Origin of the sequence: Mesorhizobium sp. M0778, from assembly GCF_040320105.1 — a bacterium.
In the GTDB taxonomy this organism is placed as follows: domain Bacteria; phylum Pseudomonadota; class Alphaproteobacteria; order Rhizobiales; family Rhizobiaceae; genus Mesorhizobium.
Genome location: NZ_JAMYPA010000001.1, coordinates 555084 through 729635 on the forward strand (window position 1 = coordinate 555084; position 174552 = coordinate 729635).

The window sequence follows — 174552 nt, forward strand, 5'->3', positions numbered from 1 at the left end:
GCCTTCGCCGTCGAGAACCGCGCCAAGCAGCTCGAAGTGCGCAAGGCGCTGCTCGATACCGGTTATCAGGTGACGCCGGTAATCGACCGCGACTATTTCTGGGCGATCTACTTCCGCACACCGGGCGGCGTGCTGTTCGAAGTCGCTACCAACGAGCCCGGCTTCGACCGCGACGAGGACACCGCCCATCTTGGTGAGGCGCTGAAGCTGCCGTCACAACACCAGCATTTGCGGCCCTATCTCGAGCAGCATCTGCAGAAACTGGAAGACTGAGGGCAACGTCGTGAGTAAGGATTCGTATATTCACAAGGTGCTGCCCGGTTCGCCTGATGGACCGCTGCTCTTCGTCTTCCATGGCACCGGCGGCGACGAGGCCCAGCTTCTGTCGCTTGGACGCGATCTTGTGCCGCAGGCGACGATCGTCGCTCCGCGCGGCGATGTTTCGGAACAAGACGCTGCACGCTTCTTTCGCCGCGCCGGCGAGGGCGTCTACGACATGGGCGACCTCACGCGAGCGACAGAGAAGATGGCCGGCTTCGTCAAGGCACATGTCGAGGCGGCAAAGCCATCTTCGGTGCTCGGCCTCGGTTACTCCAACGGCGCCAACATCCTGGCCTCGGTGCTGTTTGCCGAGCCGTCGCTGTTCGACGCAACGGTGCTGATGCATCCGCTGATCCCGTTCGAGCCGGAGGTCAAGGGCAGCCTTGGCGGCAGTCACATCCTGGTCACCGCCGGCAGGCGGGACCCGATCTGTCCGCCTAATTTGACGGTGCGGCTCGAAGCCTATTTGCGCGCCGATGGCGCCGATGTCACAGTCGAGTGGCATGACGGCGGCCATGAGGTGCGGCCGAGCGAGATCGAGGCGGCGCGGCGGTTGTTCGCCGTGGCGCCGGACGAAAGGACCGCAAGCCATGTCTGACCTATTGCCGGAGATCGAACTGCAGGACCGCGGCTCGAAGGGCCGCTATCTCCTGCGTGGGCCGGGCGGCGCCGAGGCGGAGATGACTTTCACCAAGATCGGCGAGCACCAGATCATCATCGACCATACCGAAGTGCCGGATGCATTTCGCGGCCAGGGCGCGGGGCTTCGCCTGGTCACCCGTGCCGTCGAGGATGCGCGTGCGGCGGGCAAAACGATCATCCCGCTTTGCCCGTTCGCCAATGCCCAGTTCCGTCGCCATCCGGAATGGGCGGACGTGCTGAAGCGGTAAGAGACAGCCATCGATGAATGACAGGAGAAAGGGTGCGCGGCTTTACCGCGGGCCTCTTCGGCCATTGGAGGCGTACAAACACACCGGCAACATGCGGGATTTGCGAAAAGCGCCCGTCTTGCCTAAGTATTGCCAACAAACCGGCTCGCCGTCTGCGGCCCGACCACTTCAACCGAATGGCCCTCCATGACCGAATCCGATCTCGTTCCCGTCTTCGACGGCCACAACGATACGCTGCTCAGGCTCTACCAGTCGAAGGATGCGGACGTCGAAAAGCTGTTCGTCGAGGGGACGCCGGGTGGCCATATCGACCTGCCGCGCGCGAAGAAAGGCGGATTTGCCGGCGGCATGTTCGCGATCTTCCCGCCGCCTGTCGAGAAATCCAAACGCGGCTCGGTGCCGCTGGCGCCGAGTGACAGCGAGCCCTTGCCGCCCGAGGTTCCGCGCGCCGATGCGCTCAACTCCACCATGGCGATGGCCTCGATCCTGTTCAGGCTGGAGCGGGCTTCGGCGCTCACCGTTTGCCGCAGCGCCGGCGACGTGAGGAAGGCGATGGCGCAAGGCTCGATCGCGGCGGTGTTCCATATCGAAGGGGTCGAGGCGATCGATCCTGAGCTCACCCTGCTTGACGTCCTCCACGCAGCCGGCCTGCGTTCGCTCGGTATCGTCTGGAGCCGTCCCAATGCCTTCGGCCACGGCGTGCCGTTCCGTTTTCCGTCGTCGCCCGATACAGGGCCAGGGCTGACCGATGCCGGCAAGGCGCTGGTGAAAGCCTGCAACCAGCTGAAGATCATGATCGATCTTTCGCATCTCAACGAAAAAGGTTTTCGCGACGTCGTCGAAATCAGCGATGCACCGCTGGTCGCGACCCACTCCAACGTGCACGCGATTTGCGGCCATTCGCGCAACCTCACCGAATGGCAGCTCGGCGCAATCCGCGACTCGGGCGGCATGGTCGGGCTGAACTTCGCCACCGGGTTCCTGCGTGAGGACGGCAGGATGAACGCCGACACCAGCCTCGACATCATGGTGCGCCATGTCGATTCGCTGCTGCAGGCGCTGGGCGAAGACGGCGTTGGCCTCGGCTCGGATTTCGACGGCGCCATGATTCCTGCCGTGATCGGCGACGTTGCCGGCCTGCCGAAGCTGCTCGACGCGTTCGCAGCACGCGGCTTCGGGCGCGCGTTGATCGAGAAGATCGCCTATCGCAATTGGCTCAGTATGCTGGAAAAGACCATCGGCTAGGGCACCCAAAAGTACGCTCCGCTCCGGTTCTCGGAACCCACAATTTTCGACTCGGCCTGACCTGAATCTCAACACGCCCCAGGGCGAGTTATTCAAAACCTATGCGTTTAAGCCAGTCCTGGCCAATGCCGCGATCGCGGATGATCGGCAGCGGATCGGTCGAGTCCAGCCTCGCACAAATGCGGTAGACCTCCAGCGTTTCAGCGCTCATCTCGCCGCGTTTGTAGAAGAACATGGCCGCGGCATAGCGGGTGCGGCCCGACCATTTTTCGCCGAGCGGCGTGTTGACCAGCTGCCACTGTTCGGCGGCTTCGGCGTCATCCTCATGACGTTCGGCTTCGTCGGACATGCTCAGAAATCCGCGGGCGGATTGGCGGTGCGGCGGTCGAGCCTGACGAACGGCCGCGCCACGATTTTGGCCCGCTTCATCAGCTTCTGGTACTGCAGCTCGCGCATGGCGTAGATCTCGACCCAGAGGTCGTCGACGATGGTCTCGCCGAACGGCCGCGTCAGCGAGGCGATGGCGATGTTGCGCTTGGCCATTGGCGACCACATGGCGGCGCTGACCAGCCCGACCTCCTGGCTTTTCCTGTGGTAGACGATCGCGTGCTCGGCCGGGATATTGCCCTCGATCTGCAACCCGACCAGGACATGGCGAAGACGCTTCTTCGCCCGTGCGTGGAGTATTGCGCGGCGGCCGTTGAAATGACCCTTTTCCAAGTCGACCATGAAGCCGAGGCCGATCTCGTCCGGCATGCGCAGGCGATCGGCGCGGATGGCATGCTCGGCGGTGACGAAATCTGCATTGGCGACGATCAGCCCGGCTTGGAGCCGGGCGCGGTTCAATGCGGCGTAGCCGATGGCGCGGATGCCGCGCAGCTCGCCCGCCGTCATCAGCCGATCCCAGAGGCTGAGCGCCTTATCCGTTTGCACGAACAACTCGTAGCCGAGATCGCCGGTGAAGCCGGTGCGCGAGATGGTGATGGTGACGCCGTCATGCGGAAACTCGGCGAGGTCGAATATTTTCAGTTTTTCTATACCTGCAAAACCTACATCGCGCAGCACGGCAAAGGAGGTCGGGCCTTGCAAGGCGAGGCCGGCGACGGTTTCGGTCTCTTCTTCAACCGCCACGTCGAAGCCAATGGCGCTGTCCAGAAGCCACGGCAGATGCCGCTCCTGCGAGCACAGCCGGAACCGTGTCGGCGATAGCCGAAACAACGTGCCGTCGTCGAGGACAAAGCCCTGATCGTCGCACCAGGCGGTGTAGTTGACGCGGCCGGGCTTCAGCCTAGTTACGTCGCGCAATGTCAGGCGGTCGAGGAAGGTCTCGGCATCCGGTCCCTCGATGCGGTACTTCGTCATCGGCGAGATGTCGAACAGAGCGGCCTGGCTGCGGATGGCGAAATATTCGAGATCCTCGTCCCATAGGGAATGTGGGGCGCGATAGCCGGCCCAATTGTACCAGTCGTTCGTCTTAGCCAGCGCATCAATGCGCGCTTGGAACGGCGTGTCGAGGCGCAAACTGCGGAAATGGGATTGTGCCGCGATGCGGGCATCGGATGGGCCAATGGGCTGATGGTTCATCACGGCGTTCTTTCGCCGTGGAGCACGGTCTTGGCTCGTTGCACCATGACAGCTACCCCCTCACCGTAATGATGCGCCTTGCGGCATTCAGGCCCGGCACGCCGGAGACCCCGCCGCCCGGATGCGAGCCGGCGCCTGCAAGGAACAGCCCGTCCACCGGCGTGTCGTAGCCGGACCAGCCGGAGATCGGCCGTGACATCAGCATCTGGTCGGCCTGCAGTTCGCCGTGGTGCCAGTGCCCACCCGGCATCCGGTAGCGCGCCTCGATGTCGGCCGGCGTCAGCAGGTCGGCATGGAGCACGCTGCCGCCGATTCCCGGCGCATAAGCCTCGAGTTCAGCCATTAAGACTTTGAGGAATTTCGGCTTGCCGACGCTCCAGCCCTCTTTCAAGGCATAGGGGGCGTATTGCACCACCGCGGACAGCACGCAGGCCCCCTCGGGCGCGAGCGAGGCGTCCGACAGCGAGGGCAGCGTGATCTCCATCACCGGTTCGGGTGAGAATTCGCCATATTTCGACGGGTTGAAGGCGCGCTCGACATGATCGGTCGAGGGCGCGATGACGAGACGGCCACGGTGGCCGGCGGCATCGACGCCGACGAATTGCGGTGGCTGGTCGAGCGCCAGATTGAGCTTCGCAGCATCGCCCTTCATGCGGATATTGCCGACCTTGCGAACGAAGCCGGTGTCGACTTCACGCGGGCCGACAAGGTCGACCATGGTCGTCGCCGGGTTGATGGCGGACACGACCGTTGTCGCGCGGATTTCCTCGCCGCTGTCGAGCAGCACGCCGACGGCGCGGCACTTCTCGACGATAATCTTTGCCACCGGCGTCGCGGTGCGGATGGTCACGCCGGCCTGTTGCGCCGATGCGCGAATGGCGGCTATGACGGCGCCCATGCCGCCCTTCGGCATCATCTGCGCGCCGGCGGAACCGCCGGTCTCGCCGGCCAGGCGGTAATAGAGACCGAGCAGCGAGGTCGGCGAGCGCGGGCCAAGATGGCTGCCGAGCGTAGCGTCGAAGGCAAGCAGGCCCTTCAGCCGGTCGTCGGCAAGCTGCTCGTCGAGCAGGTCGGCAACGTTCATCAACAGCACGCGCAGGAAATCGCGCATGTCCTCCTTGCCAAGCTTCTTCAGCGCCAGTCCGGTTTGGCCGAGCGCTGCCGTGTTGGCGAGCGACATGGCGCCGAGATCGGGCGGCCGGCGTGACAAGAACAGCTTCAGGATGCCGGCGTAGCGCAGCAGCTGTGCCCGCAACTCCTTCCCGGCGGACTGCTCGGCAGGACTGGTGCCGGTCAGCACCTCGCCATAGGCGCCATGCAGGAAAAGCGGCGGACCGCTTTTCGCCAGCACCACCGACGGCGCGAAGTCGCCGCGTGCGACCTGCAGCCCGTGCTTCTCCAGCTCCAATACCTTCACCACATCGGGGTGCAGCCGGTTCAGCAGATGGGCGATCGACGAAACACGAAATCCGGGCGCGAATTCCTCCGTGCGCGCGGCGCCGCCGACCTCGCCGGCGGCTTCCAGCACCAGCACCTTGCGGCCGCTCTTCGCCAGAACGGCGGCGGCGACGAGGCCATTATGGCCGCCGCCGATGACGACAACATCCCATTTGTCAGATGACGTCATGGGCCGGGCTCATATGCTGATTTGGCTTGGCGAGATCACGCAGGATCTCGGCGGCGGCATTGCGGCCCGGCGCGCCCATGACGCCGCCACCGGGATGGGTCGAGGAGCCGCAAATGTAGAGTCCATCGACCGGCGAGCGGTATTGTGCGTAGCCCGGCACGGGGCGGTTGAACAACAACTGGTCGAAGGTCAATTCACCCTGGAAGATATTGCCTTCGGTGAGGCCGACCTCGGCCTCGATCTCGCGCGGCGTGCGCACTTCCATGTGGACGATGCGGTCGCGGAAGCCCGGCGAATAGTCCGATATCTGCGCGATCACGCTTTCGGCAAAGCCGTCGCGGTCGGCGTCGGTCCAGCCGCGGCCGTCCACCTTCGGTGGCGCATATTGCACGAAGCAGCTCATGAAATGCTTGCCGGGTGGAGCCATGGTCGGGTCGAGCGTCGTCGGGATCACCATGTCGAGGAAAGGATCGGCCGACCAGCGCCCGGCCTTCCAGTCGTCATAGGCACGCTCCATGCGCTCGATCGAATCGGTGAAATGCATGTCGCCACAATAGACGGGCGAATCCTTCGGCAGCGCCGGGAATTCCGGCAGTGAATCGAGCGCGATGTTGACCTTGCCTGACGAGCCGCGGATCTTGAAATTCCTGACCCGGCGCAGGAAAATCTCGGGCAATTCCTTTTCCTCGACCAGCTTGAGGAAGGTGCGCTTCACGTCGGCGTTGGAAACCACGAGCTTGCCGTATATTTCCTCGCCGCCGGCCAGCACCACGCCATTGGCCTTGCCGCGCCGGATCAGCACATGGTCGGCCTCGGCGCCGGTACGGATGGTGCCGCCCGAAGCCTGGAAGGATGCGGCGAGCGCCTCGGTGACCGCGCCCATGCCGCCCGCGCGCATAGCCCCAGGCGCCGACCGAGCCGTCGACCTCGCCCATATAATGATGCAGCAGGACATAGGCGGTGCCGGGCGACATCGGCCCGAGCGCGGTGCCGATGATGCCGGACAAAGCGAAATTCGCCTGATCACGTCGGTCTCGAAATATTCGTCGAGAAAGTCGGAGATCGACATGGTCCAGAAGCGCAGCGTCAGCGCCATTTCCTCCGCAGTGAGCCCCGTGAACTTCTTGCCGAGATAGAGCAGTTCGCCAAGGTCGCGCGGCCGCAGGCTGGTCGGGTCGGGCGCCGTGCGCATCAGCAGCGGCTGGATGAAGCGGCACTGCCGCGTCACGTCGCGGGCATAACGATCATAGGCCTCGGCATCGCGTTTGGGGAACCGCGCGAATTCGCGCCGGTGGGCATCGTGGTCGCGGTAGTTGGCGAGATAGTCGCCATCGCGGGTGAACACCGCGCCGCCCTCATAGGAGATCACCTGCAGGCCGAAGCGCGGCAGCTCGAGGTCGCGCATGATCTCCGGGCGGAACAGCGAGCAGACATAGGAGCAGTTGGAATAGAGGAAGCCGGGCGTCAGCTCGCGGCTGGTGGCGGCACCACCGACCCAGTCGTTCTTCTCGACGACCAGCACGTCGAGCCCGGCACGCTGCAGGTAGCAGGCATTGACCAGCCCGTTATGCCCGCCGCCGATGACGATCGCGTCCCAGCTCTTCACTTTGGCCCAGCCTTCATCGTGCCCGACCTTCTTTTCGTGTGATGCGCCCCCAATAAGCCGAATTTCGCACGAAGACGGTCATCCTGTCCAGCCATATTGAATGAATGTTCAACAAATGATGTTGCGTTTTCGTGTTTATGCGCTAGGCTTTGGCTCATTCGAGGATAGCCTTGGGACCAGGGTTTGATGATCGAAACGGCAGAGGCCGAACCGGAGTATGACGACACCGCCATCCGCTTCCTCGAGGCGCTGTGGGGCGACGGCTATTTGTCGCCGGGTGGGCCAGAAGAGGTCGACCGGGTCGTCGAAGGGCTGTCGCTTGCGGGCAAGACAGTCCTCGACATGGGCTGCGGTTCCGGCGGCATCACGCTGCATCTCATCGAGCGTCACCGCGCGGCCCACCTCACAGGCTTCGACGTCGAACGGCCCGTGATCGAGACGGCCAGGAAGCGGGCCGCTGCGCGCGGGCTCGCGCGTCGCGCCGATTTCATCCAGGCGGCGCCAGGACCGCTGCCTTTTGCCGACGGTGCCTTCGACGTCGTATTTTCCAAGGACGCGCTGCTGCACGTGGCGGACAAGGATGCATTGTTCGCCGAGATATTCCGCGTCCTGAAGCCTGGCGGCGTCTTTGCCGCGTCGAACTGGATGATCTCGCATGATGGCGAGCCGTCGCCCGAGATGAAGGCCTATGTCGCCGCTGAAGGCCTGTCCTTCGCCATGGCATCGCCGGCCCGCTATGTGCAGGCGATGCGCCAGGCCGGCTTTGCCGACATCACCGTGCGCGACCGCAATCCCTGGTATCGCGAGATCGCGGGGGAGGAACTGAACCGCTTGAAGGGGCCGCTCTACCCGGTGGTCGCGGCTGCCGTCGGCGCGGCCTATGTCGACAAGAATATACGAACCTGGGAAGCCATGCAGAAGGTGCTTGACACAGGCGAGCACCGTCCCACTCATCTTCGCGGCCGAAAGCCGGTTGGCTAGCCGGCGATGCTGGAGACCATCAATCCCATGAAGACAACAGAGGCGCGCGAAGCCCTCCTCGAGGCGACGCGAAAGAGCGACACCGAAAAGCGTGGCCGCAAGGCGTCGAAAGAGACCAGGCAGCTTCAACTGATCGAAGCGACGATCGATTCACTGGCCAAGCGCGGCTATTCGGATACGACGATGGCCGACGTTGCCGACGGTGCCGGCCTGTCGCGCGGCATCGTCAATTTCCATTTCGAAAGCAAGGAGAAGCTGCTCGTCGCGACTTTGCAATACATGTATGACGAGTATTCGGCGCATTGGCGCAGCGCCTTGCAGAAGGCCGGCGATGATCCCGCCCGCCAGTTGCAGGCATTGGTCGCGGCCGATTTCGACCGCTCGATCTGCAACAAGCGCAAGCTGGCGGCCTGGTGTGCGTTCTGGGGCGAAGCCAAATCGCGGCCGACCTATCAGGCGCTGAGCAGCGCACGCGACGCCGTCTATCAGAACATCTTTATCGACCTTTGCGCGACGCTCAAGCAGAGCGGCGGCTATTCTTATGAGCCGCAGGTGATGGCGCTGGCGCTCAGCGCCATGCTGGAGGGACTGTGGCTGCGGCTGATGATGGGCACCGAAGACACCACGCGCGAGACTGCGCTGCAGGCCGCGAACGCGTTCCTGTCCGCGGCATTTCCCAAGCATTATCCGTGGCCGACAGCCGGCGGTGCCAAGCCGGCGTGAAACAATCAAAAGAGGATGGAACAGCAATGAAGACAATGACGCGACGCCCGACGCTGACATTGACGCTGACATTGGCATTGGCCGGAGCGCTCGCCGCTTCGGCGGCGGCGCTGGCTGCGGACAGGGATCTCGTCGTGTTCGACTGGTCTGGCTACGAGGAGCCCGGCTTCCATCCGAAATATGTCGAAAAGAACGGCGATTCGCCGACTTTCACCTTCTTCGGCGACGAGGACGAGGCGTTCGAAAAGGTCCGCTCCGGTTTCAAGGCCGATCTTGGCCATCCCTGCTCGCAAAGCGTGGTGAAATGGCGCGAGGCCGGCCTGCTGCAGCCGCTCGACACCTCGAAGATATCAGGCTGGAAAGACCTCAATCCCGGCATAATGGCGATGAAGGATCTCGCCACCACCGCCGACGGCAAGGCCTGGTTCATGCCTTGGGACTGGGGCAACACGCAGCTGACCTACAATTCCGACAAGATCGATGCGAAGGACGTGCAGTCGTTGAAGGCCTTCGCCGATCCGAAGTTCAAGGGCCGGGTTTCCGTCGGTGACAATGTCGACGACGCCTACGCGCTGGCCAGTCTCGCCATCGGCCTGAAGGACTGGACCAAGATGACGGACGACCAGTTCAAACAGGCATCAGGCTTCCTGCGCCAGGTGCACAAGAACGTCCGCTCCTACTGGACCGACTCAACCGATATCGTGCAGCTGTTGAGCGGCGGCGAGGTCGATCTCGCATGGGCCTGGAACGACGCGACGGTGCAGTCTGTCGCCGCCGGCGTGCCGATCAAGGCCAAGAAGGACACCGACGAGGGCATTTCGACCTGGGTCTGCGGCTATGTGCTGTTCAAGGATGCGCCCGGCAATGCCGACAAGGCCTATGATTATCTCAACGCCGTCAACGATCCGGAAGTCGCCAAGGTCCTGGTCAAGGACTGGGGCTACGGCCAGGCCAATGCCAATGGCATGGCCGGCGTCGACTAAAGGAGAAAGGCTATGACGATGTGCAGAAGTTCGTCGACAAGACGCTGTTCCAGTCGCCGGTTCCATCCGATCTCAAGCTCAAGATGATCGCCGAGTTCGAGAAGATCAAAGCCGGCTATTGAGCTCTCCTCGCCTGGCCCGTCTGCCCACGGACATAGCGGGCGGACGGGCTCGCCAAAGCTCCCGAATTCTCCTAACGTCGCCGCGGTGTTTCCCGCGATGAGGAGCTTTGCGCCATGAATTCCGTGCTTCGCCGCCTGGCCATCGCCGCGGCCTGCGCAATCGGCGCAGGCACAGTCGCGGCACTTGCGGCAGGCGGCGGCGACCTCGTCGTGTTCGACTGGTCGGGCTATGAGGACCCGCTGCTGCATCCGGCCTACACCGCCGAACAAGGCGCCGAGCCGACCTTCGCCTTCTTCGGCGACGAGGAAGAGGCCTTTCAGAAAATGCGGGCCGGCTTCAAGGCGGACATTGCGCATCCCTGCTCGCAAAGCGTGGTGAAATGGCGCGAGGCCGGCATGCTGCAGCCGCTCGACACCAGCCGTATCGCCGGCTGGAAGGATCTCAATCCCGGCATCATGGCGATGAAGGATCTCGCCACCACCGCTGACGGCAAGGCCTGGTTCATGCCTTTCGACTGGGGCAATACGGCCCTGCTTTACCGCACCGACAATGTGACGCCGGATCAGGCGCAGTCGCTCAGGATCTTTGCCGATCTGAAGTTCAAGGGGCGCGTTACCATTGGCGACAATGTCGACGACGCCTACGCGCTGGCCAGCCTGGTCATCGGCCTCAAGGACTGGAACAAGATGACCGACGCGCAGTTCAAGGGCGCCTCGGCATTTCTGCGTGACGTGCACAAGAACATCCGCTTCTACTGGACCGACGACACCGATATCAATCAGGCCTTCTCCGGCAACGAGGTCGATCTCGCCTGGGGCTGGAACGAGACTTTCGTCACCCTCAAGGGCCAAGGCGTGCCGATCGCCATGAACCGCGATACCAAGGAAGGCCTGTCGACATGGGTGTGCGGCTATGTGCTGATGAAGGACGCACCGGGTGATCTCGACCAGGCCTATGATTTCCTGAACGCTGTCAATGCGCCTGCTGTATCCGACTATCTGGTCAAGACGTTCGGCTATGGCCATGGCAACGCCGCTGCCATGGCGGCGATCGATCCCAAGATCCTGGCCGAGCGCGGCTTCGACGATCTCGACAAGTTCCTCGACAAGACGCTGTTCCAGCAGCCGGTGGCGCCGGAGCTCAAGCAGCGGATGATCGCCGAATTCGAGAAGATCAAGGCCGGCTATTGACGTCCGAGATCGAACGAGCCGAGGTGGTCGTCGTCGGCGCCGGCTTCACCGGCCTGTCGGCGGCGCATGAGCTGAACAACGCTGGCGTCGATTTCGTGCTGCTCGAAGCCCGCGACCGCGTCGGCGGACGCGTCGAAGCCATGCCGAACGGGCTCGGCGAGCGCATCGACAGCGGCGGCCAGTTCCTGTGCGAGGACATGCCCGAACTGATGGCGCTGGTGCGGGCACGCGGCAAGACGCTGGTCGGGACGCATTTCGCCGGCGAATTCATCACCCAGCCGCGGATGAGCGAGGCGCAAGCCGAGCGCACTTATGGCACCGCCATGCGAATACGCGAGCGGATGAACGCGATTGCACCGGACGATCCGGCCATTGCCGGTTTGACCGTCGCGGCATGGCTCGATCGCCAGAATGATCCCGATGAAGCCAAGGCGGTCTTTCATTCGCTGATCGAGGGCCTTTGGTGCCTGGCAATGGAAAGGCTGCCGCTGTGGTACCTGATCGACAACGACCGCCGCATCACCAACGAGGTGTCGGAACTGCAGTATTTCGTGCGCGAAACCATGCATTCGCTGGCAGACGACCTGGCCCGCGACCTCGGTGGTCGCCTGCGGCTGAACACGCCGGTCAAGACCATCGAGCGTCGAGCGGAAGGGGTTCGCGTCGTCTCGGCCGCAGGCTCAATCGAGGCGCGAGCGGTGCTGGTCGCAGTCCCGCCGATGATGGCGTCGAGACTGGATTTCGTACCGCTGCTGCCGGCTGCGCTGGAAGCAGCGCTCGGCGTCTGGCAAAGCGGCGCGGTAATCAAGATGCTGGCGCGTTATCCCACGGCCTTCTGGCGCGACAGGGGCTTGAGCGGCATGGTGATGTGGCGCGATCCGCACGGGCTTTTTGCCTGCGACGCCGGCAATGACGACGGTCATCCAGCACTTGTCGTCTTCATCGGCGGGCCGCTGGCCCGGCGCTGGCGCGAACTGGGCGAGGCGGAACTGCGCGCTAAGGTGACGTCAAAACTGGAGCAAGCGCTCGGCGCCGAGGCGGCCGGCTTCTCCGATCTCAGCTACCGTGACTGGACGGACGATCGCTGGAGCGGTGGCGGCTACAGCGACCTTATCGTCGATGCGACGGCAACCAATGCCGAACGCATCATCCGCGCCGGCGCGCCGCCGGTCCATTTCGCCTCGTCGGAGCTGTCGCCGTCATTCCCAGGCTATGTCGAGGGTGCAATCGTCGCCGGGCGAAAAATGGCGCGGCGGTTGATCGAGGAGATCTGAGCGGTATGAAAACGGTCTCGAAGATCGTACTCACCGGTGCGGTCATGGCAGTTACAGGATTTGCGGCTGGCTATTATTCGGCGCCCCACCCAATCGAGATTGGTGAACTCGACAATACCTTAAAGAAGGTCTGCGAATACTCGGCAAGCTCACTTAAAGCTGACCTTCAGGGCGGCTGGCCGATCAACTCATTTGCTGTTTGGAAGTCCGGCGACCGTGCGCATTATCACGTGCTTAGCCAATTGGGTAATCTCAAGTGCGGGTTCGACCCGGAGCTTACAGTCGTCTATTTGCAGAACCATGGATTGGTCGACATTGATGATCTTAAAATGCTGCTGGAGGATTCAAAGAAGGCAGGCGACAATCGATTAAGTGACTATCTGTCCGCCGAATTGGAGGTGAGATAGCGTCAATCTGCCATCGCCACCAAGGCCTCTGGGTCGTAGGCGAGGCGGATCGTGGTGCCGACCGGAATGTCGTCGGCGCCGAAGTCGTTGGTCTCGGTCACCGACAACGGCTTTTCCAGCCCTGGTATCTCGACGATCAAATGGGTGATCTCGCCAAAATAATGGCGCTCGACCACCTTGCCGGCGACCTCGAATTTTGCCGTCGCATCGTCCCACAGAACGCGCAGGCGCTCGGGCCGGATGCCAAGCGTCGCGGCGGTGCCATTGCGCACAAAAGCTTTCGGCTTGTCGGTCTTGACGCGGCCGAAGCCCAGCGTGTCGAGCACCAGCGAGGCGCCGTTCTCCTCGACGATCTCCGCTTTGACGAAATTCATGCCGCCGAGGAAGTCGGCCACCTGGCGATTGACCGGCCGCTGGTAGATCTCCTTCGGTGATGCGACCTGCGCAATCATGCCGCCGAACATCACTGCGATGCGATCCGACATCGCCAGTGCCTCATATTGGTCGTGGGTTACCAGGACAAAGGTGATGCCGACCGCCTGCTGCAGGCGGCGCAGTTCGACCTGCATCTGCTCGCGCAGCTTCTTGTCCAGCGCCGACAGCGGCTCGTCGAGCAAAAGCACTTTTGGGCGCATCACCAGCGCGCGAGCCAGCGCCACGCGCTGGCGCTGGCCGCCGGAAAGCTCGGTGGCGAGCCGCTTGCCGAGGCCGGTCAGCGACACCTGGGCGAGGGCTTCCTCGACGCGGCGCCTTTCCTCCGTGCCGGCCAGCTTCAGCCGCTTCAAGCCATAGGCGACGTTCTGCTCGACATTGAGGTGCGGGAAGATGGCGTAGCTCTGGAACACCATGTTGGTCGGCCGGCGGTTGGCGGGGATGCCTTCCATCGGTTGGCCATCGACGGAGATCGAGCCGCTGGTCGGGTTGTCGAAACCGGCAATCATACGCAACAGCGTGGTCTTGCCGCAGCCGGACGGGCCAAGCAGCGAAAAGAATTCGCCCTCCCTGATGGTCAGCGAGGCGTCGTCCAGCGCCTTGAACGAACCATAGCTGCGCGTGACGTTGCGGATCTCGATCATAGAGCGCTCGATTTGGGGCCGCTCAGGCATGGAGGCCTCCCTCGTTCTGGGTGCGTCTGGCCGCGCGGCGGCGCAGGATTTCGGCGATGGTCATCAAAAGAAACGAGGCAACCAGCAACAGCGTGCCCAGCGCCAGCACGCCGGGCAGTTTCGCGGCGAAACGCAACTGGCCCCAGATATAGATCGGCAGTGTAGCCTCGGTGCCGGTCAGGAAGAAGGCGATGAGGAACTCATCGAGCGAAATGGTGAGGCAGACGAGCAGGCTTGAAATGATCGCCGGCGCCACCATCGGCAGCGTCACCCGCCGAAACGTGCCGAAGGCGCTCTCGCCGAGATCGGCGGAGGCTTCCTCCAGGCTGCGGTCGAAGCCCTCGAAGCCGGCGGTCAGCACCGTCATCGAATAGGGAACGCAGACCAGGACGTGGCCAAGCACGACGGTGAACAGCGACAGGCTCAAACCGAGTTGCAGGATCACCAGTAGCAAGGAGATGGCAACGATGATTTCGGGCAGTACCAGCGGCGCCATGATCAGGCCGTTGATGGCGCGGCGGCCGGGATAGCGGTAGCGGGTGATCGAGCGCGCGGCGAGGATGCCAAGAACGGTCGACAGGATGGAAGCCGATACCCCGACGACCAGGCTGTTCCAGGTGGCGTCGAGCAGCGCCGGCGTGCGCGGCAGGTCGTGGTACCATTTCAAGGTGAAGCCGGAGAGCGGGAATTTCGGCGTCGCGGCGGTGTTGATGGAGAAGATCGGCAGGAAGATAACCGGCAGATAGAGAAACACGACGTAGAGGAACGCATAGGCCGGCAGCAATCGGCCCGGCAGCAAGCGGCGCATCGCCGTCATCGCGCCGGCCTCATCGCGCCAGCCTCATCGTGCCAGCCGCTGGGCGGCACGGATGATCAGAACCGTGGCGCCTGCGATCAGCGTCACAACCAGCATCGTGGTGACGGAGAGTGCAGCACCCAGCGGCCAATTGGAGGCCTTGCCGAATTGCGCCTGGATGGCATTGGCGATCATGACGCCGTCTTTGCCGCCGACAAGCTTCGGCGTGACGTAATCGCCGACCGTCGGGATCATGACGATCAGCGCTGCCGAAATGATGCCGGGCGCCGAAAGCGGCAGCGTCACGCGCAGGAAGGAACGGACAGGGCCATCGCCGAGGTCCGTGGCCGCCTCGACCAGCGTGCGGTCGATTTTTTCCAGCGAGACGAAGATCGGCAGGATGGCGAAGGCTGCCCAGGCGTGGGTCAGCGTGATGATGACGGCAGTCGAATTGTAAAGTAGCGCGGTCGACGGCTCGTCGATGATGCCAAGGCCCATCAGGCCGGAATTGAGCACGCCATTATAGCCGAGGATGACCTTCCACGACATTACCCGCAGCAAATAGCTGGTCCAGAACGGGATGGTGATCAGGAACAGCCACAGGCTCTTGTGGCGGCCGCCGTGGAACGAGATGAAATAGGCGATCGGATAGGCGAGCACGACCGTGAAGAAGCTCACCGTCAGCGAGATGTAGAGCGAGCGCCACAGCAGGTCGCGATAGATCGGCTCGGTCAGCGCGAGGCGGTAGTTTTCAAGCGTGAAGGTATGGTCGACAGTGAGGTAATTCTGCGTCCAGAAGGAGTGCGCGATGACCGCCAGGATCGGCAGCACCAGAAGTATCAGCGCATAGACGAAGGTCGGGCTGATCAGGGCAAGACCCTGAACGGGTTCTGATTGCAGAAGGGCGTTTCGCCTCGCCCGCGTCATGCCGAAAGCGGGCGACCCTTCCGCGGCCACCATCATTGCAGGCCCTCGGGCAGGGTCTCCGGCGTGATTTCGGTTGCTGGCGCGGACTGTCCTGCCATGCGGCATCCCATTGCTGGAACCGGCTATCTGTTCCCACTTTATGCCCAGGGCGCAATCGTGCTCCGAGCTTGCCGGCTTTCTTTCATCATGCGCGCATCGGCGGATTGAAATCAAGCGCTATTTCTGCAATATTGATTGAACGGCCATTCAAAATGAACGAAGAAAACCGAGCTTTCCTGGAGCGTGAACCAGCTTCGTGTCCGGTGAAATTGCGGCATACAATGCGAGGCGAAGATGGCGGCGGCAAGAGACATCACTTCGACCGAAATGGCTGGAGCCGGCGCTCAGGATGCCGTCGAACTGGCCAAGCGCCATCTTGTCCAGCCCTGGCCGTTCGCCGGCTCGGTCGGCGCGGAGGCACGCGTCCTGATCGGCGCGGGCGAGGGCATCTACATCACCGATGCCACCGGCAAGCGGCTGATCGACGGACCGGCGGGCATGTGGTGCATCAATGTCGGCCACCGTCGCGAAGAGCTCGCCAAGGTAATGTACGACCAGGCGATGGCGCTGTCCTACAACACGCCGTGGTACACGATGAATGCGCCGTCGGCGGAACTGGCCATGCGAATCGCCGGCCACGCGCCGGGCGATCTCAGCCATGTTTTCTTCACCACGGGCGGCTCCTCGGCGGTCGAGACGGCGCTGCGCTTTATGCAATTTTACAACAATGTGCGCGGCCGCCCGGAAAAGAAGCTGATCCTGAGCCGGGGCGGCGCGTATCACGGCTCGACCTATCTGTCGGCCTCGCTTAACGGGCGTCCGCGCGACCGTGACTGGATGGATGGCGCAGACGAGCTGGTCGTCAAATTGTCCTCACCCGATCCGTTCCGCCGTCCGAAGGGCATGAGCGTTGCCGCTTTCACCGATGCTCTGGTCGCCGAATTCCGCGACACAGTCGCCCGCGTCGGCGCCGACAGGATCGGTGCTTTCGTCGGCGAGCCGGTGCAGGCATCAGGCGGGGTCATCGTGCCGCCCGAAGGCTATCTCCAGCGCATCCGGCAGATCTGCCGCGACAACGACATCCTCTATGTTTCCGACGAGGTGGTGACCGCCTTCGGCCGGCTTGGCCATGTCTTTGCCTCCGGCGAGGTGTTCGGCATCGAGCCCGACATGATCACCTTTGCGAAAGGGGTGACCTCAGGCTATTTCCCGCTCGGCGGCGTCATCCTTTCGGAACGGCTGCTGGAGGAGCTGCGCCGCTCGAACCATCCGGACGCCATGTTCGGCCATGGCCTGACCTACACCAGCCATCCGGTCGGCTGCGCGGTGGCGCTGAAGAACCTCGATATTCTGGACGAAAGCGTGCTGGCCCATACGCGCGAGGTCGCGCCCTACTTCCAGGCGCAACTGAAGACGCTGGAGGAATTGCCGCTGGTCGGTGAGGTGCGCGGCATGGGGCTGATGGGCTGCGTCGAATGCGTCGCCGACCGCGACAGCAAGGATCCACTGCAGCTCGACAAGGATGTCGGCAAACGCATCGACGCGCATTGCCACGAGCTCGGCCTGTTGGTCCGGCCGCTGATTAACATGTGCGTGATGTCGCCGCCATTGATCATCACGCGCGAGCAGATCGACGACATGGTGTCGATCCTGCGCGAAGGCCTTTCGCGCACGATGGACGATCTGCGCCGGGAAGGCGTCTGGCGGGGATAAGCGTTTATCGCCGGCAATCTCGCCATTGCTGACAGCGGTCGTTCGCGCTTACGATGTACGGCAGGGCCTCGATCGCCTGCATCTGGCCGCATCTCTGGGAAACAAACATTGACCGACCTATCGGACCTGTTCGGCCTCGCCGGCAAAACCGCTTTCATCTCCGGATCGAGCCGCGGAATCGGCTTTGCCATGGCGAAGGCGCTGGCGAGCGCCGGCGCGACGGTGATCATCAATGGGCGGGACGAAGACCACGTTCAAAAGGCACTCGGATCGTTGGCCGAATCCGGTATCCAGGCGATCGGCTCCACCTTCGACGTGACCGTGGCTGAAGACGTCGAGCGTGAAATCGGCAGGCTGGAAGCAGAGCGCGGCCCGATCGATATTCTCGTCAACAATGCCGGCATGCAGCACCGCGCGCCATTCGCCGATTTCCCGCTCGACATGTTCGACAGATTGATGCGGACAAACCTTTACAGTGCATTCTATGTCACCCGGCCGGTGGTCCGCTCGATGATGGCCCGCAAGACCGGATCCATAATCAACATATGTTCGGTGCAAAGCGAACTGGGGCGTTCCTCGATCGTGCCATACACGGCATCGAAGGGTGCGATGAAAATGCTGACCAAGGGGCTTGCCACCGAGCTTGGCCCACACGGCATCAGAGTCAATGGTATCGGCCCAGGCTACTTCCGGACAGAACTGAACGAGGCGCTGGTGCAAGACGCCGAGTTTTCGCGCTGGCTGGTCGGGCGCACACCGCTGGCAAGGTGGGGCGAAGTCGACGAACTGGGCGGCGCCGCGATCTTCCTGGCTTCCGACGCATCGAGCTTCATGACGGGCCAGATCATCTATGTCGACGGCGGCATGACCGGCTCGGTGTGAGCGCGGGCGTCGCGGTCGCTGTTGGGGCACGATCAGGGCGCCGCGCCGCCATCCTTTGGCTAGCTTCGGCGACCCTCATCTCGACACGTCCAGCGCTGCTGAACATCCTTATACGATGGCCCGGTCCCAACCGCCATAATGCGCGGCGCTGCGCGTGCCGCGCGGCAGGCTGAGCCCGACCAGCAGCGCTCCGATCGCCAGATTGGCGAGGCTCGCCGCCGCACCGCCGGCGAGGATAAAGGGAGAGAGGGCGATCCAGGCTCCAAGCGCGATGTTCAGAAAGCGGACGGCGCGCGCCACTTCGGCCATCGCCGTAACGGCGACCATTATGACCAGGCAGCCGGTGACATGGTCGCTGAAGTAGAGCGGCGGGCTTGTGCCGAAGGCGAGCGGCGTGATCATCAGCAGAGCGCCGGCGAGGGTGCTGGCGACTAGGGTCCATGGGAAGTTCACACCGCCGGTCACGAAGTCCCGCGCCACTTCCGACAGCGGCCGGTCGAGATCCGGCGCCGGCGTCTGGTCCTCCGAAAGTGCCGGGCCTCCGCACCAGAATGTGCGCCAGAACGGCTCTCCCGCCTGTTTCGCACGCCAAAGATACTGGCAGCTCGCCAGCACCTCGTCGACCGAATAGGGGATGAGCACGACGGTGACGGCAGCCTGGACGATGCAGAGCGTGCACAGCGCTCCGATGAGCGGCGGCTGGATGATGATGAAGCTGACGCTGACCACGCCGAGCGGGACGACCAGCAAGCCGAACAAAAGCACCATCCACGGCATCGTGCGCCAGCGGCGGCGGTCGCCGATCGCGCCGGCGAGAATGTCCAGCGCATAGGCAAAGGCGCCCAGACCGGCATCGGCGATCGGAAAGCCCTTGGAGACCCAGGAGGTGACCACCGCGTCGCTGCCATTGCCGGCCGGCGTTTCGCCCGGGCCGAAGAACGGTTCCCAAAGGCCATCGATATGGCCAAGCTGATAGGCAGCGAGATAACGCGAGACGAACAGGCCGACAAAGGCGAGGCCGATTATGGGAATGCGCTGGGTGAAGAGCGAGGGCGAATAGCTCCAGCCGAGCGGCCGGTCGTCATCGGCGGCAAGGGCACGCCGGCTGATACCCGGCGTTGGCGGGACCATCACCGCGAACGCGACGATCAGCATGCCGGCCAGCGTGTCGGTCGCGTAGGCTCCGGCGCTGGTGGTCCAGAACAGGAGCGGCGCGAACATCACCCAAACCCCAATCGAGGCGGTGATCCATTGCAGTCCGTGCCAGCGCCGGCGCATGCCTACAAGCGCCAGCGACAGGATGGCGAGGCCGGATACGATCTCACTGATGCCGAGCCTGCCGTCGCGCGTCTCCGGCGAGGCGATCTCATGTCCGAGCGCCGGCGGAATCGGTGCTGAAGCGGGATCGAACAGGCCGAGCGTGAAGGGCGCCGCCACGAGCCACAGTCCGATGGCAACATTGGTCAGTGGCGCCCAGAGCGTTGCGGCCCGGTGGCGTTCGGTTTCCACCTCGACCTCGTCGTCTGAGCGCTCGAGCGGACGCCGCAGCCTTGCGGCGGCCTGGTCGAGTTCGGGCGCGGAAGCGGCGACCGCCGACGGTTCAAGCTTGTTCTTCTTGTACCAGTCGGTGGGATCCGCCTTCAGCCGCCGGATCATTTCCGGCAAGGTAGCGGTCAGGCTGTGCCGCGGCTTCCAGCCAAGCAGCCGCCTGGCGCGGGAGATGTCGATCTCGTAGTGATCGTCGGCGTTCTCGATCATCCATGGCTTGATGTCGGTCTCCTGGTCGAAAACCTTCTCCTGCATCCAGGCGCCGAGCTTCGTCACCTCCTTGGGCAGGGACAGGGTCCGCCAGGTCTCGCCATGCAGGAGCCGCCCAATCTGCTTCTGCATCTCGTCGTAGGACGGTGTCTGCTCTTCGCCGATCAGCAGTACGGTCTCGTCGGGAAGCTCGCTGCGCCGGTCGACGGTGCGCACTACGGCGTCGACGAGGTCGTCCAGGTGCAGGTAAGGCTGTCCGGTGGTGATGTCGCCGGTGAAAAGATAGGCGGTCGGCATGCGCTCGAAAATGCGGGCGATCTGCTGGGCGATGAAGGCGGCGTGGCAATCCTCGTCATAGACACCCGCCAGTCGCAGGATCGCAACCTTGATGTCGCCGTGCTCCTTCAGGATCAGTGTCTCGGTCTCGGCCTTCGATCTCGGATAGGCCCAGGCCGGATCGATCGGCGATCGCTCGTTGATCTTGGCGCCCTTCGCCGGGCTCGGCGCATGCACCAGCAACGTGCTCGAAAACACGAACTGCTCCGTCTCGAGCCCCCTCAGCGCGTTCAGCAGCCGGCGCGTTCCCTCGACGGTCACCGCGCCGTATTTCGGATTATCCTCGCCGGTCGTGTCGTAATAGGCCGCGAGATGGATCACCGAGGCAATGCGGCCGCCACTCCGTTCGCGCACCTCGGCCAGCGCCTTCGCCGCGCTCGTATCCGAGGTAAGGTCGATCTCGATCGTCTCGACGCCGGGCAAGGACCGCCTGGCAACATCAAGGCCGATGATGTCGTGGCGCTCCGTCAGGCCGCGAGCGATGGCCTGGCCCAGAAACCCGCTGCTGCCTGTGATCAGGACGGTGGGACGGGTTTTGCCGGTCATGGCGAATCTCCTTGGCGGTAGCGAGATGAAAGGGGCCAAATGCTTTCAGTCGCACACTCGGAACCATGTTCGTTGAGAACGGTTCCCGATGAGGTGGCATCACGGAATGGATGCGCGCGGCGATCCGTCAGACCGACTGCCATTCGCTCCGGCGGATTGCATTCGTGCACAAGTGCAGGACGACCGCAATTGGCCTACCGGTCGCGAAGTGCAGCAGTCAGAATGTCGATCAGCAGCTTGCCGCAGCGACGATCTGGATCGCGGTCGGGATCATAGATCGTCACCTCCATCCCAATCACGCGTGAATCATTGCACCATGTGCGAAGAGCTTCGACGGCTTCGTCGGGCAAGACACCGCCGGCTTCCGGCGTATCGACAGCCGACATGATCTCGCTGTCCAGCACGTCGACATCGAAGTGAACGAATACACCCTCGACGTCCTGCCCTGCGACCGCGTCAAGCGCTACGCGTGCAGCATCGGCGACGCCGCGCCGCCGCACTTCAGCCAAATCCATCCGGTGAACATCGGTGTCGAAGACGGCCTTGGACGTGTAAGTCGCGGGGTCCTGCACATCGCGGTAGCCGAATGCGACCACGTCGGCCTCACGGAACAAAGGAGTGTGCTCGCCGAAATCGGTCAGGAGCTTCGGTCCATGGCCGGTCACGAAGGCCAAATCCATGCCCGCGGCTCCCTTTGAGGGCGACGTATCCGGCAATTTGAAATCCGTGTGCCCATCGAAAAAGATAAGGCCGTAGCGGCCACGACGCCGTAGCGCGAGCGCGGGGCCAAGCAACACGCTGCAATCGCCGCCGAGTATGAGCAGGAACCCTCCCGAGTTCAGCTCCTCGCCGACGCCTTCGGCAAGCGTCTCGGAATACTGGCGCAGCGCCTGGGCATTGCGCACGCCCGTCGCAGGGTCCACCTCAGGCCGATAGGGCGGAGCCCGAACCGTGCGCAACGGACCGGCGCCCAAACGGTTGGCAAGACCAAGCGATTGAAGTACCTCCGGCGCCTTCCATGCGCCGGGCTCCGGCTCACCCTCCTGCGGCATCAGCCCAAGATTAGAGGGCGCGCCGAGCAAAGCGATATGTCTCGCCTGAGGGGTGGTTCGTGGCATTGTCGTGCTGGCTACTGAGGACATGATCAGAGTTCTCCGCGTTGTGGGCAATAGGCATCTGCTCAAGAAACAGGCTGCGCTTTCCTCCCGGTCTCCCGTCGACTTTGCCGCCGAGTACCTCCGGGGCCTTGCCGCCGAGTACCTCTGGGTCGGTGTTACGCGTAAGGGAACATTTCGAGCGAAGACGTCGATGTTGTCCCGCAGATGCAGTCACTGATTCGCCTTGGGCAGCGGCACCGTCCCACGCTGCAGGAGCGGAGCTCGATACCGGTCGTTTGGGCCATATCGGGTTTCCTAGAGCCGAACTGCCATCTTTGAACTATGCGTGGTGTGCCCGCGTTCTGGCGGCCTTTTGCGCCGCCGCCTTCCTTCCGCTGGCGCCTTTCGTCTCGGCGGCTTTCTTTGCGGCTGCGGAACGCTCCTCAGCCGTCCGGCGCGAGGCCGCACGCTTTGCCTGCTGCGCCAGCGCCTCGTGCGACGCTGTGCTCTTCGGCTCGTGCTCGAGCACCTTGGAGACGGCTTTCGAGACCCGCGGGCGGCGTTTCGGCGTGCGTTCGCCCTGGCCGGCCTCATAGGCGTATTCGGCGCTTTTGCGCGTGCTCTCCTTCACCTTGCCCTTTTTGGGCGGGGGCAGGTCTACGCCTGCGCGTCTCGCCTCGGAAAGCCCCGATGGCGATAGCCTGCTGGGTCGAGCGCGCGCCGTGCTCGCCGCGGCGGATTTTATCGATCTCCTCGTGCACGAACTCGCCGGCCTGCGTGCTCGGCGATTTGCCCTCGCGCTTGTCCTTTCGGGCCTTCTCGATGGTTTTCTTGTCCGGCATTGTCTTTCTCCCAACTAGGGGTTGCGACAGCCATTTGGGTTGCAGCTGCGCGCTGTTTTACGAGGACCTTAACGCGTTGAGGACGCAAATGATCCCGGGACTGGTGATCCAACCTCCAGCTGTCAGGACGTGGACGCCGATCTGTCCGAAATCAGATGGCGCAAGAACCATCGGCTCGCGAGATCCGCGACTTCGTCCAGCGCTGCCATGGGCGAAGAGCACAAGGCCGCGGGCATCCGGGGTAACGAAAGATTGCCCTCGTGCGTGATAGGCCCCGCGGGAACATGCACGACGTGCTCGCTATCCCGGTCCATATCCACCTCCGCTATGTCGATCTGGTGCCAGGCGCCGGACCCGCACTCGCGTGCCCAGCCAATTCCTCTTCGGAAGCGGCAGGTTTGTCGGAAGCGGAAGGCTTGGGCACGGACCTGGCGAGGAGCGCGCGGACCTCTTCATCGCTCGTCTGTGAGAAATCCACGTACCACCGCCCGACACCGAGCAGCGGCTCTGGTGTCGTCGCGCAAACGACCTCGTCGGCGTCCGCCCGCATCGCGTCGCAAGTGTCGGGGCTACCGACGGGAACGGCCGCGACGATATGGGCGGCGTGGTTTTTTCGCAGCGCCTTGATCCCGGCCCGCATGGTCGATCCGGTCGCAAGCCCGTCATCCACGAGGATAATGGTTCGTCCATTCAACTGCGGTGGGGGTCGCCCGTTCCTATAGAGGTGCTCGCGGCGCAGAAGCTCTTTTTCCTCCTTTGCGGCGACCGCGTCGATGACATGTGGCGGGATCGCGAGACCGCTGACGATTTCGTCGTTCAGGACACGTACGCCTGCGGGCGCGACCGCTCCCATGGCCAGCTCCTCGTGACCGGGGACGCCGAGCTTGCGCACGACGAAGACGTCGAGCGGTGCCTTGAGCGCCTGCGCGACCTCGTAGCCGACCGGCACGCCGCCTCTGGGCAGCGCCAACACGGTCACGTCGTCGCGCCCGGCAAAGCGAACGAGCTCTCCGGCGAGTCGCCGCCCGGCCTCGCGGCGATCTGAAAAGATGATAGCCATGATCTCCAATCCGCGTGCATCTGTTTTTCCGGTGGATGTTTTTCACCAGCCTGCGGCGACATCCCGTGGGATGGCTGCGACGCCGGTTACCGTTTTGGAACTCGCTCGCTGCCTGGACGTTCCAAGAATAGTTTCAATCGCGAGGTGCCGGCACGTGCATTGGCGCGGGATCGAGAGGATAGCGATCGCACAAGCCTCGTCCGGCCAGCTGGCAATCTCGCGATGCGCGGCAACAGCGCGATTGGCGACTTGTTGCCTCAGCAATCAGAGAGAGGAAATATTCCCATGCAAGTTCAGGAGATCATGAGCCGTCGGACCGAACTGGTCGGCCCGAACACGACAATCAGGGATGCCGCCCGGAAAATGCGGGCCGACAATCTCGGTGCCCTTCCGGTCGGCGAGAATGACAGGCTGGTCGGGATGGTGACGGACCGCGACATCGTGATGCGCGGCGTCGCCGAGGAGCGCTCAGCCGGCAACACGACCGTTCGCGAGGTCATGTCCGAGCATGTCTATTGGTGCTTCGACGATGCCGATATCACCGATGCGGCGAAGATCATGGCCAAGCATCAGGTGCGTCGTCTTCCGGTGATCAACCACGACAAGCGCCTCGTCGGCGTCATTGCCCTGGCCGACCTCGGGCGGACCGATGAGGAAGCCGCCAAGATCGCTCTCGAAGGCGTTTCCGAGGCGACGGACGATCCCCGGCGCTAGACGCTCGCCCTGAGCGGTTGCCGCCGTGCTCGCCGCTCTCCTTCCACAGGGGCTGAACGCCGCCTGCTGAGGCAGCCTTCAGTTTGGCAACTATCGCGCTTTCACTTCTATGCGGCGTGTTTTGTCCTTTGCAGCGGGATTCTTCGGAAGCTCGACAGCCAAAACGCCGTTCCTGAAAGTGGCCTGCACCTTGTCGGCATCGATCTCCGTTTCCAGGAGGATGGTCCGCTGAAACCGGCCATAACTGCGTTCGCTGTAAGTGCGGCCGCCGTCGCCTTCCTTGTGCTCCGAACGCTTCTCGCCTGTAATGGAGAGGGTGTTGTCGCGCAGCTCGAGCTCAACATCCTTCTGCTCGAGCCCCGGCAATTCGGCGGTGACCTTATAGGCTTGGTCTGTTTCATATACGTCGACGCTCGGCCAAAGACCGCCCGCCGTAGTCGCTTCGGCCATTGGCGCAAAGAAGTCGTCGAACAGGCGATCAATCTGCCGGTGAAATGACGTGAGCGGGTCTCGCGCGGATGGGTAGAGGCTGCGCGATGGCGTCCTGGGCGCCAAATCGTGATGTGCCATGGTTCTTCTCCTGTTTCTCGTGTCTGCATCACTCGTCGCCATGTGATCGGCGACGGCAAATAAAACTCGTCCGCCCATGAGGATGTTCCGAGCGCCGGCCAAGAAAGGCGGTCGAAAAAACAGCGGCAAAAAGCCGGCCCGAATTCCCTCCTGGCGGAACCTCCGACAATGAATGCGCGTCAGGGCATGCCCATCGGGGAACAACGGGCAGGTACGGCTGTTTGGTCGTATCAGCCGTAGTCGGATTTGAATGGAAGGAGGATTTCGATGAACGCCACTGGACTCGACGTATTCGACAAGACGCTGCAGATCACGAACATCTGGCTCGACGAGATCATGGACGAGATTGGGCCGGATCGGCAGGTCGCCTGGCACGTTCTCGGAGCGGTGCTGCACGCCTTGCGGGACCGTATGCAGCCGGATCTTGCAGCGCACCTCGGCTCGCAGCTGCCGATTCTGGTGCGCGGCGCCTTCTATGACCAATATCAGCCTTCCAAAGCTCCCGAGAAGATGCGGTCGCTCGACGAGTTTCTGGCCAAGATCAAGGCGGAGCTGGAATTTACCCGTCCGGTCGATTCCAAGGATGCATTCAGGGTCGTGTCCAAGGTGCTCGCCCATCACGTCGGAGAAGGACAGATGCACAAGGTCTGCGAATCCCTGCCAGGAGAGATAAGACGCGTCGCCGAAGCTCAGCAAGCGGCGTGAACGGCGCGGCGCGGGTTTCTCGGTCGCAACCTCCTTGGGGAAATAGCAATGCCACTTACCCTTATCAGCCCGGCGTTCCCGGCAGGCGGAACAATTCCCGAAAAATATGCGCGTGACGGCCAGAACGTCTCGCCGCCGCTGAAGTGGTCCGGTGTTCCGGATGGTACCAAGAGCCTTGTTCTTGTCGTGCAGGATCCCGATGCACCAAGCGGGGTTTTCGCGCACTGGGCGGTCTTCAATATCCCGCCGGATGCCGGCGGACTCGCCGAGGCCGAAGACGGCAAGCCCGGCCCGTCGGCACTCAGGCAAGGCACCAACGATTTCGGCAATGCCTATTACGATGGTCCGCAGCCGCCTGCAGGGCACGGCGTCCACCATTACCACTTCCTACTGGCCGCGCTCGATGTGCCGAGCCTCAGCGTACCAGGACAGGCGGGCGTGCATCAGGTCTGGAAGCAAGCCCAGAAACACGCATTGGAGGAGACGGAGTTGGTCGGAACCTACGAACGGCCGGCGTGACGCGGGCCGCGCCGATCGCCGCCTTCACAGTGGCCGCCTTCACAATGTAATCTGGGCAAGCGGTTTTCGGGCAGGGCCGTGGATGACCGAACCGTCGGCGGCGAAGATCGAGCCGTGGCAGGGACAATCCCAGGTGTGGTCCGCATTGTTCCAGGTTACGGTGCAGCCTTTGTGGGTGCAGGTCGCCGAAACCGCCTGGAGTGCGCCTTCGGTGTCTCTCCAGGCCGCAATCTTTTCGTCTCCCCTGACGATCACGCCACCCATGCCGGGCGCAATGTCGTGGGTGCTCGAGACGATCGATTGACTGCGGCCATTCTTGTGGAAGTCCTCGGGATAGGGCCGCGCCGGATCGTAGAGTTTTTGCCATGGGCTCGGGCGGGCGCAGATCAGGTCGGCTATCATCGTGCCCACGGCCGTCCCGTTGGTGATGCCCCAGGCGTTAAAGCCCGTGGCAATGTGGAAGCCGGCGGCCTTGGTGGGATCGGGTTCGCCGGCGTATGGGATCCTGTCGGCCGTATCATAATCCTCATTGCACCAGCGCCACGCGACGTCGCCGACCGGAAGGTTCTTTCTTGTCCATTTTTCCAGTTCGACAAACCGCTTCGCCACGTCGCCATCCCAGCCGGTGTTGAATTTGGGGCCAAGCGTGACCAGCAGTGGACCTTCGGCATCACGGCCTGTGCGAATGGAATGCGTCGGCTCGTCGATGCCGATGAACATGCCGTCGAACAGGGAGGGGATCATCGGTCCGAAAGGCCATCACGGTGTGGCAGCGCGGTTGCGTCCGGTTCGCCATGCCGACGGGGCTCTTCACCGTCATGTTGGTGGAGACGACGACGTGCCCGGCATCAACGGCGCCGCCATCGGTGACGACGCGCCAGCGGCTTGCTTCGTCGATCGAGGTGGCGCGGCTGTTTTCAAAGATCCGACCGCCACGGGCCGTCACCGCTTCCGCCAGACCAACCAGATACATCGCCGGATTGAACTGCGCCTGGTCGGGGAACCGTAATGCCGCGGCCGTTTCGAAAGGCAGCGGTGCGCGTTCGAGAACCTCGGCCTCTAGCCCGACCTGGCGCGCGGCCTCCGCCTCGGCCGCGACCTCCGCGCGCCGGCGATCGTCGCAGGTGTAGGTATAAGCTTCCTTGCTCTCGAGATCGCAGGCGATGGCGTAGTTGTTAACCCAATCGCGGATTTGTCGGGCGCCGGCGGAATTCGCATCGGCGTAGACCTGGGCCAACTCCCGGCCGACAGTGTCGATGAGATGACGATAGATCAGCGTATGCTGCGTGGTGATCTTGGCCGTCGAGCGGCCGGTCACCTGGCCGCCCGTGCGCAGGCCTTCGAGGACGACCACCGATCGGCCCGCCTCGCAAAGCCGAAGCGCCGTCGTCAGCCCGACAATTCCAGCCCCCACGACAACGGCGTCCGCATGGATCGAACCTTCGAGCTGGGGATAGTTCGTGGATCTGGCTGCCGCCACCCAACAGCTTCCCGGTTTTCCCAAGAGAATGGCCATTTCAACCGCGTTCCTTGCGTCTCGGTGCACTTCCATCGACAACCGCGCCGGCAGAGGAACGTTCCCGAGCTTGGTCGCTTTCAATCATTGTCTCGCCGCCCCGGGTCAGAAAAGCACCAGGAAGATGTGAGGTGCAGGCCATCACCCACGTGATCGCCTCGCGGTCGTATTCGTCGCCGGAGCGCCAGTCCTCGAAGAAGGCGTTCAGCCTATCGACACGCCCCGGCCAGATACCGGCGGCCTGCAGGCCGAGCGAAACGCCGTAATTGGTGAAGGCGAACTTGGTGTCGCCCAGCCATGGCGCACGGCTGAAATAGCCGGGCGGGTCGACCCATATCGTTTCCAGGGTTCGCAGGGAACGCCTCGTCTGGGCCTCGGCCCACGGCTCGTCGGGAAAGAAATGGGCGAGCCACAGCATCATGCCGAGGCCGAGGTCCTGCTCGATGTCGAGGGTGCGCCAATCGCGCTGCATCAGATCACGCATTTGCGCGATCTCGGGCGCCAGTGCGTCCTCATCGAGCGTCCGGTAAGAGACGTAGCCGTCATAGGCATCCATGCTGCCGAGACCGTAGCCAGGATATGGGCTGCTTAGATCCTCCTGCATCTTCCAGATCACACCGCGGCCGGGGACCACAAATGCCGGGTGAATGTCACGCGCCAGCGCAATGCCGCGCTTGCGGTATTCCGGCTTCAGATCGCCGAGGCGCGCCAAGGCGAACAGCCACATCGCGAGATAGTGGAAGTACTGGCCGTCGCGATCGGCCGCTTCGCCGATCCTCAGTCCGCGCCGGCGGCCGAGCACACGCTCGACATCGGCGACCAGCCGCTCGGCCGCGTCCAGCCAGCGCTGTTCGCCAGTTTCTGTGTAAAGCGAGACGTAGAGCACGACCCCGAATGCATCGGTCCACAGATATCGCAAGCCGTTGGGCCAGATGCCTTCGGCGCGCATCCAGTCGAGTTTTCGCAGGACGTAGTCGACGTCACGCAGCATCGTGCCAAAGCCCGAACTGGCCGAGCCGGCCGATGTTCGGTGTCGCGCGATTGTGAGCATGCAGAATTTCGAGCATGTCTCTCCTCCGTTGCTGTCGATCTGGCCAGATACCGCGAAACGATCTGATCGGCGGCAGGTTCCTTGGCGCTTTCAACGGCGCGACCGGGAACCCTCCGCCTGGTCATAAGTTTGCGAATTGGCCTTGGACGGTGCGGGGACCACGTGGCCCGAACTCATGCCCGGACTGGCCGAGCGGAGCAGTACAGAAAGCGACAATCGCGCGAACAAGACAAAGTGCACTGTCACCGTATTTGTGTTTTGGAAGTCAGTTGCCGCGTCTATTTTTCCACGGAACCTTCCAGCGAGAGCATCGTAAACAACGGGATGCGGGAGGTTGCAGCCTTTCGATCGAGGAGGCAAAATTGCGACACCGCCAAGTCAAAGTTAACGGAGACGCTATTTTCTTTCGCGAGGACGGCCCGGCCGACGCTCCGGTGCTTCTGCTGCCGCACGGCTATCCCTGCTCGTCCTATCAGTTTCGAAGGCTGATGCCTGGACTGGCAGATCGCTGGCACACGTTCGCGCCGGATTTTCCTGGCTTCGGTTACAGCGCCACGCCCGACATGGCTGCATTCGGCTACGATTTCGATGCCTATGCCGGGTTTCTGGCGGCTTTCGCTGACGCGCTCGGCCTATCCCGCTATGCGCTGTGGCTGCACGACTATGGCTCGCAGATCGGATTGCGCCACGCCATCGCCTATCCGGAGCGCGTTGCCGCGCTTATCATCCAGAACGGCGACATCTACGAAGACGTGCTCGGCCCGAAATACGCAGCCATCAAGATGTATTGGAACGACAAGACGTCCGAGAAGCATCGCCCGCTGGAAGATGCGGTCAGCGAGGAGGGCTTCCGGCACGAGTTCATCGGTGAAGTTGGCGAGGCCGTGGCCGAGCGCGTGCCACCGGATCTTGGAAACTCCATTGGCCTCTGATGGACACGCCAGCCCGTCGGCGGCTTGCGGTCGGCCTGATGGAGAAGCTGGAGGGGAACCTCAACTGGTTCCCGAAATACCAAGCTTATCTGCGCAAACGGCAACCGCCGACACTGATCGTCTGGGGTCCCGAGGACGGCTATATGCCGGCCGCATCGGCCCGCGCCTACAAACGCGACTTACCGCAAGCTGAGTTCCACCTCCTCGATGGCGCCGGCCACTGGCTACTGGAAACCCATTTCGATGAGGCGCTTGCGTTGGTGCGCGACTTCCTTGCACGCGTCCACGGCTGATGACCGATGCATCCCTCGGGTAACCTATTGAAAGCATGGTGAACCGACCGGTCTGTGGCGAACCAGTCTCCGTTTGATTTCCTGCTAACAGGCAAAAAGCAGGATATTTGTGCGAAATGCGCGCTTTGGGCGGGCAGAACATCAATATCTTGTAGCGATGTCAGCTACTTAGTGGGAGATTTCCTGCGCGAGGCGTCAGGGAATATCGACCAGATTTGCGTGAATATTCGCGGCCGCCGGTGAATTAACAGGGAAATCCGTTGTCGTTATGTGGGATGCGATTGCCGTTAGCTGGGATCGAATGTTCGTTATCCGGGAACGCGCTGCCGTCTTGCGGAAAATGAACGCGCAATAACGGTTCGAATCGCGCTTGCGAGGGAATGCAATGCTCTCACCCGGAAAGACATTGTCATAGCGCGGGAGGCGATTGTCGACTCGCAAGAGGCTATCTCAAGGCGATGAGCAGTAACCGACGGCGGGGGTGAATAGGGGTATTTTGCTGACTTGGCCGTTCATGAGACGCAGAGTGTAGTTTACGATATCTCGGTTCTGGATCGAGGCCCGGCTTTGATCTGATGGACCTAGGCCGCTCGCCGTCGATCCGGCCAGTTGTTAGGTCCGCCGCTTCAACGAACTAGCTGAGCTGAGCTTAACGATTCGGTATTGATTTGAGCGTTTCGAACTCGATCAGGTCGAGGGTAGCTGTGGTGACCTCCTCTACTCGCACGCGATGCACACAGTAGACGCCACCGGGATTGTTCGGCTTGCACAAGTTGGGAGCAGCGCATTGGCAGGGCAGCCGAGGCGCCACGATCCGATGCGGAACTCCGAGCGGCCCCCATATGTCCGGCGGTGTCAAGCCGTAAAGGCCGACGACAGGAGTCCCTACTGATGCCGCCAGATGCATGGAACCACTCTCATTTGCTAGAAAGATAACGGCGTCGCCAAGCAATGCCGTCAGTGCGACTAGCACCCCGTGCCGGGTCAACCTCGCCGTCGGGAAGTACCGACCGGTGCGGAACCAAGCGGATTCACGCTTGTCGGCAGCGGACGCCGGCGGTGGCGGTCTGCACTCGAGCAGGCTCCCAATTAGCGAGACAAACGTCCAGAGCGGAGGCCAATCTTGGCACGCGACTTCGCCAGCCTGAACGACCGCTCTCCTCGGCTTAGTCAAGCATACCTACGGAATGATGCGCCTGGCCGGTGACAAATGAATCTCTGCTGGACCGCCGATGATATGGGGAGGCGCTCGCAAATCGCGCCCTACGCGCGGGTTGATCGGTGGAACAACATCAAAGCTTGAATATGAGAAATGCGCTAACTGTGACGGCGGTGGTCACCGTGGCTCGAGTGTCAGCAGATGTGGTAAGGGTGAGTGTCGGCGAGTAGCAGAGGTCCAGCAACAATGACTTTGAGGCGAACCAGAGCTTACGGCATATCCGGCTTGGTTCTAGCGGTTTGCACTGTGTTTGCTTGGCAGAACGCCGCTGCCGCTCAAAATTGCGACGCAGCCGCGACGCCTGGCGTCAATTGGCAAGAGTGTGACAAGAAGCTTCTCATCCTAGATGGACAGGACCTGAGCGGGGCGAACCTGTTCGGTGTTGATTTCACTTCGACCGACCTCAGGAACACCAATCTCCGTGCGGCAAATCTTGAGAAGGCAACTCTTGTGCGTGCTTCCTTGGCCGACTCGACCGCCAAAGGCGCCCGGTTCGACAGAATCGAGGGCTACAGGACCGACTTCAGCCGTATGGACGCGCAGGGCGCTGTGTTTGCGAGCGCGGAAATGCAGCGCTCGAATTTCCAGGACGCCAATCTGACCAATGTTGATTTCACAAAGGCAGAACTGGGGCGTGCGCAGTTCCATGACGCCGATATCAGCGGCAGCCGCTTCTCGTTTGCCAATCTCGCACGGGCGGACTTCCGAGGAGCGAGGTTCACCGCGCCGATAGACTTTGACCGCGCCTTTTTCTTTCTGACCCGTATCGAGGGTGTCGATCTTTCCAATTCGGCGGGTCTGTCCCAGTGGCAGCTCAACATGGCTTGCGGAGACGCCCGGACCGAGTTGCCTTCTGGCTTGACGAGGCCTGAAGATTGGCCCTGTCAATTCCAGCAGGAATAGTTGTCGGCAAGCGAACTGCGGCAATGCTGCACCCGACAGGATTCGAACCTGTAACTTCTGCCTTCGGAGGGCGCAGATCGTCCGCCAAAGTGGCACGTTTCTGCGGTATTGCTATTGGCGAAATCGCGGCCGAAGGGTGTTTGTGCCCCTTCCGTTCACCGCTACCGGTTCAATCGAACCGGTAGCTCCTGTCCGAATAAGTGGCAGCAACTCTTGTATCGTCGAGAATGACTACCATCGTCGTGATTATCATTCAGAAGCCTGGCACCAACGCGTCGATCATACTCGCCTCGCAGCACTTGACATAGGCCGCGGCATCTTGGGGGCTTAAGCTTTCGTCGGTCAAACGCCTGTCGAATGCATCTAGAGTATCCGTCTTGGTCAAGGAAGGGATGGCGACCATTTCCGGTCGTCCCTGATGAGGGCGTTAGCGAGAACGACGAGCTTTCTCATGATGGCGGTTATGGCGAGTTTTGCAGGTTTTCCGCCGTCTCGGAGGTCTTGGTATTTTGTCTTGAGTGACTGATTGAAACGGACCGCGACGAGGGCTGGCATGTAGAGCGCCTGCCTGACCGACGATCTTCCTCCCCGGATGAAGCACTTGCCCTTCCACTGCCCCGACTGGCGATCGACCGGTGCGAGGCCGGCGAGGCTTGCGACCTGTTTGTTGGCAAGGGTTCCCAACTCCGGCATGTCGGCGATGATGGCGAAGGCTGTGACTTCGCCAAGACGCCTGGGATACTAGTGAGGATGTCGAAGCGACGGACAAGATCTGGCTCGCGGGCGACCAGCGTACGATACTCGGCGTCGATCGCATTGATCTGGGTGGTGATTTGCCTGAGCCGCTGCTCGGCCTGGCGCTTCAAAAGCGGGATGGTCAGGTTCTTCTGCCTGTTCTGCGCGGCGGTACGGTCCTTGACCAATGCGCGGCGCATCCGTCACTATGGACTGCTCGCCGGCTCCGCCCGCAAAGCCAGCCTCGCACTCGCGCGCAAACTGCTGGGCGTCGCTCCGCCGCCCGAAAACGACACTCCAGAAGAACCGGCTGACGTCCGCCCGCCTTGCCCTTGCTGCGGCGGGCGCATGGTGGTCATCGAGAGGTTCGAACGGTGGTGCCAGCCTCGTGCGCCGCCAACCTCACGAGCGCCGAACCGGGAGAACACCTCATGACCCGGCATGACCAAGTTGCTCGTACGACCGCGCCACGCCGGCGACGGTCAACGGGATGTTATGTGCACATTGCCGTCGAGCCGGTCGTCACGCACACCAATCCCGTCGGAATCAACGCTCCAGGCTCTGCGACCGGGCCCGGAAGCCGCTTCCACGACATGCCCACCGCATCCTATGCGGAAGTTCGCCCCAGGCGCTGGCACGCTCCGAAACACAAATCCCCATAGGCCGTCGTCTGCGGCCCGCGGGTTCCTGCATGAGAGACTTTCGTACGCCTGACGGCACCCGAAACCCTTCAGCATGTCGGTCATTCAGCCAGCCACTCCTGTCCTCCCGAAGCCGACATTAATAGTGCCCACACCACCGTCGAAATTGCGCCGAGAGGGGACGACACCATTAGGAGAAGTGGCATTGAGGCTCTACCTCAGTGTCGCCAGCAGGTGTTCGGCAGCCCCGACATCCGCCGTATTCAGGCTCTCCACAAAATACGCCGCAACCGACTGCAAGAGCTCGCGAGCGCTGTTGATCTCCCCGCGCCCGGCCATCAGCGTCGCCATGTCGATTGCGGTTCGCAACTCCCATGCCCGTGCGCGCTGACTTCGGCTCAACTCCAGTGCCTGCATGAGGTAGGCGGCAGCTTCATCACGGTTGCGCTCCGACTGGAGAAGGAGGCTTCCCTTCATCCGTAGCAACTCCGGGAGGTACAACTGGTCGCCGTTCTTTTCGACTTGACCAAGCGACTCGTCGATCAACGCAATGGCTTCATCAACCTGACCGATCGCGGACAGTCCCCTAACTAGCGAGAGGTTGAGCGGCGTCGTGAGCAATTCATAAGGCGCCGCGTGGAGCTTCCGAAGAGATGTCTGCAGGCCCTCGACGCCGCTTTTTGCATCGCCGTGACGGATCGCGACTTCGCTTTTGAAGCCCCGACCGACCAGCAGGTAAGGAGTCATGGAATGGGATTCCGCGCGGGCGATGAGCATATCTATGTACGCCTCGGCGCTCTTCAGGTCACCGGTCCACAGGAAGACCGATATCGCCCAGATCAACGCGATCGCCAACGTTAGAGAATGATCCATGGCGGCAGCCTCTTCGACGGCCTGTCGGGCGTGTGCCATGGCTTGGTCCGGATGGCCTTGTAGCCAAAGGTTCCTCGCCAGGATGGCCCTGGCCAGGATTTTGCCTTCGAAGCCCAGATAGATCGTCGTGGTCCGCTGGGAGCGCGGCCCACGGTCGAGCGCCGCCTCCAGCTCTGCGCGGGCCTCCGCGAGGTCGCCTCGCAGGTGGAGCGAGATGCCCAGGATCGAGTGTGCCAGCGCGTTGACGACCGAGTCGTCCAAGGTCGCGGCTGTGGCTGAACAACGCCTTGCAAACTCAAGGGCGGTTGCGAAATTGCCCGTCCGCAGATGGAACATGTTGAGCGAACCCAACAGACGCACCCGGTCCAGCGGATCGCCGCGCTGCTCGGCGATCGCCAGGCTCCTCTCCAGAGCTACGCGCGCCCTGTCGCGTCCTCCCCGCATGAACATGAAGGACACGCCGAGGGCTGCCTGAAGATGCATCTCGTCAAGTCCGCCAAGGGCGGCATCGTCGAAAGCGAATATTGCTCTTTCAGACCAGCGATGACACTCCGGCAACAAGGACATTGCCAGGAAAACCGGCGCGACAGCGCTGGCGAGTCCGACGCCGATGTCGGCGTTTCCGCTGTCGCCGAAGCACCATTCCAGGGCAGCCCGGACATTGTTGATGGCGGCGAAGTGGGGCGCCCGCTCCTCACCGGTCGCCAGGCTTGGCCACTCGATCCCGGTCTGCTCCAGCCATCTCCGATAGTAGGCGGCGTGGCGCACTGCCAGATCGGCAGCCTCGGCGTCATCGATCCGGATGTCGAGAACGTAGGCGCGCGTCGTATCGAGGAGCCTGTAGCGCATCATTGCTCCAACCGGACGCGTCGCCACGATCGATTTGGCGACAAGACTGTCCATGGCGCCAAGGACGGTCGATCGGTCGAGGGTCGCGCTCGTCACGACCTCCAGGGCGGCATCGAGCGTGAAATGACCGACGAATACAGCGAGCCTGCGAAGCACCACGCGCTCAACGTCGGTCAGGAGCCCAAAGCTCCAGTCTAGTGTCGCCTGCAAGGTCTGCTGACGCGGCGGCGCTGTCCGTGAACCGAGCCACAGCAGTGTCAGGCGTTGATCGAGAAGCGCGGCTGTCTGCTGCAGCCCATAGGATTCGACACGTCTGGCCGCCAGTTCGATCGAGAGCGCCACCCCGTCAAGCTTTCGGCAGATGCTTGCGATGATCAAGGCCTCGGCGTCGCCGACGTCCAAACGAGCGCCCCCTGCCACCGCTCGCTCGACGAACAGTTGGGTGGCCGGGAATGTCTGGACGATGGCCGCCGTTAGCCCCGGTTCGTCGGGCGGAAACGCAAGCGCATCCAACCGGCAGATATGTTCGCCCTCGACCCGAAGCGCCTCGCGGCTCGTCGCCAGGATGTAGACCTGTGACGCCGCATCGACGATGCTCGAGGCCAGAGGCGCCACCGCATCCACGAGATGCTCACAGGTATCGAGGATCAAGAGAATCCGCTTGTTGCGCAAGTAAGCGATCAGGTTGGGCGTCGCATCCTCTGTTTGAACCGTTAGTCCAAGCATCGAGGCGACGGCTGTCGTCACCAGACCGGGATCGCCGATCATTCCCAGATCGACGAACAAGACCGCCCCTGAAAATGCTTCGATCAGGTGATGCCCGACTGCGATCGCGACGGTGGTTTTGCCGACGCCACCGGCGCCAACGATGGTGACGAACCGCGAAGCATTCAGCTGCACCGACAGCTTAAGAACATCCTCGTCCCGTCCGACCATCCGGCTCAAGCGGTTTGGAAGATTCGCGTGCGGAAACTCAGCGGCAATGAATAGGGCTTCGTCGCGTGGGCTGTTTAATCGCAAAACCGGCGCAACGAAGCAATAGCCCCGCCCCGGAAGCGTCGCGATGTACCGCGCGCCATCCTTTCCATCGCCCAGCGCCCTGCGCAGTCCGGTCATGTGGAACCGCAGGCTGCCTTCCTCGACGACGACATCCGGCCAAACCCGCGACATTAGATCTTTCTTGCTGACGACTTCATTCGGTGCAGAGGTCAGGACTATGAGAATGTCGATGGCGCGCGAACCCAACTCTACGGGAGCGCCTTCTCTTGTCAGGAGCCTTTCACCCGCAGCAAAATGGAAAGGGCCAAACGACAATCTGTCTTTGGCTTGTATTCCCGTTTTCGTCATGGCGTCTTCTTTTGGAGCCGCCTGCACCCAGCGCCGCAGTTTAAGTCAAGGAGCGCTCCTGCACCATAGGGAGTCTCACAGTCTAGGCGCCTCCTATCTGCTCAAAAAAGCGGCAGGCTGGCAGCGGCTAACACAAGCTCACGACGCATAACGGGCTAATCCCGCCTCCTGGGCGTAGTTCAAGCTACGTAGATAGATCGCAAACCCATCAACCCAGGAGAGACCCATGGACACGACCAGAACCTCCGAAGCAATCGACCAGGATCGCCGGCGACTTTTGGGCACTGCGGCGGCCGGCATCGCCGCCGCCGGCGCGGCAAGCCTGCTCCCGTCGCAATTGGCCGCCGCATCCACGAGCGATGCCATCCGCCCTTTCTCCGTCAGTTTCCCGCAGGAGGAGATCAATGAGCTGCGCCGGCGCATCGCCGCCACGCGCTGGCCCGAGCGCGAACTCGTCTCCGACGAGGCGTCCCGGCGGATCTGGTCGACCCCAGCAACTGTAGGGCCAACGCAGGGCGTGCAACTCGCCACAATGCAGAAGCTCATGCAGTACTGGCGAACGGAATACGATTGGAGCAAGTGCGAGGCGCAGTTGAAGGCGCTGCCGAATTTCGTCACTGAGATCGATGGGCTCGACATCCACTTCATCCATGTGAAGTCTAAGCATCAGGGCGCCCTGCCTGTCATCATCACGCACGGCTGGCCCGGTTCGGTCATCGAACTTTTGAAGATCATCGACCCGTTCACCAATCCCACTGCGCACGGAGGCACGGAGGCGGAGGCGTTCGACGTGGTGATCCCGTCGATGCCGGGCTACGGCTTTTCCGGCAAGCCCACCGAAACCGGTTGGGATCCCGGGCGCATCGCGCGGGCGTGGATCGTGCTGATGAAACGCCTTGGCTACGACCGCTACGTCGCGCAGGGCGGCGATTGGGGAGCACTCATCACGGAACAGATGGCCCTGATCGCACCTCCCGAGCTGGTCGCCATCCACACGAATATGCCGGGGACCATTCCGCCGGAGATCGTGAAGGCGCTGGCCTCCGGCGGTCCGCCCCCCGCTGATCTTGGCCCCGACGAGAAGCGTGCCTACGAGCAGGTAGCGTTCTTCTACCAAAACGGCCTGGGCTACGCCAACGAGATGGCTCTTCGTCCGCAAACGCTCTACGGGATCGTCGATTCACCGGCCGGCCTGGCGGCGTGGATCCTCGATCACGATGCGGACAGTTATGCGCTGATCGCCCGCTCCTTCGATGGAGAGCCGGAGGGCCTTACCCGCGACGACATCCTCGACAACATCACGTTCTACTGGCTGACGAACACGGCGATCTCGTCGGCACGTCTCTATTGGGAACATACGCAAACGGCGAAGGCCGGCTTCTTCGACGCCAAGGGCATCACCATTCCCGTCGGTGCGACTGCGAACCCCAGTGAAATCTACACCGCACCGAAGAGTTGGACCGAACGCGCGTTCCCGAAGCTTCTGCACTATGGCCGCACGGACAAGGGCTGCCATTTCGCCGCCTGGGAGCAGCCGAAGAGTTTCACCGATGAGGTGCGCGCAACATTCAAGACGTTGCAGACATGACGTGTTGGCGGGGGATGGCGCGCCGGACGCTCGTCATCTTCCGCCCAGCGATAGCTGCGTAGCGAACCTCCGAAGGGAGCGACTGCAATGAACCCCCTCATCAAGACGCTCACCGCACTCGCGGTTTGCACCGTGCTCGCCACGGGCGCGTTTGCCCAGAGCACGGTCGTTCCCATCGACAACGAGCCCGCATCCAAGCTGATCGTGGAGCCGCCGCTTCCGGGTCCGTTGGCCAACGGCGTCGTGTTCATCCCGTACCGGGTGGAGAACTTGCGCATCCTGCCTGTGGGCGGGGCGGCCGCGCGCAACGTGTCTCCGCGGGTCGGGCATCTGCACGTCACCGTCGACGACCTGCCTTGGGCGTGGGCGGACTACGGTCAGAGCAACACCATCATCTTGGTTGGCATGCCAAGCGGCCAGCACAAGGTGCTGATCGAGGTGGTGGATCCCGAAGGCAAAGTCTTCACCAAACAAACGGTGACGTTCCACACTCCGGACAAGAAGGTGCAGCCATGAGGCTCGACCAACTGGCGGCCGTGCTGGCATTCGGGCTTTGCATCCTTTCCGCGCCCGCCTCCGCCAACCCGGTCGAGGATCGCTCGATCCGGCCCTTCAAAGTCTATGTGCCGCAAGCGCCGCTCGATGATCTTCGCAGTCGCATTGCGCAGACAAGGTGGCCCGACCGGGAGACGGTCGATGACCAGTCGCAGGGCATACAGCTCGCGAAGATCAGGCCGCTCGTCGAGTATTGGGGCACGGCCTACGACTGGCGGACAGCGGAAGCGAAGCTGAATTCCCTGCCCCAGTTCATGACCACGATCGACGGAGTGGACATCCACTTCATTCACGTTCGCTCGAAACATCCCAATGCCTTGCCGCTGATCATGACGCATGGCTGGCCCGGCTCGGTGCTGGAACTGCTCAAGACCGTCGGCCCTCTCACCGATCCCACGGCGCATGGCGGTAGCCCGGAAGACGCGTTCGACCTCGTACTGCCGTCGTTGCCGGGTTTCGGCTTCTCCGGCAAACCCACAGATACCGGCTGGGGTACAGACCGCATTGCACGAGCCTGGGCAGAGCTGATGAAGCGCCTTGGCTACACAGATTACGTCGCCCAGGGCGGCGACTGGGGCTCTCCCGTTTCGAATGCAATGGGACGTCTGGCCCCGGCAGGCCTGCTCGGCATTCATGTCAACCTGCCGGCTGTCGTACCGCCAGAGATTGCCGCGGTGCTCGCCGCCGGCGGACCGGCGCCGGCGGGGCTCATGGACAAGGAGCGCGCGGCGTTCGATGCGCTCAGCATGGCCGCCAAGATGGGGAACAGATCCTACGCCACGATGATGGGCACCCGGCCCCAGACGATCGGTTACGCCATCAATGACTCCCCCGCAGGGCTCGCCGCTTGGATGCTCGGGCATCCGGGCTTTTCGGGCTGGACCTACGACAAAAGCGACCCCGAAAAGTCGCCTGACGAGGTGCTGGACGATATCACGCTGTACTGGCTGACGGACACCGCCACCTCGTCCGGGCGAATTTACTGGGAGTACGGCGGCGGGCGCAGTCCCGTTTTTGCCGGCCCTGAAAAGACCAGCGAAGTCTCGCTGCCGGTGGCCATCACGGTCTTTCCGGGGGAAGGCTATCAGGCCCCCGAGACGTGGGCCCGGCGCGCCTACCCCAACCTGATCTACTTCCATGAGGTCGACAAAGGCGGCCACTTCGCCGCGTGGGAGCGGCCGGAGCTCTTTTCTGCCGAGTTGCGCGCCGCGTTCAGGCCGCTGCGGCAAACCAAATAACCACCTCACTCGAAAGGAACGACAAATGTCTCAAACCATGAAAACGCCCCGTGACGAAAAGCACGAAACTGCGACCGGGACCCTCAAAAAGCAGGCGCTCGACATGAAGCTCGAGGTCGTGGTCATCCCCGTCTCGGACGTCGATCGCGCCAAGAGCTTTTATATCGGCCTGGGCTGGCGGCTCGACGGCGATTTCGTCGTCGGCGATACGTTCCGGGGTGTGCAGTTCACACCTCCGGGCTCGCCTGCCTCGATCCACTTCGGCACGGGGGTCACGACGGCGGAGCCCGGCTCGGCAAGCGGGCTTTATCTTGTCGTGTCGGACATCGAGGCGGCGCGCGCCGAGCTCATTGGCCACGGCGCCGAGGTCAGCGAGGCGTTTCACCGCACAGGTCCCGGCAAGCCGGCGGTCAAGGGGCGCGATCCCGAGCGGCGCAGCTACTCCTCGTTCGCGACGTTCAAGGACCCGGACGGCAACGAATGGCTGCTGCAGGAAATCACCACCCGCTTTCCCGGCCGGATCGACACCACGACCTACGCTTCCGGAGCGGATCTTGTTGCCGCGCTGCGACGCGCGTCGGAGGCCCACGGCGAGCACGAGAAGCGCAACGGCGGCCAGCGCGATGAGAACTGGCCGGACTGGTACGCGGAATACATGGTGGCTGAGCAGGCCGGCAAAGAGCTTCCGCTCTGAAGGATTCAGCGCGCCGCGCGCCGCTGAACCGTCTGCGCGGCGATATCGATCGAAACTGAAAAGGCGTCGTCGATGAAAGCAATTAAGCTGCTCGTCGCGTGGCGCTCGCAATGGCAATCGGGGCTCCGATTGCCAGTTTTCTGGGAGACACGAATGTGGCTCAGCCGATACCCTCCGCACCGATGAGGGTTCCGTTCCTTCACGGACTTTCCTCCGACCAGTTCGAGAGTCAATCCGAGCTTGCTTCGCTTGGCGTGGCGCACGAGTGGATAAATTCGCCGCCGCTGACGGCGTCGGCTTTGCATGGCAAGGTCGTCCTCATCGATTTCTGGACCTACACCTGCATCAACTGGCTGCGCACGCTTCCCTACGTTCAGGCCTGGGACGAGAAATACCGGAAGCATGGTTTGGTGGTGATCGGAATCCACGCGCCGGAGTTCTCGTTCGAAAAAGACCTGAACAACGTGCACCGGGCGGTGAAAGACCTGGGGATCGATTACCCGATCGCCGTCGACAACGACCATCTCATATGGCGGGCTTTCAGCAACCAGTACTGGCCGGCACTCTATTTCGTCGATTCGCGGGGACGCGTCCGGTATCACCACTTTGGCGAGGGCTCATACCAACAGTCGGAAATGGTCATCCAGGAATTGCTGACTGAGGCTGGCGCCGGCGGATTCGACCGTGAGCCTGTGTCGGTGGATGCCCGCGGCATCGAGGCCGCGGCCGATTGGGAGACCCTCAAGTCTCCGGAAAATTATCTCGGCTACGAACGCACCCAGAATTCTGCCTCCGGCGGTGAAGCGGTCTTGGACGCGCCGCACATCTACGACGTGCCGGCGCGACTACGCCTGAATGAGTGGGGGCTGTCTGGCAGTTGGACGGTAAGGAAAGAAACCGCCGTACTGAACAAGTCCGATGCCCGCATCGCGTACCGTTTTCACGCGCGCGACCTTCATCTGGTCATGGGTCCGGCAGCGCCGGGAACGTCTGTGAGATTTCGCGTGCTGATCGACGGGCAGCCGCCAGGCACGGCTCACGGCATCGACGTCAATGAAATGGGCGAAGGCGCAGTGACAGAGCAGCGCCTGTACCAACTGATCCGACAATCGAAACCCATCGTCGATCGCCAGTTCGAGATCGAGTTTCTCGACTCAGGCGTGGAGGTCTTTGCATTCACGTTCGGCTGATCGCCCGCGCAAGGATAGAGGTTCCCAAATGCATTCGCTCAATATCCCCGATGAAATCGACCAAGATCGCCGTCGGTTCTTTGGCGCCGCCGCGATGGCTGTCGCCGCCACTCAGTTCGGCCTGATCGGCCCGGCACAAGCGCAACAGACGACTGGAGAGCCTGCGGCGTCCTTTGGGCCCTTGAAGCGGATCGAGGCCGGCGTGCTGAGCGTCGGCTATGCGGAACTTGGACGGACCGACGGCCCGCCCGTCATCCTGCTACATGGCTGGCCGTATGACATCCACACCTATGCCGATGTCGCTCCTCTGCTGGCAGCGAAAGGCCACCGCGTGATTGTTCCCTACCTGCGCGGATACGGCACGACCCGATTCCTGTTGGACGACACGATGCGCAACGGTCAGCAGTCAGCGATTGCCGCGGACATTGTCGCCCTGATGGACGCACTGGGCATCGAAAAGGCGACGATTGGCGGCTGCGACTGGGGCGCGCGCACCGCGAACATCATTGCCGCACTATGGCCTGAACGCTGCAAGGCGATGGTCTCGGTGAGCGGCTACCTCATCGGCAACCAGCAAGCCGGCAAGCTGCCGCTGCCACCCAAGGCCGAGCTGCAATGGTGGTATCAATATTACTTCGCCACCGATCGCGGCCGCGCCGGCTACGAGAAATACACACGAGATTTCACCAGGCTGATCTGGCAACTCGCGTCGCCGCGGTGGAATTTCGACGATGCCACATTCGAGCGCAGCGCCGCAGCCTTCGACAATCCCGATCACGTGGCCATTGTGGTCCACAATTATCGCTGGCGGCTCGGACTCGCCGCCGGCGAGCAGCAATACGACGCGTTCGAGGAGCGACTCGCGCAGGCACCGGTCATCGGCGTGCCGACGATCACCCTCGAAGGCGACGCCAATGGCGCGCCGCATCCGGACGCCAGCGTATACGCCACGATGTTCCCGGGCAGATACGCGCATCGGGTCGTCACCGGCGGCATCGGGCACAACCTGCCCCAGGAAGCGCCGCAGGCCTTTGCCGATGCCGTTGTCGAAGTCGACGCCTGATCGAGTTCGCGGCAACCGCCGAAGCGGCGGTTACCGCTACCAGCAAAGAATGCCCATGAGCCACATCACAAGGGTTGTCTATACGGCCAGGACCGCAACCACGGGCAGTCGCGAAAATGGCGCCTCGCGCAGTTCCGACGGTCTTCTGGACATCTGGCTATCGACGCCTGGATCGGCGCGCATCGGCACCAATCCGGAGCAGTTGCTCGCGGCCGGCTGGTCGGCCAGCTTCGCAAGCGCAATCGCATCTGCGGCCCACGAACGAAAAATCGCGCTGCCTGCAGGGATGAGCATCGAGGCCGAGGTGAATCTGAACTACGGAGAAAACGGCCACTTTCTTAGCGTCCAACTGGATATTGCCGTGCCGAGTCTGGAGCGCGATGTGGTACAAATTCTGGTGGATGAAGCGCACGAGATTTGTCCTTACTCCAAAGCGACACGGGGCAACATCGATGTCGTAATGAGGATCGTCTGATTTGACCTAAATCGCTCTTCGGCGTTGAAGCTTTTGGCACCTCGCTCCCAGTCTGTTCAGGGTCAGATGATGATCATGCCCACATCGACGTGAATGTCCGCTTTCGATATCCACGGGCTCGAAGCTGCCGATCCGTTGTCGGCCCATTCCTGACATAATCGCCACTGCTCAGAAAATCACTTGCTCAGCCGGCTTCCACCGTAGGGATACTCACTTGAGCGTTTGACCCTGAGTTCTTCGTTCGCTAGCGGGAGCCTCGCGCGGCGTCACAACCATATGTGTCATCGCCTCCAACCTTCGGCGACAGCGCCCGCCAGTGCCGGGGTGATTCGCGGCTCACGTCTCCCTTTTGCGCCGAGCTTGTTCTATGGCTGCCCGAGAGGCTGCGCCTCCCCCGCCTCGCATTCCGGCAGCCGCACAGGTTTGGCGAGTTTTGCCAGCGACCCGGTCTTGGCGCACGCCGGGAAGCCGGCTAGCGGCATTGTCTCGATGAAACGACCGCGCTCCGTCTTGCTCAAGCTGAATTCATTGACCATGCCCTCGACGGTCAGGTCCGGATACCGTTTGAGGGTTTCCCGGACCGAAGCATTCGCCTCATCGATTCGACCCAGAGCCGCAAAGGAGCTGCTACGCACCACCCAACCCCCTTTGCCGTAGTTATCGGGCGTCTTGCGCTCCAGCATCTTCAAGGCGTCCTCATAGCGACCAGCCATAAAATAGGCAGTGGAGTAGAAAGCAGTTGCCCACATCGGGTAATTCGGGTCGAGCCGTATAACTTGGTCGACCAACTGAGCGCCGCGTTCGGGTTCGTCGAAGCCTGCCGCAAAGCCGGAATAGAATGTCAGGATTTCGGCCGAACCCGGAGCGAGGCGGAGGGCCGTGTCCAGCTCGACCTTGGCGCGGGCGTTGTCGCCCTTGTCTTTGAGGCTCATGCCAAAAACGGCGTGCGCCTCGGCGTCGCTCGGATCGAGCCGCACCGCGCGTTCGGCTACATCGGCAGCCGCCTTGATCTCGCTCTCGGGATTGATACCGAAGCCAGCCAATATGTTATGAGCATGATAAAGTTCCACCCAGGCGCGGGCGAACCCCGGGTCCAGCTCGACAGCGAGGTTGAGCAGCCTGATGGCCTCCTCCTCATCCGCTACGGTAATCTTTTCAATCCTTTCGGTTCCGAGCAGGTAGTAATCATAGACAGTCAAGTTGTCCGGCCGTTTACGCTTCGCTGCAGCCCGCCCCGCGCCTTGAATCAGCCCCACGCCGTTGCCGAGGCGGTTGGTGACCTGCTCGGCGATCTCGGTTTGAACGGCGAATACGTCTTCAGCAGGCCGGTCCCATCGCTCCGACCACAGATGGTTGCCGGTTTTTGCATCGATCAGCTGCGCGGTGATCCGCAGCCGACCGCCCAGGCGCTGGATCGAGCCTTCCAGCACATAGCCGACGTCGAGCGCACTCGCGACCTGGCGGACATCCAGCGACTTGCCTTTGTACGCTTGCGTCGAATTGCGTGCCACGACGTCGAGTTCGGGAAACTGCGCGAGATCGGTGATGATGTCTTCGGTGAGGCCATCGGCCAAACGCCCGGTGGCCTCGTCGCCGCCATAATTATTGAAGGGCAGCACCGCGATCGACGGCTTGGCCCCCAGTGGCGCAGGCTGAAAGACCCACCATGTCCCTCCACCCGCCAGAGCCAGCACCACGATGGCCGCCGCAGCCGTCCTGGCCCAGCGCGGCATCATTCCGAGAAGCGGGCGGCGCGCCGGCTTGCCATCGAGCCTCAGCCGGTACATCCGCACGGGGCGATTGATATTCTTGACTTGCTGCTCGCCAGCGAAATCGAGGGGCCAATCAAGCTTGCCCTGCAGATGGTCAAAGGCCGTGCCCGATACGATCACGCCGCCCGGGTCAGCGAGTTGCTGCAACCGAGCGGCGATATTGACGCCGTCGCCATACACATCGCCATCCACGAGCGCCACATCGCCAAGATTTATCCCGATGCGGAACACAATCCGCTCATGCTCCGGCAGTCCACCATTGCGAACGGCCACAGCTTTTTGAATTTCGGCTGCGCAGATTACCGCATCGACCACGCTGTCGAAGACGACAAGTGCGCCATCTCCTAATAGTTTGACAATTCGACCCTGGTGCAGAGCGATCGCCGTATCGGTTACGTCGGCCCGGATAGCTCTCAGGCGTCCGATGGTGCCAGCTTCGTCAATTTCGATCGCCGTTGAATAGCCGACCATATCCGCTGCAAGGATCGCCAGCAGTTTCCGGTTCAATGGAGGGACGATCATCATCCGGCCCCGGACCCAACATGGCTAAAATTGTACACCTATCGCGGCGCCCTGACGAGCCCGCCCGGCCAAAGCCAGGAGGTCGTCCATTAGCCCCAGTGGTCCGAAAGGTCGCTTCTGGCGCACAGCGGTCAGACGGGGCTGGACGCAAGGGCCGGCTATCTTGTCCAGTCATCTTGAAAGCTGACAGTCCGGTTCCGGCCCCTTCCAGGCATTCACAATGCCGGTCGATCGCCGATCTGACCGCCAGAGGCTGTTGACGTCGAAAACACATAAGCCGCTAGGTGTTCCCCTTTTGTGCTTCCAAAGTCGCATAAACTGGAACTGGCCTCTCGCGAGGGCCATCGACCGATCGCATCAGGTCGTATCTAAAGGCCGTAAGAAAAACCGGCAGTTTGCCAATCCTTGCTGCGACTGCGTGCCTCAAGCTCTGATCGGCGCATTGCCCGTCCGTTGTGCGGCAGCAGGAGTAGCTGAAGCTGGGGGGCAGCGCCGCGGACTCAACGAGCGCTACTGTTATGACGGCAGGAACGAAGAAGCAGTCCTCATGGACCGATGCATGCTATGCATTGCTTCGATCACGCCCAGCACGTGCGGACATAGGCGAACTCCGGCGAAGAGTTTGACAGCGGAGATCAGCGCAAGATGTCCGACAGGCTCTCGGGCTTCTTCTCGCCAAGCGACAGATCAAGGCCCGACAGAAGGTCGATGAGATGACTTTGCATCAGGTCGGACGCGTTTTTTGCGTCGTGCTTTTCGATGGAATCAACGAGGGCGTGATGGGCGTGGCTTTCGCAGGTGGTGTCGCGGCGACGCCAGTAGAGCGCGATGATCAGCGACGACCGCGACAACAGGTCCTTGACGAAGCCGGTCAGGATCGAATGGCCGGCGATTTCAGCGATGCCGACATGGAATTTTGCCGACAGCATTATGGCGTCGCTGTCGCGGCCGGCATGCAGGGCCTCGTGCTCTTTTTCGAGATGAAGCCGCAGTTGCGCGATCTCGGCCGGCTTTGCCACTTCGGCGGCAAGCGCCGCGACCTTGGGCTCGATCAGCGCTCGCGCTTCGAACACCTCGCGCGCTTCCTGCTTGGTCGGCTGGGCGACGAACGCGCCGCGGTTCGGCTCGAGCCGAGCCAAGCGGTCATGCGACAGCGCCTGCAGCGCCGCGCGTATCACCGCGCGGCTTACCGAATAGATCGAGGCGAGCTCGTCCTCGGGCAGCTTTGTGCCCGGTGCGAGGCGGTGGCTGACGATGGCGTCGCGCAGGCCGGCATAGACCGGAAACCAGCGCATCGTCGGCTTGTCGCCATCCCGTGTCTTTGGTCCAAGCAGGTCCATCGTCTCATTGTCCCGGCGGCCGGATCGCATAGCGGCGCGAACACCGCGTTTCCGGCCGGACATCGAACATCCTGTGTGGGAATGTCAACAATTTTGCACGCATCAGGATACACGGCCGGAGGGCGAAAAGGACGCAAAGATTCCGGCGAAGGACTTTTCGAGTGGAACCTGGTAGCCGCCGCGCTTCGAGGTCGACAGGCCAAGGCTGACGAGGCTCTCGCAGAGTTGTACCGCGCAGGCGACGCCGTCGAGCACAGGAAGGCCATGTTCGCGGCTGAACGCGGCGGCGAGGTCGGCCATGCCGGCGCATCCCAGCACAATCGCTTCGGCCCGGTCGTCGCGGATGGCGCGCTCGATCTCCTCCGAAATTCGATGGCGGGCGTTGGAGCCGGGCACTTCGAGCTCCAGAACGGGAACGTCGCTTGCCCGCACCCTAGCGCAGCGGCTGGCGAGGCCGTAGCGCACCAGATTGTGCTCGATCGCCGGCACCGAACGCGACAGCGTCGTCACCACGCTGAACTTGCCGGCAATTAGGCTCGCCATGTGAAACGCCGCTTCGCCGATGCCGACCACCGGCATCTCGCCGACGCAGCGTACTGCGTCGAGGCCGGTGTCGTCGAAGCAGGCGATGACGCAGGCGCTCGCCGCCGGATATCTCTGGATCTCGCCGATCATTCCCGGGATGGCGAAGACCTCGTCGAAATAGCCTTCGACGCTCGGCGGCCCGTCCTTCGGATTGACGGCGATGATCCTGGTGCCGGCCGAAGCCGCGCCGCGCGCCGCCTCGCTGATCTTTTCGGTCATGGACGCAGTGGTGTTGGGATTGACGACGAGTATGTCCATTTGCGCTTTCATATTTCGCCGCCGAGATAGAGTTTCTTGACCCGGTCGTCGCCAAGCAGCTCAGCCGAATGTCCGGCCAGCGCGATCTTTCCGGTCGTCAGTGCGTAGGCGCGCTGCGAGATGCGCAGCGCCATGCGCGAATTCTGCTCGACCAAGAGAACGCTGACCTTTTCGTCGCGATTGATCGCCACGATGGAGCGGGCGATGTCCTGGACGAGCTTCGGCGCGACGCCGAGCGAGGGTTCATCGAGCAGCAGAAGCTTCGGTTTGGCCATTAGCGCCCGCCCGATCACCAGCATCTGCTGTTCGCCGCCGCTCATCGTGCCCGCCGTCTGGGAATAGCGTTCCTTCAGGCGCGGAAAGCGCGCGAGCACCATGTCCAGCGTCCTGGCGATTTCGGCCTTGTCGGTGCGGGTGAAGGCGCCCATCATCAGATTGTCGCGCACCGTCATGTAGGAAAAGACGCGCCGACCCTCCGGCACCATGGCGATGCCCATCCTGACCAGCTCGTCCGGGCGCGTTCCGTCGATGCGGTGGCCCCGGAAATGAATCTCGCCGCTGCGGACTTTCTTCAGGCCGGTGATGGCGCGCAGGATCGAGGATTTGCCCGCGCCGTTCGCGCCGATCAGCGCGACGGTCTCGCCCTCGTTGACGTTGAGCGACACGCCCTTCAGTGCATAGACATGGTCGTAGTAGAGTTCGATGTCGGAGACTTTCAGCAGTTCGCTCATGGCTAAAATCCGATCGTCTCATCTTCGACGCCGAGATAGGCCTCGATGACCTTTTCGTTCTCCTGGATTTCCTTCGGCGTTCCCTCGGCGATTTTCACACCGAAGTTCAGGACGACGATGCGGTCGGAAATGTTCATGACGGCGGGCATATCGTGCTCGACCAGCAGGACAGTCACGCCGCGCTTCCGCACGCCGCGCACCATCTCCACCGCGCGCACGGTTTCGTCATGGTTCATACCGGCGAAGGGCTCGTCGAGCAGAAGCACGGTCGGGTTGGTAGCGAGCCCGATGGCAATCCCGAGCGCGCGCAGATGGCCGTGCGGCAGCGTGCTGGCGATCTCATGCCGTTGCGCGCCGAGATCGAGGAAGTCGATGATCTCGTCGGCCGAGCGGCCGAATTCATCCTCGTCGCGCCGTGCGGTGTTCGTGCCGAGATAGAAGCCGGCAAGGCTGGCATTGGAACGCAGGTGATGCGCGATGATGACATTGTCGCGCACCGTCATGCCCTTGAAGATCGTCGTCTCCTGGAACGTGCGCACCACGCCCTTCCGGGCGACGATATGCGGCGCCAGGCCTGAAATCCGCTCTTCCCGGAATAGCACTTCGCCCGAGGTCGGATTGAGGAAAGAGGAAATCAACTTGAACAGCGTCGACTTGCCGGCGCCGTTGGGGCCGATGACGGAGAGGATTTCGCGTTCGCGGACCGCGAAGGAAACATTGTTGACCGCGACCAGCCCGCCGAAGCGTTTGTTCACGGCCTTGATCTGGAGAAGCTCAGTCATGGTCCTAGCCCTGCTTCTTGCCGAACAGCCTGAGGCTGAGCAGGCCGTTGGGAAGGAACAGCATCAGCGCGATCAGCACCGAAGAGAAGATCAGCAACTGGAACTCGCCGGTCTCGAACAGGAAATCCCAGCCGAAATAGAGCACGAAGGTGCCGATCATCGGCCCGAAGACGTGGCCGAGCCCGCCGAGGAAGCAGTTCAGCATGAAGTTCACCGAGTCGGTGACGGTGAAGCTCGACGGATAGATCGACTGCGAGATGGCGACGAACATCGCACCGCCGAGACCGCCGAGGAATGAGGAGAAGGCGTAGGCGATAACGCGCAGATAGGCGATGTTGACGCCGATCGAGGAGGCCAGTTCCTCGTTCTGCTGCAACGACTGGCAGAGTTTGCCAATGCGCGAATGGACTAGGCGGTAGAGCGCCGCAAAGCACAGCACCATCAGCACAACCGACACCAGATAGAAGGCGGGACGCGGATTGGCGAGCGTCGCGAAATCTGGAAGGATGGTCAGCCCGAAGATCGAGATGCCGCCGGGGAGCGGAATGCTGACCATGCCCTTGGCTCCGTTGGTGATCGGCAGCGCCAGCGCGAGCAGCCGCGCCACTTCGGTCAAAACCAGCGTGACCATGGCGAAATAGACGCCGCGAAGCCTGAGGATGGGCAGTCCGATCAGCACGCTTGCAGCGGCGCAGAATAGCCCAGCCAGCGGCAGTGTCAGCCAGAACGACACACCATACTGGACGACAAGAATGGCCGAAACATAGCCGCCCATAAGCGCGAAGGCGCCCTGGCCGATATTGATGCGGCCGATGTAGAAAGTCACCCACACCCCGGCGCTGGCGATGCTGAGCAGCGCGACCGAGGTCAGCGTGTAGTAGAGGTCGAGCCGACCGGTCGCCTCAATCAGCCAGGGCACGCCAACGAGTACGACCAGCAGGAAGACAGCGACGACGAGGATGTTGCGTGTACGCTTCATGTCCATCATCCCCACGGCTTGCCCATGAGCCCGTTCGGGCGGATGCTCAGGAACACCATCAGCGCGGCGAAGATGACGAGATAAGTGACGTCGCCATATTGGCGTAGCACCGTCAGGCCGACCGATTCCATCATGCCGAGGATGAAGCCGCCGGCGATCGCTCCGCTGACCACGCCGGCCCCGCCGATCATCACCATCAAGAACGCCTTGATCGAGATCGGCCCGCCGATGCCCGAATTGACGCCGGTGATGGCGACCAGCAGCCCCCCGACTATGCCGGCAAGCATGGCGCCGAGCGCAAAGCCGATCATCGAATAGCGGTCGACCTCGACGCCCATCAGCTGCGCCGCGACCCGGTCCTGCGCCAGCGCCCGCATGGCGCGTCCCGGCTTGCTGTACTGCATGAAAAGCACGAAGGAGGCGATGAACAGTATGGCGAGTGCGCCGACCAGCAGCCGGTCGTAAGGCATTATGAGGCTGTCGGAGACGAAGACGCCTTTGACGATCTTCGGCACGCCGCGCTGCTTTTCGCCGAACAAGAGGAGGATCACGGCGTCGAGGAAGAATGCGACCGCCGCCGCGAGAAGCATCGTACTTTCCTCCCGCACGCTTCGCTTAATCACCGTCCTGAAAAGGAATTTCTCGACAAGCGCTCCAATGACCAGCAGCGTGACCCCGGACGCGACGAGCGCGACGACGAAAGGCATGCCGAGCTGGCCATAGACGGTGTAGGTGACGAAGCCGCCGAGAACGTACATCTGCCCATGGGCAAAGTTAAGCACGTTCATTAGCGCGAAGATCAGGGTCAGACCGAGCGCGATCAAGGCGTATTGCGCGCCAAGATAAAGCCCGTTGGCGATGACTTGTTCCATCAGGATGGTTCCGGCCGTTCAGAGGCTGAAGACGAATGCTCGAGTCTCTGCGGCAATCCGCTTCAGTGCAGTTGCGTCAATCGACTTGAGCGACGAAGAGCGTCTCGAACTTGCCGTCGCGGTATTCCGTGACCACCATCGGGACCGAAAGCTGGCGCTTCTGGCCAAACGACGTCATTCCGACATAGGTCAGCTTGGCATCGTCCTTCAGATAGGGATTGGGCGCCGAGAAAGTGTCGATCGTCTTCTTGAACTCCTCGACATTGTCGATCGCGGCCGGGTTCGCCTTCAGCGTCTCGATGATGTATTCGAGCGCGTAGACCTTGGTGTTGGACTCGTCATTGTATTCGCCGAACATTTTCGTGTAGCGTTCGACGAACTCCTTCATCGTGTCGGACGCGATTTCGGGCGTCGATGCGCCGCCGACCGAGATGAAGCCGTTGGCCAACTCGCCCGCGCCCTCTTCCAACACCTTGGCATCCTGCGCCGTTTCGGTGGAGATCAGGCCTTCGTAGCCGAGCTCGCGCGCGGCGCGGATCAGCAGCGGCGCATTGCCCGGCGCGACGCCCGAAAGCACCAGCAGGTCCGGTTTTTGCAAAACGATCGGCGTCAGTACCGGCGTGAAATCGCGGGTATCGTTTTGGTAGACATCCGTGGCAGCCACAACCTCGAGCCCGAGCGCCTTTGCCGCGGCAACACCGCCATCCCGCTGGCTCAGCGGATCGGATTCGTTGGCGGCGACAAAGGCAACTTTTTTCACGCCCCTGTTTTCCATGAGATATTTGTAGATCGCCGGAGCCGACTGGTAGTTGGCGATCATGCCGAGCACGGCGTTGGATGCCGGCGGGGTGTAGAGTTCCTTCGGGAATGCGTAGGGAAAATAGATGATGCCCTTGGATTCTGCCACGGGACGCACCGCCGCCGCGCCGTCGTCGACATTCGGACCGACGACATAGTGGATGCCCTCCTGGGCCATCTTCTCCATGCCGGCGATCGCCCGCTTCGGGTCCTTCTGGTCGTCGAAGGTGACGATTTTGACGTCATAGGTCTCGTCACCAATCTTCACACCGCCGGTTTCGTTGATCCAGGCGGCGCGCGTCTGCATCGAGCGGACGTTGGATGTGCCCCACGCAGCGGCCGCGCCACTCGTCACGCCGACAAAGCCGATCTTGAGTTCCTTGTTGGCGGCGTGCACCGCTATTGTGCCGCCGGCCATGATTGCCAGCGCGGAGACGGCGCCGCGCGCCGCGGATGTGATTATTGAACGTCTGTTGATCATTGTTCTTTCCCCTTTGGAGGCCGCGCATTGTTGCGACAGAACTCGACCGATACGCGGATTTTTGTGAGTGAAGGCTCAAATCAATCACCTGTCAACAAAACTTTATCAGATTGTTGACAATCTTGTGAGCGGCCGTAGACGAAGAACGTAGGACCGATCGCGGTTCGGTGCTTTGCTCGAGAGGTTCGTGGTGTCGGAATTCCTGAAGCTCGCATGGTGGTCAGAGCGACGGGTGTCTTTCTCACACTACCGGACCAAGGGTCAGGACGAGGTCGGCGTCGTGATCGAGGATCGACGCGGTCGGGTCGTCGGTATCGAGGTGAAGGCCTCCGCAAACGGTTCCGCAGGACTTTCGGGGATTGCACCAGTTGCAGGAAGGAGTCCGCGATCGTTTTGTGCGCGGGCTGGTGCTGCACGACCATCACCGTGTGACGCCGTTCGGCGAAATAATTGCAAGCTGCACCGCTGTCGGTTCTGTGTTCGATGTAAAGTTGCATAAAATGCGGTCTGGAACTTGGGTCGCGAGGTGGTCTAAATAATCCCAGATCGATACGAGCCGAGCCTTCATTGGTCGCGGTGATTTCTGGCAACTTCGCCACCCCCCGTAAGCCATCTTGCATCGAACCAGCGGTCCGCCGCCGTCATAGGGCAGCCGCGTGACATCCCAGTGGCTGACGAAGCGCGCGTAGGCGTCCCAGACCGGTGGACCGCCGCCGATGAAGACGACACGGCCGGCAAAGCGCTTGAGCGTGTCCTCGGGATCCATACTGGAGCGAACGACGACAAGTTCCCGATCCGCGCGAGCAAAATCCGGAACGCTCGCGATCGTCTTGGGACCGGCGAGCAAGACGTGTCCTCTCGTGACGTCGAAAAACCGTGCAACGTCGGCTACGAACTCCGGCGAGCCGAAGCGATATTGGCAAACTGAAACGTCAGAGCGGGCATCGCGCAGATGCCCGCCACCATGGGTACGGATGCACGCAAGGGACCGAAGAAGCGCCGGCGACCCCCCACCGCTCGAAGAACAGGAGAGGGGCCAATAGTGCGAAACCCGCTTTCCAAGCCGTTTGCCGATCCAGAAGGACAGCCAGTCCCCCAGTGCCGCGCCAATGGCGGCGGCAAGCCATCACGAAATTCCGGTTCTTCTCAGCAGCGCCACGCGGGCTAACGCTGATTATCGTATGGCCGGCCTGCAGCGCGAATCGCGCTGCTGGCTCGCCCAGGTTCGGCCATCGTCAATCGCCAGATCACGCACGATCAGCACGGGATGGAGCCGGTGAACGACAGCGCAGGGTTCGGCGTCGTTTTGGCCTTCGGCCTATTGGTGCTCAATTGGCTGGCGATCCGCTATATCGATGTTGTCGCCTGGCTGGCGAGCTTCTGATGCGCACGCCGTTCCACCCCGGTGCGAGGAACGGGAGAGCACCAAGGACGGCGACGAAATAGCAGGGCGGTACAACCCGCCCCAACCGAAGCCGCGTTCTCGACGACATGGTTACTGTGACAAGACGAACAGGGTATAAGGCTATGAGGCAGCAGACTGGTTGAGGAGCGCCCCACCGTCATGAAGCCGATGAACGAAGAGCATCTCGCGGTTCTACGCAGGCACATGGTCGAGATGATTGCAATTCACACCGATCTTGCAAGCGAAGAACTTGGCAAGGCGGCGCTCGATGAGCGGGTATTGGCGGCGATGAGGCGGATACCGCGGCATCTCTTCGTGCCAGCATCAGTTGCGCCTTATCTACCAAGACATGCCGCTGCCGATCGGCTTTGATAAAACCGTCTCGCAGCCCTTCATCGTTGCTCTCATGACCGATCTCCTTGCGCCGCAACCGCACGAGGTAGTGCTCGAGATCGGCACCGGCCTAGGCTACCAAACCGCAATCCTCGCGGACCTTGCCGGGCAAGTTTGGAGCGTCGAAATCATCGAGGAATTCGCAAGCCATGCCGAGGCTCTCCTGCAGGGTCTCGGCTTCTCCAATGTCGGCATTCGTGTCGGAGACGGGTCTCGCGGCTGGCCTGAGCACGCCCCATTCGACAAGGTCCTGGTCACGGTGGCGGCTGAGCGGACACCGCCGGCTTTACTGAAGCAACTCAAGCCGGGAGGACGCTTGGTTCTGCCTTTGGGATCTGAAAATGCACAGTTTCTGACGGTCATCGACAAGGATGCGGCAGGGCAACTGAAGACTCGCAAACTCATCCCGGTTCGGTTCAGCCGTCTCGAAACGGTCTAATGAGGGGTGCGGCTGCGCGGAGCCGTGCTGGAAGATCAGGATAACGCGCGCCGCATCGATCACACAGGCGCTGGATGGCATCGCCGATCTTTTGACATCCATGCCGCAACGCCACTCGTCGAGCACGCCTGCCGCCGCCGGTCGCAGCCGCTGGCGATCATGCCGGCGCGGTCGTATTGCGCGCTTCTCAAAGACCCCTTATCCAGCCTACTGTGTGCCTGCCAGACGGCAAATGGGTCGCTCATCTGGGAAATGACGGCTAAAGGCCCAAGGAATTCGCCCAGTGGCCAACACGTAGCGGGCAGGAGGTAACGATGGATCTCAAAGACAGGCGCCTCTGGTACGGCGTGGTAGCCGTGATCGTGGTATTGGTCGCGATTGCGTATGCGGCTGGTTGGTTTGGCGGCACACCGATACCAGCGCCGCAGCAATGAGAGCGATCGTCATTCTCGCTTGGCGGCAGCTGACTGCTCAGTCTCTAAAGGGCGAAGGAAGGGATCCCTGATTGGCTGTTTCGCTGGTTCGGCTACCATCCTGACGACGCACAGCCTGGACCGTTTTTGAGATGGCTTCGCTCAACCTGTTGGACGGACCGGTCCCTGGATCGCGCGCAATCCGCAACACTCCGCCATCGGGCCGGGTAACTTCGATAATGGTTTCGACACGGACAAACTGCGGTCCTACGGAGTAGCCAGGCGCCAGGTCATGCCGGAAGTCGTACACTGGAGCCACAAGGGCCCCAACGACCGGGCGGAGAACTCACATCAGCCCGGCCTTCGGCGGTTTCGAAGCTCATCTGCCACTCCCTTGATCCCGCTGCCCCGGCCAGCAATGGAGCCGGGGCAATCCAGCACAGACTCAGCCCGTCGATCACCTCGATCGGCACGGACTCCAGACCAACATCGTCGAACAGCCGCGCATTTGACCGCGTTCGCCAAATTAATGGCCGGATCTTTGCGAAGCCTCCACATCTGCGTGAACGAAGCCCTCCAGGCATCATCGTGATTGGACTTCACGATCCGTTGGAGTCACGCTGGCTTCAGGTATAAGTAGGAAATGGGTGGGCCAACTATCGTCCGAATAGGAGGCTAAAATGAAGCACCAGACGCTTGAGCAACTGCAGATCGTCGCCGAGATCGATCAGGGCTACCCGCGCCAGGCCATGTCGCGCAGCGAACGTCTTGAACGCTGGGCGGAGCTCCTTGAACGGAACCCTGACCGGCGACTCTCGACGCTACACCAGACCGAGTATCAGCCGGTTAGATCACGCGGGGCCATGCGCGGCGACGGCTCGCCGATCTCAGTCGCTTTCGAGGATCCTGTCCTCCGCGCCGCCGGGTTGGAAAACGACAACTACGGCGAAGCGAAGCGGTTCTTCGAACTGACCGACAGGCAATTGCATGAGATCATCTGCTATTGTCATTTCGGCGCGACGGTGAGCGCCGTAACGGCCGCCCGTCACATCCGTGCGGCGATTGCCGGGAGACAGCCAGGCATGTTCGCTCGGATGCGTGAGGCGTTCGTCGGATAAAGCCGGAGCCGTTTCGCAGCATCATTTTTGAAGCGGCTCGCATGGAAAGCCGCCGCCGTAGCGCAGGCAAGCGCTCCCCACGCGGGGAGGCTGCGTTTGCATGAGGGGGTGCGGCTTTCCGCAGGAGCACGCCGACGCCCCCTCCTGCATCTTTTCCATCCGAACCGGAAAGATCCCAATGCTGCCAGCACATCCGTGGTCAGCGCCGGGGTTCAAAGGCTCGAACAGAGCGACATGCGCGCCGGATAAGCGCTATACATTCGCTGTCGAAAATTCGATGCTTCATGGTGGGTCGAAGGTCGCGGACCTATGTCGATCGGGACCGGGAAAGCCAAATCGTGATCGCGAGCAGCTTGGCCTTGTGATCGAGGCCGTCCCGAGCCAGCGCCTCCCCGAACCCGAAATCGATCGAAAGCTGCGCGAGGTCGGGCGCGGTGCCGGCGAAGCGGTCAAAATAGCCCTGGGCGTCGCCCGCTACGAGCCGCTCCAGCATCTCGCGTCCGGCCCATCCGCGTCCCGCTCCGTCACCCGTCGCGGGCTTGATGGGCTGAAATGCCAGCTCGCGTTCGGCGAATACCGACCGGACGATGCCGACGGCATTGACGGTTGCAGGGAAGCCCAGGACCGCGACCGAGACGAAGAGCAGTTCGACGATCGCTTCGGGGGTGCCGCCGGCATTGAGAAAGCCGGCGATATGAACTTCAATTGCGGCTGGGCGCTTCCGTCGGCCAGCAGCATCGAGACGGTGCAGAGCTGCCTTAGCGGGAGATCCAGCCCCGGGCGGGACAACACATCGCCATAGGGATATTCGACGGTGAAGCGCGACAAATCGGCGGAGGTCTCCGCCAGAGCATTGATCGGTCCATCGAAATTCTCCCCGCCGATCCGGCGGAGCATCTCCAGGCCGCGTGAAAATCGATCCTCATGAGTTTCCGAGGCCATGGCTTGCCCGCTCCGACTGATGGCGAAAGAACTTGCTGCGATGAAGGCAGCCTCAATAAAGCGTCGGCGAGAACTTACTCGTCCCGTTGCTGCGGTGGTGGGACCTGACACTCATGTTCTCTAACTCTGCCCGCCCCGCTTTATTTCAGGTCAGACCTTGCATCGGCGATTGCGATAAATCAAATTCATTATTAGCATCGCCGTGATGAAGAAGATTCATATCGCTAACGTCGAACTCAATCTGCTGGTCGTCTTCGACGCCCTCGTTGCCGAAGGGCACGCCACGCGCGCGGCCGAGCGGATTGGGCTGACCCAGCCGGCGGTCAGCCATTCGCTCAATCGCCTTCGGGCTCTGTTCGGAGACCCGCTGTTTGTCCGATCCCCGCGCGGCATGACGCCGACGCCACTGGCGCAGGACATTGCGCCGAGTGTTCGGTCGATCCTCGAACAGGTTGAAGGCGTCCTGCTCGGCGGGCGCTCGTTCGATCCGACCGAAAGCACTCGGCAATTCGTGGTCGGTCTCTCCGATTATGCCGCTTTCGTGCTGCTACCGCGTCTGACTGCACGGCTCGGCCGCGAAGCACCAGGCGTTTCTCTGGTGGTCCGCAACACGAGCCGCAGCGTCGGTTTGCCGATGCTGGACGACGGCGCAGTCGAACTCATCGCCGGCAACTTCCCCCAGCCGCCGACCCATATGCGAGAAGAACTGCTATACGAAGAGGACTTCATCTGCGCTGGCCGCGGCGATCACACCGATCTGGCCGATAGTCTCGACCTCGACCGCTATCTCTCGCTGCGCCATCTTCAGGTTTCGATGAAGGGCAATCCGAGCGGCTATGTCGATGCTGTGCTCACCGAGAAAGGATTGAAGAGGAATGTCGTCGTGACGGTCGGCCACTTCTTGATGGCACCGATGCTGGTCGATGCCTCCGAGCTCGTGGCAACGGAACCCCGTCGTCTCTTCGCACCGTTGGCAGGGCGGCTACCGCTCCGACTTTTTCCGCCGCCATTGGATATTCCTTCATTTCGAGTGGTGCAGACTTGGCATGCGCGCCACGACGCCGACCCAGGGCATCAATGGCTGCGACGGGTGCTCAGTGAAGTCGGTCAAGGGGTTTGAGGGCGAAAGCCCCAATCCCCGCTGCCGCCCCAACTGCCAGGACACCGATCCGCCCTGCACGATGCCACTGACCTCGCGGCCGAGCTGGCGGTCGATGACTGGCCGCCACGGGACAAGCGTGAACTCGTGGGACTTCTCGACGATGGCGAACTTGCCACTGGATAGCTGCGCGGCCCCGGTGAAGGTGCCGGTCACGGTTTCGCCCTCGGCGGCAGCTCGGAACGGCAGTGCCTTTTTCGCCGCCAGTTCCCCACCGGCACGGTCAACCTCGCGTTCCTGAAGCGTGGCGATCAGGTTGCGCCGGTAAGCGCCCCTTCAAATTTGTAGGTTCGCTGAAAGATCTGTCGATCGATCCAAGCCGCGATTGCCGACGAGGAGCTGAGGACCCTGTGAGAGTATGGCGCTGCAGATCAGGTCCTCGGCAACAAATTTCGTTCTTGCAGTACCGCATTTTTCGAGGGCAGCCACAGCCGGCCTACTGAAAGCCACCCTTTGACCTTGCAGCCTCGGCACTGACGTTGGCTGCTTATGGGACGCGCGTCCCATCCATCAATGTCGGAAATGGGGGGCGGTAGCAGTCATCCAGCTCTTAATCGTCGAATGCGAACTTTTCCGTGATCCACACCTATGAGCTGCCAGTCCGCTCTCGGCTCCATGGCTGTCGTGCAAGGGACCGTATGTAGCGCTGGCACGACAACATTGATTACGGCTCAGGCCTCGTAAGACGTGCCATTTTACCAGGTGGCTAGGTCAGCCTCGTGCGATACGGACTGAGATACAAACTGTGATACAAATCGCTGTGGGCTCCTAGACTAGAAAAAACATCGTAAAATCAATGCCTGCCGAGGCGCGGCATCGCGTCTCGACAGACCCCACCTCAAATCGCCACCTGAAGCGACATCGGTGGCCGCCCGTCCCAACAATCTACTCAATTCCAGAATCATGGAAATCCACAACTCGGTTGGATTGAGCAGCTGAAGCCGAAGTTCATGCGAAATTCGCCGTACTAATTGCCGTACTAATTTACCAAAAAGTACGGCGGCTTGTTGGCTAAGCGCTTGAAAAACTTGGTGATCCCGACAGGAATCGAACCTGTGACCTACAGATTAGGAATCTGCCGCTCTATCCTACTGAGCTACGGGACCATCGCGCCCGACACATAACCGCTTCGGATCGTTTCGCCAAGAGGCAGCTAGGCTGCTCGCTTGGGTTCGACAGCGAACGGGCTCAGGCCCAGCCAAGTCTGCATTTTGCGGGCGATATCCTGATCGCCCGTCAGAATGACTTTCGGCCCGGCCTTCTCGACGGTGATCAGCCCCATCCAGATTTCGGTCATGGTGTGCAGGTCGGTCGAGACGTAGAGATCGACATCGAACCCCGGATCGTACCAGCAGAGGTCGACCTCGCCGTGCTTCTCGACGATCAGCCACCACGACCGTTTGGAGGCGGGGAGCTCCTGGTACAGAAATTGTATCACCGTGCGCCCGTCGGGCAGCGGCGACGCGTTTAGATTGCGCCGCATGTCCCACATCAGCAGCGACGGATCGAGGTTCTTCAGCGACAGCCGCGACTCGACCCATTTCTGCCCCCAAAAGCCCATCGCCTCGACGACGGGCCGCAGATCCCTGCCTGCCTCGGTCATCCGGTATTCGAAGATGCCTTTCTCGCCGCGCACCTCCTTGCGCTCGACGATCCCGGCCAGCTCGAGCTCCTTGAGCCGTTGCGACAGAAGGGTCGGCGACATTTTGGGGACGCCGCGGCGCAGATCGTTGAAACGGGTCGAGCCCGCCACCAATTCGCGAAGCAGAACCATGGTCCAGCGGGTGCACAGCACCTCCGCGGCCATCGATAACGGGCAGAACTGCTTGTATCCGGCCTGGGTCATGATATTGCCTTCCCCTCAAACTCAGCCGGGAGCATAGGCCTTTCCCAGCGGTGCGGCGAGTACAGAAACTGTACCGGCCCAAGTGTGGTGGATTTGAAGTTCCTGCTTTCTGGGTGGCATCAGCGTTAGGAACTTCAAATCCAAAACCACACTGGAAATCCAAGCACTTGCTGGTGTGGCTTTTGAATCCGAAATTCGCTCGCTGCGTTGCTCCAAAGTGAATGCGAATTTCGAATTCGCCGCACCAGTACAGATCGCGGACTGGCTGGCGCCGGCCTTGCCATGCGACCCCTCTGCCGCTGCACGGGATACCCCTGTGCACGACCAGGAGACATGACCCATGACCGCTTACGTTATCGCAGACATCAAGGTGAGGGACCCGAAGTGGATGCCGGCCTATGCCGCGTCGGTCCACGACCTCGTTCACAAGCACGGCGGCAGATATCTGTCGCGCAGCGGCAATGTGAAGACGCTCGAAGGCAAGCCGCTCGACACGACGCTGATTGCCTTGATGGCGTTCCCGACCGAGGCCGCGGCGCGCGCCTTCACCGACGATCCCGCCTACGCACCCTTTGTTTCGGCCCGTCAGGGCGGCAGCGACAGCCGTTTCCAGCTGATCGACAACTCCGATCTGGCCGGAACCATCCCGTATCTGCCGAAGGGATGATCTTCCCCTGCATTTGTCGCATCGGGACAGGGATCTCCCAGCAACAACAGCCACAGCGCCCACCTGCCGGACCTCCTTACTTCCGGCGGCCGCCCGGGCTGTGCTTTTCAAGAAGAATGGAATGACTATGACAATCAACTTTCGCAACAAATTCCTCGCTGCCGCGGCGCTGCTGTCGGCCTGCACTGCATTGGCGCAGGCGCATCAGGCAGCGCCCGCGTCCGGTCCCAATCCGCTGGCCGACAAGGTACGCGCCGCCAACAGCCGCTTCGAGAATGTGGCGGCGGCGACCGCCGAGGGCTATGCGCCGATCCCCTGCGCCAGCGGCATCACCGGCGGCGCCATGGGCATCCACTACGTCAATCCCGGCTACCTCAAGGACGACGCTGTCGATGTCGCCAAGCCCGAAGCGGTGATGTACGAGCCGATGGCCGACGGCACGCTAAAACTGATCGCGGTCGAATACATCACCTCGAAAGGCCCGGCCTCGCTCGATGGGCATCTGTTCAACTTCAACAGCGCGCCCAACCGCTATGGCCTCGGCCCGTTTTACGAGCTGCATGTCTGGGCCTGGAAGGGCAACCCGACCGGCGCGTTCGCCGACATGAACCCGAACGTGTCGTGCGAACCGACGACTGCTGCCAGCCAGTAAGCAGCCGGGCCAGGCGGCGCCAACGCCGCCTGGTTTTTAATCTCACAGAGGGCCAAGCTCCGGGAGATCGCGATGCAACCTGGCATCGTTGGCGTGCCTGTGTGCCCATCGAGCTGTCTTTGCAAAAAGAGTCGCTTGACTGGCGATGTAAAATGCTCATTCTGGAATGATCATTTTACATTGGGTTGCTCCATGACCAGACCGCGACTATTTGACGAAGCCACTGTGCTGGGGGACGCGATGAACGCGTTTCGACGGGCCGGTTTCGCGGGAATTTCGATCAAGGATCTGAGCGATGCCACCGGCCTGACGTCTGGCTCGATCTACAATGCCTTTGGCGACAAGGAAGGTCTCTATCGGGCGGCCTTCGGCCACTATATCGATGCCGTCATCCGACACCGTATCGAGACCTACATCGGCGAAGCAAGCGATCTGGATGGTTTGGAACAGTTGTTCCTGTCGTTGTTGCTGCCCGCCCCGGAATCCGGCGACCTCGGCTGTTTGTTAACGAACGCTGCTGTCGAGTTCGGTGCGCAACCGTCGGTCGCCTCGGAAGGTCTCGCGGAAGGCTTCGCCGTGCTGGAAGCCGCCATCCGGCAGGTCGTGGAGCGCCAGATCGGTGGAGGGCAGGTCGATCTCCACGTCGTCAGGCTTCTGCTTCTCTACCAAGGCATTCTCGTGCTGATCCGCGCCGGCCGAGACGTCTCGGCCTGCCCGGCCGTCATTCGATCAGAATTCGAGCAGCTAAGGAAACTTCTGCCATGATCACCCTTTCCCGCAGGGCGGTGCTTCTCGGCACCGCCGGCAGTCTTCTTGCGCCTTGCCTGCCGGTCTTTGGCGCGTCGCCGGCCATGCCGCCGGTCCGATACGTTCGCTCCAACGGCATCGATATGGCTGTTTATGAAGCCGGCAAGGGACCGGCGGTTGTTTTGCTGCACGGCTTTCCCGAACTCGCCTTTTCCTGGCGTCACCAGATCGCGCCGCTCGCGGCCGCCGGCTACCACGTCATTGTTCCCGACCAGCGCGGATATGGTCTGACCGACCGGCCGTCCAAGGTCGAGGATTATGACATGGTCCACCTGACCGGCGATCTCGTCGGTCTCCTCGATGCTCTCGGCGTCGAAAAGGCCGTGTTCGCGGGCCATGACTGGGGCGGCCTGGTCGCATGGCAGATGCCGCTTTTGCATCAGAGCCGGGTCACTGGCGTCATCGGTGTCAACACGCCATTCATTCCCCATGAAATGCTGTGGCTGCATCCGAGCCTCACCAAGGGGCTGACCGCCCCGGACAAGCCGTTCGTTGCCAACCCGGCAAAAGACCCGATCGCGCAGATGCGCGAAGTCTACAATCCCGACATGTATGTGCTGATGTTCGAAGATGGTGATCTCGCGGACCGTTTGATGGCGCACGACGTGGCGCGGGTGTTCAGGAGCAATATGCGCAAGGGTATTATCACCGCCGCGCAATACGCCAAGCTGCCGCCGCAGGCCCGACACATGACATTCCTACAGGCGCTCTCGCAGCCGGAGCCGAAGACGCTGCCCGGCGAGCTGATCCTGACGCCAGACGAGCTTGCTTTCTATGCCGAGAGCTTCGGGCGCACCGGTTTCACGCCGGGCATCAACTGGTACCGCAACTTGTCCCGCAATTGGAGAGCCGGCTTGAATGTCGACCAGACGATAAAAGTGCCTTCGCTCATGATCGGCGCTGAGGACGACGTCGTGTTATCTCCAGCGATGATGGATGGAATGGACGCCCACATCGCCGATCTCGAAAAACATGTGGTCGCCGGCTGTGGACATTGGTCACAGCAGGAGAAGCCGGGCGAAGTCACCACGCTAATGGTCGATTGGTTGAAGCGGCGGGTTCCTGCGTAGCCGACATGGCGAGCGGTGCAAAGACGGTTAAGATAGCGGAACTTTCGGGATGCCGGCGCGCTTTAGTGTCCCGAAGGAGACACCGCATGAGCGCCACAAAAGAGTTCTTTGAAACCTGGCTGCAGGAGAATGTCGGCAATCTGCCGGCCGAGAGCGAGGTGAGCGTCGCCGTCCTGGCGCAGCAATTCGAGCAGGATGCCGATGCTGCCGGCTACGGCCACGAGGTTCGCGAAGACGAGCTCGGCAACATCCAGGAGGCGATCGAGGCAGCCCTGAAGAAGGCAAGGACAGGCGAAGAGCCGCAGGCTGCCGACGACAATGAGCTGGCGCCGGTTATGGAGGCGCTGGAGGTCGAGGATCCGAAGAGCGGACCGTAGCGGTTGCGGCTCTTCCCTTCCACGCTACATGACCGGGCATAATGGATGCCAAACACCTCACGCTCGGCGTCGTGATCGGCGTGGCCATCGGCGTCGTGTTGGACAACATTGTTGCGGGCAGTGGTATAGGTATTGCTCTGGGCATTGCCTTCGGCCTTGCCCGGAAGTCGTCCGGCCGGAAGTGACCAGCAGAACATGTCCTGCCCGATTTTGCCGCCCAGAGGTGCGGCGGTCGCCCCACCGCCGATGCCGAACGGCTACGCCGCCAGCGCCGTCTCCGCCAGCTTCACCCAATAGCTCATGCCGTGCGGGATGACCTCGTCGTTGAAGTCGTAGGCCGGGTTGTGCAGGCCGGCGGTATCGCCATTGCCGATGAAGATGAAGGCGCCCGGCCGCGCTTCCAGCATGTAGGAGAAATCCTCGCCGCCCATCACCGGCTGGATGGCGCGGTGCACATGGCTGTCGCCGGCGACGTCGGCCGCGATGTCGCTGGCAAAGACCGTCTCTTCCGGATGGTTGAAGGTGACGGGGTAGTTGGCATTGTAATCAACCTCGATTGTCGCGCCGAAGGCAGCGCCCACGCCTTGGCAAAGCGCGCGGATGCGCTCTTCAGCCTTCTTGGCGACCTCCTTCTTCAGCGTGCGTACGGTGCCGGCGATCTCGGCGCTCTCGGGAATGATGTTATAGGCGTCGCCGGCATGGAATTTCGTCACCGAGACGACCACCGCCTCGACCGGATCGGTGCTGCGCGAGGCGATCGTCTGCAATGCGCCGACAAGCTGGCTGGTGATGACGATCGGATCGATGGTGCCGTGCGGCATCGCCGCGTGGCCGCCCCGGCCCTTGACGGTGATGGTGAACTCGGCGGTCGCCGCCATGATCGGGCCCGGCCTGATGGCGAACTGGCCGACCGGCAGGCCCGGCATGTTGTGCATGCCGAACACCTTGGAGATGCCGAAGCGCTCCATCATGCCGTCCTTGACCATCTCGTTGCCGCCGCCGCCGCCCTCTTCGGCCGGCTGGAAGATAACCGCGACGGAGCCGGCGAAATTGCGTGTTTCGGCGAGGTATTTGGCGGCACCCAAAAGCATCGCGGTGTGGCCGTCATGACCGCAAGCGTGCATCTTGCCCGGGACGGTCGAGGCATAGGATTTGCCGCTGATCTCGTTGAGCGGCAGGGCGTCCATGTCGGCGCGCAGGCCGATCGTCGAGCCTTCGCCGTGGCGGCCGCGGATGATGCCGACGACGCCGGTCTTGCCCAAACCCGTCACGATGTCGTCGCAGCCGAAAGCCTTCAGCTTCTCGGTGACGAAGGCGGCGGTCTTGAAGACGTCGAAATTCAGCTCCGGCGTCTGATGCAAATGGCGGCGCCAGCCGGCCACCTCATCCTGCATTTCGGCGGCTCGGTTCAGGATCGGCATGATGGTTCCATTTCGCTGTTGGAGCAGGCGGTCTTGACCTGCTGCTGTGCAATTGTGCCTGCTGCCCTGCAACCATGCACGCTGCTTTGCATTGTGCTGCTGCTTCCACATTGTGATCGGCAGCACTTTGCCATGTTGACGTCACATAGAGTAAATAGCACCGCGACTGTGGTCCGGGAACAGAGAGCCGGACCATTATCCTGGCGATCGTGTAACGAAATCTTACGGAGCCAGGGGCGACTGCGGCAAGAGGCTATTTCGGTTTTCATGATGCGCTATAGGCATTTCCTCAAACTGTTGGTGGCGGGCGCGGTGGTGCTTGCGGCGCTGGCCGGGCCTGCCTTGGCCAATCCGACCATCCTGTTCGACCTGAACAGCGGCAAGATCCTGCAGCATCAGGAGGCGTTCAGGCGCTGGTACCCGGCATCGCTGACCAAGCTGATGACCGCCTATGTGGCGTTTCGTGCGATTGCCGCGGGCGAGGTCCAGCTCGATTCGCCGATCAAGGTGACGAAACATTCCGCCGGCGAGCCGCCGAGCAAGATGGGCTTCAAGCCGGGTTCGGTGATGCGGCTGGACAATGCGCTGAAGATGATGCTGGTCAAATCGGCCAACGATATCGCCATGGCGGTCGGCGAGAATATCGGCGGTTCGCAAGCGGCCTTTGCCGAACGCATGAATGCGGAGGCGCGGAGGCTCGGCATGAGCGGGTCCCATTTCGTCAATCCGAACGGGCTCTATTCGCCGGACCAGTATACGACAGCGCGCGATCTCGCTTTGCTGGTGATGGCGATCCGCAAGGAATTTCCGCAATATGCCCCCTGGTTCTCGATCGAAGGCCTTGCCGTCGGCAAGAAGGCGATCTCCAACTACAACCTCCTGATCGGCCGCTATCCGGGTGCCGACGGCATGAAGACCGGTTTCGTCTGCTCGTCCGGTTTCAATATGATCGGCTCGGCGACCCGCAACGGCCGCACCCTGGTCGCCGTGGTGCTCGGCGAGCAATCGGCCGTCACCCGCGCCGAGGCGGCGGCAAAACTGCTCGACCAGGGCTTTGCAACCCCGGCGCCGAGTTGGCTGACGGTGGCGGCGCTGCCTGCCTATGGCGACACCATGTCGGCCAACGACATGAACGACGAGATCTGCAAGAAGAAGCCGGTCGAGGAGCAGTCGGAAGCCGCACCCGCCGTCGGCGACAAGGGCAAGGATGTGCCGAAATCGCCCTATCAGGAAAAGCTCGACCATGTACCGACGCTGATCGCCGTCGGCCTCGGCGGCGCCACGGGGCCGAAGCCGAAGGCGATGCTCGACGCCTCCGGGCAGGAATATGCCGACGTGCCGCTGCCGACATGGCGGCCGGATCGGGCGCCGCCGGCCGGCGCCGAGCCGGCCGTGGCCGGGTCCACCACCGCCGCGCAGGTCCAACGGCCGGCCAAGGCGCTGAACTAGCCGTATGGCCGGCTTCCCGATCCCCGTTTCGGTGCTCACCGGCTTTCTCGGCGCCGGCAAGACGACGCTGCTCAACCGGCTGCTCCGGGATCCCGCGCTCGCCGACACCGCCGTCATCATCAACGAGTTCGGCGAAGTGGCGATCGACCATCTTCTGGTCGAGCAGGCGTCCGATGGCATCATCCAGCTTTCCGACGGCTGCCTCTGTTGCACGGTGCGCGGCGAGCTGGTCGACACGTTGGCCGACCTCGTCGACCGGCTGCAGACCGGCCGCATCGACCGGCTTGCCCGCGTTGTCGTCGAGACCACCGGGCTCGCCGATCCCGCCCCTGTGCTGCAGTCGATCATGGCGCACCCGGCCCTGGTCCAGGCCTTCCGGCTCGACGGCGTCATCACCCTGGTCGACGCCGTCAACGGCAATGCGACGCTCGATGCCCATGTCGAGGCGGTGAAGCAGGTGGCCGTCGCCGATCGCATCGTGCTCAGCAAGGCCGACCTGGCCACGGATGCAGGCGACGCGGAGGCGTTGCGGGCGCGGCTCAGGCAGCTCAACCCGGGTGCCGTGGTGCTCGACGCGAGCCAGGCAAGCGCCGCGACCCTGTTCGATTGCGGCCTCTACAATCCGGCCACCAAATCCGTCGATGTGCAGCGTTGGCTCGGCGAAGAAGCCGGCCACGACCATGATGTTGGCAGCCATGACCACAGCGGTCATGGTCATGCCGACCACGGTCACCATGACCATGGCCACAGGCACGATTCCCGCATCCGCGCGTATTCGCTGGTTCATGACGGGCCGGTGCCGTTTTCGGCAATCGAGATGTTCCTCGATCTGCTGCGCTCGGCGCATGGCGAGCGCCTGTTGCGGATGAAGGGCGTCATCGAGCTTGCAGAAGACCCGTCGCGGCCGCTGGTTATCCATGGCGTGCAGAAGATCCTGCATCCGCCGGTGCAACTGCCGGCTTGGCCGGACAGCCAGCGCGGCACCAGGCTGGTGCTGATCACGCTCGACATGCCGGAAGACTATATCCGCCGGCTGTTCGCCGCCTTCACCAACCGGCCGTCGATCGACACGCCGGACCGCGCGGCACTGGAAAGCAACCCGCTGGCTATTGCCGGGCGGTAGAGGCTTTCATCAGTTTTAAGTCGAACGCCGCGCTGCCCCTCATCTGCCTGCCGGCATCTTCTCAAGAAGGACGCTCTCGTCGACGATTTCGCCAATCTCCAGCGCCGCAGAAAGAGCGCCAAAGTTGCGGCCAGCCCCTTCTCCCCGTCACTATACGGGGAGAAGATGCCGGCAGGCAGATGAGGGGCAGCGCACCGTCAGCAGAACGAGCTAAGTCCAGGCTCGGCCGCCGCCGCGCTCGACCAGGAAGCGGTGGCCGCCCGATATTGCCGCCGTTTCGATCAGCCGATGGCCGCTCTCGGCGCAGAAGGCGGGGATGTCGATGACGGCGAGGGGGTCGGTGGTTTCGAGCCAGAGGCGGCTACCCGGCGGCATTGCGGCCAAGCGCTTTTTGGCCTTGAGCGCGGGCAACGGGCAGTTCAGACCTTTGAGGTCGTAGACGGCGGCGGGGCTGGTTGAGGGCCTGTCTCCTTGGCCCCCATCTTCTTGTTCAAGCATGAAGCTCAGCCGCCAAACATGCCGAGCAGCTTTTTCTTCAACCTTGTCGCCGTGCTTTCGGCGTCCGCAGCCTGCGTTTCGACTGCCGGGGCGGCCTCCGATGGCGCTACAGTGGCGGTGGCGACAGGCATCTCGGCGGCGGTCTTGGCAGCTTCCTTTTCAGCCAGTGCCTGCGCCTTGGCCGCTTCCTTCTCGGCCAGCGCCTGCGCCTTGGCTGCCTCTTTGGCGGCCTTGGCCGCTTCAATGGCGGCTAGCCTTTGTTCCTCGGCCTTCTGCTTGGCGGCCTTTTCGGCGTCGAGTGCCGCCATCTTGCGGCCGGCCGGCGAATCGACGCGGCCCATGCGCGCCGTCTCGGTCACCGTGCCGTCTGGGTTGAGCGACGGCGGCTCGATCGGCACGCGTTCGCCGCGGGCACGCCGTTTCGACCAGTCGGAAACGATGCTGGCTTCCTTGATCCCGGCGATGGTCGGCTTGGGTGCCGGCACGCTGGCCTTGACGGCGCCGTTGAAGGCCGCCTCATAGGTGCTTTGATAGGCGTTGATGGCGCTCTTCAGTGAATCGGGCTGGGTGGTCGCAGGGCAAGCGCCGGTCGGATTAAAGGTCGAGCCGTCGGCCGCAACCTGGTTGAAGACGTAGCGCTTCTCGCAGACGTCGACTTTCGGCGGCACCTTGGTGACTTCGAAATTGTCGTAGCCGACCTTCAGCATCTTCCAGAATTCGTAGTTCGGGTCGTTGCGGTAGCGCGCCATGTTGGCTGCAGTCATGCGGAACGGAAAAGCCTGGATCTGGAACTCGGTCTGGCCGCCCTGGAAGGCGTCACGACCGAAAGCGTAGATCTGCTCGATCTGCGCGTCGGTCATCGAATAGCAGCCCGACGACGAGCAGGCGCCATGGACCATCAGGTTGGAACCAGTGCGGCCATTGGCGCGGTCATAGGCGTTCGGGTAGCCGATGTTGAAGGACAGGTGATAATTCGACCGCGGGTTCATCTGCGCCGGGCGGACCGTGTAAAAGCCTTCCGGCGCTTGGCGGTCGCCTTCGGTGAACTTCGGCCCGAGCTTGCCCGACCATTTGCAGATGTCGTAGCTGGCGACCAGGTCGTAGCGGCCGTTGGTCTTGGCCTTCCAGATTTCGAGCTTGCCTTCTTCCTTGAAGATGCGGGCCATCACCGAAGAGGTGCGGACCATGCCCTTGGCCCTCATCTCGGCCAGGATCTTGTCCGGCAGCGGCTTGTTGGCCTGCGGTGCAAAATCCTTCATCGAAGCATCATTGCAGCCGGCGACGCCGATCGCAGCGATCAGAACTCCGGTGCGGGCAAGCTTGGCAAACATGGATATGGCTATCGTCTTCATCTCTGCGCCGCGGATGCCGCGGCTGCTAAACTGACCACTGACGGACCTTAAGCCCGTTAACCTTGAAAATTCCTTACCGCAAGCGACCTTGCGCCAAGCAGCCCTCTTGCCCCAAACGAAATTGGCGCGTCCCCTACGGCAAGCTCACTGTGACGAACGCAGCGGCATTTTTGTGGCGAAATTGCTCCACGCCGTCACATTTCAGGCCGCGCACCTGCGTTGGCTACAGATTGCGGCCCATCGCCAGGTATTTCTCGCGGCGATGCTCGCGGAAGTCGGTGTTGGCGCCGGAAAATTCCTTCATCGTCCTGGCGATGAGGTCGCCGGTGGCGGCAATCACCGTTTCGGGGGCGCGATGGGCACCGCCGAGCGGTTCGGCGACGATGGCGTCGATGATCTTCAGCTCCAGCAGATCCTGCGCCGTGATCTTCATGTTGGTCGCAGCATCCCTGGACCGGGTGGTGTCGCGCCACAGGATCGAGGCGGCGCCCTCCGGCGAGATCACCGAATAGATGGCGTGTTCGAGCATGTAGACGCGGTTGGCGGTGGCGATCGCTATGGCGCCGCCGGAGCCGCCTTCGCCGATCACCACCGAGATCGACGGCACCTTCAGGCCAAGGCAGGCTGAGGTCGAGCGGGCGATGGCTTCCGCCTGGCCGCGCTCTTCGGCGTTGACGCCGGGATAGGCGCCGGCAGTGTCGACCAGCGTCAGCAGCGGGATTTGGAAGCGGTCGGCGAGTTCCATCAGCCGTACCGCCTTGCGGTAGCCCTCCGGCCGCACCGAGCCGAAATTATGCTTCAGCCGGCTTGCCGTGTCGGAACCTTTTTCCTGGCCGATGATCGCCACCGGCTCGCCACGGAAGCGGGCGAAGCCGCCGACGATCGCCTGGTCCTCGCCGAAATTGCGGTCGCCGGCGAGCGGCGTGAAATCGGTAAGCAGGCCCTTGATGTAGTCGATGCAATGCGGCCTGTCCGGATGGCGCGCCACCTGCACCTTCTGCCATGGCGTTAGCGCCTTATAGGCGTCGCGCAGCGCATCGCGTGAGCGCTTCTCGAGACGGGCGATCTCATCGCCGACGTCGACCGCCTCACCGTTCTCGGCAAGCTTCTTCAGCTCGAGGATCTTGCCTTCGAGATCCTGCACAGGCTTTTCGAAATCGAGGTAATTGTACATTCTTGGGCGAACCGGCAGGTCGGAAGGCAATGACTGACGCAAGCCCGAAAATGCAGGCTGGGCGCGGTGGAACGTCGTTCTCACATAGCGACATGACGCCTAGTCGGCAAGCGGATGATGATCGTTGACCAGACGCACCAGCCGCTCCTCCAGTACATGGGTGTAGATCTGCGTCGTTGAAATATCGGCATGGCCGAGCAGCTGCTGCACGGCCCTGAGATCGGCGCCGTTCTGCAGCAGATGGCTGGCGAAAGCATGGCGCAGCACATGCGGCGATATCTTCGCCGCGGCAATGCCGGCTCGCGCGGCAAGCCCTTTCAGCTCGCGGGCAAAGACCTGTCTCGAGAGATAGCCGTTTTCGGAGGCGGCCGGAAACAGGAACGGGCTGTCGGCAAGAGCCGGCACCGCCGCCCGTGCGGCAAGCCAGGTCCGCATCGCCGTGCGCGCCTTGGCCGACAGCGGCACCATGCGTTCCTTGTTGCCCTTGCCGCGCACCATGAAGAAGCGGTCGTCGCGCTGCGCCACCGTCACCGGCAGGCTGACCAACTCCGAAACCCGCAGGCCGGTGGCGTAGAGGACCTCGACCAGTGCGTGCAGGCGCAGCGCCGCCAGGCTGTCGTCGTCGTTGAGCGAGGGGTCGATCGCCTCCTGCGTGGCGCGGTCGAGCAGCCGGCCGGTATCGGCCTCGCTCATCGTCTTCGGCAGCGGCCGGCCTTTCTTCGGGCTGTCCAGCGTGCCGGTCGGATCGTCGCCGCGCAGGCCTTCGGCGTAGAGGAACTTGAAGAACTGACGGATTGCCGACAATTTGCGCGCCTGCGAGGTGGCGGCAAAGCCGCGCGCGGCGATGTCGTCGAGATAGGCACGGATGTCGGTGCTGGTGGCAGCGGCGAGCCCGCCGCCGATCCCGGCGGAAGCGTCCTCGAGGTCGCGGCGATAGGAGGAAAGCGTGTTTTCGGCAGCGCCGCGCTCGGCGCTCATCATCTCGAGAAAGGCTTCGATGCGGGCGGCGCTGTTCATTTTTTGGTATTGAGCTTTTCCGGAGGGATACGCACGCTCATTTCCGCCTTTCTCGGCTCGACGAACATGACCAGGGCGAACATCGCGCCGTAGACAATGCCGGCCAGAATCACGAGCGTCACGACAAAGCGAAACAGTGTCGGCATTAATTTTCGCCCGTCGTCTTGTTCTGCATTTCCAACCCTGTGCCCTTATGAGACGCCAATCCCACCAATTCAAGGGTGAAGCCGATAACAGGTCCCGGGCGCGCCGCGCTTGACGCAAACAGGCTTTTGATGTCGATACGCCGGCAAAGAGGCCCTATAAACATGAACGCGTTACCAGCAAACCCTCCGGGCAAGAGCCATGCCGCGCTGCTCGGCCGGCTGGGCGACCGTTCCATCGTCTTTGTCGGGCTGATGGGCGCCGGCAAGACGGCGATCGGCCGCAAGGTGGCGGCGATGCTGGCGCTACCCTTTATCGACAGCGACCAGGAGATCGAAAGTGTTTCGCGCATGAGCGTCCCGGACCTGTTCGAGCGCTATGGCGAGGCGGAGTTCCGGGCACTGGAGCAGCGCGTCATCCTGCGCGTGCTGGAGCACGGGCCCCAGGTGCTGTCGACCGGCGGCGGCGCCTTCATGAATGCGCAGACGCGCGAGGCGATCGCCAGCCATGGCGTTTCGGTCTGGCTGAAGGCCGAGATCGACCTGTTGATGGAGCGCGTTTCCAAGAAGCAGAACCGGCCGCTGCTGAAAAGCGCCGATCCCCGGGGGGTGCTGGAGCGGCTGATGGCGGAACGCTACCCGGTTTACGCCGCGGCCGATGTCATCGTGCCGACCCGCGACGACCGCAAGGAGATCATTGCCGCCGAAGTGGTGGACGCGCTGCGCGGCCATCTCGGCGTTGCCGACATCGACGAGGTGCGGTCGTGAGCGCTGATGCAACGGTCTCTGTCGAAGTCGGGCTTGGCGAGCGTACCTACGACATTTTGATCGGCCCCGGCCTGCTGTCACGCGCCGGCGCCGAAATTGCGCGCCGTCTGCCGGGCACAAGGGCGGCGGTCGTCACCGACGAAAACGTCGCTAGCGCGCATCTCGCAACGCTTGCGGCCGGCCTGGCAAGCGGTGGCATCCAACATGCAGTCATCACGCTGCCGCCCGGCGAAAAGACCAAGAGCTTTGCGCACCTGGAAGAGGTGGTCGACGGCGTGCTGGCCGCCAAGCTGGAGCGTGGCGATGTCGTCGTCGCGCTCGGCGGCGGCGTCATCGGCGACCTCGCCGGCTTTGCCGCCGGCATCGCGCGGCGCGGCATGAACTTCGTGCAAATCCCGACCTCGCTGCTGGCGCAGGTCGATTCCTCCGTCGGCGGCAAGACCGGCATCAACAGCAAGCGCGGCAAGAACCTGGTCGGGATGTTTCACCAGCCGAGGCTGGTACTGGCCGACACCGAAGTGCTCGACACGCTGCCGATCCGCGAGTTTCGCGCCGGCTATGCCGAACTGGCCAAATACGGGCTGATCGACCGGCCGGAGTTCTTCGCCTGGCTGGAGGAAAACTGGTCTCGCGTGTTTGCCGGCGGGCCGGAGCGGGCAAAAGCGATTGCCGAGGCCTGTCGCGCCAAGGCCGACGTCGTTGCACGCGACGAATTCGAGACCGGCGACCGTGCGCTGCTCAATCTCGGCCACACCTTCGGTCACGCGCTCGAGGCGGCGACCGGCTATGACGGCACGCGGCTGGTGCATGGCGAGGGCGTTGCCATCGGCATGGCGCTGGCGCACCGTTTTTCTTCAAGGCTCAATTTGGCGAGCCCCGACGATGCGGCGCGCGTCGAGGCGCACCTTCGCGTCGTCGGCCTGCCGTGGTGCATGGCCGACATTCCAGGCGAATTGCCTGACGCCGAAAAGCTGTTCTCCTTCATCACCCAGGACAAAAAGGTGTCGCGCGGCGCGCTGACCTTCATCCTGACGCGCGGCATCGGTCAGGCCTTCATCGCCAGGGATGTGCCGGCCTCGGAAGTGCTGGCGTTCCTCGGGGAGAACCATCCGGGATGAGCCAGGCCGGCTGGATCGCGGCTGCTGCGCTTGCCGGCCTCGGCCTGCTGGGCTTCGTCTTGCGTCGGCACCTGTTCGCCGCCTTCGGCTACGAGTTGCAGCGTATCGAGCCGCAGCGCTCGACGCATGAGGAATTGCGTGGCGCCGTCGACGATTTCCGCCGCGACGGCCAGGTGGTGCGCGAGGATCGTGCCCGCATTGGCGGCCTGTTCGACCTTGAGGAGCTCGAAGTGTCGGACGTGATGGTCCACCGCACCAATATGCGCTCGGTCAACGCCGACGACCCGCCGGAAGCGGTGGTGCGCGAGATCCTGCAGAGCCCGCATACCCGCATGCCGCTGTGGAAGGGCTCGCTCGACAACATCGTCGGCGTGCTGCACGCGAAGGACCTGCTGCGCGCGCTGAACGAGGTCGGCAATGATTTCTCCAGGATCGACGTGATGAAGATCGCGTCGCGGCCGTGGTTCGTGCCCGACACCACGACGCTGCAGGAGCAGCTCAACGCCTTCCTGCGCCGCAAGGCGCATTTCGCCATCGTCGTCGACGAATATGGCGAGGTCGAGGGACTGGTGACGCTGGAGGACATCATCGAGGAGATCGTCGGCGAGATCGCCGACGAGCACGACATCGACATCCAGGGCGTCAAGCAGGAAGCCGACGGCTCCGTCGTCGTCGACGGCACGGTGTCGATCCGCGACCTCAACCGGGCGCTCGACTGGAACCTGCCGGACGAGGAAGCCACCACCATTGCCGGCCTTGTCATCCACGAGGCGCAGTCGATTCCGGACGAAAAGCAGGCCTTTACGTTTCACGGCAAGCGCTTCGTCGTCATGAAACGCGACAAGAATCGGATCGCGCGGCTGAGGATCAAGCCGGCGATGCTTGGCGAATGACAGTGCACGCCTTATGGCAGCCGTGGGCAGTCAGGAGTCTATGACAATCGATCGGCGAACCCTGCTTCTGGTGTCGATGGCGGCGCTGCTGCCGGGTCAGGCTGCAGCGGCATTGCAGCTGCGTCCGCCATCACCCGAAACCTTCGACTATGGGCCGGCCAAGCTCGACATTTATTCCCGCGATGGCGCAAGCGGCCTGCCGGTCGTCTTTTTCGTCCATGGCGGCGCCTGGCGGGTCGGCAACCGCAACAACGTCAACTCCAAGCCGCAATTCCTGCTCGACAATGGCTTCTGCTTCGTCTCGATCGACTACCGGATGCTGCCTGAAGCCGACGTCGCCACCCAGGCCGCCGATGTCGAACTGGCGTATCGCTACGTCCGCGCCAACATCGCCAGCCATGGCGGCGATCCGGACCGGATCGTCGCGATGGGCCATTCGGCCGGCTGCCATCTCGTCGCGCTGACCGGCCTGCGCGGCGGCCTGCCCGGCGTCGCGGCGCTGGTCCTCGACGATACCAGGGCCTACGATCTGGAGGCGTTGGCCAGGAGCGGCGGCATGGCAGGGGTCTATGCCCGCGCCTTTCCCGATCCGGCGCAGTGGCGGGCGCTGTCGCCGGTCACCTATGTCGACGGCCGCAAGCATCCGCCGACGCTCATCGCCTATTCGCGGGCGAAAACCCGCGCGGCGGACGCGCAGGCCTTTGCCGGGCGTCTGGGCGCCACCGGAACCAGGGTCACGCTGTTCGATGGCAGCGCCTATTCGCACATGTCGATCAATCGCGACTTCGGCACCGAAGGCGATGCGTTGACCGCCGCGGTGATGGCTTTCCTGAGGGCGAGCCTCGGCTGAGTTACCAGTTTTGGATGGCGGCAGGCAGGTGAGGGGCGCGCAGACGCGGGAACGAGGGCCGGCTAAAGCCGAAGCGATTTTTGTGACTATGGTCATTGGCCGTGGTCACATCTGACCCTATATGGTGAACGGCAATTTTGTTCATTGAGGTGGCGCATGACCGCGCAGGTGTCGAAATCGAAGTTCAAGGCAAAGGCTCTCGAGTATTTTCGTCAGGTTGAAACGACTGGCGAGCCAATCATTGTGACCGATCACGGCCAGCCCACATTAGAGATACGACGCTATGAATCGGTTGCGCGCGACCCTTTGGAGGTGCTGCGTGGGTCTGTCCTGCGTTACGACCGCCCGACGGATCCGGTGGCCGAAGATGATTGGGAAGCCAGCAATTGATCGTGTTGGACACGCATGTTCTCGTCCGCTGGGTCGGCGGTGAGACCGATCTGCTTTCAGAACCAGCACTTCGCGCAATCGAGCGGGAGAGGTTAGGCGGCGAGATTTTGATCTCCTCGATATCAGCATGGGAAATCGCCATGCTGGTTTCCAGGGGGCGTCTCCTGCTATCGATGGATGTGGGTGAATGGCTGGCGACGGTCAGCAAGCTTGAAAAATTGAGCTTCATTTCCGTCGACAATGAGATCGCCGTGACTAGTACCGAACTTCCGGGAGAGTTTCACAAGGATCCGGCTGATCGGATCATTGTTGCGACCAGTCGAAAATTTGCGGCACCTTTGGTGACCGCGGATCACAAGCTGCGAGACTATCGATATGTAAAGACAATCTGGTAGGGCAACTACCAGCGGGTCTTTTCGCCGGGCGCCGCCGGCTCGATCGCCAGGGCATGGACGCCGGATTTCAATTCCTCGGCCAGCAATGCGTTGACGGCGCGGTGGCGTTCGACGCGGCTCATGCCGGCAAAGGCGGGCGCGACGATGCGGACGCGGAAATGCGTCTCGCCGGTGCCGTCGAAGGTGGCGTGATGGCCGGAATCCAGATGATGATGGCCGGCATGGAGATGGCTTTCGTTGATGACGGCCAGCCGTTCCGGCGAAAACGCCTTTTTCAGCTTGTCTTCCATCGTTGCCTGTATGGACATCGCCGCTTCCCTTCACCACATCTATGTCATCGCACAAAATTCGCCGTTCGCCGGTTTTATGCCGCGATTCAGCGGTTAGGGCGATCATCGCGAAAATGTCAATTCTTGTTTCGCATCAGCGAACAGCCCATAAATGGGTGAGATGAAGCCGTACCCAAAATATTTCGAAAAGATTCGCATCCGCCCGGAGAAGGACGCGGAGCTGAAGTCGCGCTCACCGATCTGCCAGTGGGATGGCTGCAAGGAGGCCGGCACCCACCGCGCCCCGGTCGGACGCATGAAGGAAGGCGAGTACTTCCAGTTCTGCTTCGATCATGTGCGCGAGTACAATAAGGGCTTCAATTATTTCTCGGGCGTTCCCGACACCGAGATTGCCCGCTTCCAGAAGGAGGCCATGACCGGCCACCGGCCGACCTGGAAAATGGGCGTCAACGGTGCTTCGACACGCTCCTCGCCCGACTTCGCCCAGGCGCGCTCCGGTCGCGCCGGCTACTACAACCGCATGCGCGATCCGTTCGATCTGTTCAAAGGCCCGAAGGACCCGCGCGAAGCACGCGAGCGCAAGGCCAAGCCGCTTGAGGCCAAGGCACTGGAAACGCTTGGCCTTGATACAAAGGCGACTGGCAAGGATATCAAGGCGCGCTATAAGGAACTTGTGAAACGCCACCATCCGGATGCGAATGGCGGCGACAGAGGTTCGGAAGACCGGTTCCGCGATGTGCTCCAGGCCTATCGCGTGCTCAAGCAGGCAGGTTTGTGCTGAGCGACCTTACGGTTCGTGTCGCTTTCCAACTTTCATAAGGTTGGAAAAGGCTCTAAGACCGCCCCCGAACAAAATCGATTGCCAGCGAAACGCGGCGTTTCGCTTGTGGAGACGTTGATAGAGATGAACAAGGTCGATCGCGATATCGCCAACCTGCCCGACACCACGGTGTCGGTGAAGGAGACATTCGGCTTCGACTCCAAGATGGTGGTGCCGGCCTATTCGGTGACGAGCGAGCATGTGCCCGACATCGACCCGGACTATCTGTTCGACAAGAACACGACCATGGCGATCCTCGCCGGCTTTGCCTACAACCGCCGGGTCATGGTGTCGGGCTATCACGGCACCGGCAAATCGACGCATATCGAGCAGGTCGCCGCCCGCCTCAACTGGCCCTGCGTGCGCGTTAATCTCGACAGCCATGTCAGCCGTATCGACCTCGTCGGCAAGGACGCCATCGTCGTCAAGGACGGGCTGCAGATCACCGAATTCCGCGACGGCATCCTGCCTTGGGCCTATCAGCACAATGTTGCGCTGTGCTTCGACGAATACGATGCCGGGCGTCCGGACGTGATGTTCGTCATCCAGCGCGTGCTGGAATCGTCGGGCCGGCTGACGCTGCTCGACCAGAGCCGGGTCATCCGCCCGCATCCGGCCTTCCGGCTGTTTTCGACCGCCAACACGGTTGGGCTGGGCGACACCACCGGACTCTATCACGGCACCCAGCAGATCAACCAGGCGCAGATGGACCGCTGGTCGATCGTCACCACGCTGAACTATTTGCCGCACGACAATGAGGTGAACATCGTGCTGGCCAAGGCCAAGCACTATCGCGACGGCAAGGGCAAGGAGATCGTCAACAAGATGGTGCGCGTCGCCGACATGACGCGCTCGGCCTTCATCAACGGCGATTTGTCGACGGTGATGAGCCCGCGCACGGTCATCACCTGGGCCGAGAATGCCGAGATCTTCGGCAATATCGGCATGGCGTTCCGGCTGACCTTCCTCAACAAATGCGACGAGCTGGAACGCTCGCTGGTCGCCGAGTTCTACCAGCGCGCCTTCGGCGAAGATCTGCCGGAATCGGCTGCCAATGTGGTGCTGGGCTAAGCAGAGTCTCGATGGCGGGTCCGGGCGACAACACGCGAAACAAATCCAAGACCGGCGCTGAGAACGACAGCTTCAAGCGCGCGGTTACCGTCTGCATGCGCGCCATCGCCGGCGACAAGGACCTCGAAGTCGGCTTCGCCAAGGACCGGCCGGCGCTGGCCGGCAGCCGCGCGCGGCTGCCCGAACTGCCGAAGAAGGCATCGAAAGCCGATATCGCCATCACCCGGGGGCTCGGCGATTCCATGGCGCTGAAGCGCGCCTGCCATGATGCGCGCATCCACACCAGGCTGGCGCCGGAAGGCAAGCAGGCCCGCGCCATCTATGACGCGGTCGAGCAGGCCCGGGTGGAGGCGATCGGTTCTCGCGCCATGCAGGGCGTCGCTGACAATATAGGCTCGATGCTCGAGGACAAATACGCCAGGGCCAACCTCGTCGACGTCAAGGACAAGGCCGACGCGCCGATCGAGGAAGCGCTGGCGCTGATGGTGCGCGAAAAGCTGACCGGCCGCACTGTGCCGAAGAGCGGCGAACGGCTGGTCGATCTCTGGCGCCCCTGGGTCGAGGAAAAGGCCAGCGCCGACCTCGACGGGCTGTCGGCAAAGCTCGACGACCAGCAGGCCTTTGCCCGCGTCGTGCGCGAAATGCTCGCCTCCATGGAAATGGCCGAGGAACTCGGCGACGACCAGGAGACGGAAGACTCGGAGGACAACGACGAAAACCAGCCGCAAGGCGAGGAGCAGAGCGAGGAGGGCGGCGAAGACGATTCCGGCTCCGAGCAGTCGCAGTCCGAAGATACCGAGGCATCGTCCGACGACGAGCAATCGGCCGAGACCGAGGCCTCCGACGCCACTGCCGACGACCTTTCCGACGATGACGACGCCGACGCGGAGACGCCCGGCGAGGCGCGCCGCAACGACAATCCCTTCACCAATCTGCCGAAAGAGATCGACTACAAGGTCTTCACCACGGCCTTCGATGAGACCGTAGGTGCGGAAGAACTCTGCGAGGAGGAGGAGCTCGACCGGCTGCGCGCCTTTCTCGACAAGCAGCTCGCCAACCTTTCCGGCGTCGTCGGGCGGCTGGCCAACCGGCTGCAGCGCCGCCTGATGGCGCAGCAGAACCGCTCCTGGGATTTCGACCTCGAAGAAGGTTATCTCGATCCGGCACGGCTGGTGCGCGTCGTCATCGACCCGATGCAGCCGCTGTCCTTCAAGCAGGAGCGTGATACCAAATTCCGCGACACGGTGGTGTCGCTGGTGCTCGACAATTCGGGTTCGATGCGCGGCCGGCCGATCACGGTCGCGGCGACCTGCGCCGACATCCTGGCGCGCACGCTGGAACGCTGCGGCGTCTCAGTCGAAATCCTCGGCTTCACCACCCGCGCCTGGAAGGGCGGGCAGGCGCGCGAGAAATGGCTGAAGGAAGGCAAGCCGCCGAACCCCGGCCGGCTCAACGATCTGCGCCACATCATCTATAAATCCGCCGACCATCCGTGGCGGCGGGCGCGCCGCAATCTCGGCCTGATGATGCGCGAGGGCCTGCTCAAGGAAAACATCGACGGCGAGGCGCTGCTTTGGGCGCACAACCGGCTGATCGCGCGGCCGGAGCAGCGCAAGATCCTGATGATGATCTCGGACGGCGCGCCGGTCGACGATTCAACGCTGTCGGTCAATCCGGGCAATTATCTCGAGCGGCATCTGCGCGCCATCATCGAGCTCATCGAGACGCGCTCGCCGGTCGAGCTTTTGGCCATCGGCATCGGCCACGACGTCACCCGCTACTATCGCCGCGCCGTCACCATCGTCGATGCCGAAGAACTGGCCGGCGCCATGACCGAGCAACTGGCCTCGCTGTTCGCCGAGGAAACCGTGCGCGACACGCGGCGCGGCGGCATGCGGCGCGCCGGATGATTTTTTCCCGCGGCGGCCTTTGGCAGACGCTTTTGGCCGCCATTGCGTTGTCAGGCATCAGTTTGGCGCCGGCTGTCGCTGCCGGGCCGGCCCCGGTCGAGCCGGCCGAAATCTCGGCACGGCCGATCAGCGAATTCCATATCGGCCGGCCGGACAAACAGTTCGGGCCGCTCGAATTCGTCGGCGGGCTCGAAATGACCTCGCCGACGCGCGATTTCGGCGCGCTGTCGGCGCTTCGGTTCCTCAAGCCGGGCAGCGAATTCATCGGCGTCGCGGACACCGGCTTCTGGTTCTTCGGCACCCTCGTCCACGATGCCGACAAGCGGCCTTCCGGCATTCAGAATTTTCGCATGCAGCAGATGGTCGATGCGGCCGGCCAGGCCATCGACCTGAAATGGGCGGTCGATGCCGAAGGCCTCGCGGTCAAGGACGGCATCGCCACGGTCGGTTTCGAGCGCGATCACCGTATCGCAGAGTTCAAGATCGACCCGGACGACATGAAGGTGCCGTTCAAGCAATTGGACTTCCTGATCCCGGCCTGGGAACTTCGCCGCAATCGCGGCTTTGAGACCGTCACCCGCGCCCATCCTTACGGACAGCACCAGGGCGGGCTGGTCGTGGTGTCGGAAAAGAGCCTCGACAAGGCCGGCAACATCTTTGCCGCGATCATCGAAGGGCCGCACAAGGGCGTCTTCACCGTCAAGCGCAATGGCGATTTCGACATTACCGACGGCGCCTTCCTGCCGGATGGCGACCTGTTGCTTCTGGAGCGCAGTTTTTCGATGGCCGGCGGCGTCAAGATGCGGCTGCGGCGCATCTATGGCGAAAGCGTCGAGAAGGGCGCCGTCGCCGACGGGCCGGTGCTGCTTGAAGCCGACATGGATTACCAGATCGACAACATGGAAGCGCTCGACGTCTGGACCCGCGACGACGGCGCGCTGATCGTGTCGCTGATGTCCGACGACAACCACTCGATCCTGCAGCGCAACCTCTATCTGGAATTCATCCTGCACGAGGATTGACGCGCGATCGGCCATTGATCGGCTGTTGGCGATGCTGGCATTTCCGCGCCGTTTCGCAGCGCATGCAATTTCCCATGGCGATTTCCCCTCGCAATGACCCGCGTCGCGCGTTTCCAACCGGCTCTCACCATCTGCAAAAATACTTTAGTTATGGCTTGACAATTTGTGTCCTCGGCGAAATACTCAAGTCCATGCTTAACTATTCCGAGGTCGACAGCATCCTGCGGGCTCTTGCCGAGCCGACGCGGCGGGCAATCCTGGAAAGGCTGGGCCGCGGGCCGGCCACCGTCAGCCAGCTGGCGGAGCCGTTCGGCATGACCTTCGCCGCGGTGCTCCAGCATCTCCAGGCGCTGGAAGCGTGCGGGCTGATCCGCAGCGAAAAAATCGGACGCGTGCGCACCTGCCGGATCGAGCCCGGCGGGCTCGCCCCGCTCGCCGACTGGATCGCCGCGCGCCGCACGCCGGCCGAACGCCACCTCGACCGTCTCGGCCAGATTCTGGCGGAGACTGACCAACCGAACGCAACACTCCACGACCAGGAAAAGGACGAAGAGAAATGAACCAGATTGCGCCCGTGAACGACCACTCCGTCATCCATTCGACCTTCACGATCGAGCGGACCTATCCTCAATCGCCCGAGCGCGTCTTCTTCGCCTTTGCCGACAAGGCGACGGTGCGGCGCTGGCGCGTCGACGGCGACGGCTTCACCATCGCCGAATTCACCTTCGATTTCCGTGTCGGCGGCGGCGAGGTTTCGCGGTTCAGCTATCAGGGCGGCCCGGAAATCAGGCTCGATGCGCAGTTCCAGGACATCGTCCCTGAGCGGCGCATCGTATTTTCCTACCGGATGGCGGTCGGGTCGCAGCCGCTGTCGGCGTCGCTCACCACGGTCGAGCTTGCACCTTCCGGCGACGGCACCCGCCTGACCTATACCGAACAGGGTGCCTTCTTCGATGGTGTCGATTCAGCGCAAGGGCGCGAGGAGGGCACGCGCGGGCTGTTGCAGGCACTTGCCGCCGAGCTTCAGAAGGCGAAGTAGAGGTTCGTCGGCGTACCGGGCGGCGTCCAACAAGGCCCGCCCGGATTGCGAGGGGCCTATTGCCCTTTGCTCGCGAGCCAGATGACGTGACGGGCGCCGCGCTTGCCGTGAGCCCGCACCTTGACCTCCTCGACCGTGAAGCTCGCCTGCTTGAGCCGCCGGGTGAAGCCTGCGTCAGGGCCCTGCGACCAGACCGCTAGCACACCGCCGGGCTTGAGAGCTGCGCTCGCGCTGTTCAGGCCGGCGCCGCTGTAGAGCGCGTCGTTGCCCTTGTAGACGATGCCCTCGGGGCCGTTGTCGACGTCGAGCAGGATCGCGTCCCAGGCCGAAGCTTGCGATCGGATGAGCTGACCGACATCGGCCTCGCGAATGCCGACGCGCCGGTCGTCAAGGCAACCGTCGAAAACCTCGGCCATCGGGCCGCGCGCCCACGTCACGATTGCCGGCACCAGTTCGGCAACAGTGACCTGCGCATCGTCGCCGAGCTCGGCCAGCGCCGCGCGCAAGGTAAAGCCCATGCCGAGGCCGCCGATCAGGATGCTTGGGTTCAGGCGGCCGGCAATCCTTTGGCAGGACAGTTTGGCCAGCGCCTCTTCGGAACCGCTGAGCCGACTGTTCATCAGCTCGTTGGCGCCAAGCATGATCGAGAATTCGCCGCCGCGCCGTTTCAGGCGAAGCTCCTGTCCGCCGTCAGTCGTTTTTGCCGAGTCCAGTTGAAGCCAGGGAATCATGCTCGATAGTCTTTGAGCATGATCTTGTCCGAAAACCGGTTCCCACTTTTCGCTAACGCGGACCTTCGGTTCGGGATCATGCTCTATGTCGCCAGTGCCGGCTGACTCCAGCGGGTGGCAAGCAGCCGGTAGGGGATCAGCGCCACCACCGCTATGACCAGCTTGACGCTGAGATCGCCGAGCGCCCAGGATACCCAGCGCATCGTCTCGACCGGCAGCACGCCCATCAGCGGTGCGGTCTCCAGCGCAAAGCCATCGTTCGGGCCGGCGAAGGCGAAGGCCGCCGCGAAGGCGACGGTAAAAAACACCACCGTATCGAAAACGGAGCCGACCAGCGTGCCGACAATCGGCGCGCGCCACCAGCTCTGCCGGCGCAGCCGGTTGAACACGGTGACGTCGAGCAATTGCGCGGTGAGGAAGGCGGCACCCGACGCCGCGGCAATGCGCACCAGCCGGTCGGCGGCGGTCTCGAATTCGATCAGGCCGTGGCGAAACAGCAAGGGCGGGATGACGATCGAGCAGACCACCGCGGTCATGAAGCCGACAAAGACGATCCTGCGCGCCACCGCCGGCCCATAGCGGCGATTGGCGAGATCGGTGACCAGGAAGGAGAACGGATAGGTGAAGGCGCCCCAGGTCAGGATGTCGGCCAGCGACAACCCGCCGATTGCGCCCTGCATCGGAAACTGCACGAGGATGTTCGAGGCCACGACGACGAGCGCCATGGCGGCCACGAAGGGCAGGTATCGCGAGAGGAAAATCATTTTTTTATCCTGGGTAATGGAACCAGCGGAACGCGATCCGGAGTTCGGATCACGCCCTGGAAGGCGGCTGCCGCCGAAAAATTCAGGCGGCCGGCTGTTCGGCGAGCTTCTTGGCGATCTGCTTCTTCAACAGGCGGGCGCGCTGCGACAATTGCTTGGCATCGGCCTTGGCCAGGAAGGCATCGAGGCCGCCGCGATGCTCGACCGAACGCAGCGCGTTGGCCGAAATGCGCAGGCGCACATTCTGGTTCAGCGCTTCAGAGATCAGCGTCACATTGACGAGATTGGGCAGGAAGCGACGCTTGGTCTTGTTGTTGGCGTGGCTCACATTGTTGCCGGACATGACTGCCTTGGCAGTGAGTTCGCAGGTGCGGGACATGATACTAACCTTCGGTTCTCGGTCCTGGCCAAACATTCGACCCGCGCCGGGTGGCGCGCGGTTTCGGTCAGGCGGCCTTATGGAAAAAGTTGGCGTTCCATAGTTGCATTTCGCCGATGCGTCAAGCTTGGGGTTGGTTCGGGAGAGGGAATTGCACCTTCAAGAGATGAGCACCAGTGGCGAAGCTGCCGATCTCCCCGCTTGCGGGGGAGATGGCCGGCAGGCCAGAGGGGGTGCTGTCCCTCCGACTTAGCTCCGTTGCAGCCAAAACTCTCGGCACTGGGAGGATAAGCTGGATCTTGGCGATCCTTCCCACCCCCTCTGCCCTGCCGGGCATCTCCTCCGCAAGGGGGGAGATCGACAAATTCATCGAGCGCCACATTTTGTTCTTGCTTTGTGCCGGCAGCTATGCTACTAATTTGGGTATGGTGCTGATTCGCGCCGACGACCCGCCCGCCGAGGCGGGTTTTTCATTTCTGGCTTCCGTCACCTCCCACCGACCAGCCCCAGCGTTCCCTGCCGACGCCGCCTTCACATTAAGGCCGGAATTCAGCCTATAAGCGGTCGCACAGGGACATGCCAGATCGCCCGTCTCCGGTCGACAATCAAGGACCCGCCCATGCCTCGTTCTTTCCTTCATGCCCTGGTCGTGCTGGTGGCCGTCGCGCTGTCGACGACGGTTTCGGCCGCTGAGCCGCAATCCTTCACGGGAGAGTATTCGGTGTCGTTCCTCGGCCTTTCCGTGGCCAAGGCGAAATTCTCCAGCCATTACGAGGGCGACACCTATTCGATCGAGGGCAGCGTTTCTGCCGCCGGGCTCGCCACATTGTTCGACGACACGCGGGGCACGATCTCGTCTAAGGGCAAGATTTCGGGCAAGCAGTTGCAGCCGCAGGCGTTCCACGCCGACTACACGTCCGGCAAGAAGGCATCGATGATCGACATCCAGTTTGCCAACGGCGTCGTCACCTCAACCAAGGTCGTGCCTGAACCGAAGAAGCGCAATCCCGAGAATTGGATACCGCTGGCCGGCAGCCATCTCGTATCGGTCCTCGATCCGATGGCCGCCACCGTCATCCATGCCGACAGCCTCGACCAGGTCTGCGGGCGCACGGTGAAGCTCTATGACGGCGAAATGCGTGCCGATCTGAAACTGACCTACGAGTCCAAAGGGTCGATCTCGGTGGCCGGCTACAAGGGCGATACGGTCACCTGCAGGCTGGGCTTCGAGCCGGTGGCCGGTTACCGCAAGAACCGCAAGGCGCTGAACTACCTGAAGAAACGCAGCCGCATCATGGTGACGTTTGCACCGGTCGGCCAAAGCGGCGTATATGCGCCGATCCGCGCCACGGTCAGCACGCAAATCGGCCCGTTGACGGTCAGCGCGGAGCGGTTCGAAGCAGACGAATAGGCGTGATGGTGCGCCGCCAATGGGCCACGGGGCGACGGGTATGGCGCGCGCAACACTGATCGGCTTCTCCGCGGTCGCCATGTGGGCGCTGCTGGCGCTGTTTACGGATGCTTCGGGTTCGGTGCCGCCGTTCCTGCTTTCGGCAATCACCTTTACGATCGGCACCTGCGTCGGCCTGGTTGCCCGGCTGTTCATGCCGGCAGCCGATGGCGCCGCGAAGATACCGCGCCAAGTCAAAATACCACGCAAAGTCTGGGTGATCGGCATTGCCGGCCTGTTCGGCTACCACTTCTTCTATTTCACCGCGCTGCGCAATGCGCCGGCCGTCGAGGCCAGCCTGATCGCCTATCTGTGGCCGCTGCTGATCGTGCTGGGGTCGGCGCTGATGCCGGGCGAGCGGCTGGCCTGGAACCATGTCGCCGGCGCGCTGCTCGGCCTTGCCGGCACGGTCCTGATCGTCACCAAGGGCGGCGGGCTTGCCTTCGATGCGCGTTATGCCTTCGGCTATGCAATGGCCGGCGTCTGCGCGGTGCTGTGGTCGTCCTATTCGCTGTTGTCGCGGCGCTTCCCGTCGGTGCCGACCAGCATCGTCACCTGGTTCTGCGCCGCCACCGCGGCACTTTCGCTGGTCTGCCATCTGTTGCTGGAAGAAACGGTGCTGCCCAACGGCGCCGGCCAGTGGCTGGCCGTGCTCGGCCTCGGTCTGATGCCGGTGGGAGCGGCGTTCTATGCCTGGGACATCGGCGTCAAGCGCGGCAACATCCAGGTGCTGGGGGCGGCGAGCTATGCCGCACCGCTGCTGTCGACGCTGGTGCTGATATCAGCCGGCTTCGCCGAGCCGTCATGGCGCATCCTCGCCGCCTGCGTGCTGATCACCGGCGGCGCGGCACTGGCGGCGAAATCGCTGTTCCTGCGCAAGAGGGCCGCGAGCGAGGCAAACGCATGATGCCGTTTTCCGGCGGCATCGATGCCAATGCCAATGCGACGCTGCTGTTTTCGCTGGCGGCGGCGGTGATTTACGCGTTCAGCCTCGGCATGCCGCCGCGCCTTTCGCGGTCGGCGGCAAGGACATTGGCGGTGGCGATGCTGGCGGTGCTGGTCGCGCAGCAGGGCGGCCCATGGCTGCTTGTCGCCGCGCTGGGCGTCGGTGCCGTCGGCGACGCCTTCCTGTCGCGCGACGGCGAGAAGGCATTTCTTGGCGGCACGGCCAGTTTTCTTGCCGCGCATGTGCTTTACGTCGTGCTGTTCCTGCGCGCCGGCAGCGGCCTCGGGCTGCTTTCGGCCGAGCCGTGGCGGGCAGCGATCGTGCTGGCGATGATCGTATCGGTGCTGGCCATGGTTTTCGCGCTCCAGCGCCGCATCGGCCCGGCCTTGCGTTTGCCGATCGGTGTGCATGCCGCGGCACTGCTTGGCATGGGCATTGCGGCGCTCACCCTGAACAGCGTCTGGGTCGTAGGCGGCGGCGTCCTGCTCCTGCTGTCCGACGGGCTGCACGCCGCGGAAAAGTTCCTGCTGCCTGCCATCTCGGCGCACCGCATTTGGGTGCGCCATGGGGTCTGGGCGCTGTATTATGCCGGCCAGCTGGCGATCACGCTGGGTTTGCTGCTGGGCTAGGATCAACGCGAAGAGACGTCCAAGGCTGATCCTCTAAGCTGTTTGCAAAAATCGCACCTACAGGATTGGTCGGGACCGACGAGTCCGAAGTGCAAGACCTAATGGCGCTCAATGGGGCGGGTCAGCGCTAATCAACCGCCCGGATTCGGCTAACTACTGCTCACTACCTCAACGTGGAACGCAGTGTCAGGTAAATCATGCATAAGAATCCGCCGAGGGCCACGACAAAAATCATGAAGAGCAAGCGTTTCTGAAGCGTCGGAAGTTGCTTCCATTCCTGAAACGTCATCCGAGACCAGAAGATCAAATAGGCTGCACCGAACACGGACATCAGAAAGAGCGCTACAAAGATGCTCTTCGGATAAATAGGGCGCAACAGAAGGCCTTCTATACCAATCGCGACGTAGGCGGCAATGAGCGCCTTGTTCCGCGCAGGAAGCCGATGATCATTCATGTCAATCATGCTCCAGGCTGCCAGCCCGGCTCTGCCAATTCGAAGGCGGCGAAATCGAAGCCCGGCGCCACGGTGCAGCCGACCAGCGTCCATTCGCCGAGGCTGCGTGCCGACTGCCACCAGCCTGCCGGCACGACGATCTGCGGCCGCTCGCCTGCGGCAAGCGCCGTGCCAAGGATCTCCTCGATGACGGGACCGCCTTCTCGATGTATCGACAGCGCCAGCGGCGCACCGTCATAGAAGTGCCAAACCTCGGCCGCGTCCTTGACCCGGTGCCAGGCCGACAATTGGTCCTTCTCCAGAAGGAAATAGATCGCCGTCGAATGGCCGCGCGTGCCTGCCGCGCCGTCGCGAAAGGTTTCGGCATACCAGCCGCCTTCCGGATGCGGCTTCAGGCCGAGCAGGGCGATGATTTCGGCGGAACTGGTCATGCCCTAGCTCCTGGTGCCGCTCAGAAATTGTCCTTGCGCTTGCGGATCTCGGCGAACACTTCGGCGTCGGAGGCCTTTTCCAGGCCGAGATGCCTGCGGATCGCCGGATCGTGCCAGCGCAGGAACGGATTGGTCGACAGTTCCTCGCCGATCGTCGTCGGCAGCGTCGGCTTGCCGTCGGCGCGCAGCGCCTCGATCTTGGCGGCACGCTCTTTCAGCGCCGAATTGGTCGGGTCGACGGTCAGCGCGAAACGGGCGTTGGCCAGCGTATACTCATGTCCGCAATAGACGACCGTCTCGGCCGGCAGCGCTGCGAGCTTTTTCAGGGATTCGTACATCACCGGCGGCTTGCATTCGAGCAGCCGCCCACAGCCGAGCGCAAACAGCGTATCGGCGGCGAATGCCACTTTTGACGCCGGCAGGTGATAGGTGACATGGCCTGCGGTGTGGCCGGGTGTGGCGATGACCTCGATCCGCTCATCGCCGAGGTGGACGACCGAGCCTTGCTCGACGGTTTCGTCGATGCCGGGAATCTTTGCCTTTTCGGCTTCCGGCCCGACGATGCGCAGCTTGAAACGCTCCTTCAGCGCCAGATTGGCCTCGACGTGGTCGAGATGGTGGTGGGTGGTCAGGATCATCGTCGGTGTCCAGCCGGTGCGCTTGATGGCGGCCAGGATCGGCGCCTCTTCTGGTGCGTCGATGAGCGCCGTCTGGCCGCTTTTGGGGTCATGCACCAGCACGCCGAAATTGTCGCTGCGGCACATGAATTGTTCGATCTCGACCGGCATCATATCTCTCCGTTTACAGGCGCAGACATAGGGCGCCTGCCAGCCGATGTCATCTGCCTTTGTTGAACTTGGACTGCTTCGAAGCTACCGTTCCGCCCATGCATTCAGATATTGTCGACCTCCGTTCCTTCTATTCGACCACGCTCGGGCGCCTGGCCGAACGCTCGATCACCATGGCGCTGTCCTCGCTATGGGCTGCTGTGCCCAACGAGCGGCTGGTCGGCCTCGGCTATACCTTGCCATGGCTGGAGCGCTTCGGCAGCGATGCCGAGCGTGTCTTTGCCTTCATGCCGGCGACGCAGGGCGCGGTGGTCTGGCCGGCGACGGGGCCGACGGCGACCGCCCTGGTCTTCGACGAGGAGCTGCCGCTGGTCGATTCCTGCATCGACCGCATGCTGCTCGTCCATTCGCTCGAACATGTCGAGAACCCGCGCGAGACGCTGAACGAGATCTGGCGGGTGCTGTCGCCGGCCGGACGTGTCGTCATCGTCGTGCCCAACCGGCGAGGCGTCTGGGCGCGCTTCGAGCATACGCCTTTCGGCAATGGCCGGCCGTTCTCGCGCGGCCAGCTGACCGAATTGCTGCGCGAAGCGAATTTCACGCCGGCGGCATGGTCCGATGCGCTGTTCTTTCCGCCGTCGCCGCGACGTTTCATGATGCAGTTCCACAATGTGCTGGAGCGTGCCGGCCGGCGCTTCTGGCCGATCTTTTCGGGCGTCATCGTTGTCGAGGCGCAGAAGCGGCTCTATCAGGGCGTCCCGGTGGCGCAGCGCGCCTCCCGCCGCGTCTTCGTGCCGGTTCTCTCGCCGCATGGCGCGCCGACGCTTGGCCGGCTGTCGGGGGCCGAACGTCCGGCGTCGCCAGGATGACGCGTTCGTGATCCGACGCAGGCTTTTTCTCACCTATCTGTCGCGGACGGGTTCGCTGCCCGATTGAAGGCATATGCGGTCGATCCTATCACCGGGGTTTAGCACCGCTTCCGAATGCAAGGATCCACTCATGGCTGATCATCCGGATGTCGAGCCCAGCGCCCAGAAGCTTGCCACGTCGATCGAAGCCAGCAGCCTGCGTGAGCAGCTGGCAACAATCAAATTGGCGCTGACCACCTCGCCAGTGCGAAAACAATTGCTTTGGGCAGCGATCGGCATCGTCGCCGTCATCGTGGCGAGCTCGATCGGGCAGGTTCTGCTCAATCGCTGGAACCAGCCTTTCTACGACGCGCTGGCGCGGCGCGACATGCCGGCTTTCCTGCATCAGCTTCTGGTCTTCGCCGGCATCGCCGGCGGGCTTGTGGTGCTCAATGTCAGCCAGACCTGGCTCGACCAGATGCTTCGCCTGAAGCTGCGCGAGGCGCTGACGCTCGACCTGATCGGCGAATGGATGCGGCCGGCGCGTGCCTTCCGGCTGACCCATGCCGGCGCCATCGGCGTCAATCCCGACCAGCGCCTGCAGCAGGATGCCGGGCATCTCTCCGACCTTTCGACCGGTCTCGGCATCGGCCTGCTGCAGTCCTGCATCCTGCTTGCCTCGTTCGTTGGCGTCTTGTGGTCGCTGTCTTCCGGCTTCGTTTTCCACATAGGCGGCCATTCGCTGGCCATACCCGGTTACATGGTCTGGGCGGCGATCCTCTATGCGGGCACAGCTTCGTGGTTGAGCTGGCTGGTCGGGCGGCCGCTGATCCGCTTCAACAACGATCGCTATACGCGTGAGGCGGAACTGCGCTCCTCGGTGGTTCGCGTCAACGAGAATGTCGATGCCATCGCGCTTGCGCATGGCGAGGCCGATGCCAGGCGCCGGCTCGAATTCGACCTTGGCATGGTGCTGGGTGCCATGCGGCGCATCTACAGCGCCCAGATCAATCTTTCCTGGGTAACCGACACCTATGGCTGGATCACTGTCGTCGCGCCGATCCTCGTCGCTTCCCCGGTCTATTTTGCCGGCGATATCAGCTTTGGCGGCTTGATGATGGCGGTCGGCGCCTTCAACCAGGTCCATTCCTCGCTGCGCTGGTTCATCAACAATATCGGCGGCATCGCCGATTGGCGCGCCACGCTGATGCGGGTCGCCGACTTCCGCATCGCGCTCGGCGACACCGACGCGCTGCACGATACGGAAAGGCGCATTTCGTTCGGCGAAAATCCCGACGGCAGCCTGACATTCGAGAAGCTCGAGATTGCCTCGCCGGACGGATGCACCAAGCTTGCCGAGCCGCATGTCGAAATCCGCGCCGGCGACCGCGTCATGATCACCGGAGATCCGGGCGCCGGCAAGACGCTTTTCTTCCGCGCCATTGCCGGTCTGTGGCCATGGGGCAGCGGCCGGATCGGCATGCCGGCCGGAGAAGCGCCGATCTTCGTTCCGCGTACTCCCTATTTCCCGCTCGGCAGGCTGCGCGAGGTGCTCAACCATTCAGACGGCGCGGCGGAGGCGAGCGATGCCGAGATTTCGGAGGTGCTGGCCGATGTCGGGCTGCAACGCCTGTCGTCCTCGCTCGATCACTCGGCGCGCTGGGAGCGTGAGCTCAGCGACGACGAGCAGCGTCTGCTGGCCTTTGCCAGGCTCGCCTTGCGACGGCCGAAATGGGTGATCATCGACGAGGCGCTGGACGCGTTCGACGGCGCGACGCTGAGGCAAGTGCTGTCGATGCTGGACAAGCGCCTTCCAGACGCCGCGATCCTCAATATCGGCCGCGGCCAGCACAATACCCGCTTCTTCCCGCGAGCGTTGACCATCGTCAAGGATGCCGGCCAACCGCCCCTCAAGCCGGCCCGTGTCAGGGCAGGCGCCATCGAACCGCCCCCGATTATCGCCTCGGCTCGCCGAAAGAAATAGAAGCCAAGCTTTATTTCGCCGCGATCGCGGCGAAAAACTATCGCGATCGTTTCAGATGGGAACGTTCCGATCGGCCATGCTTGACGCTCTCGCCCTGCTCGCCTGCCTTGCCTGTGCCCCGGCAGCACCTGTGGCCGCGCCCGCCAATGCCATTGCCGTCGACGTCGAGCTGGTGCTGGCCGTCGACATCTCGCAGTCGATGGATGAAAGGGAGTTTGCCCTGCAGCGCGCCGGCTATGTCGCGGCGCTGCGACATCCCGACTTCATCAATGCCGTGCGTACCGGCCCTTCCGGCCGCATCGCCATCGCCTATTTCGAATGGGCCGGCACCATCCGCGACGATGCGGTCATTGCCTGGCACGTCATCGACAGCAAGGAGAGCGCCAACGCTTTCGCCGACAAGATCGCGGCCCGCCCGTTCAGGAGCTTTCGCGGCACCTCTATTTCCGGTGCCGTGGCCTTCGGCGCCGAGCTTTTCGATGGCACGGCCTTCGTGGCCAAACGCCGCGTCATCGACGTCTCTGGCGATGGCCCAAACAACACCGGCTTGCCGGTCACAACGGCACGCGATGCGGCGCTGGCGAAGGGCATCGTCATCAACGGGTTGCCGATCCTGATCAGCCCGTCACCGACCTTCAGCCATCTCGACCGGTATTATGCCGAATGCGTCACCGGCGGACCGAGCTCGTTCGTCCTGCCAATCTATGCGGTTTCCGAATTCGCCACCGCCACTCGCCGCAAACTGATCCTCGAGGTCAGCGGCGTCGAGTATCCCAAGGAGGATCCGAGGACGATCCGCATCGACGCACCGATCGACTGCCTGCAAGGCGAGCGCGACCGGCGGTTTTTCTCCGACCCGTATTTCCCGGAACTCGACCGGTAAGGCTTGCCCACGGGTAAGCTAGGCCGGTGGCAGGCCGAAGGCCGGGAACAGAGATGGCCCGAGCGGCCCTATGAAGATCGTCAAGGAAGCGATCCCGCCCTCGGCTGGCTCGAACACATGCAGGGAATGGGCCCGCCACGCCGGGTCATCGTGGCTGCGGGAATAGACCCCGACCGCCGGCTGGCCATTGGCCGCGGTGGCCAGCGTGCGGAAGCCGCCGAACCTCGGCCAGACGGTCTCGAAGAAACCGCGGATCGCTTCGCGGCCTTGATACCATTCGCGCCAAGGCGGCATGGTATAGATGGCGTCCTCACGCAGGAGCTCGATCAAACCTTCGAGATTGGCGGCCTGCCAGGCCTGCATGTAACGTTCGAGCAGCAGGCCTTCTTCGGGGTTGGGCCGTCATCGGCTGGCCGGCCGTCCGCCAGGATAGCGCGCCGTCAGCGTTGCGCGGGCGCGCTGCAACGCGCTGTTGATCGAAGCCGTCGATCCGCCCAGCAAACGCGCCGTCTCGACGGCCGACCATCCCAGGACGTCGGCAAGCAGCAGCGCGGCGCGCTGCCTGGGCGGCAGATCCTGGATAGCGGCGACGAAGGCGAGCTGGACGGCCTCGCGGCTCTCGTAACGGGCTTCCGGACCTGGCTCGCTGCCGGCAATGTCTGGAAGCTCGGCGTCGGGGTAGGGCTCCAGCCACGCGACGTCAGCTACGGGCCCGCCTATGGCCGCCCCGTGCGACGGCGGCCGTCCGGGTTCCCGGAGAATGCGACGCGCCCTCGACCTCGCCTTGATGGCGTTAAGGCAAGCATTGGTCGCGATCATATAGAGCCAACCGCGAACCGAACCCCGCCCGTCGAACTCCGACCTTGCGCGCCAGGCGCGAAGCAACGTGTCCTGGACGAGGTCGTCGGCCTCGTGCAGCGAACCCATCATGCGATAGCAATGCAGCTTGAGTTCGCGGCGATGCGCGGCCGTGACCTTCTCGAAGGCCAGCCGATCGAGGATCGGCTGGCGTGCTGGCTCCAGAGGTGGCTCAGCGTCTGTCATGCTACTTTCGGGTTCCGGGTCAGGTTTGCATTACGCGCGCCTCAGGCGGCCGGGGCAAGCCCGCTCCCGCTCACCATGAAGGAACTGCCTTGCGGCTGGCCGGTGGCGAGTGCGACCACCGCCCGTCCGACATCGGCCGGCGTCTGCATGTCGGTCATGGCGGCGATGAAGTCCGCCGGCTGGATGCCCATATAGGCCGCGATGCTGTCGACGCCGGCCTTGCCCACGCCGGTCTCCGGCATGATCCGCATCGGCGCGAGCGCCATGAAGCGCAGGCCGAGGCCAAGCCGGTCCGACTCCTTCTGGCTATGACCGGCCAGGAACATCTGCATGCGTTTTGCGCCGGCATAGCCGCCGGCATTGGGTGGTCCGCCGGTCAAGGCCGCGCCGCTGGAGATCAGAACGATCCGGGTTCCCGGCTTGAGCGGACGGCGCAGAGCGGCCCGGCAAAACAGGAACGACGCCTTGACGTCGGTGTCCCAATTTGCCGAGAAGGCCTTCCAGTTCTGTTCATGCACCGGCGCGGAAGGGGCCAGCGCGCCTGCGCAGATCACCAGCACGTCCGGCTCCAGCGCGGCGAAGACCTTATCGGGGGCGGAGTCCACCGTCGCATCGGCCGCGAGCGTCTTCACGCCCGAGACTTCCCAGGCAAATTGCGCCAGCGCCTGTTTTCCACGGGCGACGGCCAGCACCGCCGCTTTCTCCTTGAGGGCGGCCTCCGCGATGGAGCGGCCGACACCACGGCTGCCCCCGACGACGACGACATTCTGATTTTGCAACGATCCCATGGATCACCTCTCTGTTCCCGGCCGCCGGACCATCCAGGCGCGCTCATCGATAAGGACAGCGCAGGTGGGCGGAAATCATCGGTGCCAGGCAGAAATATCTTTCAGGTGACGGCAGCGGCGCGCCAGTTTTGTATTCGGTGTCATTACCTCGGGGGTAATCGACCAGCGCGCAACGTCCCGGCAAACTGCTCCCATCAAGCCGGTTGTCCGGCTTTCGACCACAAGGAGTTACACCATGACCGCCTACGCCGTCGCCCATATGCGCCAGGTCACGCCAGGGCCGCCGATCGTCGAGTACCTGCAGAAGATCGATGCCACGCTGGAGCCGTTTGGCGGGCGCTTCATTGTGCATGGCAGCGAGGTGGACGTGGTTGAAAACACCTGGCCGGGGCACCTCGTCATGATCGAATTTCCAGACATGCAGCAGGCGCGCGGATGGTACCGCTCGGCCGCCTATCAGGAGATCTTGCCGCTGCGCACCGAGAATTCTCAGTCCGATGTGGTCCTTGTCGACGGCGTTGCGCATCCGCACAAGGCCACCGACGTGCTTGAATAAGGGGAATGATCGGCTCGCGGGCGGCCTGCTACCGTTTCAGCAGAAATACCGCCTGCTGGCCGAAAAAGTTCCAGAACCACCACGGCATCGAGAAGCCGATCCGCTGGCCGTTGGCGTCGAGCGCGGTTGCCTTTTCCACCGTCGCGCCCAGCTCGTCGCATAGATTGACGAAATCGCGAATGGTGCAGAAATGGATGTTGGGGGTGTCGTACCAGTAATAGGGCAGGTCCTTGGTCACCGGCATGCGGCCGTTGAAGAGCAGCGAAAAGCGTACCCGCCAGTGGCCGAAATTGGGGAATGAGACGATGGCGCGGTTGCCGATCCGGAGCAGTTCGTCGAGCACCAGCTTCGGATTGCGGGTCGCCTGCAAGGTCTGCGACAAGACGACAAAGTCGAAGCCCTTGTCGGGATAGAATTGGAGGTCCTTGTCGGCATCGCCTTGAATGACCGACAGGCCGCGCGCCACGCATTCGTTGACGCCGCGCTGCGACAGTTCCAGCCCGCGGCCGTCGACCTTCTTGGTCGCCTGCAGCAATTCGAGCAGCAGGCCGTCGCCGGAACCGACGTCCAGCACCCGCGACTGCGGCGGGATGAGATCGGCGACGACTTCGAGGTCGACGCGCTGGGCGCGGTTGACGCTCATTGGCTCGGCTCCTGCCTGGCGCATGGTCCTGATCCGAAAAGTCTGCAACTTTTCGGGGCCATGCGCTGATGCCTGGCGCATGATCCTGATCCGAAAAGTCTGCTACTTTTCAGGGTCATGCGCTGATGCCTGGCACATGGTCCTGATCCGAAAAGCGTGCAACTTTTCGAGGTCATGCGCCGAGCCCTCTAGCCCGGGCCGCCGAGGCGATGAAGCCTTTGATGGCGGCGAACAGTTCCGGCTCGTCGAGCAGGAAGGCGTCGTGGCCGCGGTCGGTCTCGATTTCGACGAACGATACCGAGGCGCCGGCCGCGTTCAGCGCGTGAACGACCGAGCGGCTCTCCTCGGTCGGGAACAGCCAGTCGCTGGTGAAGGAGACCAGGCAAAAACGGGTCTTGGTGCCGGCGAAGGCATCGGCCAGCCGGCCGCCATGGTCGGCGGCGAGATCGAAATAGTCCATCGCCCGGGTCATGTAGAGATAGGAGTTGGCATCGAAGCGATCGACGAAGGTCATGCCCTGATGGCGCAGATAGCTCTCGATCTGGAAGTCGGCATCGAAACCGAAGGTCAGCGCTTCGCGGTCCTGCAGGTTGCGGCCGAACTTGCGGTGCAGCGCTGCTTCCGACAGATAGGTGATGTGGGCGGCCATGCGCGCCACCGCCAGCCCCTTTTCCGGTCGCTTGCCGTGCTCGAAATATTTGCCGCCATGCCAGTCGGGGTCGGCCATCACCGCTTGCCTGCCGACCTCGTGGAAAGCGATGTTCTGCGAGGAATGGCGGGCGCCGGTGGCGATCGGCAGGGCCGAGAAGACGCGCTCGGGATAGCTGGAGGCCCATTGCAGCACCTGCATGCCGCCCATCGAGCCGCCCAGCACGCTGAACAGCTGTTCGATGCCGAAATGCTCGACCAGCATCAGCTGCGCCCGCACCATGTCGCGGATGGTGATGATCGGCAGGTCGAGCCCGTAAGGCTTGGCGGTTGCGGGATTTGTCGAGGCGGGGCCGGTGGAACCGAGGCAGCCGCCGATGACGTTGGACGAGATGACGAAGAACCGGTCGGTATCGATGATCTTGCCGGGGCCGATCAGCACTTCCCACCAGCCCGGCTTGCCGGTCACCGGATTGGTGTTGGCGACATGCTGGTCACCGGTCAGCGCATGGCAGACGAGGATGGCGTTGGAGCGCGCGTCGTTGAGCGTGCCATAGGTCTGGTAGGCGATCTGGAACGGCGACAGCAGCGTGCCGGCGTCGAGCTTGAGCGGCTTGTCGGCGCCGAAACGCAACACCGGGCTCGACGGCTGGTCGGCCTCGTTGTTGGTTTTTCGCGCGCGCAAAGCGACCATCACATCTCCTTGCCCGGCCTTCAGTTGTCCGCCGGTCCGGGCAACAACCAGTCAGGGCAACAAAAAACCGGCCATGCCTTCGCAAAGCCGGTTACAAGATGCAAACGGCCCTTTAGCAAGTTGTTTAACGTGGCTGCAAGCCGACCGGCCAAATCACCACGGAACTGTCGCTGCTCTTCTAGGACTGACGCATGGCTTCGTCAACGGCAAGTTATTGATCCCGAATTGCCGCCCCTCGACATTCCGGGCCACGGCTTGTATTTCCGCTGCGGCTTCCGGATGGAGGCTTCCTCGACGGATTTCATGGAATGAGCCAGACACCGGATCAGACACGTCCAACGCCCCGCGCCGGCATCATGGACATCGAAGCCTATGTGCCCGGCAAGAGCGCGGCGCCTGAAGGTGTCGTCAAAGTCCACAAACTGTCGGCGAACGAGAACCCGCTCGGTCCTTCGCCAAAGGCGATAGAGGCCGCGCGCGCGGTCGCCGACAAGCTCGCGGTCTATCCCGACGGCAGCGCCAGGCGCCTGCGGGAGGCGATCGCCGAGGTGCATGGGCTCAATCCGGCGAACATCGTCTGCTCCAACGGTTCCGACGAGATCCTGGGCCTGCTTGCGCAGACCTACCTCGCGCCCGGCGATGAAGCCATCATCACCGAACACGGCTTCATGGTCTACAAGATCTACATACAGTCGGCCGGTGCGGTCCCGGTAACGGTCAAGGAGACCGATGAACGCGCCGACATCGATGCGATCCTCGCCGCGGTGACGCCGCGTACCAGGATCATCTTCCTTGCCAATCCGAACAACCCGACCGGCACTTACGTGCCGTTCCAGGAGGTGCGCCGCCTGCATGCCGGCCTGCCGCGAAACGTGCTTCTGGTGCTGGATGCCGCCTACGCCGAATATGTCCGGCGCAACGACTATGAAGCCGGCGTCGAGTTGGTGGGCAGCGCGGAAAACGTGGTCATGACCCGCACCTTCTCGAAATTGGGCCTCGGTGGCGCGCGGATCGGCTGGATCTATGCGCCAATGCACGTCATCGACGCGATCAACCGCGTGCGCGGGCCTTTCAACGTCAATGCGACGGCGATCGAGGCCGGCATCGCGGCGATCCGCGACCGCGCTCATATCGAGCGCAGCGTCGCGCATAACGAGACCTGGCTGGCCTGGCTGAGCGAGCAATTGACCGGGCTCGGGCTGCGGGTGACCCCGAGCGTCGGCAATTTCATCCTGATCCACTTTCCCGAAGACAAAAAGCATTCGGCGGCGGCCGCCGACGACTACCTCAGTGCGCGCGGCTACATATTGCGGCGCGTTTCCGGCTACGGTTTTCCCAACGCGCTGCGCATGAGCATCGGCACCGAAGAGGCCAATCGCGGCGTTGTCGCAGCACTCGCGACATTCCTGAAAAGCTAGGGCACCATGACCTCACCGATGTTCGAAAAGATCGCGCTGGTCGGCATCGGCCTGATCGGTTCGTCGCTGGCCCGCGTCATCCGCCGCGAGGGACTTGCCGGCCAAGTCGCGATTTCGACGCGCAGCGAAGCGACGCTGGCACGGGCGAGTCAACTCGGCCTTGGCGACATCTACACGACAGATGCGAAAGAAGCGGTTCGCGATGCCGATCTGGTCATCGTTTCGGTGCCGGTCGGCTCTTCAGGCACGGTCGCCGCGGAGATCGCACCGGCGCTGAAGAAGGGCACCATCCTCACCGATGTCGGCTCGACCAAGGCATCGGTGATCGCGCAGATGCAGCCGCATGTGCCTGATGGCGTGCACTTCATCCCCGGCCATCCTTTGGCCGGCACCGAAAAATCGGGACCGGATGCCGGTTTTGCCGAACTGTTCGAGAACCGCTGGTGCATCTTCACGCCGCTGCCCGGCACCGATGCCGCGGCACTGGAAAAGCTCTCGGAATTCTGGCGCCGCTGCGGCTCCAACATCGACACGATGGACCCGCAGCATCACGACATGACGCTGGCCATCGTTTCGCACTTGCCGCACATCATCGCCTACAACATCGTCGGTACCGCCGACGATCTGGAGTCGGTGACCAAGTCCGAGGTCATCAAATACTCGGCTTCCGGCTTTCGCGACTTCACCCGTCTCGCGGCGTCCGACCCGACCATGTGGCGCGACGTCTGCCTGCACAACAAGGACGCCATCCTCGAAATGCTGGCGCGGTTCTCGGAAGATCTATCCTCGCTGCAGCGGGCGATCCGCTGGGGCGACGGCGAAAAGCTGTTCGACCTGTTCACCCGCACCCGCGCTGTCCGCCGCTCGATTATCGAGGCCGGCCAGGACATCGACGTACCGGATTTCGGCCGCCAGGCAGTCGAACACCCGCCGAAGGGATAAGCCGCGGCAAGCCGATCGCAGGCCGTACCGCCCCAGAACGGTTCATCGTTTCACGGAAACGCCGAACCGGTCTATCTTTTTGTTTGACGCAATCCGGACGGAAAACCGTTCACAATTTCCTGGAATTGCTCTAGTCGAGCGGCTTGATCTTGCCGAGCGGGATGAAGCCGAGCGAGGCCTTGCCCTTGACGATCTTCAGCGGCATCGACGGTGCGTTGCCGAGCAGCGCCAGTCCGGCGAAGCCGGTCTGGATTTCTTTCTTCTGCTCGGGGATGGCGGTGGCGAGGATTGCCGCCACGGCCTTCGGATCATTGAGCTTGATCATCAGGTCGGCATTTATGAGACCATCATTGTCGACCGACAGCGGTCCGGAAACGGTGATGCGCGCAGTTCCGGACGACAGATCGAGCTCGCGGATTTCGACCGCCTGGCCGCGCAGGCTCTTCGGATTTGCCTTGATCAGCGTCACACCGTTCTTCAATGTCACGTCGCCGCTGCCGTCGAGTGGCGGCAAGACGCGCCCGCCGATGGCCTCTGCGTCGATTTCGAGATCGGTGAAATTGCCGGCATAGTCGATGTCCTGGCCGTTTGGGCGCAATTGTCCGGTGGCGGTTCCGGCGCTGAACAGCGAGACAGGATCGGTGTCGTCCGCCGGATCGGTCTGGCCGGACAGGCCTTCTGCCTGCAGCGAGAGGCGCCCCGGCAGCGGCCAGGACAGCTTCATGTCGGCCCGCAGATCATCCCAGTCGATCCACAGCGGCGTCATGCCGGGAACAGAGGTCCTGAGCGGCCCCCTGAACTCGGCGGCAGGCGACAGAAGCCGCGTGATCTGCGTGGCGGCGTTGATTTTGCCTGTCGATGCAGCGACGTTGCGGCTGTCGTCCTCGTAAGCCAGACTGTCGCAGGAAAGGGTGAAGGTGAAGGGATAGCCGCTGACCGCAAGATTGGCGCAGTCGGCCTTGATGCCGTTGTCGTCGAGATCGGCGACCGCCCTTTCGGTTGCGCTCTCGACCAGATCCGCCAGGTAGAACCAGCCGGCGCTGTAGATGCCGAACAGCACGAGGATGAAAGCGGCAAGCCACAACAGGCGGCGACGTTGGCTGGGCGGCGGGCGCTCGTCACTTGACGTCATGCTGCGGCTTTCGTTAACGCGGGTGACACGGGCGGGCTGTCGCTTTCGGCAACAACAGGTAGACGGACTGAAACACCACCGGTGGGGTGGTTCGTCACAATCAGGCTTGGCGATATGGGCGATTTTTGGGTTTTTGGCTACGGCTCACTGATCTGGCGGCCGGGATTCGCACATGTCGAGACGCGGCGTGCCCGCCTGCATGGCTATCGCCGTTCGCTCTGCGTCTATTCTTTCGTGCATCGCGGCTCGCGCGAACGGCCGGGCCTGGTGCTCGGCCTCGACCGCGGCGGCTCCTGCATCGGGCTGGCGTTCCGGGTTCCAGGCGAGCTGCGCAACGAGGTCATCACCTATCTGCGCGAACGCGAGCTGGTCACCAACGTCTATCTCGAGCGTGTGCTCAGCGTTCGCCTCGACAAGCGTGAAACGGATGGGGGCGAGACGGTCGAAGCCATCGCCTATGTCGTGGACCGCAGCCATGAGCAATACGCCGGTGCGCTCGACGCCGCCGAGGCAGCAGCCGTCGTTCGCGGCGCCGTCGGCCAGTCGGGGAGGAATGAGGATTACGTGCTCAGCACGCTGGAGCACCTCGAAGCACTGGGTATAAGCGATCGCTGGCTGGAAGAGGTGACAAGACGGGTCGCGACGTAGCTTCTTTGGTCGTTGACCATGATGCTTTCGGCGTCGTGGTCCGGGCTACATCCTGAAAATCTGTTTGCCAAGATCGGCGCGATCCAGGCTGTTTGCCACGGCGAGCTTGAACTCGGTCAACGGGCGGAGACCGCCGACAGGAACGTGGAAGCCGGGCTGGCCGAAGATGTCGATGATCTCGCGTAGCACAGGTCGGTCGGCTTCGACCGGCGGCGAAAAGAAGTAGCGATAGATATTCGCCCTGATCTCCACGCCGCTCAGCAACACATCGAAATTGTGAAGTTCGAAGCGCTCTGCACTCATGCCGCCATTGATCACCATCTGCCCGCCGAGCGCCAGGGTGCGGATCAATTCGCCGCTGACAGGTCCGCCGACATTGTCGATAATCCCGTTCAATCCGGCGCCACCGGTGATATCCATCACGGCTTCCCGGATACTTGCCTTCAAGTCCGAAAGGTCAAGAATGGCGGCGACGCCAAGCGTCTTCAGATCGAAGCTTTGGTGCGAGCGCCGCACCAGCGCGATGACGTTGATGCCGCGTCGTTGGGCGAACTGCATCACCATTGTCGAAATCGACGAATAGCCGGCCGTGACAGCCAGCCACTGGCCAGGCCGCACACGGGAATCCACCATCAGATCCCACGCGGTAATGGGGTTCACCATCTGCCCGGCGCGTTCGACCGGATAGCCGGCAGGCAACGGGATCAGCCATTCGGCGGGAATGGCCGCGTACTCGGCCCAACTGCCATAATAGCTGAACGCGACGAGCGTGCCCGGTTCCAGCAAAACGTTCGCGCCAACGGCTTCGACGATGCCGGCGCCATGGTTTCCCGCGATCTGCTGGGGAAAATGCGGCTTCTTCGGTTCGGGATAGAGGTTCTGGATAAACAGGAAGTCGCCCGGATTGATCGAGGCCGAGACCATCCTGACCAGCACCTCGCCATCGCCGATCCGCGGCATCGGCAGGTCGTCAACGTAGAGCACGTCGCGCGGCGAGCCGATGGCGTCAAATACAATTGCTTTCATGCCGGTCTCCATAACAAACGATCCGGGGCAAACAGTCTGGGCTTGGCCAGACCGTGCCGAAATTTGCGTCGGCGCCGCGGAACTTATGGCCGGCCGGCAAAGGCCAGAATTGGCAGATTTGACAATCTATGTGCTAAACTTGCCAATTTCCTCAGAGGGGCTGGTTTGGAAGCCGGACACGGCGCGGCGGGTCGCGGTTTTGTGAAGCGCCAGCGGGTTGGAAAAGAGGCTATGCGTTTGACGTTGCCATGGCGCGACATAGGTTAGCCCGGTCGGCGGCTCCCACCCGCCTCAGCATGAATCACCATGGAGATCAGCCTTGCAGAAACGTCGTCTCGGTCGCACCGACCTATCCATCGCGCCATTGGTTCTGGGCGGCAATGTGTTCGGCTGGACCGCCGATGAGAAAACCTCGTTCGACTTGCTCGACCGCTTTGTCGACGCCGGTCTCAACGCCATCGACACGGCCGATTCCTATTCGCGCTGGATTGCCGGCCACCAGGGCGGCGAATCCGAAACCATCATCGGCAAATGGATGAAGAGCCGCGGCAACCGCGACAGGGTTGTCGTCATCACCAAGGTCGGTTCGGACATGGGGCAGGGCAAAAGGGATCTGTCCGCCGCCTATATCGAAAAGGCCATTGATGCCTCGCTGAAGCGGCTGCAGGTCGATACCGTCGATCTCTATCTGTCGCACTGGCCCGACCCTGCGACCCCGTATGAGGAAACGCTCGGTGCTTACCAGAAACTGCTCGACAAGGGCAAAATCCGCTATGCCGGCGCTTCCAACCTCGACGCCGCCCAATTGCGCGCCGCACTCGACGTAGCAAGCCTGCGCGGCCTGCCGCGCTACGAGGTGCTGCAGCCGGAATACAACCTCTACGACCGCTCGTTCTTCGATGGTCCGCTGCGTGATCTGTGCGTGGCCGAGGACATCGGCGTCATCACCTATTTCAGCCTCGCCAAAGGGTTTTTGAGCGGCAAGTACCGCAGCGAAGCCGATCTCGGCAAAAGCCCGCGCGGCGGCGGTGTGAAAGGGTATCTCAACGCGCGTGGCATGCGCATTCTCTCAGCGCTCGACGCCGTGTCGGCCAGACATTCGGCCAAGCCGGCGGAAGCGGCGCTGGCCTGGGTCATGGCGCGCCCCGGCGTCACCGCTCCGATCGCCAGCGCGACGACGCTCGGCCAGCTCGACAGCCTGGTGCGTGCGGCGTCGTTGCAGCTCAGTCCGGACGATATCGCCGAGCTCGACAAGGCCAGCGCATAGCCGCGCACGATCGTTCAAGACCCGCACCGCTGCCTTGCCTACCGTCCTACATCGTCACAGGATGCAGGGACGCCGCATGGCCGGACAGGTTCTTCTCGATCAGCAGCTATGGCAGCAATTGCTGGCGCTTGTGCTGGCATCGGCCATCGTCATGGGCAGCCCGGGGCCGGCGACGATAAGCGTCACCGCGGTCGGCGCCGCGTTCGGCCTGCGGGATTCGCTCCGCTATGCCTCGGGGATCGTTGTTGGCACGATCCTCGTGCTCGTGGTGGTGGCGACGGGCATCATGGCCGTTCTCGCCGCGTTGCCGAAGCTCGCGGCGCTGCTGGCGGTCGCCTCGGCAGCCTACATCCTTTACCTGGCGTTCAAGATAGCGGCGGCGCCGCCACTGACGGCACGCGTCCGTGGAGCGGCGCTTCCCACTTTCCTTGGCGGGTTTCTTCTGGCTGTTGCCAACCCGAAAGCCTATGTGGCGATTGCCGCCGTGTTCGCCAGCGCGTCTTCCGGCGCCGGCGGTCTCGGTATTTCAGCCAAGCTGGGGGTTCTCACCTTGATGATCGTTGCCATTCATCTCTTGTGGCTTCTCGCCGGCGCAGCCTTTGCACGTTTGCTGCGCAAACCGCTGGCTTCGCGGATCATCAATCTGGTGTTTGCCGTGACGCTGGTTGCAACAGCCGCCCTGGCTGCCCTGCCGTGAGCCCTTGTGGCATCTGAGGCCGTTGCCTCAGCCTTTCAATTCAGGTTTCGCGTCCAGCTCACCAAGCCTTTTCACCGCAGTCGGCGGCATCGGCGGCGGGTTCGGCGTTTGCGACGCCTCGACGAGGAGCTGGTCGCAGGCGGCCTCCGTCTCGCCGATCAGCCGTTGCATGAATTCGTCCTTGCCGAGGCCGGGCGGGATCGGCGACAGGAAGCGCGCCTTGATCGTGCCGGGATAGCGCAGGAATTTGCGGCGCGGCCAATAGAGGCCGGCGACGTGAGCGACCGGCACCACCGGAATGCCAAGTTGCGCGTAGAGTTCGACGATGCCGTATTTGTAGACCGGCTCGTCGCCCGGCGCCCGGCGCGTGCCCTCGGGATAGATGATGAGCTGGCGGGGATTGCGCGCCAATTCCTGTTTGGTCGCGGCGATCACCATCTTCAATGCCTTCGAGCGGCTGCCGCGGTCGACCGGAATCATCCGCATCTTCAAGATGTACCAGCCGAAGAACGGGATCCAGGTCAGCTCCCGCTTCAATATGTAAACGGGATCGTCGAGGAACGGCAGGAAAGCGATCGTGTCCCAGAAGGACTGGTGCTTCGGCGCCAGGATGAAGGAGCCTTCAGGCAGGTTCTCCTGGCCGGTGATCTCGCTTCTGGTGCCGGCGATCTTGTCGTAGAGCCACATGCTGGTGCGCGACCAGAATTTCGGCACGAACCAGGCGCGGTGGCGCGGCGACAGGAAATAATACGGGGTCCAGAGGATCATCTGGACGATCAGATTGAGGTAAAAGGCGAGATTGAACGCCAGCGAGCGGAAATAGAGCATACAGCAAGTGCCCGGTGAGGAGGTGTGCGTTGGTTACACCAAGCGCCGGCAAAAAGGAAACGGTGCGAGGCGGGCGATCGGCCCGGTTTTGCGGTAGGCCGTCCTTCGTCACGCCTGCCACGCCGCCTGCAGCAGGCGCTGCTTCAGGCGTGGGGCGGCGAAGTCGAGGAACGCGCGCAGCTTCACCGGCAGCAGCCCTTGGCCGGCGTGGACGAGGCTCACCGGCCATGGCTCGGGCTCGAACTCCTGCAGCACGGGGCGCAGCGTACCCGACCGAACCGCGGCGGCGATCTGGTAGGAAAGCAGCCTCGTCACGCCGACGCCAGCAATCGCCGCATCGATTGCCGCCTCAGCGGTGTTGACCCGTAACCTGGAGCGGACCGGTACGGTGAATTCGGCCTTGCCGGTGGCGAAACTCCAGGCGGAGGCGTTGAGCCCTTCGAAGGTGATCGCACTGTGTGCTGCAAGCTCTTGCGGCGTTTTCGGCGTGCCGTGCTCGGCGAGATAGGCCGGGCTCGCGCAAACGACGCGGCGGATCGAACCCAGGCGGACGGCGACCAGGCTCGAATCGGCAAGGGCGCCGATGCGGATGGCGAGATCGATGTGCTCTTCGACCAACTGGGTTATCCGGTCGGCGAGTGTCAGCCGCACACTTACGTCGGGGTAGGCGGCGAGAAAGGCGGTGACGACCGGCAGCACATGCAGGCGGCCGAAGACGATCGGCGCGGTGACGATCAGTTCGCCGGTCGGGGCGCTGTACTCGCCGGCGGCTATTCGCTCGGCCTCGCCGACCTCGTCGAGAATGCGACGACAGGCGGCGAGATAGGCGTGGCCGGCATCGGTCAGCGACAGCTGCCGCGCCGAGCGGTTCAACAGCCGTGTCTTCAGGTGCCTTTCCAGGTCCGAAACCTTGCGGCTGACCGTCGTCAGCGGAATGCCGAAGCGACGCCCGGCAGCCGAAAGGCTGCCTGTCTCCGCCGCGGCAACGAAAAGCGACATGGAGTGGAGGCGATCCATAACTTTCCCGAAAAAATTGACCCTTCCGAAGAATGGAAGGACGCATCGCAGATATGGCATCTGCTTCTCGAAGATGGAAGTATCTACTTTTCGGTGAGTAATGCAGCGTACTCGGCAGTTGAGGAGGGTCTTCATGAACGCTCACACCAGCGATGTTGCCTTCACACCGACGGTGAAGGCGATCCAAGCCCGCAAGGGCTCGCGCCAGGCCTATGCCCGTGTTGAGGAGCGTGGTGGCTGGCAGGCGGCAATCACGCCCGATCTCGCCGCCTTCATCGAGGCGCAGACCAGCGTCTTCCTGTCGACCGCCAATGCTGACGGGCAGCCTTACATCCAGCATCGCGGTGGGCCTGCCGGTTTCCTCAAGGTGCTCGACGAACGGACGATCGGCTTTGCCGATTTTTCCGGCAACAGGCAGTTCATCACCCAAGGCAATCTCAGCGACAACCCACAGGCTTTCCTGTTCCTCATCGATTATGCCCACCGGCAGCGCATCAAGATCTGGGGCACAGCGCAGGTCGTCGAGGGCGATGCCGAACTGATGGCAAAGCTGGTGCCGCAAGACTACAAAGCGCGACCCGAACAGGTCATCCTGTTTACCGTTTCTGCCTGGGATTCCAATTGCTCACAGCACATCCCGCAGCGTTTCGAAGCGGCCGATGTGGCGGCGGCTCTGGCCGAACGCGACAGGCGTATAGAACGGCTCGAGCAGGAGATCGCGCGCTTGCGCTCGGGTGCAACAGCCAGGGAATAAAAACTGCCGGTGCCGTTCAGTTTCCGCCCGCGGCGTCGGCCAGCGTGACGCTGTTGGGCGGTTGCTTCACCGGCATGATGCCACGCGCCAGCGCCAGCAGGTATTTGCTGTATTCGGTGAACAGCACGCGCAGCGCTTCCGGCTTGGTCAGCCAGCCGCCATTCCCAAGGTTGGTGTTGACCACCGGATAGGGTTCAAGCCTGGCGCCGTGCAGCAGCCGTCCCATTTCCAGCAGGCTGCGCGGCATGTGATAATTGTTGGTGACGAGGATGACGGTGCCGTAGGCGTGGTCCTCGACCCATTTGGCGCTTTCCTCGGCATTGCCGATCGTGTCGAGCGCGGCGCGGTCGATGTCGACGCAGCAGGAAAACAGCCTCTTGTCGCCGCCGGTCGCGGCCTGAAGCTGGCGGCGGCTGGCGGAGGGATGGACGCCGCTGATCAGCAGCCGCTCGCCCTTGCCTGACGCAAGCAGCCCCATTGCGGCGTCGAGGCGCGACTGACCGCCGGTCAGCACGATGATAGCGTCGGCCCTTGCCGGATTGGCGGGCGTCGTCAGACGGCTGACGGTATTGGCGAACCAGCCGAAGCCGGCGACAAACAACGCCACAAGACCGAGCAGAAGGAGAGCCGAGAGGCGTAAGGAGCGGGCTGCCAGCAGCCGCCCGTGTTTGGCGAACTGATCCGGCTTGGCAAATTCATCAGGCCCGGCGAATTCATGCGGACGCGCAACCAGCACTGGCATGCACCCAGCGGTATCGGTCGAGTCCCGAACGTCCATCATGAAATGGTTAACCCCGAAATACGGCCTTTGGTAGGAAAAAAATGCAATTTTCGTGACGATGCGTTTTCATCCGTGATCGATCTTTCCTTTAGCCGGCGTCCGGCTGGCGAATGTCGATGTCGCTGAGATAGGTAACCACGGTGAAATGGGAGGTTGCCGCGGTCAGCGCGCCGATCACCAGCACCATGACAGCGACCCCGAGATAACCCGCCGAGCCGATGGCGAAATTGCCGAACAGGGCGGTCGCCTGGTCGGCCTGCGGCGTTGCCATGTTGCGTGACGACCACCAGGAGAAGACGATGAAGACGAGGATTGCCGCGGCGCCGCCCGCCGCGGCGCCCTTCATGCCGGTGACCAGAAAATGCCGGCGAAATTCGCGCGCGATGAAGCGCGCCTCGGCGCCGACGAAATGCAGCACCTCGATGATGTGGCCGTTGCCGGCCATGGCGCCGCGCGTCGCGAACACCACGGTCAGCACCGTCGCCGACAGCATCAGCGCCAGCACTGCGAGACCGATCGTTACCGTGGTGCGGGCCATGGTGACCAGCCGGTCGACCCAGGTGCGATGATCGTCGAGCGATGCACTCGGCAGCTTCGGCGTGATCGCCGCGCGCAGTGCGGCGAAATCGGGCGGACTGTTCTCGTCGATGGTGATGATGATCAGGCGCGGCACCGGCAGCTCATCGATGTTCAGGCCCGAGCCCAACCAAGGCTCGAGCAGCCGGGCCGTTGCTTCGCGGTCGACGATCCTGGCGCTTTTCACGCCAGGGAATTCGCCGGCGATCTGCGAGGCCAGCGCAAGCGCGGCCTCCATGTCGAGGCCGTCGACCGGCTTGATCTGGATGGTCGCCTCGCGCGAGATCTGGTTCTCCCAGACCGAGGCGGTGTCACGCACCAGCGTGACTGCGCCAAACGTCAGGCAGGACAGAAACGTCATGATGGCGATGACCAGCACCAGCGCCCGGCCGGCGATGTTCTGCGCCGGCACGATCGGCGCCATCTTGCGCTGGACGCGGGGCTTGGCCGCTGCGGCGTCGTGACCCTCGAAATGTTCGACGGAGAGCTCAGTCATAGATGTCCAGCCTTCCGCCGGCCAGGATCATGCGCCGTGCGTCGACCTGTTCCATCAGGCCGAGGTCGTGCGTGGCGATCACCACGGCAGTGCCCAGCCGGTTGAGCTCGATGAACAGCCGCAGCAAGCGTCGTGCCAGCGGTGGATCGACATTGCCGGTCGGCTCATCGGCGAGCAGGATCTCGGGCTGCTCGATCAACGCACGGGCGATCGCGGCGCGCTGCTTCTCGCCGCCAGACAGCACCGGCGGCAGCACATGCATGCGTTCGCCGAGGCCGACCCATTTCAGCAGCTCGGTGACGTCGGTGCGGTAGGTCGCCTCCTCGCGGCCGCGCACGCGCAGCGGCAATGCCACGTTCTCGTAGGTGGTCATATGGTCGAGCAGGCGAAAATCCTGGAACACCACCCCGATGCGGCGCCTCAGATGCGGCAATTCGGTGCGCGAGATGCGCGAGCGGTCCTTGCCGAAGATGGTGATCAGGCCGCGCGTCGGCTTCAGCGACATGAACAAAAGCCGCAGCAACGTCGTCTTGCCGGCGCCTGAAGGTCCGCTCAGGAACTGAAAGGAGCGCTCCGGAATGTGCAAGGAGATGTCGCGGAGGATCTCCGGACCCATGCCATAGCGGAGGCCGACATTTTCGAAGCGGATCACTTTCGACGACCTGAAATTCTCGGCGGCAAGATGCCAGCCCTTTCTGTGGAAAGACCATCGGCCGGCATGGTTAACCGACGGTTAATTTGGGGGCTTTTCAAACGAGTCACAGGGGTTCCGGTGGGGAAGCGTTAACCATTTCCGTTTACCCAAAGAAACGAACAGCGAACAGGTGCCGTAGTGTTGGGCCACGATGGCTGAGGATCGAACCGCGCGCCCGGTTTCCGGCGAAATCATGACCGATGCGGCCGCCGAGCCGGAACGCATCATGCGCGACGTGACCGCCGACGTCATCGATGCCGATTATGAGGTGCTGCCCCGCCATTTTACGCGTCCAGACTTTGCGCCGCCGCCTGCGCGCACGATTTCCACCCCTTCGATCGAAGGCATGGACATGTTGCGCAAGCCGGAAACCGCCGTCGAACGGCCGTTATGGGTGCACGGTGGGCCGATCTTCTGGATTGCCGGCGTCGGTGCCGCCTTGGCCGCCTTCTGGATTTCGGGCGGCCATGCGCTGGTTCGTTAGAACGGCGCCAGAAAATCAACAGGTCACCAGATAAACGATTTGCGACGCGCTGGGGACGGTTCGCGGGCGCCCTGCCAAAGATTTGGCCTTGCCAGACGGCTCGACATGCCTAGAAACGGGGTTGAAGACCGTTTTCGGTCAGCTTCGCCTACAAGGCGATCATTTCTGGAAAGGCGGCCAATGCCAGTTGTGCGCGGCAAGGACATCGAAGTCCTGTTTTCGGCGTCCGCCATCGCGCGGCGGAATCTGGAACTTGCCAAGGAGATCGCCGGGCACGACTACCACGACCTTCTGGTAATCTCGGTGCTGAAGGGATCATTCATCTTCGCCGCCGATCTTATCCGTGCCATGCACGATGTCGGCCTGTCGCCGGAGGTCGAGTTCATCTTCATCTCGAGCTATGGCGCCGGGACAACCAGCGGTGAGGTGAGGGTGCTGCGCGACATCGACAACGAGGTCGCCGGCCGCGATGTGCTTCTCATCGACGACATTCTCGAATCCGGCAAGACGCTGAGCTTCACCCGCGACCTCATGCTGTCGCGCGGCGCGAGGAGCTGTGCCATCGCCGTGCTGCTCGACAAGCGCATGCGCCGCCAGACCACGCTCAACGCCGACTATGTCGGCTTCGACTGCCCCGATTATTTCGTCGTCGGTTATGGCATGGACGTCGCCCACGCGTTTCGCGAATTGCCGTTCGTCGGCATGGTCAAGGGCGACGCTTGAGGCCTTTTTGATAATTCTACTCCGGCGGCCACCTGACGCAGTGTTCTGCGCTTCCTGCAGCGCAGCGCGTCCTTTGGACGCGCAAAGGACGCTGTAGCACTTTTGATTTTGCGCATGATGCTTTCCGAAATCGAAACCGAGTTCGGGATCAAGCGCGAAGCTCCCGGACTCGAACGTCCGCTCCGCTCCGGTTCTCGAAAACCACGCCATCTGACTCGCCGGAGCGAATTCTGAAAAGGCCTCATCGACACTCAGCGCCTTCAGGAAACATCAACTTTTCCTCGCCAAATATCCTGCCCATGGCAAAGCTCTTGATCGTCGAGGACGATGAATCCGTCCGCACCCTCGCCGCCCGTGCGCTCGAACGCGCCGGGCATAATGTCACTATTGCCGCCGACGGCGCGCACGGTCTTTCTCTGATCCGGGCGGCGCAAGGGGGCTACGACCTTGTGCTGTCCGACATCCGCATGCCGGAGATGGACGGCATCGAGATGGCCAAGGCGGCAGCGGCGCTGTTCCCGGCGATGAAGATCATGCTGATGACCGGCTTTGCCGATCAGCGCGAGCGCGCCGAGGAATTGGACGGCGTTATTCTCGATGTCGTGCAAAAGCCGTTCACGCTGGCTGAAATTCGCGCCCGCGTCGAACAGGCGCTCGCCTGTTTCGCCTAAAGCCCAAGGCCGACCGCCTTCACGCAGGGTCGCAGGTCGCAGCGATGGCTGGCGCGCCGCTCCGGCGCCGGCTGGCATTGAGCGCAAACAGGCCGGCGCCGATGATGAGGGCTGCGCCGGCCGCCGTCGCCGGTCGCGGCACTTCGGCAAAGAACAGAAAACCCCATAGCGGCGACCAGATGATACCGGTGTATTCGAAGGTGGCGACGCTGTTGGCGGGCGCCAACCGGTAGGCCTGCGACAACAGGATCATGCCGGCCGAGGCAACGAAGCCGCATGCCCCCATCTTCAGCAGATCCGACGTCGTCGGCCAGACCCATGGCCGGACTAGGAATTCGAGGCTCGGATGCACGGCATGGTCGATGTCTGCCAGCCAAAACAGCCCCGCCACCAGGGCAGCACCGGCCAGATAGGCGCCGTTCTGGTAAAACGCCATAACGGTCGAGGATTCGGTGTCGCCGATCTTGCGTGCCATCAGTTGCGAAAAACCGTAGAGCAGAGCCGAGCCTAGCGACAGCAGCGCCGCCCAGTCGAACACGCCGGCACCCGGGCGCGCCATCACCAGCACGCCGAGCATGCCGACCAGGACGGTGGCGAGCGCCTGCCAGGACACGCGTTCGCCGAGATACGGGCCGGCCAGCGCCATGATGAACAGTGGCGCCATGAAATAGAGCGCCACCGCGTCGGCCAGCGGCAGGGCGGCGATTGCCAGATAGTAGGCCGTGTAGGAGGTGAACTGGATGAAGGCGCGCATCGTCAACATGCCGAACCGCTTCGACTGGATCGCCTGCAATCCGACGTCGGCGTGGACGAGGAAAACCAGGATCGGCAGGGCGACGATCGAGCGGATCGCCATCACCTCGGTGACGGGATAGCGGCTCGACACCGCCTTGACCAGCGGGTCCTGCAGTGAAAAGACCAACACGCCGAGACAGAGGCTGAGGATGCCGAGCACAAGCCGATTCTGCATGGGCGCTCCGGTCTCCTGCGCGCCGGCCGGAAGCAGGCCTGCATCCGGGTAAAAAGAACCCGCCACCGTTTCGGGCAGCGGGTACGAGTGAGGACTTTTGATTGGTCCGCGGCCGATTTCGCGGCCGCATATCCAATGGGTGAGGCGACTATCGTCCGCCGTTTGACATGTTGCAAACGAATTGGAATGATGCCAGCAATCAGATTTTCTTATGGCGGGCACATGCGACCCAATCTCGACAGCGACCTCTTGCGCACCTTCGTCGCGGTCGCCGACACCGGCAATTTCACCAAGGCGGCGGAGCGGGCCGGCCGCACCCAGTCGGCGGTCTCGATGCAGATGAAGAAGCTCGAAAGCATGGTCGGCGACAGCCTGTTCGAGCGCGGCTCGCGTGGTGTGGCGCTGACGCGGCGCGGCGGCGAGCTCATCGCCAACGCCAGGCGCATCGTTTCGCTGCTCGACGAGACGGCGGCATCGATGGTCGCGGCGCCGCTTGGCGGGCCGGTGCGCATCGGTATCCCGGAGGAATATGGCCACGCGATCCTGTCGCGCGCGCTCGGTGCCTTTGCCAAGCGCCATCCTCAGGTCGACATCACCGTCCGCTACGCGCATTCCGGTGCGCAGATCGCGGCGCTCGCCGCCGGCGAGCTCGATCTGGCGGTGGTGTTCGAATGGCAGGATCTCTCGGGCGGTGAGGTGCTGATGCATGATCCGACCGTATGGGTGACGTCGGAGCTGCATCACATGCATGAGGACCGGCCGGTGCCGATCGCGCTCTACAACCGCGCCGGCTGGTGCAAGGATTTCGCGATAAAGTCGCTGGAACAGCGCGGTCTCGCCTATCGTGTCGCCTACACCAGCGATACCAATGGCGGCCTGCGGCTCGCCGTCACCTCCGGGCTGGCGATTGCGCCGATCTCGCGCAGCAACATTCCGGCCGGCTGCCGCGAACTTACGGCCGCCGACGGCTTCGGCGACATCGATTCCTCGAACGTAGTGCTGCGGCGCAATCCGAACGCTTCCGGCGAGGCGATCGACGGCATGGAAGAGGCGATCCGCGAGGCGTTCACCAACCGTTAAACACGTCGCTCGGTCCGGCGATAGCTGCCACCACGGAGGACCGCGCACGGCGATCTTCCAAAAATGTAGAGTGCAGCCTTACTTCAGCTCCAGCAACCGCTCCAGATAGCTGCGCTCGATATCGGGGCTGAGCGCGTTGCCGAGCCGCTTGCGGATTGCCTCGAGGATCTGGCGGGCGCGCTGCACGTCGATCTCGTCAGGCACTCTCACCGAACTTCCGTCATCGGGACCCTCGCTGGTGCGGGGCCGCCCGAGCGGGTCACGGTCGGCATTCTGCTGGCGTCCGCCCTGCCCGTTGCCGCCCTGGTCGCCTTGCATCGCTTGCAATTGCTTCATCATATCCTTGGCGCCCCTGCGCAAGGCTTCCAATGCGCGGCCCTGGTGGCCGACGGCTTGGTCGCCCTCGCCCTCGCCGAGCGCCTGTTCGGCATTGCCCATGGATTTGCCGGCTTCGCCAAACCCCTCATTGGGGTCGAGGCCCATGCCTTCGAGGCCCTTCCTCAATTGATCGAGCTCGCTCTGCAGCTTGCCCTGGCCTTCCTGCAATTGCTTCAGCGCATCGGCAAATTCCTGCGGCGTCATCGGCTTCGGCCGGCCGAGCGGATCGCGGTCGTCGCCCGGGCTGGGCTTGCCCTCTTCGCCCATCGGGCCTTGCTCACCGTTCTCGCCGAGTTGCTCGTCGCGGTTCTGCCCGCGCTGTTGCTGGCCGCGCTGCATCTGGTCCATACGGAAGGTGTCGTTCATCATCTCCTGCTGGCGCCGCATGATCTCGCCCAGCTTGTCCATCTGCTGGCGCATCTCGCTGTCCTGCTGGCCGCCTTGCTGCTGGCGGCCTGCCTGCAGATTGTTCATCATGTCCTGCAGCTCCGACAGCAATTGCTGCGCCTGGTCGCGATTGCCGGATTTCGCCAGGTTCTCGATTTGGTCCATCATTCGGTCGATGTCGCTCTGGCGCAGTTCCTGGCCGTTTTGCTGCATCTGTGGCGCATTCGGATTCTGCTGCGCCCGCGCCGCGAATTCCTGCAGGAACTGGTTCATCGCCTCGCGCAGTTCCTTCATCGCCTTCTCTATCTCTTGGTCGCTGGCGCCGTTCTTGATCGCATCCTGCAGCGCCTGCTGCGCCTGGCGCAGCCGCTTCTCGGCCGCCGACAGATTGCCTTCCTCGATGCCGAGCGCGATCTCCCAGAGGTAAGCGACCTCGTCGCGCAACTGGTCGTCGCTGTCGGCCATCTTCAGCCGGGTGCGGGCGCTCATGATGGCGAGGTAGTGCGCCATATTGTCGAACGTGTCTTCCGGCCTGAGCGTGATCGCATCCATCAGGTCGAGCACGCGGTCCTTGGCATAGGCATCGAGCGCCAGTATGCGGCGCTGCTCGACCACGGCCCGCGCCAAGGGGTTGGAGAATGGCCGCTCCGGCATCACCAGCGTCTTGGTTTCGCTGGTCGCCGTGTGTCCGGCGCCGTCGGTGGCGACAAGCGACAGCTTGACGTTGCCACCGGCCCAGACATGGTCGGTCAGATCCTTCGTCGTTTTGGCGGCATTGGCCTTGCCGCCGCGGCGCGGCAACGTCAGCGGCATTTCCGGCGGCCCATAAAGCGGATGCGCGTTGGGCACCTGCGGATCGGCCAATGCGAAAACCGCCTTGGCGGAGGCCGCGCCATAGTCGTCGTCGATCTGGTAGTTGAGCTCGAAGGCGCCGTTGACGGCGCGCTTCGGCTCACCGACAAAGCGGATCTGCGGCGGCTTGTCGGGGATTATGGCGAAGGCCCAGCGGCCGAGCTCGCCGTCGCCGGATTGCAGCGTCAGCATGCCGTCGGCCGTCAACTTGCCGCTGAACTGGCGCACGATGGAAGGCGTTGCCGTATTTGCCTCTGGCTTGGCTTGCGGCCCGGTCGGATCGATGGCGCGGGTGTTGCCGCCGGCGTCGGCGTAGCTCAGCGTTTCCTCGCCCGAACCGCCCGTGACGCGCAGCGACACGTCGCTGCCCTCCGGAACGGTGAAGGTCGGCGCCGCTTGATTGGCATTGTTGGCAAGGACAGGGGCGTTGAGGAATACTGGTGGCCTGCCGGTATAGGCCGGCGGCGTCACCCAGGCATCAATGCGCGGCGGCACGACGTCGCGCGCGGCACGGGCAACAAACCCGTCAGTCAGCTTGCCGCCCGACGGCCCGAAGGAGAAGGCAAAGGCGGTGACCAACAAAAGCGCCGCAACGGCGCGCAACGCCCACGGGTCATGCTCGGGGACGCGCGTGCGCGGCACGTCGCCGCCAAGCTCGCCCAGCCGGTCCGCCATGCGCCGCTGATGCTCGCGCCACAGGGCTCGCGAAAAAATGCTTTCCTTGCCGCTCGGGCGATCGGTCTGGACCTGCACCGGGCTGTGCAGCAACCGGTTGGCCGCTTCGATGCGGCGGTCGACCTCGGCACTGGATGGCGTGCGGAAGAAACGCAACGGATAGAGTGCGGCAAGCGCTGCGACGCCGAATGCCGTGATGAGACCGAATCGCGCTAAATCGGGCAAAAGCGGGAACAGACCGAGCCACGAGATACTGAGAAACAGGCTGGCGACGATGATCAGCGGCAGCAGCAACGGCCAGCCGCGCTCGACGATTATCGAGACCTGCGTCGCCAGCCGGCTCAAGGCAAGGCGCCCGGCCAGGCTGCGATCGCTGGTAAAGACGGGTCGTTGCGTCATCGGCCCTTCCTGGCCGGGCGGGATAGCCCGGACCTCACGAGTCTATCGCATGGGCCCGAAAAGTCGATTTTCGGGAAGCACGATGCGAAGACCCAAAATCTTAGCGCATACGTCGTGCATTCAGGCGGCTGCACGTCGCCCTAAGGATACCAACAAACACGGCGAAGGCGAGGCGGTTCCCCAAAACGTGAACAATAATGCCCCGGATATTGTCAAAATTTCGCTGGATTGGCGTTTGCGCCGCAGACCAGAACGGCAACGCGCTCGCCCACAGCCGGCCTGTAGCGGCCGGACAGGAGCGCCGCGAAGGCCGCCGCACCGCCCGGCTCGGAGATGATTCGCACCCGGTCCCACAGCGCCGCCTGGGCGGCGATAATGTCGTCGTCGCCGACGAGGATCGAGCGCTCGACGAACGCCTCGGCGATAGGAAACATCATTTCGCCGACACGCTTCGGCGCGAGCGAATCGGCGGCGATGCCCTCGGTCGAGGCATCGACAGGCCGGCCAGCCTCGAAAGCGCGGTGTAGCGTCGGCGCACCCTCCGGCTCAACGGCAATGATCCTGATGCGGCCGGAAAACCAGGCGGCGATGCCGCCGATCAAGCCGCCGCCGCCGACAGCGACCAGCAGCGTGTCGAGCTTCGGCAGGTCGGCCTCGATTTCGAGGCCGAGCGTACCTTGCCCGACCAGCGTCTCCTCCTGGTTGAAGGCGTGGATCTGCAGCGCGCCGGATTTTTCGGCGAAGCTCTCGCTGGCGCCCAGCGCCTCGGCATAACGGGCGCCGCCGACGATCAGCTCGGCGCCGTAGCCGCGGATGCGGTCCAGCTTGGCCGGCGGGCTCACTTCGGGAACAAAGATGGTCGCCTTATGGCCGAGCCGCATGGCGGCATAGGCGACCGCGGCGCCGTGGTTGCCGCCCGATGCGGCGACGACGCCAACTGCGGGAACCGGCCGTTCGAGGAGATTGGTGAACGCGCCACGCGCCTTGAACGAGCCGGAATGCTGCAGGCATTCGAGCTTCAGGTCGACAGGCAGAGGCGGGCGGCCGAAATCGGCCATGTCGACGCGCAGCACCGGCGTGTGGCGCACGAAGGGCCGGATGCGAGGTTCCATCGCCGCAATGCGCTCGCGGGTGATCGTGTGGCCATGCAGCATGCTTCACTCCCAGAGTTGACATTCAGAGTTGACATTACTTAGTAACTTGGCAAAGTCCCTAAATGCAAGAGGTCGACGTCTTCAAAGCGATTGCCAGCGAGCGCAGACTGCAGATCCTCGATTGGCTCAAGGACCCGCGCGCGCATTTTCCGCCGCAGGCGGACGGTGATCTGGTCGAGGACGGGGTCTGCGCGCTGCTGATCGCGGAAAAGCTGGGGATCACGCAGGCGACGCTCAGCGAGCATATGCGCGTGCTCACCCAGGCAGGGCTTTTGCGCAGCAAGCGTATCAAGCAGTGGATATTCTATCGCCGGAACGAGGACAGGATCGCCGAGGCCAGGGTGCTCATTCAGCACCGGCTGTAGCGCTGCAAGGTATCTCTCAGGTCAACCAATCAGGCACCGAATCCAGCCCGATCAATTCGTCATAGGTCTGGCGCGGGCGCACGATGTGGAAGCGGTCGCCGTCGACCAGCACTTCCGGCACCAGCGGCCTGGTGTTGTAGGTGCCGGCCTGGACGGCGCCATAGGCGCCGGCGGTGGCGACAGCGATCAGGTCGCCGGCTTTCAGCCTGGGCAGGTCACGGTCGAGCCCGAGATAGTCGCCGGTCTCGCAGACCGGGCCGACGACGTCGACCTTCATGCGCGGTGCCGCGACCGGCTGCTGCACCACCGGCCTGATGTCGTGGAAGGCGTCGTAAAGGGTCGGCCGGATCAGATCGTTCATCGCGGCGTCGACGACGAGGAAGTTCTTGGCGTCGCCCTCTTTCACGAAGATGACCTCCGAGACCAGGATTCCGGCATTGCCGACGATCAGCCGGCCCGGCTCGAACATCACTTTCAGCCCGAGCTTGGCGACATGCTTCCTGACGATCTGGGCATAGGCTTCGGGCAAAGGCGGCGGGTTGTTGTCGACGCGGTAGGGAATGCCGAGGCCACCACCGACATCGATATGCTCAATGGCATGCCCGTCGGCACGCAACGCGCCGACCAGTTCCACCAGCAGCGCGAAGGCGTCGTCGAAGGGCTGCAATTCGGTGATCTGGCTGCCGATATGGGTATCTATGCCGGTGATCCTGATGCCCGGCAACTCAGCCGCGCGGGCATAAACCTTCCGCGCCTGCTGCCAGGGAATGCCGAACTTGTTCTCGGCCTTCCCAGTCGAAATCTTCTTGTGCGTCCTGGCGTCGACATCCGGGTTGATGCGCAGCGAGATCGGCGCGATCTTGCCCAGCGCGGTGGCGCGGGCCGACAGCAGCTCCAGCTCCGGTTCGGATTCGACGTTGAAACAGAGAATGCCGGCCGAGAGCGCAAAATCCATTTCGCGCGCGGTCTTGCCGACGCCTGAAAACAGGATCTTGCTTGCCGGAATGCCGGCGGCCAAAGCGCGGCGCAGTTCGCCTTCCGAGACCACGTCGGCGCCGGCGCCGAGCCTTGCCAGCACCTTCAACACAGCCTGGTTGGAATTCGCCTTCATGGCATAGCAGACGAGGGCGTCGAGCCCGGCAAAAGCTTCGGCAAAGACGCGAAAATGCCTGGTCAGCGTCGCCGTCGAATAGCAATAAAACGGCGTGCCGACACTGGCGGCGATATCTGATATCGCCACGTCCTCGGCATGCAGTACGCCGTCGCGGTAGTCGAAATGGTTCACGAGATCGGTCCGAAAATCAGAGCAGCGGGTCGAGGATAAATTTCTTGTCCTCGACAGGTTTTTCCGGCTCCGGCGGCAAAGGTTGCTTGGCCTTCTCGGCGTCCTTGCGCGCCTGCACGGCTGCCGCGTAGGGCGTATCGAGCGCAGCCTTCCTGCCGCAGGCCGCAACGGTCGCCATCGCCGCTAGCAGCGTCAGCGTCACTAAAATCCTGCTTCCGGTCATCGCGTCATCCGTCCGAAACTGTTGCCCGCAGCGCTTCTAGCCGAGTTTTGCGGCCATTGCACCCCGCGTCTTACGCCTTGGCGAGCCGCTTTTTCCAGTAGCGGATCTGCTTGCGCACCTCGGACGGCGCGGTGCCGCCGAAGCTTGTGCGGCTCTTTACAGAATTCTGCACGGCCAGAACCGAAAACACGTCTGCGCTGATACCGAGGTGAATGGACTGCAAATCCTGCAGCGAAAGCCTGTCGAGCCCGACCTTCTTGTCCTCGGCCAGCGCCACCGCCCGGCCAGTGATATGGTGCGCCTCGCGGAACGGCAGGCCGAGCGTGCGTACCAGCCAGTCGGCGAGGTCGGTCGCAGTCGAATAGCCGGCACCCGCCGCCTTTTTCATCGCGGCAGTGTTCACCGTCATGTCGCGCATCATGCCGGTCATCGCCGCCAGCATCAGGTCGAGCGTCTCTGCCGCGTCGAAGACGGATTCCTTGTCTTCCTGCATGTCCTTGCCATAGGTCAGCGGCATGCCCTTCATTACCGTCAGCAGGCCGACCAGATGGCCGGTGACACGGCCGGTCTTGCCGCGCACCAGTTCGGCGGCGTCGGGGTTCTTCTTCTGCGGCATGATCGACGAACCCGTCGAGAAGCTATCCGACAGCCTGACGAAACCGAATTGCGGCGTCGACCAGATGATGATCTCTTCGGCCAGCCGCGACAGATGTGTCGCGCAGATCGCCGCCAGCCCCAAGAATTCCAGCGCGAAATCGCGGTCCGAAACGCTGTCGAGCGAATTGCGCATCGGTTCGCGAAAACCAAGCGCCGTTGCCGTCTGGTGCCGGTCGATCGGAAAGCTGGTGCCGGCGAGGGCGGCCGCACCGAGCGGGCTTTCGTCCATCCGCTCGATCGCGTCGCGGGCGCGCGACAGGTCGCGCGCAAACATCTCGACATAGGCCATGCAGTGGTGGCCGAAGGTCACCGGCTGCGCCGCTTGCATGTGGGTGAATCCCGGCATCACCGTTCCCGCATGCTCCTCGGCCCGGGCGAGGAACGCCGTGATCAGGCCTTTCAGCGCCTCGGCGACACGAAAGCACTCGTCCTTGACCCAGAGCCTGAGGTCGACCGCCACCTGGTCGTTGCGCGAGCGGGCAGTGTGCAGGCGGCCGGCGGCAGGGCCGATCAAATCGGCGAGGCGGGCCTCGACATTCATGTGGATGTCTTCCAGCCTGGTCGAGAACTCGAATGTGCCGGCCTCGATCTCTGCCAGGATCGTGTTCAGCCCGTGACTGATTTTTTCTTGATCGGCCGCCGAAATAATGCCCGTTTGCGCCAGCATCTCGCTATGGGCGATCGAGCCGCGAATGTCCTGGGCATAGAGTTTGCGGTCGAACGAGATCGACGCGTTGATCGCTTCCATGATTGCGGCCGGACCCGAGGCAAAACGTCCGCCCCACATCTGGTTGCTGGCCTTCTTGTCGCTCATCGCTATAACCCGTGCTCCGGAGCAGTTTTTGAAAAATGGCAGACGGCAATAGATTTTTCCCGGCTTTGCGTCTCATCCTCGCCGCTTTGGTTGCGGGCGTGCTGGCCGGCGCGGTCGCGGTATATGTCAGGGAAAGCGGTTCTGGCAATAACGCGCCCGCGCAAGTGGCCGCCGGCGGCGGCAATGACGACGTCGCCTGCGCCGCCAGGACCGACCATGCCAAGAAGATCGCCGCGGCCGCTACCGGTCAAGTCGCCGCGCTTTTGCCGGCGGATCCGCCGCAATCGCTGAAAAGCCTCGCCTTCAACGGCCCCGACGGCAAGCCGACGACGATCGCCGATCATGCCGGCAAGACGGTGCTGCTCAATCTGTGGGCAACATGGTGCGCACCTTGCCGCGCCGAAATGCCGGCGCTCGATGCACTGCAGAAGGAGATGGGCAGCGACGCGTTTCAGGTTGTTGCAGTCAACGTCGATGCCGGCGACGATACCAAGCCGAAGAAGTTCCTCGAGGACACCGGCGTCAAGGCGCTCGGCTATTATCGCGATGCCACCATGGCGCTGTTCAACGACGTCAAGACGCGCGGCCTGGCGCTCGGTCTGCCGGTCACCATGCTGATCGATGGGCAAGGCTGCCTGATCGCCCATATGAACGGCCCGGCCGAATGGTCGGGGCCGGATGCCAAGCGTCTGGTCGAGGCAGCGCTTCAGCCGGGATAGGCTCAGACCGTGCGCAGGCGCGGCTTGAGCACGGCGATGCTTGCGCCGCGCCGGCTGGCGGTGCGGACTGCCGGAGCCGTGACGCCCGTCAACTCGCCGAATGTCTCGATCGGAGCCGGTTTGCCGAGGTAATAGCCTTGCCCGATCTCGCAAGCCTCGGCGTCAAGGAACTGCAATTCGCCCGGCGTCTCGATGCCCTCCGCCAGGACCGGCAGGCCGAGACCGCGTCCAAGCCCCAGCACGGCGCGGACGATCGCCGCGAACTGGCCGTTCTTGTCGACCGATTTGATGAACGACCCGTCGATCTTGATCTTGTCGAAGGGAAAGGCGCTAAGGTTGGACAGCGAAGAATAGCCGGTGCCAAAATCGTCCATCGCCACATGCACGCCAAGCGCCTTGACCTGCCTCAAGGTTGCCAATGCGCGGGGCATGTCCTTCACCAGGGCCGTTTCGGTGATCTCCAGTTCGAGCCTGCCGGGTGCGAGGCCGGATCTCGACAGTGCGTCGTGCACCTTGCGGCTGAAGTTCGGATTGTGAAGCTGCACGGCGGAGACGTTGACGGCGACCATCAGCGGATTCGTCCAGCGAACAGCATCGTTACAAGCCGTCGTCAGCACCCAGTCGCCGATCTGCGCGATGGCGCCACTGTCCTCGGCCACGGGGATGAAAACGGCCGGGGAAATGTCGCCCCGCTCCGGATGCTGCCAACGGACCAGGGCTTCGAAGCCGATCATCTTGCCGCTGCGGATTTCCTTCTGCGGCTGGTAGACGAGGTGGAACTCCTTGCGGGCGATCGCCTGGCGCAGTTCATGCTCCATCACGCGCTTGTCGCGGGCCGCGGTGCCCATGGCTATCTCGAAAAAACGATAGGTGTCCCTGCCCTCGGTCTTGGCGCGATGGAGTGCCGTGTCGGCATGGCCGATCAGGCCGGCCTGATCTTCGGCATCCAGCGGAAAGAAGGCGATGCCGATGCTGGCCGAAACAGGGCCGGAGCCGACTGAAACCCTGTTTTCCTCCCGGATCGCCGCCAGCAAGTCCTCGGCTATGCGGCCTGCGGCCAGGGGGTCGGGGAGGTTCGGAGCTAAGACGGCAAACTCGTCGCCGCCGAGACGCGCGAGCATCTGTCCGTGGCGCGGAATGCCGGAAATGCAGTGCGCCAGCTTCTGCAGCATGGCGTCACCGGCGCTGTGGCCGTAGAGGTCGTTGACTTGCTTGAATCGGTCGAGGTCAAGCAGCAGGAGCGCCAGATATCCATCCTTGCTGCCACGCTCCATCGAAGCGATTTCTGCTTCGAGCCGGGAAGAAAAGCTCCGCCGATTGGCAAGCCCGGTAAGTGGATCGAAATGCGCGAGACGGAGGATCTCTTCTTCCGCCTTCTTGCGCTCACGGATGTCGCGAACGGCAAGCACCGTATGAGGCCTGCCGCAGTAGGCGATCTTCCTGGCGATCAGCTCGACAGGAATTCTCGTGCCGTCGCTGCCCCTCAATTTCGTTTCTTGTGCCTGTTCGCCGAAGCCGGATACATCGGCTGCGCTCTGTCCATCGAACAGCTCGCCGAGTTGCATCGTGTTCAGGGTGGCTGTCGCCGTGCCCGTCAGTTTCGCCATGCTGTCATTGGCGCTGACTATGCGTGTGCCATCGCAAACGATCAGCCCTTCGACCGCGGCATTGGCGAGATCGTGCATGCGATCGGCCTCGAGCCTCTGCCGGCGAAAGCGCAGGTCGATCCACAGCGCGGCGCCTGACAGCACAAGGATTACCAGGCTGGCGACCGCTGCGGCAAAGGCCTGGGAAATGGGCTCGATGGAATGTTCGGATATTTCAATCGAGGAATCCGGAATGATCGACACCGCGCCCATCGCGATGAAATGCAAGCTGCAAATCGCCAGCGTCAAAAGCGCGGAGCCACCAAGTGTTGCGAGCGCGGACGGGCGGCGCAAGACGACAAGGAGCGCCATTGCCGCGAGCGTCCCGCCGGCCAGAAGCGATATCGCGACAAGGAGCAGGTTCCATACGATCCGGCCCTCGACCTCGAACGCCGCCATGCCGATGTAGTGCATCGTCGCGATGGCACCACCGAGAATGGCGCCGCCGACGAGGAAATGGTCGATGCCGCGGCGCAAGGTGGCAACCCACATCCCAAGCGCGGTCAGGATGACGGCGGCGGCAAGCGAAAAGGCGGATAATCCCGGACTATATGCGTTTGGTATTCCCGGCGTAAACGCAGTCATGGCGATGAAATGCGTCGCCCATATGCCGAACCCGGTCGAAGTTGCGGCGATCATTAGCCAGACAAGCCGGTTTCGGTTGGTCGATCGGCCGACGTGCTTAAGGAGATTTACTGCAGAGAAGCAAGAAATGCCGCAGACGAGGGCGGCAAGTGCGACCAGTCTCAGGTCGTGCTGACTTACAATACAATTATAGACCGTCAGCATCCTGGGTTCACTCGGTCTGCCAAATAACAGGGGAGGTGTGACTGATTAGCTCTTGGAGATTTTAACGAATGGTTAACCCGCGGGCCATGAGGCGGGCCTTTTCGGGGGAAAACCGATGCGCTCCGCCGAGAAGGCGGTGATGTAGTTCCTGGCGACGCTTTCGGTAGCGAGCGCACTTTAGCCGGAAGCGATGTTCATTGACCCGCAACAAAACCGTTGTCCGATTGTCATCAGCGCCACATATTGGCTTTGCGAGAGTGCCCCTTTCGCCAATGACAAACGGGAGATGAAACATGAAGTTCTTCGGCTTCGCGGCCGGTGTTGCCGCCACCTTGACCCTGCTTTCCACCACCTCCGCCTTCGCCGTCACGCAGATCAGCTGGTGGCACGCCATGACCGGCGCCAACGCCGAGGTCGTCGCCAAGATCTCCAAGGATTTCAACGCCAGCCAGAGCGACTATGAGCTCGTTCCGGTGTTCAAGGGCACCTATCCGGAGACGCTGAATGCCGGCATCGCCGCTTTCCGCGCCGGCCAGGCGCCCGATATCCTCCAGGTGTTCGACGTCGGCACCGGCGTGATGATGGCGGCCGAGGGTGCGATCAAGCCGGCGGCCGATGTGCTGACCAGTGCCGGGATGACCTTCGACAAGAGCCAGTATCTGCCCGGCATCGTCGGCTATTATTCGAAGCCGGACGGCACCATGCTGTCGTTCCCTTACAACTCCTCGTCGCCGATCCTCTACTACAACAAGGACATTTTCCAGAAGGCAGGCCTCGACGTGAACAGCCCGCCCAAGACCTGGAACGAGGTGTGGGAAGCTGCCAGGAAGATCAAGACGAGCGGCGCCGCCCCTTGCGGCTATACCTCGACCTGGCTGACCTGGATCCATCTGGAGAATTTCGCGGCGTGGAATGACGTGCCTTGGGCCACTCAGCAGAACGGCCTGGCCGGCGGCGATGTCGAACTCAAGATCAATGCGCCAATTTTCGTCAACCACTTCCAGGCGCTCGCGGACCTGGCCAAGGACGGCACGTTCAAGTATGGCGGTCGCACCTCCGAAGCCAAGCAGATATTCCTCGCTGGCGAATGCGGCATCTTCACCGAATCGTCGGGCGGCCTCGGCGATATCGTCAAGTCCGGCATGAACTATGGCATCGGCCAGCTTCCTTACGATAGCGACGCCAAGGGCGCACCACAGAACACCACGCCGGGCGGTGCCAGCCTGTGGGTGTTCGGCAACAAGTCGGACGAGGAATATAAGGGTGTTGCCGCCTTCTTTGCCTATCTGTCCAAGACCGATGTGCAGAAATATCTGCACCAGAAGTCGGGATACCTGCCTGTGACGCTCGCCGCGTATGAGGCGACCAAGAAATCAGGCTTCTATGACAAAAACCCCGGCCGCGAGACACCCATCCTGCAGATGACGGGCAAGGCGCCGACCGACAACTCGAAGGGCGTGCGCCTGCCGAATCTGCCGCAGGTGCGTGATATCCAGAATGAGGAGTTGGAGAAGATGCTGGCCGGCCAGCAAACCGCTCAGCAGGCGCTCGACAATGCGGTCACACGCGGCAACGCCGCGATCAAGGAAGCGCTGGAGAACTGACGAGATTATCTCGGTTAAAGCGCGTCGCGTTTGAATGGCCACATGCGACGCGCTTTAAGCTCTTGTTCTTATGCATGTCGTTATCCCAAAACCGCTGCGCACTTTTGGGCGACATGCGTTAGTCGGTTGAAATATCGCCCACGCGAGCTCGCGTTGGCGACACCTGGATAGCGAGGGAAATCAGCCTGTCTCCACGCGTCGTATTTCCCAACAAGATCCTGCCGTACCTGCTGGTGGCGCCACAACTCGCCATCACCCTGGTTTTCTTCTACTGGCCGGCCGGTCAGGCGCTTTACCAGTCGATGCTCAGGCAAGACCCGTTCGGGCTGAAGAGCAGGTTCGTCTGGTTTGCCAATTTCCGGAAGGTGCTGGCCGATCCGGCCTACCTCAACTCGATCAAGGTCACGGTGGTGTTCTCGCTTGCGACCGCGATCGTTGCCATGGTTGTGGCCCTGCTGCTCGCGGTCATGGCCGAGAAGGCCGTGCGCGGCAAAGGCCTCTACCGCACACTGTTGATATGGCCTTATGCCGTTGCGCCGGCGATTGCCGGCATGCTGTGGCTTTTCTTGTTCAATCCTTCGATCGGCTCGTTGGCCTATTTGCTGAGAAGCCTCGGCATCGCCTGGGACCCGCTGCTCAACGGCACCCACGCCATGATCCTGCTGGTGTCGGCGGCTGCCTGGAAGCAGATCAGCTACAATTTCCTGTTCTTCGTCGCCGGCCTGCAGGCGGTGCCGAAAACGCTGATCGAGGCGGCGGCCATGGATGGCGCTGGCGAGACCAAGCGCTTCTGGACCATCGTCTTTCCGCTGCTTGCGCCGACAACCTTTTTCCTGCTGGTCGTCAACACCGTCTATGCCCTGTTCGACACGTTCGGCATAGTTCATGCCGTCACCGGCGGCGGCCCGGGCAAGACGACCGAGACGCTGGTCTACAAGGTCTACAATGACGGCTTCGTCAATCTGATCCTGGGTGACTCGGCGGCGCAGTCGGTCATCCTGATGGCCATCGTCATCGCGCTCACAGCCATCCAGTTCCGCTATGTGGAACGCAAAGTCCATTACGGCTGAGGGCAGCGATGATCGGCCAATCTCCGCTCCGCACCGTCATCGCCCATGCCGTGCTTATCCTTGGCATATTGATCGTGGCTTTTCCGATCTACTACACCTTCGTTGCCTCGACGCACACGCTGCAAACGATCCTCAGGCCGCCGCTGCCGCTGTTGCCCGGCGACCAGCTATGGAACAATTACAGCGAGGCGCTGTTCGGCGGCATTGGTCGTATCGGCGGTGTCAGCGTCGGCAGACTGCTCCTCAACACCACGATCATGGCGCTCGGCGTCGCGGTGGGAAAGATCTTCATCTCGATCCTGTCGGCCTACGCGATCGTGTTCTTCCGCTTTCCGCTGCGCATGACCTTCTTCTGGCTGATCTTCATCACCTTGATGCTTCCGGTCGAGGTGCGCATTCTGCCGACCTACAAGGTGATGGTCGATCTCGGCATGATCGACACCTATGCCGGCCTGATCATCCCGCTGATCGCCTCGGCCACCGCAACGCTGCTGTTTCGCCAGTTCTTCATGACCATCCCGGGCGAACTGGTCGAGGCGGCGCGTGTCGACGGTGCCGGTCCATGGCGCTTCTTTTTCGATATTCTGTTACCGCTGTCGCGGACAAACATCGCCGCGCTGTTCGTGATCCTCTTCATCTACGGCTGGACGCAGTATCTTTGGCCGCTGCTCGTCACCAACAGCAACGACATGAACACCATCGTCATCGCGCTGCGAAAGATGGTTTCCTTCGCCGATGCCGACACCCAATGGCACCTGGTCATGGTCACGGCGATGCTGGCCATCGTACCGCCGATCCTGGTCGTGGTGCTGATGCAACGCTGGTTCGTGCGCGGCCTGGTCGAATCCGAAAAGTGAGAAGCCGATGGCGACCGTCGATCTGAAGGATGTCAAGAAGGTCTATCCCAGCGGCGTCGAAGCCGTGAAGGGCGTTTCCATCGCAATTCCCGACAAGGAGCTTTGCGTGCTGGTCGGCCCCTCCGGTTGCGGCAAGTCCACGCTGCTGAGGATGATCGCCGGGTTGGAGACGATTTCGGCCGGTACAGTCGCCATCGACGGCAAGGTGGTCAACGCCATTGGCCCGACCGAGCGCGACATCGCCATGGTGTTCCAGAACTATGCGCTCTACCCGCATATGAAGGTCTACGACAACATGGCCTATGGCCTGCGCAACCGCGGCACGCCGAAGAACGAGATAGACAGCAGGGTACGCTCGACTGCCAAGGTGCTGGAGCTTTCGGGGCTGCTCGACCGGCGCCCGCGCGAGCTTTCCGGCGGTCAGCGCCAGCGTGTCGCCATGGGCCGCGCCATCGTGCGCAACCCGAAGGTCTTCCTGTTCGACGAACCGCTGTCCAACCTCGATGCGAAATTGCGCGGGCAGATGCGCGTCGAGATCAAGAATTTGCAGCGCTCGCTTGGCGTCACCTCGGTCTATGTCACCCACGACCAACTTGAGGCGATGACGCTGGCCGACATCCTTGTCGTCATGAACGCCGGCCTGGTCGAGCAGATCGGCGCGCCGCTCGACGTGTACGAGAAGCCGGCCTCGACCTTCGTTGCTTCGTTCATAGGCGCACCGCCGATGAATCTGCTGGCGCTCACAGGGGCCTCTCCAGGCTCGGTATTGGCGGACGGGATGGTGATTGGCTCGGCGCCTGGACAAAGCAAGGCGGTGACACTCGGCTTTCGTCCGGAGGATGCCGATATCACCTTCGCGGCAGAGGCGCCGGCCGGCGCGCTCGCGTTGCCGGCGACAGTGGAAGCAGTCGAGCCGGTCGGTGCCGAAAGCTTTCTCCACTGCGCGGCAGCCGGCAGCCGTATCGTCGTGCGCGTCTCAGGCCGCGCCAGCGCCAAGCCAGGCGACCAATTGCGCGTCGTGGCCAGGTCTGAAAAGCTGCACTGGTTCGATCAGGCCGGTAAACGGGTCGATTGAGGTCGGCCTTGCGCAAAACCGTTCAGGCAAACACATGCGCCTTGCCCGACACGGTCAGCCGGACGATCTCGCCGATCGCCGGCGCGTCCATGCCCGGCTTGCGCAGGATCAACGGCGTGTTGCCGATGGCGGCAGCATCGGGCGGATCGGGGCTGTTCAAGAGACGCACCGCGATCGTGCACATCGAGCCGGCGAATTCGGATTCCGTCACCTCGCCGAACAGCATGTCCGGCGTGCCGGACATGCCTTCACGCGATGTCCGTTTCAGCAGCACCTGCTCCGGCCGTAGCATGATGCGCGCGACGTCGCGCCGCTCCGTGCTGTCGACGGCAATGCGGCCGAGCGGCGAGGTGGCAACGCCATCGGCGATCCTGGCCGGCAGGACGATGGCGTCACCGAGGAACTCGGCGATCATCCGGTCCTTCGGCTTGAAATAGAGCTCGCGCGGCGTGCCGACCTGCGAGAATTTGCCGTCGCGCATCACCGCGACCTGGCTGGCGAATGACAGCGCCTCGGCCTGATCATGGGTGACCAGGATGGTGGTGATGCCGGCCGTTTCGAGGAGCTCGGCCACGGCCTTGCGCATTGAGGCGCGCAAGCCGGTGTCGAGCGCCGAGAACGGCTCGTCGAGCAGCATCAGCCGCGGCTTCATGGCCATGGCGCGGGCGAGCGCGACGCGCTGCTGCTGGCCGCCGGAGAGTTCGTGCGGGCGGCGCTTCAGGATCCCTTTGTCCAGCCCGACGACATAGGCGAGCTCGGCGATGCGCTCGCTCCGCTTTTCCTCGTGACGGCCCATGCCGAACCCGATATTGGCGGCGATGCTCAGATGCGGGAACAGAGCGCCGTCCTGCGCCACCAGCCCGATGCCGCGGCGATGCGCCGGCACGGCCGTGTCGCCATCGGCCAGCACCTCGCCATCGAGCACGATGCGGCCCTGGTCGGGCGCCTCGAAGCCGGCGATCAGCCGCAGCAAGGTGGTCTTGCCACAACCGGATGGCCCGACGATCGCCGTACGGCTGCCGCTGGCCACGCTGAGGTCGACGCCGGCAAGTGCTGCAACGGGGCCGTAGTGCTTGTGGATGCCGCTCAGCTCGAGAAAGCTCATCGCCCGGCCATCCGCTTCGACTGGACGTAGAGCAGCCAGGTCAAAGGCAGCGACATCGCCACCATGATCAAGGCATAAGGCGCCGCCGACGCATAGTCGATCTCGCCGCTATAGGACCAGAACGCCATGGCCAGCGTGCGGGTGCCGTTGGGCGCCAGCATCTGGGTTGCGGTCAACTCGTTCATGATGCCGAGCGCGACCAATGCCATGCCGGCCGCGGCACCCGGCGCCGACAGGCGGATCGTCGTCGACCACAGTGCCTTGAGGGGCGACCGGCCGAGGTTGGAGGCGGCGCGTTCGAGCTCGACCGGCGCCTGTGCGATTGACGCCCTGAGGCTTATCAGGGCGCGCGGCAGGAACATCAGCGCATAGGCGACCAGGATGGTGAACAAGGTCTGGTAGAGCGGCATGGCGATACGCACGGTGATGGTGACCAGCGCCAGCGCGATGACGACGCCGGGCAACGCGCCGACGATATAGTTGCAGCCTTCCAGGACGCGTTGCAGCCGCCCCGGCGCGCGGATCGAAATCCACGCCATCGGCATTGCCGCGACGGTAGCGAGCAGCGCGCCGGCTATCGCCAGGAACAGTGTCTGGCTGAGCGCCAGGCCGATCTCGTCGAGCCTCCAGACATCGGCGCCGCCAGCCAGTAGCCAGCGGCCGATGGTGACGAACGGCACGCCCAGCGCCAGCAGCGTGGTGACAGCGGGCAGCAGCAGGCAAGGGATGGTGGCGCGCCCCAGGCTTGTGCGCTGCTGGTGGCGCGCGGCGCCCGAGCCGACGCGGGCATAGCGTTCCTCGCCGCGCACCAGCACCTCCAGCCCGAGCAGCACGAAACAGCAGGTCACCAGGACGCCGGCCAGCATGTTGGCGGCCGGGCCGTTGAAGGTCGACTGGAACTGATCGACGATCGCCGTGGTGAAGGTGTCAAAGCGGATGAACACGTAGAGCCCGTATTCGGCCAGGAGGTGCAGGCCGACCAGCAGGGAGCCGCCGCAGATGGCGAGCCTGAGCTGCGGCAGTACGACACGCCGAAACACCCGCCACGGGCCGAGCCCGAGGGCTGCCGCTGCATCTTCGAGAGCCGGATCGAGCCGGCGCAAAGCTGCCGCCACCGGCAGATAGAGGAACGGGAAATAGGCGATGACGGACACAAGCACGCCAGCCCACAGGCCGTGCAGTCTGGGCACCATGGTGATCCAGGCGTAACTGTGGACGAAGGCGGGAATGGCGAGCGGCGCCACCGAGAGCCAGGCCCATAAGCGGGCACCCGGCAGATCGCTGCGCTCCGTCAGCCAAGCCAGCGCCACCGACAGCACGATCGAGATCGGCACCGCCAGCACCACCAGCAGGCTGGTGTTGACCAGAAGCTCGCCGACGCGCGGCCTGAACACCAGCGCCGCCACCGTTTCCCAGCCGGTCTGCACCGCCACCCAGACGATGAAGGCAAGCGGCAGCAGCGCGAAAAGCGAGACAAAGACGGCAGCCAACGCAATCCATGAGACCGACCAACGACGTGCCCGCACGGCCGTGGTGTCGGCCGGCAAGCCTGAAGGTGCGAGATCGATCGCAGACTGCATCAGATCAGACGTTGCGCCGGGTCCGCCCGGAGGCGGAAACGATCGGCGGCCGACAATGTGGCGAGCAGCTTGTGGTCATGGGCAAATGCCATTTTGAAAACAGAGCGCTCCCGCGGAAAGCGAATTCCCACAGGAGCGCAGTCGGTTGCCCTTTTAGGACGAACGCCGGCTAAAGCAAGCCGGCCGCCGTCATCAGGTCGGTCACCTTTTTCGAGTTCAGCGCCGTCGGGTCGACTTTCGGCGCCTGCAGATCGGCCAGCGGCACCAGCTTCGGATTGGACTCGGCGCCCTTGCCGACTGCGTATTCGAACGAATCGCCGGTTTTCAGCACGTCCTGGCCGCCCTTGCCGGTGACCCATTTCAGGAAAGCCTGGGCTTCCTTCGGGTGCTTGCTCGAGGCCAGCACACCGCCGCCGGAAACCGAGACGAAAGCGCCGGGGTCCTCGTGCTTGAAATAGTGCAACTCGACATTCTTGCTGTTCTCGCCGGTCTTGGCCTGATCGCCGTAGTAGTAGTAGTGATAGATCACGCCGCCTTCGACCTCGCCGGCATTGACCGCCTTCATCACCGTGCTGTTGCCCTTGTAGGCGGTAAAATTCTCTTTCATCGCCTTCAGCCAGTCGGCCGTGGCAGTCTCACCCTTGAGCTGCAGCAAGGCGCTGACGATCGCCTGGAAATCGGCACCGGAGGGCGAAGCGGCCCAACGGCCCTTCCAGCTCGGATCGGCGAGATCGAGCAGCGATTTGGGCAGCTGGTCGGCGGTCAGCTTGGTCTTATTGTAGGCAAAGACGGTGCTGCGCGCGGCAACGCCGACCCATTTGCCGCTCGCCGGCTGGTACTCCTGCGGAACCTGGGCCAGCGTCTCGGCGTTGACCGGCGCGAACAGGCCGGCTGTCTCGACCAGCACCATGGCCGGTGAGTTTTCCGTCAGGAACACATCAGCTGGCGAAGAGGACCCCTCAGCAACGATCTGATTGGAGAAATCGCTGTCGCCGCCGTTCCGGACGGTGACCTTGATGCCGGTTTCCTTGGTGAATCCTTCCGCCCAGGCCTTGGTCAGGTTTTCGTGCTGGGCGTTGTAGACGACGATGCCCTCGTCCTCGGCTAACGCCGGGCCGGCGATCAGGCTGATTGCAAGTGCTGTCGCACCGGCAAGGGCGGAAAGAGCATATTTCATGGCATCGTCCTCGATTTCGATGGTCTTTGGCTTGGTATGCTGCACCTATCAATACATGACTAGCGCAGTCAACATTGCTGGCCCGCTCAATCGCTCAAAAGGAGCAAACTTTCGTGATGCCCAGCTAATTTGCCTTGGACATTATTTCGCCGGCCACGTAACAAACCAGCGCCGAGACGCGAATATCGGGGAGTGAACTCTTGTGAGCGGCAAGGACGAAGCCGAGCTTTCCCGGCTGCTGCGGGCCGCAATCGCCGGAGACGAAAGGGCCTATGCCGACTTTCTGCACCGGATCGCCGCCCTCGTTCGTGGCTTTGCCCGGCGCAAGATCGTGCAAGGCGGGGTCGATCCCGAGGATGTCGTGCAGGAAACCTTGCTGGCCATTCATGTGAAACGACATACCTGGCGCCATGATGCGCCGGTGCTGCCTTGGGTTTATGCAATAGCCCGCTTCAAGCTGATCGATGCGTTCCGGCGGCGCGGCCGGCGGATCGAGATCGAGATCGACGAAATCGCCGAGACCTTTGCCGAGCCAGAATCGGAGACGGTCAGCGAGCGCGACGTCAACCGGGCACTCGACTGCCTGCCGCCGGCGCAGCGTTCGGTCGTCTCGGCCGTGTCGGTCGAAGGCCGTTCGATCGGCGAGACGGCGGCGAAATTCGGCATCAGCGAGACGGCTGTGCGGGTGTCACTACACCGCGGGCTTGCCGCCATTGCCAAACGGTTCGGGGCGGGGCGGGAATAGCATGAGGACCGAAGATCTTATCAAGGCGCTCGATGCCGATGTCCGCAGCAAGGCGCTGCCGCTGGGCGCCGCCTGGTTGCTTGCAACCGGCGCGGCCATCGTGATCGCGGCCGCGGTTTTCTGGCTGACGATCGGCCCACGTCCCGACATCGCATTTGCCATGCACACGATGCGGTTCCTGTCCAAATTCGTCTTCACGATTGCTCTAGCCGTCAGCGCCTTTGCCCTCGTCCGCGCGCTGTCGACGCCCGGTGCATCGACAGGGCGGGCGGCGAGCTGGATGATCGCCGCGCCGCTGCTGGTGATTATGGCCGTGATTCTCGAACTCCTCGTCGTGCCTGCGTCCGACTGGGGCACGCGCCTGATCGGCACGAACATGGTCATCTGCCTGACCTTCATTCCGTTGATCGGCATCGGCCCGCTTGCCGTCTTTCTCGCGGTGCTGCGCCATGGCGCGCCAACAAGGCCGGTGCTTGCCGGTGCGACCGCGGGCCTGCTTGCCGGCGGGCTGGCGGCGACCTTCTATGCAGCGCATTGCTTCGATGATTCGCCGCTTTTCGTCGGCACCTGGTATACGATCGCGATCGCCGGCCTTGCCGCGCTCGGGGCGGTCGGCGGACGGCTTTTCGTGCGCTGGTAGCGGTGGCGATCAGCGCGTCGGAACGGGATGCTCGCCGCGATAGTCGTAGAAGCCGCGCCCGGTCTTGCGGCCGAGCCAACCGGCCTCGACATATTTGACCAGCAGCGGGCAGGGGCGGTATTTCGAATCCGACAGGCCGTCATGCAGCACCTGCATGATCGACAAGCAGGTATCCAGCCCGATGAAGTCGGCAAGCTGCAGCGGCCCCATCGGATGGTTGGCGCCGAGCTTCATGGCGGTATCGATGGCGTCGACCGAGCCGACACCTTCATAGAGCGTGTAGATCGCCTCGTTGATCATCGGCAGCAGGATGCGGTTGACGATGAAGGCCGGGAAATCCTCCGAGACGGTGATCGTCTTGTCGAGCTGCTTCACATAGGTTTTTGCTACCTCGAAGGTCTGGTCCTCGGTGGCGATGCCGCGCACCAGCTCGACCAGCTTCATCACCGGAACCGGGTTCATGAAATGTATGCCGATGAAGCGTTCCGGGCGGTCGGTCTGCGAAGCCAGCCGGGTGATCGAGATCGACGAGGTGTTCGTCGCCAGGATGGCCTCGGGGTTGAGCTGCGGGCAGAGCTGAGCATAGATCTTGCGTTTGACTGTCTCGTCTTCGGTCGCCGCTTCGATCACCAGATCGGCGCCCGCAAGGTCGGCCATGGCCGGCGCCGCGGAAATGCGCGCCATCGCCTCGTTGCGCAGCTTTTCCTCAAGTTTGCCGGAGCCGACCTGACGGGCCATGTTGCCGCTGACCGTAGCAATGCCCTTTTCGATGCGGTCGGGCGAAATGTCGTAAACCAGCACCTTGTAGCCCGCCAGCGCCGATACATGGGCGATGCCGCCACCCATCTGGCCCGCGCCGATGATGCCGATCGTCTCGATCTTGCTCATTACTCGATCCCGTCAAGGCCTTTGCGGCCTGCTTTTTGTGCAGTGCAAACTAAAAGGGCGGGGCGACTTCGTCTACCCCACCCCGCAGAATTTAATACGCTTTGGCAGAGGGCGTCAAAGCGCCTTTTGCAGTTCCGGCAGAATGACGAAGAGGTCGCCGACGAGGCCGTAGTCGGCGACCTGGAAGATCGGCGCTTCCTCGTCCTTGTTGATGGCGACGATGACCTTTGAATCCTTCATGCCGGCAAGGTGCTGGATGGCGCCGGAGATGCCGACGGCAATATAGAGATCGGGCGCCACCACCTTGCCGGTCTGGCCGACCTGCCAGTCGTTCGGCGCATAGCCGGCATCGACCGCGGCGCGAGATGCGCCGACAGCCGCACCGAGCTTGTCTGCGACCGGCAGGATGACCTCCTGGAACTTCTCGGAGGAGCCCAGCGCACGGCCGCCCGAAATGATGATCCTGGCCGAGGTCAGCTCCGGACGGTCGGTCTCGGACAGCTTGTTTTCGACAAAAATCGACAGGCCGGGATTGGCTGCCGCCTGAACCGTCTCGACCGGCGCGGAACCGCCCTCGGGTGCTGCCTGAAAGGAAGCAGTGCGCACGGTGATGACCTTCTTGGCGTCGCTCGACTGCACGGTCTGGATGGCGTTGCCGGCATAGATCGGTCGCTTGAAGGTGTCGGGCGACACGACTTCGATGATTTCCGATATCTGGGCGACATCGAGCAGGGCCGCGACGCGCGGCGAGACGTTCTTGCCCGACGAGGTCGCCGGCGCAATGATCGTGTCGTATGGCTCAGCAAGCGAAATGACGAGCGCCGCCAGCGGTTCGGCGAGACGCTCGGTCAGTTCGTCGGCGTCGGCGAGCAGCACCTTGGTGACGCCCTTGAGCTTGGCGGCGGCGTCCGCTGCCGGCTTGGCGCCCTTGCCGGCAACCAGCACATGCACGTCCGAACCGATCTGCAGCGCCGCCGAAAGCGCCTTGGCAGTCTGGTCGGAAAGCGCCGCGTTGTCGTGTTCGGCAATCAGAAGAATTGTCATTTTTGTTGTCCCTTCCTGGCCTTACAGCACGCCGGCTTCGTTTTTCAGCTTGTCCACCAGTTCGGCGACGCTCTTGACCTTGACGCCCGCCTTGCGGCCGCCCGGCTCCTCGGTCTTGATCACTTTCAGCCGCGGCTTGACGTCGGCGCCGTAGTCGGCAGGGCTCTTCTCGTCGAGCGGCTTCTTCTTGGCCTTCATGATGTTCGGCAGCGACGCATAGCGTGGCTGGTTCAGCCGCAAATCGGCCGTGACGATTGCCGGCATCTTCAGTTCCAGCGTCTGCAGGCCGCCATCGACCTCGCGCGTCACCGTGGCCTTGTCACCGTCGAGCACGATCTTGGAGGCGAAGGTGCCCTGCGCCCAGCCGAGAAGTGCGGCCAGCATCTGGCCGGTCTGGTTGGAATCGTCGTCGATCGCCTGCTTGCCGAGAATGACCAAGCCGGGCTGTTCTGCCTCTACGACCCCCTTCAGCACCTTGGCGACGCCCAGCGGCTCAGTCTGCTCGTCGGTCTTGACCAGGATGGCGCGGTCGGCTCCCATGGCGAGCGCCGTGCGCAAGGTCTCCTGTGCCTGCTGCGGCCCGATCGACACGACGATGATCTCTTCGGCCTTGCCAGCTTCCTTCAGCCGGATCGCCTCTTCCACCGCGATCTCGTCGAACGGGTTCATCGCCATTTTGACGTTGGCGAGTTCCACCGCCGAACCGTCCGCCTTCACCCGGACCTTGACGTTCGCATCCACAACCCGCTTCACGGGCACAAGGATCTTCATTTGCCTGTCACCTCTTTCACGATAGTCTCTTCACGCTCGTCGGGCGCGCTATAGCAGCGTGCACCTCTTCAGAGTTGTCGAAAGCCGACATTCCGGACGGAATTCTGGTCTCGCCACGCCAGTAGGGTGGCGCTTCCGTAGTTGCGGCGACCCCGCCCGTCAATATCCCGGGCGCACTCGGATCCTCGGCAAAGCATTCAAATCGGTTCAGTCCGGCCCGGAAACGCTTCCCCGGCCCCAGCGCGGCGCCGGCTGGGCGGGCGGCAGATCGCTTGCCGGCGGCTCCACGGCAATGGGCGCCGGCCCGGCGACTACGGCTGGCTCCTCGTCGGCGCCGGCGAGTAGCGGCACGCCGCGGCTGCGCAAGACAAGCACCAGCACGGCTCCGGCGATGATGCCGCCGATGTGGCAGGCCCAGGAGACCTGGTCCTCGCCACCCTGGGCAAACATGAAGATCTGGAACAGAATCCACAGGATGAGCGGGATGAAGGCCGGGATGCGCAACGGGATGCGGGCGAAGACCAGCACCCATACCTTCACCCGCGGATAAAGGATCAGATAGGCGGCGACGACACCGGCGATGGCGCCCGACGCGCCGATCAGCGGCACTTGCGAATCCCAGGCCACCAAGCCCTGGAAGAAAGCGCCGGCAATGGCGCAAAGCAGGTAGAAGACGAGATAGCGGACATGGCCGAGCGCATCCTCGACATTGTCGCCGAACACCCACAGGAACAGCATGTTGCCGCCGAGGTGGAAGATATCCGCGTGCAGGAAGGAATAGGTCAGATAGCTCAGGCTCTCCGGAATGACGACAAATTGCGGAGCGAGCTCGACGCTGTCATGCACAACCGACGGGATGAAGCCGAGGCCCAATACCGCGGCGTTGGCGAAGTCCTCGCCGCCAAGTGTTGTTACAAAATAGATCAACACATTGAGCGCGATCAGGCTGATCGTCACATATTGCAGCTTGATGTGCCGCAGCCGGTTGGTGTCGTAAAGCGGGATGAACATCGGGCCTCTCCCGCTTCCGGCGGATTCAGCGGTTCTTGCCGGGAACCCATAGCACGTCGGCATTTCCATTGTCATTGACCGCGCGTGCGGCGACGAACAAAAAGTCCGAGACACGGTTGATGTATCTTATCGCCTCGCGGTTGACGTGCTCGTCTGGATCTTGTGACAGCGCCACCATGATGCGCTCGGCGCGGCGGGCCACCGTGCGGGCGAGGTGAAGGGCAGCCGCTGCCGGCGTACCGCCGTTGAGCACGAAGGATTTGAGCGGCTCAAGGTCCTTGTTGAGGAGGTCGATGTCCTGTTCGATGCGCTCGGTCTGCGAGGCGATGATGCGCAGCGGCTCGTAGTCGAGCGGCTTGCCATTATCGGGGACTGCCAGATCGGCGCCGAGATCGAAAAGATCGTTCTGGATGCGGCCGAGCATCGCATCGATCGCCGGATTTACCGCCGCTGTATGGATGCGAGCCATGCCGATGCAGGCATTTGCCTCGTCGACCGTGCCGTAGGCGTCGATGCGAAGGTCGGATTTCAGCCGCCGCTCACCAGAACCGAGGCCGGTGGTGCCATCGTCGCCGGTGCGGGTGTAGATCTTGTTGAGCTTGACCACGGGTTACCTCCCGGCTGCCGGCCGGTGCGTCACTTACGGGTGAAATACACCGCCAGCATTATCAGCACCAAGGCCACGAACTGCAACAGCACGCGCGTCTGCATCAGCTTGTTGGAGGTCATGCTGGAGCCGCCGCGCATCATGTTGATGAGGCCGCGGATCAGCACGATCACCACGGCGACCATGACGAGAACAGCGAGGATGTTGAAGACAGTTGCCATGGTGTGTTCCAGTTGGATTGCGTTCAGGCGCGTTTGGCGAGCAGACGATAGAGTACCGAAGACGGCAGGATGCGTTTAAGGATCGCGCCGATCCTGGCCGGCACAGTTACCACATAATGCGGGCGCGGGCGCCGCGACAGAAGCGCATGGCGCAAGGCGGCATAAACCACCTCTGGCCCGGGCTTCAGCCGCGATGTGCTGCCGCCGGCCCGCAGCCGTTTGAGTTGCACAGCATAGGCGAGGCGATGGACTGAGTTCTCGTGATCGATGTTCGCAAGGAACCAGGGGAGGCTGTTGCTGGCGATCTTCGATTTCACCGCCCCCGGCTCGATCAGCGAAACATGGATGCCGCTGCCGAGGAGTTCTTGATAAAGGGACAGCATCAGCCCCTCGACGGCGTGCTTCGATGCCGAGTAAGCGCCACGGAAAGGCAGCGGCGCGAGGCCGAGGATCGATGAGCAATGAACGAGACGACCATGGCCCTGGCGGCGCATCACCGGTACGACACGGCGAGTGAGATCGTGCCAGCCAAAGACATTGGCCTCGAACTGCTGCCGCAAAGCTTCGACCGCCAGGTCCTCGACGGCACCGGGCTGCCCGTAGGCGCCGTTGTTGAAAAGGGCATCGAGCCGGCCGCCGGTCCGCTCCAGCACCGACGCCACCAGCGCCTCGATCGATCCGGGCTCGGTGTAGTCCAGATAAAAGGCCTCGATGCCGTCGGCCTCGAGCGTAGCGATATCTTCCGGCTTTCGGGCCGTTGCGAACACCCGCCAGCCTTCCTTCTTAAGAGCATGGGCGCAATAGGCGCCTATTCCGGAAGAGGCACCGGTGACAATGATGGTGCGCAACTCTTCTTCGGGAGGAATGGTGGTTTGACCGAGGGTTGTCATTTGCCGCAAACCCTTCCCATATTCGCGGCGTCGGGACAATCGAAGGGAACGCGGTTCTTGTTGCGGAAGATCGTAGCCCTCAAACGCGTGCTCTACGACGCGCTCGGCCATTTCAACACCGACGACGGCTGGGCAATGGCCAGCCATCTGGCGATCACCGCGCTGATGGCGCTTTTTCCTTTCCTGATCTTCGCCACGACGCTGGCGAGTTTTTTCGGCGCGCAGGCTTTCGCCGACACCGCCGTGCACCTTGTGTTCGACACATGGCCCGAGCAGATCGCCAAACCGATCGCGCGCGAAGTGCTCAACGTGCTTACCGTCAGGCGCAGCGACCTGTTGACCTACGGTATCGTGCTTGCCGGATACTTCGCCTCGAACGGCATCGAGGCGCTGCGCACCTCGCTCAACCGCGCCTATCGTGTCTCAGAAACGCGCGGCATCATCTACCGGCGGGTGCAGAGCATCATCTTCGTGCTGATCGCGACGGCCGGGTTTTTGGCGATCAGCGTGCTGCTGGTCTTTGCGCCATTGCTGGCGCGGCTGGCCGAATCTCATCTTGAATGGATAAAACCCTATATGGGCACGATCACCCTCTGGCGTTACGTCATCGCCTCGGTCGTCATCATCGGCGGCCTGTTCGCCGTGCATTTCTGGTTGCCGGCCGGCAAGCGCCGGTTCGTTTCGATCGTGCCTGGCATTATCTTCACGCTGGTCGGCTGGCTCATCGGGTCGACCATCTTCGCCGCCTATCTCGACCATTTCTCGTCCTATGTGACGACCTATGCCGGCCTCGCCTCGATCATGATCGCCGTTGTCTTCCTCTACATCGTCTCGGCGATCTTCATCCTCGGCGGCGAGCTCAACGCCGCGATCAGCCGCTATTTGGAGGCGCGCGCCCGCGTCGGTGGCTGAGCCGTCGCCAGCCCGACGCCGAGCGTCGCGATGGCCATGCCGGCGATCTGGAGTGGGCTCAGCTGCTCGCCGAACAATGCCCAGGCGATGACCGCGGTGACGGCCGGCACGAGGTAAAACAGCGAGGCGACCTTCGACATCTCGCCGTCGCGGATCATTACCATCAACAGGAAGATGGCACCGATCGACAGCACCAGCACGAGCCAGGCCGTGGCGAAGATCAGTTCGCCGTTGACGATCACCGTTCGGGTCTCGAAGGCGAGCGAGGCCAGAGCCATCACCGATGCGCCGCCGACATATTGCCAGAACGTGGCAGCCACCAGATCGCCGCCGGAGGCGAAACGCTTCTGCCAGATCGTGCCGGCGCTCATGCCGAGTACGGAGACCAGCGAGGCGCCCAGTGTTTCGGCGGTCACGCCGCCGCCGAGCGCGCCGAGCTTCGGCCAGAGCACGATTACCACGCCGATCAACCCGAGGCCGAGACCGGCCCAGTGACGCGGCAGGATGGCCTCGCCCAGAAGCCGGCCGGCGAGCACTGCCGTGATCAGCGGCTGCAGGCCGACGATCAGGGCTGAAAGCCCTGCGGGCATGCCCCGGTGGATGGCCCAGAACACGCCGCCGAGATAGACCCCATGCATCAGGATGCCGGCGCCGGCTGCGTGCAGCGCCTCGTCGCGGGTGGCGCGGCTCGAACCAAGCGCGGCCATCAACGCGACAAGCAGGATTGCGGCCAGGACAAAGCGCGCAGCCAGGAAAGTAAAAGGCTCGGCCCACGGCATGGCATAGCGCGCGCCGATGAAGCCGGTCGCCCACAGGACGACGAAAGAGGCGGGGATGAACCGCTTGAGGCTGTGCATTTTCCGGAGGCCGCGGTGAATTCGGGTGAGGGATCGACTGCGGCGATTGCTTAATGCCGTTCGGGCCGGCAAGCAAAACCAAACGGTTGATCCATAGAGTCATTTGAGTTGAAGGAGCGCCGTTGATGGCCGTCGGCTCACCGGTCTAAAGACCGACCAGCCGCCTGACATCGTCGGGCGAGGCGCCCGCCTTACACTGGGCGGCAAGGCCGGTATCGCCAAGACTCTTCGACAGTTTTCGTCCATCCGGGCCGAGGATCAGGCGATGGTGGAAATAGGCCGGCTGCGGCAGGCCAAGCAGTTGCTGAAGCAGCCGCTGCACGCTGGTCGCGGAATAAAGGTCCTGGCCGCGCACGACATGGCTGACGCCCTGCAGCGCGTCGTCCAAGGTGACGGCGAGATGATAGCTGGTCGGGATTTCGCGGCGCGCCACGATCACGTCGCCCCAATCCTGCGGTCGGGCCTCGACATGACGCGTCCCAGAGAGCGTCTCGTCCGTGTATTCGGCCCATGTCAGGTCCCTGCCGACCCGCGCCATTGCCGCATCGACGTCTAGCCGCCAGGCAAATGGTGCACCTTCGACGATGCGCCGCTTACGCTCGCTGGCCGGCAGCGCCTTGTCGGCGGCGGGATAGAGGGGCACGCCGTCCGGGTCGCGCGGCCAGTCGCGACCGCGCTTTTCGCTGTCGGCGATGAAGGCGCGGATCTCACTTCTGCTCATGAAGGCTGGATAGACAAGCTCCTCTTCGATCAGACGCTCGAGCATAGCCTGATATTCGGCAAAATGCTCGGACTGGCGGCGCACCGGTTCCTCCCAGCCAAGCCCCAGCCATTTCAGGTCGCGAAAAATGCCCGCCTCGAATTCCGGCGTGCAGCGTGTCGTGTCGATGTCCTCGATGCGCAGCAGCAGGCGTCCGCCCGCCGCCTTGGCCATTTTCTGGTTGAGCAGTGCCGAATAGGCGTGGCCGAGATGCAATTCGCCATTCGGGCTCGGCGCGAAGCGGAATGTCAGCAGTGTCATTGTCCGGCGGCAATCGGGTTGTGCGGCGCTTTCGCCAATTGCTACTTTGCGCCGGCAGCGTCGCGCGTCCAGAGGGACGCGTGACGAAGCGTGTGCGGCACTTTTGATTTTGGAACAAGCAGACATGCAACGCATCGCCAACCTTGACGACATTGTAGAAGGCCTGGACGCGCTGTGCCTGCTAGATCCGCGCCTGGACAAGGTGCGCGGCATGGCCGGCGAGGTGCCGCTCAGGCTGTCGGAGCCGGGCTTCAGGAGCCTTGCCTCGATCGTCGTTTCGCAACAAGTGTCCCGCGCGAGCGCCGATGCCATCTTCGGCCGGCTGACGAAACTGCTCGATCCGCTGACGCCGCAGGCGATACTAGCCGCCGATGAGGCGGTCTTCCGCGAGGTCGGGCTGTCGCGGCCCAAGCAGCGCGGCCTGATTGCCGTCGCCCAGGCGGTGGCCGACGGGCTCGACCTCGATCACCTCTGCCAACTCGATGCGACGGTAGCGATCGCTGCCATGACCAAGGTGCCGGGCATCGGCCCGTGGACGGCTGAAGTCTACCTTTTGTTTGCCGCCGGACACCCAGATATCTTTCCGGCGCGCGATGTTGCGTTGCAGAGCGCGGTCGGCCATGCACTCGGCATCGAGCCGCGTCCGCCGGAGAAAATGCTGATCCGGCTTGCCGAATCATGGAGCCCGTGGCGCGGTGTCGCATCGCGGCTTTTCTGGGCTTATTATCGCGAATTGAAGGGCAGGGATGCCGCGCCTCCGGCCTGAATCCGCAAAAAAGCATTGAAATCATGCGTTTTTGAGACCCGGCATGATCGACAATCCGCTTCACATCCCTGTCATGTCGGGCTTACAGTATCCGCGTCGACCGGTTCTAGGGTGAAGGAGGTCAACGACGTGACGGTTGCCGTATCTCCGGATGGGCTTCCAGCGCTGGTGCTGAATGCGGATTACCGTCCGCTCAGCTATTACCCCCTGTCGCTCTGGTCCTGGCAGGATGCCATCAAGGCGGTGTTCCTCGAGAGGGTGAACATCGTCGCCGAATACGAACACGCCGTGTCTTCGCCGACCTTTTCGATGAAGCTGCCGAGTGTCGTCAGCCTGAAGGCCTACGTGAAGCCGTCGAGGCATCCGGCGTTTACCCGGTTCAACGTCTTCCTGCGCGACCGTTTCCAGTGCCAATATTGCGGCACGCCGGACGATCTGACGTTCGACCATGTCATTCCGCGCCATCGCGGCGGCGCCACGACCTGGGAGAATGTCGTCGCTGCCTGCTCGCCCTGCAATCTGAGGAAGGGCGGCATGATGCCGGCCCACGCCAAGATGTGGCCGCTGCAGAAGCCCTACCAGCCGACGGTGCATGATTTGCATAATAACGGCCGGCTGTTCCCGCCCAACCATCTGCACGAAAGCTGGATGGATTATCTGTACTGGGATGTCGAACTGGAGCCTTGAGATCATCCGATAATTCGGGAGGCTGGCCGTCTGAAGCGATTTTCTGCGCTTCCGGCCTTCGCCGGCCGAAGCATTCATGAGCGGTCGTGGTGTGGTAGTTAAGGCTACGGCTGGCGTAGGCTGGTGCTCACGTACTTTAGTACGCTCCGCTCCGGTTCTCGATAATCACTTGATACGACTCAGCCTGCCGAATTCTTGAATAATCTCGCGTCGGCGCAAGGGTGAACCGCTCAATCGCGGGCAAAGGCGCTGCGGAAGGCGACGACTGCCAGGACAAAGCTGGCGATGGCGTTCCAGCCGGCCAAGGACAGGCCGAGGATGCGGAGCGCCGCCTTGTCGCAGGAGGGCGGGACGAATTTGTCGAGCGCGTCGAGCACGCCCTTGCCGCCGGTGTCCACCGGTCCGGCGGCTGCGGTGCAATCGGTCGGGCCCGGCCACCACGCCCATTCGACGCCGGAGTGATAAACGCTGAGATAGAGGCCGTAGAGCATCAGCAGGCCGCCAATGGCCAGCAGGCCACGACTTATCCAGGCGGGCGCCTTAAGGGCCGACGCAAGCACCGCCAGCAGCATCAAGGGCACGCCGACATAGTAAGGGGTGCGCTGCTCGAGGCAGAGCTTGCAAGGGATGTAGCCGCCAACATACTGGAAGGCCAGCGCCGAGCCGACTGTGGCGGCCATGGCGACGGCGAGGAACAGGGCGGTGCGCAGCCGCTGGCGTCCGGTATCGGCATTCACGGTCGCTGTCATCGGAATCAGTCCATTCGGTTCGATGCCGTTCAGACGGCGTATTTGACGACGATATAGAGCAAAATCAGGGCAGCGGCGCCGGCGCCCGCAATGTGGCCAAGGCGCTTTTCGATGAAGTGGCGGATCGGCTCGCCATAGCGGCGCAAGAGCCAGGCGAGAAACAGGAAGCGAGCTCCGCGCGCAACGATTGCCAGCACGATGAACAGCAGCAAAGGAACGCCGATGACGCCGGACAGGATTGTCACCACCTTGATCGGCGGCAGATGGGCGAGGCCGGAGGTGACCAGCATCAGGATGATGAAGCCAACACCCGACGAGACGCGCATCGCCTCGAACTCGTCATATTTGCCGTAAAATTCGAGGATCGGCCGCGCCACCGCGTCATAGGCGTAGTGCCCGATGAACCAGCCGGCGATGCCGCCCAGCACCGAGGCGACGGTGGCGACCAGCGCGTAACGATAGGCGCGATCCGGCCGCGAAAGCGCCATCGGCAGATAGAGCACGTCGGCCGGCACCAGGAACACCGAGCTCTCGACGAAGGCGATGAAGGCCAGCCACCATTCGGCCGATTTGCTGGCCGCCAGCGACAAGGTCCAGTCGTAAAGTCCGCGAAGCATCGGCACTCCTAATGCACGCCCAAACCGGTAGTGGTCTTGGGTCACGACATGTACAAACAAGACTTGGAAGCGCGCCGTATCAATCTCGTCGGACAAGGTGCGCTTCAATGACATGCGCCGCCTGTCTAGAAAGATTTTCCGCGCTGCACAATGGCAGCTGCTTCACGAAATCGAAAGGCTGAGGCTTGAGCGAGCCCAGATGTCGGGATTTGGCCAGTTGACGACCAGGCCATGGCATCGAGCACCTGCCCGCCTGAAGTGCGTCAAGGCAATATCTAATAAATCGTGGGTTTTCCCGTCGAACACGATCCGTGTTTAAATACGGCGATTTTTGTCACATCCTGTCTTTCCATCCGCCCTTTGCGCCGCCATGACGTTCTCCGATTTCATTTACCGCCCCTTTGAGACGCTCATCCGTCCGCTGGATATTCCACCCGGGCCGCTGCCAGCGAGCGGGCCGTTTGCGCTGCTCCTGCATTTCGCGAGGATGTTCCGCGGCACTCTTGCGGCCATTACCGTCTTGATGATGGCGATCGAGGGGATCAACCTTGCGACGATCTGGGGGGCCTCGTTCGTCGTCGACGGGGTGAGCGCGAAGGGCGCGGCGGTTTTCCTGCACGAGGACTGGCCGACGCTGGTCGTGCTCGGCGTGCTGGTTTTCCCCGTGCTGCCGTTGCTCATCTTCCTGGGCAATGCGCTGAACTCGCAGACGGTGGCCGTATGCATGCCGGCGGCGATGCAATGGCAGGGCCACAAGGCGGTGGAACGCCAGGACCTTGCCTTCTTCCACGATCTCTTCGCAGGTCAGGTTGCGTCGCGCATTTCGCAAGTCGCATCCGCCGTGCAGCAGCAGATCGTCGTGGCCTTTTACAGAATACCGCTGTTTCTGGTGCAGCTCGTCGGTTCGCTCGTTCTGCTTGGCGCGTTATCCTGGCCGCTGGCGCTTCCGGTGTTCGTCTGGATCGCCGCCAACATCGCCATTGCGGTGGTGGCGGTGCCCCAATATTCCGAACGCTCGCGCCGCTCGGCGCGGGGCGCAGCCTTGTTGTCGGCGCCATGACCGACCTCTACAGCAACATCCAGATGGTCAAGCTGTTTGCGGCGGAAGACAGCGAGGCGGGCGCAATGCGCACCGTCATGGAAAACGCCATCGAGACCCAGCAGCGCGAAAGGCGCATCTATCTGACGACCGACATGGGCGTCGTCCTGCTCAATGTTGCGCTCTTTCTCACCAACGTTGCCATAGGGCTCTGGGGATTTGTCGCCGGCTTTGTCACGATTGGCCAGTTCGCCGCATCGATCGCCATCGTTCAGCGGCTCAATGCCAACTCCCGTGCCTTCCTGCAGATGGGCCAGCAGATTTTCCAGGCGGTGGGCACGATCCGCGACGCAATGCCGGTCGTGACGACGCCGCCGACTATAAAAGACGCGCCGAACGCCAACCCGCTCGACGTCACGGCCGGCGAAGTCGAGTTCAAGAACATCCAGTTCGAATACCGCGAGGGCCAAAGGGTGATCGAAGACCTGTCGCTCACCGTGCGCGCAGGCGAGAAGGTCGGGCTCGTCGGCCTCTCCGGGGCCGGCAAGTCGACCCTTGTCAGCCTGCTCCTAAGGTTCTTCGAGCTGAAGGGCGGCGCGATCCTGATCGATGGACAGGATCTCCGCAGCGTGACCCAGGCCAGCCTTCGGGAGAGCATCGGCGTCGTCACCCAGGACGTCTCGCTGCTGCATCGCTCCGTCGGCGACAACATCCGCTACGGCCGGCCCGATGCCCCGCCGGAGGCGTTGGAGCACGCCGCGCTGCTGGCCGAGGCCGACGGCTTCATCGCCGATCTCAGAGATGCTGAAGGCCGCACCGGCTACGACGCTTTCGTCGGCGATCGCGGCGTGAAGCTTTCCGGCGGCCAGCGCCAACGCGTCGCGATCGCCCGGGTGTTGCTCAAGGATGCGCCAATCCTGGTTCTCGATGAGGCGACGTCCGCACTGGACAGCGAAGCCGAGGCGGCGGTCCAGTCCAAGCTCGCGGTTCTGATGGAGGGCAAGACCGTGATCGCCATCGCCCATCGCCTGTCGACCATTGCCAGGATGGACCGGATCGTCGTCCTCGACAAAGGCCGCATCGTCGAGGAGGGAAAACCATCGGCGCTGTTGGAACGCGACGGGCTCTATGCCCGACTGTGGAAGCGTCAGACCGGCGGCTACATTGCCGACGCCATCGAGGAGATGTGAGCCGCCCTCGGTGATGATGTTTTGCTCATGGCCGGCTCGACACATTCTGCTTTCACTCCAGAAACCGGAATTGGCTGAACTCGTTTCCACCGTAGCGTTCGGAAGCCGATCATGAGCGAAGCCACAGTCCCGAACTCCCGTGCCGCCATTCTCGAGCGGCGATCTGCCGGCGTGCTGACATGGTCCGGCCCCGCCTTGATGTTGTTCGCGCGCTCGGCGTTCGCTGTTGCCGCGCAGGGCCTGGTTGCGGCCATTTATGCAGCGCACGGTTCGGCAACGCCCTGGCGCGACGCAGGGGCTTGGCTGCCGGCATACGGCAGTTTGATCGACGCGGGCTGCCTTGGTCTCCTGTGGTGGCTTGCACGGGCGCGAGGGCATCACGCTGCTCGATTTTATCAGCTTCGATCGCAAACGCTTGGGGCGCGATCTGTTGTTGGGCGTCGCGCTCATCCTCCCGAGCCTCGTTTTCATCTACGGTGGGATCATCGCCAGCAGCCTGTTGGTCTACGGCAACCCTGATGCACTGCAAATATACGGACCTTTGCCGCTCTTGCCTGCGCTTTACGGGGTGCTGATCTTTCCGTTGGTCTGGGGCATTACGGAGCAGACCACCTATAACGGCTATCTTCTGCCGCGTTTCCAAGTCTTGTCGGGAAGCACGGGATTTGCCGTTGCCGTCGTAGCGTTTTCCTGGTCGTTTCAGCACGCCGTGATGCCGCTGACGTTCGACCCACACTTCATGCTCTACCGGCTCTTGGCGCCTATCGCCCATTCGACATTCATCACCCTCGTGTACCTGCGCGTGCGCCGCATCCTGCCGCTGGCGACGGCGCATTGGCTCATGGATGGGGTGTCAGCATTCATCGGCATTCTGTGGCCGCTGTTGAGGTAGAAGGGTTCAAACGGGCTGAGATGCCCACTATGGACCGAAGCCTCCGATCGACGAAATCGAAAGCCTGGGCTTGGGCTAGATAGGGTCTCGGGAATTGGCCAGTTGACGAACAGGCCTCCAACCGTATAGTCCGCGCCCATCCAGGCCGCCCGGCCTGAGCCCCTATGGCGGAATTGGTAGACGCGCTCGACTCAAAATCGAGTTCCGCAAGGAGTGCTGGTTCGATCCCGGCTAGGGGCACCATTTCTTAAATTCCCACGCCACTTCTTATTAAACCCAAGGGCGTCGGTGGGATCGTCCACGACGCCCTCGACGGCATCGAATGGTTGCGTCTTGCCTGTTGCCGCAAGCTGCCCAAGCTTCCGCTGAACGGTGCGCGGACTAGACCCAAGCGCAATTGGGCGTTCCTCACCACCGCAATCGGGCGTGCTGCGGTCCCCGCCATCACGAGGGATGCGCCGCCAACTCCGCGGTCAGCTGGTATAGCCGAACCGGACATTCCGTGGATTGAGGCGCCGGTCTTGCTCGGCTATGCACATGGCATGACAACGACCGACGATATTGTCAGGCCTCTTTCCCTTACCGTGGGTCTTATTGCCCGCTTCTGGCCGCAACTGCTGCTTCTCGGCGCCATCGGCTATGTAGCGCGCGACCTCCTGCTCAACGCGGCAGTCACGGTGGGCCTCGTCAATCCCCTCGGCGGGATGGTTGTGCTTTCGCTGGTGGTGCTGACGAAGCTTCTGGTCATCGTGGCGATGTTCGTCGCCCTGCGTCCGGGACTGCCGGCACTCGCCTCGCTTCGCCAAATGTCGGCAAGCGGTGCGAAACAGGAGAAAACGTCCCAGCCCGCCGACCACTTGCTGGCGGTGACCGCGGCCGCCATCTTGCCCTTCTTCGCCTATTACGCCGCATGGGGATTCCTCGGCGACAGTGTGCGAGAATATTCGCGGCTGGCGCTCGAACGCATTCCGCTGGGAGAAAGCGCCGACATATTCGGCCTGCTGCGCTCCAGCGGCCTCATTGCGTCGATTGTCGGCTGCTGGTTGGTCCGCTGGTTCGCGAAGCGCATGAACAAAGGCGCGCGCAGGCCTTACTGGCGGCTGCTCGTCGTGGCGGCGGATGCAAGCTGGATTTTTATCGGGCTCTATGCGCTCGATATCTGGAAGGACGAGTTCATCACCTGGATCGGGGCTAGTGCGTTGCGCAGCGAACTCAGCATGGGCGCAGGATCGCTTGTCCTGTCGATCGCCGCTCACGCTGCCGAAGGCTTCACGCCGGTCGAGTTCAGGCAGCCCGGCATCCTGGAACAGGCGCAAAGCCTGTTCTTCTATGCGCTTCTGCCAATGGTCTGGCTGGTCATGGCGGCGATCATCAACGGCTACGAGCTGACGGCCGCTTCGGCAGCGGCCGCGCCGCCGCCGTCGCGCGGGTCCACCTGGCGCAAATGGTTGAGCGACTTCATCACGCATTTCCTCGGCGGCTACCGCTCGCGCTATGCGCCGATTTGGGCCTGTCTCAAGCTCACGCTCGGCGCAGGACTCGCGACGCTGCTCACCTTCGTCGTCGCCTACCGGCTGATCGGCTGGCTTTGCGCCTGGCTGTGGTTTGGCGCGACGCGGACGCTCGGCGCGCCAGACCTCGATACATGGCAGGTCGTCTTCAGCTTCGCCAGCGTGTTCATCGGCAGTCCGAGCGATCTTGACGGCGGCATAGTGCTCGACGCCTTGAGGATCGCGCTGCTGGCGGCGGTGCTTGAATTTGCGGTGGCGGCGCAACGGCAGCCGCTGAGGGTCGCTACCTGAAGAGCAGATGGCGCGGCCTGGCGTTCGCCAGCGTGACCGACAGCGCAAGGCCGCTTGCCGTCGCCGGAATGACGAAAGTCTCGGCCATGCGCGCCGTGCCGTGCGTGCCGGCGCCCTGGAAGGCCAGCCCGCCGCAGCGGGGCTTGTCGGCTGCCTCGGGCTGCATCTTGCGCACGACGGGCCGGGTCAGGAAGGCAGGCAGCCAGCGGCGGCCTTCGGCGTCTGTGAGCACAACGGCGCAGGGGCTTTCTGCAAGGAGACCAGGATCCTCGATCCTCGCCTCGAATTCGGCCAGCACGACGGCTTCATCTGCCGAGCCGCCGGGCAGGCGCGACAGCGTTGTCAGCCGCCATTCGGCCCCGGCGTAGCGCTGCGACTCACCCCTGTCGACCGCGATCGGGTCGCGGTCGCTACCGGATCGCCATGCCTCCAGGCTTTCCCAGGAATGCACCAGCACTGCAACCGGCAGAGCGAAGCCCAGCCCAGCAAAGCTCAGCCAGTAGCGGCGTCTCTCGGCACGGGAAATGGCCTCCGCCATCACTCGGTCTCCAGCGTCCAAGGCATCGGGCCATCGCTCCGGCGGATCGTCACGGCGCCAGGGATGTCGCCCACCGCAAGTTCGGTGATTGCCACCCGGACCTCTTCACCCAGCGGTGTGAATGCCGATGGCGCGACCAGCACGGTTCCGCCCGCAAGTTCGTTTTCCGGGACTTCGAAAGCCATGAGCACGGGCTTTGGCAGTCCCGGCTCCAGCCGCTCTGCCGGCAGCATTGCCGGCATGGTGGAAATGCGCTGGCTGAGAGAATAGCGCAACCCGCTCGGGCCGAGCCATTCGGCGGAGGTCAGGGTCAGGCTCTCGCGTTTTGCTTCGGCGGCGGCCTCGACCAGGACCCAGACCCCGGAAGTGGTGTAGGTCCGGGTCTGGCCAAAGCGCTCGATCCTTACGGTACGCGCGAGATGCACGTCGCCGACGGCCAGCGCGAAGGCGCGTGCGTCGGTGCGCTTACCCTGCTCGCCAGCAATCGAGACGGGCGAGGTGATGTTGCTGTAGAGCGGGGTAGTCCGCTGCATTGCGTAGAGGATCGCCGCCGCGAAGATGATTGCGCCGGTTTCCTTGAGACCTGTTCTCATTGCCCCGGCCCGACGACCATTTCGGTCTTTACCGGCAATGCCACGATCGCGACCGGATCGCGATCGAACCAGCCCGAGCCGCCGTAGAGATTGTCACGCCGCTTGTAGATCTGGCTGCCCACCACGAGACGCAGATCCTGCGGCAGCGGCTGCGCCTTCGGCCACTCCCAGGCGGCGATCATGTGTTCCGGTATGCCGGGATGGACGCCGCTTGCGATCCATTTGTCGCGTGCAAGATAGAAGGCCGGCGCCTGCACGTCCGTGATCGGCGGGTCGATGTCAAACATGGACGCGAAGGCGTTGCTGGTCGCCGCCGAGCGGTTGTCGAGGTCGAATTCGACCATCAAAAAGGTCTTCGGCTGGGACGGCTCGGTTCCCCTCGGCGGAACCGAGCCGGTTCGGGCACCGCGAAACGTAATAACCCAGCGCCCGGTGTCGATGGGCTCGCCGGCTGCGACCGTTGGAGTTGGCCGCGAGTTGGATGCTTCATACACCGTCATTGCGAATGACGCGGCGGCCGCCGCGAGGCCACCAAGGCCGGCGACGAGAAACGCAAAAAGACGCTGCCGCAAAGTCGATCGCTGTCCGACGGACATGTTTCCTCCCGCGGACTATCCACCAGACCCGAGCCACAGATGCAACCTGGAGAGGTGAGCTATGCGGTAACATTTATGGCACAATTCGAAACAGCTTCGTCTTGGATCGTGCTGCGGGCCGGACCCGCCGCCGTGCCTAGCGGAGGGCCGCCACGACGTCGGCGAAATCGGCCCGCTTGCCATTGTCGGCGCGGCGCAATTGCACCTCGACGGGCCTGCCGTCGGATTGGTCGCAGTAGAAGATGGGTCCGGGCCGCACCCATTTGTCGCCCCACTCGGTCAGCGCGATGATGACCGTTTTGAATTCCAGCCCCTTTCGGGTCAGGACGTATTCGGCCTGCTCGCCGGCGGCACCCGGACGACGGTCCATCAGGCCGGCCTCGACGAAATCCTCGAGGCGCTTGGCCAGGATGTTGGTGGCAATCCCCAGGCTCTTCTGGAATTGCGAAAAGCGCGTGTAGCCGCCGAACATCGCGTCGCGCAGGATCAACAGGCTCCAGCGCTCGCCGACCAGCTCCAGGGCGCGTGAGGCCGAGCAGTTCTGTTTTTCATAAAGACGACCAAGCATGGCGTGAACATACCCTGTTGACTTGCATCATGCAAGTATGCATTGTGCTTGCATGATGCAAGCGATGGAGCTCGAGAGAGCGTCGCTCACTTCATCGCCCGAGACTTGGGTGCCCATCAACCGTCGGATCCAGACAGGAGATATGTCATGAAAAAGGATGAAGATTACACGACGTTATTTGTCGTTGAGCAAAGCCCGGAAGAGGTTTTTGCGGCGGTTGTCAATCCGCGCGCCTGGTGGTCCGAAGACATCGACGGCGATACCAACAAGCCCGGTGCGATATTCTACTATCACTTCAAGGATATCCACCGCGGTACCTTCAAGGTTACGGAGCTTGTGCCCGGCAAGAAGGTCGTCTGGCACGTCGTCCAGAACTACTTCAACTTCGTCAAGGATGCGACCGAGTGGACCGGCACGGACGTGGTCTTCGAGATCGCGCCGACCGACAAGGGTACCGAGCTGCGCTTCACCCATGTCGGGCTGAAGCCGAGTGAAGAATGCTACGACGTCTGCCATGACTCCTGGCGCTTCTATGTCGCGAGTCTTCGCGACCTGATTTCGACGGGCAAGGGGCAGCCCAACAAGGGCGAAGAGAACGCCAATCCAACGGTCGTGCCGCAAAACGAGAACATCGGCCTCGAGCGCAAGACAGCGAGCGATGGCGCCGAGATGATCGTCATGACGACGGCAGCGGCGAAGCCCGGCATCGAGAGCAAGGTGCGGGATGCCCTGCGGGACGTAGCCGGCGCGGCCCGCAAGCAAAGCGGATGCATCGACTACAGCGTCTTTCGCTCGGAGGCAGAGCCGAACGTTACCATCTGCGTCGAGCGCTGGGCATCGAAGCAGGAGCGCGACGCTTTTCTGGGCTCGGCGGACGCGAAGAATTTCGTTTCGGCCATAACCGGCGCCTTCCTGGAGCGGCCTTCGCCGATCTCCTACACGACATTGGAAGTCGGGTCCTGATTGCAAGGGTTCGCCCGGCGACGGTGCCGGTGCCGGCTGCCCTGGAGCAATGCAATGGGGGACGGCATCCAAGCATGGAACAGAAAATTATAACCTACTTGCATGATGCAAGAACGAATGGCTTGCATTCATGCAAGTAGGAGGAGAGATCGCCGTGCCAAAATCGATGGAAGTCACAGACAAGGCCGTTCTGGTAACCGGGGCCAACCGCGGCCTCGGCAAGGCGCTGGTCGAGGAAATATTGAGGCGGGGTGCCAAGCGCGTCTATGCCGGCGCGCGCAAACCGCTCGCCCACGCGGATCGGCGTGTCACGCCGCTGATCCTGGACGTGACCGATACGGCGCAGATTGAGGCGGCTGTCGAAAGGGTCGGGTCTCTCGATATCCTCATCAACAATGCTGGCATCGGGCTCTACGACGACCTCGGCGATCGTGCTGCGCTCGAGCGACACCTCGCCGTCAACCTGCTCGGCGTGCACGGCGTAACCGACGCATTCCTGCCGCTGCTCACGAGTTCGCGCGGCGCCGTGGTCAACATCCTGTCGGAAGCGGCCCTCGTTCCCTTCCCGATTATTCCGTCCTACTCGCTGTCGAAGGCCGCCGCGTTCTCCATGACGCAATCGCTCCGTGCTCTCGCCGGCGCTCGTGGCGTGAGCGTTCATGCGGTCCTGTCCGGTCCCATAGACACCGACATGAGCAGAGACGCCGACATCCCGAAGAGCTCTGCGGAGAGCGTCGCGAAAGGTATCCTGGACGGCATGGCGCGAGGGGAGGAGGAAATTTTCCCCGATCCAAAATCGGCGTCCATGGCCGAGAGCTGGCGCGGCAGCGCGTTCAAGGCGCTCGAACGCCAGATGGCGGCTTTCGTCCAAGCCATGCCCGCCAAGTCATAGGCGACCGCGCTGCGAGCCCAACGGCCCCGCAGCGAATGCGCTATGGCGAAATTGCCCTAGGCTGCCGATGCGTCGCCGGTTCGATCCGGGCTGAGGGCACCATTTTCTTCCGGGAAACCTCGAGAGGTTACTTGGGCGTTATCCCAGGAGCGTCCTCTGGGATAACGTCTGAGATCCGGCAGCCCTTCCTGGCAAGCTGCGGATCGCAGCCCGAGCCGCTATCACATCGGCCCCGGCACCATCTTGGTCGGCTGCTCCGGCATCGGAAACGCATAATTGTCGCATTTCACGTCCGGGTTCGTCGGGCTGAACATTCCGAGCGGGTTCTCCTTGAACAGCCAGGCGTGAAGGTCGTAGTGGTGGAACTCCTTCGGGATGAGCGGATAATGCCCCTCCATAGGCCCCATGAATGTCTGGCCGAAGAGCTTCGGCGGCTCCTTGGTGTCCGGCGTCAAGGGCACGAGCCATTCCACACCGACCAGGCGCAATTCGCCGCCGACCGGCTCATAGATCAGCACATTGGGGCGCGTCGGATCCGCGGTCGGGCCGACAGTCGTGACGTTGACGAAATGGATGCCCATCGCGCCCTTCGGGTAGTCCATCGCTCCCTCTACCTTTTCGCCGCTGTAGAAGACGCATCCAACCGTCGACAGATAAAGCTCGCGAATGGCAACCTTGTAGTCTTCATACCTGGACAGCGATTTACGCAGGGCATCGATCTCGGCCTTGTCGGGTTCGGCGGCCCGAGGAGCGGCGGCGTTCAGACACGCGCCGACGAGACCTGCCAATGTGAGGATACCGAGACGCCTGAGGTGAGTTGTTTTCGTCATGCATTCCTCCCAGATTTTTCTTCTGGCCGTGCAGGACCGAGGCGGCAGTGATGCTGGACGCGCGGCCGTAATTGATCGCCTCATCCCTGTTGGGACTGCGTCGATGCTAATCCTTTCCGCTGATCGGGAGAATTAACCCTGACGACCTAGGCCGGAGCAGGTCGATGGTGCGGAGACGGTCGGCCGGGCCGGGTCCCCCTTTGGACCCGATGCGCTACCGTCGCCGCAGCAGGCTTCTCATCCGGTTGCGCAGCAGGCGCGCCATGTTGCGGGTCTCGCGGTAGAGGTGAAGCTGCGAGGCCGCCTGGCGGGCGGGGCGGTCGGCGTCCGGCGTCAGCCCGATCACCAGCGTGCCCATCGGCTTGCGTTCGCTCCACAGCCGGCTCATCACGGGGTGGTCGGGCACCGCGCAGGAATCGGTCATCATGATGTTGGGGTCGTCGAGATGCTGCCTGGTCACCTCGATCATCAGCAGCGTGCCCGGCGAATAGGCGGCGAGCGTCTCGTCATAGGCGGTCTTCCAGGTATAGGCGACGCCGGCCTCGACGAAGACGACCAGGCAGGCGATGGTGCGGCCGTCGAGCGTCAGCGAATGGATGCGGCAAAGATCCTGCTCGGCCAGCCGGTGCACCGCCTCGCGGGCGAAGGCGGCGCGGTAGCGGTCGATGGCCATGGCGGTGCGCTCGCGGCCTTTCCAGCCGGCGGCCTCCAATGTCAGGAAATTTTCGATGGCGTGGCGGATCTCGTCGGGCCCGCGCGCCACGACATGCTCCAGCCGGCCGAGGTCGGCGAGGCGGCGCTTCAGGCGGCGAAACTCGCGATAATGGTGGGCGCGCAGCGAAGCCTTCAGATACGCCTCGCCGTCGAGCTCGCTTTCGAGCACCGGGCGGTCGGCCTTGCCGGTGGTGACCAGCGTCAGGCCGCGCGTCTCGGCGACGCTGGCGAGCAGGCTCGCCACCGGACCATCCAGCCTTATGTCGGGCAGCACGAAGACCTTCGGCAGCTTGAGATGCGGCCTGGACAGCATCGAGAAGAAATCCTCGATGACGCCGATCGGATCGTCGCGATCGACCAGCGGCGTGCCGATCGGGCCGAACGGGCTCGACCAGGTGCGCATGACGGGAATCCCGAGCGGCACCATCGGCCGCTCGACCGAGAACGGCACCAGCAGGCGCAGCCGGTTGCGATACTGGTCGCCGTCGCGGATGACCGCCAGCCGCACCTCGCGGTCCTCGAGCCTCGGCATGGCCGGAGCCAGGAAGCGCGGATTGAAGAAGACGTTCGGCTCGATCGTGCGGGTGCAGAGATAGTCGAGCTCCTCGACCAGGTCGAAGCCGGCGGAGGCCGGATAGATGGCAAGCTTGCGCTCGGGCCGGTTGTTGGCGAGGATCTCGACATGGGCGGGATCGGCTTCGCGCGCAAGCCCGGCAAGGCCGGACACCATGGCGCCGGCCGGGCCGCCGCTGGTTTCCTCGAGCAAGGGGACGGCAGCCATCAGGCGGCTCCTTTGGCGGGCACGAAAATGACCATGGCGATGCCGAGCTTGCGCCAGACCGTGAAGGACAGCGCGCCGGCCTCGAAGATCATGGCGAAGACGGTGGCCATCGCTGCGCCCCACAGACCGAAGAGCGGGATCAGCACGACGCTGAGCGCGATGTTGAAGGCCAGCGTCATGGCGTAGACGGCGGCGCAGATGTTCTGGTTGCCGCTCATGGTGAGCAGGCTTTCGCAAGGGCCGACGGCGGCCCGGGCGACGACGCCGAACACCAAAAGGAACAGCAGCGGATAGCCGGCGGCAAATTCCGGGCCGAACAAGGTCAGCATCGGCTCGCCCAGGGCCAGCACCAGCAGCGCCATCGCCAGCGACGGCCAGAACGTCCACGACACGGTTTCGCGGGCGAAGGCGGCGAGCTTGTGCGGCTCGCCATGGGTGAACTGCGCATAGCGCTGGGCAACGCCGGCCTTGACAGCGAAATAGACGAAATGCACCAGCGCCAGCGTCTTGACGGTGGCGAAATAGACGGCGACGTCGTTGGGTTCGAGATAGGCGCCGACCATCAGCACGTCGGCATTGGTGAGCAGGAAGAAGAAGCTCTCGACCAGGAAGATCGGCAGCGAGACGATGAACCATTGGCCGAAATGCAGCTTCATCGGCCCGGCCGGGATCCGTCTGTCCATCCGCGAGGTGACGCCGATGAGCTGGCCGAGCGTGGTGGCGTAGGTGGCGGCGATTGCGGCAAAGATCGCCGTTCTGGCGTCGGGCGCGTAGCCCGCCAGCAGCATCAGCGCCATGAACGCCAGAATCAGCAGCGGCCGCACCAGAAATGTCGGCGACAGCGCAAACAGCGCCCAGGAATTGGCCCGCGCCAGCCCTTGCAGAAGGTCGGACATGGCGATCATCGGCAGGCAGATGATGCCGAGGATGAACGGCATGACGTAATAGTTTTCGATATAGGACGACAGCAGCCAGACGCCGAGCGCGCCGAGACCGGCGATCACCGTCGAGGCAACCAGCACGAACAGCCGGCTGGCCTGCACGATGCCGCGCAATTCGGCCAGCATGCCGCGCTCGCGATATTCGGGAATGAAGCGGATGACCGAGGTGTGGAAGCCAAGGCAGGCGAGGTTGCCGACGATGACCATCGTTACCCAGACGAGGACGAAAATGCCGTATTCGAACGAGCCCATCCAGCGCGCCATCAAGACCTGGCTGACGAAGGCGATGACGGCGCTGACGATGCGGACCGAAAAGGCGATCAGCGACATGCGGCCGGCTTCGCCGCGCTCGCCGGCGCTGAACAGCACGGCATCGATCAGGCCAAGCAGCGGCCTTATGCGCAGCGCAAAGCGCTGCGGCAGGAACCGCCCGGCTGTCGTCGCCGCGGAAAAGCGCACCCCGATCACACTCCGTTTTCCGCTTCTTTTCTGGCTATGCGTGTAGCGAAAACACATTAAGAAACGGTTGGGTGGGTGTTCCTTCGCCCCGTTCACGGGGAGAAGGTGCCGGCAGGCGGATGAGGGGCGGCGCGCTGCTTCATATTCATCATTCGCGCAACCCTTCACCCTGCTCTTTAGTGTCTCAGTTTGAAATACGCGGAAACGCCTATCTCGTTTGCCCCATATGCGAAAACGCCTATATGCTTAGCGGAACGCATGGCAGCAACAATGGTCTACACTGTCATTTGGTATGGAAGGCAGGGCATCGTCGACAAGGTGATCTTCGACGACGAGAAGACCGCGAAAGATCATGCAACCTCCATGTTCCAAACCCGAAAGGGTGACGATGGAATCGTGTCCGTTGAAGTTCGTAAGGACAACGGCGCTGTCGTCTTTAGCCATGCGGAGAACTAAGAATGCCAACCGGACCTAAAGGCCAGGAAGGATGTTCTGGCACCACTTACCAGCTCACAAAGAAGCTCATCAAGATCGTTGCCGAGGTTATCAGCCATGGGCGTTATGTCGCCTTCCAGATGCGGAGGTCGCTATCCCGAGGCAACTCTTCACCGACATCCTGCGGCTGATCGCGGAACTCCGGCCATCGCCCCATCCATCACCGGCGTGACCGGCCCGGTTGTCATGCGTTTCAGCAAAACAAGGGGAGAACTATGCCTTGAAGAAAGCGAAATCGACATCCTCGGCCGGCAGCGGGCAGACATCACGGCTTTGGCGGATCACCAACGCCATTTTTGCCGGGGTCTGATCTTGCAACTGGTGCCAGTTTGCGCAAACCTCAGTCTCAACAGAACGGTAATCCGGTGGATGCCTGATTACCTGAATCTTGGAGGGGCGAAGTGTTAGGCGAGCCCATTACCGTTCTGATGGTCAATGAGTATCCTGACTACATTGATGCACAAGTGTGGGCTGCTGAGCTGAAAACCCGTGTGCCGCAGCTGGAGTTCAGGCTTTGGCCAGACGCCGGGAACAAAAGTGACATAGACATTGTGCTGATCGACAAGGGCGCCAGTCCTGGCTTTTTTGATGCCATGACGGGGCTAAGCGCCGTCGTCTATTTGGGAGCCGGTGTCGAGGGTATTGATCTTCAGAGCTTTCCCAAGAGTGTTCCGCTCATCAGGCTCGCAACGCGTGAGCAGGCTTCGGAAGTGGTGCAGTACATCGTCCTTCGCGTTCTCTGCCAGCAACGGCATGTTGCGGATTACATGAGTCTACAAGCCCGCAAGTTGTGGAATCCGATCGCGCCGCGGAAGATCTCCGAGACAAGAATAGTTGTGCTTGGTGCGGGCCGGATCGGTGGCTGGGCCGCAAAGCTGTTTGCGGACTTTGGCTACGACACAGCAGTCTGGTCTCGTCATCAAAAGACGCTTCCTGGCATACACAGTTACTTTGGCCGTGCCCAGCTTGCGGGCGCACTCACAAGTCGGGACTACGTTATCTGTTCACTTCCCCTGACTGGTGAGACTCGTGGGATACTGAACTTGAGTGCCTTTGGAAAAATGAAGCGAGGTGCCTACCTTGTGAATGTCGGCAGGGGCGCGCATGTCAACGAAGCCGACCTGATCCGCGCTCTCGACGAAGGTCAGCTTTCTGGTGCTTGTCTTGACGTGTTTGAGCGTGAACCGCTGGAGGCTTCATCGCCGTTGTGGACTCATCCCAAGGTGACCGTCACACCTCATGTCGCGAGCTTCTGGGTGGATTCTGGAATCGACCAGGCCGCCGATCTCTGCGGTCAAGTCGCCAGAGGAGAGCCTCTGTCCAACAAGATCGACCTCGAACGGGGTTATTGAATCAAAGTAGTGTCTTTACCCACTTTAGCAGGTTCCGATCTTCATGAAGCGCGGACATCAGCGCGTGCGTCACCCGGCTATTAGATTTCAAACTCAAACACCACCGCCGGTCGAGATACAGAAAATTCGAAATGCGTATTTTGGTGTCGGCGGGACACCGCCCCCCTCTGGCCTGCCGGCCATCTCCCCCTCAGGTGGGGAGATTGGCTAGTCGCAGACGTCCGTGCCGCCCCGCCTTAGGGCACCTTCTCCCCATCACGGGGAGAAGGAAAGCGCAGCCTTACGCAAACGCCCCATGACAGTGCTTGTACTTCTTGCCCGACCCGCACGGGCAGGCCTCGTTGCGGCCGACCTTGCCCCAGGTTGCCGGGTTCTTCGGGTCGCGGTCTTCGGGGGCGACGATGGCGTTGCTTTCCTGGCGGACCAGCACGGCCGTCTCGCCGCCGTCGAAATCGTCTTCGCCGGTGCTGCCGTCGATATGGCTGCCGAACATGTCAGGGGCCTCGGGCGGCGGCGCGTCCGCCGCCTGGCGGACCAGCTCGACGCGCATCAATTGCGCGGTGACGGCCTGGCGCAGATTGCCCAGCATCGCCTGGAACAGCTCGAACGCCTCGCCCTTGTACTCCTGCAGCGGATCGCGCTGGGCATAGCCGCGGAAGCCGACGACCGAGCGCAGATGGTCGAGATTGACGATGTGCTCGCGCCACAGATGGTCGAGCGTCTGCAGCACCACGGAGCGCTCGACATAGGTCATCACGTCGGGGCCGAAGCGCTCGGCGCGCTCCTTGGCGGCGGCTTCGGCAGCCTGGCTGACGCGCTCGCGGATGTCGTCCTCGGCAATGCCTTCTTCTTTGACCCAGTCCTCGACCGGCAGATCGAGATTGAGGAATTCGGCGATCTCGGCCTTGAGCCCGGCGACGTTCCACTGCTCGGCATAGGCGTTTTCGGGAATGTTCTTGGCGACGATCTCCTCGATGACGCCTTCGCGCATCTCGGTGATGGTCTCGGACAAGCCTTCGCCGTCCATCAGCTCGATGCGCTGCTCGAACACCACCTTGCGCTGGTCGTTCGAGACGTCGTCATATTTCAACAGGTTCTTGCGGATGTCGAAGTTGCGCGCCTCGACCTTCTTCTGCGCCTTTTCCAGCGCCTTGTTGATCCACGGATGGATGATTGCCTCGTCTTCCTTGAGGCCGAGTTTCTGCAGCATGCCGTCCATGCGCTCGGAGCCGAAGATGCGCATCAGGTCGTCCTGCAGCGACAGGAAGAATTTCGAGCGGCCGGGATCGCCTTGGCGGCCCGAGCGGCCGCGCAACTGGTTGTCGATGCGGCGCGATTCATGGCGTTCGGTGGCGAGCACATAAAGACCGCCGGCGGCGAGTGCCTTTTCCTTCAGCCGGGCGATGTCGTCGCGGATGTCCTTTTCCCTGGCCTCGCGCTCGGGGCCGGCCGGCATGTCGCCAAGCTCCTCGGCAATGCGCATGTCGGCATTGCCGCCGAGCTGGATGTCGGTGCCGCGGCCGGCCATGTTGGTGGCGATGGTGATGGCGCCCGGTTTGCCCGCCTGGGCGACGATCGCCGCCTCGCGCTCGTGGTGGCGGGCGTTCAGCACCTCGAAATCCTTGAAACCTTCCTTGCGCAGGCGTTCAGCCAGTTGCTCCGACTTCTCGATGGAAGTCGTGCCGACCAGCGTCGGCTGGCCCTTGGCGCGGGCTTCCTTGATCTCCTTGACGATCGCCTTGTATTTCTCCTCTACCGTCCGGTAGACCTCGTCGTCCTCGTCAATGCGGATGACCGGCAGGTTGGTCGGGATCTCGGTGACGTCGAGATTGTAGATGTTGGCGAATTCCTCGGCCTCGGTCAGCGCCGTGCCGGTCATGCCGGCCAGCTTCTTGTAGAGGCGGAAATAGTTCTGAAAGGTGACCGAGGCGAGCGTCTGGTTCTCCGGCTGGATCGCCACATGCTCCTTGGCCTCGAGCGCCTGGTGCAGGCCTTCCGAATAGCGGCGGCCGGGCATCATGCGGCCGGTGAACTCGTCGATGATGACGATCTCGCCGTTGCGGACAATATAGTCCTTGTCCCTCTGGAACAGCCGGTGCGCCTTCAGCGCGTTGTTGACGTGATGGACGATGGCGACATTCTCGACGTCGTAGAGCGACTCGCCCTTGAGCAGGCCGGCATCGCGCAGCATGTTCTCCAGCTTCTCGGTGCCTTCTTCGGTGAAGATCGAGGTCTTCTGCTTCTCGTCGATCTCGTAGTCCTGCGGCTGCAGCTGGATGATGAAGGTGTCGATGGTGTTGTACATTTCCGAACGGTCCTCGAGCGGACCGGAAATGATCAGCGGCGTGCGGGCTTCGTCGACCAGGATGGAATCGACTTCGTCGACGATGGCGTAGCTGTGACCGCGCTGCACCATCTGGGCGCGCTCGTATTTCATGTTGTCGCGCAGATAGTCGAAGCCGAGCTCGTTGTTTGTGGCGTAGGTGACGTCGGCGGCGTAGGCGACGCGGCGCTCCTCGTCGGACAGGCCGTGGACGATGACGCCGACCTTGAGGCCGAGGAATTTGTAGACGCGGCCCATCCATTCGGAGTCGCGCGTGGCCAGGTAATCGTTGACGGTGACGACATGGACGCCATTGCCGGCGAGCGCGTTAAGGTAGACCGGCAGCGTCGCCACCAGCGTCTTGCCTTCGCCGGTGCGCATCTCGGCGATGCCGCCATTGTGCAGCACCATGCCGCCGATCAGCTGCACGTCGAACGGCCGCATGCCGAGCACGCGGCGGGCGGCCTCGCGCACGGTAGCGAAGGCCGGCACCAGAAGGTCGTCGAGGCTGGCGCCGTTGGCGATGTCCTGGCGGAATTTGTCGGTGCGGGCCTGAAGCTCGGCGTCGGAAAGCGCCCGCATCTCGTTTTCCATGGCATTGATCGCCTCGACGCGCGGCCGGGTCGATTTGACCCGACGATCGTTGGAGGAGCCGAAAACCTTACGGGCGAGACCGCCGAGACTGACCATCCAATGGCCCTTTCGATAGCATTCCAAGTCATTGCGACGGGCGCCGGCCGGCCCCCATCAAATCCGCGTGAACGCGGACAAACGCAAAAAGCGCCCGGAAAACGGTTCTGGACGCAAAGTCGTTGGACAGATAAGAGGGGGCTCATTCGATGTCAACGCCGCGCTCGCCCTGTCGACCGCGCCAAATTCCGCCACAATCCTGCTGGTCTGGAAGCCATTCCGCTCTAGCTACCCCGCTTTGGAGATAATCGTAATGTCTGTATTGTTCCGCCGCGCGTCGCTCGCCAGCCTTGGTCTGGCATTCGGGCTGTCGGCCCTCTCGCTGTCGCCGTTGATGGCGCAGGAAGCCGCCCCTGCCCAGCCGGCGGCACCCGCCCCGGCGGCCAAGCCGGTCGATCCGAACGCCGTGGTCGCCACCATCAACGGCCAGACGCTGACCGAGGCAGACCTTGGGCTTGCCGAGGGCGAGCTGTCGCAGCAGTTCGCGCAGCTTCCGCCCGAGCAGCGCCGCGCCGCGGCGCTGTCGGCGGCGATCGAAATCCGCGTGATGGCGGCCCAGGCGGTGACCACCGGCCTCGACAAGGATCCCGACTTCCAGCGCCGCATGGCATTCCTGCAGCAGCGCGCGCTGCATGGCGAAATGGTCGAGAAGGGCGTCGTCAACAAAGTTACCGATGCCGAGGTCCGCGCCCGCTACGACCAGGAAATCGCCAACACGCCGCCCACCAACGAGGTGCACGCCCGTCACATCCTCGTGAAGACGAAGGAAGAGGCGGACGCCATCATCAAGCAGCTCGACGGCGGTGCCGATTTCCAGAAGCTTGCCAACGAGCACACCAGCGATCCGAGCGGCAAGACCAGCGGCGGCGATCTCGGCTGGTTCGGGCCTGGCCAGATGGTGCCGGAATTCGACAAGGCGGCGTTTGCGCTGGCGGTCGGCAAATACACCGAGCAGCCGGTACAGTCGCAGTTCGGCTGGCACGTCATCAAGGTCGAGGACAAGCGCACCAAGCAGCCGCCGGCCTTCGACGAGGTCAAGGACCAGGCCCGCCAGGCGGTCATCCGCGACAAGTATTTCGCGCTGGTCAAGTCGCTGCGCGCCAACGCCAAGGTCGACATCCCCGATGCCAACCTGAAGAAGACGGTCGACGCACTGGAAAGCGCGAAATAGGCCAGATTGAGCTACGACAGGGCGCGCTGCCGCCCTGTCGCTTCTATTTGGTAGGGCGAACGATGATGCGTCGACGCCGCCGCCGGACCGCCGTGGCATCGCCGGCATCGCCAGCGACGATGCCTTTCAAGACATAGCCGACCGCCCTGTGCAGCGTCGCTTCGTCCTCGTCGAGGCGGTTCGTCAGAAGATGCGTCCAGGCGTACGAGGCGATCAGGTCGGCGACGACAGTGGCATCGACATCGGCTGCCACCTCTCCCCTTGCCTTGGCGCGTTCGACCATCTGGCCGGTGTGGACACGACGGCCTCTCGCGTATTCGGCAAGGGCGGCGGCCGCTTTTTCGTCCGACTGCGCCTCGGCAATCAGCGATCTGAACACGCTGCCCGACGATGTGTCGCGCCAGTGCGCAAACAAGCTCTTCAGGAAGCCGACGAGGTCCTGCTCAAGGTTCCCGGTGTCGGGATTGTCGACACGCTTTTGCCGCTGGTAGACGTCGAGCAGCAGAGCGGCCTTGCTTGGCCACCAGCGATAGATCGTCGGTTTTCCGGCGCGCGCCCGCCGCGCCACCGCCTCGATGGAGAAGCCGGAATAGCCGGCTTCGACCAGTACCGCTTCGGCGGCATCGAGAATGGCATCGGCGCTTTCGGGGCTGCGCCGTGCGCCGGCTGATTTGCGCCCGGGATCGGTGGTTTCGCCCATCTCGTCTTCCTTGCCGATGATCTCAGCAGCCATCATACACAGCCCCTTGACGAAACGAAACGATCCGTTTCATATGTAACGGAACGTTCCGTAACGATAAGGAGAACAGCAATGACCTCGACTGTCGCCACGCGTTTTTCGCGCTTGCGCTTCGCCCTGCTGGTGCTGCTCGGCGTCTACCCGCTGATCACTGCCATTTTGTACATGGTTTTTCCGCTGACCAAGGAGTGGCAAATCTGGCAGCGTACACTGGTCATCGCGCCGCTGATGGTCTCGATCATGATCTGGGGACTGATTCCGGGCGTGCAGCGGGCGTTTCGCGGGTTCATTAACCCAGCGGTCCGGTGATGTTCATTCCAGCGCCTGCGACGTTTCCGACGCAACGCGCCACTCGCCGTCGGCCAGCACGAGTTCCAGCATGACCCGTGCCTTGCCGGTCAGCCGCTGCGCCGAGTGGTCCTTCGGCACATAATCGTAGGTCATGGCGAAAACCGCATCGGCGCGGTCCTTGCCGTGCGGCGTCACCTCAAGGCTGCCGGGCTCAAGACCGAACGACCACGACGCCCATTGCGCGAACCAGTCAGTCTTGACCTTGACGATGGCCTCGCTGTCGTAGCGCGTGCCGTAGATGGTGGCCGACGCACCGTAAAGCCGCTTGACGGTCTCGCGCATCGCCTTGGCATCAGGCGCCAGATAGTCGTGGCGCAGAAACTGCTCGATGGCGCCCTTGTCGCCGACGGAGCGTTCGAGCGCTGCGACCTCAGACGCGGGCGCCGGGGTGACGGCCGGTTTCGGTTGCTGGGCACTGTCTCCGCCCGGCACAAATTCGAAACGCTCGAGCAGCGATCCCTGCTCCCAGGGACGCTGCGCCTCGCGCGTTGCGGAAACGACATCGCGGCGCACCGCGATCATCATGTCGTTGATGCTCTGTCCGGGCTCCGCCATATGCCGCAAAAGTGCCGCCGCAAAGGGCGAGTTGCGCCCCGTCCCGTCCATTGCCACAGCGCCGGGCGCCGTCGAGAAGGCAATGAATGAACCGCGTGTCGACTGGAACTGGGCGAGGCCGGCGAGAGCCGTCGCCGAGCGCGTCGTGGCGCTGCGGCTGAGACTTCGCGCAAACGGGTTGTTGCGGCAGGCATCGAGGAAGACCAGGCTGACCTTGGTCTGCTGCTCCATGATGTCGAGGACCTCGTCGATCGGCACGGCCTCGAGCTGGAGCTTGACCGGCATGTCCAGCCTGGCGTCGACCGGCACGATGAAGTTGCGCCCGTCGACCTGCAGGCCGTGGCCGGCATAGTAGAACAGCCCGGCACCGGCGCCCTGCAGCGCATCGGAGAATTCGCCGATCTTGCGTTCGAGCTCGCGCTTGCCGAGATCGTTGCCTTCGATCACTTCGAAACCGATGGCGCGCAGCTTGTCGGCAATGTCGAGCGCATCGTTGACGGGATTGGCCAGCGTGCCGGCTTTGGCGTAGCTGCCGTTGCCGACCACAAGCGCCACGCGCCGCGCCGTCTGCGCATCCGCGCGCAGCAGCAGAAAGCCCAGAAACGCCAGTGCCAAGACCACAAGCCTGCCCATGGGGCAGGATCATAGCGCTATCGGCCGCAGCGATGCCAACAAATTTGCAACAGCCCTGCTTGCGGCATGAGGCAGTGTCAGGCGTCCGGCACCCGTAACGGCTGTGAAAACGGCTTGCGCCGACGCGCGCTATCGGGCAAACCGGCGTTCCTTTCGCGATTTTCCCGCCCGGGGTCTTCCATGTCCGCACAGGTTTCGCCGCTCGCGCCGAAGAAATATGCCAAGATGCCGACCATCGAGGGCGTGCGCATCGCCACCGCCGAGGCCGGCATAAAATACAAGAACCGTACCGATCTGCTGGCCATGGTGTTCGACGCCGGCACCACCGTCGCCGGGGTGTTCACCAGGTCGAAATGCCCCTCGGCGCCGGTCGACTTCTGCCGGCAAAACCTCACGGCGGGCAAGGCGCGCGTTCTGGTCGTCAATTCCGGCAATGCCAATGCCTTTACCGGCCAGAAGGGCCGCGCTTCGACCGCACTCACGGGCGAGGCGGCGGCGAAGGCGGCCGGCTGCACGCCAGGCGAGGTGTTCCTGGCCTCGACCGGCGTCATCGGTGAACCGCTCGATACTGGTAAGTTCAGCCACCTGCTGGCCGGGCTGATCAAGGACGGCAAGCCGGAATTATGGACCGAAGCCGCCAAGGCAATCATGACCACCGACACCTATCCCAAACTGGCGACCGCGACGGTCAAGCTCGGCAATGCCGACGTCACCATCAACGGCATCGCCAAGGGCGCGGGGATGATCGCGCCCGACATGGCGACGATGCTTTCCTTCATCGCCACCGATGCGCCGATCGCAGCACCGGCGCTGCAGGATCTCTTGTCGCGCGGCACGGCCAAGACCTTCAACGCGGTCACCGTCGACAGCGACACCTCGACCAGCGACACGCTGCTGATGTTCGCCACAGCTGCTGCCGCCAGGCGTGGCGCGCCGGCGATTTCCGACCCCAAGGATGCGCGCCTCGGCGCGTTCCGCCGTGCCCTCGGCAAGGTGTTGAAGTCGCTGGCGCTACAGGTGGTGCGCGACGGCGAGGGCGCCCGCAAGCAGGTCGAGGTCACCGTCACCGGGGCCAAATCGGCCCGCTCGGCCAAGCGCATCGCGCTGTCGATCGCCAATTCGCCGCTGGTCAAGACGGCAGTCGCCGGCGAGGACGCCAATTGGGGCCGTGTCGTCATGGCCGTCGGCAAGGCCGGCGAACCGGCCGACCGCGACCTTCTGTCGATCTGGTTCGGCGACAACCGCCTGGCATATCAGGGCGAGCGCGACGCCGCCTATTCCGAAGCGGCGACTTCGGCGTATATGAAGCGCGACGAGATCCGCATCCGCGCCGATATCGGCATCGGCCGCGGCAAGGCGACGGTGTGGACCTGCGATCTCACCAAGGAATATGTCGCCATCAATGGCGATTATCGGAGCTGATGACATTGGCTTCCAGACATCCGGCAAGCGTGTTGGCGATCGTGCGCCGCTACGAGGCGGCTGGCTTTCGCGCCTGGCCGGCGGCCGCCGTCCATTATGACGGCACCTGGGTCGTGCGGCTGACGGCCGGCCATCCGGCCAAGCGGCTGAATTCGGTCAATCCGCTCGATCCGGGCGACATCCAGCACATTGCCGAGCGCATCGGCCGCGCCAGCCGTCGCTTCGACGCCTATGGCAGGCCGCTGACCTTTCGCGTCTCGCCGCTGTCTGGGCCGGATCTCTCAAAGTACCTCGACGGCGAGGGCTGGAGCACATTCGCGGAGTCGCTGGTCATGCGGCTGCCGCTGGCGGACGCCATGCTCGACGACGCCATGGACCAGATTCCGTTGAAGGACATCAGCCGTTTCATCGGCGCAGCGCTCAAGGTGAGCGGTTCGGACGTGTCGCTACGGCCCGGCCTGTCGGAGATCATTGGCGCCATCCAGCCGGAGGCCGGGCTGTTTGCGCTGGAGAACGGCAGCGAGCCGCTGGCAACGTTGATCTGCGTGCATGACGGCGACCTTGCCGGGCTGTTCGAGATCGCCACCGACAGATCGGTGCGCAACCAGGGCCATGGCCGCCACCTCATCCGATCGGCGCTGAAATGGGCGCGACTGCGCGGGGCGCGGGAAGCCTGGCTGCAAGTCGAGGCGGACAACGCGCCGGCGCTGGCGCTTTACCGTTTGCTCGGATTCGACGAAGTCTATCGCTATCACTATCGCCGGCCACAAGGCGCATGAGCGGCTCAGACACGGTCGGCAAGCGCCTGCTCCTGGTTGCGGCCTGCGCGCTAGTCGATGCCGACGGGCGCGTGCTTTTGGCGCAGCGGCCCGAAGGCAAGCAACTCGCCGGCCTATGGGAGTTTCCGGGCGGCAAGGTCGAGCCCGGCGAAACGCCGGAACAATGCCTGATCCGCGAACTGTATGAGGAGATCGGCATCGAGACCGATATCCCTTGCCTGGCACCACTCACCTTTGCCAGCCATTCCTACGATGATTTTCACCTGCTGATGCCGCTGTTCGTCTGCCGTCGCTTCCGCGGCATTGCCCAGCCGAAGGAACGGCAGGTGCTGAAATGGGTGCGGCCGCGCCAGATGCGCGATTTTCCAATGCCGCCGGCCGATGCCCCGCTGATCCAGTTCCTCATCGATCTGCTGTAACGGCCGATCTCCCGTAAACCGGGCAGCTCCGCGAAGCGATATCAGCAGCGTTAATGAAAGATTTATCTGGCCGTGAAAAATTGACGCAAAGCGGTTACGCCGATTCCACCGCTGGGGAGCGATTTGCATGAGCTTCGACAAGGACTGGGACTTGCCTTGGCCCGATCGCCTTCCTGGCGCCGCCAATGCTGGCATGGGAATATTGCGCATCGCCCTTTTGTTCGGCTCGGCCGCGGTGGCTCTGGCCTTGATCGCGACACCCTACCTCGACAGCCGGACCCGATCGCAGTTTGCCCGCGATGGGCTTGATACAATGAGCACCGGCTCGATCGGCCAGCGCGACAGCTATACGCTGCGCAAGAGCGTGCTGCAGCCGCTGCCCAGTTCGGTTTGCGTCATTCGGGCCGATGGCAGAAGCAGCGGTGACTGCTGACGTCCTCAACAGGTATCTGAAGCGCGTCGCGTTCGACCGGCCTCGTGCGACGCGCTTATGTTTCGATGCATGTCGTTATCGCAAAACCGCTGCACACTTTTGCGCGACATGCATTGGAATGCAGCTGTTTCACCGCGCGTTAAGCCTGTCACGTTAACCTTTCTTAACGGGTCGGCGCTAGGTTCCGGCAAGAGGGATGGGCGCCCATGAAAATCTTGCTGCAACGATTTTTAGAAGACGAGAGGGGTGCGACGGCTATCGAATATGGTTTGATCGTGGCCGTGCTGTCGCTTTCCATTGTCACAGGCATCGGCCAGGCTGCCGGTGCGATCGAGTGGCTGTTCAGCGACAACAGCAGCAGGCTTGCCAACGCATTTGCGCAGTGATTCGCTCGGCTGTTGCGCAGGGCTACGCCTAGCTTTTGCGCAGGGATATGCTCAGGGGCCGCCGGGGTTTTCCAGGATCGTCTTCAGCGATATTTTTGCGGAGCCCGGCTTCAGCGGTTTTTGCTGAGAGGCATCGGGCGCCCAGCCTGACATCCAGACCACCGAGAAACTCGCCCTGACGCGGCCATCGGCGTCCGAAAACCGCTCCGCATAGATTTCGGCGGCGCGCGCGAACAGCGCTCGGGTGCCCGGCCGTCTGCTGCGGTCGACAAGCGCGCTGGTCTCGCCCATTGCGCGCAGGTCGGCGACCAGGCCAAAGAGGGAATCGTAGCGCACCGTAATCGTCTCGACGTCGGCAACCGGCAGCGCCAAGCCGGCGCGCTGCAGCAGCACGCCGGCGTCGCGGACATCGGTGAACGGGATCACACGCGGGCTGGCGCCGCCGTAGAGCTCGGTCTCGGCGGCAAGCAGGCTTTCGCGCAGTTCGGAGAGCGTGCCTATGCCGGCGAAGGCGCCGAGGAAAAGCCCGTCCGGCTTTAGCGCCCGGCGGATCTGCACCAGCATGCCGGGAATGTCGTTCATCGCCTGCAGCGACAGCAGCGAGACAGCAAGATCGAGGCTTTCCGGCTCGAATGGCACGGTTTCCAACGGCGCCACCACTCCTGGCCGGCCGTCGAGGAAAGCGGCGTCGGCCTCGACGCGCACGTTTTCCGCTACCTTGCCGCTTTCTGCGAGCACCTCTGCTGCTGCCGGCGTCTGGCAAAACAATGAGGCCGCCTTGCCGAACTTGCGTTCGACGGCGCCGAGCCGGTCGGCAAGATCCTCGGCCGCCCGCCGCATGAGGAAATCCGCCCTGGCGATAGGGCGGGCCAGTGCCCGACGCTTGTGCGCCAGCCAGAGCGAGGTGTCGATTACAAGCTGCAATGGGCAGGTCCTTGTGCTTCGCTCTCTGATATAGTGATGCGGAGGACCAACCACGTGGCCGATCCCATGCCGGAGATCAAGCGTATTGCGATCAAGAGCATTGCCCGCAAGGCATTGGGCTGGCCGGCGCGCCTGTTGTTCCCGCCGGTCTGCGCCGGCTGCCGCCGCCATGTCTCGCAACCCGGCGTGTTGTGCGGCGCCTGCTGGCCGAAACTCAGGCTGCTGGAACGGCCATGGTGCCCGGTGATGGGCACGCCGTTCACCCACAATATGGGTGAGGGGTTCCTGTCGGCGGAGGCGATAGCCGACCCGCCGCCATTCGAGCGCGCGCGGGCGGCGGTTGCCTATTCCGGCGTTGCCCGCCAGATGGTGCAAGGGCTGAAATACCAGGACCGCACCGATCTGGCGCCGTGGATGGCGCGCTGGATGCTTCGCGCCGGTGCCGAGCTCATCGCCGAGGCCGAGGTGGTCGTGCCGGTGCCGCTGCACTGGCGGCGCTTCTTCAGGCGGCAGTTCAACCAGTCGGCGGAACTGGCGCGGGCGGTGGCGCAGCTCGGCGATCGGCCTTTCGCGCCATCAGCCATCAAGCGCGTCAAACTCACGCGCCAGCAGGTCGGGCTGGAGCGGCGGGAACGCGAGGAAAATGTGCGCGCCGCATTCACAGTGCCTGATGAAGCGGAGATCGAAATCGCCGGCCGCCGGGTGCTGTTGATCGACGATGTCTACACCACCGGCGCCACGGTCCGTGCGGTCGCCAGGGCGTTAAAAAAGGGCGGTGCCGGCGCAGTCGACGTACTGACCTTCGCGCGCGTGCTGCCGGGGGACTTTCGGGCCGACGAATCGGCGCCTATATAGCCTATATGACAGCGGAACGAGGCAGGGTTGCTGACCGATGGTCGATGTGACGATCTACACGCGGATGATGTGCGGCTATTGCACTGCGGCCAAGCGGCTGCTCGACAGGAAGGGTGTCGCCTACACCGAGCACGACGCCTCCTTCTCGCCGGAGCTGCGCCAGGAGATGATCTCCCGGGCTCACGGCCGTTCCACCTTTCCGCAGATATTCATCGGCGACACGCATGTCGGCGGCTCCGACGATCTCCACGAATTGGAGGCGGAAGGACGGCTGGACAGATTGCTCGCCAACGGCTCGGCCAGGTAAGGACATGACGATGACTGGTTTCAAGGCGGCGGCGATCCAGATGCGTTCGGGAACCAGCCCGGAGCGCAATGCGGTCGATCTGGAACGGCTGGTGCGCGAGGCGGCAGGCCTGGGCGCGAGCTACATCCAGACCCCGGAAATGACCGGCGCGCTGATCCGCGACAGCCAAGCCCGGGCCGCTTCGTTCACCTCCGAAGACAAAGACATCATCGTCTCGACGTCGCGGAAGCTGGCCAACGAACTCGGCATCTTCCTGCATATCGGCTCGACCGCCATTCTGCGCGCCGACGGCAAGCTCGCCAACCGCGCACTTCTGTTCGGGCCTGACGGCGCCACGATTGCCACCTATGACAAGATCCACATGTTCGACGTCGATCTCGACAATGGCGAGAGCTGGCGCGAATCCGCCGCTTATGAGCCGGGCACGGAGGCTGTCGTCACCGAAATCGATGGCGCGAAGCTGGGCTTTGCCGTCTGCTACGATCTGCGCTTCCCGCAGCTGTTCCGCGCCGAGGCGCTGGCCGGCGCCGATCTGCTTGCGGTGCCCGCCGCCTTCACCCGCCAGACCGGCGAAGCGCATTGGCATGTGCTGCTCAGGGCGCGCGCCATCGAGAACGGCGCCTATGTCGTCGCCGCCGCGCAAGGCGGAGTGCACGAAGACGGTCGCGAAACCTATGGCCATTCGCTGATCGTCGATCCCTGGGGCCGCATCATCGCCGAAGCAGCGCATGACGAGCCGGCGGTGATCGTCGCCGAAATCGACCCGGCGCAGTCGGTCGCAGCGCGCAAGAAGATACCGAACCTCAAGAACGCACGCGATTTTGCCGTCAACGCCGGTCCGGTGGACGCGCTGCCGCTCAGGGGTGCCGCCTCTTGATCCGCTTTTCCCTGACCTGCGAGCACGAGCACGAATTCGAGGCATGGTTCCGCAGCAACGACGATTTCGACACACAGAAGAAGCGCGGTTTCGTCGATTGCCCGGCCTGCGGCTCGCGTAAGGTCGACAAGGCGCTGATGGCGCCCGCGGTCTCGACCGGGCGCAACCAGGAAAAGATCGCGCTCGCCATGGGCGAGGCCCAGAAGCAGGCGCTGGCGCAATTGAAGGCCATGGCCGAGAAGGTGCGCGAGAACGCCGATTATGTCGGCGACAAGTTTGCCGAGGAAGCGCGCAAAATCCATTTCGGCGAGAGCGATCCGCGCGGCATCTATGGCGAGGCGACGCTGGAGGAGGCCAAGAGCCTCGCCGACGACGGCGTCGAGTTCTTGCCTATTCCCAGCTTCCCGGACGACCGCAACTGATCCGTCAACTTGCCCGGGACATAACGAGGCATCTCCGCCAGGCCGCGCCATGACCGTGAAGGTCGGCGCCGTCGCCAGCGACAGCCGACCGCCGGCGTCGAGGGCGGCGGTGCTGCCGCCCCCTGCACAGGCGTCTGCAGTTTCATGCCGAGCAGCAAGGATGGGCTTCTCGGGTAGTCGTTTCGCTGCTTCTTTCGTGCCCACTGCTTGACGGGCTTGCTTCACTTGACGGGCTTGCTTCCGCATAGCCTGCAAACTGGCGTTCAAGCGCCTTGACCGCACTGCTGCGCCAACCCTCCGCCACGGATTCCGACATGGGATCGGGGAAGATTTCCTCCTCGCCGTTCTCCACGCCGTCCAGGATCGCTCGCGCAACAGACTCCGGAGAGGCCTTCGGGATGTCCAGGCCCCGTGTCATGTCCGTGTCCACGGGGCCGGGAAGGACCCTGTGGACGCTGACACCCCGTCCGGCCAAGAGGGTGCGCAACGACTGTGACAGTGAGAACGAGGCCGCCTTCGAGATCGAGTAAGCCGGACTGAACGGCACGGCAGCAATAGAGGCCAGCGACAGAATGTTGACGATGGCTCCCCGCGACCGGGCCAGCAACGGCAGCAGAGCCTGGGTCACGTCATACGCGCCGAAGAGGTTTACGGCGAGCTGTTGTTCGAGCACGCGACGGTCGCTGAGATCGTCGAAGGGCGATACGCCGGCATTGTTGATGAGGATATCGAGAGCATCGATTTTCTCGACGGCCTCCCGGATCTGCGCAGCGTTCGTTACATCCATGGTCAGGGACGTCACACGCCGGTCCGGGTGAGCCATGGCTTGGCGGGTTGCGGCATAGACGCGCTTTACGCCTCTGCTCAGGGCTTCCTCGACCAGTGCCCGACCGATGCCCCGATTGGCTCCAGTCACCAGGATAGTTGTGCCTTCGATCTTCATTGCGTCTCTCCTAGTGCTTATCGTTGTGTTCGAGCTCAGTGCACAATCGCGCCGCAACTCAGGCGCGCCGCAACTCAGGTTGGCTACAGTCGCCATTCTCGATACGACTGGTTGGTGAGATGGACTTAGCGCCGGATGTCGAAGCCATGGGAGTGACAAGTGTGACGGGATTCCGATGGACTCGCTGATCACGGCCGCGGCGCATGCGCTCGCGGCGGGCGATCCGCTCGGCGCCTTGAAACGGGTTGCGCTGCGCGACGATGCGCCGGCCCTTGCGTTGCGCGGTATCGCGATGGCGCAGCTTGGCGACCTGAATAGGGCGAAGGTTCTTCTCAAGAGGGCGGCGCACGCATTCAGCCCGAGGGAGGCCGTGGCCCGCGCGAGGTGTATCGTCGCCGAGGCCGAGATCGCGCTCGTCTCGCGCGACCTCGCCTGGCCGGCCAAGGCACTCGACACCGCGCGGGCGACGCTTGAAAAGCATGGCGACCGCGTCAACGCCGCGCATGCGCGCAACCTCGAAGTTCGGCGCCTGCTGCTGATTGGTCATCTAGACGAAGCCGAGCGCAGGCTGGACGGCTTCGATCCCTCGCCGCTGCCGCCGGCATCGCGGGCCGCCCACGAGCTGGCTGTCGCCGGCATCGCCATCCGCCGCTTGCGGACCGGTCCTGCGCGCGCCGCACTCGCCCTGGCGGCGCGCGCA

At 63.0% G+C, this 174552-nt stretch carries 175 protein-coding genes, 2 tRNA genes, 11 pseudogenes and 1 riboswitch (1 of these 189 cut by a window edge); of the genes and pseudogenes, 99 read left to right on the forward strand and 89 right to left on the reverse strand.

Going from position 1 to position 174552, the window contains the following annotated elements; genetic code table 11:
- The 4 genes from NKI22_RS02855 to NKI22_RS02870 form a co-directional block, all read left to right on the forward strand.
- On the forward strand, positions 1–273 hold the 3' end of the coding sequence (locus NKI22_RS02855) for a VOC family protein (protein WP_023720910.1). Its footprint begins 660 nt before the window's first position; only the last 273 of its 933 coding nucleotides appear in the window; the start codon falls outside the window, past its left edge; it ends in the stop codon at positions 271–273.
- A 10-nt stretch (positions 274–283) separates the two neighbouring features.
- Complete coding sequence (locus NKI22_RS02860) at positions 284–919, forward strand: alpha/beta hydrolase (RefSeq protein WP_023720909.1); 636 nt, start codon at positions 284–286, stop codon at positions 917–919.
- The gene (locus tag NKI22_RS02865) at positions 912–1211 is read left to right on the forward strand and encodes a GNAT family N-acetyltransferase (protein ID WP_023720908.1); all 300 of its coding nucleotides are present in this window, start codon (positions 912–914) and stop codon (positions 1209–1211) included. The genes NKI22_RS02860 and NKI22_RS02865 overlap by 8 nt, the downstream gene beginning before the upstream one ends.
- 186 nt (positions 1212–1397) lie before the next feature.
- Positions 1398–2456, forward strand: a complete 1059-nt coding sequence (locus tag NKI22_RS02870) for a dipeptidase (protein ID WP_352547168.1) — start codon at positions 1398–1400, stop codon at positions 2454–2456.
- A gap of 88 nt (positions 2457–2544) precedes the next feature.
- On the opposite strand, the gene NKI22_RS02875 is transcribed toward NKI22_RS02870, so the two are convergent.
- The 4 genes from NKI22_RS02875 to NKI22_RS02890 are packed head-to-tail and all read right to left on the reverse strand — an operon-like array spanning position 2545 to position 7273.
- Positions 2545–2805, reverse strand: a complete 261-nt coding sequence (locus tag NKI22_RS02875) for a hypothetical protein (RefSeq protein ID WP_023720906.1) — start codon at positions 2803–2805, stop codon at positions 2545–2547.
- Between the two features lie 2 nt (positions 2806–2807).
- Entirely contained in the window at positions 2808–4040 is a 1233-nt protein-coding gene (locus NKI22_RS02880) for an aminomethyl transferase family protein (RefSeq protein WP_023720905.1), read from the reverse strand.
- Positions 4041–4092: 52 nt separating this feature from the next.
- A complete protein-coding gene (locus NKI22_RS02885) occupies positions 4093–5667 on the reverse strand; it encodes a phytoene desaturase family protein (protein ID WP_352958190.1) in 1575 nt (524 codons plus the stop codon).
- Complete coding sequence (locus tag NKI22_RS02890; RefSeq protein ID WP_352958192.1) at positions 5654–7273, reverse strand: phytoene desaturase family protein; 1620 nt, start codon at positions 7271–7273, stop codon at positions 5654–5656. The genes NKI22_RS02885 and NKI22_RS02890 overlap by 14 nt, the downstream gene beginning before the upstream one ends.
- Before the next feature lie 186 nt (positions 7274–7459).
- Between NKI22_RS02890 and NKI22_RS02895 the strand changes: the two genes are divergently transcribed.
- The 6 genes and pseudogenes from NKI22_RS02895 (at position 7460) to NKI22_RS02920 (ending at position 12954) form a co-directional block, all read left to right on the forward strand.
- Positions 7460–8254, forward strand: a complete 795-nt coding sequence (locus NKI22_RS02895; protein WP_023720903.1) for a methyltransferase domain-containing protein — start codon at positions 7460–7462, stop codon at positions 8252–8254.
- 6 nt (positions 8255–8260) lie between these two features.
- Positions 8261–8977, forward strand: a complete 717-nt coding sequence (gene betI / locus NKI22_RS02900) for a transcriptional regulator BetI (protein ID WP_031194530.1) — start codon at positions 8261–8263, stop codon at positions 8975–8977.
- 26 nt (positions 8978–9003) lie between these two features.
- Positions 9004–10082: pseudogene (locus NKI22_RS02905) on the forward strand (ABC transporter substrate-binding protein).
- A 114-nt stretch (positions 10083–10196) separates the two neighbouring features.
- Positions 10197–11273 carry an extracellular solute-binding protein gene (locus tag NKI22_RS02910; RefSeq protein WP_352817745.1) on the forward strand — a complete coding sequence of 359 codons (1077 nt, stop codon included), beginning with the start codon at positions 10197–10199 and terminating at the stop codon, positions 11271–11273.
- Entirely contained in the window at positions 11270–12547 is a 1278-nt protein-coding gene (locus NKI22_RS02915) for a flavin monoamine oxidase family protein (protein ID WP_352480840.1), read from the forward strand. Before NKI22_RS02910 ends, NKI22_RS02915 begins: the two co-directional genes overlap by 4 nt.
- Positions 12548–12552: 5 nt before the next feature.
- Positions 12553–12954 (forward strand): hypothetical protein, encoded by a 402-nt coding sequence (locus tag NKI22_RS02920; RefSeq protein ID WP_352480839.1) that lies wholly within the window; start codon positions 12553–12555, stop codon positions 12952–12954.
- A 2-nt stretch (positions 12955–12956) separates the two neighbouring features.
- Here the strand turns inward: NKI22_RS02920 and NKI22_RS02925 are convergent, their stop codons facing one another.
- The 3 genes from NKI22_RS02925 to NKI22_RS02935 are packed head-to-tail and all read right to left on the reverse strand — an operon-like array spanning position 12957 to position 15819.
- Positions 12957–14030 carry an ABC transporter ATP-binding protein gene (locus tag NKI22_RS02925; protein ID WP_352817780.1) on the reverse strand — a complete coding sequence of 358 codons (1074 nt, stop codon included), beginning with the start codon at positions 14028–14030 and terminating at the stop codon, positions 12957–12959.
- A gap of 22 nt (positions 14031–14052) precedes the next feature.
- Positions 14053–14877 carry an ABC transporter permease gene (locus NKI22_RS02930; RefSeq protein ID WP_352817739.1) on the reverse strand — a complete coding sequence of 275 codons (825 nt, stop codon included), beginning with the start codon at positions 14875–14877 and terminating at the stop codon, positions 14053–14055.
- 24 nt (positions 14878–14901) lie between these two features.
- Positions 14902–15819 (reverse strand): ABC transporter permease, encoded by a 918-nt coding sequence (locus NKI22_RS02935; RefSeq protein ID WP_352817737.1) that lies wholly within the window; start codon positions 15817–15819, stop codon positions 14902–14904.
- Positions 15820–16116: 297 nt separating this feature from the next.
- Between NKI22_RS02935 and NKI22_RS02940 the strand changes: the two genes are divergently transcribed.
- Complete coding sequence (locus tag NKI22_RS02940) at positions 16117–17535, forward strand: aminotransferase (protein WP_352817735.1); 1419 nt, start codon at positions 16117–16119, stop codon at positions 17533–17535.
- 108 nt (positions 17536–17643) lie between these two features.
- Positions 17644–18417: a glucose 1-dehydrogenase gene (locus NKI22_RS02945; protein WP_031194526.1), complete on the forward strand. Its 774-nt coding sequence runs from the start codon at positions 17644–17646 to the stop codon at positions 18415–18417.
- Positions 18418–18525: 108 nt separating this feature from the next.
- Here NKI22_RS02945 and NKI22_RS02950 read toward each other — a convergent pair whose 3' ends face one another.
- The 5 genes from NKI22_RS02950 to NKI22_RS02970 all read right to left on the reverse strand — a co-directional run bounded on the left by NKI22_RS02950 (position 18526) and on the right by NKI22_RS02970 (position 24056).
- A complete protein-coding gene (locus NKI22_RS02950; protein WP_352588387.1) occupies positions 18526–21057 on the reverse strand; it encodes an NAD-dependent epimerase/dehydratase family protein in 2532 nt (843 codons plus the stop codon).
- A 194-nt stretch (positions 21058–21251) separates the two neighbouring features.
- A complete protein-coding gene (locus NKI22_RS02955; RefSeq protein WP_352716999.1) occupies positions 21252–22199 on the reverse strand; it encodes an arginase family protein in 948 nt (315 codons plus the stop codon).
- Between the two features lie 295 nt (positions 22200–22494).
- On the reverse strand, positions 22495–22785 hold the full coding sequence (locus NKI22_RS02960) for a hypothetical protein (RefSeq protein ID WP_352588429.1): 291 nt from the start codon (positions 22783–22785) through the stop codon (positions 22495–22497).
- A complete protein-coding gene (locus NKI22_RS02965; RefSeq protein ID WP_352958194.1) occupies positions 22745–22996 on the reverse strand; it encodes a hypothetical protein in 252 nt (83 codons plus the stop codon). The genes NKI22_RS02960 and NKI22_RS02965 overlap by 41 nt, the downstream gene beginning before the upstream one ends.
- Positions 22997–23321: 325 nt before the next feature.
- A complete protein-coding gene (locus tag NKI22_RS02970; RefSeq protein WP_352817732.1) occupies positions 23322–24056 on the reverse strand; it encodes a phosphoribosyltransferase in 735 nt (244 codons plus the stop codon).
- Between the two features lie 285 nt (positions 24057–24341).
- On the opposite strand from NKI22_RS02970, the gene NKI22_RS02975 reads away from it, so the two are divergent.
- A complete protein-coding gene (locus NKI22_RS02975; RefSeq protein WP_023677862.1) occupies positions 24342–24770 on the forward strand; it encodes a CBS domain-containing protein in 429 nt (142 codons plus the stop codon).
- A gap of 90 nt (positions 24771–24860) precedes the next feature.
- Here the strand turns inward: NKI22_RS02975 and NKI22_RS02980 are convergent, their stop codons facing one another.
- On the reverse strand, positions 24861–25340 hold the full coding sequence (locus NKI22_RS02980; protein WP_352480830.1) for an Hsp20/alpha crystallin family protein: 480 nt from the start codon (positions 25338–25340) through the stop codon (positions 24861–24863).
- 267 nt (positions 25341–25607) lie between these two features.
- Here NKI22_RS02980 and NKI22_RS02985 point away from each other — a divergent pair, with 267 nt between their 5' ends.
- Positions 25608–26045, forward strand: coding sequence for a DUF2267 domain-containing protein (locus NKI22_RS02985; protein WP_352641801.1), 438 nt, complete (start codon positions 25608–25610; stop codon positions 26043–26045).
- Between the two features lie 48 nt (positions 26046–26093).
- Positions 26094–26564: a YbhB/YbcL family Raf kinase inhibitor-like protein gene (locus NKI22_RS02990; protein WP_023720888.1), complete on the forward strand. Its 471-nt coding sequence runs from the start codon at positions 26094–26096 to the stop codon at positions 26562–26564.
- Positions 26565–26603: 39 nt separating this feature from the next.
- On the opposite strand, the pseudogene NKI22_RS02995 reads toward NKI22_RS02990, so the two are convergent.
- Positions 26604–28080, reverse strand: a pseudogene (locus NKI22_RS02995) (FAD-dependent oxidoreductase).
- Position 28081: 1 nt separating this feature from the next.
- Positions 28082–29131: a hypothetical protein gene (locus NKI22_RS03000; RefSeq protein ID WP_352788857.1), complete on the reverse strand. Its 1050-nt coding sequence runs from the start codon at positions 29129–29131 to the stop codon at positions 28082–28084.
- Between the two features lie 347 nt (positions 29132–29478).
- Between NKI22_RS03000 and NKI22_RS03005 the strand changes: the two are divergent.
- Positions 29479–30356: pseudogene (locus NKI22_RS03005) on the forward strand (alpha/beta fold hydrolase).
- Positions 30357–31005: 649 nt separating this feature from the next.
- Here the strand turns inward: NKI22_RS03005 and NKI22_RS03010 are convergent.
- Complete coding sequence (locus NKI22_RS03010; protein WP_245278661.1) at positions 31006–31329, reverse strand: glycosyltransferase family 9 protein; 324 nt, start codon at positions 31327–31329, stop codon at positions 31006–31008.
- 432 nt (positions 31330–31761) lie between these two features.
- Between NKI22_RS03010 and NKI22_RS03015 the strand changes: the two genes are divergently transcribed.
- Entirely contained in the window at positions 31762–32478 is a 717-nt protein-coding gene (locus NKI22_RS03015; protein WP_352547179.1) for a pentapeptide repeat-containing protein, read from the forward strand.
- A gap of 381 nt (positions 32479–32859) precedes the next feature.
- Here the strand turns inward: NKI22_RS03015 and NKI22_RS31420 are convergent.
- Positions 32860–33410: pseudogene (locus tag NKI22_RS31420) on the reverse strand (transposase); the annotation flags it as partial.
- Between NKI22_RS31420 and NKI22_RS31425 the strand changes: the two are divergent.
- A pseudogene (locus NKI22_RS31425) lies at positions 33409–33648 on the forward strand (IS91 family transposase); the annotation flags it as partial. The pseudogenes NKI22_RS31420 and NKI22_RS31425 sit on opposite strands and share 2 nt — an antisense overlap.
- A 419-nt stretch (positions 33649–34067) precedes the next feature.
- On the opposite strand, the gene NKI22_RS03025 reads toward NKI22_RS31425, so the two are convergent.
- Positions 34068–36923: an ATP-binding protein gene (locus NKI22_RS03025; RefSeq protein ID WP_023722322.1), complete on the reverse strand. Its 2856-nt coding sequence runs from the start codon at positions 36921–36923 to the stop codon at positions 34068–34070.
- A 226-nt stretch (positions 36924–37149) separates the two neighbouring features.
- Between NKI22_RS03025 and NKI22_RS03030 the strand changes: the two genes are divergently transcribed.
- From NKI22_RS03030 to NKI22_RS03060, 7 genes are all read left to right on the forward strand, one after another.
- Complete coding sequence (locus NKI22_RS03030) at positions 37150–38511, forward strand: epoxide hydrolase family protein (RefSeq protein ID WP_023722323.1); 1362 nt, start codon at positions 37150–37152, stop codon at positions 38509–38511.
- Positions 38512–38598: 87 nt separating this feature from the next.
- Positions 38599–39027 carry a DUF6130 family protein gene (locus tag NKI22_RS03035; protein ID WP_023722324.1) on the forward strand — a complete coding sequence of 143 codons (429 nt, stop codon included), beginning with the start codon at positions 38599–38601 and terminating at the stop codon, positions 39025–39027.
- Complete coding sequence (locus NKI22_RS03040) at positions 39024–40304, forward strand: epoxide hydrolase family protein (RefSeq protein WP_031195070.1); 1281 nt, start codon at positions 39024–39026, stop codon at positions 40302–40304. The genes NKI22_RS03035 and NKI22_RS03040 overlap by 4 nt, the downstream gene beginning before the upstream one ends.
- A gap of 37 nt (positions 40305–40341) precedes the next feature.
- Positions 40342–40998, forward strand: a complete 657-nt coding sequence (locus NKI22_RS03045; protein WP_031195072.1) for a VOC family protein — start codon at positions 40342–40344, stop codon at positions 40996–40998.
- Positions 40999–41108: 110 nt separating this feature from the next.
- Positions 41109–42188: a redoxin domain-containing protein gene (locus NKI22_RS03050; protein ID WP_352610968.1), complete on the forward strand. Its 1080-nt coding sequence runs from the start codon at positions 41109–41111 to the stop codon at positions 42186–42188.
- Positions 42189–42282: 94 nt separating this feature from the next.
- A complete protein-coding gene (locus tag NKI22_RS03055; protein ID WP_502895824.1) occupies positions 42283–43251 on the forward strand; it encodes an alpha/beta fold hydrolase in 969 nt (322 codons plus the stop codon).
- A 55-nt stretch (positions 43252–43306) separates the two neighbouring features.
- The gene (locus NKI22_RS03060) at positions 43307–43726 is read left to right on the forward strand and encodes an Ohr family peroxiredoxin (protein ID WP_031195077.1); all 420 of its coding nucleotides are present in this window, start codon (positions 43307–43309) and stop codon (positions 43724–43726) included.
- Between the two features lie 365 nt (positions 43727–44091).
- On the opposite strand, the gene NKI22_RS03065 is transcribed toward NKI22_RS03060, so the two are convergent.
- From NKI22_RS03065 to NKI22_RS03100, 8 genes are all read right to left on the reverse strand, one after another.
- Positions 44092–46020: an adenylate/guanylate cyclase domain-containing protein gene (locus tag NKI22_RS03065; protein WP_352484987.1), complete on the reverse strand. Its 1929-nt coding sequence runs from the start codon at positions 46018–46020 to the stop codon at positions 44092–44094.
- A gap of 635 nt (positions 46021–46655) precedes the next feature.
- Entirely contained in the window at positions 46656–47360 is a 705-nt protein-coding gene (locus NKI22_RS03070; protein ID WP_023722328.1) for a GntR family transcriptional regulator, read from the reverse strand.
- A gap of 102 nt (positions 47361–47462) precedes the next feature.
- A complete protein-coding gene (locus tag NKI22_RS03075) occupies positions 47463–48203 on the reverse strand; it encodes an aspartate/glutamate racemase family protein (protein WP_352642978.1) in 741 nt (246 codons plus the stop codon).
- A gap of 8 nt (positions 48204–48211) precedes the next feature.
- On the reverse strand, positions 48212–48934 hold the full coding sequence (locus tag NKI22_RS03080; protein ID WP_023722330.1) for an ABC transporter ATP-binding protein: 723 nt from the start codon (positions 48932–48934) through the stop codon (positions 48212–48214).
- A gap of 2 nt (positions 48935–48936) precedes the next feature.
- On the reverse strand, positions 48937–49716 hold the full coding sequence (locus NKI22_RS03085; RefSeq protein WP_352484979.1) for an ABC transporter ATP-binding protein: 780 nt from the start codon (positions 49714–49716) through the stop codon (positions 48937–48939).
- A gap of 4 nt (positions 49717–49720) precedes the next feature.
- Positions 49721–50695, reverse strand: coding sequence for a branched-chain amino acid ABC transporter permease (locus tag NKI22_RS03090; protein WP_352484978.1), 975 nt, complete (start codon positions 50693–50695; stop codon positions 49721–49723).
- Between the two features lie 5 nt (positions 50696–50700).
- Entirely contained in the window at positions 50701–51567 is an 867-nt protein-coding gene (locus NKI22_RS03095; RefSeq protein WP_023722333.1) for a branched-chain amino acid ABC transporter permease, read from the reverse strand.
- Between the two features lie 76 nt (positions 51568–51643).
- The gene (locus NKI22_RS03100) at positions 51644–52846 is read right to left on the reverse strand and encodes an ABC transporter substrate-binding protein (protein WP_031195079.1); all 1203 of its coding nucleotides are present in this window, start codon (positions 52844–52846) and stop codon (positions 51644–51646) included.
- Between the two features lie 190 nt (positions 52847–53036).
- Here NKI22_RS03100 and NKI22_RS03105 point away from each other — a divergent pair, with 190 nt between their 5' ends.
- On the forward strand, positions 53037–53345 hold the full coding sequence (locus tag NKI22_RS03105) for a DUF4143 domain-containing protein (RefSeq protein ID WP_352818189.1): 309 nt from the start codon (positions 53037–53039) through the stop codon (positions 53343–53345).
- A 65-nt stretch (positions 53346–53410) separates the two neighbouring features.
- On the opposite strand, the pseudogene NKI22_RS03110 reads toward NKI22_RS03105, so the two are convergent.
- Positions 53411–53747 (reverse strand): annotated as a pseudogene (locus NKI22_RS03110) (diacylglycerol kinase); the annotation flags it as partial.
- Positions 53748–54410: 663 nt separating this feature from the next.
- Here NKI22_RS03110 and NKI22_RS03115 point away from each other — a divergent pair.
- The 3 genes and pseudogenes from NKI22_RS03115 to NKI22_RS03125 all read left to right on the forward strand — a co-directional run bounded on the left by NKI22_RS03115 (position 54411) and on the right by NKI22_RS03125 (position 56614).
- A pseudogene (locus NKI22_RS03115) lies at positions 54411–55083 on the forward strand (protein-L-isoaspartate(D-aspartate) O-methyltransferase).
- A 663-nt stretch (positions 55084–55746) separates the two neighbouring features.
- Positions 55747–55872: pseudogene (locus NKI22_RS03120) on the forward strand (IS6 family transposase); the annotation flags it as partial.
- Positions 55873–56176: 304 nt separating this feature from the next.
- On the forward strand, positions 56177–56614 hold the full coding sequence (locus NKI22_RS03125; protein ID WP_352484976.1) for a hypothetical protein: 438 nt from the start codon (positions 56177–56179) through the stop codon (positions 56612–56614).
- A gap of 307 nt (positions 56615–56921) precedes the next feature.
- Here NKI22_RS03125 and NKI22_RS03130 read toward each other — a convergent pair whose 3' ends face one another.
- On the reverse strand, positions 56922–57530 hold the full coding sequence (locus NKI22_RS03130) for a carboxymuconolactone decarboxylase family protein (RefSeq protein WP_352818204.1): 609 nt from the start codon (positions 57528–57530) through the stop codon (positions 56922–56924).
- Between the two features lie 231 nt (positions 57531–57761).
- Between NKI22_RS03130 and NKI22_RS03135 the strand changes: the two genes are divergently transcribed.
- Complete coding sequence (locus NKI22_RS03135) at positions 57762–58676, forward strand: LysR family transcriptional regulator (RefSeq protein WP_352850125.1); 915 nt, start codon at positions 57762–57764, stop codon at positions 58674–58676.
- Between the two features lie 12 nt (positions 58677–58688).
- Here the strand turns inward: NKI22_RS03135 and NKI22_RS03140 are convergent.
- From NKI22_RS03140 to NKI22_RS03150, 3 genes and pseudogenes are all read right to left on the reverse strand, one after another.
- Positions 58689–58982, reverse strand: a pseudogene (locus tag NKI22_RS03140) (DUF3363 domain-containing protein); the annotation flags it as partial.
- A gap of 762 nt (positions 58983–59744) precedes the next feature.
- Positions 59745–59821, reverse strand: a tRNA-Arg gene (locus NKI22_RS03145).
- Between the two features lie 47 nt (positions 59822–59868).
- Positions 59869–60561 (reverse strand): winged helix-turn-helix transcriptional regulator, encoded by a 693-nt coding sequence (locus NKI22_RS03150; protein ID WP_352818193.1) that lies wholly within the window; start codon positions 60559–60561, stop codon positions 59869–59871.
- 340 nt (positions 60562–60901) lie between these two features.
- On the opposite strand from NKI22_RS03150, the gene NKI22_RS03155 reads away from it, so the two are divergent.
- The 6 genes from NKI22_RS03155 (at position 60902) to NKI22_RS03180 (ending at position 64319) form a co-directional block, all read left to right on the forward strand.
- On the forward strand, positions 60902–61228 hold the full coding sequence (locus NKI22_RS03155) for a DUF1330 domain-containing protein (protein ID WP_023677873.1): 327 nt from the start codon (positions 60902–60904) through the stop codon (positions 61226–61228).
- 127 nt (positions 61229–61355) lie between these two features.
- Entirely contained in the window at positions 61356–61880 is a 525-nt protein-coding gene (locus NKI22_RS03160; RefSeq protein ID WP_502896926.1) for a hypothetical protein, read from the forward strand.
- Positions 61881–61952: 72 nt separating this feature from the next.
- Positions 61953–62645, forward strand: a complete 693-nt coding sequence (locus tag NKI22_RS03165; RefSeq protein ID WP_352958198.1) for a TetR/AcrR family transcriptional regulator — start codon at positions 61953–61955, stop codon at positions 62643–62645.
- A gap of 86 nt (positions 62646–62731) precedes the next feature.
- Positions 62732–63757, forward strand: a complete 1026-nt coding sequence (locus NKI22_RS03170; RefSeq protein WP_352483560.1) for an alpha/beta fold hydrolase — start codon at positions 62732–62734, stop codon at positions 63755–63757.
- A gap of 86 nt (positions 63758–63843) precedes the next feature.
- Positions 63844–64134 carry a DUF768 domain-containing protein gene (locus NKI22_RS03175; RefSeq protein ID WP_023722345.1) on the forward strand — a complete coding sequence of 97 codons (291 nt, stop codon included), beginning with the start codon at positions 63844–63846 and terminating at the stop codon, positions 64132–64134.
- A 41-nt stretch (positions 64135–64175) separates the two neighbouring features.
- Positions 64176–64319 (forward strand): glycine zipper domain-containing protein, encoded by a 144-nt coding sequence (locus tag NKI22_RS03180; RefSeq protein ID WP_352495638.1) that lies wholly within the window; start codon positions 64176–64178, stop codon positions 64317–64319.
- A 72-nt stretch (positions 64320–64391) separates the two neighbouring features.
- On the opposite strand, the gene NKI22_RS03185 is transcribed toward NKI22_RS03180, so the two are convergent.
- Positions 64392–65555: a M20 aminoacylase family protein gene (locus NKI22_RS03185; protein WP_352483482.1), complete on the reverse strand. Its 1164-nt coding sequence runs from the start codon at positions 65553–65555 to the stop codon at positions 64392–64394.
- A 270-nt stretch (positions 65556–65825) separates the two neighbouring features.
- On the opposite strand from NKI22_RS03185, the gene NKI22_RS03190 reads away from it, so the two are divergent.
- Positions 65826–67004 carry a D-alanyl-D-alanine carboxypeptidase family protein gene (locus NKI22_RS03190; protein WP_352548874.1) on the forward strand — a complete coding sequence of 393 codons (1179 nt, stop codon included), beginning with the start codon at positions 65826–65828 and terminating at the stop codon, positions 67002–67004.
- A gap of 4 nt (positions 67005–67008) precedes the next feature.
- Positions 67009–68127, forward strand: coding sequence for a CobW family GTP-binding protein (locus NKI22_RS03195; protein ID WP_352818196.1), 1119 nt, complete (start codon positions 67009–67011; stop codon positions 68125–68127).
- A gap of 210 nt (positions 68128–68337) precedes the next feature.
- Here NKI22_RS03195 and NKI22_RS03200 read toward each other — a convergent pair whose 3' ends face one another.
- From NKI22_RS03200 to NKI22_RS03220, 5 genes are all read right to left on the reverse strand, one after another.
- Complete coding sequence (locus NKI22_RS03200) at positions 68338–68625, reverse strand: sulfurtransferase TusA family protein (protein ID WP_352483484.1); 288 nt, start codon at positions 68623–68625, stop codon at positions 68338–68340.
- Positions 68626–68630: 5 nt separating this feature from the next.
- Positions 68631–69956, reverse strand: coding sequence for a L,D-transpeptidase family protein (locus tag NKI22_RS03205; protein ID WP_352483562.1), 1326 nt, complete (start codon positions 69954–69956; stop codon positions 68631–68633).
- 244 nt (positions 69957–70200) lie between these two features.
- Positions 70201–71151, reverse strand: a complete 951-nt coding sequence (locus NKI22_RS03210) for an acetyl-CoA carboxylase carboxyltransferase subunit alpha (RefSeq protein WP_023721141.1) — start codon at positions 71149–71151, stop codon at positions 70201–70203.
- Positions 71152–71250: 99 nt separating this feature from the next.
- Positions 71251–72168, reverse strand: coding sequence for a site-specific tyrosine recombinase XerD (locus NKI22_RS03215; protein ID WP_352495633.1), 918 nt, complete (start codon positions 72166–72168; stop codon positions 71251–71253).
- On the reverse strand, positions 72165–72314 hold the full coding sequence (locus NKI22_RS03220) for a histidine kinase (RefSeq protein ID WP_352850130.1): 150 nt from the start codon (positions 72312–72314) through the stop codon (positions 72165–72167). Before NKI22_RS03220 ends, NKI22_RS03215 begins: the two co-directional genes overlap by 4 nt.
- A 162-nt stretch (positions 72315–72476) precedes the next feature.
- On the opposite strand from NKI22_RS03220, the gene NKI22_RS03225 reads away from it, so the two are divergent.
- From NKI22_RS03225 to NKI22_RS03250, 6 genes are all read left to right on the forward strand, one after another.
- On the forward strand, positions 72477–73079 hold the full coding sequence (locus tag NKI22_RS03225) for a shikimate kinase (protein WP_352495632.1): 603 nt from the start codon (positions 72477–72479) through the stop codon (positions 73077–73079).
- Positions 73076–74197, forward strand: a complete 1122-nt coding sequence (gene aroB / locus NKI22_RS03230; RefSeq protein WP_352850134.1) for a 3-dehydroquinate synthase — start codon at positions 73076–73078, stop codon at positions 74195–74197. Before NKI22_RS03225 ends, aroB begins: the two co-directional genes overlap by 4 nt.
- Complete coding sequence (locus NKI22_RS03235) at positions 74194–75090, forward strand: HlyC/CorC family transporter (protein WP_023721135.1); 897 nt, start codon at positions 74194–74196, stop codon at positions 75088–75090. The genes aroB and NKI22_RS03235 overlap by 4 nt, the downstream gene beginning before the upstream one ends.
- Positions 75091–75130: 40 nt before the next feature.
- Complete coding sequence (locus tag NKI22_RS03240; protein WP_352850136.1) at positions 75131–75940, forward strand: alpha/beta hydrolase; 810 nt, start codon at positions 75131–75133, stop codon at positions 75938–75940.
- Between the two features lie 156 nt (positions 75941–76096).
- Positions 76097–76330: a type II toxin-antitoxin system Phd/YefM family antitoxin gene (locus NKI22_RS03245; RefSeq protein WP_023721134.1), complete on the forward strand. Its 234-nt coding sequence runs from the start codon at positions 76097–76099 to the stop codon at positions 76328–76330.
- Between the two features lie 2 nt (positions 76331–76332).
- The gene (locus tag NKI22_RS03250; protein ID WP_245278670.1) at positions 76333–76725 is read left to right on the forward strand and encodes a type II toxin-antitoxin system VapC family toxin; all 393 of its coding nucleotides are present in this window, start codon (positions 76333–76335) and stop codon (positions 76723–76725) included.
- A 5-nt stretch (positions 76726–76730) separates the two neighbouring features.
- Here the strand turns inward: NKI22_RS03250 and NKI22_RS03255 are convergent, their stop codons facing one another.
- On the reverse strand, positions 76731–77033 hold the full coding sequence (locus NKI22_RS03255) for a BolA family protein (RefSeq protein ID WP_023721132.1): 303 nt from the start codon (positions 77031–77033) through the stop codon (positions 76731–76733).
- A gap of 133 nt (positions 77034–77166) precedes the next feature.
- On the opposite strand from NKI22_RS03255, the gene NKI22_RS03260 reads away from it, so the two are divergent.
- The 6 genes from NKI22_RS03260 (at position 77167) to NKI22_RS03285 (ending at position 82877) form a co-directional block, all read left to right on the forward strand.
- A complete protein-coding gene (locus NKI22_RS03260) occupies positions 77167–77796 on the forward strand; it encodes a J domain-containing protein (protein ID WP_036238769.1) in 630 nt (209 codons plus the stop codon).
- A gap of 123 nt (positions 77797–77919) precedes the next feature.
- A complete protein-coding gene (cobS, locus tag NKI22_RS03265; protein WP_023721131.1) occupies positions 77920–78906 on the forward strand; it encodes a cobaltochelatase subunit CobS in 987 nt (328 codons plus the stop codon).
- 11 nt (positions 78907–78917) lie between these two features.
- Positions 78918–80816 carry a cobaltochelatase subunit CobT gene (gene cobT / locus NKI22_RS03270; protein ID WP_023721130.1) on the forward strand — a complete coding sequence of 633 codons (1899 nt, stop codon included), beginning with the start codon at positions 78918–78920 and terminating at the stop codon, positions 80814–80816.
- Complete coding sequence (locus tag NKI22_RS03275) at positions 80813–81838, forward strand: esterase-like activity of phytase family protein (protein WP_352850138.1); 1026 nt, start codon at positions 80813–80815, stop codon at positions 81836–81838. The genes cobT and NKI22_RS03275 overlap by 4 nt, the downstream gene beginning before the upstream one ends.
- Positions 81839–82029: 191 nt before the next feature.
- Positions 82030–82398, forward strand: coding sequence for an ArsR/SmtB family transcription factor (locus NKI22_RS03280; RefSeq protein ID WP_352850178.1), 369 nt, complete (start codon positions 82030–82032; stop codon positions 82396–82398).
- A complete protein-coding gene (locus NKI22_RS03285) occupies positions 82395–82877 on the forward strand; it encodes an SRPBCC family protein (protein WP_352850139.1) in 483 nt (160 codons plus the stop codon). Before NKI22_RS03280 ends, NKI22_RS03285 begins: the two co-directional genes overlap by 4 nt.
- 56 nt (positions 82878–82933) lie before the next feature.
- Here NKI22_RS03285 and NKI22_RS03290 read toward each other — a convergent pair whose 3' ends face one another.
- The 3 genes from NKI22_RS03290 to rpmB all read right to left on the reverse strand — a co-directional run bounded on the left by NKI22_RS03290 (position 82934) and on the right by rpmB (position 84751).
- Complete coding sequence (locus tag NKI22_RS03290; RefSeq protein WP_352850141.1) at positions 82934–83608, reverse strand: polyamine aminopropyltransferase; 675 nt, start codon at positions 83606–83608, stop codon at positions 82934–82936.
- An 83-nt stretch (positions 83609–83691) separates the two neighbouring features.
- Positions 83692–84372, reverse strand: coding sequence for a queuosine precursor transporter (locus NKI22_RS03295; RefSeq protein ID WP_352850143.1), 681 nt, complete (start codon positions 84370–84372; stop codon positions 83692–83694).
- 82 nt (positions 84373–84454) lie between these two features.
- Positions 84455–84751 carry a 50S ribosomal protein L28 gene (gene rpmB, locus NKI22_RS03300; RefSeq protein WP_023721124.1) on the reverse strand — a complete coding sequence of 99 codons (297 nt, stop codon included), beginning with the start codon at positions 84749–84751 and terminating at the stop codon, positions 84455–84457.
- Positions 84752–85050: 299 nt separating this feature from the next.
- Between rpmB and NKI22_RS03305 the strand changes: the two genes are divergently transcribed.
- From NKI22_RS03305 to NKI22_RS03320, 4 genes are read left to right on the forward strand one after another with little or no spacing between them, the layout of a single operon-like run.
- Complete coding sequence (locus NKI22_RS03305) at positions 85051–85311, forward strand: hypothetical protein (RefSeq protein WP_156948171.1); 261 nt, start codon at positions 85051–85053, stop codon at positions 85309–85311.
- Positions 85312–85370: 59 nt separating this feature from the next.
- Positions 85371–86162, forward strand: coding sequence for a DUF3108 domain-containing protein (locus NKI22_RS03310; RefSeq protein ID WP_023721122.1), 792 nt, complete (start codon positions 85371–85373; stop codon positions 86160–86162).
- A 40-nt stretch (positions 86163–86202) separates the two neighbouring features.
- Positions 86203–87108 carry an aromatic amino acid exporter YddG gene (gene yddG, locus NKI22_RS03315; protein WP_023721121.1) on the forward strand — a complete coding sequence of 302 codons (906 nt, stop codon included), beginning with the start codon at positions 86203–86205 and terminating at the stop codon, positions 87106–87108.
- A complete protein-coding gene (locus NKI22_RS03320) occupies positions 87105–87776 on the forward strand; it encodes a lysoplasmalogenase family protein (protein WP_352817667.1) in 672 nt (223 codons plus the stop codon). Before yddG ends, NKI22_RS03320 begins: the two co-directional genes overlap by 4 nt.
- 163 nt (positions 87777–87939) lie before the next feature.
- Here the strand turns inward: NKI22_RS03320 and NKI22_RS03325 are convergent, their stop codons facing one another.
- Genes NKI22_RS03325 through gloB form a run of 3 tightly spaced genes read right to left on the reverse strand, consistent with a single transcriptional unit; the run spans position 87940 to position 89449 of the window.
- A complete protein-coding gene (locus NKI22_RS03325; protein ID WP_352850146.1) occupies positions 87940–88230 on the reverse strand; it encodes a hypothetical protein in 291 nt (96 codons plus the stop codon).
- A gap of 5 nt (positions 88231–88235) precedes the next feature.
- Complete coding sequence (locus tag NKI22_RS03330; protein ID WP_023721118.1) at positions 88236–88661, reverse strand: cupin domain-containing protein; 426 nt, start codon at positions 88659–88661, stop codon at positions 88236–88238.
- Between the two features lie 20 nt (positions 88662–88681).
- On the reverse strand, positions 88682–89449 hold the full coding sequence (gene gloB, locus NKI22_RS03335) for a hydroxyacylglutathione hydrolase (RefSeq protein ID WP_023721117.1): 768 nt from the start codon (positions 89447–89449) through the stop codon (positions 88682–88684).
- A gap of 98 nt (positions 89450–89547) precedes the next feature.
- Here gloB and NKI22_RS03340 point away from each other — a divergent pair, with 98 nt between their 5' ends.
- From NKI22_RS03340 to NKI22_RS03350, 3 genes are all read left to right on the forward strand, one after another.
- A complete protein-coding gene (locus NKI22_RS03340) occupies positions 89548–90318 on the forward strand; it encodes a class I SAM-dependent methyltransferase (RefSeq protein WP_023721116.1) in 771 nt (256 codons plus the stop codon).
- A 130-nt stretch (positions 90319–90448) separates the two neighbouring features.
- The gene (locus tag NKI22_RS03345) at positions 90449–92281 is read left to right on the forward strand and encodes an ABC transporter ATP-binding protein/permease (RefSeq protein ID WP_023721115.1); all 1833 of its coding nucleotides are present in this window, start codon (positions 90449–90451) and stop codon (positions 92279–92281) included.
- A 76-nt stretch (positions 92282–92357) separates the two neighbouring features.
- Positions 92358–93164 (forward strand): DUF1194 domain-containing protein, encoded by an 807-nt coding sequence (locus NKI22_RS03350; RefSeq protein ID WP_352817671.1) that lies wholly within the window; start codon positions 92358–92360, stop codon positions 93162–93164.
- A gap of 18 nt (positions 93165–93182) precedes the next feature.
- Here the strand turns inward: NKI22_RS03350 and NKI22_RS03355 are convergent, their stop codons facing one another.
- From NKI22_RS03355 to NKI22_RS03365, 3 genes are read right to left on the reverse strand one after another with little or no spacing between them, the layout of a single operon-like run.
- On the reverse strand, positions 93183–93527 hold the full coding sequence (locus NKI22_RS03355) for a nuclear transport factor 2 family protein (RefSeq protein WP_352958201.1): 345 nt from the start codon (positions 93525–93527) through the stop codon (positions 93183–93185).
- Positions 93528–93566: 39 nt separating this feature from the next.
- Entirely contained in the window at positions 93567–94208 is a 642-nt protein-coding gene (locus NKI22_RS03360; RefSeq protein WP_352958203.1) for an RNA polymerase subunit sigma-70, read from the reverse strand.
- Between the two features lie 41 nt (positions 94209–94249).
- On the reverse strand, positions 94250–94996 hold the full coding sequence (locus NKI22_RS03365; RefSeq protein ID WP_352817676.1) for an SDR family NAD(P)-dependent oxidoreductase: 747 nt from the start codon (positions 94994–94996) through the stop codon (positions 94250–94252).
- Positions 94997–95231: 235 nt separating this feature from the next.
- Here NKI22_RS03365 and NKI22_RS03370 point away from each other — a divergent pair, with 235 nt between their 5' ends.
- Positions 95232–95552 carry a DUF1330 domain-containing protein gene (locus NKI22_RS03370; protein ID WP_023721111.1) on the forward strand — a complete coding sequence of 107 codons (321 nt, stop codon included), beginning with the start codon at positions 95232–95234 and terminating at the stop codon, positions 95550–95552.
- Positions 95553–95580: 28 nt separating this feature from the next.
- Here the strand turns inward: NKI22_RS03370 and metW are convergent, their stop codons facing one another.
- Positions 95581–96195, reverse strand: a complete 615-nt coding sequence (metW, locus tag NKI22_RS03375; RefSeq protein WP_023721109.1) for a methionine biosynthesis protein MetW — start codon at positions 96193–96195, stop codon at positions 95581–95583.
- Positions 96196–96367: 172 nt separating this feature from the next.
- Complete coding sequence (gene metX / locus NKI22_RS03380) at positions 96368–97537, reverse strand: homoserine O-acetyltransferase MetX (RefSeq protein ID WP_292661143.1); 1170 nt, start codon at positions 97535–97537, stop codon at positions 96368–96370.
- 92 nt (positions 97538–97629) lie between these two features.
- Positions 97630–97707: riboswitch (SAM riboswitch) on the reverse strand.
- Positions 97708–97845: 138 nt separating this feature from the next.
- Between metX and hisC the strand changes: the two genes are divergently transcribed.
- Both hisC and NKI22_RS03390 read left to right on the forward strand, forming a co-directional pair.
- A complete protein-coding gene (hisC, locus tag NKI22_RS03385; protein ID WP_352817679.1) occupies positions 97846–98955 on the forward strand; it encodes a histidinol-phosphate transaminase in 1110 nt (369 codons plus the stop codon).
- Positions 98956–98961: 6 nt separating this feature from the next.
- On the forward strand, positions 98962–99897 hold the full coding sequence (locus NKI22_RS03390; RefSeq protein ID WP_352817682.1) for a prephenate/arogenate dehydrogenase family protein: 936 nt from the start codon (positions 98962–98964) through the stop codon (positions 99895–99897).
- 130 nt (positions 99898–100027) lie between these two features.
- Here the strand turns inward: NKI22_RS03390 and NKI22_RS03395 are convergent, their stop codons facing one another.
- Complete coding sequence (locus NKI22_RS03395) at positions 100028–101029, reverse strand: DUF2125 domain-containing protein (protein ID WP_352817685.1); 1002 nt, start codon at positions 101027–101029, stop codon at positions 100028–100030.
- 114 nt (positions 101030–101143) lie between these two features.
- Between NKI22_RS03395 and NKI22_RS03400 the strand changes: the two genes are divergently transcribed.
- Positions 101144–101677, forward strand: coding sequence for a gamma-glutamylcyclotransferase (locus NKI22_RS03400; protein ID WP_352483506.1), 534 nt, complete (start codon positions 101144–101146; stop codon positions 101675–101677).
- Between the two features lie 45 nt (positions 101678–101722).
- On the opposite strand, the gene NKI22_RS03405 is transcribed toward NKI22_RS03400, so the two are convergent.
- Positions 101723–102703: a quinone oxidoreductase family protein gene (locus tag NKI22_RS03405; protein WP_031194569.1), complete on the reverse strand. Its 981-nt coding sequence runs from the start codon at positions 102701–102703 to the stop codon at positions 101723–101725.
- A gap of 319 nt (positions 102704–103022) precedes the next feature.
- Between NKI22_RS03405 and NKI22_RS03410 the strand changes: the two genes are divergently transcribed.
- Both NKI22_RS03410 and NKI22_RS03415 read left to right on the forward strand, forming a co-directional pair.
- The gene (locus NKI22_RS03410; protein WP_023721101.1) at positions 103023–103970 is read left to right on the forward strand and encodes an aldo/keto reductase; all 948 of its coding nucleotides are present in this window, start codon (positions 103023–103025) and stop codon (positions 103968–103970) included.
- A 76-nt stretch (positions 103971–104046) separates the two neighbouring features.
- Positions 104047–104667, forward strand: a complete 621-nt coding sequence (locus tag NKI22_RS03415; protein WP_352817688.1) for a LysE family translocator — start codon at positions 104047–104049, stop codon at positions 104665–104667.
- A 27-nt stretch (positions 104668–104694) separates the two neighbouring features.
- Here the strand turns inward: NKI22_RS03415 and NKI22_RS03420 are convergent, their stop codons facing one another.
- Both NKI22_RS03420 and NKI22_RS03425 read right to left on the reverse strand, forming a co-directional pair.
- Positions 104695–105495: a lysophospholipid acyltransferase family protein gene (locus NKI22_RS03420; protein WP_023721099.1), complete on the reverse strand. Its 801-nt coding sequence runs from the start codon at positions 105493–105495 to the stop codon at positions 104695–104697.
- A gap of 108 nt (positions 105496–105603) precedes the next feature.
- Complete coding sequence (locus tag NKI22_RS03425) at positions 105604–106512, reverse strand: LysR family transcriptional regulator (RefSeq protein WP_023721098.1); 909 nt, start codon at positions 106510–106512, stop codon at positions 105604–105606.
- A 133-nt stretch (positions 106513–106645) separates the two neighbouring features.
- On the opposite strand from NKI22_RS03425, the gene NKI22_RS03430 reads away from it, so the two are divergent.
- Positions 106646–107266 (forward strand): pyridoxamine 5'-phosphate oxidase family protein, encoded by a 621-nt coding sequence (locus NKI22_RS03430; protein ID WP_352483511.1) that lies wholly within the window; start codon positions 106646–106648, stop codon positions 107264–107266.
- Positions 107267–107282: 16 nt separating this feature from the next.
- On the opposite strand, the gene NKI22_RS03435 is transcribed toward NKI22_RS03430, so the two are convergent.
- The 3 genes from NKI22_RS03435 to ftsE all read right to left on the reverse strand — a co-directional run bounded on the left by NKI22_RS03435 (position 107283) and on the right by ftsE (position 109771).
- On the reverse strand, positions 107283–108047 hold the full coding sequence (locus NKI22_RS03435) for a YdcF family protein (RefSeq protein WP_352483512.1): 765 nt from the start codon (positions 108045–108047) through the stop codon (positions 107283–107285).
- 88 nt (positions 108048–108135) lie between these two features.
- Positions 108136–109119, reverse strand: a complete 984-nt coding sequence (locus NKI22_RS03440) for a cell division protein FtsX (RefSeq protein ID WP_023721095.1) — start codon at positions 109117–109119, stop codon at positions 108136–108138.
- Positions 109112–109771 carry a cell division ATP-binding protein FtsE gene (gene ftsE, locus NKI22_RS03445; RefSeq protein WP_023677923.1) on the reverse strand — a complete coding sequence of 220 codons (660 nt, stop codon included), beginning with the start codon at positions 109769–109771 and terminating at the stop codon, positions 109112–109114. The genes NKI22_RS03440 and ftsE overlap by 8 nt, the downstream gene beginning before the upstream one ends.
- Positions 109772–110006: 235 nt before the next feature.
- On the opposite strand from ftsE, the gene NKI22_RS03450 reads away from it, so the two are divergent.
- From NKI22_RS03450 to NKI22_RS03460, 3 genes are all read left to right on the forward strand, one after another.
- Positions 110007–110297 (forward strand): hypothetical protein, encoded by a 291-nt coding sequence (locus NKI22_RS03450; RefSeq protein ID WP_245278668.1) that lies wholly within the window; start codon positions 110007–110009, stop codon positions 110295–110297.
- A gap of 180 nt (positions 110298–110477) precedes the next feature.
- Positions 110478–111020, forward strand: coding sequence for a hypoxanthine phosphoribosyltransferase (gene hpt, locus NKI22_RS03455; RefSeq protein WP_023721145.1), 543 nt, complete (start codon positions 110478–110480; stop codon positions 111018–111020).
- Between the two features lie 299 nt (positions 111021–111319).
- Entirely contained in the window at positions 111320–111691 is a 372-nt protein-coding gene (locus NKI22_RS03460) for a response regulator (RefSeq protein ID WP_023721093.1), read from the forward strand.
- 19 nt (positions 111692–111710) lie between these two features.
- Here NKI22_RS03460 and NKI22_RS03465 read toward each other — a convergent pair whose 3' ends face one another.
- A complete protein-coding gene (locus NKI22_RS03465) occupies positions 111711–112661 on the reverse strand; it encodes a DMT family transporter (protein ID WP_352483513.1) in 951 nt (316 codons plus the stop codon).
- A gap of 222 nt (positions 112662–112883) precedes the next feature.
- Here NKI22_RS03465 and NKI22_RS03470 point away from each other — a divergent pair, with 222 nt between their 5' ends.
- On the forward strand, positions 112884–113741 hold the full coding sequence (locus NKI22_RS03470) for a LysR substrate-binding domain-containing protein (RefSeq protein ID WP_023721091.1): 858 nt from the start codon (positions 112884–112886) through the stop codon (positions 113739–113741).
- A 78-nt stretch (positions 113742–113819) separates the two neighbouring features.
- Here the strand turns inward: NKI22_RS03470 and NKI22_RS03475 are convergent, their stop codons facing one another.
- Entirely contained in the window at positions 113820–116432 is a 2613-nt protein-coding gene (locus NKI22_RS03475; RefSeq protein ID WP_352850153.1) for a TIGR02302 family protein, read from the reverse strand.
- Between the two features lie 212 nt (positions 116433–116644).
- The gene (locus NKI22_RS03480; protein WP_352817694.1) at positions 116645–117586 is read right to left on the reverse strand and encodes a threonine/serine dehydratase; all 942 of its coding nucleotides are present in this window, start codon (positions 117584–117586) and stop codon (positions 116645–116647) included.
- A 62-nt stretch (positions 117587–117648) separates the two neighbouring features.
- On the opposite strand from NKI22_RS03480, the gene NKI22_RS03485 reads away from it, so the two are divergent.
- Positions 117649–117951, forward strand: a complete 303-nt coding sequence (locus NKI22_RS03485; RefSeq protein ID WP_023721088.1) for an ArsR/SmtB family transcription factor — start codon at positions 117649–117651, stop codon at positions 117949–117951.
- A 16-nt stretch (positions 117952–117967) separates the two neighbouring features.
- Here NKI22_RS03485 and lysA read toward each other — a convergent pair whose 3' ends face one another.
- The 3 genes from lysA to argH all read right to left on the reverse strand — a co-directional run bounded on the left by lysA (position 117968) and on the right by argH (position 120930).
- Complete coding sequence (gene lysA, locus NKI22_RS03490; RefSeq protein ID WP_352817697.1) at positions 117968–119236, reverse strand: diaminopimelate decarboxylase; 1269 nt, start codon at positions 119234–119236, stop codon at positions 117968–117970.
- Positions 119237–119252: 16 nt separating this feature from the next.
- The gene (locus tag NKI22_RS03495; protein ID WP_023677931.1) at positions 119253–119459 is read right to left on the reverse strand and encodes a hypothetical protein; all 207 of its coding nucleotides are present in this window, start codon (positions 119457–119459) and stop codon (positions 119253–119255) included.
- Positions 119460–119529: 70 nt separating this feature from the next.
- Positions 119530–120930, reverse strand: coding sequence for an argininosuccinate lyase (gene argH / locus NKI22_RS03500; RefSeq protein WP_352958206.1), 1401 nt, complete (start codon positions 120928–120930; stop codon positions 119530–119532).
- 35 nt (positions 120931–120965) lie between these two features.
- Here argH and tlpA point away from each other — a divergent pair, with 35 nt between their 5' ends.
- Positions 120966–121649 carry a thiol:disulfide interchange protein TlpA gene (gene tlpA / locus NKI22_RS03505; RefSeq protein WP_352817702.1) on the forward strand — a complete coding sequence of 228 codons (684 nt, stop codon included), beginning with the start codon at positions 120966–120968 and terminating at the stop codon, positions 121647–121649.
- A gap of 2 nt (positions 121650–121651) precedes the next feature.
- Here tlpA and NKI22_RS03510 read toward each other — a convergent pair whose 3' ends face one another.
- Positions 121652–124084 (reverse strand): bifunctional diguanylate cyclase/phosphodiesterase, encoded by a 2433-nt coding sequence (locus tag NKI22_RS03510; RefSeq protein WP_352938910.1) that lies wholly within the window; start codon positions 124082–124084, stop codon positions 121652–121654.
- Between the two features lie 293 nt (positions 124085–124377).
- Here NKI22_RS03510 and ugpB point away from each other — a divergent pair, with 293 nt between their 5' ends.
- The 4 genes from ugpB to ugpC all read left to right on the forward strand — a co-directional run bounded on the left by ugpB (position 124378) and on the right by ugpC (position 128690).
- Positions 124378–125688: a sn-glycerol-3-phosphate ABC transporter substrate-binding protein UgpB gene (gene ugpB, locus NKI22_RS03515; protein ID WP_352641359.1), complete on the forward strand. Its 1311-nt coding sequence runs from the start codon at positions 124378–124380 to the stop codon at positions 125686–125688.
- A gap of 185 nt (positions 125689–125873) precedes the next feature.
- On the forward strand, positions 125874–126758 hold the full coding sequence (ugpA, locus tag NKI22_RS03520) for a sn-glycerol-3-phosphate ABC transporter permease UgpA (protein ID WP_352483564.1): 885 nt from the start codon (positions 125874–125876) through the stop codon (positions 126756–126758).
- Between the two features lie 8 nt (positions 126759–126766).
- On the forward strand, positions 126767–127615 hold the full coding sequence (gene ugpE, locus NKI22_RS03525; RefSeq protein ID WP_352817704.1) for a sn-glycerol-3-phosphate ABC transporter permease UgpE: 849 nt from the start codon (positions 126767–126769) through the stop codon (positions 127613–127615).
- 7 nt (positions 127616–127622) lie between these two features.
- Positions 127623–128690, forward strand: coding sequence for a sn-glycerol-3-phosphate ABC transporter ATP-binding protein UgpC (gene ugpC / locus NKI22_RS03530; RefSeq protein ID WP_352958208.1), 1068 nt, complete (start codon positions 127623–127625; stop codon positions 128688–128690).
- A 22-nt stretch (positions 128691–128712) separates the two neighbouring features.
- Here ugpC and NKI22_RS03535 read toward each other — a convergent pair whose 3' ends face one another.
- The 3 genes from NKI22_RS03535 to NKI22_RS03545 form a co-directional block, all read right to left on the reverse strand.
- Positions 128713–129795, reverse strand: a complete 1083-nt coding sequence (locus NKI22_RS03535) for an ABC transporter ATP-binding protein (RefSeq protein ID WP_023721080.1) — start codon at positions 129793–129795, stop codon at positions 128713–128715.
- Complete coding sequence (locus NKI22_RS03540; protein WP_352641365.1) at positions 129792–131375, reverse strand: ABC transporter permease; 1584 nt, start codon at positions 131373–131375, stop codon at positions 129792–129794. Before NKI22_RS03540 ends, NKI22_RS03535 begins: the two co-directional genes overlap by 4 nt.
- A 169-nt stretch (positions 131376–131544) precedes the next feature.
- Positions 131545–132552 carry an iron ABC transporter substrate-binding protein gene (locus NKI22_RS03545; protein ID WP_352483525.1) on the reverse strand — a complete coding sequence of 336 codons (1008 nt, stop codon included), beginning with the start codon at positions 132550–132552 and terminating at the stop codon, positions 131545–131547.
- Positions 132553–132754: 202 nt separating this feature from the next.
- Between NKI22_RS03545 and NKI22_RS03550 the strand changes: the two genes are divergently transcribed.
- Positions 132755–133297, forward strand: a complete 543-nt coding sequence (locus tag NKI22_RS03550) for a sigma-70 family RNA polymerase sigma factor (protein ID WP_352548864.1) — start codon at positions 132755–132757, stop codon at positions 133295–133297.
- 1 nt (position 133298) lies between these two features.
- Positions 133299–133937: an NrsF family protein gene (locus NKI22_RS03555; protein WP_352548866.1), complete on the forward strand. Its 639-nt coding sequence runs from the start codon at positions 133299–133301 to the stop codon at positions 133935–133937.
- Positions 133938–133946: 9 nt separating this feature from the next.
- Here NKI22_RS03555 and NKI22_RS03560 read toward each other — a convergent pair whose 3' ends face one another.
- From NKI22_RS03560 to NKI22_RS03590, 7 genes are all read right to left on the reverse strand, one after another.
- Complete coding sequence (locus tag NKI22_RS03560; protein ID WP_352817708.1) at positions 133947–134825, reverse strand: 3-hydroxybutyryl-CoA dehydrogenase; 879 nt, start codon at positions 134823–134825, stop codon at positions 133947–133949.
- A 114-nt stretch (positions 134826–134939) separates the two neighbouring features.
- Complete coding sequence (locus tag NKI22_RS03565; protein WP_352817710.1) at positions 134940–135869, reverse strand: electron transfer flavoprotein subunit alpha/FixB family protein; 930 nt, start codon at positions 135867–135869, stop codon at positions 134940–134942.
- 21 nt (positions 135870–135890) lie between these two features.
- On the reverse strand, positions 135891–136640 hold the full coding sequence (locus tag NKI22_RS03570; RefSeq protein WP_023677947.1) for an electron transfer flavoprotein subunit beta/FixA family protein: 750 nt from the start codon (positions 136638–136640) through the stop codon (positions 135891–135893).
- A gap of 207 nt (positions 136641–136847) precedes the next feature.
- Positions 136848–137651 (reverse strand): rhomboid family intramembrane serine protease, encoded by an 804-nt coding sequence (locus NKI22_RS03575; protein WP_023721071.1) that lies wholly within the window; start codon positions 137649–137651, stop codon positions 136848–136850.
- A 25-nt stretch (positions 137652–137676) separates the two neighbouring features.
- Positions 137677–138258, reverse strand: coding sequence for a cob(I)yrinic acid a,c-diamide adenosyltransferase (locus NKI22_RS03580; RefSeq protein ID WP_023721070.1), 582 nt, complete (start codon positions 138256–138258; stop codon positions 137677–137679).
- Positions 138259–138287: 29 nt separating this feature from the next.
- Entirely contained in the window at positions 138288–138479 is a 192-nt protein-coding gene (locus NKI22_RS03585) for a twin transmembrane helix small protein (protein WP_023677950.1), read from the reverse strand.
- A 23-nt stretch (positions 138480–138502) separates the two neighbouring features.
- Positions 138503–139369, reverse strand: coding sequence for an SDR family oxidoreductase (locus NKI22_RS03590; protein WP_352483565.1), 867 nt, complete (start codon positions 139367–139369; stop codon positions 138503–138505).
- Positions 139370–139426: 57 nt separating this feature from the next.
- Between NKI22_RS03590 and NKI22_RS03595 the strand changes: the two genes are divergently transcribed.
- Complete coding sequence (locus tag NKI22_RS03595; protein WP_031194564.1) at positions 139427–140281, forward strand: YihY/virulence factor BrkB family protein; 855 nt, start codon at positions 139427–139429, stop codon at positions 140279–140281.
- On the opposite strand, the gene NKI22_RS03600 is transcribed toward NKI22_RS03595, so the two are convergent.
- A complete protein-coding gene (locus NKI22_RS03600) occupies positions 140248–141138 on the reverse strand; it encodes a DMT family transporter (protein WP_352483529.1) in 891 nt (296 codons plus the stop codon). The two genes, NKI22_RS03595 and NKI22_RS03600, sit on opposite strands and share 34 nt — an antisense overlap.
- Before the next feature lie 145 nt (positions 141139–141283).
- Positions 141284–142159 carry a tRNA glutamyl-Q(34) synthetase GluQRS gene (gene gluQRS / locus NKI22_RS03605; RefSeq protein WP_023721066.1) on the reverse strand — a complete coding sequence of 292 codons (876 nt, stop codon included), beginning with the start codon at positions 142157–142159 and terminating at the stop codon, positions 141284–141286.
- A 124-nt stretch (positions 142160–142283) separates the two neighbouring features.
- Here gluQRS and NKI22_RS03610 point away from each other — a divergent pair, with 124 nt between their 5' ends.
- Entirely contained in the window at positions 142284–142925 is a 642-nt protein-coding gene (locus NKI22_RS03610) for a DNA-3-methyladenine glycosylase family protein (protein ID WP_023721065.1), read from the forward strand.
- 129 nt (positions 142926–143054) lie between these two features.
- Positions 143055–143612 (forward strand): HNH endonuclease, encoded by a 558-nt coding sequence (locus NKI22_RS03615; RefSeq protein ID WP_023677956.1) that lies wholly within the window; start codon positions 143055–143057, stop codon positions 143610–143612.
- Positions 143613–143842: 230 nt separating this feature from the next.
- Here NKI22_RS03615 and NKI22_RS03620 read toward each other — a convergent pair whose 3' ends face one another.
- Both NKI22_RS03620 and NKI22_RS03625 read right to left on the reverse strand, forming a co-directional pair.
- On the reverse strand, positions 143843–144361 hold the full coding sequence (locus tag NKI22_RS03620) for a disulfide bond formation protein B (RefSeq protein ID WP_023721064.1): 519 nt from the start codon (positions 144359–144361) through the stop codon (positions 143843–143845).
- 29 nt (positions 144362–144390) lie between these two features.
- The gene (locus tag NKI22_RS03625) at positions 144391–144978 is read right to left on the reverse strand and encodes a YqaA family protein (protein WP_352483530.1); all 588 of its coding nucleotides are present in this window, start codon (positions 144976–144978) and stop codon (positions 144391–144393) included.
- 370 nt (positions 144979–145348) lie between these two features.
- On the opposite strand from NKI22_RS03625, the pseudogene NKI22_RS03630 reads away from it, so the two are divergent.
- The 4 genes and pseudogenes from NKI22_RS03630 to NKI22_RS03645 all read left to right on the forward strand — a co-directional run bounded on the left by NKI22_RS03630 (position 145349) and on the right by NKI22_RS03645 (position 149901).
- Positions 145349–147207 (forward strand): annotated as a pseudogene (locus NKI22_RS03630) (ABC transporter ATP-binding protein).
- 358 nt (positions 147208–147565) lie between these two features.
- On the forward strand, positions 147566–148099 hold the full coding sequence (locus tag NKI22_RS03635; protein ID WP_023721061.1) for a CPBP family glutamic-type intramembrane protease: 534 nt from the start codon (positions 147566–147568) through the stop codon (positions 148097–148099).
- A 158-nt stretch (positions 148100–148257) separates the two neighbouring features.
- Positions 148258–148342 (forward strand) — tRNA-Leu (locus NKI22_RS03640).
- A 299-nt stretch (positions 148343–148641) separates the two neighbouring features.
- A complete protein-coding gene (locus NKI22_RS03645) occupies positions 148642–149901 on the forward strand; it encodes a hypothetical protein (protein ID WP_352483533.1) in 1260 nt (419 codons plus the stop codon).
- On the opposite strand, the gene NKI22_RS03650 is transcribed toward NKI22_RS03645, so the two are convergent.
- The 4 genes from NKI22_RS03650 to NKI22_RS03665 form a co-directional block, all read right to left on the reverse strand.
- Entirely contained in the window at positions 149894–150439 is a 546-nt protein-coding gene (locus NKI22_RS03650) for a hypothetical protein (protein WP_352817718.1), read from the reverse strand. The two genes, NKI22_RS03645 and NKI22_RS03650, sit on opposite strands and share 8 nt — an antisense overlap.
- Positions 150439–151032, reverse strand: a complete 594-nt coding sequence (locus NKI22_RS03655; protein WP_023721058.1) for a hypothetical protein — start codon at positions 151030–151032, stop codon at positions 150439–150441. The genes NKI22_RS03650 and NKI22_RS03655 overlap by 1 nt, the downstream gene beginning before the upstream one ends.
- The gene (locus tag NKI22_RS03660; protein ID WP_352958210.1) at positions 151029–151628 is read right to left on the reverse strand and encodes a hypothetical protein; all 600 of its coding nucleotides are present in this window, start codon (positions 151626–151628) and stop codon (positions 151029–151031) included. The genes NKI22_RS03655 and NKI22_RS03660 overlap by 4 nt, the downstream gene beginning before the upstream one ends.
- A gap of 136 nt (positions 151629–151764) precedes the next feature.
- A complete protein-coding gene (locus NKI22_RS03665; protein ID WP_023721056.1) occupies positions 151765–152196 on the reverse strand; it encodes a winged helix-turn-helix transcriptional regulator in 432 nt (143 codons plus the stop codon).
- 147 nt (positions 152197–152343) lie between these two features.
- Here NKI22_RS03665 and NKI22_RS03670 point away from each other — a divergent pair, with 147 nt between their 5' ends.
- Together NKI22_RS03670 and NKI22_RS03675 are read left to right on the forward strand one after the other, a co-directional pair.
- Positions 152344–153159 (forward strand): antibiotic biosynthesis monooxygenase, encoded by an 816-nt coding sequence (locus NKI22_RS03670; RefSeq protein WP_352483535.1) that lies wholly within the window; start codon positions 152344–152346, stop codon positions 153157–153159.
- A 154-nt stretch (positions 153160–153313) separates the two neighbouring features.
- Entirely contained in the window at positions 153314–154051 is a 738-nt protein-coding gene (locus NKI22_RS03675; protein WP_352483536.1) for an SDR family NAD(P)-dependent oxidoreductase, read from the forward strand.
- A gap of 221 nt (positions 154052–154272) precedes the next feature.
- On the opposite strand, the gene NKI22_RS03680 is transcribed toward NKI22_RS03675, so the two are convergent.
- From NKI22_RS03680 to NKI22_RS03690, 3 genes are all read right to left on the reverse strand, one after another.
- The gene (locus NKI22_RS03680) at positions 154273–154881 is read right to left on the reverse strand and encodes a hypothetical protein (RefSeq protein WP_023721053.1); all 609 of its coding nucleotides are present in this window, start codon (positions 154879–154881) and stop codon (positions 154273–154275) included.
- A 214-nt stretch (positions 154882–155095) separates the two neighbouring features.
- Positions 155096–156376: a GNAT family N-acetyltransferase gene (locus NKI22_RS03685; protein WP_023721052.1), complete on the reverse strand. Its 1281-nt coding sequence runs from the start codon at positions 156374–156376 to the stop codon at positions 155096–155098.
- Entirely contained in the window at positions 156376–157776 is a 1401-nt protein-coding gene (locus NKI22_RS03690) for a lipopolysaccharide biosynthesis protein (RefSeq protein ID WP_352850180.1), read from the reverse strand. Before NKI22_RS03690 ends, NKI22_RS03685 begins: the two co-directional genes overlap by 1 nt.
- A gap of 270 nt (positions 157777–158046) precedes the next feature.
- Between NKI22_RS03690 and NKI22_RS03695 the strand changes: the two genes are divergently transcribed.
- Positions 158047–158232, forward strand: a complete 186-nt coding sequence (locus NKI22_RS03695; RefSeq protein WP_031194557.1) for a hypothetical protein — start codon at positions 158047–158049, stop codon at positions 158230–158232.
- 440 nt (positions 158233–158672) lie between these two features.
- Positions 158673–159623 carry a 2-hydroxyacid dehydrogenase gene (locus tag NKI22_RS03700; protein ID WP_156948167.1) on the forward strand — a complete coding sequence of 317 codons (951 nt, stop codon included), beginning with the start codon at positions 158673–158675 and terminating at the stop codon, positions 159621–159623.
- Positions 159624–159903: 280 nt separating this feature from the next.
- Here NKI22_RS03700 and secA read toward each other — a convergent pair whose 3' ends face one another.
- Entirely contained in the window at positions 159904–162636 is a 2733-nt protein-coding gene (gene secA, locus NKI22_RS03705) for a preprotein translocase subunit SecA (protein ID WP_023721048.1), read from the reverse strand.
- A gap of 253 nt (positions 162637–162889) precedes the next feature.
- Between secA and NKI22_RS03710 the strand changes: the two genes are divergently transcribed.
- Entirely contained in the window at positions 162890–163807 is a 918-nt protein-coding gene (locus NKI22_RS03710) for a peptidylprolyl isomerase (protein WP_023721047.1), read from the forward strand.
- Between the two features lie 43 nt (positions 163808–163850).
- Here the strand turns inward: NKI22_RS03710 and NKI22_RS03715 are convergent, their stop codons facing one another.
- Positions 163851–164507 carry a TetR/AcrR family transcriptional regulator gene (locus NKI22_RS03715; RefSeq protein WP_352483567.1) on the reverse strand — a complete coding sequence of 219 codons (657 nt, stop codon included), beginning with the start codon at positions 164505–164507 and terminating at the stop codon, positions 163851–163853.
- A gap of 111 nt (positions 164508–164618) precedes the next feature.
- Between NKI22_RS03715 and NKI22_RS03720 the strand changes: the two genes are divergently transcribed.
- Complete coding sequence (locus tag NKI22_RS03720) at positions 164619–164855, forward strand: putative antibiotic biosynthesis monooxygenase (RefSeq protein WP_352483537.1); 237 nt, start codon at positions 164619–164621, stop codon at positions 164853–164855.
- Positions 164856–164858: 3 nt separating this feature from the next.
- Here the strand turns inward: NKI22_RS03720 and NKI22_RS03725 are convergent, their stop codons facing one another.
- On the reverse strand, positions 164859–166085 hold the full coding sequence (locus NKI22_RS03725; RefSeq protein ID WP_352483538.1) for a caspase family protein: 1227 nt from the start codon (positions 166083–166085) through the stop codon (positions 164859–164861).
- Positions 166086–166265: 180 nt separating this feature from the next.
- Here NKI22_RS03725 and argJ point away from each other — a divergent pair, with 180 nt between their 5' ends.
- From argJ to NKI22_RS03750, 5 genes are all read left to right on the forward strand, one after another.
- Complete coding sequence (argJ, locus tag NKI22_RS03730; protein ID WP_352483539.1) at positions 166266–167507, forward strand: bifunctional glutamate N-acetyltransferase/amino-acid acetyltransferase ArgJ; 1242 nt, start codon at positions 166266–166268, stop codon at positions 167505–167507.
- Entirely contained in the window at positions 167507–168286 is a 780-nt protein-coding gene (locus tag NKI22_RS03735; protein ID WP_352483540.1) for a GNAT family N-acetyltransferase, read from the forward strand. The genes argJ and NKI22_RS03735 overlap by 1 nt, the downstream gene beginning before the upstream one ends.
- The gene (locus tag NKI22_RS03740; protein ID WP_352483541.1) at positions 168283–168705 is read left to right on the forward strand and encodes a (deoxy)nucleoside triphosphate pyrophosphohydrolase; all 423 of its coding nucleotides are present in this window, start codon (positions 168283–168285) and stop codon (positions 168703–168705) included. The genes NKI22_RS03735 and NKI22_RS03740 overlap by 4 nt, the downstream gene beginning before the upstream one ends.
- Positions 168706–168832: 127 nt before the next feature.
- A complete protein-coding gene (locus NKI22_RS03745) occupies positions 168833–169138 on the forward strand; it encodes a hypothetical protein (protein WP_023721040.1) in 306 nt (101 codons plus the stop codon).
- Between the two features lie 206 nt (positions 169139–169344).
- The gene (locus NKI22_RS03750; protein ID WP_352958212.1) at positions 169345–169524 is read left to right on the forward strand and encodes a Flp family type IVb pilin; all 180 of its coding nucleotides are present in this window, start codon (positions 169345–169347) and stop codon (positions 169522–169524) included.
- Positions 169525–169575: 51 nt separating this feature from the next.
- On the opposite strand, the gene NKI22_RS03755 is transcribed toward NKI22_RS03750, so the two are convergent.
- A complete protein-coding gene (locus tag NKI22_RS03755) occupies positions 169576–170448 on the reverse strand; it encodes a methyltransferase domain-containing protein (protein WP_352817723.1) in 873 nt (290 codons plus the stop codon).
- A gap of 54 nt (positions 170449–170502) precedes the next feature.
- Between NKI22_RS03755 and NKI22_RS03760 the strand changes: the two genes are divergently transcribed.
- Genes NKI22_RS03760 through NKI22_RS03775 form a run of 4 tightly spaced genes read left to right on the forward strand, consistent with a single transcriptional unit; the run spans position 170503 to position 172909 of the window.
- Positions 170503–171303, forward strand: coding sequence for a ComF family protein (locus NKI22_RS03760; protein WP_352483542.1), 801 nt, complete (start codon positions 170503–170505; stop codon positions 171301–171303).
- Between the two features lie 37 nt (positions 171304–171340).
- Positions 171341–171610 (forward strand): glutaredoxin 3, encoded by a 270-nt coding sequence (grxC, locus tag NKI22_RS03765; protein ID WP_023721036.1) that lies wholly within the window; start codon positions 171341–171343, stop codon positions 171608–171610.
- A gap of 10 nt (positions 171611–171620) precedes the next feature.
- Positions 171621–172487 (forward strand): carbon-nitrogen hydrolase family protein, encoded by an 867-nt coding sequence (locus tag NKI22_RS03770; protein ID WP_352483543.1) that lies wholly within the window; start codon positions 171621–171623, stop codon positions 172485–172487.
- Positions 172484–172909: a DUF1178 family protein gene (locus tag NKI22_RS03775; protein WP_352483544.1), complete on the forward strand. Its 426-nt coding sequence runs from the start codon at positions 172484–172486 to the stop codon at positions 172907–172909. Before NKI22_RS03770 ends, NKI22_RS03775 begins: the two co-directional genes overlap by 4 nt.
- A 142-nt stretch (positions 172910–173051) precedes the next feature.
- Here NKI22_RS03775 and NKI22_RS03780 read toward each other — a convergent pair whose 3' ends face one another.
- A complete protein-coding gene (locus tag NKI22_RS03780) occupies positions 173052–173852 on the reverse strand; it encodes an SDR family NAD(P)-dependent oxidoreductase (RefSeq protein WP_352483545.1) in 801 nt (266 codons plus the stop codon).
- Positions 173853–174027: 175 nt separating this feature from the next.
- On the opposite strand from NKI22_RS03780, the pseudogene NKI22_RS03785 reads away from it, so the two are divergent.
- Positions 174028–174552: pseudogene (locus NKI22_RS03785) on the forward strand (helix-turn-helix domain-containing protein); the annotation flags it as partial.

What these genes read in the sequence shown, in the direction of transcription:
- NKI22_RS02865 (WP_023720908.1), top strand. Translation starts at nt 912, where the DNA reads ATGTCTGACCTATTGCCGGAGATCGAACTGCAGGACCGCGGCTCGAAG.
- NKI22_RS02870 (WP_352547168.1), top strand. Translation starts at nt 1,398, where the DNA reads ATGACCGAATCCGATCTCGTTCCCGTCTTCGACGGCCACAACGATACG.
- NKI22_RS02875 (WP_023720906.1), bottom strand. Translation starts at nt 2,805, where the DNA reads ATGTCCGACGAAGCCGAACGTCATGAGGATGACGCCGAAGCCGCCGAA.
- NKI22_RS02880 (WP_023720905.1), bottom strand. Translation starts at nt 4,040, where the DNA reads ATGAACCATCAGCCCATTGGCCCATCCGATGCCCGCATCGCGGCACAA.
- NKI22_RS02885 (WP_352958190.1), bottom strand. Translation starts at nt 5,667, where the DNA reads ATGACGTCATCTGACAAATGGGATGTTGTCGTCATCGGCGGCGGCCAT.
- NKI22_RS02895 (WP_023720903.1), top strand. Translation starts at nt 7,460, where the DNA reads ATGATCGAAACGGCAGAGGCCGAACCGGAGTATGACGACACCGCCATC.
- betI (WP_031194530.1), top strand. Translation starts at nt 8,261, where the DNA reads ATGCTGGAGACCATCAATCCCATGAAGACAACAGAGGCGCGCGAAGCC.
- NKI22_RS02910 (WP_352817745.1), top strand. Translation starts at nt 10,197, where the DNA reads ATGAATTCCGTGCTTCGCCGCCTGGCCATCGCCGCGGCCTGCGCAATC.
- NKI22_RS02920 (WP_352480839.1), top strand. Translation starts at nt 12,553, where the DNA reads ATGAAAACGGTCTCGAAGATCGTACTCACCGGTGCGGTCATGGCAGTT.
- NKI22_RS02925 (WP_352817780.1), bottom strand. Translation starts at nt 14,030, where the DNA reads ATGATCGAGATCCGCAACGTCACGCGCAGCTATGGTTCGTTCAAGGCG.
- NKI22_RS02930 (WP_352817739.1), bottom strand. Translation starts at nt 14,877, where the DNA reads ATGACGGCGATGCGCCGCTTGCTGCCGGGCCGATTGCTGCCGGCCTAT.
- NKI22_RS02935 (WP_352817737.1), bottom strand. Translation starts at nt 15,819, where the DNA reads ATGATGGTGGCCGCGGAAGGGTCGCCCGCTTTCGGCATGACGCGGGCG.
- NKI22_RS02940 (WP_352817735.1), top strand. Translation starts at nt 16,117, where the DNA reads ATGGCGGCGGCAAGAGACATCACTTCGACCGAAATGGCTGGAGCCGGC.
- NKI22_RS02950 (WP_352588387.1), bottom strand. Translation starts at nt 21,057, where the DNA reads ATGACCGGCAAAACCCGTCCCACCGTCCTGATCACAGGCAGCAGCGGG.
- NKI22_RS02955 (WP_352716999.1), bottom strand. Translation starts at nt 22,199, where the DNA reads ATGTCCTCAGTAGCCAGCACGACAATGCCACGAACCACCCCTCAGGCG.
- NKI22_RS02965 (WP_352958194.1), bottom strand. Translation starts at nt 22,996, where the DNA reads ATGCCGGACAAGAAAACCATCGAGAAGGCCCGAAAGGACAAGCGCGAG.
- NKI22_RS02970 (WP_352817732.1), bottom strand. Translation starts at nt 24,056, where the DNA reads ATGGCTATCATCTTTTCAGATCGCCGCGAGGCCGGGCGGCGACTCGCC.
- NKI22_RS02975 (WP_023677862.1), top strand. Translation starts at nt 24,342, where the DNA reads ATGCAAGTTCAGGAGATCATGAGCCGTCGGACCGAACTGGTCGGCCCG.
- NKI22_RS02980 (WP_352480830.1), bottom strand. Translation starts at nt 25,340, where the DNA reads ATGGCACATCACGATTTGGCGCCCAGGACGCCATCGCGCAGCCTCTAC.
- NKI22_RS02985 (WP_352641801.1), top strand. Translation starts at nt 25,608, where the DNA reads ATGAACGCCACTGGACTCGACGTATTCGACAAGACGCTGCAGATCACG.
- NKI22_RS02990 (WP_023720888.1), top strand. Translation starts at nt 26,094, where the DNA reads ATGCCACTTACCCTTATCAGCCCGGCGTTCCCGGCAGGCGGAACAATT.
- NKI22_RS03000 (WP_352788857.1), bottom strand. Translation starts at nt 29,131, where the DNA reads ATGCTCACAATCGCGCGACACCGAACATCGGCCGGCTCGGCCAGTTCG.
- NKI22_RS03015 (WP_352547179.1), top strand. Translation starts at nt 31,762, where the DNA reads ATGACTTTGAGGCGAACCAGAGCTTACGGCATATCCGGCTTGGTTCTA.
- NKI22_RS03025 (WP_023722322.1), bottom strand. Translation starts at nt 36,923, where the DNA reads ATGACGAAAACGGGAATACAAGCCAAAGACAGATTGTCGTTTGGCCCT.
- NKI22_RS03030 (WP_023722323.1), top strand. Translation starts at nt 37,150, where the DNA reads ATGGACACGACCAGAACCTCCGAAGCAATCGACCAGGATCGCCGGCGA.
- NKI22_RS03035 (WP_023722324.1), top strand. Translation starts at nt 38,599, where the DNA reads ATGAACCCCCTCATCAAGACGCTCACCGCACTCGCGGTTTGCACCGTG.
- NKI22_RS03040 (WP_031195070.1), top strand. Translation starts at nt 39,024, where the DNA reads ATGAGGCTCGACCAACTGGCGGCCGTGCTGGCATTCGGGCTTTGCATC.
- NKI22_RS03045 (WP_031195072.1), top strand. Translation starts at nt 40,342, where the DNA reads ATGAAAACGCCCCGTGACGAAAAGCACGAAACTGCGACCGGGACCCTC.
- NKI22_RS03050 (WP_352610968.1), top strand. Translation starts at nt 41,109, where the DNA reads ATGGCAATCGGGGCTCCGATTGCCAGTTTTCTGGGAGACACGAATGTG.
- NKI22_RS03055 (WP_502895824.1), top strand. Translation starts at nt 42,283, where the DNA reads ATGGCTGTCGCCGCCACTCAGTTCGGCCTGATCGGCCCGGCACAAGCG.
- NKI22_RS03060 (WP_031195077.1), top strand. Translation starts at nt 43,307, where the DNA reads ATGAGCCACATCACAAGGGTTGTCTATACGGCCAGGACCGCAACCACG.
- NKI22_RS03065 (WP_352484987.1), bottom strand. Translation starts at nt 46,020, where the DNA reads ATGATCGTCCCTCCATTGAACCGGAAACTGCTGGCGATCCTTGCAGCG.
- NKI22_RS03070 (WP_023722328.1), bottom strand. Translation starts at nt 47,360, where the DNA reads ATGGACCTGCTTGGACCAAAGACACGGGATGGCGACAAGCCGACGATG.
- NKI22_RS03075 (WP_352642978.1), bottom strand. Translation starts at nt 48,203, where the DNA reads ATGGACATACTCGTCGTCAATCCCAACACCACTGCGTCCATGACCGAA.
- NKI22_RS03080 (WP_023722330.1), bottom strand. Translation starts at nt 48,934, where the DNA reads ATGAGCGAACTGCTGAAAGTCTCCGACATCGAACTCTACTACGACCAT.
- NKI22_RS03085 (WP_352484979.1), bottom strand. Translation starts at nt 49,716, where the DNA reads ATGACTGAGCTTCTCCAGATCAAGGCCGTGAACAAACGCTTCGGCGGG.
- NKI22_RS03090 (WP_352484978.1), bottom strand. Translation starts at nt 50,695, where the DNA reads ATGAAGCGTACACGCAACATCCTCGTCGTCGCTGTCTTCCTGCTGGTC.
- NKI22_RS03095 (WP_023722333.1), bottom strand. Translation starts at nt 51,567, where the DNA reads ATGGAACAAGTCATCGCCAACGGGCTTTATCTTGGCGCGCAATACGCC.
- NKI22_RS03100 (WP_031195079.1), bottom strand. Translation starts at nt 52,846, where the DNA reads ATGATCAACAGACGTTCAATAATCACATCCGCGGCGCGCGGCGCCGTC.
- NKI22_RS03125 (WP_352484976.1), top strand. Translation starts at nt 56,177, where the DNA reads ATGAAGCACCAGACGCTTGAGCAACTGCAGATCGTCGCCGAGATCGAT.
- NKI22_RS03135 (WP_352850125.1), top strand. Translation starts at nt 57,762, where the DNA reads ATGAAGAAGATTCATATCGCTAACGTCGAACTCAATCTGCTGGTCGTC.
- NKI22_RS03150 (WP_352818193.1), bottom strand. Translation starts at nt 60,561, where the DNA reads ATGACCCAGGCCGGATACAAGCAGTTCTGCCCGTTATCGATGGCCGCG.
- NKI22_RS03155 (WP_023677873.1), top strand. Translation starts at nt 60,902, where the DNA reads ATGACCGCTTACGTTATCGCAGACATCAAGGTGAGGGACCCGAAGTGG.
- NKI22_RS03160 (WP_502896926.1), top strand. Translation starts at nt 61,356, where the DNA reads ATGACAATCAACTTTCGCAACAAATTCCTCGCTGCCGCGGCGCTGCTG.
- NKI22_RS03165 (WP_352958198.1), top strand. Translation starts at nt 61,953, where the DNA reads ATGCAACCTGGCATCGTTGGCGTGCCTGTGTGCCCATCGAGCTGTCTT.
- NKI22_RS03170 (WP_352483560.1), top strand. Translation starts at nt 62,732, where the DNA reads ATGCCGCCGGTCCGATACGTTCGCTCCAACGGCATCGATATGGCTGTT.
- NKI22_RS03175 (WP_023722345.1), top strand. Translation starts at nt 63,844, where the DNA reads ATGAGCGCCACAAAAGAGTTCTTTGAAACCTGGCTGCAGGAGAATGTC.
- NKI22_RS03180 (WP_352495638.1), top strand. Translation starts at nt 64,176, where the DNA reads ATGGATGCCAAACACCTCACGCTCGGCGTCGTGATCGGCGTGGCCATC.
- NKI22_RS03185 (WP_352483482.1), bottom strand. Translation starts at nt 65,555, where the DNA reads ATGCCGATCCTGAACCGAGCCGCCGAAATGCAGGATGAGGTGGCCGGC.
- NKI22_RS03190 (WP_352548874.1), top strand. Translation starts at nt 65,826, where the DNA reads ATGCGCTATAGGCATTTCCTCAAACTGTTGGTGGCGGGCGCGGTGGTG.
- NKI22_RS03195 (WP_352818196.1), top strand. Translation starts at nt 67,009, where the DNA reads ATGGCCGGCTTCCCGATCCCCGTTTCGGTGCTCACCGGCTTTCTCGGC.
- NKI22_RS03200 (WP_352483484.1), bottom strand. Translation starts at nt 68,625, where the DNA reads ATGCTTGAACAAGAAGATGGGGGCCAAGGAGACAGGCCCTCAACCAGC.
- NKI22_RS03205 (WP_352483562.1), bottom strand. Translation starts at nt 69,956, where the DNA reads ATGTTTGCCAAGCTTGCCCGCACCGGAGTTCTGATCGCTGCGATCGGC.
- NKI22_RS03210 (WP_023721141.1), bottom strand. Translation starts at nt 71,151, where the DNA reads ATGTACAATTACCTCGATTTCGAAAAGCCTGTGCAGGATCTCGAAGGC.
- NKI22_RS03215 (WP_352495633.1), bottom strand. Translation starts at nt 72,168, where the DNA reads ATGAACAGCGCCGCCCGCATCGAAGCCTTTCTCGAGATGATGAGCGCC.
- NKI22_RS03220 (WP_352850130.1), bottom strand. Translation starts at nt 72,314, where the DNA reads ATGCCGACACTGTTTCGCTTTGTCGTGACGCTCGTGATTCTGGCCGGC.
- NKI22_RS03225 (WP_352495632.1), top strand. Translation starts at nt 72,477, where the DNA reads ATGAACGCGTTACCAGCAAACCCTCCGGGCAAGAGCCATGCCGCGCTG.
- NKI22_RS03235 (WP_023721135.1), top strand. Translation starts at nt 74,194, where the DNA reads ATGAGCCAGGCCGGCTGGATCGCGGCTGCTGCGCTTGCCGGCCTCGGC.
- NKI22_RS03240 (WP_352850136.1), top strand. Translation starts at nt 75,131, where the DNA reads ATGACAATCGATCGGCGAACCCTGCTTCTGGTGTCGATGGCGGCGCTG.
- NKI22_RS03245 (WP_023721134.1), top strand. Translation starts at nt 76,097, where the DNA reads ATGACCGCGCAGGTGTCGAAATCGAAGTTCAAGGCAAAGGCTCTCGAG.
- NKI22_RS03255 (WP_023721132.1), bottom strand. Translation starts at nt 77,033, where the DNA reads ATGTCCATACAGGCAACGATGGAAGACAAGCTGAAAAAGGCGTTTTCG.
- NKI22_RS03260 (WP_036238769.1), top strand. Translation starts at nt 77,167, where the DNA reads ATGGGTGAGATGAAGCCGTACCCAAAATATTTCGAAAAGATTCGCATC.
- cobS (WP_023721131.1), top strand. Translation starts at nt 77,920, where the DNA reads ATGAACAAGGTCGATCGCGATATCGCCAACCTGCCCGACACCACGGTG.
- cobT (WP_023721130.1), top strand. Translation starts at nt 78,918, where the DNA reads ATGGCGGGTCCGGGCGACAACACGCGAAACAAATCCAAGACCGGCGCT.
- NKI22_RS03275 (WP_352850138.1), top strand. Translation starts at nt 80,813, where the DNA reads ATGATTTTTTCCCGCGGCGGCCTTTGGCAGACGCTTTTGGCCGCCATT.
- NKI22_RS03280 (WP_352850178.1), top strand. Translation starts at nt 82,030, where the DNA reads ATGCTTAACTATTCCGAGGTCGACAGCATCCTGCGGGCTCTTGCCGAG.
- NKI22_RS03285 (WP_352850139.1), top strand. Translation starts at nt 82,395, where the DNA reads ATGAACCAGATTGCGCCCGTGAACGACCACTCCGTCATCCATTCGACC.
- NKI22_RS03290 (WP_352850141.1), bottom strand. Translation starts at nt 83,608, where the DNA reads ATGATTCCCTGGCTTCAACTGGACTCGGCAAAAACGACTGACGGCGGA.
- NKI22_RS03295 (WP_352850143.1), bottom strand. Translation starts at nt 84,372, where the DNA reads ATGATTTTCCTCTCGCGATACCTGCCCTTCGTGGCCGCCATGGCGCTC.
- rpmB (WP_023721124.1), bottom strand. Translation starts at nt 84,751, where the DNA reads ATGTCCCGCACCTGCGAACTCACTGCCAAGGCAGTCATGTCCGGCAAC.
- NKI22_RS03310 (WP_023721122.1), top strand. Translation starts at nt 85,371, where the DNA reads ATGCCTCGTTCTTTCCTTCATGCCCTGGTCGTGCTGGTGGCCGTCGCG.
- yddG (WP_023721121.1), top strand. Translation starts at nt 86,203, where the DNA reads ATGGCGCGCGCAACACTGATCGGCTTCTCCGCGGTCGCCATGTGGGCG.
- NKI22_RS03320 (WP_352817667.1), top strand. Translation starts at nt 87,105, where the DNA reads ATGATGCCGTTTTCCGGCGGCATCGATGCCAATGCCAATGCGACGCTG.
- NKI22_RS03325 (WP_352850146.1), bottom strand. Translation starts at nt 88,230, where the DNA reads ATGAATGATCATCGGCTTCCTGCGCGGAACAAGGCGCTCATTGCCGCC.
- NKI22_RS03330 (WP_023721118.1), bottom strand. Translation starts at nt 88,661, where the DNA reads ATGACCAGTTCCGCCGAAATCATCGCCCTGCTCGGCCTGAAGCCGCAT.
- gloB (WP_023721117.1), bottom strand. Translation starts at nt 89,449, where the DNA reads ATGCCGGTCGAGATCGAACAATTCATGTGCCGCAGCGACAATTTCGGC.
- NKI22_RS03340 (WP_023721116.1), top strand. Translation starts at nt 89,548, where the DNA reads ATGCATTCAGATATTGTCGACCTCCGTTCCTTCTATTCGACCACGCTC.
- NKI22_RS03345 (WP_023721115.1), top strand. Translation starts at nt 90,449, where the DNA reads ATGGCTGATCATCCGGATGTCGAGCCCAGCGCCCAGAAGCTTGCCACG.
- NKI22_RS03350 (WP_352817671.1), top strand. Translation starts at nt 92,358, where the DNA reads ATGCTTGACGCTCTCGCCCTGCTCGCCTGCCTTGCCTGTGCCCCGGCA.
- NKI22_RS03355 (WP_352958201.1), bottom strand. Translation starts at nt 93,527, where the DNA reads ATGCAGGCCTGGCAGGCCGCCAATCTCGAAGGTTTGATCGAGCTCCTG.
- NKI22_RS03360 (WP_352958203.1), bottom strand. Translation starts at nt 94,208, where the DNA reads ATGACAGACGCTGAGCCACCTCTGGAGCCAGCACGCCAGCCGATCCTC.
- NKI22_RS03365 (WP_352817676.1), bottom strand. Translation starts at nt 94,996, where the DNA reads ATGGGATCGTTGCAAAATCAGAATGTCGTCGTCGTCGGGGGCAGCCGT.
- NKI22_RS03370 (WP_023721111.1), top strand. Translation starts at nt 95,232, where the DNA reads ATGACCGCCTACGCCGTCGCCCATATGCGCCAGGTCACGCCAGGGCCG.
- metW (WP_023721109.1), bottom strand. Translation starts at nt 96,195, where the DNA reads ATGAGCGTCAACCGCGCCCAGCGCGTCGACCTCGAAGTCGTCGCCGAT.
- metX (WP_292661143.1), bottom strand. Translation starts at nt 97,537, where the DNA reads ATGGTCGCTTTGCGCGCGCGAAAAACCAACAACGAGGCCGACCAGCCG.
- hisC (WP_352817679.1), top strand. Translation starts at nt 97,846, where the DNA reads ATGAGCCAGACACCGGATCAGACACGTCCAACGCCCCGCGCCGGCATC.
- NKI22_RS03390 (WP_352817682.1), top strand. Translation starts at nt 98,962, where the DNA reads ATGACCTCACCGATGTTCGAAAAGATCGCGCTGGTCGGCATCGGCCTG.
- NKI22_RS03395 (WP_352817685.1), bottom strand. Translation starts at nt 101,029, where the DNA reads ATGACGTCAAGTGACGAGCGCCCGCCGCCCAGCCAACGTCGCCGCCTG.
- NKI22_RS03400 (WP_352483506.1), top strand. Translation starts at nt 101,144, where the DNA reads ATGGGCGATTTTTGGGTTTTTGGCTACGGCTCACTGATCTGGCGGCCG.
- NKI22_RS03405 (WP_031194569.1), bottom strand. Translation starts at nt 102,703, where the DNA reads ATGAAAGCAATTGTATTTGACGCCATCGGCTCGCCGCGCGACGTGCTC.
- NKI22_RS03415 (WP_352817688.1), top strand. Translation starts at nt 104,047, where the DNA reads ATGGCCGGACAGGTTCTTCTCGATCAGCAGCTATGGCAGCAATTGCTG.
- NKI22_RS03420 (WP_023721099.1), bottom strand. Translation starts at nt 105,495, where the DNA reads ATGCTCTATTTCCGCTCGCTGGCGTTCAATCTCGCCTTTTACCTCAAT.
- NKI22_RS03425 (WP_023721098.1), bottom strand. Translation starts at nt 106,512, where the DNA reads ATGGATCGCCTCCACTCCATGTCGCTTTTCGTTGCCGCGGCGGAGACA.
- NKI22_RS03430 (WP_352483511.1), top strand. Translation starts at nt 106,646, where the DNA reads ATGAACGCTCACACCAGCGATGTTGCCTTCACACCGACGGTGAAGGCG.
- NKI22_RS03435 (WP_352483512.1), bottom strand. Translation starts at nt 108,047, where the DNA reads ATGATGGACGTTCGGGACTCGACCGATACCGCTGGGTGCATGCCAGTG.
- NKI22_RS03440 (WP_023721095.1), bottom strand. Translation starts at nt 109,119, where the DNA reads ATGACTGAGCTCTCCGTCGAACATTTCGAGGGTCACGACGCCGCAGCG.
- NKI22_RS03450 (WP_245278668.1), top strand. Translation starts at nt 110,007, where the DNA reads ATGACCGATGCGGCCGCCGAGCCGGAACGCATCATGCGCGACGTGACC.
- hpt (WP_023721145.1), top strand. Translation starts at nt 110,478, where the DNA reads ATGCCAGTTGTGCGCGGCAAGGACATCGAAGTCCTGTTTTCGGCGTCC.
- NKI22_RS03460 (WP_023721093.1), top strand. Translation starts at nt 111,320, where the DNA reads ATGGCAAAGCTCTTGATCGTCGAGGACGATGAATCCGTCCGCACCCTC.
- NKI22_RS03465 (WP_352483513.1), bottom strand. Translation starts at nt 112,661, where the DNA reads ATGCAGAATCGGCTTGTGCTCGGCATCCTCAGCCTCTGTCTCGGCGTG.
- NKI22_RS03470 (WP_023721091.1), top strand. Translation starts at nt 112,884, where the DNA reads ATGCGACCCAATCTCGACAGCGACCTCTTGCGCACCTTCGTCGCGGTC.
- NKI22_RS03475 (WP_352850153.1), bottom strand. Translation starts at nt 116,432, where the DNA reads ATGACGCAACGACCCGTCTTTACCAGCGATCGCAGCCTGGCCGGGCGC.
- NKI22_RS03480 (WP_352817694.1), bottom strand. Translation starts at nt 117,586, where the DNA reads ATGCTGCATGGCCACACGATCACCCGCGAGCGCATTGCGGCGATGGAA.
- NKI22_RS03485 (WP_023721088.1), top strand. Translation starts at nt 117,649, where the DNA reads ATGCAAGAGGTCGACGTCTTCAAAGCGATTGCCAGCGAGCGCAGACTG.
- NKI22_RS03495 (WP_023677931.1), bottom strand. Translation starts at nt 119,459, where the DNA reads ATGACCGGAAGCAGGATTTTAGTGACGCTGACGCTGCTAGCGGCGATG.
- argH (WP_352958206.1), bottom strand. Translation starts at nt 120,930, where the DNA reads ATGAGCGACAAGAAGGCCAGCAACCAGATGTGGGGCGGACGTTTTGCC.
- tlpA (WP_352817702.1), top strand. Translation starts at nt 120,966, where the DNA reads ATGGCAGACGGCAATAGATTTTTCCCGGCTTTGCGTCTCATCCTCGCC.
- NKI22_RS03510 (WP_352938910.1), bottom strand. Translation starts at nt 124,084, where the DNA reads ATGCTGACGGTCTATAATTGTATTGTAAGTCAGCACGACCTGAGACTG.
- ugpB (WP_352641359.1), top strand. Translation starts at nt 124,378, where the DNA reads ATGAAGTTCTTCGGCTTCGCGGCCGGTGTTGCCGCCACCTTGACCCTG.
- ugpE (WP_352817704.1), top strand. Translation starts at nt 126,767, where the DNA reads ATGATCGGCCAATCTCCGCTCCGCACCGTCATCGCCCATGCCGTGCTT.
- ugpC (WP_352958208.1), top strand. Translation starts at nt 127,623, where the DNA reads ATGGCGACCGTCGATCTGAAGGATGTCAAGAAGGTCTATCCCAGCGGC.
- NKI22_RS03535 (WP_023721080.1), bottom strand. Translation starts at nt 129,795, where the DNA reads ATGAGCTTTCTCGAGCTGAGCGGCATCCACAAGCACTACGGCCCCGTT.
- NKI22_RS03540 (WP_352641365.1), bottom strand. Translation starts at nt 131,375, where the DNA reads ATGCAGTCTGCGATCGATCTCGCACCTTCAGGCTTGCCGGCCGACACC.
- NKI22_RS03545 (WP_352483525.1), bottom strand. Translation starts at nt 132,552, where the DNA reads ATGAAATATGCTCTTTCCGCCCTTGCCGGTGCGACAGCACTTGCAATC.
- NKI22_RS03555 (WP_352548866.1), top strand. Translation starts at nt 133,299, where the DNA reads ATGAGGACCGAAGATCTTATCAAGGCGCTCGATGCCGATGTCCGCAGC.
- NKI22_RS03560 (WP_352817708.1), bottom strand. Translation starts at nt 134,825, where the DNA reads ATGAGCAAGATCGAGACGATCGGCATCATCGGCGCGGGCCAGATGGGT.
- NKI22_RS03565 (WP_352817710.1), bottom strand. Translation starts at nt 135,869, where the DNA reads ATGACAATTCTTCTGATTGCCGAACACGACAACGCGGCGCTTTCCGAC.
- NKI22_RS03570 (WP_023677947.1), bottom strand. Translation starts at nt 136,640, where the DNA reads ATGAAGATCCTTGTGCCCGTGAAGCGGGTTGTGGATGCGAACGTCAAG.
- NKI22_RS03575 (WP_023721071.1), bottom strand. Translation starts at nt 137,651, where the DNA reads ATGTTCATCCCGCTTTACGACACCAACCGGCTGCGGCACATCAAGCTG.
- NKI22_RS03585 (WP_023677950.1), bottom strand. Translation starts at nt 138,479, where the DNA reads ATGGCAACTGTCTTCAACATCCTCGCTGTTCTCGTCATGGTCGCCGTG.
- NKI22_RS03590 (WP_352483565.1), bottom strand. Translation starts at nt 139,369, where the DNA reads ATGACAACCCTCGGTCAAACCACCATTCCTCCCGAAGAAGAGTTGCGC.
- NKI22_RS03600 (WP_352483529.1), bottom strand. Translation starts at nt 141,138, where the DNA reads ATGCACAGCCTCAAGCGGTTCATCCCCGCCTCTTTCGTCGTCCTGTGG.
- gluQRS (WP_023721066.1), bottom strand. Translation starts at nt 142,159, where the DNA reads ATGACACTGCTGACATTCCGCTTCGCGCCGAGCCCGAATGGCGAATTG.
- NKI22_RS03610 (WP_023721065.1), top strand. Translation starts at nt 142,284, where the DNA reads ATGCAACGCATCGCCAACCTTGACGACATTGTAGAAGGCCTGGACGCG.
- NKI22_RS03620 (WP_023721064.1), bottom strand. Translation starts at nt 144,361, where the DNA reads ATGACAGCGACCGTGAATGCCGATACCGGACGCCAGCGGCTGCGCACC.
- NKI22_RS03625 (WP_352483530.1), bottom strand. Translation starts at nt 144,978, where the DNA reads ATGCTTCGCGGACTTTACGACTGGACCTTGTCGCTGGCGGCCAGCAAA.
- NKI22_RS03645 (WP_352483533.1), top strand. Translation starts at nt 148,642, where the DNA reads ATGACAACGACCGACGATATTGTCAGGCCTCTTTCCCTTACCGTGGGT.
- NKI22_RS03650 (WP_352817718.1), bottom strand. Translation starts at nt 150,439, where the DNA reads ATGGCGGAGGCCATTTCCCGTGCCGAGAGACGCCGCTACTGGCTGAGC.
- NKI22_RS03655 (WP_023721058.1), bottom strand. Translation starts at nt 151,032, where the DNA reads ATGAGAACAGGTCTCAAGGAAACCGGCGCAATCATCTTCGCGGCGGCG.
- NKI22_RS03660 (WP_352958210.1), bottom strand. Translation starts at nt 151,628, where the DNA reads ATGTCCGTCGGACAGCGATCGACTTTGCGGCAGCGTCTTTTTGCGTTT.
- NKI22_RS03665 (WP_023721056.1), bottom strand. Translation starts at nt 152,196, where the DNA reads ATGCTTGGTCGTCTTTATGAAAAACAGAACTGCTCGGCCTCACGCGCC.
- NKI22_RS03670 (WP_352483535.1), top strand. Translation starts at nt 152,344, where the DNA reads ATGAAAAAGGATGAAGATTACACGACGTTATTTGTCGTTGAGCAAAGC.
- NKI22_RS03680 (WP_023721053.1), bottom strand. Translation starts at nt 154,881, where the DNA reads ATGACGAAAACAACTCACCTCAGGCGTCTCGGTATCCTCACATTGGCA.
- NKI22_RS03685 (WP_023721052.1), bottom strand. Translation starts at nt 156,376, where the DNA reads ATGGCTGCCGTCCCCTTGCTCGAGGAAACCAGCGGCGGCCCGGCCGGC.
- NKI22_RS03695 (WP_031194557.1), top strand. Translation starts at nt 158,047, where the DNA reads ATGGTCTACACTGTCATTTGGTATGGAAGGCAGGGCATCGTCGACAAG.
- secA (WP_023721048.1), bottom strand. Translation starts at nt 162,636, where the DNA reads ATGGTCAGTCTCGGCGGTCTCGCCCGTAAGGTTTTCGGCTCCTCCAAC.
- NKI22_RS03710 (WP_023721047.1), top strand. Translation starts at nt 162,890, where the DNA reads ATGTCTGTATTGTTCCGCCGCGCGTCGCTCGCCAGCCTTGGTCTGGCA.
- NKI22_RS03715 (WP_352483567.1), bottom strand. Translation starts at nt 164,507, where the DNA reads ATGGGCGAAACCACCGATCCCGGGCGCAAATCAGCCGGCGCACGGCGC.
- NKI22_RS03720 (WP_352483537.1), top strand. Translation starts at nt 164,619, where the DNA reads ATGACCTCGACTGTCGCCACGCGTTTTTCGCGCTTGCGCTTCGCCCTG.
- NKI22_RS03725 (WP_352483538.1), bottom strand. Translation starts at nt 166,085, where the DNA reads ATGGGCAGGCTTGTGGTCTTGGCACTGGCGTTTCTGGGCTTTCTGCTG.
- argJ (WP_352483539.1), top strand. Translation starts at nt 166,266, where the DNA reads ATGTCCGCACAGGTTTCGCCGCTCGCGCCGAAGAAATATGCCAAGATG.
- NKI22_RS03735 (WP_352483540.1), top strand. Translation starts at nt 167,507, where the DNA reads ATGACATTGGCTTCCAGACATCCGGCAAGCGTGTTGGCGATCGTGCGC.
- NKI22_RS03740 (WP_352483541.1), top strand. Translation starts at nt 168,283, where the DNA reads ATGAGCGGCTCAGACACGGTCGGCAAGCGCCTGCTCCTGGTTGCGGCC.
- NKI22_RS03745 (WP_023721040.1), top strand. Translation starts at nt 168,833, where the DNA reads ATGAGCTTCGACAAGGACTGGGACTTGCCTTGGCCCGATCGCCTTCCT.
- NKI22_RS03750 (WP_352958212.1), top strand. Translation starts at nt 169,345, where the DNA reads ATGAAAATCTTGCTGCAACGATTTTTAGAAGACGAGAGGGGTGCGACG.
- grxC (WP_023721036.1), top strand. Translation starts at nt 171,341, where the DNA reads ATGGTCGATGTGACGATCTACACGCGGATGATGTGCGGCTATTGCACT.
- NKI22_RS03770 (WP_352483543.1), top strand. Translation starts at nt 171,621, where the DNA reads ATGACTGGTTTCAAGGCGGCGGCGATCCAGATGCGTTCGGGAACCAGC.
- NKI22_RS03780 (WP_352483545.1), bottom strand. Translation starts at nt 173,852, where the DNA reads ATGAAGATCGAAGGCACAACTATCCTGGTGACTGGAGCCAATCGGGGC.